Here is a 226,342-nt window from a genome sequence, read left to right as displayed (position 1 = left end):
GCTCCGTCGTCGTGCTGGCGGCGGACGGAAGCGTGGAGTTCAGCGCGGGCGACATCGAGGCCGCCTTCTACCCGCGTTCTGCGCTCAAGCCGGTCCAGGCGGTCGGCCTGCTGCGTGCCGGTCTGCCGCCGCTGGACGCCGAGGCGATGGCTCTCACCACTGCCAGCCACTCCGGTGAGGACCGGCATCTGGCCACGGCTCTGCGCATCCTGCACACCGCCGGGCTGACCGAGGACGACCTGCGCAACGTCCCCGATCTGCCGTACGGCCCGGCGGTGCGCGAGGAGTGGATCAGCCGTGGCCTCGGACCCACCCGGCTCGCCCAGAACTGCTCCGGCAAGCATGCCGCCATGCTGATGACGGCACGGGCCCGTGGCTGGTCCCTGGAGAGCTACCTCGATCCCGGACATCCGCTGCAGTGGGCGATCGCCGCGACGGTGGAGGAGCTCACCGGGCAGGGCATCGCCGGGGTGACCGTCGACGGATGCGGCGCGCCGCTGTTCTCCGTATCGCTGCACGGCCTCACCCGGGCCGTCGCCCGGCTGGCGACGGCCGCGCCCGACACCCAGGAGGGCCGGGTCGCGCACGCCATGCGCGAGCACCCGGAGATGGTCTCCGGCAGCGGGCGGGACGTCGCGCGCCTGATGCGCGCGGTGCCGGGCCTGCTCGCCAAGGACGGGTTCGAGGGCGTGCAGGTCGCGGCGCTCCCCGACGGGCGGGCTGTCGGCGTGAAGATAGCCGACGGCGCCGACCGCGCCCGGATGCCCGTGACGGCGGCGGCCCTCGCGCTGTGCGGAGTCGACCCGCAGATCCTTGCCGGATTCGCCGAAGTGCCCGTCATCGGAGGCGGCGTGGCGGTCGGGTGCCTGCGGGCGGTGGGTGCGCTGGCCCGCCTCTCCGGTTCGGCGGCCTCGTCCGTCGCCTAGCGCCGCGCACAGCGACGCGCCCCATCCGTATCCGCGGCATCCCACTCCCGCCACCTCACGAAGGAACACCTGCGCCATGACTGCCGGACATCGCCGCGAACACGATCTGCTCGGAGACCGCGACATCCCCGCAGACGCGTACTGGGGCGTCCACACCCTGCGCGCCACGGAGAACTTCCCCATCACCGGTACGGCGATAGCCGCGTACCCGCACCTGATCAACGCGCTCGCCGCCGTCAAGGAAGCCGCGGCCCGCGCCAACGAGGACCTCGGGCTGCTCACCTCGGAGAAGGCCGGCGCCATCGCCGCCGCCTGCCGGGAGATCCGGGACGACGGACGGCTGCACGACCAGTTCGTCGTCGACGTGATCCAGGGCGGTGCCGGTACGTCGACCAATATGAACGCCAACGAGGTGATCACCAACCGGGCGTTGGAGATCCTGGGCCATGCCAAGGGCGACTACGGCCGGCTGCATCCGAACGAGGACGTCAACCTCAGCCAGTCGACGAACGACGTCTACCCGACCGCCGTCAACGTTGCCACGATCATCGCCGTGCATGAACTGCTCGACGCGATGGCGATCCTGCGGGAGGCCTTCGCCGCCAAGGCCGAGGAGTTCCGCACCATCCTCAAGATGGGCCGTACCCAGCTCCAGGACGCCGTACCGATGACTCTGGGCCAGGAGTTCTCCGCGTACGCGGTGATGCTGGAGGAGGACCAGAGCCGCCTGGCCGAGGCCGTCCTCCTCATCCACGAGATCAACCTCGGCGCGACCGCCATCGGCACCGGCCTGAACGCCCCGACGGGCTACGCCGAAGCCGCCCGCCGCCACCTCGCGGCCATCACCGGCCTGCCGTTGGTCACCGCGGCCAACCTGGTCGAGGCCACCCAGGACTGCGGCGCCTTCGTTCATCTGTCCGGCGTGCTCAAGCGCATCGCCGTCAAGCTCTCCAAGATCTGCAACGATCTGCGACTGCTCTCCTCCGGCCCGCGCGCCGGGTTCGGGGAGATCAACCTGCCGCCGGTCCAGGCGGGTTCCAGCATCATGCCCGGCAAGGTCAACCCGGTGATCCCCGAGGTCGTCAATCAGGTCGCTTTCGAAGTGATCGGCAACGACGTCACCATCACCATGGCCGCCGAGGCGGGGCAGTTGCAGCTCAACGCCTTCGAACCGATCATCCTGCATTCGCTGTCGGAGAGCATCACCCACCTGCGGGCAGCCTGCCTCACCCTCGCCGCACGCTGTGTATCCGGCATCACCGCCAACATCGCGACGCTGCGGGCGACCGTGGAGAACTCCATCGGGCTCGTCACCGCCCTCAACCCGCACATCGGCTACACCGCGGCCACCGGTATCGCCAAGGAGGCCCTCGCCACCGGGCGCGGCGTCGCCGAACTGGTGCTGGAGCGGGGGCTGCTCCCGGCCGACCGGCTCGCTGCCCTGCTCCGTCCGGAAGAGCTCGCGGGCACGGGTGCTGCTGCCACCGGCAGCGGATCAGCAGCCTCTCAGAGCTGAGGCGCTGCCCAGAGCGGGTCGCGGCCCAGCAGCGTGAGGATACGGTCCAGCGGGACCGCGTCCGGGGCAGTGGCGAGGCCCGGGGCGAAGGCGGCGCCCGCCAGGGTGCGGGGGCTGCCGTCCGGGACGGCCTCGGCGATGGGGAGCGCCGTGGTCAGCACCTCGTCGTCGAAGCGGATACCGGCACCGATGGACACGGCTACGTCCCAGCCGTGCACCACATAGTCGATGAAGTGGAAGCCGATCCCCAGGCGGGCGGGGAATCCGCCGCCCTTGCGGATCTCGGGCAGCCAGAACTCCCGCTCCAGTACCCCCTCTTCGGCGAACGCGGCGGTCACCTCGTGCGCGGAGGCGGCGAAGACGCCCGCCGGATCGTCGCCGACCGGCCGGTCGGCGAAGACCGACGCGTCCTCCTTCTCGCCGCGCGCCACCGCGGCGAAGCCGTGGTTCTGGCCGGTCATATGGGCCAGGAGCTGTCCCAGGTTCCAGGCCGCGCACGGTGTGGGCAGGGCGAGTCGGCCGGATCCGACGGTGTTCACGACGGCCGTGGTGACCTCCATGACGCGCCGGTGCAGCTCTGTCAGCGGTGTTGCGCGCTCCGCGGTTCGGCCGCTCACTCGGCTGCCTTCCTGTCGACGTACTCGAAGACCGATCCGTCCGGGTGGACGGCGATCAGATTGCGGCCCACCGGCGTTGGCACGGGGCCCGCGATGATCTGTGCGCCCACCTCGGTGAGCGTGGCGTACGCGTCGTCGACGTCCTTCACCGCGATGGTTGCCGTCACCTTGCGCAACACCTCCAGTTCCGACTCCGGGCCGCTCATCAGCAGGAAGCAGCCGACCGCGGCGACCGAGACCCCGGCGCGTTCGAAGCGCAGCGGCGTGGCACCGGTGAGGCGTTCGTAGAAGGCGGCAGCGGCCTCCAGGTCTTCGACGCAGATGCGGAGCGTGGTTCCGAGGATCTCCATACGGGCGAGCGTAGTTCGCGGTGACCGGACGCGAAATCGGTTGCCCGATTGTGGGCGGGTTGCGACGGTCCCGGCGTGAACGGCCCAGTCGTCCGGCCTCCTGCCACAAGGCCCCGATCAGCGGCACTTCACTCACGCCGGAAGTCACGCCCGGCAGAGCACTTCACCGTGGGGAACCATGAACCAGGCGTCGTCCTCGCCGCCCCACTCGCGCCACGCGTCGGAGACCGTGGCCAGCTGCTCCGCACTGGCATGGCCGCCGTCCACCGCGAGCGTGGCGTACACCGAAGCAGTCGTGCGGTCTGCCCACAGTCCGCTCCACCAGGCGCGCTCCTCGGGTGTGGCGAAACACCATGTGGCGGCGGTGGCGGTGATGTCGCTGAAGCCCGCGGCGCGGGCCCAGGACAGCAGCCTGCGACCGGCGTCCGGCTCGCCCCCGTTCGCACGCGCGACCCGCTGGTACAGGGTCTGCCACCCGTCCAGGGCCGGGACTTCGGGGAACCAGGTGAACGCGCCGTAGTCGCTGTCGCGTGCCGCGACGATGCCACCGGGCCGGCAGACCCGCCGCATCTCGCGCAGCGCCTGCACCGGATCGCCGACGTGCTGCAGCACCTGGTGGGCGTGGACGACATCGAAGGAGTCATCGGGGAAGTCCAGTGCGTGGACATCGGCGACCGCGAAGCGGACATGGTCGAGGCCGCGTTCGACGGCGGTCTCACGTGCCTGGGCCAGTACGTCCTCGGCGGCGTCGACCGCCGTCACCCGCCCCGGTGCGACCAGCTCGGCCAGATCGGCGGTGATGGTGCCGGGACCGCACCCCACGTCCAACAGATCCAGGCCCGGGTGGAGTTCACCGATGAGATACGCCGCGGAGTTGGCGGCGGTCCGCCAGCGGTGCGAGCGCAGCACCGACTCGTGGTGCCCGTGGGTGTAGACGGCGGTCTCCTTCGACATGGCCGAACTCCTTCTCCTGAGGCGAGTACGGCCAGCGTACGCCGACGTTTCGTATGTCGAGACCTGCATCTTGCTATACGGACACGCGCGGCGGCCGGGAACAACGCGGTGACGGAGCAAGGCGGTGACGGAGCCGGGAACAAGCGGGGTCACTTCCGCCATGGCCCGCAGACGTTCACCGACGCGTTCGCCGCGGCCGGTCGGCGAGCGGCCGCACCTGCTGAAGCAGGGGGGAGGGCTCGAGCTCCGGAGCGGTACCTCTAGGCCCTGCACCTCACGCCGAGCCGCCCCTCCCACCGCACCTCACCGTCCTGCACCCGGGCGGTGGGGGTGAGCCCGGCCGCCGCGGCGACGGCCGCGGAGGCCAGGTTGTCCGGGTGCACATGGGCCACAGCGGTGTGCACCGACTGCCGGGCGAGCCAGCCGACGAGGCCGCGCGCCGCCTCGGTGGCGATGCCCCGCCCCTGCCACGGTGTGCCGACCAGCCACGCGATCTCGGCGCTGCGGCCGCGTCCGGAGGGGCTGACGGTTGCCTGGACGGTGCCCGCGAGGCAGGACTCGTTCCGAAGTCTGATGACCCAGTTGCACCAGGACACGGCGGGATCGGGCGCGCCCGCCAGCATGCGGACGTAGCGCGAGCGCAAGGCTTCCGGAGTGTCGGGCTCACCGCCGATGAAGGTGTGCAGGACCGGGTCGGACAGGACCGTGGCCATCTCCTCCGCGTGCGCGACAGCGAGCGGCAGCAGCACAAGCCGGTCGGTGTGGATGGGTCCGGCGGTGACGGCGCCGGGGAGCGGGAGTTGATAGCGCAGCTTGGTCAGCGGGCGGCCGCCGGTCACCTCCACCTCGATCGCGCCGTCCGGACGCCAGCCCGCGGCCTCGTAGAACCGCCGCGCACGTTCATTGGCCTCCAGCACCCACAAGGTCGCCCGGGTGCAGCCGGCCGCGATGAGTTCCTTGAGGACGGCCGCCAGCAGACGTGTGCCGACTCCGGTGCCCCAGACCTCGGGCAGCGAGTAGAAAGCGCCGATCTCCACGATGCCCGCGTGCCCGGTCGGCCCGTAACCGGCGAAGGCCACGATCGCCTCGTCCGTCTCGGCGACCAGCACTCCGGCGGCCGGCCTGCGGGGCTCGGTGAGCCGGCCCGCCCAGGCCAGCGCCTTCTGTCCCGGGTCGAGCGCGTTCAGATGGTGCTGCGGTACGAGACCGGGGAACGCCGCCTGCCAGGACCGTACGTGGACCGCGGCGATCCCGGCCGCGTCATGACTCTGCGCGCGCCGGATCTGCATGCGCTCATGGTGCGGGATGCGACCGCGGCCCGTCGATCAGATTTTCGACAGGCCCTTCTCGGGGAAGGGCCTGTCAGAGCAGGGCCTGCGGACGGTAGACCGTGAGCGCCTCGTGGGCCTTGTGCACCAACAACTCCCTCGGGGCCGCGGCCACTTCACCGTCGTACGCCATCGGCGTCCCCGGTGCCAGCCCGCCGATCCGCAGCTGCCGCAGCTTCTGTGCCGCGTGCACAGGTGAGCGGCTCAGCGGTCCTGCGAGCGCCGCGGCCAGCAGCCGCAGCCCCGGCCACCTGCCGCCGTGCACCACCCGGACATCCAGCAGGCCATCCGCCAGATCCAGGCGGTGGCCGGGCGTCGGCCCCACCCGCTGGTAGACGCCGTTCCCGGCGAACAGCAGCCACATGGGGCGGCGCCGGCCCTGGATCTCGGCCTCCAGCGGGTGTTCGCCGCGCAGCACCAGGGCCGCCGCCAGTACCCCGGCCGGCCAGCCGCCGATGCGCGGCGACCAGCGTTCGCGGATCCGCACCAGCTCCGGATAGACGCCCAGGCTGAAGGTGTTGAGGAAAATCCCCGACTCTTTGCCGCTGTCCGGGCCGCTCTGCGCTCCCGGTGTGAAGCGTCCCAGATCGACCCGGACGGCCTCGCCGCCGATCAGGGCCCGGCAGGTGTCGTCGACCGACTCGATGCCCAGGTCGTACGCGAAGTGGTTGAACGTGCCGCCGGGGAAGACGGCGAGCGGGATGTCGTGCGCGACGGCGACGGCCGCCGCCCGGTTGATCGTCCCGTCTCCGCCGAGAACGCCCAGCGCCCGGCCACGGCTCGCCGCCTTCTCCAGCTCCGCCGACAGTTCGTCAGGAGCGCACTCCACGACCTCCGCGAGCGGCAGCGCCTGATGCACGACAGCCGCGGAGTCCGCCGTGCCCGCCTGCTCGTTCACCACGACCACGAGGCCCTCGCCGCCGGGCAGGGCAGGCGCCTCGGCGGCCGGCCGGCCCGGCGCGGGCAGCTGCGACCTGGTCGGTACGGCCCCGCGCAGCGCGAACGCCGCGCCCACGCCCAGCGCCGCGCCCACCAGCACATCGCTCGGGTAGTGCACGCCCGTGTAGACGCGGGAGAAGGCGACCGAAGCGGCCACCGGTGCGACGATCGCGCCCCAGCTCTTCGACTCCAGCGCGACGCCGGTCGCGAAGGCCGCAGCCGAGGCGGCGTGCCCGGAAGGGAAGGACGTGGTGAACGGCTGGCGCTTCAGCCGCCGTATCACCGGCACCGCGTCGAGCATGGGCCGTGCCCTGCGCACCGAGCGCTTGCCGATGGTGTTGATGGCGGCGGAGGCGAGTGCGAGGGACCCCACACCACGTACGGCTGCCCGGCGCGAGCGGGCCCCGCGCCCCAGCGCCACCATTCCGGCGGCCACGCCGAACCACAGCAGCCCGTGGTTGGCGCTGCGGCTCAGCCGCGGCAGCACCGGCTCCGCGCCCGGCCATCGCCGGGCGGCGACGGTGTGCAGGATCTGCCGGTCCCAGCCACTGAGCAGCGCCGTGACCCGTTCACGGACCTGCGGACTTCCCTGTGTGTAAGCGTCTGACATGCATCGCGGGTACCCAGCGGACCCCGCTGCCACTCGGGACGAGGACCAAACGGGGGCTGTCGCGGCGCCCGGGGCGGGGCCCGGAGAAGGGCTGCCACCCGTCGGTCGCGACGCCCGCCGCCGTCGCGGGCCGCCGCTCCCGCCGCTGCCGCCAAAGGGGCGACCGTGCCAGGAGCCCGGCCAGGACCGGCCGGACGGCCCGTACGACGGACCGGGCCCGCAACACCGGCCGGACGTACGGTCCACGACAGCCGGGCGCTCTCTTCGGCGCCGTGGTCCGCCACCGGGTCGCCGTGGTCCGCGGCCCGGCCGCCTGCCGCTCCCGCGCGGCGAGCTCACCCAAACCTCCGTATAAAGGGCTCGTGGGCCGCGTCAGAGGTCCCGGGACCGAGCGGCGGAGGTGACGGCATGCAGCGGACGGCTCCGGAAGGCCGTGGTCCCGTCCGTTACGGTCCGCCCGCGCCCGAGCCGGGACTGCCCGTGCTGCCCGAGCTCGCCACCGTGCTCGCGTCCGCCGCGAGCCGAGCCGAGGGGGAGCCGCCCGGCGGCGGTCCCGAGCTGCGCGAGGCGGCCTGCGGCTACTGGTGGCGGCGCGGTCTGCGCAGCAGGCCCGACGAGCTGGCCGCCGCGTCCGGCGCGCAGCCGCTGCTGTTCGCCCTGCTCGGCGCGTACGGCGGGGATGTGCTGATGCCCCGTCCGTGCCCCGCCTGGTGGACTCCGCAGGCGCGGTTGCTGGGGCGCCCCGCCTACCATGTGCCGACCCCGGCGGAGTGCGGTGGCGTGCCGGATCCGTTCGCGCTCCTCGAGACCGTACGCAGAGTGCGCGCCGAGGGCGGCAAGCCACGGCTGCTGCTGCTCTCCGTCGTCGACGACCCCACCGCGACCGTCGCGCCGCCCGAGACCGTGAGCGAGGCATGCGAGGCCGCGGTCGGCGAGGGTCTGCACATCATCAGCGACGAGACCTGGCGGGACACCTTGCACCGGCCGCAGGAGACGGTGCTGCTCAGCCCGGCCGAGATGTGGCCCGCGGACGTGACCGTCATCAGCGACCTGGCCGGCGCGCTCACTCCCGCCTCCTGGCCGGTCGCCGTCGCCCGATTCCCGCCCACCCAGCAAGGGATCGTCCGCCGCGCGAGGACTCTCGACATCCTGACCGCCCTCGGCGCGGTGGTGTCGGCGCCGGTGGCCGCGGCCGCCGCCCACGCACTCGGCGAGCCCGGTCAGGTCACCGCCAGGACGGATCAGGCCGCCGAACTGCACGCGCGCGTGGCGGCCGCGGCGCACCGCGCGGTGCTCACCTCCGGAGCCCTGGCCCGACCTCCGCAGGCGGGCCGCCATCTGTATGCCGACCTCGGACCGCTGCGCGCCCGTCTCGCCGAACGGGGCGTGAGCGACTCCATGGAGCTCGAGGAGTATCTGACGGACCGCCTCGGGACCCCGGTGCCCGGCGGCCACCGGTTCGGCGACGAGCTGGGCGCGCTGCGCGTACGGCTGGCCACCGGGCCGTTGCTGGGAACGACTCCGGAGCAGCGCCTGGAATCTCTCACCTCTCCGGCACCCCTGGAATTGCCGCATGTGGCGGAGGCGTTGAGGATTTTCGGAACGGCCTTCGACGAACTGCGTTGAACGGAGCCCCGGATGACGGAACAGGCGGAGCACTCGGGACAGTCGGGCCAGACAGGGCACGCGGGGCAAGAAGGGGCGGCGGGTACGGCGGAAGCGGAGCGTACGGCGGAAGCGGCGGGCACAGCGGGCGTGACGGGACGCACCGCGGCCGCGGGTACCTCCGAGGGCACCACCGCAGGTGTACGGCCCCGCCCCCGCACCCGTCCTCTCGGCGAGATCCGGCACTGGCCCAGATCCTTCGCCGACCGCCTCACCGCTCCGCTCCCCGGTGTACGCGCCATGGCCCGCCTCGCCAGAGAAGGCGCCGTACGCCCCGGCCCCGACGGGCTCCAGGACATTCCGCTGCTGCCGTTCGCGCCGGGACCGCTGCCCACCGTGGACACCGCAACGGTCGCCGTCACCTGGGCGGGACACGCCAGTTGGGTGCTGAGCATCGGCGGGCTCACGGTGCTCACCGACCCCGTCTGGTCGCGCCGGATCCTCGGCACTCCGGTCCGGATCACTCCCATCGGCGTCCGCTGGGAGGATGTGCCGCCCGTCGACGCCGTGGTCATCAGCCACAACCACTTCGACCATCTGGACGCCCCCACCCTGAAAAGACTTCCGCGCCGCACCCCGCTCTTCGTCCCGGCCGGCCTCGGACGCTGGTTCCGGCGCCGCCGCTTCACCCGGGTGACGGAACTCGACTGGTGGGAGGGGGCGGAGTTCAGAGGTGTCCGCTTCGACTTCGTACCGGCCCACCACTGGTCCAAGCGCACCCTCACCGACACCTGCCGCTCCCTGTGGGGCGGCTGGGTTCTGACGGACCAGCACAGCCAGTCGGTGTACTTCGCGGGTGACACCGGCTACGGCCACTGGTTCAAGGAGATCGGCCTCCGTCACCCGGACCTCGATCTGGCGCTGCTGCCGATCGGGGCCTACGAACCGCGCTGGTGGCTCAGCGATGTGCACACCGATCCGGAGGAGGCGGTGCGCGCCTTCGAGGACGTCGGCGCGCGGTATATGGCACCGATGCACTGGGCGACGTTCGTGCTCTCCGCAGAGCCGGTTCTTGAGCCGCTCACCCGATTGCGTGCCGCCTGGGAACGCACCGGCCGCCCGCGCGGACAGCTGTGGGACCTGCCTGTCGGCGGCTCACGCGTGCTGACCGGGTGAATCGGATGAGCCGGCTGAATCTGACGGGCCGGACGGGCCGGACGACCCTGCCCGCGGCGCTCGTCCCACCCTGCGCCAGAGCGTCGGCGCCCCGCTGATCGTCACCGTCAGCGCCACCGCGACGACCACGCCCTTCCACGGCTCGTCGAACAGCGAACCGCCCAGGATCCCGATCAGCTGATACGTCGCCGCCCAGGCGAGACACGCCGGGATGTCCCCGCGTACGAACCGGCGCAGCGGCATCTTGCCGAGCAGACACGCCAGCATCACCGGGATCCGCCCGGCGGGTATCAGCCGGGAGAGCACCAGCACCGTCACACCGCGCTCCTCCAGCTTGCGCTGCGCCTGCTCGAGGCGGTCGGGCGCGGCGCGGCCCCGCAGCGCCGCCAGCCAACGCGAACCGCTCCTGGACCGGGTTCCCCGCTGCCCGAGCCAGTACAGCCCCACATCCCCGACGAACGCGGCGGACGAAGCCACGAGGAAGACGAACAGCAGCGAAAGCGGAGCCGTCTGATGGAGGGCCACCACCGCGGCCGAACTCACCAGTGCTCCCGTCGGCACCACCGGCACGAGCGCACCCAGCGCCACCAGCAGAAACAGCGACGGGTAGCCGACTGCCTGCTGTGTGGACTCCGGCGGCAGCCTCCCCACGACCTCGGACAGGTGCCCGAGCGCCCGCGACAATTCCGAGTTCACCGGGCGGCCTCCGGTCCGACCCGCTCGCCGTGCTCCAGCAGATGCACCGCCACCTGCGGAGCCAGCCGCGCCGCCTTCCGTACGAACTCCTCGCCCGGCGCATAGAACTCGTGCGGCCGGACCCAGTCCATGCCGATCGGCCAGTAGGTGCCGAAGTGCACCGGAACGGCCGCGCGCGGTGCGAGTGCGGCGAGCGCCCGCGCGGCCCGGCCCGGGTCGAGATGACCCTGCCCGAGATACGGCCCCCAGCCGCCGACCGGCAGCAGCGCCACATCGACCGGGCCGACCTCCTCGGCCATCGAGTCGAAGAGCCCGGTGTCCCCTGCGAAGTACGTACGCGCATCGCCGCTGATCACATAGCCGAGCGCCGGCGAACGGTGCGGCCCCAGCGGCAGTCGCCGACCGTCGTGCAGCGCGGGCACGGCCCGCACCCGCAGCTCGCCGACCGGTACTTCGTCGCCGGGCGCCAGCTCGGTAACTCGCAGCCCGGCCGCGCTCGCCAGCCTCTTCAGCCCCGGCACGGCGCGGCGCGCACCCCTCGGCAGCAGCAGCCGGGTACCCGGCGCGAGCCTTGCGAGCGACGGCAGATGGAGATGGTCGGCATGCAGATGGGAGACGAGGACCGCATCGGCGGCCGCCGCTTCGGCCGGTGGCAGCTCACCGCGTCGTCGGCGCAGATGCGCGAGTCGGCGCACGAAGAGCGGGTCGGTCAGCACCCGGACCCCGCTGTCCTCGATCGTGCAGGTGGCATGGCCCCACCAGGTGATCTCCACCGGCACGCGGCGCCTCCTCGTTCCCGCTCCCCGCTCCCGTTCCCCCGTTCCCGTACGAGCGTAGATGTGCCCGCGCCGCGGCGGTGCTCCGGTGCGACCAGGACGGCTGGACGATCTGCCGCTCCTGCGCCTGCTCCTCCCCCGCCGAGAAGCGCAGTGAGGCGCCCTGAAACGGGCCGAAGCGCGGCCGAGGTGCGGCCGGAGCGGGCTGAGTGCGCCGGTGCGCGCCTCCTCGGGCGCAGCCGAGCGGAGTAGGGTCGTCGGGACATCGAGCGCACAGGGGGACGGCCATGGACGGCGTACGAGTGGCGGCGATCGCCAGCCTGACCCCTCTCGAGGAACTGGACCGCGACCCCTTCCTGGTCGACACCCGCAGTCAGCACGCCATGTGCGCCCGCTGGGCGGCCGACAAGGGCTATGTCGTCACCCGTCACCTGCTCTTCTACGGTCTGCGGCCCGACCACCGCGGACTCTGGTCCGATGTCGACGCGGGCCAGGTCGACCTCTTCGTCGCCCCCAACGAACGAGTGCTGTCAGGGGCGTTGACCTCGGTGTCCGACTTCTTCGCCGAATGCGGGCGCAGGGGCGTCCGGCTGGAGACCGCGGGCCTGGACGAGCCCGTCTACGACGCGGCGATGAAGGCCAATGTCCATCGCAGGCTCTCGATGCCGACGGCCGGCTACGACGGCTGCTGACCGCGCGCCCGCCCCGTCCACGGCCCGGCCGGCGCTCCACCGGGTCGCGCCCGCCGCTGTGCCACGCTGGAGATCTGCTCCAGGGGTGAGGTGAAGCGGCGTGGCCGAACGGCGATGGCGTACGGCGGGCAGAGCCCTGCTGCGCGTGATCGTGGTGTGGGCGGTTTCCACGCTGACGATGCTGGCGCTCGCCGGGCTGCTGCCCGACTTCCGGCTCCAGTCCGACGACGGGGACAGCATCACCAGGACCGCGGTCACCGCCGCATTGGGCGCGGGCGCCTTCGGTCTGCTGAGCGCGCTCGTCTGGCCGGTCGCCGTACGGGCGCTGCTGCTGGTATCCGCCCTGGTGCTCGGCCTGTTGGTCTTCTTCCTCAACGGTTCGCTGCTGCTGATCGCCCTCTGGCTGATTCCCGACGGGCGCGGCGCGGCCGACCCGGTGACTGCCGTGGTCGTCGCCGCTGTGATGTCCGCCGTAGCGTCGGCGACCTCCACGGCGCTCGCCGTCGGGGACGACGACGCCTACCGGCGCAGGCTCTCCCGGCTCGCCGACCGCCGCCGGCGAAGACGCGGCGAGGACGGCGGCCGCGCGGGTACACCCGGCACCGTCTTCCTGCAGCTCGACGGCGTCGGGTACGAGGTGCTGCGGCGTGCGGCCAAGGACGGTGTGATGCCGACCGTCGCCGCCTGGATGGACGAGAGCCACCGGCTCACGCCCTGGCGCACCGACTGGTCCAGCCAGACCGGCGCCAGCCAGCTCGGCATACTGCACGGCTCCAACCACGATGTGCCCGCCTTCCGCTGGTACGAGAAGGACAGCGGCCGGGTCATGGTCAGCAACCGGCCCGCGAGCGCCGCCGAACTGCAGCGCCGTGCCGTCGAGCGCACCGGTGACGGGGGGCTGCTCACCGTCGACGGCGCCAGCCGCGGCAATCTCTTCAGCGGCGGCGCCGACCAGGTCGCCCTCGTTCTGTCGGTGGCCGTCAGACGCGGCCGGGCCAACCGCTCCAGGGCCGGCTACTTCGCGTACTTCTCCGATCCCGCCAACGCCGTCCGCACCGCGATGTCCTTCGTCGCCGAAGTCGCCCGCGAGATCGGCCAGTCGACGCGGGCGCGGCTGCGCGGCGACCGGCCGCGGATCAAGCGGGGCGGGCTCTACCCCCTCATCCGGGCGTTCGCGACCGTCGTCGAGCGGGATGTGGTGGTGGCCGCGGTGATGGGGGACATGCTCGCCGGACGCACCGCCGTCTACGCCGACCTCGTCGCGTACGACGAAGTGGCACACCACTCCGGACCGCACAGCCGGGACGCTTCGATGGTGCTCGAGCGCATCGACCGTTCGCTCGCGCTGATCGCCAAGGTCGCCGATCACACACCGCGCGGCTACCGCATCGTGCTGCTCTCCGACCACGGGCAGAGCCCTGGGGAGACGTTCCAGGACGCGTACGGACTCTCCCTCAAGGACCTCGTGCGGGCCGGATGCGGACTGCCGGTCTCGCGTCGGGCGGAACGCTCCAAGCGCGGCGCCGAGGCCCGCGACGCCGCCGGGGACGCCCTGCGCGGCGCGCTCCACCGGCGGGTGGCGGAGGGCGCCGACGAACATCTGGTGCCGGGCCCCGGCCCGATCGTGCTGGCGTCCGGGAACCTCGCGCTGATTTCCTTCCCCGACACTTCGGAGCGCCTCAGCCGCGAGCAGATCGAGCACCGCCATCCCGCGCTGCTCAGTACGCTCGCCAACCATCCCGGCATCGGTTTCCTGCTGGTACGCAGCGAGGAGCACGGCTCGGTGGTGCTCGGTCCCGGCGGGGTGGAGGTGCCGGTCACCGAGCTGGCGGACAGCGGTCCGCTGGCCGTCTTCGGCCGGGGCGCGGCCGACGCCATACGCCGTGGCGACTCCTTCCCGCATGTCGCCGACATCATGGTCAACTCGATGCACGACCCGGAAGCGGGCACGGTGCACGCCTTCGAGGAGCAGATCGGCTCGCACGGCGGGCTCGGCGGCGAACAGTCCCAGCCCTTCCTGCTGTCGCCGGTCGATCTCTCGGCGCCCGTCGCGGACGGCGCGGAACTGGTCGGTGCGGAAGCGGTGCACCGGGTGCTGAGGCGCTGGCTGCGTGAGTGCGACGGGCCGCAGGTGCCGATCGGACCGGCTGAAGCTTCCCCGCCGGACCGGGCACCCTGAGCCCGGGAGCGGGAGCGGGGGCCGGATGCCGGGTACCCGGGGCCACGCACGGGCGCCCGGAGGACGAAGGGTTTTCCTTCCGCGGGGCCAGGCATCCCGGATACGTTGAGGCGACGGAGGATCCGGCGGACCAGGGAGTGCCTGTTGCGTGCTGTGGTGTTCGAGGAGTTCGGCAAGCCGCTCGAGGTACGGGAGGTCCCCGACCCCGTACCGTCCCACGACGGTGCGGTCATCCGGGTCGGGGCGACAGGTCTCTGCCGCAGCGACTGGCACGGCTGGATGGGCCACGACTCCGACATCACCCTCCCGCACGTACCCGGTCATGAACTGGCAGGCGTGATCGAGTCGGTCGGCGCGGACGTCGCCAACTGGCGGCCCGGCGACCGGGTCACGGTGCCCTTCATCTGCGCCTGCGGCCGGTGCGCCGCCTGCGCGCGCGGCGCCCAGCAGGTGTGCGAGCGCCAGGAGCAGCCCGGTTTCACCCACTGGGGTTCCTTCGCCGAGTACGTCCCGGTGCACCACGCCGACGCCAACCTGGTGGCTCTTCCCGAGACCATGTCGTTCGCCACGGCCGCGAGCCTGGGCTGCCGCTTCGCCACCGCGTTCCGCGCCGTGGTCGGACAGGGCAGGGTGCGGCCGGGGGAGTGGGTCGCGGTGCACGGCTGCGGCGGAGTGGGCCTGTCCGCGGTGATGATCGCCGCGGCGTGCGGGGCCGGAGTCGTCGCCGTCGATGTCTCGCCCGGCGCGCTGGAGCTGGCCAGGGCGTTCGGCGCGACCGTGTGTGTGGACGCCGCCATGCCGACCGGCAGCGTCGCCGGGGCGGTCCGCGAGGCGACCGGCGGCGGAGCACATCTCTCGCTCGACGCCCTGGGCGCTCCGGTGACCTGCGTGAACTCCGTAGAGAGCCTGCGCCGCCAGGGCCGGCATGTGCAGGTCGGACTGCTGCCCGACGGCGTGCACCTGCCGATGGACCGGGTCGTTCCGCTGGAGCTGGAGATCCTCGGCAGCCACGGCATGGCCGCACATGCCTACCCGGAGATGATGGCGATGGTCGCCTCCGGCGCGCTGCGGCCGGATCTGCTGGTGACGAGGGAGATCGGCCTCGACGACGTACCGGCGGCGCTCGCTGCCCTGGGCGGCGCGTCCGGAACGGGCGTCACGGTGATCACGCCGCACCCCGCCGTGAATTCGGCGTAATGCGCGTACCCCGGTAGAGCGGATCTCGCCCGTACCCGGGCGAAACACGCTCGTTCCCGGGAAGTGGAGGCATGTCCAGGAGGTCGTGCCTCATGCAGCAGTCCACGCCCGTTGCCCCGGCCCGTCGTGCCGCTCTGCTGCTGGTGTTGCTCCTGGCCCTGCTGGGCGCGATCCAGTCCTCCGCCGCTCAGGCCGGGGTCGGGCAGCCTCTGGCCTCGGTGCCTGCTGATCCCGCGGGGGAGAGTCACCCGGACGAGGCCGACACGGAACAGCCGGCGCCGGGCCGGGCGCGCCGTACGGCGACGGCGGCCGCGCCGGAGGCCCGGCTCCGGCAGTGTCCGGGGACCGTCGATCCCGCCCCGTACCGTCCCGGCCCAGGCCGGTCCACGGAACCGCCGTCTTCGCCGCGCACAGCGCGCTGTGTGGTCCTGCGCTGCTGACGAGCCCGTCTCCGCCGAGCCCCCGTCAGCCACAGCAATCGTGAGGTGCACAGCCATGCTCATCGACCCCTTCGCAGCACTCAATGCCATGCTCCGCGCCGAGGCCGCCCGCTCCGGCGAACCGGAGGAGCAAGGTCGCCCGGCCAAGACCGAACCCGACGCCCCCGAGGCCCCGTCCGAAGCCCGCCGCGCGTCGGCCGACGACGGCGCCGCCTGACGCCTCCGCCTGCGAGCCCGCACGTCAACAGACCGGCTGCCGAGCGGGGGCGGCGGCAGGCCTGTTGGCTTTGGCGAGCCGAAAATAGTAGCCATGTATATAGTATCCATGTACTGTTTTATTCATGAGTGATTCCGCATCCGAGAGCCCGACGCCCGGCTTCCTGGTCTGGCGCCTGTCGATGAAATGGCGGGCGGCCGTCGACCGGGCCGTCGGACCGCTGGGTCTGACGCACGCGCAGTACTCACTGCTGGCGTCACTGCTCGGTATGCAGCGGTCCGGACTGCGGCCCAGTCAGCGCGAACTCGCCGACCACACCGGCCTCGAAGCGCTCTATGTCTCCAAGCTGGCCCGGACCCTGGAAGCCGCCGGTCTCATCGAGCGCGCCCCGGACCCCGCCGACACACGGGCGGTCCGGCTGTCGCTCACCACCCATGGGCGTGAGGTCACCCGACGCGCCATCACCATCGTCCACCAGCTCCTCGGCCGGCTCCTCGCCCCCCTGGGCGGGCTGGACGGTAGGCGGGCCGAAGTCTTCTCCCGTGAACTCGCGATCCTGCTCGACACACCACTCGACGTTCCGACCGAGGAGTAGCCATGTCCACCACCCCGCCCCTCAACGGCCAGGTCATAGGCCAGGCCCACTACGCCACCCGGGCCGTCCTGGAACGCCTGGTGGTCGGCGCCGGCGCCACGTTCCACCAGGTGGTGGCACTCAACGCCACCGCGGACAGTGGGTCCGTCATGGACCGAGACCGGCTCGTCCTCCGGATGACCAGCACCTTGAAGATCGACGAATCGGTGGCGCTGGCGACGATCGCCGACCTGACGGCCTCGAAGCTGGTGGAGGCGCTGCCGGGAGACGAGTCCCGTATGCGGCTCACGGACGCGGGCCGGGCACTGCAGGGCCGGATCAGCACCGCCACCGCCGGGATCACCGATCGGCTGTACGGCGGCCTCCCGGCCGAAGACCTGGCGGCGGCGAGCCGCGTACTGACCGCGGTCACCGCTCGGGCCAACGCCGAACTGGACGGCGCCCAGGCGCCGTCGGCCTGACCTCGGCAGCCTGCGCCATGCCGCCGGCCGGCCAGGATCGGCAGAGACGACGAAGCGCTGCGGGAGCCACTCCGGTGCCGCGGGTGCAATCGGTCGGTACGGGGTATCGCTGCGCGTGGTGGCTTTGTGTCTCAGCGCGTGGACAACACCATCACGTCGTACGCCGGGGCCGTATCCCCATGTCGAACCTGGCCCACCTTCTGATAACCCCAAGTGGCGTACGCGGTCTGTGCGGCGGCCGCCTCGGGCTCCGGCCGCATGGTCAGGGTGATCCGCTCGGCCTCCAGATCCGAGATGAGGCGCCGGTGCATTTCCGCCGCGATGCCCTGCCGTCGCCATGCCCTGCGCACCGCGAGTTCGGCCACGTTGAATGTCCGCCGGCCGCTCTCCTCGACGAAGGCTTCTCCGAGCGGCTCCAGCATGGCACTCCACCACCCCGTATCCGCAGGTAGCCAGTAGCCGAACGAGAACCCCACAACCTCGTCGGCGTCCCGCGCCAGGATGAGCCGGAATCCGTCCCGCGTCGTCTGCCGCCGGAAACGCACGAGGAAATCGGCGACATCCTGGCGGCCTTCGCGGTACGGCGGCTCCGCATAGACCTCCTGGTAAGCAGGCGCAACCGCATCCAGCTGCGTCACTGCCTCTTCGGACCGGCCGATCGGCTCGAACGTCACACCCATCATGCGCCCCTCCCGCCGAGCACATGCCCGGGCGACTTCCGGCAGTCTTTCCGCGCAAGATCACGAGGTCAAAACACGGGAATGCCTGGAGGGCCGGGTCCGGAGATACATATGCACTGCAGCACGGGCAACGGCTCGGCCCCCAGGCCGGGTTCGGCCGTCGCCCGTGAGCGGCGGGAGCGGTCGCCGGCTGCGCATCCTAAATGCTGATCACCGCTTGCATTGTGGTTATGGCATGAGCCATCCGCACCTTGCACACGATCAGTAGCGTCGTCGTCGCAGTCCGTCGGCAGCCGCAGGAGCGAACTGCCGTCCACCCATGCAGTCTGACGAGGAGTGAGTGCTGACGTGCCGAGTGTGGAGACCTCTCTCAAGGAAGCCATGACATCGATCGAGGGCAGTCTCGGGGCCGCCCTCGTGGACTACACCAGCGGGATGGCGCTGGGTACTCTCGGGGGCGGGAAGGACCTCGATCTGGCCGTCGCGGCGGCCGGCAACACCGATGTGATCCGGGCGAAGACGCGCACCATCGAACAACTCGGCCTCAAGGACGGGATCGAGGACGTCCTGATCACCCTGGGCACTCAGTACCACCTCATCCGCCTGCTCAAGAGCCGTGGCGGCAACGGTCTCTTCCTCTACCTCGTACTCGACAAGGCCAAGTCGAACCTGGCCATGGCCCGTCACCAGCTGAAGCGGGTAGAGGCAGAGCTCGAGATCTAGGCACCGTCGGTCTCTCCCGCCTTCGTCTGCCCATGACTTGAAGATTTCTTCAAGTAGCCACATCCCGATGCGTTGAACCCCCTGGGAGTGCGGTACCGGGAGGCGGGAGGATCGACCCTGCGCTGCATCGCCCCCGGCGGCGGCGGCAGAGGCCTCGACATACGGCAGGCCGTCGAACCCAGCAGGAGCGTTCAAATGCAGGTACCGCTGTACCAGGCCAAGGCGGAGTTCTTCCGCATGCTCGGACACCCTGTCCGTATTCGCGTGCTGGAGTTGCTGCAGAACGGCCCCGTACCCGTGCGAGACCTGCTGGCCGAGATCGAGATCGAACCGTCGAACCTGTCCCAGCAGCTCGCGGTACTGCGCCGCTCCGGCATTGTCGTGTCCATCCGCGACGGCTCCACCGTCAGCTACGCCCTGGCCGGTGGCGATGTCGCGGAGCTACTCCGCGCGGCCCGCCGCATCCTCACCGAACTCATCGTCGGTCAGGGGGAGTTGCTGGCCGAGTTGCGACAGGCCGACGTGAGTCGGTGAACCGGCATGGCATCGCGAGAGCCCGGCCCGGTGACCGCGGCAGGGCTCGGTCACCGGTTGTTCGGGGTCGGGGACTGCTTGGGTCGGGTGGATGCGGGGCGGGACCAGGGGTGGTCGGGGGTCACGATGGAGGTGACTGCGTTTCCGATCATGGTGGACAGGTTCATGCCCTTGTAGTCGGTGTCGGTGTTGATGAGTATCACCAGGGAGGCCCGCTCGGTGGGGAGCTGGGCGGCGATGGATTCGTAGCCGGGCAGGTCCCCGTTGTGGCCGAGCCAGCCGTTGAAGTTGAGGATGCCGAGGCCGTACGAGGCTCCGGGGATGCCGATCGAGAGTGTCCGGAGTCGTTCGGCCTGCGTCTTTCTTGTCAGTAGCCGGCCGTCCGCGAGCGCAGGGGCCCAGGTGTGCAGGTCGTCGAGGTCGGAGATGATTCCCCCGGCGGCCCAGGCCCAGGAGGGGTTCCAGTTGGTTGCGTCGGCGATGGTGCCGGTCGGCGTGAAGTCGGTGTACCCGTGGGCGTGCGGGTCGGGCATGGCGCTGTCGCCGGGCAGTGAGGTGTCGGTCAGTTTCAGTGGCGTGAACACGTGTTCCTGGAGGTAGTCGCCGAGGCTCTGCCCGCTGACCTTCTCGACCAGCATCCCGAGCAGGGTGGTGTTGGTGTTGCTGTATTGCCACTTGGCGCCGGGTTCGAAGGCCGGAGGATGTCTGAAGGCGATGTCCAGGAGCTGGCGCGGGGTGTACGAGCGGTGCGGGTCGGAGCGCAGGGCCGCCAGCCACTTTTCGTCGTCGGTGTAGTTGAAGAGACCGCTGCGCATCCCGGCCAGTTGGCGCACGGTGATGGCGTCCCCGCCGGGGACGCCGGGGACGTATCGCGAGATGGGGTCGTCGAGTCCGACCTTGCCCCGGTCGACGAGCTGGAGGACACCGGTGACGGCGAAGGTCTTGGTGACGCTGCCGATCCGCGTGTAGAGGTCGGACTTCATGGGTGTGCCGGTCTGTTTGTCCGCGACGCCGAAGGACTTCTCGTACACGCCGCAGCGGGGCATCCACAGGCCGATGTTGAGGCCGGGGATGCCGGTCTGCTTCATGATCTTCGTGATCGCCGCGTCCAGCTTCTGCACGGTGGCGGGATCGAAGTTCTGTTGTACGGAGGTGGTGGACCGGTCGGGGCCGGTGCCGGCGCACAGGGCGGCGAGGAGGAGGGCCGCGGCGGCGGGTACGGTCGCCCGACGGGATCGACGCGCTCGGGACGGGCGGTACCTGCCCATGGTCGGTCACCTCTGATCCCGGGTCAGACAAGCGGTCCCCGAGCCCCCCGATGGGTGTTCCTCCCATCGTAGGAGCGCCGGACCCGTCCCGCGACCTGCGCCGTTCCCTTCGGATGGCCCCAGTGCGCATCCACGGGTGGTCGGCCCTTCCAGGGGTGTCGGTGGTGGCCCGCGCTCTCCGGGGCGACCGAGGATCACGACGCTTCGGCATCCGTCGGCAACGCAACCAGACGCGGCGCCGTACGCCTCGCCTCATGGGCCGCCGAGGAACTCGCGAGCGGTTGATGCGGTGTCGGACCGCTCCGCCTCTTGAGCCGCATCCGCGGCGAGGAGGACCCCGGCAGGGTACCTCGTCTTCCGGAGTTTTCGTGTCCGCTCCGTAGACACGAACCGATCTGAATGGAACGCTCGCTACAGAGCGCGGGTCGTTCGCGTTCTGGCCCTTCTGCGCTGTCTGGCCCGCCTTGTTGCTCCCAGCGCGACCCCTGCCGACCGGGCGTCGGCTGCGCTCATCGCACGAGCCGCACGAGCCGCACGAGCCGCACGAGCCGCACGAGCCGCACGAGCCGCATGACTGCACGAGCCGCACGAGTCGCAATTCCCGTACAGACAGGGCCCCTTGTACCCGCCGAGGACTCCTCGCGTCAGCAAGCAGTCCTCGCGTCAGCAAGAAGTCCCCGCATCAGAGACAGAGCCCCCGCACGCCCCGATTCCTCACCGAGAGGGAGTTCACCGGATGAAAGTCCGCTCTGCCCCGGCCGCACTCGCCGCCGTCGCCGTCGCCCTCGCCGTCGCGGCGAACCTCGCCTTACCTGCCGCCGCCGGCGCCGCCAAGCCCACCGCCGCCGATCCGGCGGAGTTCACCGTGGACACCATGTCCGATGCGGTGGATGCCGACCCGTCCGACGGCCGCTGTCGCACCGCGTCCGGGGCGTGCAGCCTGCGTGCCGCGGTGATGGCCGCCAACGCCCGGCCGGGCAGTACCATTACGCTGCCTCCCGGCCACTACCGGCTGACCATTCCGCCGGACCCCCGCCTGATCAACGGCGACCACCCCGATCCGACCACGGGCGACCTGAACGTCGCCGCCCCCATCACGATCAAGGGCTCCGCCGCGCGGACCACCGTCATCGACGCCAACCACCTGGACCGGGCGTTCCGCATGCAGGCGGACAGTCGGCTGTCCGATTTGACGATCACCGGGGGAGTGACCGCGCAACGCGAACTGCCCATCACCGACACCGGTGGTGGCGCCATCGCCAACGGACATCACATGACTCTGCGACGGGTCACCGTGACCGGTAACTCCGCCGGTTACGGCGGCGGCATCTTCAACATCCCGGGCTCCCACCTGGATCTGATCGACAGCACCGTCAGCAAGAACGTCTCGGGAGAGGCCGGTGGCATCAGGTTCGACGCCACCGGCACCGTGACCAATTCGACGATCGCGGACAACCGGGTGACGAACCCGGGCGACCGTCCCGGCAGCCTCGCCGGCTACGGCGGAGGCATCGACATCCGCGGCAGGGGACCCGTGGAGATCCTCAACTCGACCATCATCGGAAACCGTTCCAGCGACGGCGGTGGCGGGATCAATATCGCCCCCGCCTACCTCGACAGCCTGCCCGCCCCGATCCCCGACGTCATCGATCTGCCCCTGGGGCGGATGACGTTGCGCAACTCCATCGTCGCCGGCAACACCGTCGACGGTGCGCCGGCCAACTGCAAGAAGGCCTTCGCCACCATCGAGTCGAGGGGCCACAACCTCGACGGCGACGGCAGTTGCCGACTCACCGGCGCGGGCGACCTGCCCAGCCGTACCCCGCTGATCGGACCGCTCGCCGACAACGGCGGCCCCACGGACACCGCCGCGCTGCTGCCCGGCAGCCCAGCCCTCGACGCGGCCGACGGCTGCCCGGCCACCGACCAGCGCGGTGTCAGCCGTCCGCAGGGCGCCGCCTGCGACATCGGCGCCTACGAGCACACACCCTGACCACTGCCCACGGCGCACGGACACACCGCACGTTGCAGAAACGAGGGCTGGACTCCGTGAGTCCGACCGCGGGTGGCGTCTGGATCCCCGTGCAGGCGAGCACCGTCGCCGGTTTCGCTGCGCTGCAGTGGTCCGCGCTGCACCCCACCACTACGGCGTGAGCGACTGCAGGTACTTGACCGTCGCCGGGTCGGCCGGGAGGAACGTCTCGGTGGCCAGTTCGGCGACGGTCACATCCATCGGCGTGTTGAAGGTGGAGACGGACGAGACGAAGGACAGCACCCGGCCCTCGTGCTCGATCTGCAGCGGAAGCGCGAAGTACGGGTACGGCGCCGGGTCCGCCATGTCGCCGGGGTCGCCGCCGGTCTCCGGAAACTGATACGCGGCGACCTCGTCGTACAGCTCGCGCAACGGCTCGGAGCGGACCAGGGCGATCTGGCGTTCCATCTGGGCCAGCAGATGACCGCGCCACTCCCGCAGATTGCGGATCCTCGGGGCCAGTCCCTCGGGGTGCAGCGTGATCCGCATGGCGTTGAGAGGGGGCGTCAGCAGGTGCTCCGGCAGGCCCTCCAGCAGCATCGCGATACCGCGGTTCGCGGCGACCACGGTGTAGACGCCGTCGACGATGATGGCCGGATATGGCTCATAGCCCTGCAGCAGCCGCTCCATTCCCGCGCGCAGTGCCCCCATCGCCGGATCATCGAGGGGCGTCTCGGCGTACCGCGGCGCGTATCCGGCCGCCAGGAGCAGCGCGTTGCGTTCCCGTACAGGGACTTCGAGGTGCTCCGCCAGGCGCAGCATCATGTCCTCGCTCGGGCGGGAGCGGCCCGTCTCGATGAAGCTGATGTGGCGGGCGGAGGAGTCGGCGCGCAGTGCCAGTTCCAGCTGGCTCACCCGGCGCCGCTCGCGCCAGCCGCGCAGCAGCGGCCCTACTCCCGTGCCGGACCCGACTGTTGTCATACGCAGACCGTAGTACGGCCCTGTCCGCATGATGCGGCCTCAGCCACGCGCCTCGCGGCGGGCGCCGGTCGCGCACGTCAGAAGCCCCGGCCGGAGCGGGGGTCTCCGGCCGGGCAGCCCAGGGGGTGGGTGTGCATGGCGGTCGCCTCCCGGCGAAACGCTTCACAGGGCTTCAGCCGAACGACCTTTGCTGTGAGCACATGGTGAGGCCCGGGGACGCCGTCCCCTCCACACCCACATGTAGATGAACGGTAAACCATCGCTGGCTGTTCCGTCGCATCGCTCCCCGATCCACCTGATCTGCGCAACCTCCTGCTACTGGCCGCCGCCCCGCGGAACCACCGTGGCGAGTACCGACGGCAGCGGATACCAGTCGGCCGAGACCACGCTCGCATGGTGGCCCGCCAGCAGCCCCACGCGGTCCCGGGCCTGCGTCTCGGTCGGATTCGTGCCGTCGATCGCGGGCGCCACGCTCTGCGCGCTCGTCATCACGACCAGGTAGTGGTTCCGGTCGTACCAGGCGGTGTCGACCGAGCCGCCCGCGTATGTGCCGGCGTCCCCGTCGAAGAGGACGAACCAGGGGCGGATGCGGGCGTCGGCGTACCGGGTGCGGGGGTCGCCGGCGGCCGCGCCGTGGACCGCCGGGAACGCGCCCGCCTCGCGCAGCCGGCCCGCCGCCGCGAGATCGCGCAGATGGGTGGCGTACTCGCGGTCGGTCCACAGCGAGTCGGCGGGGTTGCCCTCCTCGACCGTGCCGGGGATGAGCTCGATGACGAACTTGCCCGCGAGCGCCGAACGGGCGGGCCAGCCGTCCGTCCGTACCGCCGTGTCGAGCTCCGGGCGGCCCCCGGCCAGGTCGGCAGGCCGGAACAGGGCATCGCCGAGCCGCGCGGAGAGCAGCGCGTCGAGCGCGGCGGGGCCGCGCCCGTTGTTGGCCTGGAAGCCGTCCTTCATCTCCATCTTGATGAGTACGGGACGGTGGCCGGGATGGGCGTCGTGCCACGCCTTCATGTCCGCGAGGCAACCGCCGAGGTCCTGGTTCCTGGACTTGGTGCGCAGCTCCGCCGCGCTCGCCGCGTTCACGCAGTTGTTGTTGTTGCCCAGGGGGTTGCTGTGCGAGACGCGCCACGATCTGCCGAACACATTGGTCCACACATCGATTTCGAGCATCCCGGCGCCGGAGTCGAGTGCATCCGCGAAGTACGGGTACTTCGCCTTCTCGTAGGCGTTGTGCACGCCGACCCAGGTGGCGGAGGAGTAGGGCAGCTGCCCCGGGTCCGCCGACCTGGGCGTGGACGCCTCCGCCGGGGCGAGTGCGCCGGCGAGCAGCCCGGCCGCGACTGTGGTCGTCACGGCCGCGCGTGAGAGCTTCCCCATGGGTCCCCTGTCTTTACGTCGATTGCATCGGATCGATCAAATCGACGGAAGATTAAGGGACTTGAGTGAACCGTGGGGAGACGGTACTCGGCCGTTACCGTTTTTGCAGGAACTCGTCCAGAATTCCCGGTGCCGTCGTCGCCGCGAAGGCGGGCGCCTCGTCGGCAGCCAAGTCCCTTATCGGGTAGCCGTGTTCACCTGCGGCCACCGCCGCGGTGAGCGTGACGAGACCGGCCCGCCGGGCGAAGGGTGAGCTGGAGAAGGTCCACGCCGCGATCGCGTCACGTTCCAGCGCGAGCGTCTCGCGGCTGAACGTACCGGCCCGGACCAGGAGATGAGGGCCGTGCAGGGCATGGCCGAGACTGCGGTACGCGTCCCGGGCGAGCAGCCACACCACCGGCGCCCCGACCAGCGCGAAGATCCAGGCGCAGTGCAGGAGGACGGGCGCGAGCAGTGCCCCGAGGGCGAGCAGCGCGGCCGTCACCGGGAGCACGAGGAAGAGGAGGCCGCGCATCATCCGGCGCCGTAGAGCGGCCCGTGGATGCGCGGTCAACGGCACGGACTCGAAGGGGTGCTGGGGCGTGCGGAGCGCACCGGCGGTGACCCGCAGCGCCTCGTCGCGCGGTGCGGGCGGGAGGAGGGCGCTGCGCCTGCGGGTCTCCTCCTTGTCGCCGAGCCCGCCGGCGACCACCGAGGCGGTCGCCCCGCCGGCGGCCCGCAGCAGCAGCGGCTCACGGAGCAGTACGCCATGGATTCTGGCCCGTTCGACGGTCACCGCCCGGGTGGTCAGCAGTCCGCGCCGTACGGTCAGGGTGCGCGCATCGGTCCAAGCGGCGGAGAAACCCCACCAGTTCTCGACGTAGAGCGCGAGCGCGCCGATCGAGCCGAGGGCGATCACGGTGAACAGGGCGGCCGGGACCGTCAGCCAGAGCGCGCTGTTGCCGAACTCCGCGAACGCGTCCTGGACGAGGCCCACCCGCCACAGCTCGATGCCCATGCCGTCGAAGACGCGGTACACGCTGCCGAAGGCGATGCCCACGCCGCCGATCACCCAGAACGTGAGCGGCGCGTAGCGCAGCCAGCGCAGGTCGATGCGGGCGAGCACCGGGTCCTCGGCGAGCGCGCGGACGTCGGCACGGGCGAGCAGTGCGGTACGCAGCCGGTGCGCGTCGCGGACCGTCAACGCGTCGAGGGCGATCTCTCCGCGGCCGTCGCCCGAGGTGGTGGCGCCGGCCCTGACGACCGCGAGACCGAGCAGCCGGTGGAGCGGCGTGGCGGTCAGATCAACGCTGCGGATGCGGTGCAACGGGACGGTGCGCAGCCGCCTGTTCAGCACTCCGCTCCGTAGCGCGAAGGAGTCGGCGGTGACCTGATAGTGCGTGCGGGACCAGCGGATCAGGCCGGTGGCGGTGATGACGGCGAACGAGACGGCGAGAGCGGCGAGGGTGATCCAGCCGCTCGCCGGGATGCGTCCGCCGGTGGCGAGCGCGGTGAGCGCGAGCGAGCCGAGCGGCGGGGCCAGCCAGCCGCAGTGCACGAGAAGGGTGCGCGGGTCGGGCCGGTGCCATGCGGCGGCAGCCCCCGTGAGACTGGTCATGCCGCGTCTCCCGGCGCTGTCCGGGCGGCGTCCCCGATACGCCGGGACAGCTCCTCGGCGTCGGCGTCGGACAGTCCCGCGATCTTGATGTTGCCCGCGGTGGAGGCGGTGGTGACGGTGAGCGTCGCGAGCCCGTACCGCCGCTGGAGCGGGCCGCGCAGGATGTCCACCGTCTGCACGCGGGAGAGCGGAGCGATCCTGCGCTGCTGCCAGAACCAGCCGCCGGCCGCGTAGACGGAGTGGGTGCCGAGCTCCCAGGCGTGCACGGCGTAGCGGCGGCGCGGCATGAGGACCAGATAGCCGAGCGCCGGCGCGACGAGCGTGACCAGCAGGAGGGGAACGAGCCAGGGGAGCGCGCCGGCGAAGAAGAGGGCGGAGAGCAGCGCGAGCGTGAGGGCCGTCAGCAGCGTCGGCCCGCTCACCAGGAGGAGCGCCTGGACGGTCCACCAGCGCCGGGCTCGGGGGTCGACCCGGTGTCGGGGCGGCCGCAGGTGCGGGGCGGAGTGGAAGGGCATGGGGCCGTCACCGCTTTTCAAGTCAACTGTATTGGACGGCGATACGTTACAACGGTACAAGTGACTTGTAAAAGGGAGTGAGGACGCGGTGCCGAAGAAGGTGGACCACGAAGCCAGACGCCTGGAGATCTCCGAGGCGCTCTGGCGCATCGCGAGCACGCGGGGGCTGGACGGGGTGAGCCTGCGGGATGTGGCGGCGGAGGCGGACATCTCGCTCGGCAGGCTGCAGCACTACTTCCGTACCAAGGACGAGATGCTGCTCTTCGCGCTCCGCCACATCAACGTGCTTGCCGACCGGCGGATCCGCGAGCGCATCGACGCGGTCGTGACGGACCTGGACGAGGAGCCTGCGCCGCGGACCGTGCTGCGCGAGTGCCTGGCGGGGATGCTGCCGCTGGACGAGAAGAGCCGGGTGGGAACGCTGGTGGGAGCGGCGTATTTTGCTCGCGCGGTGCACGACGAGCGCCTGCGGGCGGAGGCGCGGGAGGGTATCCCCAAGCTGGCGGAGTTCTTCGCGGGCCTGCTGCGGCGGGCGGTGGAACGGGGGGAGGTGTCGGCGGACCGTGTCCCGGACGACGAGGCGATGCTGCTGATCAGCCTGGTGGACGGACTGACGGCGTACACGCTGCTGGAGGTGCACACACCGGAGCGGGCACTGAGCCTGCTGGACCTGCACGTGGCCCGGCTGTTCGGGGACTAGGGGGGCGGCCGGTCATGTGGCGAGGGTGGGCCGGTGGCGGAGTCGTCCGGTCATGTGGTGGAGGTGGGCCGGTGGCGCAGTCGTCCGGTCATGTGGTGAGCGTGGGCCGGTGGCGCAGTCATCCGGTCATGTGGTGAGCGTGGGCCGGGGGCGTTGGTGGTTGCTGTGTGTGGGTGGTTTCCACCGGCGAACCGCGTCTCACCCGGTCATGTGGCCTGGGTGGGCCGGGGGCGTTGGTGGTTGGCGTCCGTGGGTGGTTTCCACCGGCGGACCGCTGACCTCCCCCGGTGGCCCGAGCGAGTCCTGTCCGGGTGGGGAGGGGCCGTGCAGGGTCGGCCTCACCAGTTGCCCGGTCATGTGGTGGAGGTGGGCCGGTGGCGGAGTCGTCCGGTCATGTGGTGAGCGTGGGCCGGGGGCGTTGGTGGTTGCTGTCCGTGGGTGGTTTCCATCGGCGAACCGCCTGAGCCCCCCCGCGAGCGGTCTTGTTCCGTACACGTGGGGAGGGGCCGTGCAGGGTCGGCCCCGCAGGGGATTGGCGGCAAAACCGGGGTCACGCACCAAGACCCTGTACGCCGCCGACCCCGAGGAGTCGAGCCCGGAGGGGCGCCGGAGCCCGCACCCGACAAGAACCCGTACCCGCCGGCGGCGGCCCGTACCCTGGGCCCGGGCCATGAGACCCCGCGCCCCGCCGGAGGCAACCCGCGCCCCGCCGGAGGCGACCCGTCGCCGTGCGCCGTGCCGTCCCGCACGGCACCATGGGCCGCATGCTGCTGGCCCGACTCGCCGATGTGTCTCAACAGGTCGCCGCCACCTCCGCGCGCTCGCGCAAGATCGGCGCGCTCGCCGAACTGTTCGCCGGTACCCGGCCGGGCGACGTCGCCCTCGTCATCTCGTATCTCGCCGGACGCGTCCCCCAAGGCCGTATCGGCATCGGCTGGAGTGTCCTCAAGGAACCACCGCCGCCCGCCGACACCCCGAGTCTCACCGTGTCCGACACCGATGCCGCCCTCACCCGCCTCGCCGGCGTCACCGGCCCCGGCGCCCAGGCCGGGCGCAAACGCCTCGTGCGCGAGCTCATGGCCGCCGCCACCGCCGAGGAGCAGCAGTTCCTGATGCGGCTGCTGATGGGCGAAGTACGCCAGGGCGCGCTGGACGCGATCGCCCTGGAGGCCGTCGCCAAGGCCGCGGACGCGCCGGCCGGTGACGTACGCCGTGCCGTGATGCTGGACGGTTCCCTGCCGCGCGTCGCCCGCGCCCTGCTCGCCGACGGGCCGGCCGCGCTCGAACAGTTCCGGCTGCGGGTGGGAAGTCCCGTGCAGCCGATGCTCGCCCACACCGCGAAATCGGTGACCGAGGCCGTTCAGGCACTGCAAGCCGCGTGCGTCGTCGAGGAAAAGCTCGACGGCATCCGCGTCCAGGTGCACCGCACCGGCGAGGACATCCGCATCTACACCCGGTCCCTCGATGACATCACCGAACGCCTCCCCGAAGTCACCGCCGCCGCACGCGAAATGACGGGTGACCACTTCATCCTCGACGGTGAGGTGATCGCCCTCGACGACGCCGGAAGACCGGTCCCCTTCCAGGACATCGCGTCCCGTGTCGGCTCCCGCGTCGACGTGGACGCGGCCCGCGCCACGCTGCCCCTGTCACCCGTCTTCTTCGACGTCCTCGCCGCCGACGGCGAACCGACCCTCGACCTCCCGGGCGGCGACCGGCACGCCGTCCTCGCCCGCCTCGTCCCCGAACCGATGCGGGTCCGCCGTACCGTCGTCGAAGATCCCGCATCCGCCCAACAGATCGCCGCCGCCGAGGAGTTCTTCACCGACACCCTGCGCCGGGGCCACGAGGGTGTCCTGGTCAAAGCCCTCGACGCGCCGTACGTCGCAGGCCGCCGCGGCCGGTCCTGGCTCAAGGTGAAGCCTGTCCACACCCTCGATCTCGTCGTCCTGGCCGCTGAATGGGGCCATGGCCGACGCACGGGACTCCTCTCCAACCTCCACCTCGGCGCGCGCGCCGCCGACGGCACGTACGTCATGCTCGGCAAGACCTTCAAGGGCCTCACCGACGAGATGCTGCGCTGGCAGACGGAGCGGCTGCGCGAACTGGCAACCGGAGACGACGGGTTCATGGTGACGGTCCGCCCCGAGCTCGTCGTCGAGATCGCGTACGACGGAGTGCAGCGCTCCCCGCGCTACCCGGCCGGCGTCACGCTCCGCTTCGCACGCGTTGTGCGTCACCGTCCTGACAAGCCGGCCGGGCAGGCCGACACGATCGAACAGGTCATGGATTCGCGCAGCTGAATCCAGATCAGCGCAGCCCCATCACCTTGTCGGTGAAGGCCGTCAGATTGTCGACCGTGCGGGTGATCCGCTCCTCGAGCGTCAGCGTCTCCTCGTGCAGCCCGGCCCGCAGTTTGGGCTGCTTCCTGCCGCGGATGTACAGCGAGCAGGCGAGGTCGGCACAGAGATACGTGCCCACGGAGTTCCCTTCCCGTCCCGCCGCCCCGGCCAGCGGGGCGGCGAACAAGGTCACCCCGGACGAGGCATGCTCCGTGAAGCAGGCCTGGCACATGCTGGACTTGACAGCACTGGTCCGTCCGGTGGAAGGCGCCCGCAGGGCGACGCCGACCGGACGGACCTCCCGTGGCAGCACGAAATACGCGCGCAGCGGCGCGCCCGGATCGGTCCAGCCGAGGAAGTCGAACTCGTCCCACGAGAGTTCGCCGAAACCGATGGGCAGCTTCATACGCGTGGCCTCGCCCTTCGTGCAGTTGACGAAGGATCCTCGGATCTGCTTTTCGGTCAGTGGTTCCACCGGTGGAACGTACACAGAGCGCGTCTGAACGGGCATCCCATTTATGGTGGCCGAAGCCGCTGCCGTTTCCTGAGCCGTTCCTGAAGGGACCTTGTCATGCCCACAGAGCCGCTGTCGCAGAAGGAGATCGAGGACCGCCTGCGGGAACTCCCCGGCTGGTCCCTGGAGGGCGACCGGATCGCCCGCGCGTACCGCCTCTCCAACCACTTCGCGGCGACCGCCATGGTCGTACACATCGCACAGATCCAGGACGAGCTGAACCATCACTCGGATCTCACCCTGGGCTACAACACGCTGACCCTGTCGGTGAACAGCCACGACGCGGGCGGCGCGGTCACCGAGAAGGACTTCGAGCTCGCGCAGCGGGTGGAGGGGATCGCCGCGGGGCACGGCGCGGGCTGACGGCCGTCACGCGGCGAAGTGCGCGGGGCGCGACAGCTCCATCACCCAGTTCGTTGTCCACGTCCGCTCCCCGTCGACCGAGAACGCCTGCTCCCAGCGGGCCGCCGATTCGCTGATTCCCGACCAGGTGAAGCGGACCCTGACGTCCTTGCCGTCGTGGGTGTCGTCTCCGTAGAACTCGCCTCGCCCGTCCGCTCCGAACCGGCCGACCACGGGCGGGAAGAGTACGCCGGTGCGGTCGTTCGACCAGTACAGCGACCACTCCTCGCGCTCGGCGTCGTACAGCCGCAGCGTCAGGCCTCTGAAGCCCCGCGTCGGGAACTCGATCTCGTCGAAGTTCGCCCGGCCGCCGAAGTGGCGGGACGCGCGGCTCACCGCCGGGAACTCCTCCCACGCGCTCGACTCGTCGAGGAAGTCCGCGAGGCGGCGGTTGGCGACGGCCCACTCGCCGTGCAGGAAGTCGAAGTCGTGGGTGGTGCTCATGAGCGGTCTCCTGTGGTGCCGTCGGGAAGGGAGTCGGTGAGATAGGCGTCCAGGCCGGGACGGTCCGGGGCGAGCATGTGGCGTACCCAGGCGCCCCGTTCGTGCTGGATCGGCGGCAGCTCCCACACACAGCCGATCCAGGGTCTGTCGAGCCTGACGAAATGCGTCGGATCGCTGTCCGGGCAGCCGAGGACCGGCTGACCCGCGACCGCGGCACCGAAGTGCAGCACGTTGTCCCACACCCAGCTGTACGCGTTGAGGTACGCGCCGTCGTCCCCTCCCCTGTGGAGGACGACGAATGTGGCCGGCGGGGTGCCGTCCGGCTCCGGGAGGAGCTCGGGAAGGATCGTGTACGCGGCCTTCTCCACCGCGGGATCGATTCCGTCCGGGTCGCCGGTGACGTGGTAGCGCTTGATGTGACGGCCGCCGACCTCGATCGGCGGCGGCGCCCACAGCCGTTTCTCTGCGAAGGTCATGCCAGGACGCTAAGTCCGCTTCACTGACATCCTGTGTCAGTGAAGTCCAGCCGTCTTGTGTCGATCCTGCTGCTGCTCCAGACCCGGGGCCGGATGACCGCCGCCCAGCTCGCGCAGGAGCTCGAGGTGTCGGTACGCACCGTCTACCGGGACGTCGAGGCGCTGCACGCCGCGGGGGTGCCGCTGTACGGGGACGCGGGCCACGCGGGCGGCTACCAGTTGCTCGCCGGCTACCGCACCCGGCTGACCGGACTCTCCGCCGGGGAGGCGGAGGCGCTGTTCCTCTCCGGGATCCCGGGGCCCGCCGCCGAACTCGGGCTCGGCCCGGCCCTGGCCGCCGCGCAGCTCAAGCTGCGTGCGGCAGTCCCCGCCGAGCTGAGAGAGCAGGCCGACCGGATGCGCTCGCGGTTCCACCTGGACGCGCCCGGCTGGTACGCGCCCGGCGAGGAGGTTCCCTATCTGACGGCCGTCGCGGACGCGGTGTGGAACAGCCGGGTGCTCCACATCCGTTACCGCCGGTGGAAGGAGCCGACCGATGTGGACCGGCGGCTCGAACCGTACGGACTGGTGCTCAAGGCGGGCCGCTGGTACGTCGTCGCGGGACCGGGACCACGGACGTACCGGGTCGACCAGATCCTTGAAGTCGTCGCGGGGGAGGGGAAGCCGGCGGAGGAGTTCGAACCTCTCGAGGACTTCGACCTGGCCGCCTACTGGCAGCGCCACCAGGCGGACTTCCACGCCCGTCTGTACGGGGGCGAGGCGCTCGTCCGGCTCTCGCCGGGGGCCGCGGCCCGTCTGCGGGGCCCGGCCGCCCGCGCGCTCGCCGACACCGGCACGGTGGAACCGGACGGCTGGACCCGCGCGCTGCTCCCGATCGAGTCCACCGACCACGCGCACGGCGATTTTCTCGCCATGGGCGCGGAGATCGAGGTCCTCGGGCCGCCCGAACTCCGCGCCCGTATGGCCGCGACGGCCGAGGCGCTGGCGGCAACGTACGCCTCCGCCTGATCCTCGGCGGACAGTCGGCGGACCGTGCCCCCGCCGCTCACGCACTCCAGGCACCCGCCTGCGCCGCGTCCCGCGCGAACGCCGCGAAGGTCTTCGGCTCCCGGCCGAGCAGCCGGCGCACGCCGTTCGTCGGCGACGCGTTGTGCCCGTCGAGCAGCATGGTGAACAGGTCCGCCAGCCACTGCGACTCGCGCTCCGGGAACCCGAACCGCTGCAGCATTTCCGCGTACTGCGCACCGGACACCGGCACGTACCGCACCTCCCGGCCCGTGGCCCGGCCGATCTCCGCCGCCACTTCCCCGAAGGTGACCGGCCGAGGACCCGTCACCTCGTGCACGAGCCCGGCATGGCCCTCCTCGGTGAGGATCTTGACCACCACGTCCGCCAGGTCGTCCGCGTCGATGAACGGCTCCGCGGTCTCACCCGCGGGGAAGGGGATCTCACCTGCCAGCACTCCCTCGTACATCGCGCCCTCGCTGAAGTTCTGCGCGAAGAAACTGGACCGCACCACGGTCAGATCCAGGCCGGACTCGCGCAGTGCGCCCTCGGCGACCACCGCCTCCGGCTCGCCGCGGCCGGAGAGCAGCACCAGCCGCCGCACTCCGCTCTCCGCCGCCACCCGCCCGAAGGCCCGCATCACCTCGGGCGCGCCAGGAGCCGCCAGATCCGGGTAGTACGCGACATACGCCGCGTCCGCGCCGTACAGCGCCGGCGCCCAGCCGGATCCGTCCTCCCAGTCGAACCGCACTTCTCCCTTGCGCGAGCCCGCCCGCACATCCACCCCGCGCGCCGCGAGCCGCTCCGCCACCCGGCGGCCAGTCTTGCCCGAGGCCGCCGTCACCAACACCGTCTCCTGCTTCAGGTTCTCTGCCATGCCTCAAGGCTCGTGGCCCGCGCTTGGACCCTCCATGCTCCAGAGGCTCAATTCCATATGTGTCCGTCTACGCTGTGAGCCATGGACGCTCTCGCCGGACTTCTGGACGGACCGCGTGCCAGGGGAGCCTTTCTGCTCCGCATGGTGATGGAGCCGCCATGGTCCGTCCGCATCGAGGACCACGCCCCGCTCAGCCTGCTCTGCATGACCGCGGGCGAGGCCTGGATCATTCCCGACACCGGTGATCCGGTGCTGCTGCGCCCGGGCGACGTCGCGATCGCCCGCGGCCCGGATGCGTACACCACGGCGGACGAACTCACCCGCGAGCCAACGGCGTTGATCGGGCCCGGCGGCACCTGCCACACCCTGCAGGGCGAACCGCTCGCGGAGTCCATGCACTTGGGCGTCCGGAGCTGGGGGAACGATCCGGAAGGGTCGGCCACCATGCTGGTCGGGACGTACCAGATGAAGGGCGAGGTCAGCGGGCGGCTGCTGGACGCGCTGCCCATGCTGCTTCATCTGCCGGCCGAGGTCTGGGACTGTCCGCTGATGCCGGTGCTCGACGACGAGATCTCCCGGGACGAGCCGGGCCAGAGCGTGGTGCTCGACCGGATCCTGGACCTGGTGCTGATCGCCGTGGTGCGCTCCTGGTTCTCACGTCCGGACGCCGAGGCGCCCGCCTGGTACCTGGCCATGGGCGACCCGGTGGTCGGCCGCGCGCTGCGGCTGCTGCAGGACGATCCCGCGCACTCCTGGACCGTCGCCTCACTGGCCGCCAAGTGCGGGGTCTCCAGGGCCGGACTGGCCCGCCGTTTCCATGAGCTGGTGGGGGAGCCCCCGATGGCGTACCTCACCGACTGGCGGCTCGCTCTCGCTGCCGATCTGCTGCGGGAGTCGGACGCGACGGTGGAGGCGGTGGCGAGGAAGGTAGGCTACAGCGGCTCGTTCGCACTGAGCGCGGCCTTCAAACGGGTACGCGGCGTCAGCCCGCTGGAGCACCGTACGGGTACGGCTTTGCCGGAACGGCAACGACGCTCGCCGTGACGGCACCGGCAGCGCGACCCTGAGGGGCGGCGGCAACGCCCGGACACGTCTGCTCACGGCGCGCACGGTGCACACCGCTCGCCGGGGTTGAATCAGCGGCAGGATGGCCCCATGGCCAAGCAGACGACGCAGATCACGCAGACGACGCAGACGACGCAGACGACGCAGACGACGCAGACGACACGGACAATGCGGCCCACGGGGTCCGGATCAACGCTGTCCCTCTGGTCGAAGGATTCCGTACTGTCGATCGGCTCGGTGGGCTCGGTGCTCTCCATCGGTTCCGTCGGGTCGGTGCTCTCGGTCGGCTCGGTCGGCAGCACCCTGTCGGTCGGCTCGATCGGGTCCGCCCAGTCGCTGTTCTCGGCGGCTTCTTGGCTGAGCACGGGGTCGCTGCTGTCCGCGCAGTCGAAGTGGTCGGTGCTCTCCTGGCGCTCCTCCCGTGGCTTCATGGCCGCGGGCGCGATCGGCACGGGCGGGGCCGGACTGGTCGCATGCGCCGTCGGGGCCGTGCTCCTGCTCAGGAAGTGACAGGTTCCAACTGCCACCACTGACCGGGCGAGTCGGTGTCCTCCCACTGCTGCACATTCGCGCCGTCGTCCGTGCTGCCGTCGGCGACTTCGAGCAGCAGCGCGCTGATGAAGCTGACGATCGTGACCGTGCCCGGGGCGTCCAGGTGCCGCTCGATGATCCACTCCTGGGCGCCGAAGTTGTTGGCCTTCCACTGCTGGATGTTGGCGCCGTTCTCGGTCGAGGCGTTCGCGACGTCGAGCCGCTTGCCGCTTGCCGCGTTCACGAAGTGATAGAGCCCGCTGCCGTTGGGCACCGGGTCGATCTGCCACTGCTGGGCCGGAGACCCGGTTTCCTTGCCCTGCTGCACATTGGCGCCGCTGCCCTTGGCTCCGCCGTACACCTCGAGCAGCAGTCCGCTGCCGATATTGCGCACCAGGTAGAGACCGGGCGTCATCTCCGTAGACATAAGCCGATTGTATGGAGATCTCCGCGCGGGCCGACGACTCCGCGCCCGAGCACCGGGCCATCACCGCCGAGAACCGGGATGCCGCTCTGTCAGCCGCGTTCGAAGCCGTGCGCGTAGCCGATGACCGAGAAGCCGCGCCTCTCGTACCAGTGGCGTGGCCAGTCCGCCGCATCGGCGATCAGGAACCGCGTCCCGCAGTCCGCGTCGGCGGCCCGGCGCAGGGCGGTCGTCAGGACGGCGCCGGCGTAACCGCGCCCGAGGTGGGTCTCCGAGGTGATCAGGTCCTCTATCTGGGCCGTGCCGGTTGCCGGGTCGAGATAGAGGTCGGCCCATGAGGCGACCTCGCCTTCCTCCGTGCGGGCACCGATGAAGTGAACTGCGTCGGCGCCGCGGCGGCGCGCCTCGCGTCGGTCGACGAGGTGGCGTACGACCTCGTCGTCGACGTCCGGAAGGAAGCCCTGCCAGCGCCGGGTGAGCGGGATCCTGATCGCTTCGAGGTCCACCTCTTCCGCGTGGCCGCCGGTCGGCACCGGGCCCGCGTGCAGCATGACCAGATAGGTGGAGTGGGTGTATCCGGCCCGGATCAGCGGTTCTGCACACGCCGTTCCGACTTCGTCGTCGAGGACGGATATCAGTCGCTGCGGCAGATGCCCCAGAGCCTCGTCGGCGATGGCGGGCAGCGCCTCGGAGTCGACGGCCTTGTCGATGACGACCTGGTTGTTCGCGCGGGAGTGCACAAAGGTGTCGTCATACACGGCGAATCCGCCGGGGAGGTCGACGGTGCGTGCGGCCTGGCGGCGGGCGAAGGCCGACAGGAAGGCGTAGATCCGCTGCAGTTCTGAGCTTGGCATGGGGGAAGCCTAGGCAGTCGTGGAGCGTGGCCGCCTCCACATTGTGGCTCCGGACCATTGTCCTCCGCCGGGGCGCAGGCGTTTCGGGGGCCGTCAGGCCAATGCCGCTTGGGGCCGCCTCGGAGTCACGCCGGGTGAAATCGACATCGAGAGCGACCGCGAGTACGTGGCCGGCCCGGCGAGCGTGAACGAGGGGTCGGCGGGTTGTGTCCCGGAGATCGCCGCCGCCGTGGCTCGTGACGGCGCGCCGCGGCGATGTGGGCGACGCTGTCCAAGCGGTGTCCGGCCGACGTAGCGCCATGGCCCTGGCGCTGCTCGAACAGGCCGGGAAGAAGGGGGAGTTGCGTGCCGAGCGGAACCGGAGAAGTCCTCAGGTGGCCCGGTGCTGAGGCGGTCCACGTGGACCGCCTGGTGGGCGGCGTGCTCAGCGGCGTACGAGCCTTGCGGCCCCGACGGCGAGGACAGGTGGTGCCACGACGCGAGCGGCGACACCACCTTCACGCCCGAGGTCCTGACCGCCGATCCCGGGCGTGAACTGCGTTGGCCGGGGCGGCTGCGCCGCACCTGATCGCGGACGGGACCACCGCTTCCGGACCCACCGCCCGTAGCCCGACGGCCGAGGCGGTCCGAGCGCCGGAGGTCAGTGCACCGTGACGGTGAAGCGGTCCGAGGCGATGCCGCCGCCGATCATCCGGAGCTCGTTCAGACCCTTGAGGCCGAGAAGGACCCGCATCTTGTAGGTGGAACCCTGGTTGGTGTTCATCGACGCGGGCAGGGTCACCCAGCGCCCGCCCTGCCGCTGCTGCAGCGTCACTTTGGTGCCCGGCGCCAGCTGCCAGCCGACGCCGTACACGCGGAACTGCTCCCACGCCCCGACGCTGCTGACCGTGGCCCTCGCCGTCAGCACCGGACGTGCCATCGGCGGCTCCGGGACCGGGACCGGCATCGGCGCGGGAGGTGCCGGGGCGGCTACCGCCATTGCTACCCCGACCGACCCGGCCAGCACGGCGGCCGTCGCGCCGGCCGTAATCGATGCGAGCTTGAAACGCTCCATTGAGACTCTCCAGGGTGAAGGGAACATCCGAGCGCCGACCCTAGGCATATCGACCATAAATGTGATGAATCGACACGCTCGGTATGCATCAACCTTGAGTCGTATTGCGTATCAAAGGCGCGGGCTGTGCCGGTCGCGCCGCTTCAGCAGACTGCGCAGGTCGCGCCGCTGCAGCGGGACGGAGCTGCGGGCGGGCTGGTGCGCGGCGGCGGTGGTCGTGTTCCCGCCCGGCGGTGATCGCCTCGTACCGACCGGCTTACGCCACCGGGCGCGCGTGCCCTCCGGCCGTGGGAACGGCATCGCCGCCCGGCGTGAACCGGGCGGCGATGTGGTCGTTCAGGTGTCGCGGTCAGGCGCCGTAGTCGAACGTCGCCGGGTCGGGGCCGAGCCGCTTGCCCTCGTCCAGCGCCGCGAGTGCCGCCATATCGTCGGCGTCCAGCTCGAAGCCGAAGATGTCGACGTTCTCCCGGATCCGGGACGGGGTCACGGACTTGGGGATCGCGACATTGCCGATCTGCAGATGCCAGCGCAACACCACCTGGGCCGGCGTCCGGCCATGCTTCTGCGCGATCGCCACGACCGTGGGGACCTCGAGGAGGCCCTTGCCCTGCCCCAGTGGCGACCAGGCCTCGGTCTTGATGCCACGCTCCGCGTGGAAGGCGCGCGTCTCGGCCTGCTGCAGCTGGGGGTGCAGCTCGATCTGGTTCACGGCCGGGACGATCGAGGTCTCGCCGATGAGGCGCTCGAGGTGCTCCGGGAGGAAGTTGGAGACGCCGATGGCCTTGGCGCGGCCGTCCGTGTAGATCTTCTCGAGGGCCTTGTACGTCTCCGCATAGGCGCCCTTGGACGGCACCGGCCAGTGGATCAGATACAGGTCGACGTAGTCGAGGCCGAGCTTGTCCAGCGAGGCGTCGAAGGCGCGCAGGGTCGAGTCGTGCCCCTGCTCGCTGTTCCAGAGCTTCGTGGTGATGAAGAGGTCCTCGCGGGCGATGCCTGAGGCGGCGACCGCACGGCCGGTGCCCTCTTCGTTCTCGTAGATGGCCGCGGTGTCGATGCTGCGGTAGCCGGCATCCAGAGCCGTGCCGACCACCTTCGCCGCCTCGTCGTCGGGCACCTGCCAGACACCGAAACCGAGCTGCGGCATCGCGACGCCATTGTTGAGGGAGATGGAGGGGACCTTGCTCACGAGCGGTCGATCCTTACGTCGTCGGTTGGTACTCCCATGTTCAACGACCACCCTTGTGGACGCATTCCCGACACCGAAGTTGGCCTGATACAGCTCCGACCTTATCGGTCCGGACCATTGACCGCGTCCCATCAAGACGCAACTCTATGGCACATAGCTGAACGCCGGACACTCATGTGAACGGATGTTTCAGCCCCGCTCGCCCATGCGCTACAGAGCAATCACTCCTGAATCACTCCTGACCCCCACGTCTCAGGAAGGCAGGTACTGCACATGAAGGACACCAAGGAAACATCGGAGGAGACGGTCGCCTGGCAGACTCCGGAGTTCGTGGTCGTCGAGACCGCGCTCGAAGTCACCGCCTACGCCCTCACCGACCGGTAGACCCCGCCGCCATGCTGCTGCAGGTGCTCGGCACCGCGGCGGGCGGCGGACTGCCCCAGTGGAACTGTGCGTGTCCCGGCTGCGCCGGGGCACGCACACACCCGCACCGGCGCCGTCGTCACGCCTCACTCGCCCTGTGCGCGGACGAGGGCCGCTGGTATCTCGTCAACGCCACCCCCGACATCGGCGACCAGATCGAGGACAGCCACGCGCTGCGGCCGGGGCCCGGGCCGCGCGAATCCCCCGTTGCCGGAGTGATCCTCACCGACGCCGAACTCGACCACACGCTCGGCATCGCCCGGCTGCGCGAGGCCGACGCCTTCGACGTCCTCGCCACCCGGACGGTACGGGACGCGCTGCTCGGCCCGCTGCGTCTGGGCGAGGTACTCGCCCCGTACACCCGTATCGAATGGCGCGAGTTGAGCCGCGAAGCGGAAGTGCTCGTCAAGGGCGGCACCGTGGAAATAGATGCCGTACCCGTCTCGGCCAAAAAACCACGCTACGCCGTGGGTACCGGTACCGATGAGCCCACCTGGGTGGTCGCGTTACGGCTGCGCGAGACCAGCACCGGCCGCAGCCTGCTGTACGCGCCGGCGCTCGCCGGGTGGACCGACGACTTCCAGGACGCGGTCGAGCAGGCCGACTTCGTCATTCTCGACGGCACCTTCTGGGACGACGACGAGCCGGTACGGACCGGAATCTCGGCCAGGACGGCAACCGGAATGGGGCATCTGCCGATCGCCGGGCCGAACGGCACCGCACGGCGGCTCGCAGGGCTCGGCGCACGCTGCCTCTATACCCACCTCAACAACACGAACCCCCTCGTGGACCCGGACGCCCCGCAGCACGCGCTGCTCGGCGAATGGGGACTCGAGGCTGCCGCCGACCGGATGGTGATCGAGCTGTGAGCACAGTCGCTCTGGGAGCAACGCAGCCAACACAAGCAGGGGGAGCAACGGCCGCAACAGGCACAACCGCAGCAGCGGAAGCCGGTGAGCCGTGGAGCCCGGACGAGTTCACGGCGCGGCTGCGCGCCGTACCCGCCGAGCGCTACCACGACCGCCACCCTTTCAACGTGCGCACACGAAGGCGAGCTCACCCCGGACGAGTTGCGGCGCTGGATCCTCAACCGCTTCCACTACCAGCGCCACATCCCCGTCAAGGACGCCCTGATCCTCGCCAAGTTCGACGACTCCGCGCTGCGGCGCTCCTGGCTGCGCCGGATTCAGGACCACGACGGGACGGTGGAGGGCGAGGGCGGCATCGAGCGCTGGCTGCGGCTCGGCGAGGCCGCCGGGATCGACCGGGCGCGGCTGCGGTCGGGCGCGGAAGTACTTCCGGGCGTACGGCTCGCGGTCGACGGATACGTCAACTTCTGCAGGCTGCGCTCGCCGCTCGAAGCCGTCGCCGCCTCGCTGACCGAACTCGCCGCGCCCGGCATCATGAGCACCCGTATCGCAGCCTTCGAACACCACTACCGGTGGATCGAGGCCGACGGACTGATCTACTTCCGCGACCGCATCGGGCAGGGCGGCCGTGACAGTGCGGAAGCCCTCGAACTGGTCCTCGGATGGGCCGGAACCCGGCAGGAGCAGGAGGCGGCCGTGGCCGCGCTCGCCTTCAAGTGCGAGGTCCTCTGGTCGCTGCTGGACGCGGTGGAACACGCGGGGGACCGGGCATGAGCGAAAGCTGGAAGCCGGTGCTCTCACGGTCGGTCGTCTTCCGGTACGACCGGGTGCGCGGCGCCGATCTGCTCGTACTGCCCGAGCGTGTGGTCGTCCTCCAGGGCAACGCCGGATCCATCGTGCGGCTCTGTGACGGCGCGCGCGATGTCGACGCGATCGTCGCGGAACTGGCCGGGCAGCACCCGGGCGCGCCCGTGGCCGATGAAGTGCCTGTGTTTCTGGGGCGGTTGCGGAAGGAGGGCTGGCTGAAGTGATGGCCGAGACAACCACTGAAGCAACGTCTGGAACAACCGCTGAAACAGCCGCTGGGGCAACCGCGGGAACGAGGGACGAGAAATCGGCGGGGGCCGATCCGCCGTGGGCACTGCTCGCCGAGCTCAGCCATGGCTGCCCGCTGCACTGTGCCTACTGCTCCAATCCCGTCGAACTGGTCAGTCGGTCAGAGCAGTTGACCGCGGTTCAGTGGGCCGAGGTGTTCCGGCAGGCCGCTGACCTGGGCGTCGTCCAGAGCCATCTCTCGGGAGGCGAACCGCTGCTGCGCCGCGATCTCACCGAGATCGTCGCCGCGGCCGACAGCGCGGGCATCCATACACAGCTGGTCACCAGCGGCGTCGGGCTGCACGAGAGGCGGCTGGCGGCCCTGACGGCGGCCGGGCTGCGCAGCGTGCAGCTCTCCGTCCAGCACGCCGACCCGGTCGCCTCGGAACTCATCGCGGGAGCCCGGTCCTTCGCGGCGAAGGAGCGCGCCGCCCGGCTCGTACGGGAGGCGGACCTGCCGCTCGGCCTCAACGTCGTACTCCACCGGGCCAACCTCGCGGCCCTCGACGACCTCGTCGAACTCGGGCTGGCCTGGGGCGCGGAGCGGATCGAGCTGGCCAACACCCAGTTCTACGGATGGGCCCTGCGCAACCGTGACGCTCTGCTGCCGGACCGCGAACAGATCGCCGCGGCCCGCGAGTCCGTCGAGCGGTGGCGCACCCGGCTGGCCGGCCGGATGGACCTGGTCTGGGTCGTGCCGGACTACGTCGACGGTACGGCCAAGCCCTGCATGGGCGGCTGGGGAGCGGTCTCACTCACCGTTCAGCCGGACGGCACGGTCTATCCGTGCCCGGCCGCCGCCGCACTGCCCGACCTGGACGCGCCCAGCGTCAAGGACCACCCCCTGGAGTGGATCTGGCGCGAATCCAAGACCTTCAACATCTACCGCGGCGAGGAGTGGATGCAGGACCCGTGCCGCAGCTGCGAGCTGCGCACCAAGGACTTCGGTGGCTGCCGCTGCCAGGCGTACGCCCTCACCGGCGACGCCACCCGCACCGATCCGGCCTGCCATCTCTCGCCCGATCACGCGTTCGTACGCGACCTCGTCGACCGTCCGCGCGTCCCCGGCGCCGTCGACGCCCCCGCGTACACCTACCGCAAGGAAGGACCATGAAACGATTACCGACTCTGCTGCTGGCGGCCACGCTCGCGGGCAGCGCACTCTCCGCCGTGCCCGTGCCCGTGCCCGTGGCCGCGAACCCCGCCGCCCCCGCGGCGGCGCCCGTTCGGTACGAGGCCGAGGACGCTCCCGCCACCGGCAGCTGGACGGGCCGGCGGACCAAGAACCTCACAGCCGAGCTGAGGGCGGGGACCAGCACCGTACGGGGCTCCTCCGTCACCGCGTCCGGCGGCCCGGATCTCGATTCGCTCACCGTCGGCGACGACGGCTCCGCCGCCACGGACTGGTCGGTCGCGATGGTCGAGTCCACGATGGCGCGCTACTCCCCGAGCGCCGTCGGAGGCTGGTCCTACCCGGTCGGCCTGTATCTCTACGGCCAGTACCTCGTCTATCAGCGCACCCACGACGCCAGCTATCTCGACTACATCAAGAGCTATGTCGACCGCTTCGTCGACGGCAGCGGAAATATCGGACAGAGCTTCAACAACCTCGACAGCATGCAGGCCGGCAGGCTGCTGAACATCCTCCACCACGAAACGGGCCAGGCGCGCTACCAAAAAGCGGCACAGAAGATCCGGAACCGCCTGAACAGCTATCCGCGCACCGCGGACGGGGGATTCTGGCATTCGACTTCCGACTCCCGGCGCAGCCAACTGTGGGCCGACGGCGTCTACATGGTGAATCCGTTCCTCGTCGAGTACGGAAAGGAATTCGGCGACACGACGTACACGGACAACGAGGCGACCAGGCAACTCGCCGTCTACGGCGGCCATCTGCAGGTGGCGAACGGACTGCTGAAGCACGCCTTCGACGAGTCGCGCGACGCGGGCTGGTCCGATCCGAAAACCGGTCTCGCGCCCGAGCACTGGTGCCGTGCGATCGGCTGGTACTCCCTGGCGATCGTCAATGTCCTGGACGCCGTCCCGGCCGGCCATCCGCGCCTCGCCGAACTCCTGCGCCTGCTGCGGAAGCTCGCCGCCGGTATCGAGAAATACCAGGACCCGGCCACCGGCCGCTGGTTCCAGGTCGTCGACAAGGGCTCGCACAGCGACAACTGGACCGAGACCTCCTGTTCCAGCATGTTCACCTTCGCCCTTTCCCGCTCCGTGCAGCAGGGATACATCGACGGGCACTACGCGGAGGTGGCGCGGCGCGGCTATCAGGGCGTGCTGGCGAAGGTCGAAGTCGGCGGCGACGGCCGCACCGATCTCACCGACATTTCCATCGGGACGAATGTCGGGAACTACGGCTACTACATCAAGCGCGACCGCAAGACCAATGACTTCCACGGTCTCGGCGCCTTTCTCATCATGAACGAACAACTCCGGGCGAGGTGAGGGAAATGACCGCATCCCGAAGAGCGGTACTGGGCGCGGCACTCGGCGGTGCCGCGGCCGCGGGACTGCCCGCGACAGGGGCGAGCGCCGCAAGCTGGCAGCTGCGCTGGTCGCCTTCCGCGAGCAGCGACAAACTCAAGGCCTTCGAGACGATCGAGGACGACCGGGCAGACTCCCATCCGGCCGGCGCGCCGCACATCGTCGCCGAGGGCGACAACTTCCGCTTCAACATGCACACGGTGGACCGGGACACCAGCACCGACCGGCAGCGCCACGAGGTGACCGGCCTCCGCAACGGCAGCTCCTTCCTCCAGTGGAAGTCCGGGCAGACCTGGCGGGTCACGTACTCGATGTACATCCCGGCCACGCTGAAGGCGACCACCAGCTTTACGCACATCATGCAGATGAAGCAGCCCGGCACGGGCTCCTCGCCGATCGTCGTGCAGTCGCTGCGCCGCGTGAACGGTGTGCAGACCATCGAGCTCAAGGTCATCGAGGGCGATGTCCTGGTCGGCCGTACGAATCTCGAGCCACTGCACAACAAGTGGACCGACGTCGACTTCCAGATCAAGATCGGCAACGGCTCGTCCGGCTCCGTCCGCTGGATCCTCAAGAGCGGCGGCGCCGCGGTGATCGACAAGTCGACGTCCGGCGTCGACACCTTCCTGGCGGACCGGGTGCGCCCCAAGTGGGGCACCTACCGCTCCCTGGGCGACAGTTCGGGCTCGCTGCAGAACTGCCACATGCTCCTCACCAATATGCGCGGCTACCAGCTCGTCTGAGGAGGACGACCATGAAGCGCTTACGGAGAACCGCCGCCACCGCCTTCACCGCCCAGCGCGGCAGCAGCAGCCCATCCGACCTGCTGTTCCAGACGGTCGACGGCTACTGCGTCGTGGGCAGCGCCAACACCGGCGGCGGAGCGCTGCGTGTGAGCCGGACCGGCTCCAGCCAGAACTGCGACGGCGGCGGCCCCGCGCCCACCGCCCGCTACGAGGCCGAGAACGCCACGTACTCCGCGGGGTCGAGTGTCGACTCCGACCACACCGGCTACAGCGGCACAGGCTGTGCCAACGGCGCACCCGACATCGACTATCCGGACGGCCCGGCATGACCGGACGCCTCTGGGCGCGGCTGGTGCTGGTGGGCGCGCTGCTGCTCGGCGCGCTCACCCTGCCGGGACCCGCCGGCGCCGATCTCCAACACCCGCGCCAGGACTTCCTGCGCTCCTCCGTCGGCGGGCTCTTCCTGCACTGGGGCCAGCGGACCGCCCCGTCGCACAACAGCTGCGGCCAGTGGGAGACCGATGTCACGGGCGGCGGCTGGACACCCGACTACTGGGTCCGGGAAGCGCAGAAGCTGCACACCCAGTATCTGGTGCTCGCCACCTTCCACAGTCGCCTCGGCTACGCCCGCCCCTGGCCGTCCAAGATCCCCGGAAGCTGCAGCACCAAGCGGGATTTCCTCGGCGAGCTGATCACGGCGGCCAAGGCCAAGGGCCTCAAGACGATCCTGTACATGACCGACGACCCGCAGTGGCACAACGAGGGCGGCCATGAGTGGCTCGACTCGGCGGCGTACTCGAAGTACAAGGGCAAGTCCGTCGATCTGACCGGCCGGGACGGCTTCGGGGAGTTCAGCTACGACAACTTCTTCGAGGTCATGGACCGCTATCCCGAGCTCGGCGGCTTCTGGATCGACAACGACAACGCGTATTGGGAGAGCCACAGCCTCTACGCGCAGGTGTACCAGAAACGCCCGGGCTACACGATCAGCAACAACAACGAAGACACGCCGATCATGGACATGATCAGCAACGAGCAGAAGACCGGGATGAGCCCGTCCTACGACTACCCGCAGGCCGTCTACACCGCGGGGCCCCGCCTCACCGAGGCCGACTTCAAGCTCCCCTCCACCGGCTCCTGGTGGTACACCGGCTCCGACCCGGCGGTCGACCGCAAACTCACTCTCGGCCGGCTCATCACCAACGCCGGATCGTCGGTAAAGGCGCTGATGGCCGAGACCGCCATGGTCAACGGCAAACTCCCCGCCAACCAGGTCGCGTTCAACAACTTCGCCAAGGGCTATCTCGACGCCATCGGTGAATCGCTGCACGGTACCGAGGGCGGCGGGTACATGTACGGCGGCCTCGCGCCCGGGTTCTGGAACGACGGCGCGCACGGCGTCATCACCGTCAGCAGGACCGACCCCGACAAGCACTACATCCATGTTCTGACCCCGCCGGCCTCCTCGACCCTGCGGCTGCGGGACAACGGCTACCGGGTGACCGGGGTGACCAATCTCCGTACCGGCGCGCCCATCGCGTACAGCCAGAGAGGCGGCACGCTCAGCCTCACCGGGCTCGGCGGCTGGGACGCGTACGACACCGTCTTCAAGGTCACCACCGGCGGCCGCGAGGGGATCATCCCCGCCTCCTCGTACACGATGAGCGCGGGCGCATCGGCGAGCGGGCACGGCGCCGCAGCCGCGGCGGACGGCGACTACCGCACGTACTGGGACAGCAACAAGAACACTCCCGTCTCGCTGAGCTTCGACCTCGGCGCGGCGAAGCGGGTGCAGTACCTCGGCGTCAACCAGCGTGAGGACTCGGTCGGTTACGCGCGCTCCAGCACCGAACAGTCCGCGCGGATCAGGGACTACCGGGTGTATGTCAGCAGCGACGGCACCGACTGGGGGAGCCCGGTGAAGACCGGCACCCTGCCCAGCCGGCGCGGCGTCGCCGTCATCGACGTTCCCGCGACATCCACCCGTCATGTCCGTCTCGAAGTCGTCAACACCCATGCGGCATCGAGCGATTCGGCTCGCTTCAAGCGGCTGCGGATCGACGAGGCGTGGATCGGAAGTACGTACGCCGCGGGCGGCCGCACCACTCCGACGCCGAACCGCTACGAGGCCGAGGACGCGACCTGCTCCGCGGGCTCGACGGTCGACTCGGATCACACCGGCCACACCGGAACCGGCTTCGTCAACACCCCCAACGCGGTCGGCGCCTTTGTGGAGTGGACGGTCGAATCGGCGACGGCACACACCGCGTCGATCGCGATCCGCTACGCCAACGGCTCCACCGCGGGCCGCCCGCTGGACGTCGCCGTGAACGGCACGGTCGTCTCGGCCGGGCGTGCCTTCAATGGCACGGGCTCCTGGACCACCTGGGCCGACGCCACCCTCACCGTCCCGCTCAAGGCGGGTTCGAACACCGTACGCGTCACCGCCACCACGGCGAACGGCGCACCCAATCTCGACTACCTCGACAGGGGATGACAACTGTGCGACCCCCCACCACACCGCTCCGTAAGTCCGCGCTCGGCGCGGGGCTCATCGGGCTGCTCTGCTCACCACTGCTCGCGGCCCTGCCCGCCGCCGGCGCGGTCCCGGAAGCGCCCGACGCGACAGCGGCCCCCAAGGCACCGGGCGCGATGGCCGCGGCCCCGTACGAATACCTCGGCTGGGGCAGTCCCCAGAAGCCGACCGACGTCATGGCCGCCACCGGCGTGAAGTGGTTCACGCTCGCCTTCATCCTCTCCGACGGCGGCTGCAACCCGAAGTGGGACGGCAGCCGCGCCCTCAAGGGCGGCTCCGACGAGTCGGCCATCAAGTCCATCCGCGCCGCAGGCGGTGACATCGTCGTCTCCGTCGGCGGCTGGAGCGGCGCGAAGCTCGGCGAGAAGTGTTCCAGCGCCTCGGCGCTTGCCGGCGCCTACCAGAAGGTGATCGACGCCTACAAGCTCAAGGCCTTCGACATCGACATCGAGAACACCGAGTTCGGCAGCGCGAGCGTCCGGCAGCGAGTGGTCGACGCGCTGAAGATCGTCGAGCAGAAGAACCCGGGCATCGTCACCTACATCACCATGGGCACCACGCCCAACGGCCCGGACGCCGCCGGCAAGGACCTGATCAAGCGCGGGGCCGATGCGGGCCTGGCCGCCGACGCCTGGGTGGTCATGCCCTTCGACTTCGGCGGGCACAGCGGCACGATGGGCCAGGCTTCGGTCAGCGCCCTGGAAGGCCTCAAGAAGTCGGTCAAGAGCGCCTACGGCTACGGCGACTCCGTCGCTTACCGGCACATCGGCGTCTCGTCGATGAACGGCAAGACCGACGAGGCCGGCGAGACCGTCACCCAGGGCGACTTCAAGACGATCCTCAACTACGCCAAGCAGCACCACATCGCGCGCTATGCCTTCTGGTCGGTCAACCGCGACCGCAGCTGCGGCTCCGGCGGCGACTCGGACGCCTGCAGCGGCGTCTCCCAGTCCCCATACGCCTACACCAAGATCGTGGCCCAGTACGGCGGTTGACACCCCCACAAGCGCACCCCAACCCCCACGGAGGAACAGTCGCCGTCGCCGCGGCGTCCTCGTGCTTTTCGGTGGTGGTCATGTGCTCAGGCCGTCGGCGCGGACCGGTTTTCGGTTGAGTCGGCTGTAAATCCGTTCCGGAGTCAGCGGCAGCGCGCGGTAGCGGACGCCCGTGGCGTCGTGGAGCGCATTCGCCAACGCGGGGGCCACCGGGTTGATACAGCATTCCGCCATCCCCTTCGACCGCATGGGCCCAACGGAATCCGCCGAGCCCACCAGGAGCACGTCGGTGCGCGGGACATCTGCGTAGGTGGGGATGCGATAGTTGCGGAGGTTCGGGTTGACCATGACACCGTCCGCGTCGACCTGGTAATTCTCGGTCAGCGTGAAGCCGATACCCTGGGCGACACCGCCTTCCACCTGTCCGCGGACCTGCGCGGGGTTGATGACCACGGCAGCGTCGGTCGCCTGGACGCTGTAGAGGATACGGATCTCACCCGTCACCCGATGGACGGCGATCCGGAACCCCTGCGTATTGGAGACGACGCTTCGCGGTGAGCCGTAGCCTTTGCGGGCGGCGGTGAACCGAATGCCGCGCGCTCGGGCCGATGCGACGATTTCGGCCAACGACACGCGCTGGTCGCCGCAGACGACGCCCTCGTCGTCCATCGAGCACATCACGAGATGGACGCCCGTGTCAGCGGCGGCAAATTCGAGGATGCGGTCACGCACGGCGTTGGCCGCTCGGAGTACCGCGTTACCTGAGACGAAAAGGCCTGCACTCGCAAAGGCGCCGGTGTCGAACCCCGTGCGGTCGGTGTCGGATTGCACCAGTCGGATCCGCGACGGTGTCGTACCCAGCTGGTTGGCGGCGATCTGGACATGGGCGGTCGAGGTGCCCTCGCCGAATTCGACTGTACCGACGGCCACCTCGTAGATGAGGTCGTCGCCGAGCGTGACCCAGGCCTCCGAGATGTGTTCGGTCGGGGGTGCGGTCTCGTGCAGTGAACTCGCTACGCCGGCTCCGACGAGCCACTCGGGGCCGGGGGGCGGCTCATCGGCTGTACGGGCCATGGCGTCATCCACCAGATCGATGCACTTCGCGAGTCCGTCCTCGGTCCACAGCACGTCGTCGGGGCCGTCGTGCATGGCGACGAGCGGATCGCCCGGGCGCACGATATTGCGTCGTCGGAGTTCAAGCGGATCGATGTGCAAGGCGAGTGCCAGCTCGTGCATCGCCGATTCCACGGCGAACGCCGGTTGCGTCATCCCGTAACCGCGCAGCGCCCCGCTCGGAACGGTGTTCGTATAGACGGAGAACGCGTCGTACTTCTTGTTGGGGCAGCGGTAGATCATGACGGCAGCGCCGCCCGCGTACAGCGTTTCGCCGCCGTGGTTGCCGTAGGCGCCCGTGTTCGACACATTGCGGACCTGGAACGCCGTGAGCGTTCCGTCCGCCTTCGCGCCGAGCTTTACCGTCAGCGTCATCGGATGCCGCGGCGAAGCCGTGGTGAACTCCTCCTCGCGGGTGTACTCGAAGCAGACAGGTCGCCCGGTGTCCAGAGTGGCGAGCGCGACCAGATCCTCCGAGATCACTTCCTGTTTGCCGCCGAAGCCGCCGCCAACACGTTTGCAGAACACGCGGAGCTGGTCCGGGCGCAGCGCGAAGAGATGGGCGAGCTTGACTTTGGCGATCGACGGCGACTGGGAGCTGGTACGGACGTTCAGACGCCCGTTCTCCATCCAGGCAATCGAGCCGTGGGTCTCGAGATGCGCGTGTTGCACTCGCGGTGAGGAGTACGTGCCTTCGTGGATCACGTCGGCATCGGCGAACCCCGCGTCGACATCGCCGATGTGCGAATGAATCTCGAGCAGGATGTTGTGGACGGGATCACGGGCGAATGGGTCGTCCGTGCCGTGCAGTTGTGGCGCCCCCTCGGCCATTGCTTCTTCGGGGTCGAGTACTGCCGGGATCACCTCGTATTCGACGGCAACTCTTCGGCACCCCTCTTCTGCCGCTCCGGCCGTGTCGGCCAGGACCGCAACGACGCGTTGGCCGACGAAGCGCACCGTGTCATCGAGGATGAAGGTGTCGTCCGGATCGACAAGATGGTCGGTGTGGATCGCGGTAGTAAAACGCCTGCGTGGCACGTCGTCCCAGGTGTAGACCCGATGCACGCCGGGAACCGCGAGTGCGGCGGTCTTGTCGATCGAGACGATCCGGGCGTGCGCGTGTGGCGAGTGCAGCACCTTGAGATGCAGCATGCCTTCGATGTGGGTGTCCATGGTGAACTCGGCGCGACCGGTTACCACGTCGTTGGCCGCCGGCGCACTGACGCTCGTCCCGACGGCCTTTCCCGGCGCGGCTGTCTCGATGCCGACGACGCCGTTCACGGCATCCGCGATCCCTCGATAGCCGGTGCAGCGGCAGAGGTTGCCCTTCAGCGCCCGCGGCAAGTCCTCTTTCTGGGCCTCGGTGAACGTTGCCGACGTCATGATCATCCCTGCGGTGCAGAAACCGCATTGGAACCCCGGGGCGTCGCGGAACTGTCGCTGCATGGGATGCAGGTTGCCGGGTGATCCGAGACCCTCGATCGTCGTCACTTTACGACCGTCTGCGCGGAACGCGGGGGTGATGCAGCTGTGTACCGGACTGCCGTCCAACCACGCCGTGCATGCGCCGCAATCGCCTGCGTCGCACCCCTTTTTGACGCCATAGTGGCCGAGTGAGCGGAGGAACGTGCGCAGGCACTGGCCGGGGTCCGGTTCTTCGTCGAAGCTTTTGCCGTTCACGATGTAAGTCATGCCGGGCCCCCGGCTACCAGGTCGCGACGAATCTCTTCGGCGAAGTACTTTGTCAGGTGGCGGCGGTGATCGGGGGTCCCATTGGGATCTGCGAACCAGACATCGGCGGGGATGACGTCGATGCTCTCCTGCAGAGTCCGGGCGTCGGGCATGGTGTCGAAAGCAATGCGTACAGGCCGTGTAGTGCCGGCTGTGACGGTGAGCAACAGGTCGCTCATTCCTGGCGTTTGAGTACCGATGAGGAATACCGTCGAACGGCCGAGGCGGGTCAGCGTGAAGCGGCGGTGCGCGGTGCGTTTTCTCAGGGCGTGCGCCGGAATCTCGATGCGCCGCAGGATTTCCCCGGGAGCAAGAATGTTCCGATTGTTGCCGGTCGCGAAGTCGAGGGCATCGACGATGCGCACGGACCCGTCAGAGGCCCACAGTTCGTACTGCGCCTCGAGTGCGATCGTCAGCGTGATCATTGGGCCGGCAGGCAAAGACATACAGATATTGCCACCGACGGTCGCCGCGTTCCAGACCTTGAACGAGGACAAGAACGCCTCGCAGCTTGTCGCGAAAAGGGTGCCGGCGATCCAATCAGCAGGAAGCGCAAAGCCATACAGGTCACCGATGGTGCACGTAGCGCCGATTTGGAGGCCCGTGTCGCTCGGGACGAGGGGATCCCACCGCAACGCTGTCAGGTCGATCAGGCGGCGCAGACCTGGTTGCTCGGCAGAAAACAGCCACGTTCCGCCCGCGAGCCAGGCGTCGCCTTCGCGCCAGTCCACGCCTGGCCGATCCGGCGGTCGCCGGATGACTTCCGTGATGGTGTTGAGATCCATGGGAACTGATCTCCCTCACGACGACAATCGTGCGACGGACCGCCTACCGCACGCGATCAACCAGCGAGTGGCGTCGTTCGCGTTCGTGCTGACGCCGGCATCCCCCGATCCTGTTATGACGGGTGGGGCGCGAACATGCTTTGAGATCGCGGACATTCGGCTCGGTGCACTCGCCGAATATCGACGGGTCACATGCGCGCTGAGAGCGGCACAACCTCGAGCGGCAGAATTCAAAGCAACAGAATTCAATAGGCCGCTGCGGTCGAACTGCTCGAGGAAGGACCGGCGGGCGCAAAGATTCCTGACAAGTATATCGCGGAACGGGCCGGCCCCGCCAAGTCAGGGCTTCGGCGTGAAGTCGTGAGTCCGGCTCGTGGCCATGTCCTCGCGATACCGAATACGGGTCCAGGCTGCGCCTGTAGTCGCATTGATGGGGTGCTGGCCGCCGGACGGCCTTGAACGCGGGGTGAGCCGGGCATCGTGTCAGCGGTAGAGCGCGTCCACCTCGACCGCGTACGCCGCCTCGATCGCCTTCCGTTTCAGCTTCAGCGAAGGGGTGAGCAGCCCGTGCTCCTCGCTGAAGGGATGCGCCAGGATCCGGAACGTACGTATCGATTCGGCCTTGGACACCAGGGTGTTGGCGGCCACCACAGCCCGCCGGATCTCCATCTCCAGTTCCGGGTTCCGCACCAGGTCGGCCGCCGGGAGCGGCGGCTTGCCCTGCATCGCCAGCCAGTGGTCGACGGCCTCCTGGTCGACGGTGACCAGTGCCGCGATGTACGGCCGGTCATTGCCGACGACTATGCACTGCGCCACCAGCGGATGGTTGCGTACCCGCTCCTCCAGGCCCGCGGGCGAGACGCTCTTGCCGCCCGAGGTCACCAGGATCTCCTTCTTCCGCCCGGTGATCGTGAGATAGCCGTCCTCGTCGAGCGCTCCGAGGTCCCCGGTGGCCAGCCAGCCGTCGTGCAGGACGGCGTCGGTGGACTTCGGGTCGCCGAGATACCCGGAGAAGACATGGGCGCCGTGCAGCCACACCTCGCCATCCTCCGCGATATGCACGGTGGTGCCGGGGACCGGCTGGCCGACGGTGCCGTACCGGGCGCGCTCGGGCGGGTTCGCCGTCGCCGCGGCGGTCGACTCGGTGAGTCCGTACCCCTCGAAGACAGTGACGCCCGCGCCCTCGAAGAAGAGGCCGAGCCGCCGGTCCATGCCCGAGCCGCCGGACATCGCATGCCGTACACGGCCGCCCATCGCGTCGCGGACCTTCCCGTACACGACCTTCTCGAAGAACTGGTGCTGCAGGCGCAGCCCGGCGGAGGGCCCGGGGCCGATTCCGAAGGCCCGGTGCTCCATGGCTTCCGCGTACCTCACCGCCACCTCGACGGCCTTGTCGAAGGGGCCCGACTTGCCGTCAGCCTCGGCCTTGCGGCGTGCGGCGTTGAAAACCTTCTCGAAGATGTACGGCACGGCCAGGATGAACGTCGGCCGGAACGCCGCCAGGTCGGGAATGAGGGCGCTCGCCTGCATCACCGGCTGATGACCGAGCTTGACCCGGCCGCGGAGGGCCGCGACCTCGACCATCCGACCGAAGACGTGGGACAGGGGGAGGAAGAGCAGGGTGGAGGCCTCGTCGCCCGGCCGGGAGTGGAAGACCGGCTCCCAGCGGGCCATCACTGTGTCGGTCTCGAACATGAAGTTGGAGTGGGTGAGCACGCAGCCCTTGGGGCGGCCGGTGGTGCCCGAGGTGTAGATGATGGTGGCACTGGAGTCGGGGGTCACCGCCCGCCGGTGCCGGTGCACCACCTCGTCATCGATGTGTGCGCCCGCCTGGACCAGTTCGGCCACCGCGCCGACGTCCAGCTGCCACAGCCGCTTCAGCTGCGGCAGCCGGTCTATCACCGAGCCGATGGTCATGGCATGGTCCTCGTGCTCCACCATGCATGCCGAGACCCCGGAGTCGTGCAGCATCCAGAAGACCTGCTCGGCGGAGGAGGTGGGGTAGACCGGCACGGAATGGGCGCCGACCGTCCACAGCGCGAAGTCGAAGAGCGTCCACTCGTAGCGCGTACGGCACATCAGCGCGACGCGGTCCCCGAACCGCACGCCGTGCGCGAGCAGCCCCTTGGCCAGCGCCAGCACCTCGTCACGGAATTCGGCGGAGGTGACGTCCTGCCATTGGCCTGCATCGTCCTTGCGGCCGAGAGCGACCCGGTCCGGGTCGTCGAGGGCATGGTCGAAGACCGCATCCGCCAGTCCGCCGACCTGAGGCGCCGCGGCCATGGGTGGGACAGTGAACTCGCGCAATGGCCTGCTCCTTGTGGCGCTCCGCACAGCGCCGTGACGCTACCCCACGCCGCCGCCGGGCGGGAGAGCCTCGTGGAAGTGTGGACGAATGGCATCACCACAGGTCAGCCATAGATATCAAGCCACAACAGGGAAGGCTCGGGCGCGGTTCTGACCTCTGAGTCAGATGCCCGCGCCCGAATCTCCACCGAATCTGTACGGTGCGCTCACCTGCGCTCTACGGGTGCCCGGTTATTGGTCTGGACCAGACCTGCCGGAGCTGTGGATGCCCGCACCCACACCAGTACCGCGATGCCTGCCAGCAGCCCGGCGATCCCCGCGGCCGCCGCCGCGGTGTTCAGCCCCGAGGCGAAGGCCGCGCGGAGCACCTCGCCCGTCGCCGTGTCGCGCAGTGCGCCGGCACCACCGCCCGCGAGCGTGTGCGCCGCGTCCGCGGCTCCGTCGACGCCGGCTGCGTCCAGCGACCGGGTCATCCGGGCGGCGGCGATCGTACCGAAGATCGCGACGCCGAACGCGAAGCCGAGCTGCCGGAAGGTATTGACCGCGCCGCCCGCCATGCCGGCGTTCTGCTGCGGTACGGAGGCGAGCGCCGCGCCCGCGAGTCCGGGCGAGACCAGGCCCACGCCGACGCCCGACACGGCGAGCCCGGCCGTCAGGGCGGCCCAGCCCGAATCCGCGTCCAGCACGGCCTGCGCCAGCGTGCCGCCGCCGATGAGCAACAGCCCGCCGCCGATCACCCACCGGTGCGGGGTGCCGTGCAGCAGCCGGCCGGACGCGGCGGCCACCACGAACGCCGTGGCGGCGAGCGGCAGCAGCGCGAGACCGGCCCGGACCGGGCTCATGCCGAGCACCGTCTGCAGCCAGATCGAGATGTACGGCATGACCCCGAAGGCGGCCGCGTTGTACGCCAGACCCGCCGCCATCACGGCCATGAACGAGGGCCGCCCGAACAGCGACAGATCGATCAGCGGATCGGCGACGCGGCGCTCCACCGCGATGAAGACGGCAAGCCCGACAGCCGCCACGGCAAACGTCGCACCGGTCCGCGCCGACGCCCAGCCCTCCTCGCCGGCCCGCACCACCGCGTATGTCGTCGCCGCGGCGAACAGCGCGAAGGCCGCCGTACCCGCCCAGTCGACGCGCCGCGCGGTCCGCCCGGAGGGCCGTATCGCCCGGAGCGTCAGCCAGATCGCCGCCACGCTCACCGGCAGATTGATGAAGAAGATCCACCGCCAGTCCAGGCTCTGGGTGAGCACCCCGCCGATGACGGGCCCGAGCGCCGCGGCCGCCCCGCTCACCGCGCCCCACACCCCGAGCGCCACGGACCGGTCCCGCCCCTCGTACGCCGCGCTGAGCAGCGACAGGGTGGTGGCGAACATCGCGGCCGCGCCGAGCCCCTGGATACCGCGCACAACGATCAGCGCGACCGGTCCCGAGGCCAGCCCGCAGCCCAGCGACGCCGCGGCGAACAGCGCCGTGCCCGCCACATACATCCGCCGTCGCCCGATCACATCGGCCGCGGCCCCGGCGCCGAGCAGCAGCGCCGCCAGCACCAGCGCATAGATGTCGATCACCCACTGGAGATCGGTGAGCGAGGCATCCAGCGCGCCCGCCATGTCGGGCAGCGCGACGATCACCACCGTCACATCGAGCAGCAGCATGAATGTCCCCAGACAGACCGCGATCAACGGTCCCCACTTGCGCATGTCGTCCTCCGTCGGCATCGGTTCGTTACGCGTCGTACGATCCGAGAACCGCCAGTGATCCGGCAGTCAGCGCCAGTTGATCGCCGGAATCCGACATGAGGAGTGTGCGCAGCGGTGGAATCCCCTCTCCCGGACACGCTCGACCTGCAGCTGCTGCATGCTCTGGACACCGACGGACGCGCCTCCTTCAGCCGCATCGCCGGCGTACTGGGCGTCTCCGACCAGACGGTCGCCCGGCGATTCCGGCGGCTGCGTGCCGAGTTCGGCGCACGTGTCGTCGCCGTCCGCGACGTCGAACGCCTCGGCCAGGAGCGGTGGATGCTGCGGCTGCGCTGCACCCCTGATGCCGCCGACTCCATCGCCCGCGCCCTCGCCCGCCGCCCCGACACCGCCTGGATAGGCGTCACTTCGGGCGGTACGGAGGTGGTCGGCATGACCCGGATGCGCACCCGGGGCGAACACGACGAACTGCTCCTCGGCAAGCTCCCGCGCACTCCGAGCATCGTCGAGATCCGTGCCCACCAGCTGCTGCACGGTTTCTACGGCGGTCCATCGGGCTGGCTGGGCAAGAGACGCGCGCTCACCCCCGAACAGGTCGACGCCCTGCGACCGGTGTTCGACGAGGCCCCCGCCGCTGACAGTGGGACGCGCATCACCGCCGACGACGAACCGCTGGTCGCCGCACTCGAAGGCGACGGCCGGGCGAGCTTCGCCGAGCTGCGGCAGGCAACCGGCCGCTCGGAGTCCGCCGTACGCCGCAGGCTCGGCCAACTCCTGCGCTCCGGTGCGCTCTTCATCGATGTGCAGTTCGACTCGGGTGCCTTCGGCTTCGGCACCAGGGCCCTGCTGTGGATCACCGCGGCCCCCTCGGCGATGGATGCCGTCGGCCGCGCGCTCGCCACCCATCCCGAGGTGGCTTTCGCCGCCGCGACGGCCGGCCACTGCAATCTGGTGGCGGTTATTGTCTGCCGCGACACGGCCTCCGTCTATCGCTACCTGAACGAGGATCTGGGCCGTCTTGAGGGCGTGCAGCATGTGGAGTGCGCACCGGTGTTGCGCACGGTGAAACAGCTGCGGTACGAGGAGCGCCGCTGAGCGGCCGCCACCGAGTGCACAAAGGCTCGGGGAGCCTTTGTGCACTCGGACGTCTTCGGCAACGATCTGTACGACCGACGTGCGGCTGACGGGGCGACCGGGCGGAATGGTACAGCTGGGCGGGGCTGAGGCCGGGTGGCGCTCAGGCCGGACGGTACAGCCGGTCGCCGCCCGCGAGAATCGACGTCGCCAGAGCGTCCGCCGCCTCCTGAGCCCCGTGGCCCCCGCCCGCGCGGTGGCCGTGCAGCAGGACGAAGTCCACATCGCCCAGCTCGGGCAGTCCCGCGCGGGCCGGGACCGGGACCAGGCCGGGCGGGATCAGCCCGCGGGTATGGGCCATCACACCCAGCCCGGCCTGCGCGGCGGCGATCAGACCGCTCAGGCTGGTACTCGTGCACGCGATGCGCCAGGGACGGCCGTGGAGTTCCAGGACCTCCAGCGCCCGGGCGCGTGTGATGCCCGGAGGCGGGAAGACGATCAGCGGCACCGGGCGGTCCGGATCCAGCCGCAGCCGAGGCGCGCCGATCCAGGTCAGGGTGTCCTGCCAGACCAGCCTGCCGTGGGTGTCACCCGCCCGGCGCTTGGCGAGCACCAGATCGAGCCGGCCCGCCTCCAGGCGCTCGTGCAGGGTCCCGGACAGCTCCACCGTGAGCTCCAGATCGACCTCGGGGTGATCGCGCCGGAAGGATTCCAGGATCTCGGGGAGCCGGGTGAGTACGAAGTCCTCGGAGGCCCCGAAACGGAGCCGTCCACGCAGCCGGGTGCCCGCGAAGAACGCGGACGCGCGCTCGTGCGCCTGAAGGATCGTGCGGGCGAAGCCGAGCATTGCCTCGCCGTCCTCGGTGAGCTCCACACTGTGGGTGTCCCGGCTGAACAGCCGGCGCCCGGTCGCGTCCTCCAGGCGGCGCACATGCTGGCTGACCGTCGACTGCCGCAGACCGAGTCGGTGGGCGGCCTGGGTGAAGCTCAGTGTCTGGGCCACCGCCAGAAAGGTACGGAGCTGGGCCGGGTCGTACATACCTCGAGGCTAGCGCGCTATCGCGATACGTGATGACAGTCAGAGTGGTGTGCGGGATTCCCGATCGTGCGGTTCGGGAGGACCATGGTGCGGGCACGTCCTGAACCGAGAGCAAGTGGAGCACATGAGCCGCCGCACGTCGCAGTTGCCGTCCTGGCTGCCGGATCCGTACATCCTGGCGCTGCTCGGGACGGTCGTTCTCGCGGCACTGATTCCGGCGTCGGGGGCGGCGGCCGATGTGGCCGGCGGGGCCTCGACCGGTGCCGTGGCCCTGCTCTTCTTCCTGTACGGGGCGCGGCTGTCGACGCGCGAGGCGCTCGACGGTCTCAAGCACTGGCGGCTCCACCTGACGGTGCTGGCCTCGACATTCCTCCTCTTCCCGCTGCTGGGCCTCGCGGCGAAGGGCCTCGAACCGCTGGTGCTGACGCCGCAGCTCTACAGCGGCCTGCTGTTCCTCTGCCTGGTGCCGTCGACGATCCAGTCGTCGATCGCCTTCACCTCCATCGCCCGCGGCAATGTGCCGGCGGCGATGTGCGCGGGGTCCTTCTCCAGCCTCGCCGGCATCTTCATGACGCCGCTGCTGGCGGCGCTGCTGCTGGGCGGCAGCGCGGGCGGCTTCTCGGCGGACTCGCTGCTGAGGATCGTGCTGCAGCTGCTGGTGCCGTTCCTCGCGGGGCAGTTGCTGCGGAGGTGGATCGGCGGGTTCCTGACACGTCACAAGCGGGCGCTCGGGTATGTCGACCGTGGGTCGATCCTGCTGGTGGTCTACACGGCCTTCAGCGAGGGCATGGTCGCGGGCGTCTGGCACCAGGTGACACCCGGCCGCCTCGGCGCGCTGCTGCTCGTCGAGGCGCTGCTGCTCGCGGCGATGCTGGCGCTGACGTGGTACGGGTCGAAGCGGCTCGGCTTCGTCCGTGAGGACCGGATCGCGATCCAGTTCGCGGGGTCGAAGAAGAGCCTGGCGGCGGGGCTGCCGATGGCGAGTGTGCTGTTCGGCGCCCATGCGGGCCTGGCGGTACTGCCGCTGATGCTGTTCCATCAGATGCAGCTGATGGTCTGCGCGGTGCTGGCCAAGCGGCGGGCGCGGGATGGGCGAGTGGGCGCGGCGGAGCCGGGCGAGGCGCGGGTGGCGCAGCCGGAAAAGGCGGGGGTACGCGGCTGAGGGGCCCTGGGGCCGAGGATCCCGGTCGTGGTCGTGGGCCCGTGCGGCATGGTCCGGGACTCGAGGGGCCATCGACTCGTGGAGCACGGCAAGTTCGGCGTATCCGTTTCCGTTTCTGTATCCGTATGCGCATCCGTACGTCATTCCCGGCCGCCGCCATGAGCTCTCCGGCGCGTCAAGACCGTCGCAGATCGCGCCAACGACGCACCGCTCGCGGCGCCGACGCCCGCCGAACGTGACCAATTCCTCGCGCTGCCGAGGCCGATCGCGGACCCCGCCGCGCCCTGCGACTGGCAAGATCGCCGGGTGACGACGACGTACGCGATACGCCCTTTCGGCGCCCGCCCCTGCACCCTGGTCGTCTGCCGTGGGTGCTGCTGCGGTGATGCCCGGAAGCACCCCGGTACCGACCACGAGGGCCAGTTGGCCAGGCTGCGGGAGGCGGCCGCAGCCTCCGACGGTCGGCTCGCGGTCCGTACCAGCGACTGCCTCGGCCCCTGCGGTCAGGCGAATGTGATCGTGGTCCAGCCCTCCACGGAGGGCCGCCGCCGAGGAGCTCGCGCGGCCTGGATCGGCTGGGCGCTGGACGACGACTGCACGGACGACATCCTGGCCTGGGTAGGCGCGGGTGGCCCCGGCCTCGCGGAACTTCCGGACACCCTCGAACTCCAGACGATCCCGGCCCCGGCGCAGACCCGCCGCCGCGCCCGCAATGCGCCGTAGTGGCTCGACTCGCACCGTGGGCCGGGGGTTCGGCCTCTTCCCGCGGCCGCCCGCGGAGTAGAGTCGTTACTCATGTCGAAGCCTGATGATCTGCTTGTTGACATCGCCGCCGCGGTGGAGTCGGAGCACACCAATCAGATGTCCCTCACCGTGGTTGTCCCTGGGGCCGTCATCACCGGACGGCTGGCTCCCGAGGCCATTTGGAGGGAGCGGGTGGCTGAGGTCCTCAAGGATTCGGACCGGCTCGGCCCGTTCGCCACCATCTTCATGACCGCAGGAGCGGGTGCCTCCGGCGGTCAGCGCGACCACCCCTCATACCTGCATTTTCATGTCGCGAGGATTCTCCAGGGCAGTCTCGGAATCCCCGAGACCGGTGGGATGTACCGCATCGCCATCAAGGACGTGAGTGCCTGGACCGTAGGGGACTTCAGCTATTCCGATCACTGAGCGGCTCGTCCTCGACTGCACCGTGTCGTACGCCCACTGATATCCGGCGACGTTTCCGCGCCCGGACCCCTGTCCGGTCGGTGAGTGGGCGGCGAGCCCGGGCGGTCGGGATGTCGCCACCGGTCGTGGGCCCGACTGGGCGGCAGCATGGAGTCAGGCCCCCGGCCGCCCGGCGGGGTTGCGTTTCACCGCGGCGGACGGCAGACGCGGAAGAGGTGCAGGCGCATGGATTCGAAGTCCCCGGGCCATGACCAGCCGACCGAGGACATCCATGAGGTGGACCGGGCAGTGCAGAATGCCCTGGACCGGCTGATGCTGCTGACCAACGCCTCCGAGGCGCTGGCCGGCACCCTCGACATCGACGAGGGCCTGCGACGCCTGTGCCGCACGCTGGTGCCGGGTCTCGCGGACTGGTGCGCGGTGGAACTGCTCGACGAACACGGCCGCCTGCGCCGACAGGTGGTCGAGCACCGTGAGCCGGATCTGCTGTCACCGGGCCTGTACGAGGGTGAGCTGCCACCCGTGTCCGAGAACTCGGCCGCCGCGGTGGCCCGCGCGCTGCGGGGCGCCGGACCACTGCTCGTCACGGCCTTCCCCGCACCCGACAGCGCGGCCGATCCTCTGCATGCCCGGGAGCTGGAACTGTTCGACCACCTGGGAGCCGGCACGGTCGTGATCGCGCCGCTGCGGGCCCGCCGCCAGGTGCTGGGCGCCCTGACCCTGGCACGCACAGCGAGTACCGGCGCTCTGGACGAGGACAGCCTTCCGCTGGCGGAGGATCTGGCACACCGCGTCGCGCTCGCCGTCGAGAACGCACGTCTGCACTCCGAGGTTCAGCACACGGGCGAGCGCATCCAGCGCTCCCTGCTGCCCGATCTGCCCACGCACGGCCCCCTCGAGATGGCCGCCCGCTACCAGCCCGCCCTGGCCGTCTCCCAGGTCGGCGGGGACTGGTACGACGCCTTTGTGCTGCCCGGCGGTGCCATGGCCTTCATCATCGGAGACGTCGCAGGCCACGATCTGCAGGCCACCGTCACCATGAGCCACATGCGCAATATGCTGCGAGGCATCGCATGCGACCGCAAGGAGCCGCCGGGCAAGATCCTGGGCCGGCTGGACGCGGCTATCAACATTCTCTACCCGCACCAGACGCTGACCTGCATCTACGCACTGGTCGAGAAGCCTGGCCCGCATCAGCAGTGGAGGGTGCATTACGCCGTCGCCGGACATCCCGCTCCACTGTTGATCACCGCGAAGGGCGACACGCGGTTCCTGACCGATGGCCGCAGCATTCTGCTGGGAGTGGAGCCCACCGAACTGCGTCCTGACGCTACCGAGATCCTGCCGTGGGATGCCACCCTCCTGTTCTATACCGACGGCCTCATCGAGCGGCGCAACGAGAGCCTCGACCGCGGCGGCGCCCGGCTGCGCCAGCACGCGGCCGCCCTCGCTCAGGAACCCCTGGAGTCCTTCTGCGACGAGCTGCTCGCCGGCCTCGCACAGGCGAGCAACGACGATGTGGCACTCATCGCCGTCCGCATCCCTCCGCCCCATGCCAGTCCCGTGTCGGCTACCGCCACCGCCGACTGAGGTCGGGAAGCCGCGCCGCGCGCCGCTTGAGCAGAAGGCCGGCCGGTTCCTGACGCCGGCTCAGCGGCATGCCGGCTCACCGCCGGGCGTAGGGGAGCGGCTCCCGACAGGCCGGCAGGAGCACAGCCCGACGGCCACGCGCCGACCGGGACAGGACCCGAGTGGCGCGCCCATCACGCGCGTTGCCCGTTTCGGCCCCGGCGGGGCCGCCCGGCCCGGCCGACCGCATCCAGCCACCCGCATTCACTGATTCTTCGTTCAGTAGTCGCCAACTCTGCCCCGCCCCGCCCGACACGCCCCGCTACCGTGCATTCGGTCCCCCCGAAGGTCGTCCCGCGGAGAAGTCCATGTGCAGTCCGCTCCACCGGCCCGACGGCCCGTTCCTCGCCGCCGGCCGTCGTAGGTTCCTGCGTGCCACCGGACTCGCGGGCGCCGCGACCGTCCGTCGCCACCGGACTCGCGGGGGCCGTCACGCCCGCCGCGGCGCTTCCCCACCAGAAGGCCCGTGACAACGTTGCCAGTTGGCGCCCGGACCCCGATAGCCCCGGATTCATGCTCGTCGTCATGCCGGACACCCATGACCGGAGCGTGGCAGGCGGTGGCATGTCGCCGTCCTCAATGACGCAAAGGACACCACGATGTACGTCGACGGCTGTCGGGTCGCCCGTAATCCCGCCACCCGTACCACGGGACTCGCCGCCCTCGGCCTGCCCTGGCTGCTGGGCGCCTATGCGTACGGCGGCACCCTCGACCAGCTGATGCACGGCCGGCTCGGCGACATCAGGATCGTCGAACGCGCTCTGGCCGTAAGCGACTTCATGAACGCCTGACCTGCTGACACCGTCACGAGAGCACCACGCCTCAAGGAGAAGACAGCATGCCGAGACCGATACAGCCCCTGCCGCGCTGGGCGGACCCCGACGTACCCGCCGGCTCGCTCGACCCGCAGGGACTCTCGCGGCGCGGACTGCTCCGCAGCGCGGGCTTGTTCGGCGCCGCCTTCGCCGGTGGCACCGCCCTCGCCGGTGGCACCGCCCTCGCCGGCGGCGCCCTGCTCGCGCCCACCGCGGCCGAGGCGCACACCCCGGCCCTCGGCGACCCCAACCTCGTCTACCTCGTGGGCGATCACCATGTGCACTCGGTCTACAGCCATGACGCGAAGTACACCTTCTCCCAGCTGGCCGGCGCCGCAGCGCGGTACGGCCTGGACTGGATGGTCCTCACCGAGCACAGCAATATCGGCCACGCCCGGGCCGGTGGCGCCGAGGCCGAGCACCGCGAGATCCTCAAGGCCCGCGCCGACAACAAGCGGATGCTGATCTTCCAGGGCCTGGAGTGGTACATCCCCGGCGCCGAGCACTGCACGGTCTTCTCGCCGCCCGGACGCCACGAGGTCGAGCTGCTCACCCGCTTCGAGCAGGCCTACGACGGCAAACTCCTCGGCTACACCGCGGGCGGACCCCACCACCCCGACACCCCGCGCAACGAGGCCCACGCCGTCAAGGCGCTCCAATGGCTTGACCAGCAGCGCCGTTGCGGATACGTCGACGACGTGCTGGTGCTCGCCAACCACCCGCTGCGCCTCGGCATCGACTCTCCCCACGAAATGCGTGCCTGGCGGGACGCGGCCCCCGGCATCATGATCGGCATGGAGGGCGCGCCAGGCGCCCAGGCAGGCGCGTTCCCCGGCTGGGCAGGACCGGACAGCATCCGTGGCGAGTACGTCAACAAGCCCTCCGAGAACTCCTGGCCCGGCTACCCGGCCGCGGCCTATGTGACGTACGGAGGCTTCGACTGGGCGACCGCGACCGTCGGCGGCCTGTGGGACGCGATGCTCGCCGAGGGGCGGCTGTTCTCCATCACCACCAACTCGGACGTGCACCGCGTCGCGTACGACACCTGGAAGAACGGCGACTGGCTGCCCGGACAGAACTTCGACAACACCGGCCGGCTGCCCGATCCCGTCAACACCGCGGAGCCGCAGCCCGGCGGCGACTTCTGGCCCGGCCAGTTCAGCCGTACGCATGTCGGCGTGACCCGCTACGGCTACCGGCATGTGATGGCGGGCCTCAGGGCCGGCCGCGTCTGGGTCGACCATGGACAGCTCATCGACGGCATCGACGTACGGGTCGACAGGGAGCACGGCGGCGGGCGAGGAGTCACTCTCGGCGGGCGGCTGCGCGTGCGCCGCGGCGAGAAGGTCGTCCTGAATGTCACCGTCACCACCGCGTCCCGCCCCAACCACCACGGAGAGGTGCCGCGCCTGGCACACCTCGACGTGATCCGTGGCGCCGTACGCGGCCCGGTCGCCGACCGCGACGAATGGCGCGCACCGGACACCCGTGTCGTGCACACCGCCGATGTCGATGGCCGCACCGGCCGCTACACGCTGCGTATCCCGGTGGGGAAGGTGGAGGAGTCCTTCTACCTGCGGCTGCGCGGCAGCGACGGCAAGCGCAACGGTCCCGGCTTCCTGGGCGCGGCGGTCGACCCGCACGGGCCCGTCCCGCACGAGCCCGGCAACGGCGACCCGTGGCTGGACACCTGGTGCTACACCAACCCGGTCTTCGTGGACGTCGTGCACTGAGCTGTCACGGAGGGACCCGGCCGGCCGCTGGAGGCGCTCCCCGTCGGCCGGGTGCGTATCCCGTGCAGCGGGGGGCGCTTCAGACTCCGGTGTTCAGCGCTATCCGCTCGTCGCCCGCGTATACGTTCATATTGGCGCCGCGCAGAAAACCGACCAGGGTCAGACCCGTCTCGGCGGCCAGATCGACGGCGAGCGAGGACGGCGCGGAGACCGCGGCCAGCACCGGGATACCGGCCATCACCGCCTTCTGCGCCAGCTCGAACGAGGCCCGTCCCGACACCAGCAGGATCGCCCGGGACAGGGGCAGCCTGCCGTCCCGCAGCGCCCGGCCGACGAGCTTGTCGACCGCGTTGTGCCGGCCGACGTCCTCCCGTACGTCGAGCAGGCCGCCGTCCTCCGAGAAGAGTGCGGCCGCGTGCAGACCCCCAGTGCGGTCGAAGACCCGCTGGGCCGCCCTCAGCCGGTCGGGGAGGCCAGCGAGCAGGGCGGGCTCGACGCGGACGGGGGGAGTGTCGGCGATGGGGAAGCGGGTGATGGTGCGCACGGCGTCGAGGCTGGCCTTGCCGCACAGTCCGCAGGACGAGGTGGTGTAGACGTTGCGCTCGAGGGTGATGTCCGGGACCTGCACTCCCGGCGCGAGCCGGACGTCGACCACGTTGTAGGTGTTGGATCCTCCCCCGGCCACCGCTGGGGGGACCCCCACCGGGGCCCCGGCGCAGTACACGATCGACTGCAGCTCGTCCGCGGAACCGAGCACACCCTCGCTGACCAGGAAGCCCGCCGCGAGCGCGAAGTCGTCGCCCGGCGTGCGCATGGTGATGGCGAGCGGCTTGCCGTTGAGACGGATCTCCATCGGCTCCTCGGCCACGAGAGTGTCGGGGCGGGTCGATACCACGCCGTCCCTGATGCGGATGGTGCGGCGGCGCTCGGTGACCCGTCCCATGGCGATCACATCCGATTCTGTACGTGCTGGAAGCCGAAGCGGCCCTTGACGCGGAGGGTGTCGTTGGTCACCCGGTCGGTGCGGCGAAGTGACCTTGACGATCTCATTCTCCTGCACAGGGAGAGTGGGATTGCAGGCGCCGCCGCAGCGGGCGCGGACGGCGATCGTCCCGGTCTGGGCGGAATCGTCCCAGGTCCGGGCCTCGCGCACAGCGCATTCCCTCATGAAGGAGAGCGCGAGCCGGTCGGGCGGAACAGAAGGTCAAGGAGCGTCGCACCCTTGGGAAGCTCCAAAGTCCGGGCCCCGAAGCTGTGGGATCACATGCCGCCGTACCGGGTGGTAGCAGCTAAGACTGGGTAGCTCCTGACTTCTGTACAAGGAGAACGCCATCCATGACCGGTTCACGGATCGTCGCGCTCGGGCACTACCAGCCCGCCAAGGTGCTCACCAACGCGGACCTGGCGGCCATGGTCGACACCAGCGACGAGTGGATCCGCAGCCGCGTCGGGATCGAGACCCGGCATGTGGCGGGTCCCGACGAGCCGGTCGACGAGCTGGCCGCGCACGCCGGCGCCAAGGCGCTGGCCTCGGCCGGTCTGACACCGGCCGACATCGACCTCGTGCTGGTCGCCACCTCCACGGCGATCGACCGCTCCCCGAACACGGCGGCCCGTGTCGCGGCACGCCTCGGCATGGGCTCGCCCGCCGTCATGGACCTCAATGTCGTCTGCGCGGGCTTCACGCACGCGCTCGCCACGGCCGACCACACCGTACGGGCGGGTGCCGCCGGCCGTGCCCTGGTCATCGGCGCCGACAAGATGGCCGACATCACCGACTGGACCGACCGCACCACCTGTGTGCTCGTCGGCGACGGCGCGGGCGCCGCGGTCATCGAGGCGACCGGGCCGGGTGAGGAACCCGGGATCGGTCCGGTCCTGTGGGGCTCGGTCCCGGAGATGGGCCATGCCGTACGGATCGAAGGCACCCCGCCCCGCTTCGCGCAGGAGGGCCAGTCCGTCTACCGCTGGGCCACCACCCAGCTCCCGCCCATCGCCCGCAAGGTCTGCGAGCGGGCGGGCGTCACCCCCGAGGAGCTCGCCGCGGTCGTCCTGCACCAGGCGAATCTGCGGATCATCGAGCCCGTCGCCCAGAAGATCGGCGCCGTCAACGCCGTGATCGCCCGCGATGTGGTGGAGTCCGGCAACACCTCGGCGGCTTCGATCCCGATGGCGCTCTCCAAGCTTGTCGAGCGCGGCGAGATCGAGTCGGGCGATCCGGTACTGCTCTTCGGCTTCGGCGGCAATCTCTCCTACGCGGGTCAGGTCATCCGCTGCCCCTGATCCGGGGGCGCGGCTTCTGATCAGGGGCAGCGGTTTCCCGACGACAGTGGTTGTGGCCGTGCGTGACGTCCGGCTCCGGCGGCGCGCATACCTGTGGCCGAAGAGGGCGCACCGACGGTAGCCGGAGCGGGGCACACTGAACCGCATGACGGCGAAGCGAAGCGCGGGCCTGCTGCTGTTCCGCGAGCGGGGTACGGACGTCGAGGTCCTCATCGGCCATATGGGAGGACCGTTCTGGCAGGGCCGGGACGATGGCGCCTGGTCCGTGCCGAAGGGTGAGTACAACCCGGACGAGGAGCCAATGGCCGCCGCGCGGCGGGAGTTCGAGGAGGAGCTCGGTCTGGCGCCGCCCCTCGGCAGCTGGCTGCCGCTGGGCGAAGCCCGCCAGTCGAGCGGCAAGATCGTCACCGTCTGGGCACTCGAGGGCGACCTCGACACGGACCTCGTCGTGCCGGGCACCTTCACCATGGAGTGGCCCCGAGGATCGGGCCGTGTACAGGAGTTCCCGGAGATCGACCGAGCCGAGTGGTTCGGCCTCGAAGAGGCGGGGGAGAAGCTGGTCACCGGTCAGCGGGTCTTCGTCGACCGGCTGGCCGAGCTCCTGGACTCCGGCCGTAGGTGACCCGGGCCCCGGCACAGAAGGCCCCGGCCAGGAGGGACGGTGCTCCTCCTGGCCGAGCCGGCCGGACAGGTGCACTGCCGGGTTCGCCGGTACGTATCACCGGCGCGGAGAGTCCTGGGAGTTCAGCCGCCCCCTGTACCCGGCGGGAGACGGCCCGGTCGGAAGGCCTGCGGCGTCGTGGGTGAGGCCTCGCCGTGGACGTCAACTCTCCTGTACGTCGCTGTGCCTGTCCTCTGCCGAGCTGTCCCAGGTCACGTTCGTCCTGTACCGGATCGGTGTGCCCGAGGCGACAAGCCCGTTCGCGCTGATGGCCGCAGCCGGATCGGTCAGGGTGCTGAAAAGGCCGCCGGCGGGAGCCGCCGCGTAACGGGCAAAGCCGAGCTGGTCCGGCGTCACGGTCGTGGGATAGAACACCGCGTCACCGGTCATCGCGAAGGAGCCGCGCGTCGTGTTCTTTCGTTTCCTGCCAGGTATCACGGAGCAGAGCGAAAAGGTGTCGTCGCCCTGATCGGCGACATTGCCCTGGGCATCCACCTGCCACAGCTCCCAGTACTGAGTAACAGTGGCGAAGGCGTTGGACCCTTTGGCCGTGATGTAGGAGTCGATGGCCCCGCCCTGCAGGGGGGTCCAGGCGTCGTCCTCAAACTTCTCCACGGCGAAGCGCCTGGTGATTTGCTGGATGATCAATCCCTGTTGGGGGTTGTTGAGGTTCCACTTCCGCCTCCTTTCGAAGAACCCGCATTCACCCTCGAGATCGTCTGCTGCCAAGTGGGAGGCACTCAGCACCGGAGCCGCGCCGGAGGTGGGCGCACGCTGCACGGTCGCGTTCCCGTCGTGGGCCGTCATCGTGCTGCTGAGCGGCGTTCGATTCTTTTCCGGCCGGCTGTTCGTCGTGCCGGGCAACGGCCGGCGCAGCACTTCGGTGGCGTTGGCCTCCGCCGCGCGTTCGAACCGGTCCGACGGATCGGAAACCTTGAGCCCGCTGCCGTTGTCGGTTCCCGCGACAGCACCCTGGCGCTGCTGGATCACGTGGGTCAGCTCATGGGCAAGGGTGTGCTTGTCGGCCCCGCCGTCACCGATGACGACATGACTCCCTGAGGTGTAGGCACGGGCACCGACCTCGGCCGCGGAAGCACGGGCCGCGCTGTCGGTGTGCAGGCGCACGTCGGAGAAGTCGGCGCCCAGACGGGCCTCCATCTCCTGGCGCACCGGCTCCTCCAGCGGACTTCCCGAGGTGCGGAGCACGCCGTGGACGGCGGAACGCTGCACCGGGGCCGGTTCGTTGTGCTGGTGGCCGCAGTCGGCACCGTGCTGATGCCGTGCCTCCTCGATCAGGCGGGCCACCGTCGCGTTCCCGGCGGTGCGTTGCAGGGCGAGGAGTCCCTGCGCAGACATGGCCGTGTGCTCCGGCCCGCCCAGGTCCGGTGCCCTCGTGGCAGCAGGGGCGGTCGTGCGCCGGGACGCCTCGGCCTCCGAGTGCCCGTCGGTATCACGTGCGCGCATCGAGGCGCCCCTTTCTCTGTTGCGGAGTCACCCATCCTGAATACCTGCTGCTCCGGCCACCGCACCAGGTACGCCAGGGCAGAACCCGGTGCACGCGTGAACACCTCGCGGGCCTCGCGCCCCTCTCGATGGAACGCTTGGCGCACAACCTCCAGCGGCGATCAGGGCTTTGTCCCGAGTGTGGAGAAAGTTGAGTCGGAACTGTGCGCAAGTTCTTCCCAGTTGGGGAAAGCGCACGCGGCGCGCACCGGCCGGTCGGAGGAGCTTGCAGCCCGGCTGGAGGCGGCCGGGAGAGTGACAGCCGTCGACGTGGCCGCCGCCGCTGCCGCCGGCGACGCCACCTCGCTCGAGCTCATCCGCGAGGGCGGCAACCGCGTCGGCCAGGTCATCGCCGGACTCGTCAGCTTCTTCAACCCGGGGCTCGTGGTGATCGGCGGCGGAGTGACCGGCCTCGGCCACACGCTGCTGGCCAGCGTACGCACCCAGGTCTACCGGCAGTCGCTGCCGCCGGCCACCGGCAATCTCCCGATCGTGCTGGGCGAGTTGGGGCCGACCGCCGGGTGATCGGTGCGGCCAGGCTCATCAGCGACCACCTGTTCTCGCCGGCCTGATACCGGGCCGGTCGATCGCACGACGCCCGACGCGCCGAAAGGCGCGAGCACCACCAGCACCACGAGTGCCACCGCACAGCACGACCACCACGCCCTGCCCGCTCACCGGCCGCACCCGCCGAGGCGGTGCGCGCGCCGAGCTCTACGCCGTGATCCGCCGGCTGGCCGACGAATGCCTCGCCAACTGGGCCTTCGTGGGCCAGTTCCGCTTCGGCAGGCGCGCCGACGGCACCCCCGCCCCCTTCGACCCTCTGCGTTATGTCCTCAAGCAGCCCCACCGCTACCCGCTGTTCCATGTCAAGGACGGCACGCACGACGAGTCCGCCCGCGACGGCTACCGGATGGTGGACGGCGGGGACGGAGACGTCGACTACAAGCGCTTCATCTCCGCGGTGAACAGGACGCACCGCGGCTACCGCGACCACCACTGGCAGACCGAACACGACAACCCGGTCGAGTCGTTCGCGTTTGCCCGCAAGTCCGGCGAGGACCTCCACTCGCTTCGCGAGAAGGGCTGCTGAGGGTCCGTACGGCGCCGATTCGGGTCCGCGCAGTACCGATTCGGGTCCGCGCGGCGCCGATCCCGCGTCGGCGCGGGAATCCTGCTACCGGCCAGTAGAGGGAACGTAAGGTTCCGTCCATCATGGAACGCGAACATGTCAAAGGCCCTCCGTCCGTACGGGACGGAGGGCTTTCCCTGAGCTGTTCCGAGACGCAGGAGACCCCCCATGCATGCAGGCAAGTGGAGAATCCGGTCGGTGGCCACCGCCGCCGCGCTGGCGTTCACCATGGCCGCCCCGGTGGCAACGGCCGCGGACTCGACCGGGTCGGACCACCCGGCGACCCCGGCCGCCGCCGCGCCGCAGCAGTCCGGCCGCGGCGGTGCGCTGCTCGCCGACGTCGACTACGGGACCTGGCAGCGTGATGTCGCCGACGTCATCGCCGTCGCTCGCCCCTACATCGAGCAGCGCACCGCCAACACTTCCGGTGCGAAGCAGGCGATCGTCCTCGACATCGACAACACTTCGCTCGAGACGGACTTCCATCCCTTCTGGGAGTACCCGACCCCCGCGGTCAAGCCGGTTCTCGACCTGGTGCGTTACGCGAAGTCCCGCGGAGTGGACGTCTTCTTCGTCACCGCCCGCCCCGGCATCATCTACTCGCTCACCGACTACAACCTGAAGAAGGTCGGATACCCGGTCGACGGCCTCTACGTACGGGATCTGCCCGACCTCTTCAGCGAGGTCAGCGCGTACAAGACGGGCAAGCGGGCCGCCATCGAGGCGAAGGGCTACACGATCATCGCCAACATCGGCAACAACACGACCGATCTCGTGGGCGGCCACGCCGAGAAGACGTTCAAGCTGCCCGACTACAACGGCGACCTCTCGTAGTCGTCGGCACAACCGGGCACAACAGCGGGGTGGCCGTCACGACCGTCAATGGTCGTGACGGCCACCCCGCGATCATGGGGGTGCAGGGGGCCGGCTCGACGCCCACCGAGACGGCGAGGCTCGCCCACGACCGGCTCTCGACATCACGCGACATCACGTGACGTCACCCACAATTGAGACCGTGTGCGCTGACCGCCGACGGCACGCTCACTACCGTCCAGTACGAGACATGAGCCATCGCACCTCCCGCCCCGACTGTGCACCGAGAGCGGAGACCTTCCATGGCACCCATCCTCACCCTCAAGCCCGGCACCGCATGGGCCGACGCCTGGCAGCGCTGCCAGGCCGTCGCCCCCGAGTCCTTCCGTGACGACCGCGTACTGAACCTCTGGGCCACCCAGTGGCAGGCCGACGGCCGCCCCCTGCCCGCAACCAGCCCGGTCGACGGCAGCCCTGTCGCGGGACCGCCGCGCCTGGACGAGGCAACCGCGCAGCAGGCGGTACGCGCCTCACTCGACCAGCACCGGACCTGGCGCCACGTCCCTCTCAACGAGCGCAGGGCGCGTGTCGCCGCCACCCTCGACGCCCTCACCGAACACCGCGAACTGCTCGCCCTGCTCCTGGTCTGGGAGATCGGCAAGCCGTGGCGGCTCGCCCAGGCCGACGTCGACCGTGCGATCGACGGCGTGCGCTGGTACGTCGACGGTGCCGAGTCGATGCTCGACGGTCGTACGCCGCTGCCGGGCCCGGTCTCCAACATCGCCAGCTGGAACTACCCGATGTCCGTCCTGGTCCACGCGATGCTCGCGCAGGCCCTGGCCGGGAACGCGGTGATCGCGAAGACCCCGACCGACGGCGGTGTCGCCTGCCTCACCCTGGCCTCCGCTCTCGCCGCCCGTGAAGGTATCCCGATCACCCTGGTCAGCGGCAGCGGGGGCGAGCTCTCCGAGGCCCTGGTCCGCTCCCCGGAGATCGGCTGTGTCTCCTTCGTCGGCGGCCGCGACACCGGAGCCCGTATCGCCACCGCCGTGGCCGACCTCGGCAAGCGCCACATCCTGGAACAGGAGGGCCTGAACACCTGGGGCATCTGGAACCACAGCGACTGGGACGCGCTCACCGCGGTGATCCCCAAGCTCTTCGACTACGGCAAGCAGCGGTGCACGGCGTATCCGCGCTTCGTGGTCCAGCGCGAGCTGTTCGCCGACTTCCTCGCGGCCTACCTGCCCGCCGTACGTTCCGTCCGTACGGGTCACCCGCTGGCGGTCGAGCACCCCGACGACCCGCTGCCCGCCCTGGACTTCGGCCCCCTGATCAACGCGGCGAAGGCGAAGGAACTGGGCGACCAGGTCGCCGAGGCGATCGACCGCGGGGCCGTGCCCCTGCACCGGGGCACCCTGGCGGAAGGCCGTTTCCTGCCCGGCCAGGACACGGCTGCCTACCTCCCGCCGGTCACCCTGCTGGGGCCGCCGCCGTCCTCGCCACTGCACCACGCGGAACCGTTCGGCCCGGTCGACACGATCGTCCTGGTCGACACCGAGGCGGAACTGCTCGCCGCGATGAACGCCTCCAACGGCGCGCTCGTCGCGACGCTGTCGACCGACGACCCGGCGACGTACGAGCGACTCGCCCCGCAGATCCGCGCCTTCAAGGTCGGCCACGGAAAGCCGCGCTCGCGCGGTGACCGCGATGAGCTGTTCGGCGGTTTCGGGGCGTCCTGGCGGGGCGCGTTCGTCGGCGGCGAGCTACTGATCCGGGCTGTGACGGACGGGCCGGCGGGGGAGCGTCTGCCGGGCAACTTCCCCGACTACCACCTGATGGCGTGACCGCCTAGCCGATGCCCTGGCGGTCGGGCTCCAGCGCGAACGCGCGCTCGGCCGCCTCGGGCACGGTGCGCTCCACGGCCTGAACCAGGAGCGTGCGGTGCCTGAGCAGCGGCTCTCTCCGCTCCTGGGGCGTGAGCAGCAAGAGATCGTCGATCCCGGCCACCAGCCGACGGGTCACCTGTGGATGCCCCGGCGCGTAGAGCCGTACCTCCGCCAGCCCAAGATCCACCAGATCGGTCCACCCGGGCACGTCCTGCACCAGGCGCACATCGCCCTGCCGGTCCCGGTGCTGCACCGCCCCGAGCGGCATCCTCACCACCGCCGCCAGAAACTGCACGATCCGGTCCAGGCACTGCACGGCGGTCGTCGGATCGTTCACGGCGGGCGACAGCGCGCGCAGCGCGATGTCCGACAGCTGCCGCAGCCCGAACCCGAGATCCTGGTGAAAGGAGCGTTCCACCCCCACGGACACGGCGGACCTGAGCGCCTGTCGAGGCCAACCCTTCCCGTGCACGGCCAGCACCGGCATCCCGGGCACCACGTAGTCCCCGATCCGCGGAATCAGCCGCAGCACGACGCCGTGCCGCCCGGCCACCCGTACCAACCGCGTGACATTCACATCCCGCAGCACACCCGCCCGCCCGTGATGCGCGACCCACGCGGTCTCGGGAGCGAGCGGCGCCAGGTCCTGGCCGCCGGCCGGCTGCCTGCGCAGCATATGGAAGGACTCCCGGGCGATGTGGTCGACGACCGGCCCGACCTGCATCAGCCGCAGCATGGCGCTCACATAGGCGATGAAGAGCAGCAGACTCAGCCCGACCATCGCCATGGTCAGCAGGCTCTGCACGAGCGGCACCGAGGTGACCAGCTTGGGATCGGTCTCGCTCTCGTACGAGGTCAGCACCAGCAGCGAGAACAGAAAGGTCGCCAGGAACACGGTCAGCGTCAGCTTGCTGATCCGGCTTCTGACGAAGATCCGCACCACCCGCGGGGTGAGCTGGCCACTGGCCATCTGGACGGCGACCAGCGAGATGCTGAAGACGACACCGATGAAGGTCATCATCGCGGAGCTGACCGTCGTCACGATGGTCTTGCTGTCGTCGGCGATCGAGATGAGGTCGCTGATCGCTTCGTATGCCTGCTCGCGCTGCAGATACGCGATGATCTGCGTATCCAGCGCGGAGGCCCCCCACCACAGCGCCAAGGCGCACAGCAGCCCGGCGGCCGGCGCGAACCAGAAGGTGTCCCGCAGATGCTCGCGCAGCAGCGAGAGCGCGCGGGGCGGTCGATAGCGACGATCACTCACGCACGCGAAGGTACGTCCTGCACTGTGCCGGCGCGGGCCGCAACAGGCCGTGAGCGGGGTGCGGAGATGCGGCCGAGCCCGCCGCGAACGAGTCGGCCGCACCTCACTGACCACCGGATATACGGATGAGGGGCGCTCTGAACCCGGGTTACGGCGCCGGGTTCTCCGGCACACCCGTTCGGCCCTGGTCCGCGTGGTGGTCCACTGACGCGGGTGAGCCGGGCGATGGTCACCGGGCGCAGCAACCAGGGCTCGTTGCTCGATTGACGTCATCTGCCGGCAGTCGGACGGCAGCGCCGCGGGTGCGCCCCGGGTACATCTCCCGTGTATGCCGCCCGGCCCAAGCGGAGCCGGGAACTGTTATCCGCTGCCACCCTCGGGAACCCGTGTCATGGCTGACCTGATTGGTCACACGGGAAGAGACGAGGGACGGGCCATGGCCCACGGCGGAGATGTCATCAATGAACTGACCACCGACCACCGCGAGGTGGATGACCTTTTCGACCGGATCGAACGGGCCGAGCCCGGCAGCCCGGAGCGCAGGAATCTCACGGACCGGCTGACCATCGAACTGGTCCGGCACTCCGTCGCGGAGGAGGAGTACCTGTATCCCGCGGTACGCAGGCATCTGCGGGACGGCAACACGCTCGCCGACAAGGAGATCGCCGACCACGGACGAGTCGAGGAGCTGCTCAAGGACCTGGAGGGGCGTGACGCCGCTGATCCTGAGTTCAACTACCTGCTCGCGCAACTCAGGACCGAGGTGGAAGCTCACGTCAGGGATGAGGAGACCCACCTCTTCGTCCAGCTGCAAGCCGCCTGCGCACCCGGCGAGTTGGAACGGCTCGGAGACGAGGTCCGATCGGCGAAGAGGCTCGCGCCCACGCGCCCGGACCCGAACGCTCCCGACGCGCCGCCCGCCGACACGTTCCTTGAGCCCGGGACCGGCCTGGTCGACCGCGTCCGCGACTTCGTGACCCGCCGCGGCGAGTAACCGCTCTGCTTGGTCTGCTGTTTGTCCGCGGCCCGGCGGTGGATGTGCTTGCGCGGGTACGTCACGCCGGCCGCCGGCGGTTCCCGCTCCCTGCTCACGGCCGGCCGCTCGCGAGCGGTCAGCGCCGCCCCCGCATCGTGCGGCGACACGAGCGGGTGGGCGTCGCGCCGTAATTCAGGTGCTCGGCTCATCGGCCCCGGCTACGGTGGGCCTCGTTCAGGTGCGCAGGCTGCGGCTACTTCTCCTGTCAAGAGAGCAACGCGGGTTCGAATCCCGCCGCCGGCCCCGGCCGGTGTCGTCCAGCGGCCCAGGACGCTTACGTCGCCGCCGCCGATCTTGATCTCTGAACACCACGACGCAGGCCGTCCGCCGAGGGGAACCAGGCGGACGGCTTTGTCGCGCCCCGGTCAGGGGCAGCAGTACGGAGGGTAGCGCCGCGTCGGCTGCGGGAGTTGAGGGAGATCAGTCGGTCGCGAACCGCCGCGCGGAGAACCTGTTGACCGCGTTGAAGACGTCCGTGAGGTGGTGGCCGCGAGTCGACCGGTACCCCGGCCGCCGGCCTTCCCCGACAGCGAGCTGAAGCGGCCCAAGGGCCCACCGCGCGCGGTTGATGAGGTCATTGCAACCAGTTGGGCCGGAAGTGACGTCATGCCAGACGCTGCCGGACGAACTGCCGCACGTAGGAAAGGCACACGACTATGCGACCCATCGGAGCTCGCCCGACCCGCCGGACGATCCTGGCCACCGGGGCCGGGGCGGCGCTGGCCGCCGTATCCCAGGTGACCCCGGCGCATGCCGCCTTAGCCGCGCCCGGCGAGGCCCGGGTCACCCGGCAGTTGCGCGCCCTGGAGCGGGAGCACTCCGCCCGGCTCGGCGCCTACGCCCATGACACCGCCACGGGACGCCTGGTGGTGTACCGGGCGGACGAAAGCTTCCCCATGTGCTCCCTGTTCAAGACCATCGGCGCGGCGGCGGTCCTGCGGGACCTGGACCGCAACGGTGAGTTCCTCGCCCGCCGCATCCGCTATACCGCGAAGGACGTCAAGGACTCCGGCCACTCGCCGATCACCGGCAAGCCCGAGAACCTCGCCCACGGGATGACGGTCGCCGAGCTGTGCGCGTACTCCATCACACACAGCGACAACACCGCGGCCAACCTCCTCCTCCGCGAACTGGACGGCCCCACCGCCATCACCCGCTTCTGCCGCTCCGTCGGAGACCCGGTCACCCGCCTCGACCGCTGGGAGCCCGAGCTGAACTCGGCGGAGCCATGGCGCGAGACGGACACCACCACACCTCGCGCCATCGGGCGGACCTACGCCCGCCTCGTCCTGGGCGACGCACTCGTCCCCTGCGACCGCCGGCTGCTCACCGACTGGCTGCTCGCCAACACCACCAGCGGTGAGCGTTTCCGAGCCGGGCTTCCCACCGACTGGACGGTTGCCGACAAGACCGGCGGCGGCAGCTACGGCGGCAACAACAACGCCGGAATCGCCTGGCCTCCCGGCCGCCCACCGGTCGTCCTGGCCGTCATGACCACCAAGCCCGACCGGGACGCCCCCGCCGACAACCCCCTGGTCGCCAAGACGGCGGGCATTCTGGCCGCAGCTTTCAGCTGACCAGGAACAGCGACGCCGGGATGCCCGGCGTCCACCTCCGCGTCGTCGTCCAGTGACAGAAGAGGTCAGCCGGCGACGGTCCGCCTTCGCCGCCGACGTCACGCGCCCCGGCCACGCGCAGTCCATGGGCCGCGAGGTTGCTCCGGAGCGGCCGGCCTAGTCGGCGGAACAGGCTGATCACCGGCGATATCACCCTTTGTGTGGGCGCGGATACACACCGTGTGGAGGGGGAGGCGGCGGGGCCCGCGGGCCCCCGATCGGGTCCGCTTGCCCCCACTGACCACCGGATATGCAGGTGAGGGGCACGTCGAAGCCCTGGTATTGTTGTCCACGTCGCCGCGGGAAACCGGGGCCGATCACCTAGTCCGGGTGGCGGAATGGCAGACGCGCTAGCTTGAGGTGCTAGTGCCCTTTATCGGGCGTGGGGGTTCAAGTCCCCCCTCGGACACTTGCTATAACGATACGGATGCGAGGGCCTCGACCTTACGGTCGCGGTCCTCGTAGCATTTGCGCTTTGCCAGGGCGCTCGTCGTTGATCCATTGGTGGTGACGACAGCGGGGTCGGCTCCAGCGGCGAGGGCGGCCCGATAGCGGGCGAGGCGCGGGTGGGCACGGTTCACTTCGAACTGCAGGCATGGCTCGGACACCGCAGCCCGACCAGCACCCAGCACTACGCGAGGATCACACCAAAAACGCCGACCAGGGCATACACACAAGCCGGATACTTCTCCCGCAACCTGCGGACCATTGAAGTCCTCGTCGGCCGGGACGCCGTCGCCTCCGGCGCAGTCGCGGGCGGCGAGCCCTGGCAGCACTACGACCTCGGGCACGACTACTGCACCTACAGCCTCTTCGAACGGTGTCAGCACCGCATGGCCTGCGCACGCTGTGACTTCTACCGCCCGAAGGACTCCGCCCAGGCCCAACTCATCGAAGCCAAAGCCACTTGCAGCGGATGCTCATCTCCATCCCGCTGACCGACGACGAACGCGCCGCCGTCGACGACGGCCAGGCCGCCCTCGAAGGACTTCTCAGCCGGCTCTCCGAGGTCCCCACTCCCGTCGGCGCCAGCCCTCGCGACCTGAACCGGCCGACCACCTGCGCGCTGCTGCCGATCGTCGAGGTCAGACAAGGCGCCCAATGACGAAGCAGCAGGTCACAGATTCCACAGAATAGCGACGGTCCTGGACTGCTTCAGCAGGAAGGTCGTGGGCTGGTCCATCGCCGACCACATGCGCACGGACCTGGCCGCCGACGCCCTGCGGATAGCCGCCCGCACCCGCGGAGGCGTGGACGGGGCACTGTTCCACTCCGATCACGGGGCCCAATACGGTTCGGGGGCCTTCGCGCCAGCCTCTGTGACCAGCTCGGGGTCAACCGGTCGATGGGCGCGGTCGGCAGCAGCGCGGACACGGGGCCTGCGAGCGGTTCCATGCGTCTCTGAAACGCGAGACCCTCCGCGGAGCCCGCGTCTACAGCGACGCTGCCACCTGCAGGGCCCATCGTCTTCGCCTGACTGGCCTGCTACAACACCCGCCGCAGGCGCTTCGCCAGCGGCCGCCCCAGCCCCGATGAATACGAACGGCGACACGACGCGGCTAAGCTCACGCTCGCCGCACGACGCACCAACGCGTGTCCACATCACGGGGGAAGGCCCGTCACGTCTTCGGGACCAAGCAAACTCTCGGGCGAGGACTTCGACCTCCGGGATGACGATGACGTGCCTGTCGACAGGCTCTGCAACACCTGCAAGCACCGCCCACGACCTGGACGAGGTCTGACAAGGGCAGGCGGCGACGAGCGCTAGTGCCGGAAGTCCTCCTGCTGCTCCTCCACGCCAGCGAGGAATAGGCGAGCGCTCGTCTACCTGGTTCGCTTCTTCGTCACTTCGGTTCCTCGGCCCGCAGGGCGCCGCCGCGCAAGGCCTTGTCCGTGACCCGTCCTATGACAGCAGTTGCTCCTGCATCCACAGCCCCTCCGACAAAGCCTCCCAGGATCGGGACCCCCTTGGCGAGCGTGATCGCAGCGCGCCGGGTTCCGTATTTCGCGAAGAGGTGGAACCCGACCTTCTTGTTGATTGCGTGGAGCATCGCGATCGGGATCTTCTTGATCATCTGCTCGCCGATCTTCTGACCGACCTTCACCCCGAAAGCTGCCAGGACGCTCTGCGTGCTCATCCCGATCGCGAGCATCATCACGACGGTCCGCACGTGCGGGTCACGGATGTCCCATCCGCGAAGGTGCGCGATGGAACCAGCCATCCGCATGTTGATGGCGACGGATGCAGCCACGTTCGCAGGGATCGTCACGCCTGCAACGAGCAGACCCCCGAGCCCGGTAACGAACCCCTGAGTCCCAGCCGCAGCCACGGACTCCTTGATAAGGCGGGCGACGACCGCATCGACGTCATCCTTCATGTCCTCAGGAGAACGGCGCTCGTCGTCACCAGGGTCCCTGTAATCGGCACCCTGCCGACGCGAAAGACGGTTCTCGGCCCACGTCACCGACCCCGTGATCGGCCCTACACCGTTCACCATGACCTTCTCCGCAAGATCAGCAACCCACTGCCCGGTCTTCTCGACCGCTCCCTCGTCAGGAGTCTTCTTGTCAGCCATCACACGCCCCCTTCTGCGAGCACGCCACGAGAGGCATCCCGCACTGCTGCGGCAGGATTCCGGTCGCAGCATCCTCGGCAAGGCTGCGGGCGGCTGAAGCCGCGTCCCTCTCGCTACCGCCCGTCCACCCCTCACACCACGACGTCCTTCGCCGCGCTGCCTTCACGAGCTGAAGCGGTGGCATCTTCCCATGCAAGTGAAAGCATCGTCAAACCCCATATGCCTGCTGGCGTTTGCTCGATTCAGGGATGGTTAGCAGACGGTGTCGGCTACCCTGCCACCGCAGTCGGCCTCCACAGGAACGGGCTGGCTGCCCGGTCCATCGCCACACCAGCGGCCGGGCGGAGCACGGCAGCACGCTGCCGCGGCCCCGGCGTCCGCAGCACTCGTACTCCTCCCGGCTGCGGATGTCCTGGGCGAGGAACTGCGGGGTGCCGGTGAAGCCGGTGGCTTCCGCAGCCTGCTCCTAACGGGCGTTCTCCTCATACCCGGTGCGCGGCCGACGGGAGGTGTTGACCATGCGTCCGGCGAAGGTGTCGACGGTCATGACGTCGACCCGGTCTCGCAGATTCGGGTCGTCGACGAGCAGGGAGAGCCCTTCGTTCAGGGAGTCCACGCTGGGCGGAGGTGCGCCTGATCGCCGAAGGAGGCGAGGCACCGAGGCCTTGGTCCGGGGCGCGTTCACCCGAGCGCGCCGCGCCGACCTGCCGGGCAGGCCGGGCGGGACGCCGGCCGTGACGGAGGGGGCGGCTGGCACTGTGACCGTGGAAGATCGCGACCCTCCAGCTGGGCCGCTGACCGGCCCGCATCCCGTCCCGCCCGGCACGGCCGCCTCGGCGACCCGCGCGGCCAGCGGCGACCCGGCGACGGCATCGGCGAGCCCGCCGGCCTGGCCCGCTATGGGAGGGTACTGGCAACGCCGTTGAGGACGGTCGAGGGGACATACGGGCGGGGCGGTGCACGGCGACGGATTGCCGCACCGCGACAGGGAGCGTGGTCCCGGGCATTCTCCGCCCGGAGCCGGTCCGCCTCGGCCGCGTCACCGCCTTCTCACCGGCGAGTCGGCGTGGTGGTGTCCCCGCGCATGGTGGCGGAGTGTGCGCACGGACATCCGGACGGCCGGAGCGGGGTACGCGACACCCTGGCGAGCGACGCTGGGGCCGTTCGAACGCAGTCGGCCTTTTCGGCGGTTGATACCGTGTGTCCGGCGGAGCACACGCAGGGTGGGGGCAGCATGGGGCTGGCAAACGAAAAGATCATTTCTCAGGTCGAGGACCTACTGCAGGGCAGGGTCGTCATTCCCTCCATCCAGCGTGACTTCGTCTGGATGAGGCCCGACGTACGCGACCTCTTCGATTCCCTCTACCGGGGCTATCCCGTCGGCGCTCTGCTGCTGTGGAAGACCGATCTGACCGTCCCGTTCAAGACGGCCGCTGTCGTCCAGACCGACAAGTCGGCGCACCACCCCCTCTATCTGCTGGACGGGCAGCAGCGGTTGACCTCCCTCGCCTGGGTGTACCGGCCCGAGTCCAAGGCCGACGGCCGGTTCATCGACCTGCGCTTCGACGTGCGCACCGAGGAGTTCGTCAACCCGAGCGCGGTCCAGCGCAAGGATCCACTGCTGATCCCGGTGTCGACGCTGTTGCAGGAGAACGTGCAGTTCTACCAAGTCCTGCACAAGGCCGGTGTGCCGTTCGACGATCCGGACTTCGACACGTGGACCCAGCGGCTGCAGAAGGTGAACAACGTCCGGCACCACCAGATCGCCGTCATCACCTATGAGTCCGACGACTACGAGGAGGTCGCCGAACTCTTCGCCCGGCTGAACAAGGGCGGTCGGCGGCTGTCCAAGGGCGATCTCGTGTACAGCGCCATCGCGGCCCGCTGGTCCGACGGACTGGACACCATGGACGCCTTCCACCAGGAACTGCAGGACAGTAACTTCTCCCTGAACAGGGAAGCCGTCCTGCGTCTCATGAGCCTCCTCGCGGGAACCGGCGCCCATCACATCAAGCTCATCGGGGCGGATGTGGACGAAGCCGCGCTGAAGGAGGCCTGGCAGGCCACCGAGAGGGCTCTGCGCTTCGCCATCGACTTCCTGAAGGGTGAGTGCTCGATCGCCCGGTCCGAGGTCCTCTCGTCGCCGAACGTCACCATCGTGCCCGCCCTGCTGCTGCACCACCGGGACGGCAAGCTGCGCCCGGGGGAGGCCCAACTACTGCGCCGCTGGGTGTACACGGCGATGGCGTTCAGCCACTACTCCCTGCAGGTCGAGGGCAAGCTCGACACAGAGGCCAGGCTGATCAAGTCCCGTGCGGGAGCGGACCTGTTCGCCGAGCTCATCCGCAGGGCCTCTGGTACCCGGTCCCTGGACAGCGCCCTCCACCCGAGGGACCTGGAGCAGAAGTACTCCACACATCCCTTCTTCAAACTGCTGTACATCGCCGCATTGCGGGGCACGGCACGGGACTGGGCGACCAACATCGCCATCAGCGACCAGCCCATGAACAGCGGTGCCAAGATCGAGTTCCACCATGTGTTCCCGCGCGCCCGGGTCCAGACGACATACGCGAAGGAGGAGTGGAACAGTCTCGCCAACCTGGCCTTCATCACCGGCCAGACGAACAAGATGATCTCCTCCAGGCTGCCCGCCGAATACATGGCGGGGATCGCGCCGGAGCGTCTGGCCGAGCAGTGGATTCCCGACGAGCCCGAGCTGAGGTCCCTGGACCGATTCCCCGACTTCCTGGCTGCCCGCAGGCGCTTGCTGGCCAACGTCCTCAACGAGCTGCTGGGACTGCCCACCTACGACGGGCAGTCCGCCCACCGGGACACCGACGAGCTGCCTGCCGACGAGGAGGTGATCGCGGAGGATCCAGCCGCGCCCACACTGGTCGGGGCGGCAGTGCAGGAGCTCCGTACAGAGCGGGGTGTCGAGATCCACGCGCTCTACGAGGGCCGACGTACCGATGCCTACTACGACCCCTCGTCCCGCACGGTGACGATCCCCTCCGGTCCCGGCCGTGGTGAGTACGAGACTCCCAGCGGGGCGGCAGTCGCCGTGGTGCACGCCCTCAACCCGCACGTCAATCCGAATCGCAACGGATGGTCGTTCTGGACCGTCACTGCCACGGGACAGCTGCTGCAGAGCATCAGGTAGCGGCTCGTCCGCCGCCTCGATCGCCTACACGGGGGCCTTGTTCGCAGGGACGTGCCGTTTGCCGGCCAGGGGACGAACCGTCAGGGGCTGCGCTCGTCGTGCAGGCGATGAACAGCGAGGACGGGGTGCCGTCAGCGTCGGCGGGGTCACACCCCCGCCTCCACCAGGAACGGGCTGCGCTTGCCGGACCAGGAGACGTACAGGCTGTCCCGAGCGCGGGTGCACGCGACGAAGAGCAGGCAGCGTTCCGACAGCATGTCCGTCTCGTGCTGTTTGGCGTCCACCTCGGGCGGGGTGACCGCCTTCGGGAACGGCAGCGCCTCCTCGGTGACGCCGATGACCGCGACGCAGCGGAACTCCAGGCCCTTGAAGGAGTGCATGGTCCCGGCCAGTACGGTCGTCGCTTCCCCGGTGGCGATATCGGCGGCGCGCAGGGTGGCCGCGGGGATACCGGCGTCCTTGAGACGTCCCACCGCCTTCGCGCAGGTCTTGTTGAACCGTGCGCTGATCCCGATCTCCCCGGCTCCGATGCCCGCGTCCAGCCAGGTCCGCACCTGCGTGACGAGTGCGTCCAGTTCGGCCTCCTCGGTGGCCGCCGCGTGCACAGCCGGCCCGTCGCCGTGGAGGGCGGAACGATAGCCGAGGAGGGTTTCGATGCGGTTCTCGTCCTCCAGCTGGGCGATGGGGCGGCCGATCAGCAACGCCGTGGACCAGCGCAGGATCTCCTGCGTGCTGCGGTAGTTCTTGCGCAGCTTCACCGACCGCCCGGTCACCTTGATACCCAGCGATTTCAGCGACACCCTCGAGTCGTAGATGCGCTGGTGCGGGTCCCCGGCGATGAACAGGTCGTCCGGGCGGGCGGGGACGGCCGTGCGCAGCAGACGCCACTGTGCCGGGTGCAGGTCCTGTGCCTCATCCACCACAACGTGACGGTAGCGCGGCCCCTGCTCCTCCAGCAGCCGTGCCGCCTCCGCGCAAGTCTGCAGCCAGGTGCGGGCCCCGTCCGCCGCGAGGCCGGCCGTGAAGCGCTGGACCGTCTTCCACACCAGTGGCCGCTCGGCCGCCGCCAGCCGGCTTCCGCGGCCCCGCCGGTCCGCCGCCTCGTACTCGGCCAGGGTCCGGATGTCCTGGGCCAGGATGACGTGCCGGTACTCCTGGGCGAGGAACTGCGCGCTGCCGGTGAAGCCCGTCGCCTTGGCGGCCTTGCCCCAGCGGCTCTCCTCCTCGTTGTTCATCAGCGGGCGCAGTGCCACCGACCCCGGTGCCTCGGCGACGACCCGGCTCGCGAAGCCGTCCACCGTCGAGATGTCCACCCGCTCGCGCAGTTCCGGGTCGTCGACCAGGGACTCCAGTCCCGAGCGGAGCGCGTTGGCGAGCGCGTTGGTGTAGGTCGTGAGCAGGATGCGGTCGCCGTCGCGCAGGTGGCCGAGCAGATGCCTGACCCGGTGCAGCGCGACGACGGTCTTGCCGGTGCCCGGCCCACCCGTGACCTGCGCGGGCCCCGAGTACGACGCCCGGTAGGCCACCTTCCGCTGGGAGGGGTGCAGGAAGACCCGCCAGGCCGCGAAGGGCTTCTCCAGGATCTCCCGCAGCTCCTCGGGGGCGGTGACCAGCGCGATGCGCGCCCGGCTGTGCCGGATCGCCGTCTCGTAGTCCCGCGTGTCCACCGGCTGCGACGATGCCTGCAACGCCGGTGCCACGATGTCCTGCCAGACCTCCTCGACCGTGCATCCCGCGGCGAGGTACTGCAGCACCTCCCGCTGGTCCTGGGGCAGCAGCGGGGCGAAGACGTCGAGCTGCTCCTGGTCGACCAGCGACCGGGCCTGCCGCAGCGTCTCGGCGTCGATGCCGAGCGCGGTCAGGTCCCCGTCGGAGAACCTCGCGAACAGCCGGGGCTTCGGTGAGGACTCCGCCACCCGCTCGTACGCGGGCGTGATCGCGTCCAGGGTCGCCGCGTCCCGGATCTCGACCGCCCGCGTCACCTCGTTGATGCTGGACTTCTGCTTCCTCGCCCAGGCGATGGCCTTGTCGTGCTGCATGACCCGCAGGAGGACGAAGGTGTCGCCGGACGCCGGGGCGAGGACCACACCGCGCCAGAACTGGTCGATGCGGATCGTCCGGATCTGCTTGTCCCGCGCGTTCGTCAGGCTCTCCAGCTTCAGCCCCGGGTCCTTGAAGAGCTGGTCGAGGGTGAGCCGGCTGAACTTTTCCCAGGCGTCGAGCACGCCCTTCCGCACCGGCGGCTGGAGCTTGGGGAGTTCGGCGAAGAAGCCTATGTCGAAGGCGAGTTGCGGCATGCGGGGATCCTAGAGTCCGGGCGGGCTGCGGAGCGGGTGAAAGTCGGTTCAGCTGGAGGAACCGCGGCCGTCGCCATCGAGATCCAGACGGATCACGGCGAGGGTCTCGGCCACCTCGGTGGTGAGTTCGTCGTCCGGTCCGTACACCACGCACAGGTCCGCGTGCAGCGGCTCCAGGACCTCGAAGGCATCGGCGGCCCGCTGCTGCGCGAGCAGCAGCATGCCGATGTCGCGGCGCAGCTCCACCGCGTTCTCGCTCACGTCGCCGTCGACGGCGCGGACGGCGTCAAGTACGCCGTGCAGCCCGGCCAGCGCATCGGTCACCTGGCCGAGTTCGCCACGGCAACGCGCTGCCTGCGCCCGGCACTCCAGTGCCTCCTCGCTGCTCCGGCCGCTCACCCGCGCGTACGCGTCGGCCAGCGCTTCGAACTCCGGCAGCGCGGCCCGGTGGTCGCCCGCGAGCTGACGGCTGAACGCCCGCCGCGTACGCAGCCGCAGGACCGCCTTGTTCTCCGAGCCGAGGGCACGCGCCGCCGGCTCGATCATCTCGCCCACGACCTCGGCGGCCTGCGCGTACCGCTCCTCCTCCATCAGAGCCAGGTAGTGCGCGTGGACCTGACGGAGCTGCTCCCGCAGCGCCTCCCGCTCGGCCGCAGGGACGACCGGCGGAGCGTCCGGCCCGGCAGCGGACCCGGGCGAGTGCGCACTCGCGGTGCCGGCCCGCGAACGGGGCGCGTAGGGGCGGCGGAAGATGCCGGTCGGGTCCGGTGCCCCGGCGAGCTCGGGTCCCTCGGGTTCGGCCTCCTCGCCGGGCACCGGCAGGAAGGGCCGCAGCCGCTCGTACACCTCCTGCACGTCCGCCGGGCGCGCCTCGGGCGCCTTGCGGAGCAGGTGCAGGACGAGTTCCTCCAGAGCCTGCGGTACGTCCGGGCGCACCTGCCGCACCGGCGTCGGGGCCGCGTTGACGTGCTGCATCATCAGCTGCCACTCACTGTCTCCGCTGAACAGTGGCTGCCCGCAGAGCAGTTCGTGCAGCACACAGCCGAGCGCGTACAGGTCGGTGCGCGGCGTGACCCGCCCGCCGCGCACCTGCTCCGGCGCCATGTACTGGTGCGTCCCGATCGGGCTGCCCGTCGCGGTCAGCTTGGTGACGTCCGTCCGCAGGATTGCCGCGATGCCGAAGTCCAGCACCTTCACCGTGCCGTCCCGGGCGACGAGGATGTTGCCGGGCTTCAGGTCGCGATGCACCACCGGCACGTCGTGCGCGTACGACAGCACGGTTGCGACCTGCGCCGCCACAGCCACCGCCCAGCTGACGGGAAGGTGCGGCCGGTCGGGGTGCACGTACGCGGTCAGCGGTATGCCGTCGACCAGTTCCATCACCAGGAACAGCTGCTCGTACGACTCGTCGAGCACCGCGTCGAACACCTGGGGCACGCCCGGGTGCTGGATCCGCGCGGTGACCCTCGCCTCACGTTTGAACCGCTTCTCGAACTCCTCCGCCAGGTGGGGCGACGTCACGGCCTGCGGACGGATCAGCTTCACGGCGACCGGCCGGTCCAGCACGGCGTCGTAGCCGCGCCACACATCCCCCATGCCGCCGTGACTGAACTGCTCCAGCAGCTCGTAGCGCCCTGCGATCCGCCGTGGTTCCGGCACCTGGCCCCCGCCCCGTCGAGTGTCCGAAAGGTCTTCGATGTGGTTGGGGATCAGTCTCGTGGGTGGAGTTTCGTGAGTCCAGCCGGGGCGCGCGTGCGCTACGTGATCAAGACAGGGAAAGGCCCGTGCATTCCGCCCACACGGTCTTGCCGGGCCCGCCTCCGACGCGGGGTGACCAGCCCCAGCGGTCGGCCAGTGCCTCGACGAGGAGCAGCCCGCGTCCGCTGTCACCGTTCTGTGCTGTGGATGTGGGGAGGTGGGGGAGGCGTTCACCGCGGGTGTCGCTGACCTCGATCCGTACGGTGTCGGTGGCCGGGTCGGCGGTGAGGCGGACGTGGAAGTCGCGGCCGGCGACGTGTCCGTGCCGTACGGCGTTGGCGCACAGCTCCGCGGCGACGAGCGTGACGGCGTCGTGCGCGTCGCTGCCGTACGGGACGCCCCAGGCGTCGAGCCGGGTTCCGCACAGCCGCCGGGCGAGGCGGGCACCGCGCGGAGTGGAGCTGAAGCACATCGCGAACCGGTGGGCGGTGAGGGGTGGTTGTGTTGCGGTCATGCACTCACGGTGGCGTTCCGTGGCGTAGCGTGACCAGGGGTGACGCGCTGACGTCGATCTTTCGTACGGGGCGGGCGCGGGCGCTGTACGTGGCGGTACGTGGGGAGAGGCGGCAAGACGGTGACCGTGCGGGACGATGAAGCGGGGCAGCCGCAGCAGCGGCCGGAGGATGACCCGGGGACGGGTGTCGTGACCGCGTTCGGACGGCAGTTGAAGCTGCTGCGCACGCGGGCGGGGCTGGAGCGGGGCGAGTTCGGCAGGCGGCTCGGCTACTCGGCGGACACGGTGGCGTCCATCGAGCAGGGGAGACGGATTCCGCAGGCCCTGTTCATTGAGAAGGCGGATGAGGTGTTGGGGGCGGGGGGGTTGCTGACGGCGTTGAAGGAGGAAGTGGCTCGGGCCCAGTATCCGTCGTTCTTCCGGGACATGGCTCGACTGGAAGCCAAAGCAACGGCCTTGAACGTGTATGCGGTCTATGCCGTGCCAGGTCTATTGCAGACGGAGGACTACGCACGCGCCGTCTTCCACATGCAGCGGCCCCTGCTGGAAGACGAAGTGTTCGAGCAGCGGCTTGAGGCGCGCATGGTGCGTCAGAAGATCCTCTGCCGACGCCCCTCACCCTTGCTGAGCTTCGTGATCGAGGAGGCGGTGCTGCGCAGGCCCATCGGTGGTCTGAAAGTCATGCGCGAGACGCTGGAACAAATCCGCGTGACCGGCCAGTCTAGGAACGTGGAGGTGCAGGTCATGCCGATCCACCGCGAGGACAACGCCGCGTTGGGCGGTCCGTTCTCGTTGATCGACACTGACAAGGGGCAGCGTCTTGCGTACGCGGAAGTACAGGATCACAGCCGCCTCTACACCGACGCTGCCTACGTGCGGACGCTCGAAGCGCGCTATGGCATCCTCCGATCACAAGCGCTGACACCGAGCGAGTCAGTGGCGTTCATCGAGCAACTGATGGGAGACACATGAGCGTGCAGCACAGCATGGCGGCTGCGCCCGAGGCCGCTTGGATAAAGAGCAGCTACAGCACGGGCAACGGCGGCGAATGCATCGAGGTCGCCGCCGTCTCCGGAGCCGTCCTCGTCAGGGACTCGAAGCGGCCTGCAGTGGCCCGGCTCGCCTTCGGCCCTGAGGCATGGGCCGGGTTCGTGGAGATGGCCGCCGGACGCTGAACTGGCCGACATACGACGGGCGGGGCCCGGTGCGCGGCTTCCGCACCGGGCCCCGAGCGCGTCAGAAGTCGTCCAGCCCCTCCTCCCGGCGGATCATCCGCCAGGCGGCCCGACGCGCGCTGCGGTCGAGGTTGGACTTGAAGTCCCGGTCGGCACCGAAGTACCGCTTGCCGAGGGTGTCGATCGTGGAGACATGGTCCATCATGTTCTCCTCGAACTTCTTGTCGAAGACGATGCCGAAGTTGGACTCGTCGTTGACCAGCGCGGCGGCGCGGACCTTCGGGTCCTCCTTGGTCGCGTTGAAGGCCGGGAGGACGTCCTCCTTGGTGAAGTCCGTGCCGAACTTGGCGTTGAACTTCTCGATCAGCTCCGACAGCAGTGACTTCTCGGGATCCTGCCCGCCACCGACCCCGTCGCCGAACCCCTTGAGCTCGGCCGCACCCTCGGGGTTGAGGGACACGTCGTGCTCGCCGGTCTTGTCAACGCGCAGGTGACTGAGGTCGACCTCGCCTATGTCGACTCCGCCGTCGGCCAGGCGGGGGAGGCGGTTGAGCAGATGGCGGCCGTAGAGGTACAGCCGCTCCAGCTCGGCGTCCTGGTAGGGAACGATCTGCGCGAGGAAGCCGTACTTGCGGACGTAGTCGTTCAGGTTGGCGCGGAACTCCTCGGCAGCCTCGACGTCGTCCTCCTCGTCGCTCTCCAGGAGGGCGGTGAAGCGGGTGACGGCGGGTGACAGGAGTCGGTACAGCTCGGCGTGCAGCTTCTCCCACTTGGACTGGGAGCCGCCCGCCCTATGCTCCGCCTCGATGTACGCGGCGACGAACTCGTCCATGTCTTGCTCCGAGATGATCGGCGCGGACATGACGCGACTCTGTGCCGTGTAGAGGAGGTTCGGGTCGGAGGGAAGGGTGTGCGCCACCTCGAAGTACGGGCGGAAGGCGTCCTGGATGTCCTCGGCCTCGTTGACGAAGTCCAGGACGGCCAGGTCGGCCTGGGACTTGCGTTCGGCGGTGCGGTTGAGGCGGGACAGGGTCTGCACGGCGGCGATGCCGGTCAGCGTCTTGTTGACGTACATCGTGGTCAGGAGCGGCTGGTCGAAGCCGGTCTGGTACTTCTCGGCGACGACGAGGATCCGGTATTCCTGCTGTCCCTTGCCGCCGGCCTTCGCGGCCTTGTCGTCGGCGCGGGTGTAGGCGAACCCCTTGGGCAGCGCGCTTTCGGAGAGACCGCCGTTCTCCTTGCTCTCGGTGGTCTCCTCGCCGTCGATGGTGAGGGACCCGGAGAAGGCGACCAGGACACCGAGGTCCGGGTACTTGGTGTCGTACTCGCGGTCGGCGACGTAACTGCGGATGGCGCGGGCCATCTGCACGGCGGAGTGCCGGGAGGCCGTGACCACCATCGCCTTGGCGCGTCCGCCGAGCCGGCCGCGGCTGTGGGCGACGAAGTGCTCGACGATCACCTGGGCGTGCTGGGACACCGTGTGCTCGTGCATGAGCGCGAACCGGGCGAGCAGGCTGTTCGCCTTGGAGGGGTCGACCTCCTTCTCGTCGTGGTTGAGGTTCGCGAGCTTCCAGTAGGTGTTGTAGGTGACGTAGTTGCGCAGGGGGTCGAGGATAAAGCCCTCCTCAATGGCCTGGCGCATGGAGTAGGTGTGGAAGGGGCGGTAGACGGTCTTGCCGTTCTCCGCGCCTTCCGTGCCGAAGAGTTCGAGCGTCTTCGACTTGGGGGTGGCTGTGAAGGCGAAGTAGGAGAGATTCGCGGCGCGGGACCGCGCCACCGCCTTCGCCTTCAGCTGGTCGTCCACGGTGACCGCGGTCGCGCCCTCGTCGTCCGAGTCCGCGTCCAGGCCGAGGTCGCGCAGGGCAGACTTCACCGCGGTCGCTGCGTCGCCGGACTGCGAGGAGTGCGCCTCGTCGACGATGATCGCGAAGCGGGTGCCCTTGATCTCGGTGGGGTTGCGCTTGATGTAGTCCAGCAGCGCCGGGAACGAGTGCAGGGTGACCGTGACGATCTTCCCAGTGTCCCGGGAGAGCGCGCGGGCGAGCTGCTCGCTCTTCGCCCCCTGCTTCTCGTCTACCTTCACGACCAGGCCGTCCGTCTGCGAGAAACTGCCGACCGTCGCCGAGAGCTGGGCGTCCAGGGCACGGCGGTCGGTGATGACGATGACCTTGTCGAAGACGGGCTCGCCGGGCTTGATGCGCCCGTCGGCGAGGGCTTCGGGTTCGAGAACGTGCGGATCGGTGCGTGCGTGCAGGTCACTGAGCCGGTGGGCCAGCCAGCCGATGGTGTTCGACTTGCCGGATCCGGCGGAGGCCATGACCAGGTAGTTCTGGCCGGCACCGTGGACGGACGCGTGCGCGGTGAGCTTCCGGACCACGTCCCACTGGTGGAAGCGGGGGAAGATCGTCGACTTGGTGGTGCCGCCGCCGGGCGTCTTGTGCTTCTGCTGGTGCACGAAACGCTGGAGTAGGTCGAGCCAGTTGTCCCGCTGCCAGACGTGTTCCCAGAGGTAGGAGGTGGCGTACGTGCCGTGGGCCGTCGGTGGCGGGTTCCCGGCTCCGCCGGGCTGGCCGGGGCCGTTCGAGCCGGTGTTGAACGGCAGGAACTGGGTGCTCTTGCCGCGCAGTTGCGTGGTGACGAAGACCAGGTCGGGGTCGACCGCGAAGTTCGCGATCACGCGCCGCGTGAAGATCAGCTCGGTCGGGTCCCGGTCGGTGCGGTACTGCTCCTTGGCCTGCTCGACGCCCTGCCCGGTCAGCGGGTTCTTCAACTCGGCAGTGGCGACCGGAATGCCGTTGAGGAACAGGGTGAGGTCGAGGCGGTGCCCCCAGTCGGCCTGCTTGGTCGCGTAGGGGAGTTCGCGTACGACAGTGAGGCGGTTGGTCCGGTAACCGTCGAGAACGGAGTCGGCGGAGATGAGGTTGGGCTTGAAGTAGGCGACGCGGAGGCGGACGCCTCGGTCCTTGACGCCGTTGCGGAGGACGTGGAGGAGGCCGTCATCGGCGATGGCCCGGTCAAGGCGTTGGGCGAAGCCTCGCTGGGCCTCGTTGGGGTTGCCGCCGTAGACGGTGAGCAGTTCGTCCCACTCGTCGGGCTGGGTCGCGCCGATGAAGGTGAACAGCTCGTTGGTGTCGAGCCCGAGGTCGGGTCGGTAGTCCTCGGGGCTCGCCTCCCGCCAGCCGTGCTCGCAGAGGGCGGCGACTATGGCAGACCCGAAGGAGGACTCGTCGTGCACGGGGCTCATACGGTGACTCCTTCGGTTACGTTGCGTCCGCTGGCGGTGGTCACGTCGAACTGGCCGGTTACGGCGGCGGTGATGAGGGCTTGGCGGCGCTCTGCCGCGAGCGCGGCAGAGCGCTCGATCACCTCGCGCAAGGGACGAACGTTGCTGATCCACTCGCCAATCTCACGTTGTTCAGCTGGCGACACCACTGGGACCGGAATGCGTCCGAAAAGGTCCCAATTGCGGAAGTCGACGGCACGTTCGCGAGTGCTGGTTGCGAAGTTTCCGAGATACCCTTGGGTTGCCAGAAGTCGAAGAAGTCTCCCCAGATAGCGGGCATCGCCGTCGCCGTGCGGAACGCACACGTGGTAGACCGGGCTGCAGTTGCCTACAGCCTCCGATGTGCCGATGGCCCCGGCGAACCCATCAAGGCCGTGGACGACAACATCACCGATTCGTACGTGCTGACCCTGAGGGTCGGTTGAGGCGGAGAGCGTGTATCCCTCAGCGCGGCGCACGCTACGATTCGTTACTTGGCCATCGCGGTAAGCCGTGATGACGTCCGCTTTTGATACGGCTGGCCGCACCACCTTGCCGAGAATCCTGCGAAGCGGCAGCGTCCGAGCGCCAGTTGTTGGATGTACGAGGCGACTTACGCCTACATGTTCCAGTACGTGGCTATCAATGCGTTCGTTGAGGAGCGTGATCAGATGACGCTTCTTGGCGACAAGGTGATCAATCCTGCCGACCTCTGCATCAAGGAAGTCAGCAATGCGGCACTGCTCGTCCAACGAGGGCGATGGAATCTCGAGCTCGGAGATGAGACCCGCACTCAGATTCTGCAACCCTGTCGTCGTGGAACTTAGTCTGCGGATCTGCTGTTTCGCATCGGCACAGTTGAGAAAATACCAGGCAAATCGTGGACTGTGCGTGGGAGAGAGGCGAAGGCGTTGCAGGAAATTCGAGAAAGAAAAACCCGCCGCAGGCGCACCTACGAAACCTGCCTTCCCGAGATGCAAGTCGCTCCCACTGGAACGGACCACGAGAATGTCCCCCTCACGCAGCCGCGTGCGAAACTTCTCATGCGTACTTAGAGAACGCAACGCTGGCTCGCGTGGATCAACTGAGCCATCGAGCCCGATTTCGGTGGAGCGTAGGACAGGCGTCGCGCTTGTGATCTCAGCGTAGTCGTCGCCCCAAGTTCCAGAATCCGATGCCGCGAGACAGTACTTGAGTTTGATCGCGGGCTTCACTTCGTTACCTCCCCCAACAGTCCCTGGATCTCCTCCTCCAGCGACTTCAGCTCCGCATCAATCGCCACCAACGGCCGCGGTGGCTGATAGACGTAGAAATGCCGCGTGACTGGGATCTCATATCCGACCTTCGTCTTGCTTTGGTCGATCCACGCGTCCGGCACGTGCGGGTGTACCTCCCGCTTCAGGTACTCCTCGACGTCCTCACCCAACGGCACGTTTTCGTAGTCCCGAAACTCCGCGTCCGCCTCGGGCTGGCCTCTGAGAAGTTGGACCTCGCCCGCCGGATCTCGCACGCCGATCACATCCCGGAGCGCCTTGTTGAACGGCGCCCCCGTGGGCCACGTTTCCCCGCCCTGCACCACGGCGTCCTTCAGAGCAAGCCAGGATTCCTGCTTCGTGCCCCAGCTCGTACCCATCAGGGACTTGAAGGCATCGGCCAGAGTCGAAGCCTGCGGCAGCTTTTGGATGACCTTGGAGGCCTCCAGCGCCGCCGGAGTCTCCTCCGTCACCTCGAACCGCAGCTTCAGCGGACGCTCCACCGTGATCCGCTGGTACCCGAAGTCCTCGTTCCAGAAGACCTTCACCTTGCTGTGCAGCGGGTGCTCCGGGTCGCCCGCCACGGCCAGCGCCTCGCCGTACAGCTTGACCACCGTGGCGATATGCTCCTTGTCTAGCTCCTTGCGCTTGTCGCCCAGCGACTTCCGCATCTTCTGACACTGGTCCCGCGCGTCCAGCAGCACGACCTTGCCCTTGTGGTCCGGGCTCTTGCGGTTGGTCAGGATCCAGAAGTACGTGGAGATGCCGGTGTTGTAAAAGAGCTGGTCTGGCAGGGCGACGATGCCCTCCAGCCAGTCGTTCTCCAGGATCCAGCGCCGGATCTCCGACTCGCCTGAACCGGCCGCGCCCGTGAAGAGCGGCGAGCCGTTGAAGACGATCGCGAGCCGCGAGCCGCCCCCGCCGTTCACGTCCACCGGCTTCATCTTCGAGATCATGTGCTGGAGGAACAGCAGTGATCCGTCGTTGATGCGCGGCAGTCCCGCCCCGAAGCGGCCGGCCTCGCCCAGCGTCTTGTGCTCCTGCTCGACCTCGTCCTTGACCTTCTTCCACTCCACGCCGAACGGCGGGTTGGCCAGCATGTAGTCGAAGGACTTGCGGGCGTGGCCGTCGTCGGAGAAGGAGTTGCCGAAGGCGATGTTCTCGGGGTCCTGGCCCTTGATCATGAGGTCGGACCGGCAGATCGCCCACGACTCCGGGTTGAGCTCCTGCCCGTACACCTCCACCGTGGCGTCCGGGTTCAGCTCCGTGATCAGGTCGTCCATCGCGGAGAGCATGCCGCCCGTGCCGCAGGCAGGGTCGAGGACCGTGCGCACCGCGCCCGGAAGCTGGAGCGCGTCGCCGTCCGGGGCGACGAGCAGTCGCACCATCAGCTGGATGACCTCGCGCGGGGTGAAGTGCTCACCGGCTGTCTCGTTCGACTGCTCCGCGAAGCGGCGGATCAGCTCCTCGAAGATGTAGCCCATGTTGTGGTTGGGCACGACCTCGGGACGCAGGTCCAGGTCCGTGAACTTGCCGATGACCTTGTAGAGCAGGTCGGCGTCGTCCAGCCGCTTGATCTGCTGCGCGAACTCGAAGCGTTCCAGCACGCCACGCGCGTTGTCCGAGAACGCCCCCACGTACACCTGGAGGTTCTGCGCCGCGGTCTGCGGATCCGCCGCGATCTTCTTCAGGGTCAGGCTGGACCGGTTGTAGAAGGAGTGGCCCGAGGCCCGCCGCAGGAAGCGGTCCGGGTCGATGCCGCTGTCCTTGTGCTGCTCCGCGATCTCCGCGACCTTCTCGCGGGTCGGCTTCAGCACGCACTCCAGTCGCCGCAGCACCGTGAACGGCAGGATGACCTTGCCGTAGTCGGACTGCTTGTAGTCCCCCCGCAGGAGGTCGGCGACGGACCACGCGTGGTTCGCCAACTCCGTGTGCTTACTGCTGTTCAACTGGATCCCCGGATTCCTTCCGAAACGTCCCAACCCCACCGCCCGGGCCGATCAGCCGACCAGGACGGTCCGACAAGTGTGGTCTATCTGTGAGGGGCCGCGTGTCTAATGGGGTGAATCGTCACCCCGGCCGCGTACCGCGTCCCCCTCCGCCGCCTCCCCTGACGGCAGCAGCTGCCCGCCCGTGAGCCCGCCCGCCAGCAACCGTGCCGTCTCCTCAGTCAGCAGGGTCGCCCGCCGCGCCTCCGCCCGGAGCGCGTGCACGTGCCGGAACGCCTCCCCGTACCGCCGCTGCTCCTCCAGCGGCAGCAGCGGCACGCGCAGCCGGCCCGGGCTGACACTCAGGACCGTGCTGCCCGTCGACGCGCCCGCGACGTTCTCGTCCGCGCCCAGGAACCCGGCGAGGAACCAGGCGTCCAGGCGCTTCGGGTCCGGCCGGAAGAGGTGGACGTGGGGGCCGAGCAGCGCGCCCGCGTCCTCCTTGCCCGCGACCCGGCTCATCGGCCCGTCCCCGCTCGCGACCGCCCGCACGAGAACATCCCCCACGGCGATCACGGGTGCCGTGTCCCCCCGCAGCTCCGCCGGGTCGCCCGTGGGGCCCGATCCGCGTGCGATGTCCGAGCCGGTGAGCACCGCGCGGGACGCGTCCGGCCGCTTCCCGCTCCCGTCGCTCCCGTCGCCGTCCGCGCGGCCCCGCGCGCCCTCCGGCAGCGTGCGCAGCAGGGTGAGTGCCCCGCCGCGCGCGAGGTCGGACGCCGTCGCCGTCCGCCATTCGCGGGCCGTGGCTCCCGCGGCGCTCCAGCCCTCCCGGCCCGCCGTCCGCGCAAGGGACTTCGCGACGCCAACGAGACTGCGGCGCGTGGCGTCGACCTCGGCCGACAGCTCCGCCGGATCGACCTCGGCCCGTGAGGCCCGCACGAGCCGTGCGGGGGTCAGGTCCACCACGTCGTCCAGCAGGTCCACCACGCCGACCGCGTGCGCGACACCGGGTTCGCCCTCGAAGGTGTCCGGGTTCTCCGTGAACGCCCGCCACGCGCCCAGGGCGTGCGCGGTGATCCCCTCCCAGTCCAGGGAGGCGGAGCGGCTCCCGCCCCGCGTCCGTGCGGTCACCGCCGTTCCACCGCGCCCGGCCGCGGTCGCTGTACCCGTCGCCATGTCCGCCGCCGTGTCCACGAACAGCACCGACTTGCGCTCCGGGCCGCCCGGTTCGGGCCGTTGCAGCACCCACACCTGGAGCCCGACGTGCAGCGGCACCGACGCGCCGACCGGCAGGGCGATCACCGCGCACAGGGCCCCGCTGCGTACCAGCTCCGCCCGTACCCGGCGCCCCGACGCGCGGCCGGCCGTGGCGGGCGGCAGGAGCAGCGCGGCGTGACCGCCGGGTGTCAGATGGGCGAGTGCGTGCTGCACCCATGCCAGCTCCGACTCGGCGCGCGCCGGGACGCCGTACGCCCAGCGCGGGTCGTACGCCAGCTCGTCGTGGCCCCAGTCGCGCACGCCGTACGGCGGGTTGCACAGCACCGCGTCGGCGAGCAGGTCGGGGAAGGCGTCCGCGCGGAGGCTGTCGGCGGTGCGCACGGTGACTGCGGCCTCCGGGGCCGTCAGCATCAGGCTGACGGCGCTGCGCAGGGCCTGCACGGGCAGGTTGTCCTGGCCGTACAGCTCGCGAGCTCCCCGGCGAGCGGCTGCCGCGAGCAGGGTGCCGCCGCCGCAGGCCGGATCGAGGACCCTGGACGGGGACCCCGGGATCAGACGGGCGAGCAGGTCCGCGAGCGGCGCGGGTGTCAGGTACGCACCGGACGCGGCACTGTCCTCCAGCTCCCGCTCGGCGAGCACGCCTAGTGCGGCCTGGCCGCCCTCGGCGCGTACACATGCGTACAACGCCCGCAGCACCGCCGCGTCGTCCGCCTTGAAGTGGACGGCGTCCGCGCCCGGTACGGCGTCGGCCGCGGTGGCCACATCGCGCTGGGCGTGGGTGACGAGCTCCGGGTCCGGCAGCTGTGCGGCGGCCGTCAGCTCCTCCGGTGAGCGGCCCGCCGCCGCGAGGACGAGGAGCAACAGGTCCGACATGCCGCCGCCGCTCTGCGCGCGCAGGCGGAGGGTGGTCCGCAGTTCCTCCGAGGGGTTCGCCGCCGAGACGTGGCCGCGTGAGGCGAGCCAGGAACGCACCGACTCCAGGTCGTACAACGGGCTGCTGTCCGTGCCCCCGGACGGCGCCGGGAAGTCGTCGTGCCGGCGTCGCCAGTTGCTGACCGTGGCACGCGTGACCCCCGCGATGCGGGAGATCTCGGCGGCTGTCACCTGGGCGGATGATGCGGGTGGCTGCGACATGGATGTGGTCCTGGCTCCGATGGAGGGCGTGGTTACACCGTACAGCACGAGTCAACTACGAGAAGCTGTTGGACAGTGCTTTCACTGTCATGCTTTCATGTAATCGCTTCCTCCGGTGAGCGGCACCCACCGGCGTGAAGCGTGACTTCCCTTGCCATAGCCATGTCCTTGGGCGCCCAGCTCCGTGTTCCGCGCCAACCCCTTTCGGCGGGATGCCGGGGGATGTGCGGCGCCTCAGGGCCGGGCGAGCCCGATCGACCAACCACCCAGGGGGGAACCCATGCGCCTGACCATGCCGAGCGGCAGCCCGGAAGGAATCCCGCTCACCGTCATGCCGTTCCGCGAGGACGCGGTCATCGGCACCATGTCGCTGGCGACGCTCGTACGTCTCGTGCCGTCCCCGCGTCAGGAGGAGGACCCGCGTGCCCTCAAGGCCGCGTCGGGGCACGACCGGCGGCACGCCGAGCTGCGCGCGACCGTGCAGCGGACGCTGAAGTCCCAGAAGGGCAAGAACATCCCGGCCTACGCCGAGTACATCGCCGCTGGCATCCTCGGCAAGCACGGCTCCGCCTGGTCCACGCCCCCGATCACGCTCTGGCACGCGGGCGAGATCGCCGCGATGAGCGATGAGTTGGTCCCCGACTCGGGCCTGCGGACGCTGACCGTCGCCCCGGACGCCATGTTGATCGCCATCGACGGCGAGACCCAGACCACCGCCTGGCACGACATCTACCAGGACCCGGAATCCTTCGGCCTCACATACACCGAGCTCAGTCGGCGGGTCCGTATCCCCTTCGAGCTCTACCTGGGGATCTCCCCGGCGGACGCGCGGCAGATCTTCTACGACCGCAACGTCAAGGGCATCGACGTCGCCAAGAACCTGGCCATGTCCATGGACCAGCGCGACCTCGCCACCCGCCTCGCCTACATCGTCGGTGAGAAGCTCGAGGTCGAGCCGAAAGGTCAGCGGATGCCGTTCGGCAAGCTGGTCAACGCCGGCAAGCGGCAGCTCACCAGGACCGACAAGGAGGTCGTGACGCTGTCCGCGCTGCGGACGCTGATCGTCACCACCATGTTCGGCAGCAAGGGTGTGCAGTACTCGGCGGCCAACGTCCACGAGGGCGACCTGCCGCCCAATACCGACGCCGACGAGGTGGAGACGGTCGTCGTACGTCTCGTGTCCCGGCTGATCGGGGGCCGCTTCCCGGACTTCGCCCGGCGCAGCGCGATCACGGCCCCGGCCGTGATGGCAGGCCTCGGTGTCCTGCTGCACCGCGCGACCCCCTGGTGCGACCGCGGCGACGCCATGAGCTACGAGACGGTCGAGCACCTGCTCGGCAACGTTCGCTGGGAGCGCGAACCCGCCTACTGGGACGGCGTCTGCGCCAGCGTCGGCTCCACCGGCCGACTCAACTTCAGTGGCGGTGTGAAGGACTCCGCCGGCCGCGTCGCGGGCGCTCTTCTCGACCCGCACAGCGAGTTGGGCCGGAAGATCCGGGGTCTGTGGAGTTGAACAGGCCTGCGGTGCGGATTCCTTGACGCCGGCTCCCTCTCGGTTGCTGCCTGAGTTCATGGGTCTTCGTACTTTCACATCGCCACGGGCGGTCGCGGGAGACGCGGGGCAGTCCACGTCACACCGTCTGCGGACAGCCCTATCACCCTGAAAACCGGTCTCCCCGTCCCGGATGAAAGCGAGCGACGCTCTTCATGGCCCATCCCCGGTGGCACCACATCCTCATGGAGTCCCAGCGTCACGCCCTCAAGGCGCTCGACGAATGGAACTGCTCCATCGGCGAGTACAGCGACTTCCTCACCCACATGCACAAGGCCTGGCACTACCTGCTCCACGCGGAATTCCACAAGGCCAAGGTCGACTACCACTACCAGGACACCAAGACCGGCCGTCACCAGATGGTCGACGGCGAGCCCAAGGCCTGGGACCTCGAGAAGTGCCTGAAGGAGCGCTTTCCCAACAACGGTGACACGGTGCGTCTCAACGCGGAACTCTTCGTCGCCCTGCGCAACAAGGTGGAACACCGCTACGAGCACAACCTGAGGATCGCCACGGGCGGCAGGGCGCAGGCCTACGTGATCAACTACGAGCAGGAGATGACCGGCCACTTCGGCGCCGGCTACAGCCTCGCCGACCGGCTCCGCTTCCCGCTCTCCGTCCAGGCGTTGACCGCGGACGGATACGAGGAGATGCGGAAGGCCGCCAGGGAGCTGCCCAGGAAGACCCGTGACCTGGTGGCCAGGTACGAGGCGGGCATCGATCCGTCCGTCCTCGACGACCCCAGATACGACTACCGCGTACGGCTGGTGCCCATCACCGGCTCCAAGACGGACGCCGACCTGGCGGTCAACTTCGTCAAGCTCGACGACCTGAGCGAGGACGAGCGACGCACCATGGTCGAGGCCGGGCGCAAGGGAACCGTCATCACCAGGGACCGCCATGTCGAGGTGGCGGACCTGAACAGGATGCGCCCGGCGCAGGTCGCTGCCCGGGTCGAGGAGCAACTGCCTTTCCGGTTCAGCGTGTACATCGAGCACGTGGAGATGTGGAAGCGGCTGAAGGTCCGTCCGGCCAAGGCTTCCGGCGACCCGTATGCCACCGACGCCAGGTACTGCACGTACAACGAAGCCTTCAACGAATACGTCTACACCCAGGCATGGATAAGGAAGATCGTGAGGGAGATCGGGACGGTCGAGAAGTACCGCGCGTTCTTCGGCAGGCAGCCGCGTATGAAGACGGTGGCCGCCGCGTCGAAGCGGGCGGCCTAGAGGGCGTCGCGTGCCGAGGAGGTCGGACGGGTGGGACAGCAACCGCCCGGGTGATCGCGGTGGATGCTGCTATTACGGCGGGCGAATGACCCTTGGTGAAGCTCTGGCTACGACTTCCGGGGTGGTTGTGCGAACGCTGCAATGGACGCTTGTGGAAATGATGGGGGATGAGTGGGACGTCTCTGTGTGTTGCGCGCCGTGAGGTTGCGCCGGGCAGTGGCAGTCCAGGGCTGCGCCCCAGAAGGAGTTCGGTAGTGACCCGTTGTCAGTGGCGGGTTTAGGGTGAAGCGGAAGACCGTTCCATGCCGGGGATTTGAGGAATAGGCATTGGAACCTCTCTTGTGGGGACAGAGTGGATTATTCTTATCAGGCGTGGCAGGAAGTGCTGGCCGAAGAGTTCTTCGGACGGCAGCACGCCGGCCACCCGACGCTGTTCTACGTCGACGACGACGTGGAGCAGGGGCTCAGGCACGGATACGGCATAGAGGAGCCTCTTGCCCGGTCCGTGGGCAAGTTCCTGCGGCTGGGAACCGCGGAACCGTACAGCGCGCTGGAGAACTACCGCTGGCGCAAGCGGCAGCAGGACAAGGACGGCGTGCCCGCCTTCCTGCCGCTGCTGGCCTGCTCGGTGATGGCCGCGTCCCGGATGGTGAACGACCGGAACCACCGTGCCACCGCCTACCACGCCCGTTTCTCCGAGCTGCTGACCGGCGACGAGAGGCAACTGGGCAGCCACCACTATGAGCCCATCTCCCGCATGTGGCAGGTGCTGGCCTCCTGGCAGCACAGCCAGCAGGGCGCACGGGGCCTCTGCACCGTTCCCGCCCCCGCAGACTTGCCCTCCAACCGCAGCATGATCGGGTTCGCCCAGTCCCAGGCGCTCCTCAGCGGCGCTGACCGGTCCTTCATACCGAAGTTCTTCCGGTCATTGCGGGAGCACGGCACGACTTGGCCGCTGCCGGGAGAGACGCTGCTGGCCCAGATCGAAATCCGGGGCATGGAGCAGCACTTCTCCAAGGGCTTTCACAACGCTCTCCAGGAGGAGGAGTTCCGCCCCCTCCTCGCCAGGCTGATCGGCAACTACGCCGCTTCCTGGGACGGTTCGGACGAGCTGGTGCCGACCGGCGTCACCCGAGCCGAACTCCTGGTGCGGATGGACGCGGGGCGTCTCAGCTGGGTGGCGCGTGTGAGGTCCGCGGATCAGAAGGAGCGCTTCAAGCTCAAGGACGGCGTCGTCCTCGAGCGGCTTGGCGACACCGCCTACTACGAGGCGACGGGCCTGCCCTCCCCCAGTGCGCACACCCTCGCCACGGGCATCCGTCGCGACGGGGACAACCTGGTGCTCAGCCGCCCCTCCAGCTCCGTCCTGGTGCTTGCACGGGACGACGTGCTCGGCGTCTGGGCCGGCACGGACGGCTTCCGCCCGGGAGAGGCGCACGTGGTGCTCGCCGCCCCGACCGCGCAGCGCGACGTGCAGCGGCTGCTCGATAAGGCCGCGACCACGGGCCGGAGCGCCGACACCAGCAAGCTGCCCTGGGTGCCTCAGGGCTGGTCCCTGCACAAGCCGGTCACCTTCGACGACGCGGTCACCCTGCGCCGGGCGCTCCGGGAGGTTCAGGGCGCGGTCGGCCTCCTGCACCCCCCGGCCCAGTTCAAGCTCCGCCTGGAGGGCGGACTGAAGCTCGCGCCTTCGCTCGATCCCCACTTGTACCTGCGAGGCGGTGAGCCCCAGGTGGTCCTCCCGGACACCACGGAGGGCACGGGCACCACCCTCCTGGTCGACGGGAAGGAGCGGCACGAGCTCAGGAAGGCGGTCGCCGCGGGCCGTCGCGTCCCCCTCGCCGTGCTCCGGCTGGAGCCGGGCCGCCACACGGTGAGCTGTGCAGGCGCCGAGATCGGCTTCGCCACCGCGGAACAGGCCGTCGTCGAGCCGAAGATGACCAAGGTCTGCGGCTTCACCGTCGTGCACGGCAAGGCCTCGGAAACGCCCTCCCTCCTCACCGAGCAGACCCTGCCGACCGGGATCACCGGCGCCGACTGCACGGGTGCCACGGCCCGGGAGGCGGCAGCCGTCATGGAGCTGTGCCGCCGGGACGCGGACGAGGTGCTGTTCGCGGCGGCCGACGGACGGCTGTGGACGTTGGAGGCGCCGGAGCAACCGGACTGGTGGACGGAGCGTCTCCCCGACACCCCCGCCCCCCTCCGCTTCGAGGCCGACTTCCACGGCATCGGCGGCTGGCTCCTGGAGCGCCGGAGCGGACGCTGGAAGGGCCGCCCGGTGAACCCCGGAACGCCGAAGCCGAGGAGCGCTGGCAACCCGCGGGCATGGGCCCGCGCCGTCCTCAATGCCCAGCAGGTGTCCGTCGAGTCCTCGTGGGCCGCGTACGTGCAGGCAGCGAAGGAGCTGGACCGATGACGGGACCCATGAGCAGCACCGAGTTCGGTGGGATCCTCCTGCGCTGGCTGAGCGAGAGCCGCGGCGGCAAGGCGTCCGCACTGCGCGACGGGGTCCGCAGCCAGGCCCAGGCATGGGACCTGGAGCTGAAGGAGTACGCCGACTGGGACTGGATGCGCAAGGCCGCCGCCCTCGGCTTCATCGACGTGGACCTGCGCGCCGACCGCTGGTCGGTGGCCCCGCCGGTGCTGACCAGACTGCCCCACGCCGACGGCCTCGCGGTGCTGATTGGCGTGCGCGCCGCGCAGACCAGCAGGCGCGTCGACAAGGCGGCACAGGAGTGGATGGAGCTGGTCACCGTCCCCCACCGACCGGAGGCCGGTGAGGCGCCGCTGCCCGACACTCTCCTGTTCCAGTACGAGGACTTGCGGACCCTGCAGGAAGCCGCGGAGTTCCTCGGGGCACGCTACGTGCCCTGCGCCGCACTGCAGTTGATGGAGCTGCTTCCGCAGGCGGCGCCGGGCCCCGAGTCCGCACCACCCGGTGGGAGCACCGCCAACACCCTGGAGAAGTACGAGTTGCGCCTCCAGCGGTTCGTCCCCGCGGAGAGGGACGACGAGGACGGCCTTTACCGGTGGCGCGGAGCCGACTACGCACGCCTGACCCGCGTCCGCCGCAACGGCGTCTTCCACGCAGTGGAACGCGAGACGGGCATCTATCTGGAACTCGCCCGCCACCGCACCGGCGCGATGCGCTGGCGGCTTGAATCCGGCAAGGGCCGTGCCGGCATCGGCCGACTCTTCGTCGACCGGTATGCGCCGCTGCCCGCTGTGCACGAGCGCGCAGCCGTCCTGTGCAGCGGCTTCCCGCCCTCGGTGGGCAAGCAGGCACAGACCCGTGCGTACGACAACGTGCCGAGGGCGATCGCCGAGGCGATCGCGGCCTCGCTGCAGCAGAACCTGGAGATCATGCCTCGACAGGTAGGTACCGGCGGGAGGACCAAGTGAGCGGCGAACAGCAGACAGCGATGGTGACGAACACCGATGTCCAGGACGTCATGGGGACGTTCGACGACCTGCGCAGCGCGCTCTTCCGCTACTACGACACCCCGTTCGGCGTCGATGACCGTTCCGTCATGGAGGAACGGCGCAACCTCCTGGACCGGGACAACGGAGCCTGGCGTGACCCGCTGATCGAACTGCGCCCGCAGTACGCCTCTCGGGGCGTCAGCATCGCGGACTCCTTCGCCGAAGCAGGGGCGCACCCGGAGGCGGCCGAGTTCGCCCGGTTCACGCTCCCCGACGGTGTGACCAGCCTCTACCAGCATCAGCACGACGCCCTCGTCGCTGCCTGTGAGGGCAAGGACTTCGTGGTCACCGCAGGCACCGGTTCCGGAAAGACAGAGTCCTTCCTGCTGCCGGTCCTCGCCGACCTGGTCGCCGAGTCCGCCCACTGGCAGGGCACCCGTGCGATGCAGCGGGAATGGTGGCAGGGAGAGGGCGACTACGTGCCCAGCCGACAGAGCGAGCACGGACATCCCGCAGCCATGCGTGTGCTGGTTCTCTATCCCACGAACGCCCTCGCCGACGACCAGCTGGTCCGGCTCCGGAAGTCGCTGGACAGCCGCGAGGCCCACGAGTGGCTGGACCGGAAGCGCAACGGACACCGCTTCTACTTCGGCCGGTACACCGGAGCCACTCCAGTCTCCGGCAGCCGCGATTCCGAGCCGGCGAACTTCCGTCTCCGTCAGTACTTGCAGGAGGTCCAGGAACGGCAGCGCAAGGCCGACGAGAGGCTCGACGAGGGGCTGCGGCCATTCATCCCGCGCCTCGGCGGAGCGGAGATGCACGCCCGCTGGGACATGCAGGCCGCGCCGCCGGACATCATGGTCACCAACTACTCGATGCTGAACATCATGCTGCTCCGCAAGCAGGAGGAGCACATCTTCAGCGCCACGAGGAAGTGGCTGGAGGAGACGCCGGACGCCCGCGTCACCCTGATCCTCGACGAGCTCCACATGTACCGCGGCACGGCCGGCACCGAGGTGGCCTACCTGCTGCGCAACCTCCGGCACCGTCTCGGCCTCGACAAGAGCCCCGAGAAGCTGCGTGTGCTCGCCGCCTCTGCCTCCCTGGAGGCCGGCCGGGACGACGAGTTCCTCGACGGGTTCTTCGCCCTGCCCGGATCCCGGCGCGTGATCATCCCTGGAAAGGCGAAGGAGATCCACGGCGAGGGCAACCTGGCCGCACACACCGAACGCCTCGCGCAGGCCGCGAAGGCGCCCGTCACCCAGGACGAAGCCCTCGCCCTGGCCCGGGAGACCGGCCTCGGCCCGGCGCTCCAGCGCGCACTCACTCCAGACGGCAAACCCCGTGCTCTGCCCGCTCCCGAGCTGGCGAAGAACCTCTTCCCGGGCGTCCCCGAGGAACAGCGCCAGGACGCTCTCCACGGGGTGCTGCGCCTACTCGGCTCCGCACAAGGCCCCGAACTTCCCCAGCTCCGCGCCCACTTCTTCTTCCGGAACATCGAGGGCATCTGGGCCTGCTCCGACCCGAACTGTCCCGACATCCCCGTGGAGCACGGCCCCGAACGGCGGGTCGGCCGGCTCTTCGCCGAGCCCACGTCCCGCTGCACCTGCGGCGCCCGCGTACTGGAACTTCTCTCCTGCCAGGCATGCGGCGACCTCATGCTCGGCGGGTACGCCAGCCCCAAGGACACGCAGCGGCGTAAGTTCACGGGCGCCCTCCACACTGACTTCCCGGACCTGGACCTGCTCCCCGACGAGGCCAGTGGTGCACCCACCGCGGCGAACTACGTCGTGTACTGGCCGCGCACGAAGGGCCTCGGCCTCGACGACCCCGGCTGGCACGCGGGCCTGTCCGACGGCGGGCCGCAGGTCGCGTTCGAGTTCCGCCGCAGCGCCTATCAGCCCGCCACCGGCCGCCTGGAGAACCGGGACGTGCGGCACACCGGATGGTCGTTCCACATCGCCGTGCCCCTGGACAAGGAGGGCAAGAAGCCGGCATACGACCCGGCCCGGTTGCAGGCCTTCCCCACCCGCTGCCCCGCCTGCGGCGACGACTGGGAGATCAAGTACGACCGGGACGGCCGTTTCATCCCGTTGGAATCTCCTGACCGGCTGCGCAACGCACCGGTCCGGCGGATGCGCACCGGTTTCTACAAGATCAACCAGGTGCTGGTGACCGAAGCCCTCGGCCATCTCCCGGACGGCAAGCGCAAGGCGATCGCCTTCTCCGACAGCCGTGACGACGCCTCCGAACTCGCGAGCGGCCTTGCTCTGCGCCACTATCAGGACCTTCTCCGCCTGCTCAGCGCCCAGGCCGTCGAGAACCAGGGGGATCCGTTCGGCGACCTTCAGCTGGTGAAGGCCCACTACGCCAGGGAGTCGCTCAATCGTGCGGCTGCCCGCGCCGCAATGGAACGGCTGCGGGACCGCAATCCGGCGGACTGGGGGCGCCTCAAGGCGATTCTCGGCGACGACCTCGACGCGGAACCGGAACTTCTGCCCGACCTGGAGCGGAGGTTCTCCGCACTGCCCTCGCTGGACGACCTCGCCTCCGACCTCGAGGGCATGCTGCTGAAGTACGGCACCAACCCCGCCGGTCCCGCGGCCTCGCTCCAGCAGACCTCTGCCGGACAGCCCTGGACCGCGCTCTACAACTGGGAGCGGGACCGGGAAGCGGTGGCGGAGACCCAGGCACAGGAGGAACTGCTCAACCGCATCCGCTCCCGCCTCCGCCTCGAGACGATCGGAAGCCTCTTCTCCGGCGGCGGCCGTGACTTCGAATCGCTCGGACTCGGTTGGCTCTGCCTGCGCGACGATCGCTCGCCTGTAGAGATCGGCCCGGACAGTGATCAGGCCGTGGCGCGTGCCAGTCTGCGGATTCTCGGTTTGATGCGGCGCTTCACCCGGATACGTGCCTCTCTGCAGAGGCCGCCTGCGCCTCTGAAGCGTTTCTGGAAGGAGTTCGCCGAACGCCAGGGTACCGATGTGCAGACGGTTGAGCACCGGGTGCTCGGTGTCTGGAAGGACGCCGTGGTCGACTACGTCATCAAGCCGGAGAAGGTGGCGCTCCGCCCCGGCGAGAACAAGACCTGGATGTGCCGTTCCTGCCACCGGCCGCACCTTCACCCGGGCACGGGAGTGTGCACCAAGTGCCTGACCCCGCTGCCTGCCGTGCCCCAGCAGCACAGCGGAGTCCTCGAAGACGACTACTACGCGTGGAAGGCCGCTCACCGCACCGGTGACTTCCCCCTGCGCACCGCGGAGCTGACCGGCCAGACGGACCGGCTGGAGGCCCAGCGCCGGCAGAGCCTCTTCCAGGACGTCTTCCTCGGCGACAACGACGTTCCGCAGGCGGACGGCCTGGAACTGCTCTCCGTGACCACGACCATGGAGGCCGGTGTCGACATCGGCCCCCTCAACACCGTGATCATGGCCAATATGCCGCCCACCCGCTTCAACTACCAGCAGAGGGTGGGGCGCGCAGGCCGACGCAACAGCCCGGTCGCCCTGGCCCTCACCGTCTGCCGCGGTCGCAGTCACGACGAGCACTACTTCGCCCGCCCGGAAGCCATCACCAACGATCCGACTCCGCCGCCCTACCTGGTCCTTGACATGGTCTCCGTCTTCCGGCGGGTCCTGCTGGGAGAAGTCCTGCGTCAGGCCTTCGAGCCCCTGCAGCCGGAGGAGCGCCGGAAGGGGCCGGACATGACGACCAACGTGCACGGACAGTTCGGTCGCGCCGCCGACTGGTCGACTCATCGCGGAGCCGTCCGCCGCTGGATCGCCGAGCGCCCGGACCGCATCAGAGCCGCTGCCGCCGCGCTCCAGGCCGGAACACCGGAGAGCGTCGCCGCTGTGGATTCGGTGGCTGCCGTCAACGAACTCATCGGCCAGGTGGACGAGGTGGCAGCCCGGACGGTCGGTCACTCCGACCTCAGCCAGCGTCTGGCCGAGGCGGGTCTCCTGCCCATGTTCGGCTTCCCGACCCGCTCCCGCCTCCTTTACCGGAGCATCCCGCAGAAGACCTTCCCCTGGCCACCGGCCGACTCCGTCAACCGCGACCTAGCCATCGCCCTCAGCAAGTTCGCACCCGGCAGCGAAACCCCGCAGGACGGCCGTCTGCTCCGCTCCAGGGGAGTGGTTTCCCTCGTCCCGAGCGGGCGTGGAGTGCAGGCCGCTGAGGACCCGTTCGGACCGGAACAACTGGTCGCCATGTGCCGGATCTGTTCCCACGTGGACCCGCAGGCCGTTGTCGACTCGGATACCGGGAGCGCCGGCACCTGCCCCGCCTGCGGAGCGGAGAGCAAGTACTACAAGGCCGTCCCCTTCCGCGAGCCCGCAGGCTTTCGGGCGGCCCGTGAAGCACGGGACTACGACGGCTACCGGGAGCTCGGCTCCAACGCCACCAGCGCACGGACCGCCACCGACCTGGAGAAGACCGCCCCGCGCATCCACCGTGCCGCCGACGACTGGATGGTCGTCCACACAGGAAGCGGCGACCGCTACATCGTCAACACCAACGCCGGAAAACTCTTCCGGTTCGTCAAGAACACAGGCCCTTGGGGCGGTTATGTCGCTCTGGATCATCCCAAGGCGGAAGCCGACCTGGAGATCGCCCTCGGCGCGACCCAGCACACCGACATGCTCTTTATCGGAGCTAAGGACGCCCTCGACACGAGCCGGGGCCTCCGCTTCGACATCTCGAAGTCCCAGCAGATCGACGGCTTCCCCGAGGCCTACCACGGCCGGCGCGCCGCATGGTACTCGCTGGCGGCCCTGCTACGCCGCGCCGCCGCCCCGCACTTGGACGTGCAGCCGGAGGAACTCCTCAGCGGCATCCACGGCTCGGATGCCCCGGTGGCCGCTCCCGTCATGGCCTACCTGGCGGACAGCCTCGACAACGGCGCAGGTTTCAGCACCTACCTCGGTTCGGAGGAACACATCGAGGAGTTCCTCCAGGCGGTCGACCGGTACGTGCACGACCTGGAGGCCGGCCATCATGCGCAGAACTGCCGCAGCTCCTGCTACACCTGCCTGCGCGACTACTCCAACATGCGCCTCCACCCGCTGTACGACTGGCGGCTCGCCCGCGACCTGACCGACGCCCTGCGCGGCCGGAAACTGCAGATCGATCCGAACGAGCACGCCGTCCTGCTGAAGGGTTGGGCGGACGAGGAGCCCACCGTCAGCCTCAAGGAGACCCCCGCTGGACCGGTGGCGCTCTTCACCTCGGACTTCACCGGCGAGCCCGTCGCGGTCGCCGCCAAGCATCCGCTGGAGTCCGCCACCGAGGAGTGCGGGAACGAACGGCTCCAGGCCCTGCGTCACGAGGTCCGTGCCGGCGGCCTCGCCACCAGGATCGCCTTCGCCGACTCCTACAGCCTGGACCGGACCCCTGCCGCGGTGATCGAGCAGGTGCACATCTTCGCGGAGGAGCTCTGATGACGGCAGGAATCCCGCTGGGAGCGGGTCAGGACGAGCAGGCCCGTGTGGAGGAGCTGCGGCAGCGCGAGATCGCCCGCCGCCTCGCCCGCCGCCAAGCCCGGACCGTTGGGGCAGCTCCGCAGGGCGCGAAAGCCGGCGGCGGCCCCACTCCGGTCGTTCCGCCGCGGAAGCAGCCGGAGCCGGAACTGGTCATGCCCCAGCCGGGCCCCGAAGGATTCGCCGACCAGGAGGCCTGGGAGCGCGCCCGCTCGTTCGCCGAACTCACCCTGCCTGACGCACTGAAGGCGGCGACCGGAACGCTCTCCGAGCAGAAGCTGGCCCGGGCCGCGGCCGATGCGGCGTCCCGGCAGGACGACCCGTTCAAGGGCCTCTCCCTGCTCGTCATGGCACAGGACCATGGGCTGGACGTCTTCAACGGCCAGCTCAACGACCGCGCCCACGCCCTGCTGGAGGACAAGCCGCTCCCGCTCCTGGGGGAGCCGGGCAGCATGTGGCAGATCTACCAGGACGACCGTCGCCTGATGGAGACCGACCTGCCGGCCCCTCGGCAGAGGGCGCTCTTGGCGAAGCTTCCCCGGCCGCTCCTCGACGACTACATCGACGAGGAGTGGATCGGCGCGGTCCCCGAGCGCAACGGAACCTCCCGTGCCGCCTACTTCCGTGCCCGCCTGGACCCGGCCTCCCTCACCGACGAGGAGATGGATCTATTGGCCTGGCCACTCGAACGGGAGCGCCGGGAGGCCGGTCCGGGAACGGAACCCGGCCGTGACTGGCCGCAGGACTGGCGCCTGCTGGCGAGGCTGCAGGCCAACGACGCCAAGGCCGTCGCCGAAGAGTGGACCGACCTCCTGCCGCCGACGCAGAAGCTCCTCGACGCTCTGCGCGAGGTGCGGCGGACCGGAGAGGTCCCGGAGGACCTCGTCGCCGACGAGCGGCTGTGGGTCCTCCTGGAGCGGATCCACCCCAGCGTGCGCAGCGCGAGCAACAAGAAGTTCAACGGCTGGATCGGCGTGCGGACCCTGATCAGGGCTGTGCGGCAGATGCACCGTGCCCTCCTCCGCGGGGACGATGAGACGGCGGAGCAGCGGAGGACGGCGGCGCTCACCATGGCCGCAAGGCTCCGGCACCACTCGCAGCCGGTGCGCTGGGAGGCCCAGAACATGCAGGCCTACCTGCGCGCCGGCCAGGAGATGACGGAGTTCCTCGAACTCCTGGAGCAGGACGCCGAAGGCCGTCCCCCGGTGCGGGACCAGCTCGGCGGAGGCGCCGTGGCCACGCTGCGGAAGAATCGGAGCTTCTTGGAAGACCGGCCCCTCGGAGAACGCGACCAGCCGCTCAACCCTTATCTGGTGCTCGGCGTGCCCGACGGGGCGGACGACTGGAAGAAGGCCTGGCGCGCCCTTAGGAAGGAACTCGAAGACAGCGGCCGCGTCCGGATCAACCGCGTAAAGGACATGATCGAGAAGGCCGAGCGCGAGCAGCAGGAAGTACCCCGGTTCGCCGTCCCGCTCGCCCCGCACCGTTGGAAGGACCCCACCGGCACGAGCCACCGGCTGGAACTCCCGCCCGAGCCTCTGCAGAGGCTCACCGAGCCGCCCACGGACAGCGACCGCGAGTGGTCTCGCACCGAGGCGGCCCGAGAAATAATCACCGGGGCGACAGAACGCCTTTCCCCGGCTGCTGAAGACCTCGCAGCCCTTGAAGACCCAGAAAGCAGCACATCGTGAGCAACCCAGCCGGTAAAGGCGACAGTGGTTCTGGCGCCCGCGACGGATCCCGGCAGAACCGGGGACGCGGGCGGAACAGCGGAAGCGTGCGGAGTCGTGGGGAGGGCAGGGCCGCCAAGGCTGCTCCCTGGCGGTTCACCGAGAGTCACCTGCCCGAGTTCACCCCAGGGACCCTGGACGCCGCCGCGATCCTGAAGTCCGTCACCGAGCTGCTCCTGCCCGTGGTGGAAAAGGAGTTGGAGGAGGCGACGGAGAAGCTGGGCGCAGCCCTGGCCGACAAGGAGACCGAGGCCGATCTGGTCTCCGCCTTCCGGACCGAGCTGATGCGCCGAGTGCTTCCCCAGTTCACCGAAGCAGTGCGCAAGGGCGTGCTGGAGAGTATCCGCACACGCCAGATGCACCTGGCCCAGCTGGCCGTCCTGCACCGGCAGGTGCTGGACGCGAAGACCCTGAAGGTGGTGCTGACCCGGCTCGACCACGAGGCGGCGCAGGCCGGCCTGCAGATCGTCGGCGACGCCGGCGATCAGTCGCTGTTCAACGTCGTGGAGGACCAGCCCGGCGTAATGACGAGAGGCCCGGTCACCTTTGAACTCGTCGCGCCGGCCTACGTCGACAAGGAGTCTGGGAAGCTCGTCGAACGCGGCTGGCTGCGGGCCGTCGCCGGACAGGAAGCTCCGCTGGGGATTGTCGATCCCGGTTCTGCAACAGCCGTGGAAAATCCGGCTCCGCCGCTGACCTACAGGCAGACGCTGCGTGCTGCGGTGAGCGGGCGACTTGGCGTGACGCAAAGGGGAACGCGATGACTTTTGGAATCGACTTCGGCACCAGTAACTCCGTGGTGGCCCACTGGAACGGGCACACCACCGAAGTGCTGCCGGTCGACGGCGACAACGTGCCTGCCCAGTGGCAGATGTCGGAGTTCGAGCAGCTCTTCCCCTCCGTGCTCTCCGTCCGCGACCTCCAGCGCACCCTCTGCTTCGGCTGGGAGGCGAAGACCGGCACCAGCGAGCCGCTCGACGCCGTGAAGCGCATGCTGGGCACCCGCTCCGGTGCCGAGAAGGACGGCGACATCGACGGCCTCGAGGTCGCAGCACAGCTCGAGGAGCACCACGCCTGGATCGGCTCGGAGAAGTTCCACAGCACGGTCGCGGCCGCCGCCCTCTTCAGCCGCATGAAGGACGGTGTCTCCGCCCAGCTGCTCGACCTCTCCGACGCAGTCGTCACCGTCCCCGCCAAGGCGACGGGCGGCGCCCGCTACCGCACCCGTGCCGCGGCAGCGCTCGGCGGAGTGAAGGTCCGGGCCCTCCTCAACGAGCCGACCGCGGCTGCGATCTCGTACGTCCGCGACGTCCCGATCCCCGGTCGCTTCCTCGTCTTCGACTGGGGCGGCGGCACCATCGACGTCACCGTCCTCGAATATGACGACGGACTCTTCGAGGAGCAGACCTCCCGCGGTATCACCGCCCTCGGAGGCCTGGAGTTCGACAACGCGCTGGCCCAGCTGATCCAGCAGAAGATCGGCCTGACCGCGGACCGGCTCACCAAGGCCGAACGACGCCGGTGGCGCCGGTCGGTCGAGCTGACGAAGATCGCCCTGTCCTCCGTGTCGATGGACGGCGCGCTCTTCTTCGACCTCCCGGTCGGCCTCGCCCCCTCGGTCTCGAAGCGTGAGGTACGGATCACCGCAGCCGAGTACACCGAGGCGATCACCCCGCTCATCACCCGCGCCCTGGAGGCAGTCCAGCAGGCCCTGGAAGACCTGGCCATCGCGCCGGACGACATCGACTCCGTCCTGATGATCGGCGGCACCTCGCAGATCCCCCAGGTGCGTCACGCGCTGGGCGAATTCCTCGGCCACGACCGCATCGTCGACAGCGGCCTGTGCCGGCCCATGACCGCCGTCGCCCGAGGCGCGGCCATCTACGCGGCCTCCCTCGACGGCGAACTCGGCGACGACAGCGACTTCTCCCTCGTGACCAGCTACGACCTGGGCACGGCCGTGAGCGCGGGCGAACAGAAGGGCTTCCGCGCCATCATCCGACGCAACGCCACGCTCCCCGCGGAGGGTTCGGCCACCTTTTACCCGGACACGCCGGGCGCATCCTTCGTGCGCGTGCCGGTGATCGAGGGCGAGGTCGGCTACCCGGCCGACAGCGACCGTGCCTTCCCCCTGGCCAACATCGAGGTGGATCTCCCGACCCGCGAACAGGACACCCGCCGGAACAAGATCGAGATCAAGTTCCGCTACAACGAGAGCGGCATCCTGCGCTTCACCGCCACCCACGCGGCCACCGGCAAGCAGCTCGTCGAGCGCGAGATCGATTCCTTCGGCCCCGACGGCACTCCACTGCAGCACGGCCTCGACGATGAACTGACCCGCCTCTTGGCCCACACCGTCCGCCCGTTCGCCGACGCCTCCTCCAACGTCCGACACCTCTCGGCAGCTGAATCAGCCAACGCCCGCCCCGCACCGATCGACATGTCTGTGCGCGTGGTGGAGGCCGATCCGGCCGTAACGGTCAACGGCGAGCCGCAGGGCGTTGTGACGGGGGGACTTTGACCAGCCTCTGGGCTCTGGTGGCTGATTTCCGGGTGCGCCAGTAGCTCGCTCCACTGCTGCAGCAGGTGTCGGCAGCCGATGAACCCCTTCTATGGCCGCCGACACCGGTGCGCTTGCCAAGACCCGCCTCTGACCAGCGCAGATGGGCCTTTGAGTGTCTTTCGTGATCGTGCCGCGCAGTTGATTCTCCCCACGCGCTCCCCAGCAACGTTGATTCTCCCCAGGGACGGCCTCTTGGGAGGCCGCTGACATACAGAAAGGCCGCTCACCCGGGGCACACCGCCACCACACTGAGTCAGTGTCGCAGATATCGGCGAGACATCCGGCGCCGGATCGCCCGCAATGGAATGGGCAGTTCTCAGCGGCTGGGACGCCACCGTCGTCCAGAGGTTGGCCTCGCCCGGCGTGTGGTCAGCGGCTGGTCAGTTCTCCTCCGGAGAGATCGTCGAGAATGTATGCGATCAGGTTGGGCAGAGCCCCGGCGGCCTTTTCCAACAGGGACTCAAGAGGGACCGCGTGGGGGCTGTGATCGATGTCGATGTGTTTGCTCCACTGCGCGGGCTCGTAGCGGGCGAGCATGGACAGCGTGTGCAGCACTGCCCACCAAGTCATGAGCGGGTGCACCCCCTTGGCGTTGCTTCCCACGGCCGGGACCAGGAATCGGGCACGGCCGTACGGCCGGGTCATGGTGTGGATGAGTGTCCGGCGGTCGGCGAGGCTGCCGTCACTTCCGGACGGCACCTTCCAGTGCATTGTGAGATGGCCCCACCCGTCGAGGTCGAGGCTGAAATCTGGTGCCTGCTCCTCCCACGTTCCGCGCCACGGATACTCGAAACCCTCAGTGCCGGGGAAGGACGCCATGTACCCTTTCACGGCTTCGGTGTTTCCGGCGGATGCGACCCACGGGGGGAACGGCCACACGCTCACGCTGGCCAGTTCGTGTGGCTCGGAGTACAGGTCCCTGTCCTCGACGTGCAGCGCGGTGCGCCGCTCATCAGTGATGTTAGTCAGTGGCGAGAAGCGGTTCTCGGGCAGGCAGTCCCACAGCTTGCCCAGCGGGACGGCGGCGTCTGCCCAGACTGGTGAATCGAGGGTTTCGGACAGCCGCACGAAGCTGCCGCGGCTGCCAGCCTTGGAGGTCGTGATCGATATGTCAGCGAGGGCCCCGGCGAAGCTCTTGGGGTCTTGGCTGATTCCATGGCCGGCGAGACGCCACTGATCTCCCTTGACCGGGGCGGCTGCCATGATGGCGCGGCCTGCCTGGCTCAGCCCATAGAAGATGAGGAGTGGCTGGGTTGCAGGCCCCACAGTGGCGGCGGCGCGGAACATCTGTTCCGCCTGTTCCAAGGCGAAGACGTACGTCTCGCGACGCTCAAGGTCCGCCGTGGCAGCCTTCGGCGGCTTCCAGCGGGTTCCGCGCAGCCATCTCCAGAGTTCGTCTCCGGACAGGTTCATGAGATCCACGACCGCACGGTAGCGGTACGAACAACTCCTATCGACCGGTTATTGCCGTGCGCTGAGGCCCGACCTCCGCTTCGCACATGCCTGTGCTCGCAATCGCCGTGGCAGTGTTCCTGCCCCCATGTCACGGAACACAAGATGCGTTTGCGAGGTGCGCCAGGTGGGGAAGCCAGTCTTCGGTCTGCTTATCCCGTGAACAGCGCCACCTGGACGTCGGCAGTCCCGCCACTGGCCTGGGCGTCGTTCCTCTCGGGGACACACTGGGACTAGCTGGCCGATCTTGCAGCTCGAGCCGCCCTTGCGCGATCACGGCTGTATCGTTAGTGGTGGAATCGCCCCTCGGACACCAATGAGAACCCACTCCATGTGGGGTTTTCTGCTGTCCGGCCGTGTGCGTCACCGTTTGAGGACCGCCTCCATGACGCGCTTGGCGATCGGAGCGGCGATCTTGTCCCCCGAGGCTTTCTCCCCGGTCCCGCCGGAGGACTCGACGACTACGGCGACGGCAACCGCCGGGGATCCGGATTCCTCCCTCATGGCGTAGGAGACGAACCAGGCGTAGGCGATGCTGCCGGTTCCGGTGGGGAGCTGGGCGCTGCCGCTCATGCCGCCCACCGTGCTCCCGGGAATCTTGGCCCCGGGTCCTGGTCCGTCCCCGACGATGTACTCCATCATCTGCTGCAGCTTCCTCGCGTTGAGTTCGCTGAGCGACCGGCTCATCGCCGTGGGCCTGTGCTGCTCGACGATCTTGCCGTCGGTGGTCTGCACACTGGCGACCAAGTACGGCTGCATGAGCGCGCCCTCGTTGGCGACGGCTGCCGTGACCATGGCCATCTGCAGCGGCGTGACGCTGGTGCTGCCCTGGCCGATGCCATCAAGGGCATTGAGCGAACCGTCGTCCGCGGGATAGACGGACTTGACCGCGAGCACGGGCGTGGTGATCTCCTTGTTGAAGCCGAATCCGGCAGCCTGCTCGCGCATCTTCGCGTTTCCGAGGTCATTACTGATCTTGGCGAAGACGGTGTTGCAGGAATTCAGGAGAGCGGACCGAAGGGAGGCGTTCTCGCAGGTGGCGCCGCCCTCGTTCTTCATCTGGACCGTGGACTCGGGGAGCGTCCACGGCGCGGGCGAGTCAGTGGCCGCGTCGATGTTCTTGTAGAGGCCGTTCTCCAGGGCGGCGGCGGCCGTGACCACCTTGAAGGTGGAGCCCGGCGGATAGGTCCGCTTCAGCGCCCGGTTGAGCAAGGGCTTTTTCGTATCGCCGTTCAGGGCGGTCCAGGCTGCCGTGTCCTCCTTGGATGCGCCGGCGATCGTTGACGGGGAGTAGGAGGGGGCGGAGACGAGCGCGAGGATCTTGCCGCTGCTCGGATCGAGCGCCACGACGGCGCCCTGCTTGCCCTTCAGCCCCTCGTACGCGGCTTCCTGGGCGGCGGCGTCGATGGTGGTGAACACATTCCCGGCGCCGGCTGAGTGAAGTCGGGAGTCGGTGCCGGCCAGAAGCTTGTCCTCGACGTTCTCCAGCAGACTGGTGCCGAACGACTGGGTGGCGTAGCCGGTGACGGGCGCGTACAAGGGGCCGTCGGTGTACGTGCGTTTCCAGCGCATCTTCTGCCCGGTGTCCGAGGAGCCGGTGACTGCCTTGCTGTTCACCAGAATGGATCCACGCGGCCGGTCATAACGACCGGGAGAACCCGGGTCGTTGGACCGGTCGACGAGCATGGGCGTGACCGTCGCGGCCACGGCGGTCAGGACGACGACCCCGCCGAGGACAACACGACCGCGGCGAGTGCGCAGAAAGTGAGGCCGGCGCGGCGGTCCGTGGGCGCCGTCGGCAGCGGGCGACGACAGGTTGATCAGAACCGGCTGCGGCGGATCCTCGTCGGACACGCTCTCGTCGGGCACACCGTCGTCGCGCGCGGGAGCTGCCGAAGCCCGGGGACCGGTCACTGTCTCCGGCTGCTCCTCGGAGGAACCCTCCGCGAGCGGCGTGCCGGAGCCGATCGAGACGCTGTCCAGCTGGGCGCGAGCGGCTTGCGCCACGCGGGGAATGTCCTCATCGGCGACTTGCTCGAGCGCCCGGCGGGCGGCCATGGCGCGGGCGGGATCGCTGTCCGTGAGCGATTCGCCCATGGCGGCGACGGCGCCGAGCCGGACGGCCGGATGGGGACTCGCGAGAAGAGTGGTCCAGGCGTCCGGCGGTAAGGCGGAGGGGATGGAGACGCCGACGGGACTGCGGGCGAGCAGGATCTTTCCCTCGGCTCCGTAGAGCCAGCGCTGTGGTGTCTGCGCCACATCGTCGACCCGTAGCCGGTCGAACGCGTAGGAGTAGGCGTCGTCCACGGAGATGTATCCGTCGTGGTCGGTGTCGGCCTCTCCGCTGCGAATGCCGGTCACCAGAGCGCTGGTGAACACGGATCCCGGCAGGACCTCCCCGGGGACGGGCTCGCCTTCGAACGAGTACTCGGTCGCCCGCGAGGCCGTCAGCACGACCCGGCCGCGGGAGTGGCCATGGAACCTCTCGCCCAGCCCCAGGTCGGTCTCTCCCTTGCTGCGTTGCGCGAAAGCGCCACTGAAGCAGCAGTCCAGAATCACCACTTGCCGGCGTGCTCGGCAGTCGTCCAGCTGGTCGAGGAGCCACTGCGCCTCCACTCCGGTGGCGGCCAGCCGGTCCTTGCGGGTATCCGTAGCGGTGAAGTACAGACGCCTGCGGGCATCGACGAGCCCGTGGCAGGACACGTACACCACCACAAGATCGTGCGGAGCCCGATGGGCGAGGAATTCCTCGAAGGCCAGCCGGACATCCTGAGCCGTCCTGTCGATCACCTGCGTGACCGTGAAACCGCCGATCTCCGGATCGGAGAGGACGTCACTCAGAGCGGCGGCGTCATGTGCGGGCGCCCGCAACCGGCGGAGTGAGGCATCGGTGTACGTGGAGGTCGCCACCACCAGGGCCAGTCGGCGCTCGGCCGACAGCTCAGGTGTCGGCTGCATGGCGTGCGAGCCAGGCACTGATGATCAGCTCCTGCTGCGCCGAGGTCACCCCGGTGACCTTCAACGTGTCCCCGCCGAGGCTGACTTCGACCACACGGTCCGTGCGCCCCGTCCAACTGCGTACCGCCTGGACGACCCCCCGCAGCGCGTCCGCGGCACGTAGATGCACGGCCAGCCAGCCCACCACGGTGGCGAGCCCCTTGGTGTGCTCGGGTTCGGTTGCCTCGCTCACCGGATCGACCGCCATGACGTCGAGATCGAGCAACTCCTCGCGCAGGCGCCCGGTGATCTCGGCGAGCTCCTCCGGATCGTCGTCCGGAAACGGCTGAATGCGTACGCTCAAGCCGACGAAGTCCGACACGAGACCCCCTCCTGTACCCAACCCCACTGAGAGTAGCCGCTCGCACACGAGAGTGCGGGCCGCTTCCCCCGAATCCCTGATGCGCCCTCAGCGTGTGTACAGGGCCTTGATGTCCGCCGCGTACGCTCCCGTGATCGCCCGCCGTTTGAGCTTCAGCGTCGGTGTCATCAGACCGGAGTCCAGGCTGAACTCCTGCGGCAGGATGCGGAACGCCCGGATGGATTCCGCCCTCGAAACACGGGTGTTGGCCCGGGAGACCGCCCGCTGGATCTGCGCCCGCAGGTCCTCGTCGTCCGTCATCGCCGTGATGTCCAACGGCTGCTTCCCCTTCAGCGCCTGCCAGTGCGCCAGCGCCTCGGGGTCCACGGTGATGAGCGCCGCGATGTACGGCTGGTCGTCTCCCACGATCAGACACTGCGAGATCAGTGGGTGGTGGCGCAGCTGCTCCTCCAGGGGCAACGGTGCCACGCTCTTGCCGCCGCTCGTGATGATGATGTCCTTCTTGCGCCCCGTGATGACGAGGTAGCCCTCGCCGTCGAGGTGGCCCATGTCCCCGGTGGCGAACCACCCGTCGCGCAGCACCGCTTCGGTGGCCTTCGGGTTGTTGAGGTAGCCGGCGAAGACCGTGTCTCCGCGTACCCACACCTCGCTGTCGCTCGCGATGTGTACGGCGCAGCCCGGAATCGGCTTGCCCACCGTGCCGAATCTGACCGCTCCCGGGGGCTGGGCCGTGATCCCGCCCGCGGTCTCGGTGAGTCCGTACCCGTCGTACACGGTGATGCCCGTGCCCGCGAAGAACAGCCCCAGCTCCCTCCGGAGCGTCGAGCCGCCGGACACCGCATTGCGTACCTGCCCGCCCAGTACGGCGCGCAGCTTGCTGTAGACCAGGCGGTCGTAGGCGGCGTGCAGGACCTTCAGGGACGGCCCTGGGCCGTGGCCCGAGCCGGTGGAGTGCCGTTCCACGGCCTCGGCGTAGCGCACCGCGACGGCCGCGGCCTTGTCGAAGAGGCTGATGCGTCCCGCTTCCTCGGCGGTGCGGCGGGCCTTGTGGAAGATCTTCTCGAAGATGTACGGCACGGCGAAGAGGAACGTGGGCTGGAAGGACGCCAGGGCGGGGAGCAGCGCCTCGGGCGTCAGATCGGGCTGGTGGCCGAGACGGACGCCGCCACGCAGGCAGGCGACGACGACCATCAGTCCGTAAATGTGGGCGACGGGCAGGAAGTTGAGGATCGAGGGCTGCACCCCGGGCTCGGCGATGATCCCGCCCCAGCCTTCGAGGAGGATGTCGCATTCGGCAGCCAGATTGGCGTGGGTGATGAGGCAGCCCTTGGGCGTTCCGGTGGTGCCCGAGGTGTAGCAGATCGCGGCGACCTGATCCGGTAGCACAGCGGCATGGTGACGGTGGATCAGGTCGTCGTCCATCCCGGTGCCCTGGTCGATCAGGGTGGCCACACAGCCCAGGTCCATCTGCCAGATCGCGGACAGCCGGGTCTCCGCGTCGGTGGCCGCCGCCACGGTCATCGCATGGTTCTCGTGCTCGACCACGATGGCCCGGACCTGGGCGTCGTACAGGATCCAGCGCACCTGCTCGATGGATGACGTGGGGTAGACCGGAACGATTTCGACGCCGATGGACCACAGGGCGTACGCCAGAACCGTCCACTCGTAGCGAGTACGGGACATCAGCGCGACTCGGTCGCCGAAGCGGATGCCGTTGGCCAGGAACCCCTTGGCCACGGCCAGGACTTCGTCGCGGAACTGCTCCGCGGTCATCGGTTCCCAGCCATCGGGCTGTGTCGCCGAGCGGCGGGAGAACTGGACCAGGGAGGGATCGCGATGGGCGGTCTCGTAGACCGATTCGGCCAGGCCCCCCGACCACGGCGGTTCGGCCCGGAAAGGAGGACCGCTTCCTGGCATATGGCCTCTCCCTTCCCCGTGTTCGGGGCGTCGCGCTGTGCAACTCAGGGAGCGAAAGGTACCTGTTGGAGGCAGTTCCTGCCTAGATTTCGGACACTTCCTTTGTCAGTTGTCCGGGGTGGGGGCGGGTTCCCGGGCCCAGCGTGCCGTACGCGAACCCTCGCGACCCTGGTCTCCGCCTTCCGCTCACGTCCGGGACGTCGGCCTGACGGCGGATGTCGCCGGCGCTCGGGGCAGGAGGTCGGTGCCGACAACGTATCCGATCGCGGCGGCCTCTGCGGCGGGATCGCCGACGGACGCTTCATCGTTCAACCGTGTGATCAGGTCCCTGTCGAGCGGGCCGAGTTCGTACACCTGGCGAACGGCATCATGGCCGATCGCGACCTCGGCAGTACGAAGGCCCTGTAGACGTCGCGCCGTAGATCGGCGACCGTACGGGCGCGCCGTCGTCCGTGAAGGCCGGCTGTCAGGCCGCCTGGCGGACTGCCTCGGCCGTCTCCGCGGCTGTCCCCTCGGGTGTCTCCGCGGCTGTCTCCGCGGCTGTCTGCTCGGCCGCAACGCCTCCCCTGACGCGCCACAGCCACCCGATGTCGCGTCCGAAGGACCACACCAGCAGCCCCAGGGCCACCACAACAGCCGCGAACGCCGGCCAGCGCGGCAGGATCCCCGCGCCCGCCACGAGCAGCACGATCCCCTGCAGCGCGGCCACCGTCTTGCGCGCCGTGCTCGGTGGCAGTGGCCCGCGCAGCCAGGGCAGTATTCGGGCCGCGGCGACGAACGCGTATCGCAGGGCGCCGGTCAGCAGCACCCACGGGCCCAGCGAGGTGGCGACGTAGACGCTGAGCACCAGGATGAGGAACGCGTCGACCTCCATGTCGAAGCGTGCCCCCAAGGCGGACGCCGAGCCGGTGCGCCGGGCGACCTGGCCGTCGACCGCGTCGAGTATCAGCGCCACCGTCGTCAGGGCGACCAGGACGGTGACCGGCGGCGGACTCTCGAAGGAATCCGCGACCAGCGCGGTCACACCCCCGACGAGCGTCGCCCGGGCCAGTGTGACGCGGTTGGCGGCTCCGAAGGACTTGAGCCACGACCGGCGCAGGGCGCGGGTGAGCACGGCCCAGGTGCCGACCGCGAAGGCCAGGCCCGTCAGCCATCCCGCCGGGCCCAGGCCTATCGCCGTGCCGAGCAGGGCCAGCAGGAGGACCTGGGCGCCGGCTCCCACGGCCGTCTCGTGCCGCAGTGGCCTCATGTCGTACGCGTTGTTCAAGGCCACCGTGCATCCTCCGGCCGAGTGACAGATCCATCAGGTGCCGCGTACCGTGTGCGCGGCTTCTCAAAAGATCAGTACGCGAATCGTCGCCCGATTGCTCAGGAGGCGCCAATGGAACGCGTGGCCCGTGCTTTCTGGCTCCGCTCTCCCGGTCACGGCGAGATACGGGATGTCCGCCTGCCGGCACCCGCCGATGACGAGGTGCTGGTGCGCACCCTCTGCTCCGGTGTGAGCCGTGGAACGGAGACCCTCGTCTTCCGTGGCGGCGTACCGGAGAGCCAGCACGCCACGATGCGGGCACCGTTCCAGGACGGCGACTTTCCCGGGCCCGTCAAGTACGGCTATCTCAACGTCGGCGTGGTCGAGGAAGGTCCGCGGCACCTGCTAGGCCGAACGGTCTTCTGCCTCTACCCGCACCAGACCCGGTACGTCGTCCCCGCGAGCGCCGTGACGCCCGTCCCGGACAACGTCCCCGCCCCACGGGCCGTGCTGGCTGGGACGGTGGAGACCGCCGTGAACGCCGTCTGGGACGCCGCGCCGCTGCTCGGCGACCGGATCGCCGTCGTCGGAGCGGGCATGGTCGGCTGCAGCGTCGCGGCGGTCCTGGCCCAGTACCCCGCCGTGCGCGTCCAGCTGGTCGACGCGGAGCCCCGGCGCGCCGCCATCGCCAAGGCGCTCGGTGTCGACTTCGCGCTCCCCGGGGAAGCCGCGGGTGACTGCGATCTTGTCGTCCACGCCAGCGCCACTGAGGAAGGACTCGCGCGCTCACTGGAACTCCTTGCCCCGGAGGGGACGGTTCTCGAGCTGAGCTGGTACGGCGACCGGCGGATCAGTCTCCCGCTGGGCGAGGCCTTCCACTCCCGGCGCCTGGTCGTGCGCAGCAGCCAGGTGGGGACGGTGTCCCCGGCCCGTGCCTCCCGCCGGACCTTCGCCGACCGGCTGGCGCTCGCGCTCGACCTGCTCGCCGACCCCGCCTTCGACGCGCTGGTCACCGGCGAAAGCGCCTTCGACGAACTGCCGGAGGTACTGCCGAGGCTCGCCTCGGGCGACCTCCCGGCGTTGTGCCACCGCGTTCTGTACGACGCTGCTGATCCGGCCTGAACAAGGAGACCAGGTCGGACGTACTACTCGACAGGCCCCGGCAAAGGGCCAGACGCGCCGCACCTGGAGGGTCGCCCGTTGTTCAGCATCACAGTCCGTGATCACATCATGATCGCTCACAGCTTCCACGGAGAGGTCTTCGGACCCGCGCAGCGCCTGCACGGAGCGACGTTTCTCGTGGACGCCACCTTCCGCCGTGCCGAGCTGGACGCCGACAACATCGTTGTCGACATCGGGCTGGCCACCCAGGAGCTCGGGACCGTCGTCGGCGAGCTGAACTACCGGAATCTCGACGACGCCCCCGACTTCGCCGGCACCAATACCAGTACGGAATTCCTGGCCAAGGTCATCGCGGACCGTCTGGCCGACCGGGTGCATGCGGGGGCGCTGGGCGATGGCGCACGCGGCCTGGCCGGCATCGCGGTGACCCTGCATGAGTCGCATATCGCCTGGGCGAGTTACGAGCGCACCCTGTGAACCGCGAGTGCGTCGGCCGCGAGCCCGTGAACCGGGAGTCCGCCGGCCGCGAGCCCGTGAACCGTGAGCCGGTGAACCACGGGCCCGTGAAGCGAGGCGCGGTGAACCGCGCCGACGTCACCGCGACGCCCGTACGCTCGGTGCACATCGTGATGCCCGGTGGCGTCGACGATCCGGCCGCGCCGAGTGGCGGCAATGTCTACGACCGCCGGATGTGCCAGGACCTGCCCGGCACCGGCTGGCAGGTCCGCGAACACACCGTCGCGGGCACCTGGCCGCAGCCCGGAGCGGCGGCGCGCGCCGAACTGTCCCGCATCCTGGCGGAGTCGGCGGACGGCACTGTCGTTCTCCTCGACGGACTCGTCGCCTGCGCCGTTCCCGACATCATCGTCCCCGAGACCGAACGGCTGCGCCTGGTGGTACTGGTGCACCTGCCGCTGGGCGACGAGACAGGACTCGCCCCCGCTCGGGCGGCGGACCTGGACGCCCTGGAGCGCGAAACTCTGCGCGCCGTCCCGGCGGTCGTGGCGACCAGCCACTGGGCGGCCCGCCGGCTCGTGGCCCACCACCGGCTCGCCGCGGGCCGGGTCCACGTCGCCGCCCCCGGCGCCGACATCGAGCTCTCGGCGCCCGGCACCGACGGCGCCTCGCGGCTGCTGTGCGTGGCCGCGGTGACCCCGCGCAAGGGGCAGTACCGGCTGGTGAAGGCACTTGCGGCCGTCGCGGACCTGCCCTGGACCTGTGTATGCGTCGGCGGCCTCGACCACGACCCGGGCTATGTCGCCGGTCTGCGGGAGCTGATCGAGCAGTCAGGTCTCGGCGACCGGGTCCACCTCGTCGGACCGCGCTCCGGCGCGGAGCTGGACGCGAGCTACGCCACCGCCGACCTCATGGTGCTCACCTCGTACGCCGAAACGTACGGCATGGCCGTGACCGAGGCGCTCGCGCGCGGCATTCCCGTGCTGGCGACGGCAGTCGGCGGACTCCCGGAGGCCGTCGGGCGCGCGCCCGACGGGAGCGTGCCGGGCATGCTCGTACCGTCGGAGGACCCGGCGGCACTCCCGGCGGCGCTGCGGCGCTGGTTCGGTGAGCCCGGCCTGCGCCGCCGGTTGAAGACCGCCGCACGCGACCGGCGCACCGCGCTGGACGGTTGGCAGACGACGGCGCGCAATCTGGCCGGCGCGCTGGAACAACTCCGACTCGAGCCCCGGAGGGCCGCATGAGTACGACCGACGCGCCTGGTTATGCGCCCGAGTGGCTGGAGCTGCGGGAGGGCGCCGACGCGGCCGCCCGCGCACCCGAACTCATCGAGCCGCTCCAGCACTGGCTGGCGGCTCAGGAGCGGCTGGCCTCCGGGATCGTGATCCGCGATCTCGGCTGCGGCACCGGCTCCATGGGACGCTGGCTCGCACCCCGGCTGAACGGCCCCCAGCACTGGATCCTGCACGACCGCGACCCGGCTCTGCTCGACCTGGCCGCCGTGCGAACGCCTCGTACGGCGGCCGACGGAAGCCACGTGACGGTCGCGACAGAACAAGGTGACATCGCCGGCCTGACCGCGGAAGACCTGCGCGGCGCCTCGCTGTTGACGGCTTCCGCTCTGCTGGACGTGCTCACCCGCGACGAGGTGGAAGGGGTCGCCGCCGCCTGCGCGGAAGCCGGATGCCCGGCCCTGCTGTCGCTCTCCGTGGTGGGGCGGGTGGAGCTGACACCGGCCGAACCGCTGGATGCGGAGTTCGCCGACGCGTTCGACGCCCACCAGCGCCGCAGCGGGCTGCTGGGCCCCGATGCCGTCTCGGTGGCCTCCGTGGCCTTCGCACGGCACGGGGCGATGGTACGGGTGCAGACCAGCCCGTGGCGGCTCGGTGCCGATGAGTCGGCGCTGACGGCGGAGTGGCTACGGGGCTGGGTCGGCGCGGCCTGTGAGCATCGCCCGGACCTGGCGGAGCGCGCCGATGAGTATCTGCGCCGCCGCCTGGAGGCGTGCGCGGCGGGCGAGTTGCGGGTGGTCGTCTACCACAGTGACCTTCTGGCGCTGCCGCGGCCCGCGGGCGTGACACCATGAGCGCGCAGACGGTCCGGGCCCGCGTCGGCACGATCGCCGGAGCGGGCATCCTCGCCGTACTGGTGTGGCGGCTGGGCACAGGCGCCTTCCTGGACGGGCTGAGCAGGATCGACGGCCCCACCCTGCTGGCCGCTCTCGGACTCGGCCTGCTCACCACCGTGTTCAGCGCCTGGCGCTGGCGCATCGTCGCCGGCGGCCTGGGCATCCGGCTGCCGCTGGGCCGGGCCGTCGCCGACTACTACCGCGCCCTGTTCCTGAACGCGGCGCTGCCCGGCGGCGTGCTCGGCGATGTGCACCGCGCGGTACGGCACGGGCAGAGCACGGGTGATATCGGACGCGGCGTACGCGCGGTCGTCCTCGAACGGACCGCGGGCCAGGTGGTGCTGATCGCCGTCGGTGTGACGGTGCTGCTCGCCCACCCGTCCCCGGCCCTGACGGAGACCCTGAGCCTCGCCACGTCACCGGTCATCGCTCTGGCGCTCGCCACGCTGGGCGGGCTGATGATCACGGTCGCCGTCCGGCTCGGCAGGAGGCCGGGTACGTCCGGATGGCGCCGCGCAGTCCGGGCCGCGCTGGCCGAAGCGCGGCTCGGACTGCTCGCCCGCAGGAGCTGGCCGGGAGTGATCATCTCGTCCGTCGTGGTGCTCGCGGGGCACCTCGGGACGTTCCTTCTCGCCGCCAGGGCAGCGGGGTCAACGGCGCCGTTCGTCCAGTTGGTGCCCCTGATGGTTCTGGCGCTGCTCGCCATGGCGCTGCCGCTGAACGTCGGTGGCTGGGGGCCCAGGGAAGGCGTCACCGCGTGGGCCTTCGGAGCCGCCGGCCTGGGCGCGGCCCAGGGGCTGACCGTCGCCGTGGTCTACGGAGTGCTCACCTTCGCCGCGAGCCTGCCCGGTGCCGGCGTGCTCGCCGGTCAGTGGCTCGCCCGGTTGCGGCGCCCGCAGGTCCAGCTCGAAGAGCGTGTCCTCGCCGAGGGTGGCGCGCCGTACGGGCGGGCGGAGGGCATCCCGCATCACCGGCTGACCGGCGAAGCGGAGCCCCGGAACGCCGTCGCCGAGCAGGACCGGTGCCACGGTGACGTAGAGCCGGTGCAGTGCCCCCTCGTCCAGGAAGCGCGACACGGTGACGCCGCCGCCCTCGATCAGCACCCGGCCCAGGCCGCGCCGGGCGAGCGTCTGCACCAGGCGGTTCGGGGCGAACGCGTCGCTGTCCGGCAGCGTCAGGATGTCGACGCCCTCCTGAACGGCCTTGTCGGTGTCACTGCCCGCCCCCACCACCCATAGGGTCGGCGCCGCCCCGTCGGTGAACACCCGGTGCGAGAGCGGTACGCGGCCGCGCGGATCGACGACGACGCGCACCGGGTTGGCACCGGGGCAGGCACGCACCGTCAGTTGGGGGTCATCGGCGACGGCGGTGCCCGCCCCAACGACCACGGCGTCGGCGAGGGCACGCAGGCGGTGCAGATGGCGGCGGTCCTCCTCGCCGGTGACGTAGTCGGCGTCGCCGGTACGGGTGGCGATGAACCCGTCCAGGCTCTGGCCGAGTTGGGCGAAGGTGAGGTGCGGACCGGCCAGGCACAGCGGCAGATAGCGGTCGGCGAGCATCACCGCCTCGGGCGAGGCGTCCTGCCTCCAGCGCCGGCCGCCGTCCGCGGCCCGGAACAGCCCGGCGGCCTCGGCGTCCGCCTCGGACCGGATGCCGCGCAGTCGCTCCCAGGCCTCTGCCGCATCGAGTTCGCCGCCGCGGCCGGTCATCGGGTCCCCTCCCGGGTGAGCAGGGAGACGTACTCACCGAAGGATTCGACAAGTCCGGTCAGCAGCTCCTTTCCCTTCTCGGGGGTCGCCATTGACGGGCGGCCGATGACACCGGATTCCGTATAGGCAGGCATACCGAGAGTGAGCAGGTGCTTGCGGTCGTCGGCAATGAAGTCGGAGGTTTCATAACCGGATCGGACGAGTTCGGGATGGGCGTGCAGCAATATCGATGTCTCCACTTCGCCGGCGTGCATGTCGCTGTGCGACGGGGTCTGCACACCTGCCCTTGCCCGTGCGGCATCCCAGTCCGCCGAGCCCGGGAAAAGCGCCATACGGATCCCGGTGCCGGCAGATTCCTGAACGACATTGCGTAGTACGTAATTTCCGCCGTGCCCGTTCACCAGAACCAGGGCGCCGATACCGGACCGGCGGAGCGAGTCGGCTATGTCACGTACGACGGCGTAGAGGGTCGCGGCCGAAATGCTGACGGTTCCCGGCCACGCGGCATGCTCGTGCGAGCACGAGAACGTCAGCGGAGGAAGGTGGTGAACGGGATGGGCGGCAGCGACCTCCCGGGCGATGGTACAGGCGATGACCGTGTCGGTCACCAGGGGAAGAAATGCCCCGTGCTGCTCGAAGCTGCCGATGGGAAGAACGGCGACACCGGGCCGCCGGGTCCTCACATCCTCCGTGGAGTCCGGTGGCAGCAGATCCGATGCCTGTGGCGTTCCCCAACCGCTCATGTCTTTCCGGCCTTTCGTTGTTCGCTCCGCGCGCTCATGGTCGAACGTGACGAAACGGGCAGCCCGTTGATACTTCTTCGTCATTTTCTCTCACACTGCCGGGAGTTTGCCAGATAGGATCGGGGCATGACAGAAAGTGATGGCGTGCTCAGCGACAGTGTTCGTCCATCAGGTGTCGAACGAGTGGTGGAAGTACGGCTGGCCACCATGCACGGCGAGTTTCTCGCTATCGGCTACCTGGACCGCGAAAGCGGGGATGAACAAATGGTGCTGGTATACGGCGATATCGAGAGGGACGGGGCGCTGACCCGTGTGCATTCCGAGTGTCTGACCGGAGATGTCTTCGGGTCCAAGCACTGTGAATGCGGCGATCAACTGTCCGCGGCGTTGCACGCCATCGTGACGGAGGGGCGCGGCATTCTCGTCTATCTCCAGGGTCACGAGGGGCGGGGAATCGGTCTGTTGGGCAAGCTCCGGGCGATGAAGCTCCAGGCGGAGGGGCTGGACACGGTGGAGGCGAATCTGGCCCTCGGGTTCCCGGCCGACGCCCGCGACTACCGGGTCGCGGCGGACATCCTGCACGACCTCAGCGTGCACTCCGTGCGGCTGCTGTCGAACAACCCGCTCAAGAGCGAAGCGTTGCTGCGGCACGGCATCAAAATCGCCGAGCCGGTTCCGCTGCTGATCCCGCCCCGCGAAGAGAACAGGTCGTACCTGTGGACCAAGCGGGACCGCCTCGATCATTACCTGCCGCACTTGGACGGCGCGATCGACTAGGCCGGCCGGCACCGCCCGCGCGGGCGGACCATCACGCCATCTGACGGCGCACCAGTTCGTGCAGATGGCCGCCCGCGTGCGCGAGCAACTGTGCCGGAGGCCCCTGTTCCACGATCCTGCCGTCCGACATGACGATGACGCGGTCGGCGTCCATGACTGTGGTCAGCCGGTGGGCGATCACCAGTCGGCTCGCGCTCAGCCTGCGGGTGCTCTCGATCACTATGCGCTGGGTCTCGTTGTCCAGTGCGCTGGTGGCCTCGTCGAAGAACAGGATGCGCGGGCGGCGGATGAGGGCCTGGGCGATCATCAGGCGTTGGCGCTGACCGCCGGAGATGGCTCCGCTGCCGGCGATCATGGTGTGCAGACCCATCGGCATGCGCTTGATGTCCTCGGCCAGGCCGGCCATCTCGGCGGCCTCCCAGGCCTCTTCCTGGCTGAAGGCCTCGGCGCCGCAGATGCAGTCAAGGATCGATCCGGTGAGTGGCTGCGCGTTCTGCAGGACCACCCCGCACTGACGGCGTACCGCGGACTGGTCCAGGGCGGCCAGATCCTGGCCGTCGTAGAGCACGCTGCCCGAGGCCGGCTTGTCGAAGCCGATGAGGAGCCGGAGCAGTGTCGACTTCCCGCAGCCGCTCGGGCCGACGATCGCCACGAACTCACCCGGCTGCACCTCGAGCGACACGTCGTCGAGGACGAGCGGGCCGTCGTCGGTGTAGCGGAAGGACAGTTTCCGGGCCGCTATCCCGCCGGAGAGCGCGCCGGGCTGAGCGCTGCTGCCGCGGACCTCCGGTTCCTCGTCCAGGACCGGCTTGACCTGTTCGAACATGGGCAGGACGGCAGCGGCCGAGACCAGTGCCCCGGAGATCTGTGTGACCGAGGTCAGGAGCATCGTCACGGAGGTGTTGAAGGTCAGGAACTCGCCGGCCGACATGCTGCCGCGGGCAGGACCGGCCAGCATCATGAACATGATGAGCGAACAGAGCGGCAGATAGACCGCGTCCAGGACCGTCGTCAGATTCCTGATCCGGCCCGCCCGTTGCTGCAGTTCGCGGGAGCGGGCGAACTCCCGGGCCCAGGCGGCGTACGCGAAACTCTCCGCCGCGGCGACGCGCAGCTTGGGCAGCCCGCGCAGGGTCTGGAACGCCTGGTTGTTGAGCTTGTTGCCGAGCTCGACCAGCTGCCGCTGCCACCGCAGTTGCCACAGGCCCATCCCGTAGAACACCAGTCCGATGACGACCAGCATGCCGATAGCGGCCAGCGCCAGCGGCACGCTGTAGCAGAGCAGCAGAACGAGGTTCATCACACCGACCGTGCCTGCCTGTACGGCGACCGGGCCGATACCGGCCAGCACCCGCCGGATGGCGCTGATCCCCATCGCCGCACTGGCCAGCTCTCCGGTGGAGCGCTCGGTGAAGAACTTCGTCGGCAGCCGCAACAGCCGGTCCCACACGGCGGGCTGGAGCGTGCTCTCCATACGCCCTTCCATGCGCAGCAGAGTCAGGTTCTGCAGCAGCATGAAAGAGGCGGACACAATGCTGGCGATCATGACGGCCAGTGACACCTGGACGATGAGGCTCCGCTCGGCCGTCGGCACGTACACACCGAGCACCTGGCCGGTCGCGATCGGCACCAGCGCGCCGAGACCGACCGTCACCAGCCCGGCGATCGCCAGATTGCGCAGGTCCCTGTGGGAGTCGCGCAGGCTGAAGTGGAGCAGCCGCCATGGGGTCATGGGACGTTCCGGCAGCGGGCGGTAGAACATCACGGCGCGCGGCTCGAACTCGTCCGCGCTGTCACTGCCGATGCGCCGTCGCAGACCCGATGCCGGGTTCACCGCCTCGTACCGCCCCCGGCGCCACAGCAGCGCCACCGGTGCTCCGGACTTGGCCCAATGGCCCACCAGGGGACCGGCGTTGGTGCGCCACCAGCGGCCGTCGAGCCTGACCGCGCGGGTACGGATCCGCGAGCCGACCGCGATCCGCTCGACCGGACTGACGCGGTCGCCCGCCGCGCCGCTCTTCGGCGGCTCGGAGAGGGTGATCCCGGCCGCCTCCGCGACCCGGCGGCAGACGGCGAACGTGGCGTCGTCGGTGGCCCGGTCCATGGCGGAGGTTGCCCGCCCGGTCCGGTCCTGCTTGCCGATGGAGGCCAGCAGCGCCTGGTCGGCCCGTGCGCGGACGGCTTCGCCCGCCTTGATGCCGGCCGCGGTACGGTCCTCGTGAGCGCGCTCGAGCCGTTCGATCCAGCGGTCCACCGCGGACAGCAGACGGTACTGCTGGTTGACCATCCGCTGCCACAGCGCGCCGTCGACCAAGAGGTCGCCCGCCGCCTCGGCGCTGTAGGAGGCGCCGTACTGCACACTGCCGGGCAGAACCGGCATCCACAGAATGTCGGCGTCGGCCACGGCCTCGTCGATGGCCGGGCGGTCCTCCAGCGGAGCCTCGAACAGGACGCCCAGGCTGCGGCCGATGCCGAGCGCGAAGGCATGTTCCAGCGGAGTCGGTGCCTGGTGCTGGGTGTCGTACTGCGCTGCGTACGGGTCGTACCCTCCGTGCTCGCCGTACTCGCTGTATTCGCCGTACTCGGGCCGGTACAGCTCCCGCAGTGTGATCCGGCGCAGCAGACAGTCCTGCGAGGGTCTGCCGAGCAGCGTGTGCTGCGGGCCTTCGACCGGGCCGAGCAGCAGAGTTCCGGCCTCGAGACGGCCGAGGAAGTGCCAGTGCCCCTGCTGAGCGGTGTCGACCGCGAACAGATCCAGCGACCCGCCCACGACAAGCCACAACACCTGCGGCCCCTCCAGCGGCACGCTGCGCAGGCCGCTGCAGTCGACGGGCGTGCCGAGGCCACCGAGCGCGTACGTCACCGCGTCGGCCCCGCCCGGCCCCACGACCCCGGGCTGCTGAGTGGACTGGTGGGCGGACGGATGTACGGATGACACGTCAGTGCTCCTTGACCAGCTCGGCGTACGGGCCCCCGGCCGCGACCAGGTCCTCGTGCCGGCCACGTTCGACGACCGAACCGTGGTCGAGGACCACGATCTCGTCGCTGTCGCGCACCGTGCTCAGCCGGTGGGCGATCACGACGCACGCGCAGCCGCGCCGCCGCAGATTGTCGATGATGGTCTGCTCCGTCTGCGCGTCCAGGGCACTCGTCACCTCGTCGAGGACCAGGATGCTCGGCCGACGGACCAGGGCCCGCGCGATCTCCAGACGCTGCCGCTGCCCGCCGGAGAAATTACGGCCGTCCTGCTCGACGCGGCTGTGGATGCCGTCCGGCCGCCGCGCGATGACGTCGTCGAACAGGGCGGCGTCCTTCAGGGCGGTGACAACGGCCTCGTCGGTTATCGACGGGTCCCACAGCGCCACGTTGTCCCGGACCGTGCCTTCGAAGAGGAAGACATCCTGGTCGACGAAGGAGACCGAGGCGGCCAGCGTGCTGCGGGAAATGTCCTCCAGGCGCTGCCCGTCGATCCGGATCGTCCCCTCCCACGGGCTGTAGAGGCCTGAGATCAGCCGCGAGACAGTGGACTTGCCGCTCCCGGATCCACCGACGAGCGCGACCTGCCGGCCCGGACCGACGGTCAGCGAGAATCCGGTGAGCAGCGGTTTGTCCAGCGGGCTGTAGCCGAAGGTGATGTTCTCCAGCGTCACATGGCCCTTGAGCCTGCGGGTGCTCGCGTCCCGTTCGCGGCGCGAGTACAGCGAGTCGACCGGGAAGCTCTCGACGTCCTTCAGCCGGGCCACATCGGCCGCGAAGTCCTGGATTCTGCCCGCCACTCCGTTCAGCCGGGTGATGGGCGCGGTGAACCGGGTCACCAGCGCCTGGAAGGCGACGAGCAGACCGATCGAGATATGGCCGTCGACCGCCCGCAGTCCGCCGATCCAGAGGATCAGCGCGCTGTTGAGCGCCGCGAGGGTGGGGGCGACGACGGCCAGTGCTGCGCTCGGCACGCCGAGGCGTTGCTGTTCCTCCAGCGTGGTGGCGTGCTGACCCGCCCAGCGGCGGAAGTAGCCGTTCTCGCCGCCGGTGGCCTTCATGGTCTCGATCAGCTGAAGGCCGGTGTACGAGGTGTTGGTCAGCCGGGCGCTGTCCGCGCGCAGCTTCTGGGTGTGGGTGGCCCGCAGCCGGATCACGATGCGCATCGCGACCACGTTGAGCAGCGCGATCAGCACGCCGATGACGGTCAGTTGAGGGTCGTACGTCCATAGCAGCAGGGCGTAGAGGATCACCACGACCCCGTCGACACCCGCGGCGGCGAGGTCCCGCGCCAGTGTTTCGGCCACCGCGTCGTTGGACTGCAGACGCTGGACCAGATCGGCCGGGCTGCGCTGGGCGAAGAAGGTGACCGGCAGCCTCAGCAGATGCCGCAGGAACCGGGCGCTGCTGAGCGTGGAGGAGATGATGCGTCCGCGCAGCAGGTTCGCCTGCTGGAGACCGGTGAGTACGGCGGTGAGCCCGACCATCGCGGCCATCGACGCGAAGAGCGGTCCCAGCAGCGAGGTCTGATTGCCGATCAGGAACATGTCGATGTATGTACGGCTCAGCGCGGGCAGCGCCGCGCCGACCGCGACGAGCAGGAGGCTGGCCAGCAGCGAGGCCAGCAGCGTGCCCTTTGTGCCGCGCATCCTCGCCGGCACGGCGCCCATGACCCCCGGCTTGCGGCCGCCGCGGCGGAAGTTGCCGGCGGGCTCGAAGACCAGGGCGACACCGGTGAAGCTGGTGTCGAAGTCCTCCATCGCCACGAAGCGGCGACCCTTGTCGGGGTCGTTGATGTGTACGCCCCGGCGGCCGAGCTTGCGTCCCATGCCGTCGTAGACGACGTAGTGGTTGAACTCCCAGAACAGGATGGCCGGCGCCTGCACCTCGGCGAGCGCTGCCGGTTCCATCTGCATGCCCTTGGCCTGCAGACCGTAACTGCGGGCGGCCTTCAGCAGATTGCTGGCCCGCGAGCCGTCGCGGGAGACGCCGCACGCGATGCGCAGCTCCTCGAGCGGGACATGCCGCCCGTAGTGCGCGAGAACCATGGCCAGCGACGCGGCACCGCACTCCAGGGCCTCCATCTGGAGGACGGTGGGCGTGCGAACGGCCCTCCGCTTCTTCACCTTGGGGGCGGGGGAGGGGGCACGGCGCGCGCGGCGAGGGGCCGGCGCGTTTTCGGGGCGGTGCCGCCCGCGGCCCGCCGGCGGCAGCTGCTGCTGCGCGGTCATGGAAGCAGCCAATCGATCGGATGCTGCTCGGCCAGGTGGATGGCGCCGGTGGCCAGGGTCATGGAGTCGATCGCGTACGGCGGCCCGTCCGAAGAGGACCAGGCGTAACCGGACTTGGTCCGCGACGACCAGTCCAGGCGCACCAGGACCGAGACGGGCTGGCCGTGCTGCGAGAACTGCTCGCCCAGCTGGCTGCTGCCGAGGAGGGCGGTGATCCGCTGGCGGGTCTGGGCGGTCCGGCCGACGGCCTTCACTTTGCCGCGCAGGACGCCGTACTGCTGCGTCGGCACCGACTGGACGGTGAGATCCACCGTGGCGCCCACCGGCACTGTCGATCCGCTGTCGGCCGGTACGTACAGCATCGCCATCAGGGGATCGTCGGCCTTGCCGACCCGCTCCACAGCCGCCACGTCCGATCCGGTCGTGACCACGGAGCCGATCGTGGCGGCGAGCGTGGTCAGCCGGCCCGCGGCGATCGTGCGGACGACGGTGCTGCCCTGTGCCGTACGGACCTTGATGAGGGGGGAGTTGGCGGGAACTCGCCGGCCTTCGTCGGCGAGTACCTCGGTGACCTGGCCGGCGACGGGGCTCTGCAGGACGTAGCTGCCCTGCGCGTGAGTGAGGATTCCGGGTGCGCCGATGGTGGACGACACGGAGCCGGTCACTGCCCAGACGGTTGCGGCGATCATGACGATGACCGTGACAGTCAGGACGAGCCAGCCCTGGGGCCGGGCGAAACGCACCGGCAGATCGATGTCCTCCGGCGACTGCAGCTTGGAAAGGGCCTGTTGGCGGAACTGCACGACACTCTTCCCTCAACTGCACTGGTTCTGTGGGGTATCAGCGCGGCTCTCGTGACCGCGCGGGTGGCGGCCGCATGCCCCGGACCCGTGGGGGAATCCGGGGCATGAGACCCGGCCGGTCGACAAGGAGGGGAAGTCGACGGGCCGTAGTCACCGCAGCTGGCTGTGCCGCTCAACGGCACAGAACCTGCTCAGAGACCGGCGGCCAGGCCCGTGATGCCGGCGGTGTTGAGACCGGTGAGGCCCTCGGCGGTGCCGACGACGGAGCCGACGGTGCCGGAGGTGGCGCCGATGACACCCGAGACCGGGACGACGGAGTCGACGGTGCCGGTGAGGGCGCCCGCAGCCTGGCTCACCAGACCACCGGACACGTTGTCCAGGTCGGCGTCGGAGATTACCTGGGTCTCAACCTGGGGGGTGGAGTTCATGATGAGCTTCCCTTCGCATGACTAACTCGAATTGCTGCGATGGAGTCTTTCAACTCCGGCAGTGCGAAGGATCAAAGCACGCAGGCGCGTTGCGCAGCCAATCGGACAGCTTTCATCCAGGGCGGTATGAGGCCACTGAATTACGTCGCGTGCACGTGTATCCATGAGTTGGTGCCAACTTCTTCACGTACTCGCACACCTCAATTCCGCTGGACCGGCGCCCTCTTGCCAGGGAAGTGGACATTTCTGCATCAAACGACAGACGGGCAGGTCAGCGCGGGAGGGGTTCGCTGAGGTCATGTGACGCCTGCGTATTGCGTGTGCAGATTTACCGAAGAACTCCTCCGCGCGTCAGGTCTCGCACACGCCGCGGGCGTCTATGTGTAGGGAGTGTTTCCGGCAGGTGTTGAGAAGGTGTTACTCGGTCTTATGGGTGCCTCATTTCGGAGAGGCTGGATGGGACGTCCGGAGAAGTGAAATAGCCGTATAACGGAGCCGCGCCTGATCCGGGCGGAATGGTCGATTCCGGGGGAAAGCGCGGTGTGTGACATCTCGGCGCCATTGACAATCTGACGACTCGTCAGCATCGTGTGCGCATGGCGAAGATGCGCACGCGTCTCATCGGTGTCCTCATCCTGCTGACCGCCGCCCTGACCACCCGAGGCGCGCCGTCCGCCGTCGCGTCCCCGACCACCGAAGGCGTGGCCGCCGCGCCCCCCGGCTCACTCTGGTTCGACGAGCGGGCCGCCACCGCCTTCACCGTCGACCACGGCCGCTTCACCGACGGCCTCGGCCGCGAGGTCGTACTCCGTGGCTACAACGTCTCCGGAGAGACCAAGCTCGAGGAGAACGGCGGACTGCCCTTCGCCTCTGTCGCCGACGCCGAGAAGTCCGCGACCGCGCTGCGTGCGCTCGGCGGGGGCAACAGCGCGCGCTTCCTGCTGTCGTGGGCCCACGCCGAACCCGTACGAGGCCAGGTGGATCGCGCGTATCTTGCCGCCGCCACCGCACAGATGCGGGCCTTCCTCAGGGCCGGCATCCGCGTCCATCCCGACTTCCACCAGGACCTCTACTCCCGGTATCTCTTCAACGAGGGCAGCTGGTACACGGGCGACGGCGCCCCGAAGTGGGTCGTCGAGGCAGGCGGCTATCCACGGGAGTCCTGCGGCATCTGCCTCTTCTGGGGCCAGAACATCACCCAGAACGAGGCCGTGAAGCGGGCGACGTACGACTTCTGGCACAACCGCGGCGGCGTCCAGGACGCCTTCCTGGCGACGGCTCAGGCGACGATGGCCTACTTTGCCGAGCACCTCGAAGCAGCCGAGTTCGCGGCGGTCGTGGGCTTCGACCCGTACAACGAGCCACACGCCGGCACGTACGACTCCGGCCAGACCAGCCGCATGTGGGAGCGGGACGTGCTCTGGCCCTTCTACGCGAGGTTCCGGGCACGCATGGACGCGGCCGGGTGGCAGGACAAGCCCGCCTTCGTGGAGCCGAACCTCTTCTGGAACTCCAACCTCTCCTTCCAGAAGCAGGAGGGCGGCCTCCTCGACGCGGGCACCATCGGCCCGCGGTATGTCTTCAACACCCACTTCTACGACCAGAAGGCGATCTCCGGCGTCTTCATGTGGGGCAAGGCGAAGGACGGCCAGTACGCGGGTGACTTCGGCACGGTCCGCGACCGCGCGGCGGGAGCGGGAACAGCGGCCGTCGTCAGCGAGTTCGGCCATCCGCTGACCGGGACGGTCTCCGACAAGGCCCCGACGGTCGGCAAGGCGATGTACCAGGCCCTGGACTCCCGGCTGCCCGGCGCCGGCTGGTGGTCGAAGCCGGAGCAGTCGGGGCCGGTGCTGTCCGGTACGCAATGGCAGTGGGACATCCACCACGCCCGCCACCACGAGCTCATGAACGGCAACCCCGGCAAGGTCCTGACCGCCGCCGACGCGTGGAACGACGAGGACCTGTCGGCCGTCCGCCTCGACGACTCCGGCACCCCCGTGCTGCGCCAGGACGGGCGGCTGCTGGACCGCATCTACCCCGGTGCCACGGCGGGGCACACCGTCGCCTTCACCTACGAGGACCGCTCCCGTGACGGCTCCACCACACTCACCTGGAACCCCGTCCCGAAATCGCTCCCACGGGTCTCGGAGCTCGTCGGTTCGGGCCAGTACGCCCTGCTCCTCTGGCAGTCGAACGCCTCGGCGGCCCCCACGGAGCTGCACCTCCCCGCCTCGTTCGATCCCGCCCGGACGACGGTGGTCTCCGACCTCGGCAAGGCTCACGGCCTCTCGTCGTACGACCGGGGCACCCCCATCGCCGCGGCTCCCGAACCCGGCGGCACCGGCAGTCGCCGCCTCCTGCTCACCGCACCGAACGCGACGGCCCTCCACTACGCCCTGATCACCAATGGCGCGGCGGCGCCCTCCGCCGAACTGCTGCAAGCGGCGCGAGAGGAACTGGCGGCGTGGTCCAAGGGCCGCGGATGAAGTCCTGATGTCCTACGGCCGGGGACAGGGTGCCGGTGACGGTGACCGACTGGCAGGCGCCGGGGCGAGCGTGGTGAGACCGGTCCGGCGCGTCAATCACCGCGGTGGTCCGCTGAGCGGCGCGTTGCGGGAAGACCCCCTGGGGGATCGGGCATTCTGGCGTGACCATGCGGATGCTCATTCTGGCCGTGGTGGTGCTCGCGGCCGCGAATACGCTCGTCAACCGGCTCGGGCCCGACCTGTACGTCCCTGTCTGCGTGACCACGGCCGCCGCGCTCGTGCTGATCGCCCGGCGGGCCGGGATCACCTGGGACGAGCTGGGGCTCGGCCGTGCGTCGGCGCGGAGAGGCCTGCGCTGGGGACTTGTCCTGGCCGGAGCCGTCGTTCTGGTCTATCTGGTGGCGCTTGCCCTGCCGTTCACCCGTGAGGCATTCCAGGACGAGCGCGTCGCGGAACTGTCGGGCGGGCAACTGGTGTACCGCGTGCTGGTGCGGGTGCCGTTCGGGACCGTGCTGCTGGAGGAGATCGCGTTCCGGGGAGTGCTGTGGGCCATGATGCGGAGACGGTGGGGCGCCGCCTGGGCCACCGCCGTCTCCTCGGGGCTGTTCGGGCTGTGGCACATTCAGCCGTCCCGCGGGCTCGCACGCTCGAACGCGGCAGTGGAAGCGGTCTTCGGTACGGGCGGGACCGGGGTCGCGCTGTCGGTGGCCGCGGCGGTCGGCGGCACCGCCCTCGCGGGTGTGGTGTTCTGCGAGCTGCGCCGCCGGTCGGGCAGCCTGATCCCGCCGGTGGCGCTGCACTGCGCCCTCAACAGCGCCGGTTATGCCCTGGCGTGGGCGGCCGGCCGCTGGTGGGGCGAGTGACCCGAGCGTGCGGCGGACGGCAGGAGTTCCGCCGCGCGGCGGTGTCGGCGGCCGACCGGCGGCCGCGTTCCGTGCCGCGGATCCGGCTGCCCGGGGCCGTGTCGCTCGACAGCCGCTGGGCGACGTGGATCTGGATCACGGACAGCGGCACGAGCACGGCGGCAACGACCTGCCTGCTCGGCGGCGGACATGCGGGACCGGCCGTCGACGTCGCGTGCGCGCACGGAATTCGGCCGGGTGGCGCTGTCCGCACGCTCGCTCTCCGCATGCTCGTCGTCGCCCGGGTTCGAGCCACGCTCCCGGCCGTCGCCGCGGCGCCCGCCCCGCGTTGAACTCCCGCGCACGACGCCGTCGGCCGGCAACAGGTAACTCCCGCGAACGCCCCCGTCAGCCGGCAACAGCCGGATCGAAGAGCACGCCCGGGTTGAGAATTCCGGCTGGGTCGAGCGACTGCTTCACGGCCCGGAGGGCGTGGGCGAACGGCTCCGGGCGCTGGCGGTCGTAGCCCGGCCGGTGGTCGCGGCCGACCGCGTGATGGTGGGTGACCGTCGCGCCGTGGTCGGTGAGGATCTGCATCGCCGCGGACTTGATCTCGTCCCACATCGCGACTTCCTCGCCGCGCCGCCCCGGCGCGATGACGGTGAAGTACGGCGCGGGCCCGTCCGGATAGACATGGGTGAAACGGCAGTTGATCGTGCCGGTGGCGCCCGTCACCTCCCGTACGACGTCCCCCAGGTCCCTGCGCACCGACTCGTACAGTCCCGGTGCACGGTCCCAGGTGCAGGCCGTCTCGAACGTCTCGGTGATCACGCTCATCCGGGCGAGCGCGTCACGGAGGTACGGCATCCGCAGGAACGCCGAGCGCCAGGTGCCGGCGGCGGCGTCTTCGGCGTCGGTGGAGGCCGGAGCGGGTGAGCCGCCGTGGTCACGGGCCAGGGTGACGAGTTCGGCGAGGCGCTCGCCGACGGGGGAGTGGGCCGACTCCACACCGAGGACGAGCACGCTCTCGCCGTCCCGCGCGACACCTGCCAGAGCGGCCTCTCCGGGGTCGAGCAGCCGGCAGTTGGCCGGGTGCAGGCCCGACTGCGCGATGGCGCGTACGGCGTTCATCGCGGCGTGGACGTCGCTGAACAGCACCGTGGCCGACGCCTTGTGACGCGGGCGGTCCTGGAGGCGCATCCAGGCCTCCGTGATGACGCCGAGTGTGCCCTCGGACCCCAGGAACATCCGGTCGGGAGAGGGGCCCGCTCCCGAACCGGGCAGCCGCAGCGATGCGTTGACCCCGACGGGCGTCACCACGCGCAGCGACTCCACCAGGTCGTCGATGTGGGTGTAGAGCGTGGCGTAGTGCCCGCCGGCACGGGTGGCCAGCCAGCCGCCAAGGGTGGAGAACTCGAAACTCTGCGGGAAGTGGCGCAGGGTGAGTCCGTGCGGCCGCAGTTGCGCTTCGAGGCCGGGGCCCAGGGCGCCGGCCTGGATCCGGGCGGCCCGGCTGACAGGGTCGATCTCCAGTACGCGGCCCAGGGACGAGAGATCCAGTGACACCACACCGCGGTGCCGGTCCGCGCGGTACTCGACCCCGCCGACGACCGAACTGCCCGCTCCGTACGGCACGACGGCGACGTCCGCTTCCGCCGCCCAGTCGAGGACATCGATCACATCCTGCTCGGTGCGTGGGTGGGCGACCTGGTCGGGTGCCGCCGAGAGGTCTCCATTCAGGGCCCGGACCACATCGCGGTACGCCTTGCCGTAGGTGTGCGATGCCCGGTCCCGTGGAGCGGCCGACATGAGAGGGGCGAGTGCGGAGGGCGGCTCGATGCGCACCTTGGGCAGTTCGAGGGCGGAGATGTCCGGCACCGGCAGCGGGGTGGCCGCCGCGCCCTGGAGCAGCCCGCCGAGTGCGGTGCATTCGGTGTCGGGCAGTGCCTTGTCCGCGGTACCCCAGCCCCACCAGGAGCGGTTTCGCGAGGAGTTGGAGCGGGACGCGGGCGGAGTCACGGGCGAAGTGCTGTCGACCACGTGTATTGACCTCTCGGTAATTTACCTCTTGGTAAGTTACCGCAACGTATAGTCTCCGCCATGACCACTGCAAGAGCCTCGGCCGCACCTGATCCGGCAGACTCCGTCGCGTCGGCCGGTGGGGGTGCGCCAGGAACCCGGGGCCGGAGCCGCGGCGCGGGGACCAAGGGCGTCCCGCGCGCCCGCCGCGAGGAACAGATCGTGGCCGCCGCCCTGGAGGAGTTCGGCAGGCACGGCCACGCCGCGGCGTCGATGGCCGCGATCGCCCGGCGCGTCGGCGTCACCAAGCCGATGCTGTACACGTACTTCGGCTCCAAGGAAGGCCTCTACGCGGCCTGTCTCGAACACATCGGCAACCGCCTCCTCACAGCGATCAACGCGGCCATGGCGTCGAGCCCGTCGGGGGACCGGCTGCCCCACGCGGTCCTCACCGCGGTCTTCGAAACGCTGGAGGAACAGCGGCACGCCTGGTTCGTGCTGTACGACCGGACCCTGCCACCCGGCTCCGAACCGTGGCGCGCCGCCCACCGCCACCGCGCGGCCGTCGACGACCTGGCGGCCTCCGGCACAGCCGCGCTGCTGCGCGGCCACGGCAATGACGACGCCCTCGACGCGGACGCCCTCAAGCATGTGTGGACGGGCACGGTCAGCGCCCTCGTCGGCTGGTGGGTGTCCCACCCCGACCTGTCCGCGCACGACATGAGCGCACGGTGCGCCCGTCTGCTCTCCGCCATCCGCGACGGAGCCTGAGACTGCGGGCAGGCGGTTGCCGGGCAGTGGGCCTGGTCGGCGACAGCACCACCGAGTTGCCGTGGCTCGGAGCTGGGTGGGAAGGGCAGCCGCCTCCTCCCGCTCACCGTGCGGCACGCGGGCGGCGTGCACCACGCCATGGCGACGAACGCCGCGACAGCACCTTCGGCGGCCTGTTGAAGGGCCCGCAGGACGAACCAGCGGCGTGGGCGGCGGGACGGACGTGGTCCTGACTCGGACCAGGTTCCGACTCAGTCCGACAGCGCGTCGACCAGACCCGCCAGCGCGGCGGCGAGGGAGATGAGTCCGGGGCCCGCCGCCCCGCCCGGTTCCGACATGTACGTGTCCCGGCGGATCTCGATCATCAGCGCGCTGACGCGCGGGTCCTTGCCGTAGTACTTCAGCGGCACATACGTCCCGGCGAAGGGGCTGTTGACCCCCGTACCGCCGAAGTGGGCGAACTCCTCCTCCGCGCGGGCGAGCAGCTCCTCAGGGGTGTGGAAGTCGTCCGTACCCAGGCAGACCGCCGGCCGCGAGCCACCACCGTGCAGCTCGTACGGCAGGCGCTCGGTCGGATACGAGTGGACGTCGATGACGACGGCACGGCCGACAGCCTCCAGCCGCGCGCCGACCGCAGCGGTCATCGCCTCCGCGTAGGGATGGAAGTACCGGTCGATCAGCGGCCGGGGGTCCTCGCCCGGCGGGCGGAGTCGCTCGCGGTGCGTGGTCTGCGTATAGACCGCGCCCATGCCGACGGCCAGCATCTCCTCGCGCTCGTCGGGAAACCGCTCAGGGTCGATGACCAGGCGCGAGAGCCCGTTGACGAACCGCCACGGCGCGATCCGGGCCGCCTCCACGGCGGCTGAGGCGATCTCCGCAGTGTGTGAGTCGGTGATGTGGTCCAGCTCCAACTCCAGCGCACGGTCGTCCAGCACGATGCCGCCACGGACGTCTGTGGGTATGGCTCGAGAGGAGTGCGGAACATGAAGGATGACCTGCGAGTCGGCGGCGCCGGGCAGGAGCTGGAAGGAAGCCGGTGTTTCGTTCATGTGTGTGCCCTTGCTGCCTGGGTCGCGAACCCACATCCCAACGTGTGCACACGACGCCCGCGCCGCCCACTGTCCGGCCCGGCGCGACGCCGGCGACTCGGTTGGGCAACCCCGTCGGTGTCACGAACCCGCGTCCATCGGTTCGGTGCGGTAGCGGACCGGCCGGTCCTCCACCTTCACCAGCAGGCCGCCGCTCGCGAGATCGCGGAGGATCTTCCGGGTGTGCTTCGGTTGCGGGTCATGCCCCGCGTCGCGGAGCGCGCTGAGGGCGCGCTGGGTGTCCCAGAAGCCGCGGTACTTGCGCACTGACGCCTCCAAGGCGGCACGCCGGCTCGGTGTGTGGTCGCTCATGGGAGTCCTCAAGGCTGGGTAGGGGTGTGCGCCTTCCTCGCGTGGTTGCGGATGCTGGCCGGAGCGCCGACATATATGCACGACGGGCACTTCTCCCATGCGCCGGCCGCTACGGCCCGGGTGGTCACCGAGTGGCCGGGCCCGTAACCGTGCCCGTGCAGCAACTGGGCGACGGAGGCGCCTTAGTCGGCTGCCAGGAGCGCAGCCTCGGCCACCTTGTCATGACCAGGAGCGAAGAAGGAGCCCGCGCCGACCTTGGCGGCGCAGCCGCACCAACAGGTACCCGTCGCGGTGAGGTGAGGAAGGGGCTTCGACGTCATGCGCACAAGCTAGATCACCGGGGTGGGTGCTCTGGCGTTCTTTGCAAGGTTTGCTCCAGGGTCGGGACGGTTCGCAGACGCTCGGCCGGGACGGAACACCTGTCGGAATCCCGTGGACCCGACCGCAGGTGATTCCTAAGGTGGTTGGCATGGCCCACGCGAAGACCTCGTACGTCTGCCTGCCCTGCCGAGCCTCGTACAAGCAGCCCTACAGCATGAAGCGGCAGAGCATCTGTCCCCGCTGTGCCGAACCGCTGATCCATGTGGGTTCGGCGTTCGCCGCACCCCGCAGGCGGGACACCTCGGCGTGGCGGACGCTGTCCGTCCTGCTGAACGCGGGTGTGGGCTTTCACAAGAGCTGCTGCGGCGGGCCCGGTTACCGTCCTCGCACGCTGCGGGAGGTGCGCGAGCGGATGACCTACGCCCAACGCACCGGCGAGCCGGTGTCCAAGGCGCTCGTCCGGTGGGATGTGCCGTGACGACGTAGCACCGACCGGCGCGGCTCGTGATGCCCCGTCCGAGCTTGTCGATGCGCGCGGCGATCGGAGCCCGGCCGAGGGAGCGGGCCCGGACCGCCGCTGTGGGTCCGGGGCTTGGGGTTGATCAGGTTTCCCCGCTCAGTCATCCATACGTGTCGCTGAGCACCCAGCAGGCCCAGGCGACGACGGCCACCGGCACGATGATGGCCACCGAGCCGAGAACAATTCCGGCTCGTGCGCGGTGGCTGTCAGTCCCCTCCTCTCCCCGCATGTCGCGCAGAACCCCCACGCCAGAGACGACGGCACAGATCCCGACAGGCACGATCAGGTAAACGGGGAAGAACCGGATCCATGGCGAGACGGCGGACGGCAGCCAAGGGCATCCGAACATGGCCACGGCGCCGACGCCCAGGAGTAGCGAGCAGGTGCCGGTGCGCCCCTGCGGAGCCGTCACTTGGGACTCCACTCGGACTCCGGCCATACGTACGCGTCGAAGCCGTCCGGGAGCTTCCCGCACGGGGCGTAGACGTTGACGGCGAGCGTTCCGGTGGGCTCGTACCAGTCCACATCGACTATGTCGTCGGTGTCCGGGCGCTCGAACCTGAAGCCCATGTGGGAGACGTTCTCGCTGGTGAGCTTCCAGCCCTCCTGCTCCAGCCGTCGGCGTACGCGCTCCTGGCCGGTGCGGGCGGTGTCCCTCGGGACGTCCGTGACACGCCATTCGAGTCCGAAGCTGCGCACATCGCTGCGGCCTTCGTCTATGTGGGCGATCGACCGCAGCCCGCGGTAGTAGCAGGTGCCCGTTTCCACGCCGTTGGAGCTCACGTCGGGGGGCCCGGGCAGAGCCACCTCGTCGTACACCCGCTGGGCTTGTTGCTTGAGCCGAGTGGCGACCTGGTCAGGGTCGGTCGCCGGATATGGCTCCCCGTTCCACACGCGGTAACAGCCCACGGAAATGGCCACGACGAGCAGGGCGCCGACGAGCCACAGAATCGAACGAACGGGGTGCTTCTTCAGCATCCGGCGGCCCCCACGCCGGCCGTAGTGGCGGCCACGCGAGAGACGCGCAACATCGAAGCGGGGCGGAAGGTGCAGGTGGCAGCATGGACGGAGCTCATGATGCGGAGATTAGAGCGCCGGGGGCGCGTGGCGCGTGGGTGTGGCTACTCAGACCCGGGTGAGTAGCCAAGCAGCCCCGGCAGTCGAACATGGGGTTTTCAGCGGAGGATGCGTCCCAACTCCGCTGTCCTTACTCCTGCCTGCGCCCAATTCCCCTTTCGCGGGTGCGGAGTTGCTTGCCCGTGTTCTCTCCTCCTGCGAGGATCACAAGATCGTCGAACCAGAATTCCTGAGCACCCAGGGAGCATCCAATGACCGGGACCGAGCCGGCTGCCGCGCGGATCGACACCAGCAAGCCGCATCCGGCCCGGGTGTACGACTGGTTCCTGGGCGGCAAGGACAACTACCCCGTCGACGAGGAACTCGGCCGCCACATCATGAGCATCGACTCGCGCGCCAAGTATGTCGCCCGGACCAACCGGTGGTTCATGCAGCGCGTCACACGGTGGATGTCCGGCGAGGCAGGCATACGCCAGTACCTGGACATCGGCACCGGCATCCCCACCGAGCCCAATCTGCACCAGATAGCCCAGGCCGCCGCCCCCGAGTCACGCGTGGTCTACACCGACAACGACCCAATCGTGCTCACCCACGCGGAGGCGTTGCTGCGCAGCACCCCGCAAGGCGCCACCGACTACATCCAGGCGGATGTGCGCGACCCCGGTCGCATCCTCGAACAGGCAAGGAAGATCCTGGACTTCGAGCGGCCGATCGCCCTCTCCCTGGTGGCGTTGCTGCACTTCGTCGGCGACGACGACAGTCCGTACGAGCTGGTGCGCCGGCTCGTGGACGCGCTGCCGTCCGGCAGCTACCTCGTACTGTCACAGCTCACCGCCGACTTCGACCCGCCGGCCGTCCAGCGGGGCGTCGACATGTACGCGGCCGGCGGCGTCACACTGGTGCCGCGCACGCATGCGGAGATCAGCCGCTTCTTCGAGGGCCTCGAGCCGACCGAGCCCGGCATCGTCCAGTTGACGCAGTGGCACCCGGAACTCGGCGTGGACGAAGTGACCGAAGGGAACGAGGCGGCCTCGCTGTACGCGGGAGTGGCACGCAAGCCGTAGCCGTAGCCGAACCCGGTCGGACGGACGGGATCGGGAGGCCTGTACCCCGGTCGGACGGACCGGGAGGCCCGTAGCCCGGTCGGGCGGGATCCAGAGGCCCTGGTCCCGTGGTACCCAAATTCTGCTTATGATGCGCGGGTGTTCGATTCCCGGCACATCAAGACGTTCCATGAAGTGGTCCGCACCGGTTCGTACTCCGCGGCCGCTCGCGCGCTCGGCTATACGCAGCCGGCGATCACGCAGCAGATGAAGGCACTCGAACGGGACGTCGGCACACCGCTGTTCATCAGGGTCGGCCGCGGCATGCGCCTCACCGAGGCCGGAGAGGCGCTGTCGCGGCATGCCACGGTCATCCTCGACAGCATGTCCGCGGCCCAGCAGCAGTTGGGCGCCCTCACGCGGCTGCGCGCCGGACGCGTCCGTGTCTGTGCCTTCCCCAGTGCCAACGCCACCCTCATCCCCGAGGCGATGGCACGGCTGGCCGCCGGCCATCCCGGGGTCCGCGTCGAACTGCTGGAGAACGAGCCGCCCGAGTCGCTGCAGCGGCTGGCGCGCGGCGAGTGCGACATCACACTCGCCTTCACCTATCCCGGCCTGCACGAACACGTACCCGACGAGCTGGTGGAGATCCCGCTCCTCGAGGACCAGTTGACGGTGCTGCTGCCGACCGGGCATCCGCTTGCGCGGCGGCGGGCCGTGCAGCTGGCGGATCTGGCGGAGGAGCGCTGGATTGCGGGGTGTCTGCGCTGCCGGGCCAACCTCCTCCACGAGTGCGCCGAACAGGGCTTCGCGCCGGACATCGCGTTCACCACGGACGACAATCTCGTGGTGCAGAGCCTGGTCGCCGAAGGTCTCGGCGTCGCCATGATCCCGGCGCTCGTACTGAACTTCCTCTGCCATCGGAAGGTCACCGGGCGGGTGCTGCAGCCCGCCTCGAAGCGGCAGATATCGGCGTACGTCCTGCGTGAGCATCTGCGGATTCCGGCGACGGCGCTGGTCCTAGAGGAGCTCAAGACGGTCGCGGCTAACAAGATCGGCTGCTGAACTCATGAGCTGAAGTCATGCGCTGAACTCATAAGCGGTGCTTGGGAAGTCGCGAAGAAACCCTCGTTGGACGTGATGGATCGGGCGGTACGACGCTGCCCGTATGACCACTTCGACCGCATCGAGTGCCTTGAGCGCGTCCGCAGCTTTCCGGGCGGCGCCCACGACCGACCGACTCGACGTGCTGATCGCCGAGGTGCGTGAGGTCGTCGGGCGGGGACTGCCGCCGGACCTGACGGCGTATCTGGTCGGTGAGCGCCTGGCGCCACATCTCGGCGCGGACGATCTGCTCACACCGGCGCAGTGCGAGAGCGACCCCGCGCGCTACCGCCAGCATCTGCTGCACGCCGAGCACGACGGGAGCTTCTCGGTCGTCGCGCTGGTCTGGCTGCCCGGCCAGGGCACGTCGGTGCACGATCATGTGTCCTGGTGCACGACGGGCGTTCACGAGGGGGAGGAGCGCGAGCGGCGCTACCGTCTCCTTCCGTCCCCGGCGACCGGCACGGCCGCGCGGCTGGTCGCCACCGGCGATGTGATCAACGCGCAGGGCGCCGTCTGCGGCTTCGCTCCGCCCGGCGACATCCACCGGGTCTGGAACGCGGGCACGGACCGGGCGATCTCGCTCCACATCTACGGCGCGGACATCTCCCGTCTCGGCACCAGCGTCCGCCGGGTCTACGAACTGCCGGCCGACAGCTGATGGCGCTGCTCCGGGAACGGGCGGCCACATCCTCACGCTCCGGCTCCCTCCCCGGCTCGGCGCCGGCCCGCCTGCCCGGCCTCGCGCTCGCGGTGCTCGGCGTTGGCCTGGCCTGGTCCGTGCATCAACTGGTCCCGGACATACCGATGCTGACCGCCGCCGTGGTACTCGGCATCGTGGCCGCGCATCTGCCGGTGGCGCGCTCGATCGTGAGGGGAGTGGCCCGCCCGGGACTCTCGTACGCCGCGAAACGCCTGATGCGCGCCGGCATCGTGCTGCTCGGACTGAAGCTGAGCCTGGACGATGTGCTCGGACTCGGCTGGGCGACGGTCACGATGGTCCTCGGAGTCGTCACGGCGACCTTCTTGGGCACCTGGTGGCTGGGCCGGCGGATGGGGCTGCCCGGCGATCAGCCGCTGCTGATCGCCGCCGGGTACTCGATCTGTGGTGCGTCCGCGATCGGCGCGGTGAGCGAGGCGACGGAGAGCGACGAGTGCGACGCGGCGACATCGGTGGCGCTGGTGACCCTGTGCGGGACGCTCGCCATCGCCGTACTGCCGCTGTTGCAGCAGCCGTTGGGGCTGAGCGACGCGGAATTCGGCCGGTGGGTCGGCGCGAGCGTGCACGATGTGGGCCAGGTCGTCGCCACCGCGCAGACCGCCGGTCCCGGCGCGCTCGGAGAGGCGGTCCTGGTCAAGCTGATGCGGGTGGCGCTGCTCGCGCCGCTCGTCGCCGCCGTGGCCGTGTCGGTGCGCCGCCGACGGCGGGCCGGCGCGGCATCGGGCTCGGGTACGGCATCGGGCTCGGCCAGGGCGGGCGGGAAGCGGCTTCCGCTCGTCCCGCTGTTCGTGGTCGGCTTCCTGGCGATGGTGGCACTGCGCAGCACGGGCCTGCTCCCCACGGCCGGGATCGACGCGGCACAGCGGGTGCAGGAACTGCTGCTGGCCGCCGCGCTGTTCGGCCTCGGCAGCGCGGTCGACCTGCCGTCGCTGACCCGCACGGGCGGGCGGGTCGCGGCTCTCGGACTGTGCGCGTGGGCGGTGGTGGCGGGGATTTCGTACGCGGGAGTGCTGCTCGTCATGGCCTGACCGTCCCGTCGCCCGGACGTGCTCTGTGAAGCCGCCGTGTGCGCCTCTCCGCCGCGCCTCGTCGGCCTGTCAGCGTTCGGAGCCTCGGCCGAGCAAGGGCTTCACGTCGATGACGGGCGTGCCGTCCAAGGCTTCCAGGTTGCGCACGCGGACCCGGAGTCCGTCGATGGAGACGATCTCCACGCGGTGCAGCCCGACCGGATTGGGACGGTCGGGGGAGCGGGTGCTGAACACACCGGTCTCCGGCCGCGACGGATCATCGCGCGGACGCACCGCCAGCACGTCCCGGCGGGCGCGGTCGAGCCAGGTCAGCACGAGCACCTCGGTCCCGGCCTGCAGGTCGCGAAGGCCCTCCGCCACGTCCGGCTCGAACACCAGAGATGCCTCGGGCGAACCTTCGTCACCCTGCTTCGGAGCATCGCGGCGATGCAGCAAGGGAGACTCGACCCAGCCGATGGGCTGCAGCAGGTACGGCTGCTCGGACCCGCTCGCGCCGCTCATTCGGGGACGAGCCAGTGTCCGTCGCGCATCAGCTCGCGGCCCTTGAGTTCGTTCTCTTCGCGCCAGGCCTGGAGTCGCTGCGGGTGAATGCGGAAGTAGAGGTAGGTACTGCTGAGCCGGCGCGGGTCGAAACCGGTTCTGTCGGCGAAGGCGTCGCCGGTTCCGTCCGGGAGTTCGGCGGCCGCCAGGGTCTGCACCGTCCCCTCGATGAGGACGACATCGCGGGTGGGCCCGATGGCGAGACGGACCTTCCGGGTGGCCTGCAGATTACGGGCGGTCGGGCTGGAAGCCGCTGTGGCCACCAGCAGGGTGGTGCCGTCCCAGAGGAACGACAGCGGAATCAGATGGGGGGTCCCGCTCTCTGCGTCGGCCGTGGCCACCCATAGGTCGATGTCCTGCTCGAGCCGGCTCAGTACGTCCTGCTTGCGTTGCTTCGCGGTCCGGGCGGGCGGAGTCATCGGGAGCGGCCTCCTGATTGCCGATCGAGCTCGAGTCCGGGCGTGACGAGGGGTGGCGCGGTCCCCGCGAGTCTGCCACGGTGACCGCGCTCCATGACGCTGTCCAGCCGGAAGAGCCGGAAGAGCCGGAAGAGCCGGAAGAGCCGGAAGAGCCGGAAGAGCCGGAAGAGCCGGAAGAGCCGGAAGAGCCGGAAGAGCCGACGGGTCGGAACAGTGTCCGCTTCCTCGTCGGCAACCGGATATCGGCTCCGGCCGTCGAGTATCGGTCATTGACCGTCCCCGATCAGCCGAGCAGCGTCGGCGCCGCCCGCTCCAGTACGGCGGAGACCCGCTCCCATGTCTCCATGTCCCTCTCCACCGGGGCGAGTTCGGCACCGCTTCCGGCCTGCCAGCTGCTCGCCAGCGCCACCGGTTCCTCGCCGGTCGCCGCGCCCGCGGCCAGTGCCGCCGCGCCGAGGGCGACGAGTTCGCCGCTCTCGGGGATCAGCAGGGGACGGCCGGAGAGGCGGCGCACGGTCTCCACCCAGTGCCGCCCCTTGGCCCCGCCGCCCACCAGCCGCAGCGGGCGGGCGACGACTTCCCCGTCGGCCGGGTCGAGGCCGCAGGCGCGCAGCACCTCGTCGAGGGCGCGCAGCACCGTGACGACCGCGCCTTCGTAGGCTGCGCCGAGGAGTTGCTGCCGGCTGGTGGTGTGGCGCAAGCCGGTGAGCAGTCCGGAGGCGGCCGGCAGATCAGGCGTGCGCTCGCCGTCGAGGTAGGGCAGCAGCACGACCTCACCGCCCGCCTCGGCGGTGTCGCGGTGCAGGCCCAGCAGGCCGGCGATCTTGTCGACGGCGACCGTGCAGTTCAGTGTGCAGGCCAGCGGGAGGTACGTACCGTCGGCTGCGGCGAACCCGGCGAGTGCCGTGGACGCCGGCCGGGTGCGGCTGGCGGCGAAGACGGTGCCGGAGGTGCCGAGGCTGAGAGCGGGATGGTCCAGCCGCCCGGCGCCGCCGAGCCCGAGGCCGACCGCGGCGGCCATGTTGTCGCCGGTGCCCGCGGCGACCGCTATGCCGGCGGTCAGACCGAGTTCGGCGGCGGCCGCGTCGGTGAGCGAGCCGACACGGACCCCGCCGGTGGCGGCCACCTCGGGCAGCAAGTCGGTGTCGAGGCCGATCAGTCGGAGAATTCCGGGGTCGTACGTTCCGGTGGCGGTGGAGTACCAGCAGGTGCCCGACGCGTCGCCGGGGTCGGTGGCCGCGACGCCCGCGAGCCGTTCGGTGAGGAAGTCGTGGGGAAGGCGGACCGCGGCCGCCGCCTCGGCCGCGCGCGGTTCGTGTTCACGCAGCCATTGCCATTTCGCGGCCGTCATCGAGGCGACCGGCACCGATCCGGTACGTGCCGTCCAGGCGTCAGGGCCGCCCAGCGCCTCGGTCAGGGCGGCGGCCTGCGGCGCCGAGCGGGTGTCGTTCCAGAGGAGGGCGGGACGCACCGGCTGCCCGGCGCGGTCGAGGACGACCAGGCCGTGCTGCTGCCCGGCGACCGCGATGCCTCTCACGGCCGACGCGGCGAGACCGGACTCCTTGAGGCCCATGGCGACGGCGTCGCGCAGCGCGTGCCACCACACCTCGGGGTCGCTCTCGCGGGCGCCGTTCTCGCCGGTGACCTGGTGCGGGGCCCGGCCGACGGCGAGCGTACGGCCGGTGCCGGCGTCGATGAAAGCGGCCTTGGCGGACTGGGTCGAGCTGTCCACGCCGATGACGACCGTCTGGGTCGGCATTGCCTCACCTCTCCCTCCCGGCCTATTTTGGCCGACGCCAAACAAATTACGTCACCCGGTCCTGCGCGACCAGATCGGGAACAGGTACTGATGGGCTTCTGTGATCACATGGCGAGATGCATTATTAGTACGGTAAGCAAACAAACCCCGGATGGAAGGTGGTCACGGTGATGTCGGAACGCTTCACACCGACCCCCGACGACAGGTTCAGCTTCGGCCTCTGGACGGTTGGCTGGCAGGGCAGGGACCCCTTCGGGGAGGCGACCCGGCCGCCACTGGACCCCATCGAGTCCGTGCAGTACCTCGCCTCGCTCGGTGCGTACGGCGTCACGTTCCACGACGACGACCTGATCCCCTTCGGCGTCACCGAGGCGGAGCGTGAATCGCACATCAAGCGCTTCCGGCAGGCACTGGACGCGACCGGTCTGGTGGTGCCGATGGCCACCACCAATCTCTTCACCCACCCTGTCTTCAAGGACGGCGCCTTCACCGCCAACGACCGGGACGTGCGCCGGTACGCGCTGCGCAAGACCATCCGCAACATCGACCTCGCCGCCGAGCTCGGAGCCCGTACCTACGTCGCCTGGGGCGGCCGCGAGGGCGCGGAGTCGGGCGCGGCGAAGGACGTACGCACCGCTCTGGACCGGATGAAGGAAGCCTTCGACCTGCTGGGGGAGTACGTCACCGAGCAGGGATACGACCTGCGGTTCGCCATCGAGCCCAAGCCCAATGAGCCGCGCGGGGACATCCTGCTGCCCACCGTCGGCCACGCGCTGGCCTTCATCGAGCGCCTGGAGCGGCCCGAGCTGTACGGGGTGAACCCGGAGGTCGGCCACGAGCAGATGGCCGGGCTGAACTTCACGCACTCCATCGCCCAGGCGATGTGGGCAGGCAAGCTCTTCCACATCGACCTCAACGGGCAGAGCGGCATCAAGTACGACCAGGACCTGCGCTTCGGAGCCGGCGACCTGCGCTCCGCGTTCTGGCTGGTCGACCTGTTGGAGACGGGTGGCTACGAAGGGCCGCGGCACTTCGACTTCAAGCCGCCGCGTACCGAGGACTTCGACGGGGTGTGGGCATCGGCGGCCGGCTGTATGCGCAACTATCTGATCCTCAAGGAGCGGGCCGCCGCCTTCCGTGCGAATCCGCGCGTACAGGAGGCGCTGCTGGCCGCGCGTCTGGACCAGCTCGCGCTGCCCACCGCCGCGGACCGGCTGTCCGGTCTGCTGGCCGACCGTGCCTCGTTCGAGGAGTTCGACCTGGACGCCGCGGCCGAGCGGGGGATGGCCTTCGAGCGTCTCGACCAGCTCGCCATGGACCATCTGCTGGGCGTTCGCTGAGGGCCCGGGGCCCTGCCCAGGACCCCCCACGCCCTGCGGGCGTGGGGGACCCCAGCCCTCAATCGCCGGACGGGTTTGAAATGCCGTACGCCACCGGGTCGGCCAGCACGTCCTGCACCACGAGAGCCGCCGCGCCGCGCGCCGCGTCAGCGGCCGGGGACGATGCGCGCAGCCGCCCGCTGTCCTCGGGCCACAGCCCCGACACCACCCGGCCGGCCAGTTCGCCGCCGGCCGGCGGCGACAGCCAGGGCATCAGCGGCCGGTAGATCCCGCCGAGCACCACCGCGTCCGGGTCGAAGAGGTTCACCGCGCCGGAGAGCACCCGGCCCAGCATCAGCCCGGCCTGTGCGAGCGCCGTCACCGCACGCTCGTCGCCCGCGCCGGCCCGCCGCTCCAGTTCGGCCACGCCCGCCGCGCCGGTGGACTCGTCGATGCCCGCGGCCCGCAGCAGCGCCGACTGACCCGCGTACTGCTCCAGACAGCCCCACGAGCCGCAACGGCACTCGGGGCCGTCCGCCGACACCACGACATGGCCGATCTCCCCGGCGAATCCGTGTGCCCCGCGCAGCAGTTCGCCGTCCAGGACCAGGGCGCCGCCGACGCCGATCTCGCCCGTCAGATACAGAAAGCTGCGCACCTCACCCAGGCCGCCGAACCACAGCTCGGCCAGTGCCGCCAGATTGGCCTCGTTCTCCGAATGCACCGGCAGCGCGGGCAGGCCGGGCCGCAGTGCCGCGAGTGCCTCGGCGAAGGCGGTCTCGGCCGCGACCTGGGCCCAGCCCAGATTGGGTGCCTGCCGGACCGTACCCGCCGAGATGAGCCCCGGCAGCGCCAGCTCCGCGCCGACCGGCCGCAGCTCCTGCTCGGCCGCCGACGTCAGCGCCCGGGCGGCGATCCGGGCCGCCCGGGCGAGCACCTGGGCGGGCGGCGCGCCGCGGTTGTCGAGGTGTTCGACGAGACGCACCCGGTCGGTGCCCGCCAGATCCACCACGCACACCGCCACATAGTCGACATTGATCTCGACCCCGATGCCCGCGACGCCGGTTCGGGCCACTTTCAGTACAGTGCCGGGCCGGCCCGCCTGACCGCTGAACGTCTTCCCGGACTCGGACAGGAACCCGCTCTCCAGGAGTTGCTCGACCAGCGAGGAGACGGCCGCACGGGTCAGCCCGACCCGGGCCGAGACACCGGCCCGGGTCACCTCGCCCTCGTCGCGGACAGCCCGGAGCACCAGGCTGAGATTGTGCCGTCGCACCGTCTCCCGGTCGGCCTTGGGCTCCAGCGGTGTGTAGCTGCCCGCGGAGCCGCCCGTGTGATTGCCGTTCATATCGCGGCCGAGCCTAGGCGATATCCGGTCTCACGCGTCCGCCGGATCGGTCTCCGGCTCGCTCCGGGGCTCCTCGGCCCTGTGCAGCTCCTCGTCGGTCAGCGGCGGCCCCGGCAGGCGCGGCAGCCCGGGTCCGCGCAGCGCGGCCAGTACGACCCGGGGCCTGACCAGGGACGTGAGCGGTGCCGAGAGCGTCATCACATCCGTCAGAGCGGTGGTGACGAGGAAGTTTCCGGTCGAGGTCAGCATCAGACGGTCGACGTAGCGGCCGAGCAGCCGGTCCACCGTGCCCGGCTGCTTGCCGGTCGCTCCCGGGTAGAAGATGTCCTGTCCCGTGGCCAGGTCCCAGGCCGTGCCCGCGGACTTGGATACGGCCCGCTGTGCCCGCCGGGCCAGCCCGGCCGAGGTGAGCCCGTGCTTCCGGATCTGGTCCCGCAGGGCCCGTACGCCCTGTGCCGCCACGGACATCCCGTGGCCGTAGACGGGATTGAAGGTGGCCACCGAGTCGCCCACCGCGACAAAACCGTCGGGCCAGCCGGCGACTTTCTCGAAGTACCGGCGACGATTCGCCGTGTTACCGAACGTGACCACGTCGCTGAGCGGCTCGGCACGCGAGATGAGCTCACCGACGATGGGGTGCCGCACTCCGCGCGCGAAGGCCTCGAAGGCGTCGGCCGCCTTGGTGGGCTGCCCGCCCCGGGTGCCGGACAGGGTCACCAGCCAGCGCCCGTCCTCGACCGGCAGGACGATGGCGGCCTGTCCGGGCCGCTGCTCCCGCGCGTTGGACTGGACATTGACGATGGGGAACTCCGCCGACGTGCCCCGTGGAGCACGGAAGAGGCGGCTGGCATACACCAGGCCGGCGTCCACCTGGTCCTCGCGTGCCGCGCCGACGCCCAGCGCCCGGAGGAGCTCCGGCGCGCGAGTGCCGCGGCCGCTGCAGTCGACGACCAGATCGGCGGCCAGGACGCGCTCGCCGCCCTCGGATGTGCGTACCCGCACCCCCGTCACTCGGGCGGAACTTCCTTCGAGCGCGAGCAGTTTGGTGTGCTCGAGCACGGTGATGCGAGGCTGGGTCAGGACCTGCTCGCGTACCACCCAGTCGAGCAGATCGCGGCTGCAGGCGATCAGGTAGTGCGTCTCGGTCCAGCGGCGGTACCAGCCCTGCGGAGACAGTCCGACCATGCCCGTCGGCAGCGGGATGCGGCGGGCCCCGGCCGCCAGCCAGCGCGCGGTGACACCCGGCAGCAGGGACTCGATCGCCTCGACTCCTCCGCACCACAGAATGTGGGCATGACCTGCCTGAGGCAGGTGCTTACGGGGTTCGGGGCCGGCCGGCAGGGAGTCGCGTTCCACGACGGTGATCTCGTCGGCGAACTCGGCCAGGGCGGCGGCCGCCAGCATCCCGGCCAGTCCTCCGCCGACGACGACGGCGCGACGGGGTGCCGGGCCGGCGTCGGGTCTGTGTGGTTCGCTCATGGGTGGCTGCTCTCTGACCTGGCCGCACAACGGCGGGCTGCTGCAACGACAGGCGAGTGACGCAACGCCCGGGACATGCCGACGAGATCGCGCTGGGTCTGCTCGGTTGTGGCGGAGCGGGTGCCCGCCGCGGTGATGATCATCCCCTGTGGGTCGGCGTCCCGCGCGATCACCGCGGCGGCCAGCATCGCCGCCTCGGCGACGGCCTCCGCCTGGTGCGCGTCGGTCCCCGAAGCGAGCGCCGCGGCATGGGACTCCGCCCGCAGGCCGTGGTCGAAGTACGGGTCCAGAGCGAGGATGCCGTCGTGGATGAACGCTTCCCGCTGGGTCAGCCGAAGGTCGAGGGACGACCAGCGGGAGATCGGGACCGCCATGGCCCCCTGAGGAGCGGCGGAGCGCAGTTCGTGCCAGAGGGCGCCCAGCTTCCAGTACGTGGACCAGCTCCGCCAGGACTCGGAGAGGCGCTGTCCGGCCACCGGGAGAATGAACCCGGCGGCGATGATGAGGGCGGAGGCCGACGCCAGCGGCGGTGCCACGCGGGTGCTCAGGGCGTCCCAGTTGTACCCGGCCCACCGCGCGGACACGGCGGAGTACTTGGCGGCGTCGAAGCCGAGGTTGAGGAAGTAGCCGATCATGATGAGCACCAGACCGGTCCGCAGCCAGCCGTGGACCCGCATCGACCAGCGCCAGCACAGGACGGTCATCACGACCGCCGCCACCGTGTGCGCCACAAGATAGAGGACGATCATCTCGCGTATGTACGGAGTGTTCGCGTAGTACGTGTCCAGGTCCCGCAGCCGTTCGACGGGAGCGTCACCGAGGGCGAAGAGGAGAATCATCGCCACGATGACGGTGCCGTACGCGGTGATGCAGCGGCGGGACGCACTCCGGGTGACTTCGGGCGGGCCCCCGCGCCAGTTGATGATGAGCACGAGGCAGGAAGCGCTGAAGGCCGTGAGGATGCAGTAGACGAGCGGCGCGGAGAAGTTGGGTACACCGGTGATGCGGTTCACCGCCGCGATGGTGGGCGGCGCCGCGAAGAAGAACACCGAGACGGCCACGAGCAGCAGTGCGCTGACGGACCGCAGCAGCGGATCACGCCAGGTGCGGCTGATTCCGGGCAGCCGGAACGCGAACGCGACGGCGAGCGCGGCCCCGGGTATGTAGAAGTCCAGACCCTCCACGCATCAGCCCTGCGGCTTTCGGTATCCCAGTGACGCTTCGATCCGGCCTTCGATCGCGTCCCGGCCGAGAACGGGACCGCGTGTGTGCGAACCCGTCAGCCAGGAACGGCATTTGGTGCTCAGCAGCAGTCCGAAGCTCTCGGCCTCGTTCTCCTCGGCCGCGTCGAAGCTCGTACGGGCGGCGACCTTGAGCACGGTGTCCTGCAGATCGGCGCCGTCCGTCAGCAGCCGTGCCGCGACGGCCGCGCCCTCGACGTGGTGGCTGCTGTGGCCGGCCTGCATATGCCACAGCTCATGGCCCAGAATGACGAGTTGGTGGTCGGGTGCGGTGCGTTCCTCGATGACGATCAGGTCCTGGTCCGCCATGTCGAGCCACAGTCCGCTGGCGGTTCCCGGCGGGAACGAGGCCACGCGGAACTGGACCGGCCGGCCCCGGCGGCTGCCCATCTTCCCGCACAGCGCCGCATAGAGGTCTGCCGGTTCCGCAGGGACGGGCAGGTCGATTCCGGCGATGAGCTCGCCGCACAACCGCCGCATCTCTTTGCCTATGCTCACCGTTCTCCCGTCGGCGCAGGGTGCATTTCAGGACTCCGTCGGCTTGACGCTCTCCAGGAGCATGTCGAGCCATTCGGTGACCTTGTCCCGGTGTTTGTCGGTGGGGAGCTGGGCCGCCCGCCAGGCGATGCCCCTTACCCCGTGGTCCTGCAGCAGACGCTCGAGCGGATCGCCGTCACCGGCGAAGTCCTGCAGCAAGGTCTGCTCGGTGCGCTGCAGCGCACCGTCGAGTGCGTCGGCGTCCTCGGCGGTCAGGAAACCGGCGTGGACCTTGAAGAACCGCTGGATCGCGTCGCAGTGTTCCATGGTCGGTCTGCGGTCGCCGTTGATGAGGGCCCCCGCCTGCTGCCGTGACATGCCCGCGCCGTCGGCGATCTCCTGCTGGGTGTAGCGGCGGCCATTGGGCTTCAGCCGTGTCCTGCGCAACAGGTCGAAGCGCTGCAGAAAGCGTGCCTGGAGGTCGGGTTCGCCGGCCCGCTGCCCGGCGAGCATGGCGCCGACCACCTCGGCGGGGACGCCCGATGCCTCGGAGAGCTTATGAACGTCGAATACCTCGCTGTGGCTCAGCCCGAGCTTGTCCGCAAGCTCGGCGACACGGGCAACGGATGCCGCCAGCGGGACTGTGGCCGTCGAACCCGGAACCGAGAAGCCGTCTGTCACCAGTAGGTCTCCTAGATCACGCGAGGTAGCCCCGCACACATTGGGCTGCCGGGAGATTATCTGTTTCGGGACAGCGTAGCCAGGTCTTGCCACAGCTGTGGCGCGAATTGAGCGGTCAACGGCAGGCAATGCCACGATAGTTGACATGGTCGTTGCTGCGGTAGCAGGATCGCCACGCGGTGATGATGATCCAAATGGCCCTGCCGCAGCGGGACTTCGAGAAGGGTGGCGTTCTCGATGACACATGAGGCAGGCGTGGAACGTCCTGGTGTCCAGGGGCGCCGAGGGTGTGCCGGAACGGCGCGAGGCGCGGTGCGGGCGAGGAGGGTCACCGATGTCCTCAGACGGCGCCGGGAGGAACTCGGCCTGAGCGTGGAGGACGTGGCCGCGCGGCTCGAGATCAGCACGGGCGCGTACGGCAGCTGGGAGCGGACACCCGCCAAGGAGTGGACCGACGAGACGCTCTGTGCCCTGGTCAAGGCTCTCGAGATGAGCGATCAGCAGGGCGGGTGGCTCTTCCGCCTCGCGGTCGACCGTGATCCGCCGCCGCCCTGGACCACGCCTGCCGGGGCGTCCGTTCCGGTGCCGCCGCTGGGGCCCGCGCGTCCGTCGGGTCCCGCGTTTCCGGCCGGGCCCGTGCGTCCGTACATCCCGGTGCCCCCGTCGTTGCCCGCGAGCCCGTCCGATCCCGCGGATCCGGCCGATCCCACGGAGGGTTCCGACCCCGAGACACGTGCCTATCTGCGTGACTACGCGACGATGATGGACAGCGTGCCGCTGCCTTCCGTGCTCTTCGACCGGCGCTGGGAGGTGGCGCACGCCAACCCGGCCTTCGACGCGCTCTTCCGCGGCGTCGGGCCGCACCCCACGGCCATGCCCGACCAGAACTTCCTCCGGTTCGTGCTCTTCCACCCGGATGCGGGCACGGTGCTCGCCGACCGGGAGACAAGCTGGTGCCTGCCCCTGCTGGCGCGGCTGGAGTCGGCCCTGGAGGCCGACGCCGAGGACCGCGTCCTTCAGGCCATTCGTCGCGACATCGCCGAGGACCCGATCATGGACGCCGCCTACCGGTGCGGACTTCCGCACTGGATGCGCGCCGCGGGCGCGGCCGCTGTACACCATGACGGGGTCTTACGGCCGCTCCATCACCCCGATCCCCGCTGGGGACGCACCGAGTGCCGGATCGTCGACGAGACCCCCGCGAGCCTTCAGGACCGGGGATTCACCCGGATGACGCTGGTACTGCGTGAAACCCGCGTCGCCGAACCGGTGCTGCGGAGGGGCAAGTCGCATCTGAGGGCCGTCTCCAGCGGCTGAACCGGGACCCGGAGGCCGATGCCGCCGGCGCAGCCTTGTCAGGGGTTGGCGCGTCCATGACGATGAACTCATGTCGCAGCAGAGCTCAGGAAACGCAGGCGGCCCCACCAAACCCCGTGGCACCGGCCGGAGAACGGTTCTGTCGGCCGCAGCCGGAACCGCCGCGCTCGGCGCGGCGCTGACCGGCGCCGGCGTACCCCCCGCGGCCGCCGCGGCGCGCACCCCGGGCCGGGACGCTCCCGCCACCGCACAGCCGCCCACCCGTGAACTGCGCGCGCTCCTGCGGGAGATCGACCGCGACCGAATCGAAGCGACGGTGCGCAGGCTCGCCTCCTTCGGCACCCGGCACACTCTCTCCAGCCAGGACGACCCGAAGCGCGGGATCGGCGCGGCCCGCGACTGGATCCTGGCCGAGCTGACGCGGTACGCCGCGGGCAGCGGCGGCCGGATGACGGTCGAGTTGCAGTCCTACATCCAGCAGTCGGTGCCGCGTATCCCCGTGGCGACCCGGATCACCAACATCGTCGCGACCCTGCGCGGCTCCGCCGCCCCCGAGCGTGTCTATGTCGTCTCCGGGCACTACGACTCACGCGCCACCGACGTCATGGACGCCACCAGCGACGCGCCCGGCGCCGACGACGACGCCTCCGGGGTGGCCGTCGCCATGGAGCTCGCCCGGGTCATGGCCACCCGCCGTCCCGCCGCGACCATCGTCTTCGCGGCCGTCGCCGGCGAGGAGCAGGGCCTGTTCGGCGCCGCCCACATGGCGCAGACCTTCAAGACGGCCGGCGTGGACCTCCAGGGCATGTTCACCGACGACATCGTGGGCAGCCCCACGGCCGACGACGGGACCCGGGATCCGTACACCATCCGGCTGTTCGCCGAGGGAGTCCCCACCTCCGAGACCCCCGAAGAGGCCGCGACCCGCCGTTCGGTGGGCGGCGAGAACGACTCCCCGTCCCGCCAGCTCGCCCGCTTCGTACGCGATGTGGCCGACAACGACGCCACCGGTATGCACGTCCGCGTCGTCTACCGCCGCGACCGCTATCTGCGCGGCGGCGACCACATCCCCTACCTCGAACGCGGCTTCCCCGCGGCCCGGTTCACCGAGCCCGCCGAGGATTTCGCGCACCAGCACCAGGATGTGAAGGTGGTCGACGGCAAGCAGTACGGCGATCTGCCGGAGTTCTGCGACTTCGGCTACGTCGCGCGCGTGGCCAAGGTCAACGGCGCCGCCCTGTGGACCCTCGCCCAGGCGCCCGGCACCCCCAAGGGAGCGAAGATCCTCACCGGCGCGCTGACCAATGCGACGGAGCTGGTGTGGCAGCGCGGCAGCGAAGCCGATCTCGCCGGCTACGAGGTGGTGTGGCGCGAAACCACCGCGCCCGAATGGACCCATGTCATCCGGGCCGGTGATACGACCAGTCACACGGTCGATCTCTCGAAGGACAATGTCTTCTTCGGCGTCCGCGCCGTGAACCGGGCCGGGTTGCGCAGCCCGGTGGCATTCCCCGCTCCCCAGCGCTGATCCGGCGACCGGCCGGCTACCGCGAAGGAGGCCCGCCGCCGACGGGAGCGACTGCCGCGGGTTGTGGCCGGAGCTGCGCGGCTGGCCCGAACGAAGGTCCGCCGCCCGCGCCTGGAGCGAGAGTCGACCGGCGGGGCGCATGGTCGTACGGCACTTGCACTTCCGCGCTGAGGAGAGTGGCCATGCCGTCCCTGAGAAGTTTTGCCCTCGTCGATGTGCTGCGTCCGGTGGGCCGGGCGCTGATCGCCTACGGGATGTACTGGGTGTGGATCCCGGACGTCAGCCATGAGGAGATCATGCCGCGGGACAGTTTCCCCCGCGAGGACAGCCAGGAGTATCTCAGTCTGTTCGGCCCGGTGGGCGCTTCGGGTCCGGGACCCGGTGACGGTCGCTGACGACGAGAGGCCGGCGACGTCACGACCTGATCCGGTCGAGGTGCCGCTCCTGCAGCTCCCGGCTGCTGCGCATGAAGTCCAGCAGTAGTTCCAGCTGTTCGGCGGTGTAGCGCGCGACATGCCGGAAGCCGTCATGGGTGAGGGGGCCGAAGATCTCCTCCACAGCCCGTACGGCTCTGGGCGCCGGCCGCACCACCGACTTGCGCCGGTCCCCGAGATCGGGGGAGCGGGTCACATAGCCGAGCCGGTCCAGGCGGTCCAGCAGGGCCGTGACACTGCCCGTGGTGAGCCCGAGCGCCGCACCCAGTTCGCCGGGTGCGGCGCTTTCGCGCTGTATGAGGATGTCCAGGCAGTGCAGATCCGTGCGGTTGATTCCCAGTCGCTCGGCGGCCGCGTCGTCGAAGGAGTCGGCTGCCGTCCGGAGCGCGCGGATTTCGCCGCCGAGCTCCTGTTTGAGGTTCCTTTTCTTATCGCTTGACATCCAAGTAACTCGACCTTCAAGGCAGATTTTACGGATAGCCTGGCTATCAAGGTAGTCGAGCCTCAAGGGAAGTTCGGCACCGTGGTCGAAGAGTCGGAGCTGGAGTACGCCCGCGCCCGTCGGGGGAAGCGGTGTGCTGCCGCACGTGCTTGCCCTCGGAGCGGCCGGTCCAGGCGATCAGGAGCTTGCCCTCACCCGGCGAGAAGTCAGGCCGGGGGCCTGGCCCTCTCCCGCTTTCCCGCGCCTGGCTCATGTCCTCACCGGCCGTCAGCGCATCGACGCGACGGCCCACTCCGAGGCGACTGCCACTGCGACTCCGACCCCCAGCACCGCCGTGGCCACACGCGTACGCCCCTGTCGGCTCAGTACGAGCGCGCTGCCGGACAGGATCAGCGCGATGCCGTAGAAGCCCATGGTCAGCACCGAGTGCGTGCTGCCGAGCCGCAGCACCAGGGTGGCGCCCACGGCGATCATGATGACCGCGGAGAGGGCTATCCGTATGCCGCGCGCCTGACGTGGTGTGAGCCCCTGCCGCTCCGGGCTCGAATTGGCTTCTGACATGCCCGAAGACTAGCCGTCGAGTCCCTGTGTGGGCCGCACCGGGCCGACTTGTGATCCGCTCGGGTCACACACGGCGTGCGCTGCCGACCTCGGCCGTCCACAGCGGTGCGGTGCCGGTCAGCTGGCAGGCCATCAGATAGAGCGGGATCGGCGGAGTGTAGGGGCTGGTGCCGTCGGGCCGGCGGATCAGCCGCGGGTTCGTCGCCGGTACATATGCGCCGCGGGCGTAGTGCGAGGGCAGCGGCCAGGTCAGTTCGAGGTCCGAGCCGGCGGGCACGATCCACCACCACCAGTCACTGTCCGCGAATACGCAGCCGTCCCGAGGCAGACGGCCAAGGAGCCGGAATCCGTACCGGGCGGGCACGCCCACGGCGTCGCAGCCCAGCGTGGCCGGCAGCGCGGGCGGTGGAACGAGCCTGGTCATCCGGCGCTCGCCGGCACGGCGGCCGCCCCGCAGGAGGAGGGTGGCCAGATGTTTCATCATGGACTCTCCGACCAGTACGGCACTTGTGATCCGTACGGCAGTTCGTCCTGGTGCGGCAGTTCGGCCCATACGATGCGGCCGGGTCCGAGGTGCGACGCGTGCGAGCCCCAAGCGCTGCTCAGGGACTCGACCAGCAGCAGCCCGCGTCCGCGTTCCTCGTCGATGGCACGGCACACATGTGGGTCGGTGGGTGCGGAACCCTGGTCGTGCACGGTGATGCGCAGGCGCTCAATGCCGTTGAGGAGTTCGCAGGCGACCAGATGGCCGTCGGTGTGCACGACCGCGTTGGTGACCAGTTCGGAGACGACCAGCATCGCCGTATCGTGAACATCGCCGCCTATGCCCCAGTGGTGCAGCCGCCGGCGGGCGAGTTTTCTGGCACTGGAGACAAATTCGACGCGGGCCGGAAGTTCGAAGCCGTACCGGTGATGAGGAGTCCCCAAGCACGGGTTCAGGTGCCGGGGGGTGAGCGCGTCACGGTTCACACGGCCACTCTCTCCCCGGAGGGCGCACATTGGCAAGAGCCACTCTGAAAATTGCAGAGTGTGCATATTCATCACTGTGGTGGCGTGGCACACTGCTCGCAACAGCACAGGGGAGGTCTGGGAGTGAGCGAACCGCGGTCCGCACCAACCGTGGGTCAGGTCGTTCTTGGTAAGCGCTTGCAGGATCTGCGGGAGCGAGCCGGTCTCAGGCGTGAAGAGGCCGCCAAAGTGCTGCGTGTCGCCGCGGGGACCATCCGCAGGATGGAGACGGCCGAGGTCGCGCTGAAAATCCCTTATGTTCAGCTTCTGTTGAACGCGTACGGGATCACGGACGACGAGGCGCGCGGCTTTATCGAGCTGGCAGAAGAGGCCAACAAGCCGGGCTGGTGGCAGCGCTTCCATGACGTACTGCCGGGCTGGTTCAGCATGTACGTCAGCCTGGAGGGGGCGGCCGCCCTCATCCGGGCGTACGAACCGCAGTTCGTGCCCGGTCTGCTGCAGACGGAGGACTACGCTCGGGCGATCATGCTCGCCGGAGCCGTCGGCCAGACGGATCCGGCGGACATCGAGCGCCATGTGGCGCTGCGGATGGAACGTCAGTCCCTGCTCACCAAACCCGGTGCGCCCAGACTCTGGGTGATCATGGATGAGACGGTGTTCCGCAGGCCCGTCGGCGGTCCCGGTGTCATGAGAGCGCAGATCGACCGGTTGCTCGAAGGCGCCGAACTGCCCCATGTGACTCTGCAGATAGCGGAGTTCGCGACCGGACACCACCCCGGCACCTATGGGCCGTTCGTCCTCTTCCGGTTCGCCGTCCCCGAACTCCCGGACATGGTCTACAGCGAGTATCTGACCGGCGCCGTCTATCTGGACGCGCGCCCCGAGGTCGCATCGCATCTTGAGGTCCTGGACCGCATGGCTGCGCAGGCCGCGACTGCACAACGTACGAAGGAGATCCTCAGGGATCTCCGCGAGGAGCTGTGAATGGATCGCATATACAACGGCATGCCCGCAGCGGAGTTGGGTGCCGAGGGCTGGCACAAGCCGTGGAGCGGCGGCAACGGCGGAAACTGCTTCGAGACCATGAAGCTCGCCGACGGCAGGGTCGCGGTGCGTCAGTCCGCCGACCCCGACGGCCCCGCGCTGATCTACACCTCCGGCGAGATGGCCGCGTTCATTCAGGGGGCCAAGTCCGGGAAGGCGGACTTTCTTCTCACCTGATTCCTGAGCCGCACCTCACCACCCGCGACATGTGGAGCGAGAGATGACCGGTCACGATCACACCGCAGTCCGGATCGACACCGCCGAGCCGCATCCGGCGCGGGAGTACGCCCGGCGGGTCTCTCCGGCCGCCCATGGGCGGCCGGAGCCGGGCGTGCGGCGGATCCGCGAGCGACGATCCGGTCGTGGGACGTGCGGGCGATCCCGTCCCAGTATCTGAGGCCGGTCCGGTCCCGGGACGTACGGTGTATCCGGCCCCGGGACCTGCGGGCGTCCCCCGCGTGGCCTGGTCAGCCCGTCGCTGCCTCCTTCGCGCTTCCCGGCCGGAGCAGTGTCGTGAGGAACGACTTCGGCGCCGAGAGGTTCCCGGCCGAGTCGACCGTCCGGTACTCGATCGTGTGCGTTCCGTAGTCGGGAGTGGCCTCGTCCCACGGCACCGCACGCGTCTTTCCGAGTTTTCCGTAGACCAGGCCGTCGATGGCGGTGCCGCTCGGGGTGAAGAGGAAGGGCGCGTCGGCGTCGGTCGGCCAGCCGTAATACGTCTGCCAGCCGTCACCGTCGACCCTGAACTGCGTCACCGCAGAGCCGCCCCGGGCGTCGCCGGCCGTCAGCTTCATGGTGAAGGGTCCGTCGTAGACGTACTCCACCGGCTTGCCGGGCCGCTCCACCGTACGCAGGGGCTTGGAGAGCGCGTACGCCGCCGTCGCCGGGACCGCGTCCACCGTCCAGCTCAGCGTGGACCGCGTACCGGCGATACGTGCCGTGAGCCGGTGCGTGCCGTGATGCAGTCGCAGCGCGCCCAGGTCGAGATCGCGGTCGTTGCCCGGGTTGGCCAGCGGCCGGCCGTCGAGCGTCCAGCCGACGGCCGGGGTCCGGTCGACGGGGTGTGTCGTGTCGGCGTACACGACCGATGCCGACCCCGCCGGAGCCGTGGTGTCCGTGTGGCCGGTGAAGGCGGCCCTCACAGGCTCGCGCGGGGTGGTGACGGCAGTGTCCAGGGTCCAGGCGACAGTGCGGGTCAGCGCGGCGGACGCGCGGATCGCCGGGTCGCGCACGAACGGCGTGGGATCGGTGACCGTGGCCGTCAGCGTGTGCGTGCCGCGGGCCGGCCGGAGCCGCCGTAGATCCAGCGTGCGGGCGTTGCCGGTGGAGCGCACCGGACTGCCGTCGAGCCGCCATACGACATCCAGCTCGCCGCCGACCGGATGCAGCGTGTCCACCCACACCGTCCGGTCGTCGCCGATCGCGGCGGTGTTCGGTGTGTGTCCCTGTACAAGGTCCACCTTGGCGGAGATCTTCTGCGCCATCACCTCGCGCTCGACCTGGTCGAAGGGGTAGCCGAGGGTCTTCATGATCGAGTGCTTGCTGGGCCGCCAGACGCCCTTGGTGCTGTACATCCCGCCGTCGAACCGTCCGATGACCCCGCCGGACTCACTCCTCTCGCCGAGCCAGCGCCACCACTTGGCGCGCTGCTGCTTCATCTGCTCCTCCGTGAGCAGGGTGTGGTGGACGGACGAGGGCTCGCCGCCGCTGTACACGCCGCCGGGGACCCCGCGGGCGTAGTAGTCGTACTCGTCCTGGAGCTTGCCCAGCGAGTGGCCGATCTCGTGCGGGGTGATCAGCGAGGAGAGCGCGTTGCCGCCGGAGGCCGTGGCATAGGTACCGCCGGCGCCGCCGTAGGTGTCGCTGTTGGCGAGGGCCACGATCTGCCGGTTCGCGTTCGCGGAGCCGGGGACGAGGTCGGCGAGTGCCGTCGCCGACCCGCTGTCGACGGTGAGCAGACGCTGCACACTGCCGGCGTCGCAGCCGCCCCAGAACCCCATGTCCAGGGCCGTTTCGCGGCGCGGTGAGTCCAGCCCCGGATCGCAGTCCACACCGGACTCGGCGGAGGGCACCTCCACCGCCCACACATTGACGTAGGAGCGGTACGAGGCGAACGGCTCGGTGGACCAGAGCACATTGAGATGCTTCTCGACATCGGCGCGGAAGGCCGGCATCTCGTCGGCTGTGTAACCGTCGCCCAGAACAATGATGTTGAAGCGCTTGTCGGCGGGTCCTGTGGTCTGCACGGGGACGACGGTGGCCCGGGCGGTCACTGGTTCCTCGGCCGCGCCGGACGGGGCTGCCGTGCCCAGAAGGCAGGCGGCGACAAGGGTTCCCACGGTGGCGAGCAGGGTGGCCGCTCTTCGGGGGCGTATACCGGGTGAGGTCATGGGGCCGGAGCGTAAGGCTCTGCCCAACGGGCCGTAAAGACAGCCGAGTTGGCCATGTGGCGTGGTGGCGGCGCAATGCCGTTCGTCGCAGATCGGGGCCGCTGCAGTCCGGGGAAGCCCGCCGTGCACTCGCCGTCCTCGGCCGCTTCGTGTCCCCGACGCCGCCTCACCGACCGGCCCTCGGGGCATCAGATCGGCGGCAGCTACCCGCAGAACGGACCCCCAGGTCGCGCTGCTCGAGGTCAGGACCGGATCGACTGGGCGGCAGCACCCGTGCCGACCTGCTGGTCGAAACGACGACGCGGCGCACGACGACGCAGTACGCAGCCGGCGAGCACCACGCAGGCTGCGACCGCGTACACCGCGGTGCCCAGGCCGTCCGGTTTGTCGCCCATGTACACACCGACGTACTTCGCCGCTCCGCCGACGGCGACCGCGAGCCACTCCCACCGGCCGTCGAGGGCGACCAGCGCCACCAGTAGCAGTGCGTACCAGGAGTAGCCCGGGGTCAGCAGCAGAAAGGCCGTGCCGGTGACCAAAAGCGCGCCGCTCCACGGGCGTTCGGGATCACCGCGCCGCAGCACCCGGACGACGACCACCAGCATCACGACCACCACCGCGGCAGGAGCCCAGTCGTCCGGCAGCACAAGACGCAGCAGGGCATAGCGGTTGCGGGCGGAGGGGTCGTCGTACCCCTCCTCCTCCATATAGCCGCCCAGAAAACCGAAGACCGAGCCGTCGGAGACAAGGACGTACGGCAGATAGCTCAGCGCCACCACCGCGGCGGCCGGCAGCAGCACCGCCGCCGCGTCCCGCACCCGCCGAACGCCGGACAGCGCGCCCGGCAGCACCACGGCCGGCAGCAACTTGGTCACGATCGCCGCGCCGAGCAGCGCCCCGCCGAGGGCCCGCCGCCGGACCACGACACCCAGTGCCACCACCGTCAGGAGCGCGCCGAGCACATCGGCATGCGCGTTGTTCACCGCCTCGATCGGCACGATCGGGCACCAGGCCCAGTAGGCGGCATTCCGCGGATCGCCGCGCCGCCGCAGGGCCAGCAGCAGCGCGGCGGTGGTGCCCAGCGCCAGCAGAGCGCCGCCCGTCTGCAGCCCCTTGTGCCGTACGCCCTCCGGCGACAGCGCGTGGACGAGCAGGAAGTACCCCTCCGCCACCGGCGGGTAGATGGTGTGCACCTGCGGCCGATTGAGCCGGGTGCAGTGGATCTCACCCGTGGGACCGGGGATCCGCACCCGCTCCGGCAGCTCGCACGCCGCCCCGGTCGGGAAGAGCCAGTCGTCGCGGAGTCCGGCGAGCGCGGGATCGGCGGGTGCGTGGTCGTACGGCGAGATGCCGGCCGCCTGCACCCTGCCGTCCCAGGCGTAGCGGTACGAGTCGGTGCTGGTGCGCGGGGGAGCGAGGAGCCCCGTCGCGGCCACCGCGACACCGCCCGCGAGGACGAGGACCAGGGCATGGCGCACCGGAGTCCTGCGTACCGCGAAGACCGCCGCGGCGAACAGCACCCAGCAGGCGGCGTACCACCAGCAGAGACCGGCAGGGTCGGCGATATAGCCGTCCTTGCGGATGGTCAGGGCGAGAACGGCCGTCAGGGCGGCAAGCAGGGTGCCGGCGGTGAGAGTACGCGGGTTGATCACAGGCTCAGCGTCGCAGCCGGAACCGGCCGGGACCGGGCGCCACCCTCTGACGTCCGCATTCCGTAAGGTGTTGGACCCGTCCGCGCGGCCCGTCGCGGAGGTCTTATGGGGGCATGAGGCTCCGACCACCCAGACTGCCCCGACCGCTTCGACTGCCCCGCATCCCCGCACCGGTCCTGCCGTCCTTCTCGGGCAGGCTGCACGACGCCCGCACGGCCACCTCGATCGGCCGCTGGCTGGGCGGGGCGATAGCCCTGTGCTTCGTGACCGGGGTGCTCAGCCACTATCTGCAGCATCCGCCGGACTGGCTCGCGGACGAGCTGCCGAGCCGGCCGTCATGGGGCTACCGGGTGACCCAGGGCCTGCATGTGGCGAGCGGGATCGCGGCGATCCCGCTGCTGTTCGCCAAGCTCTGGACGGTCTATCCGCGACTGTTCGTATGGCCGCCGCTGCGGTCGGTGCGCCATGCGCTGGAGCGGCTGTCCGTGGCGGTGCTCGTCGCGGCCGCCGTCTTCGAGCTGTTCACCGGGCTGCTCAACACCGTGCAGTGGTACCCCTGGCCGTTCTCCTTCGTGCCCGTGCACTTCGCGGTCGGGTGGCTGCTGCTCGGTGCGGTCGTCCTGCATGTGGCGGTCAAGTACCCCGAGATCAGGGAGCATTGGGGCAGACGCTCGCCGGGGACACTCGCACTCCCGGCGGTGGACGGACCGGACCGCCGCTCTCTGCTGACCGGCGTCGCGGCGGCGGTCGGCGCGGTCACGCTGACGACCGCCGGCCAGTCCCTCACCCCGCTGAAACGCTTCGACCTGCTCGCACCTCGACACCCGGACCACGGCCCGCAGGGCCTGCCGGTCAACAGGACGGCGGCCGCGGCCGGCGTGTCGCGACTGTCCGCACGGGACTGGCGGCTCACGGTGCTCGGCAGAAACTCCTACGAACTCACTCTCGACGAACTCGGCGCGCTGCCCCAGTACACCGTGACCCTCCCCATCGCCTGTGTCGAGGGCTGGAGCAAGTCCGCCGACTGGACCGGCGTACGCGTCCGTGACCTGCTGGAACGGGCCGGAGCGCGGCCCGACGCCGCGGTGCGGGTGGTGTCGCTGGAGCGGCGTGGCGCCTACCGCGTCATGGAGATGGGCAGCGGCTACGCCCGTGATCCGCTCACTCTGCTCGCCCTGTGCCTCAACGGCCAGGAGCTCTCGCCCGACCACGGCTACCCCGCGCGCATCATCGCCCCCAACCGACCGGGCGTACTGCAGACGAAATGGGTGGCCAGGATGGAGGTCATCTGATGCGGATCGTGACGGGCGCGCTGGGCCTCGCGCTGATGGCCTTCGGCACGTCGCTTCTGGTGACGGGCGGGCAACTGAAGGACGTGGCCCTGTGGCTGGCGGGCGCGATTGTCCTGCACGACGGGATCGTTGCCCCGCTGGTGCTCGGCATCGGCCTGCTGATGGCGGCCGTCCCGGCCCGCGGCACGGTCCGCGGCGCACTGGTGGTGGCCGGTTGCCTGACAGTGATCGCGCTGCCGGTACTGCTGCGCCCGGGGGCGCCGAAGAACGCCTCCGTGCTGCCGCTGGACTATGTGCGCAACTGGCTGATCGCACTGGCGGCGGTGGCGGTGCTCACGGGCGTACTGCTGGTGGGAATGCGGGTACTGCGCCGGTGGGGGGCCCACCGCAGCGCTCCACGTGGCTGACCCTCCGGTGAACCGGCCGCCGGCCCCCGGGACATGGGCACCGTCCTCGATCGCGCGTCCCCACCACGCCATGGCCGAGCGGCCCGGCCCCGGCCCGGCGGCCGGTCCAACGGACGCGGCCCGGCCGCCGGATGCGGCGGCCGGGTGCGGCGGCCGCGGGCTAGGCGTGGTGCAGTGCGACGAAGGTCCGCCCGGCGACCGTCCAGCCGTCGGCCCCCGACTCGGGCACCGCCCAGTCGGCCTCTCGCGCATACCGGAGCAGCGCGGGAGTGCCGAGACGGGCCCAGGGGAACGCCGAGCCCTGTGCGTTGCCGCCGTCGACGACCCGGACCTGGACGCGTTCGTCCACATCGAGCGGGTTGGTCTCCACGATCAGCACACCGTCGTCGGCGACGAGGCGGGACACGCGGGCCAGCAGGGCGCGAGGGTCGCCGCCTATGCCGATATTGCCGTCGATGAGCAGCGCCGTACCCCAACTCCCCTCGCGGGGAAGCGGATCGAAGACGGAACGGTGCAGCGCGCTGCCGCCGGTGCGTACCGTACGGGCCACCGCCTCCGGGCTCACATCGATGCCCAGCGTCGGCCGCCCCAGCTCGGCGAGCGCCGCGACGAGACGGCCCGGACCGCAGCCGATGTCGAGTACCGCGCCGCGGCAGCGTTCCAGCACGGTCAGGTCCGCGGCGTCCGGCGCGGCGCACCAGCGTTCCACCTCCAGCGGCAGCAACCAGCCGTCGGGGCGGCGCAGAAAGAGCGGGCCGCGGCCGGTGCGCAGCGCGTCGGTGTACGGATCGGCCTGCCAGGCGGGCGCGGTCATCGGGCCCCGGTACCGGTCGGCGCGGCGAGGGCCGCGGCGAACCGGGTGTGCGGGGCCTCGGCGGCGACCAGCAGGGCGTCCTCCGCCGTGTCGACGTCCCGCAGCGGCGGCAGATCCCGCACGGTCAGCCCGGCGCGGGTGAGGCGCTGTCGTTGGACGGCGCCGGTTCCGGCCACGGACATCGGCACCCCGATCAGCAGCGCCGGATCCGGCTCGGCCAGCCCGAGCGCCCAGAACCCGCCGTCGTGGGCGGGACCGAAGGACGCGCCTTCGCTGCCCAACTCCAGGCCGAGGCTGAGGAGTTCGACGCTGACCTGAGGAGTGTCCATCCCGATGAGCAGGGCCGGCCCTTCGCCCAGCCCGAAGGCGTGCGCCAGTCGTACGTCCAGCCCGCCCGCGCACTGCGGCACGACCTCGATACCGGCCGGCAACCAGTCACCGGGAGCGCCTTCGAGGACCAGGACCCTGCGGCGTGCGGGCGTGGCCAGCACGACGTCCAGGGTGTCGGCGAGCGCGGCCTCGGCGAGTCGGGCGGCCTCTTCGGGGGAGAACGGGGGAGTGAGCCGCGTCTTCACCCGCCCGGGCACGGGGGCCTTGGCGATGACGAGCAGCGTGCCCGCGGAGCGGGAGCTCATCGCGCACCACCCCGGGCCCCGCTCGCCGCCGGCTCCGCGAGCACCGCACGCATGTCCCGTACCGCCTGCCATGTGCCCCGCCACGTCCCGGTCACCTTCGACCTCCCCGATCTCGGCAGATACGGGACATCCACCTCCGTGACCCGCCAGCCCGCGTCCGCCGCGCGGACCACCATCTGGAGCGGGTAGCCGCTCCGCCGGTCCGTCAGGGCCAGCGCGAGCAGGTCCTTGCGGCGTGCGGCGCGCAGGGGGCCCAGATCGCGCAGTCGCAGCCCGGTGCGCCGGCGCAGCATCCGCGACAGCGCCAGATTCCCGGCCCGCGCATGCGGCGGCCACGCCCCACGGGTCTGGGGCCGCCGCCGGCCCAGTACCAAGTCGCTCTTGCCGTCGGCCACTTGGCGTACAAACCCGGTCAGCAGTCCCGGATCCAGCGAGGCGTCGCAGTCGCAGAAGCAGACGTAGTCCGCCTCCGCCGCCAGCAGCCCCGTATGGCACGCGGCCCCGAAGCCGCGTCGCCCCTCGTACACGACCTTCGCGCCCAGCCCGCGGGCGATCCGGTCCGAGCCGTCCGTCGAGCCGTTGTCCACCACGATCGCCCGCCATCCGTCCGGGATCCGCTCCAGCACCCACGGCAGTGCCTCGGCCTCGTCCAGACACGGAAGCACGACATCCACGCCGCCCGTCATGACATCGCACCCCGCAGCCCGCTCGCGGCGAACTCCGCCATCCCCTCCGCGAAGCCGACCCGAGCCTTCCAGCCCAGCTCGGCCGTCAGCCGCCGCGAGTCCGCGGTGATGTGCCGTACGTCGCCCAGCCGGAACTCCCCAGTGACCAGGGGCGCGGGACCACCGTGTGCCGCGGCCAGCGCCTCCGCCATCTCGCCGACCGTGTGGGGTGTCCCGCTGCCCGTGTTGTACGCGGTCAGCACTCCCGGCGCACGGCCGTGTACCGCCTCCAGCGCGATCGCGTTCGCGGCCGCGACGTCCCGTACATGGACGAAGTCCCGCCGCTGACGCCCGTCCTCGAAGACCCGCGGCGCCTCACCCCGCTCCAGCGAGGACCGGAAGAAGGAGGCCACGCCGGCATAGGGCGTATCGCGCGGCATGCCCGGCCCGTACACGTTGTGGTAGCGCAGCGCCACGGCCCGCCCGTCCGTGACCCGCGCCCACGCCGCGGCCAGATGCTCCTGCGCCAGCTTTGTCGTCGCGTACACATTGCGCGGGTCCGTCGGAGCGTCCTCGCCGACCGGACCGGACGTCAGCTCCGCGCCACAGCCGGGGCAGCGGGGCTCGAAGCGCCCGGCCGCCAGATCGCCGCCCGCACGCGGTCCCGGCCGCACCTGCCCGTGGCGCGGGCAGTCGTAACGGCCCTCGCCGTAGACCACCATGGAGCCGGCCAGCACGAGTTCTCGGACACCGGCCTCGGCCATGGCCGTCAGCAGGACGGCCGTGCCCAGGTCATTGCAGGCCACGTACTCCGGTGCGTCCGTAAAGTCCATGCCGAGGCCGACCATGGCCGCCTGGTGGCAGACCGCGTCCACGCCGCGCAGCGCGCGCGCCGTCACCGCCCGGTCGCGGACGTCCCCGTGGATCCATTCGGCGTCCGGCACCGGCGGCGGCTCCGGATGGGCCGCCGGGAGCAGGGCGTCGAGCACGACCGGTTCATGGCCGCGAGCGGCGAGAGCCGCGACGACCTGCGAGCCGATGAAGCCCGCGCCTCCTGTGACTAGTACACGCATAACTGCGACGCTACGGGCCGGAACCCCACTGACCAGCGTCGCGCGCCGTGCCGTCACAGGTCCGTAAGGAGTTCGGCCTACGCCGCGGCCCGGCGCCGGTCGGACGGCCGGGGCCCGGATGCCCGGCCGTACGGCTGTCGCCGGCCGGGGCGTCCGGGGTCGCGAACCGGTGTGCCCGGCCGGCGGCGACAGTCATGGTGACCCAGACACACAGGTCCACACCGGCCCAGCCCTGTCGGGTGACCGCTTCCGCCGCCGGGGCGGCGAGCCGCGTGGTAGACCGGACGCGGACAGGGCGGAAGAGGGCCGGGGGGATCGGTGCGGGGACGACAACTGCTCAGCTACAGCGATGCGGTGGCGATTCTGACGGGGGGCAGCGCGGGTCTGGCGGCGGCCGACCGGGCGCTCGGCGGAGCCCTGTCGCTGGCGACGGGCGGAGTCAGCGACACGGTGCTGAGCGTGTTCGACGCGCAGGGGCGGATCCTGCGGCTCGGGCGCGATCTGACGTCGGGGCTGCGGGCGGGCTTAGGGTCTGCGGATCGGGCTTCGCGTACGGAGCGGCTGTCGGCGGCGCATGCGGTGCTCGTCGTCACCGCCTACTTCGAGGCACTGGCCGAGGCGGAACTACCCTTCCGTCTGGAGGAGTTGGAGCTCACGCGCCGTGAGCAGATCGGCATCGCGGGAGGTGGGGATCCCGGGCAGGAATTCGTGCGGGCGCTGGTCGGCACCGGGGCACCGCAGCCCGCGCCGCACGTGCCCTACGAGCATGTCGTGGAGGAGCTGCGGGGCTGGTACCTCTCGGTCACCGCTCGACTGCTCGAGTTCATCTTCGGGCTCGCCGTCTACGAGCGACTGGACGACACACAGCAGCAGGCAGTCGAGGACACGCTCGGCGTGACGGTGTGGCGGCGTGCCGTGGAGCGTTATCAGGAGCTCTACACTCAACTGGCCACTGAGGTATCGGAGTTCGGATTGTGGTCCGGCCAGCTCGAGCACCAGGCAACACGCGTCTCCATCCGGCAGGCACTGACTGGCATCGAGACCGTCCTCGCCGGACTGAGTGCCCTCCGCCCTCTCGGCCACGCCGCCGCTGCCCTCGCCACCGGCTACCAGGCAGCTCTGGTGCGGCCGATCCTCTCCGAGGGCCAGGCCCCCACCGGCATGTGCCTGCCCACTCTCGGCGAGGGTTACGTCGACCCCGACTTCCGCGTCCGTGCGGTACTCGACAATGCTCTCGGCCCGGCCGAGGAGGGCTGGTGGGAGCACGAGATCGTACGGTCCGACCTCACCGAGTATCTGGCGGGCGTCCTCACCTCGGTCGCCTCGACCAATGTGCCGCTGGTCGTTCTCGGCCAGCCGGGCGCCGGGAAGTCCGTGCTGACGAAGATCCTCGCGGCCCGGCTCCCCTCGGCGGGCTATCTGCCCGTGCGGATCGTTCTCCGTGAAGTGCCCGCCGATGCCGATATCCAGGACCAGATCGAGCACGCGGTACGGGCCGCGACCGGGGAGCGGGTTTCCTGGCCCGAGCTGGTGCGGGCGGCGGACGGTGCCGTGCCCGTGCTGCTCTTCGACGGTTTCGACGAACTGCTTCAGGCCACCGGCGTCAACCAGTCCGACTTCCTGGTCCGGGTGTCCCGCTTCCAGGAGCGTGAGGCGGATCAGGGGCGGCCGGTGTTCGCGCTGGTCACCAGCCGGACCGCCGTCGCCGACCGCGCACGCTACCCGGAGGGCTCGGTGGCACTGCGGCTCGAGCCGTTCAGGCAGCAGCAGATCGAGCGCTGGCTCGATCTGTGGAACCAGCTCAACGAGCCCTACCTCACCGCGCGCGGCCTGCGGCCACTGCCCGCCGCCGTGGCCGTCCGCCACCAGGTCCTGGCCTCCCAGCCGTTGCTGCTGATGATGCTGGCCCTGTACGACGCGTCCGAAAACGCGTTGCAGCGAGAGGCCGCCGGCGAGGAACCGCTCGGCGAGGCCGAGCTGTACGAGGAACTGCTGGCGTCCTTCGCTGTCCGCGAGGTGGGCAAGTCGGCCACGGCATGCACGGAACGCGAACTGGCCGAGCGCGCCGAGCAGGAGCTGCAGAGGCTGTCCCTCATTTCCTTCGGCATGCTCAACCGGCGCCGCCAGTGGATCACCGCGGCCGAGGCGGAACAGGACCTGGCCGTGCTGCTCGGACGTCCGGAACCGGTACGGGACGGATTCCGGGCACCACTGGACCAGGGAGAGATCGCGCTCGGGCGGTTCTTCTTCGTCCAGCGCGCCCAGGCGTTGCGCGACGAACAGCGACTGGCGACCTACGAGTTCCTGCACGCCACCTTCGGCGAGTACCTCGCCGCCCGGCTCGCCGTACACCTGCTCGGCGGACTGATCGGCCAGCGTCCGGCGCTCTCCGTCGGCCGGACCAGCGTCGACGACGACCTGCTGTACGTACTGCTGTCGTACGCGCCACTCTCCTCCCGTCAGATGCTCCGCTTCGTGGCCTCGCGGATCGGGAAGATCGCCCCGGAGGACCGGAGGCGCCTCGGTGAGCTCCTCATCGCCGTGATGACCGACCACCGCCACCGCACCGAGCACCGGTTCGCGGACTACCGGCCGGCGGTCCGTGCCACGTCGTCGCGGCACGGCATCTACTCCGCGAACCTGCTGCTGGTCACCCTCCTGGTCACCGGCGGCCTCAAGGCGAGCGAGCTGTTTCCCCCCTGGGAGGGCAAGCCCGCCGGGGCCTCGCATCGGCGTGTGATGCTGTGGCGGGCGGCGTTCACGGAACCCGAGTGGACCGACTTCGCGCTGGCCCTCAGCATCCGGCACACCTGGAACGGAGACGGCCAGGAAGTCGACATCCGGCCCGCGCGGGACCTGGTCGACTCTCCGCAGCCGGTGGACGCGTACTGGCTGTACGAACGCCCGCCCGGCAGTGAGGACCGCAGCAGACGGATCAGCTGGGTGCGGCCGTATCCGGATCAGATCCGCCACAAGATGGCGGTCTCGGGCGGCACCAACGACGCCATGGTCCTGCACGCCGTCGACCCGCTCTTCCACTGGCTGGCCCCCGCCGTCACCACCTTCGTCGGGACGGCGGAAGGCGTGGCCACCTCGATCGCCAACGGCCTGACGTCACTGTGGCTGGCGAGCGCGCTGGGCGCGCCGGACGAGGGACTCGCGGTTCTGTACGACCATTGCGCCGAGTTGATCGAACCGCGGAACGGTCTCGACGACCAATCCCGGGATCGCGTGATCAGGCTGGTCTTCCGGCAACTGGTCGCCGACGCCGCGCGGCTCCCGGCGACCGTCGTGTGCAGGGTGCTGAACGCACCGGATTCAAGGCCGCTCGATACGGCGTGCAGAGAACTCAGGGCGCGGGCGGCGATCACGGCGTTGGAGGTGCACGGAGACGACGCCGCACTCCAGATGTGTGCGGGGGAGTCCCTCGATGCCCTCGCTTGGGCCTCCCACGAACGGCTGCTGACTCTGTTCTCCGAGAGCGCGGGCTCCGTGCCGGCGCAGGCGGCGCTCGCCGACGCGGTCTCCCGGCTGCTGGGCCGTGTGCCGGCCGACGACCTGAGCGCGGAAGTCCCGGCGGAACTCGTCGACCGGGCACTCGGATTGCTCGACCGTCACGCCCCGCCACCCCCCGACGCCCCCTGACCCGTCACCCCAGGTCGAAGGCGTTGCGCAGCCCCAGCCGGTAGCGGATGCGGTCGTGGCGCTTCAGCGGCTCGACCTCGGGCGCGCGGAAGAGCGGCTGCACCGTGCAGCGCGGCGCCGACGAACCGACGTTGTCCAGCAGGGCGTTGACGGCCGCGCGGGCCGAGGCGTTGGCCCCCTCCATCGTGGCCAGGTCGATGTCGACGGCGACATAGTCGCCGGCCAGGAAGAAGTTGGGGATCCGGGTGGCCGCCTTCGGACGGTTGTGGAAGGTGCCGACCGGGTGGATGAGGAGCTCGTCCTCATTGGCCGGGTGCGGGGTGCCGAGGCCGGACACGCCCGGGTCGAGGAACCAGGAGTGCAGCGCGCTGTCCTTGAGCGCAGTGCGGCCCGTGTCGTTGACACTCGCCTTGAGCTGGGCCCACACCTCCCGGGCGATCTCCGTACGGGTGCACTGCTTGGCGGTCTTCCCGTACAGGACGCCGACCTTGTCCCACTCGGAGATGTCCACGGAGAGGCAGTCCACCGCGACGCCGTCGCCGTAGTCGGCCGGGAAGTTCCGGGAGGGCCAGTGCCCGGCCTGCTGAATGGCCGTCAGGGACCAGGGTGAGTCGATGCAGTTGAGGTGCCCGTGCAGCAGCGGCGCTCGCTCGGTGAGATAGAACTGAATGCCTGTCATCCAGTCCGTCCGAAGGGTGTCGCAGCGCCCGAGCTGCGGGTCCGCCGCGCGCAGCTCGGCGCCCCAGGTCCGCCGGGCATGCTCCACCGGCATCGCCGATACATAGTGGTCGGCGGTCACCGACCGGCGTACGCCCTGCGGGTCCTCGATCACGGCGGCCGTGACACGGCCGGTGCCGTACTTCACCTCCCGTACCGTCCAGCCGATCTTGAACTGGACGCCCAGCCTCTCCAGATGGGTCACCCAGGGATCGATCCATGCCTCGTTGGTGGGCGCGTTGAGTATCCGGTCGAGTGGTCCGTCAGCGCCCCGGCCCAGCGCGTTGAAGACGAAGGCCTCGAGGAGAGTGGCGACCGTACGCGTGCTGGCCTCCTCGGCCTTGGTCGCGACGATGTTCCGGGTGAGTCCGACGGCCAGGACGCGCTGGTAGTCGTAACTCATCCGCTCGGCCCGGATGAACTCCCACCACGGCGTGCGCTCCCACGTCTCGTCGCGCCGCTCGTCGCAGCTGGTGAGGAAGACGAGCCCGCGGCCCACGAAGTACGCCGTCTCATGGGCCGGGATGCCCAGGACCGTGTCCAGCGCGGCGGTCAGCGCGCGGCGGATCTCGTCGAGCGTGAGCTCGGCCGGCTTGTGGCCCGGCCAGGGCAGCGGGATCCGTAAGTCCTCGCGCCCGGTGCGGGCGAACGACATCTCGGGTGGCGCCACCAGGTTGTCCCAGACCCCGTTGGCGTTACCGGGGTACGGGATGCGCCGCATCGTGTCCGGCAGGTTGTGGTAGATGCCGGGGATGAAGCGGAAGCCGTGTTCGGCGGGCAGCGGTCGGCGGCCGCCCTTCGCGCTGTCCGGGACGTCCATGCTGCGGGCCTTGCCGCCCAGTGCCCTGCGCTCGTAGACGGTGACCTGGAATCCGCGGTCGGCCAGCTCGTGCGCGGCGGTGAGTCCGGCGACCCCGCCGCCGAGTACGGCGACGGACCGCGCGGCCGGAACGGCCTGCGCGCCGTGGACGGCGGTGCGTTCCGCGGCGGTGGCCGCGGCAGCCGTTTCCGCCGGGGTCAGTGCCGCGGTGCCGCCGGCCGCGGCGGCCGCCGTCATGAAGGTGCGTCGTGTATTGCCGACCCGGTCCATCCCCACCCCTTACTGACGGTAACTGTCGCGTCCGGCGCAGGAGCCTACGGAGATCCCCTGCGACCCGGAAGCCCGGCGTGGGCCTATTCGTTCAATGGCTGGAAAATGGACCCATGTCCCGACGCAGCTCCCGCTCCGGGCGTGGTCACGCCCCCGCCCCGACCGACACCTCGCCCTGCCCCTGTGGCCTGCCCGCCACCTACGGCGAGTGCTGCGGCCGCTTCCACTCGGGCGAGCACGCAGCCCCCACCGCCGAGCTGCTGATGCGCTCCCGCTACAGCGCCTTCGTCGCCCAGGACGCCGCGTATCTGCTGCGCACCTGGCACCCCGCGACCCGGCCGGCGCACCTCGAACTCGACCCCGGTATGCACTGGAAGGGGCTCGAGATCCTTCAGACCACGGGCGGCAGCCCCTTCCACTCCTCGGGCACGGTCACCTTCCGCGTCCGCTATCGGCAGCACGGCAAGCGTGGCGCACTGCACGAGCGCAGCAGCTTCGAACGGCACGCCGGCGCCTGGGTGTACGTCGACGGTGTCTTCCTGGAGTGAGCGCCGGCGCTCGCCCCGGGCCGGACGTATGTGGTGGCGGTCGGGGCGGGTCACGCCCCGGTGGTGGACCCGGGCCGCACGATCATCAGAACCGTGACGGTCGCCCACAGCAGGTTGAACACCCCCGTGTACATGGCGAGCCTGGCGGAGGCGACCGCGCCGAGGTTGTCCAGGACCGCGCTCTGCCCGGGCAGCACCAGCAGTCCGAGGATGCCGGCGGCCAGGGCGGTGAGCACGATCGAGACGATCAGCCAGGTGTCGCCGAGGACATGCAGACTGTTGGCGGTGGCGAGGCCGAAGACGGGCACGACGACACCGACAACGGCGTACACCCGGCAGATGCGGTGCAGATTGCGTACGGCACCGAGTGCCCCTTCGCTCTCGGGCTCGGCCTGGGCCCTGCGGACGGCGGCCGGGAACGCGCTGGCCGCGACGGTCACCGGGCCGATCGCGATGATCGCGGCCAGGACATGGACGATGAGCAGGAACTTGGTCATCCCGGCAGTCCTTCGAGGACGGGTGCCGTGCCGCGGGCACTCCAGACCGTGCCGCGGCGCTCATGGGAGAAGAGCTTCTCGACCTCGTGCGCAATACGGGGTCCGAGCTCCCGCTCCAGCAGATGGAGCGCGAGATCCAGACCCGAGGTGACGCCCGCGCCGGTCACCAGATCGCCGTCGTCGACGACCCGGGCATCGATCGCGTGGACCCCGGCCGCGGCGAGCGCGTCGAGACCCATGTGATGGGTGGTGGCTCGGCGGCCCGTGATGAGGCCCGCCATCGCGAGCACCATGGAGCCGCCGCAGACGGTCGTCATGGTCACGCCAGGCCGGTCACAGGCGGCCTTGAGCAGGCCGGGCAGCGGCGTCCCGAGACTCCGGCCGAGGATCGCCGGGACGGTGTCGGCGCCGCCGTCGTCCGAGATACGACCCGCGGCCCCCGGCACCAGAACCAGATCCGCGCGCTCGGGGTCCAGCGCGGCGGTGGCCCGCAGCGTGAGCATGCCCAGGCCGCCGGGCACCTCGCGAGGGCCCTCGGCCGAGACGAGTTCGACGGTGAGCGCGCCGCCGGCGACCGTGCCGCCGGCGCCGAGCACTTCGTACGGGGCGATGACGTCCAACGGGTCGAAGCCGTCGAACAGAACGATCTGGGCGAGCATCCGGCACCAGTCCTCATGTCTCGGGATCCCGGGAGTCCCGATGTCGCGGGACTCTCGTGAAGAGCCGCGCCCGGCGGGGCGGCCGAACCGACGCTATTGAGCGCCGACAGCGGCCGACAGTGGCAAGAAAGCCACCTTCCAACGGATTCTCGCCAGGCTCATTTGCCGTAGCTCCAGGCATAGGAGCACAGCTCACAGGCCTTGGCCGGAAAGTACCGGGCGCCTAAGTTATGGCCATGCACACTGTGGCCGTACTCGCCCTGGACGGGGTCATCGCCTTCGACCTGTCCACGCCGCTCGAAGTGTTCGCCCGCACCCGGCTGCCCGACGGCCGGGCCGCGTACCGGGTCCGGGTCTGCGCTTCGGCGGAGGAGGTCGACGCGGGAGCGTTCACGCTGCGCGCGCCCTGGGGCCTGGAGGCACTGGCCGATGCGGACACGATCATCGTGCCGGGCTGCGCCGATCCGACCGTGCCGGTCGCTCCCGAGGTGCTCGACGCGCTGCGGGCAGCTGCCGCCCGGGGTACGCGTATCGCCTCGATCTGCGCCGGCGCGTTCGTCCTGGCCGCCACCGGTCTGCTGGACGGCCTGCGTGCCACCACCCACTGGCTCGGCGCGGCCGGGCTCGCGGCACTGCATCCCGAGGTCGAGGTGGACCCCGATGTGCTCTACGTGGACAACGGACAGTTCCTGACCTCGGCCGGGGCCGCCGCGGGACTCGATCTGTGTCTGCACATGATCCGCCGGGACCACGGCTCGGCGGTGGCGGCCGACGCGGCGCGGCTTTCGGTGATGCCGCTGGAACGCGAGGGCGGGCAGGCGCAGTTCATCGTTCACGACCGGCCACCGACCCCGGGCGGCGTGACCCTGGAGCCTCTGTTGCGCTGGATGGAGGAGAACGCCGGGCGCGAGCTCACCGTCGGCGAGATCGCGGCGCACGCGGGCCTGAGCACCCGCACGCTCAACCGCCGCTTCCGCGAACAGACGGCGACCACACCGGTGCAGTGGCTGCACCGGGCCCGTGTCCGCCAGGCGCAGTATCTGCTGGAGACGACGGGCTACTCGGTGGACCGGATCGCCACCCAGGTCGGCTTCGGCTCACCGACGGCGTTCCGCGACCGCTTCAAACGCCAGGTCGGCACCAGCCCGCACGCCTACCGCCGTGCCTTCCGGGGCTCGGAAGCGCTTCAGCGGATCTGACGTCCCGGGATCATCGACCGGACGCGGCGGTCAGTAGGTGCGGCCCGGCTTGATGATCAGTCGCGGGTTGTATGCGGCAAGGATCTTGTTGGACATGGCCAGAGTGGACAGTGCGTGCTCGCGGTCCGCCCGGTCCTCCGCGCACAGCGGGCTACGGAACCGGTACGCCTCACGCGCGGCGCACTCGGCGTCGATCTCCGCCTGCAGGATGTGGATCGGCATGCAGGACCCGATCAGCGCGGCGACGCTGTCGGGGATCGGTACGGGGATGAGGGGTGACGCGGTCACGTGTAGTCCTTCTCTGCTTCTTCCGTCGGGTGCCGGCGGTCGGCGCCCTACCCCTCCATACGTACCGGACCGGCTTCCGGCTTTGGCGGCGGGGATGTCTCTGTGCGGCAACCGTTTCGGATCACCCCTTGAGGGGCCGGCCATGGGCGTACGCAAGGTTCTGAAGGGGCGGAACAGCGCGGCGATCCTGCCGAGCGTGTCCCGGCCGGACCGGTCAGGAACGACGGCTCGTACGAGAAGTGCGCACTGCCCGGCTCGCCCGGCCGTACGCCTCCGGCGGCACCGCCGACATACCTTACGCGAACGCGGCCGACGCCTCCCCATCGGTGGTCCCGCGGAGCGGAGGGAGTGACGGACGGTGGCGGCTCGTTACCGGATGGCCCCGTGCGTGTGAAGTGCCCGCTGTGGCAAGGGGGTTGATCGGATCGCCGGCCCTGTCCCCGAGAATCAGGTGTCATGCACCCCGGGCCGCGTACGCGAGGAAGATCGGGGCGCCGCTCCGCGAACGACTCGCGGAGCCGGGGGTGTCGGGGCAGTGGGCCGTCGGTGATCGCGCGAAGAGGACGGGCGCAGCGTACGCCCACGGTCGCGAACCGGCCCCCGCGGACGGTGGGTTGATCACCGAAGACGGTCTCGAGGCCGCGCGGCCGGTCTCCCGGGTGCCCGCAGGCGATCACCGGGCCCTTCCCCGTTGCGGAGCGGCAGTCCGGGTGACGGACCCTGCTCACTCTCCGGGGGGTGACAGCACCTCGGACAGGTCGTACCGCACCGGTTCCTCCAGCTGCGTATAGGTGCAGCCGGAGGGATCGCGGTCCGGCCGCCACCGGCGGAACTGGGCGGTGTGCCGGAAGCGGTCCCCCTCCATGTGGTCGTAGGCGACCTCGACCACCCGCTCGGGCCGCAGCGCCACCCAGGAGAGGTCCTTCTTGCCGGTCCACCGGCTGGTCGCACCGGGCAGCCGGGCGCTCTCATGGGCGCTCTCTTCCGTCCATGCGGCCCATGGATGGTCGTCCGGCGGATCCATCCGCAGCGGCTCGAGCTCCTCGATCAACTCCTCGCGCCGCTTCATGGAGAACGCGGCGCAGACGCCGACATGCTGCAGCGCGCCCGAGTCGTCGTACAGGCCAAGGAGCAGTGAGCCGACAATCGGGCCGCTCTTGTGGAAGCGATAGCCGGCCACCACGGCATCCGCCGTGCGCTCGTGCTTGATCTTGAACATCAGCCGGGCGTCCGGCCGGTACGGCAGGTCCAGCGGCTTGGCGATGATCCCGTCGAGCCCGGCGCCCTCGTACCGCTGGAACCACTCCTGCGCCAGCTCGGCATCGGTGGTGGCGGGCGCGAGATGTACGGGCGGTTCGGCGTCGGCCAGTGCGGCGGCCAGGGTGGTGCGCCGTACCGCGAGCGGCGCGTCCAGCAGGGCTTCGTCACCGATGGCGAGCAGATCGAAGGCGACGAAGCTCGCCGGGGTCTGTTCGGCGAGCAGCTTCACCCGGGACTCGGCCGGGTGAATCCGCTCGGTGAGCTTGTCGAAGTCCAGCCGCCCCTCGTGGGCGATGACGATCTCTCCGTCGACGACGCAGCGGTCGGGGAGGTTGGCCAGCAGATCGGCGGCCAGCTCGGGGAAGTAGCGGGTGAGCGGCTTGCCGGTCCTGGAGCCGATCACCAGCTCATCGCCGTCCCGGTGGACGATCGCGCGGAAGCCGTCCCATTTGGCCTCGTACTGCATACCCGGCGGGATCTTCTTCACCGACTTGGCCAGCATCGGTTTGACGGGCGGCATCACAGGAAGATCCATGCATTGATTCTGCACGATATGCGGCATATCTGCGCTCGGCCTACCGTGGCGCACATGGGTGCAGCGGTGGAACTGGAGGCCGGCGGGCGCACCGTACGGCTGTCCAATCCGGACAAGATCTACTTTCCCGAGCGTGGCCTCACCAAGCTGGACGTGGCCCAGTACTACCTGGCCGTGGGGGAGGGGATCACCCGCGCCCTGCGCGACCGGCCCACCACTCTGGAGCGCTACCCCGACGGCGTCGAGGGTGAATCCTTCTTCCAGAAGCGCGTGCCCAAGTACCTCCCCGACTGGATTCCCACAGCCCATATCTCCTTCCCCAGCGGACGGACGGCCGACGAGATGCGCCCCACCGAGGTCGCTGCCGTGATCTGGGCGGCCAACCTCGGGACGCTGACCTTCCACCCCTGGCCGGTGCGCGGAGACGCCGTCGACCACCCGGACGAGCTGCGCATCGACCTGGACCCACAGCCGGGCACCGACTTCAACGACGCCGTCAGGGCCGCACACGAACTGCGCGTCATCCTCGACGAACACGGCCTGCGTGGCTGGCCCAAGACCTCCGGCGGCCGCGGCCTCCATGTCTTCGTGCCGATCGAGCCGCGCTGGGACTTCACGCATGTGCGGCGCTCGGCCATCGCCGTCGGCCGCGAGCTGGAGCGGCGGATGGAGGGAAAGGTGACCACGGCCTGGTGGAAGGAGGAGCGCGGCGAGCGGATCTTCGTCGACTACAACCAGACCGCCCGCGACCGCACCATCGCCTCCGCCTACTCCGTACGTCCCAAGCCGCACGCCCCGGTCTCGGCCCCGCTCCGCTGGGACGAGCTCGATGATGTGTCGCCGTACGACTTCGACCTGGTGACCATGCCCGCCCGCTACGCCGAACTCGGCGATGTGCACGCCGACATGGACGACAACGCCTTCTCCCTGGAGAGCCTGCTGGAGCTCGCCCGCAAGGACGAGCGCGACCACGGCCTGAGCGATCTGCCGTACCCGCCGGACTACCCGAAGATGCCGGGCGAGCCGAAGCGGGTGCAGCCGAGCCGCGCGAAAAAGGACAAGGACACGGAGAAGGAGAAGAAGAAGGAGAGCGATTGACCAGCCGAGGGCCCTCTTCCCGGCCGCGGAAAGGGGCCCTCGGCGAGCCGGCCCGGGCGCCACAGCTTCTGCTCCTCCACCTTGTAGCTCGGGATGCCGTTGGCGTCGCGCGGATGGTCCACGCCGCCGCCCGCTGAGGCTTCTACGGTGTACGGCGCCGTTGCGGAAACCGGTCGTCCTGGATGCGCTGATACGGGATCGGGAGCAGACTCGGACGACAGGCAACGGGACTCCGAGAAGGAGCGCACCATGCTCACGACCCGTTTTGTCACAGGCTCCCCGAACTGGATCGACCTCGGCACACCCGATATCGAGACGGCGCGCACTTTCTACGGCGGCCTGTTCGGCTGGACCTTCCGTTCGGCGGGACCCGATGCCGGCGGCTACGGCATGTTCCAGCAGGACGGCAAGACCGTCGCCGGCGGCATGACGGTCGCTCCGGAGCAGGGCGCCCCCGGCTGGTGCGTCTACTTCCAGTCGCCCGATGCCGACGCCACGGCCAAGTCGGTCGAGCAGGGCGGCGGCGCGGTCGCCGTCGAACCGATGGACGTATTCGATATGGGTCGTATGGCGGTTTTCGCCGATCCGTCGGGCGCCGGCTTCGCGACATGGCAGCCCGGCCGGAACAAAGGCTTGGACCTCGTCAACGATCCCGGCTCGCTGTGCTGGGCGGAGCTGTACACGCCGGACACGGGCGCGGCCCTGAGCTTCTACACCGGTGTCTTCGGCTGGGAGACGAACACCATGCCGCTGCCCGACGGCAGCGGCTCGTACATCATGATCAACCCCGCCGGTACGACCCCGGACGCGATGTTCGGCGGCGTCGCCCCGCTCGCGTCGGACCCGGTGGAGGCGGCGGACGGGCCGAGCTGGCTGCCGTACTTCGAGGTGGTGGACTGCGACGCCGCGGTCGCTCTGGCGGAAGCGCTGGGCGGCGAGGTCAGGATGGCGCCGGTCGACCTGGAGGGCGTGGGCCGGTTCGCGAAACTGGCGGATTCGGCGGGCGCGAAGTTCGCGGTGATGCAGGGGGCGCAGCCGCAGGGCTGACGAGCCCGCGCGGGGCGCGCCGCATCGTCGGCGGCCTCGAGGATCTGTACCGTTCGTGCGGGGCCTCGGGGCAGGTCGGTGCGGGTAGCGGTGCGGTCGTTGATCCTTCATTGACCGGGCGTTTATCGGCGCGGGGCACGGTGTCCTGTATGCCGATCAACACCATCACTGACAATGAACTCTCCTGGCAGGAGACCGCGTTGTGCGCCCAGACGGGGCCGGAATTCTTCTTCCCGGCCCCGGGCTCGTCGACGCGGGAGGCGAAGCAGCTCTGCGGGGCTTGCGAGGGGCGGGTGGCGTGCCTGGAGTACGCGCTGGCGCATGACGAGCGATTCGGGGTGTGGGGCGGGCTGTCCGAGAAGGAGCGGCACCGCCTCCAGCGCGGGCGGAGCTGAACCCGTCCGTCCCCCTCGGCGGACACATCGGGCTCGTCGGAACCACCGGCGCCGGGATGACGGGGCGCCGATGGTCCGGGCGGTGACGACCAGCTCGGGCGCGGCGGCGGTGAAGGCCCGTCCGCCGGGCCCGGGGTCGCGGGCGTGCGTGATGCGGCCATGGGCATCGGGCGCGGCGGCGGTGAAGGCCGTCGGCAGGGCCCGGGGCGCGGACGTGCGTGATACGGCCATGGGCGCGCTGACGGCGTACGAACGGCCGGAAGGCGCCCTGACGGCCCGCAGGGCGCCCCCAGCGTCCGCATAGGCCGGTCGGCGGGGAACGGGGCCGGGACGGTCAGCCCGCCGCCCGCGCCGCCATCCGCGCCTTGCGCGCAGCCAGCTTCTCGTCGAACTTCGACGCTTCGGAGTCCAGCCCGCCCATGTACAGACCCAGCTCCTCCTGCGCCTTGAGACCCTCCGGCCCCAGCCCGTCGATGTCCAGCACCTTCAGGAAGCGCAGCACCGGCTGCAGGACGTCGTCGTGGTGGATCCGCATGTTGTAGATCTCGCCGATCGCCATCTGCGCCGCGGCCCGCTCGAAGCCCGGCATGCCGTGTCCCGGCATCCGGAAGTTGACCACGACGTCGCGCACGGCCTGCATGGTCAGGTCCGGGGCGAGCTCGAAGGCAGCGCCCAGCAGATTGCGGTAGAAGACCATGTGCAGGTTCTCGTCGGTCGCGATACGCGCCAGCATGCGGTCGCAGACCGGGTCGCCCGACTGGTGGCCGGTGTTGCGGTGCGAGACGCGGGTCGCGAGCTCCTGGAAGGCGACGTACGCCACCGAGTGCAGCATCGAGTGACGGTTGTCGGACTCGAAGCCCTCGGCCATGTGTGCCATCCGGAACTGCTCAAGCTTGTCCGGGTCGACAGCGCGCGAGGTGAGCAGGTAGTCGCGCATCACGATGCCGTGCCGGCCCTCCTCCGCGGTCCAGCGGTGCACCCAGGTGCCCCAGGCTCCGTCGCGGCCGAAGAGGGAGGCGATCTCGTGGTGATAGCTGGGGAGGTTGTCCTCGGTCAGCAGGTTCACGACCAGCGCGATCTTGCCGATGTCGGTGACCTTGGACTGCTCCGGTTCCCAGGACTGGCCGTCCTGGAAGAAACCGGGGAAGTTGCGGCCGTCGGTGAACGGGACGTACTCGTGCGGCATCCAGTCCTTGGCGACCTTGAGATGGCGGTTGAGTTCCTTCTCCACCACCTCCTCCAGCGCGAACAGCAGTCGGGCGTCTGTCCACGCTTCCGAACTGCCGAGGTGGGGAGAGGTGATCGTCACGGGTGCTCCTGGGGGACGGGAGAGTTACTTACGGATTCGTAGGTTACGAGACCGTAGGTTAAGGCGGCAGTAAGCCTCTGGCCAAGCCCGGTATGACAATGTCCCGTTACGTTCTGTTATGCATACAGGTCGCGAAGACGTACGGACAGGCAAGTCACGCATCCCTCGAGCTTCTCGAACTCGCTGATGTCCACCGTGACCGGCTCGTAGCCGAGATCCGTGAACAGTTCCGCCGACTTCGGAGCGCTCGCCGCCATCAGCAGCTTCCCGCCGCCGAGCAGCACCACATGCGCACCCGACTCCTCCGGCACCGGGAGGTGACGCGGGAAGACCGTCGGGATGTCCACCAGCGCCGGGTATCCGATGACGGTGGAGTCCGGCAGTGCGGTCACCGCGGACTTCAGGTGCAGCACCTTGCTCACCGGTACGGCCACCACTCGCGCGCCGAGCGGCTCGAAGGCGGCGCGGAGCTGCTGCACCCCCGCCGCGTTCGTACGCCCGCCGCGGCCCACGTAGATCGTGTCGCCGATCTTCAGGACATCGCCGCCGTCGAGGGTGCCGGGCTCCCAGACCCAGTTCACCGAGCAGCCGAGCCGCGCCAGGGTCTCCTCGACAGCCGCCGTCTCCGGCCTGCGGGACTCGGCTCCCGGGCGGGCGATCAGCGCGACATTCCGGTACATGACCACCGTGTCCTCGATGAAGACGCCGTCCGGGCAGTCGTCGGCCGGCTCCGTCTCGACGGTCTCCCAGCCGTGCTCGCGCAGCGTCTCGGCATACTTCTCCCACTGCTCGAGCGCCAGCGCGGCGTCGACCGTGGTCCGCTCGATATGGGTGACCAGGCCCTCGGCGAGGCGCGGGCTGGGGCGGCGGATCAGGGCTTTCCTGCTGGGCACGGGCGCTCTCCAGGTCTGTCCGGGGGTCTGGTCGCGCCCATCATGGCCCGCCGTGCCGCGGCGATGGAATCCCCGATGAGCCGCCCGTGGGAGCGGGTGCTGCCGGTGGTGCCGGGTCTGTGCGGCCGCGCAGACCTGCCGCGGATCGAGGCGCAGCACTCTCACGTAGCCGGAAGCTCCCCCTCCCTTACCTCGTCCGCGGTGATGTCACGGAGCTCGCCGTCCAGCAGCAGCCAGCGCGTGATGCCGATCGATTCCAGGAACGGCACATCGTGACTGGCCACGATCAGCGCTCCCTCGTACGACTCCAGCGCCGCCGTCAGCTTCCGTACGCTCGCCATGTCCAGGTTGTTCGTCGGCTCGTCGAGCATCAGCAGCTGCGGCGCCGGCTCGGCCAGAAGCAGCGCGGCGAGCGCCGCGCGGAACCGCTCTCCGCCCGACAGCGTGCCGGCCGGCCGGTCGGCACGCGTGCCCCGGAACAGGAAGCGGGCGAGCCGTGCCCTGATCCGGTTGTCGGTCGCGTCGGGCGCGAACCGCGCCACGTTCTCCACCACGCTCAGGCCGTCGTCGAGCACGTCGAGGCGCTGCGGCAGAAAACGGAGCGGGACCTCGGCGACCGCCTCGCCGGCGACCGGCTCCAGCTCGCCGGCGATCGTACGCAGCAGGGTGGTCTTACCCGCTCCGTTGCGCCCGACGAGCGCGATCCGCGCGGGGCCGCGCACCGCGAACTCTCCCTTCACCTCGGCCCCGTAGCGCAGCGTCAGCTCGTTCAGACGCAGCACACCACGGCCCGGATGGACCTTGGTGAACGGCAGCTCGATACGGATCTCGTCGTCGTCGCGGACCGCGTCCACGGCCTCATCGAGCCGCTCCTTCGCCTCGGCGAGCTTCTCGGCGTGCATGATGCGGTGTTTGCCGGCCGACTCCTGGGCTGCGCGTTTGCGCGCCCCCATGACGATCTTCGGCTCGCGCCTGGAGTCCCACATCTTCTGTCCGTACCGCTTGCGACGGGCCAACTTGACGTGGGCGTCGGCCAGTTCACGCTTCTGGCGCTGTACGTCCGCCTCGGCCACGCGCACCATGCGTTCCGCGGCCACCTGCTCGACGGCGAGCGTCTCCTCGTACGCGGTGAAGCTTCCGCCGTACCAATGGATCTCCCCGTCACGCAGATCGGCGATCTGGTCGACCAGATCGAGGAGTTCACGGTCGTGGCTGACCACGACCATCACGCCCGACCAGGCGGCGACCGCGTCGTAGAGCCGCCGACGTGCGTACAGATCGAGGTTGTTGGTCGGCTCGTCGAGCAGCAGCACATCCGGCGCGGCCAGGAGAAGCGCGGCCAGCCGCAGCAGTACGCCCTCGCCGCCCGACACCTCGCCGATGGTGCGGTCGAGTCCGATGTGGCCGAGACCGAGCTGGTCGAGGGTGGCGCGCGCCCGTTCCTCGACGTCCCAGTTGTCGCCCACCGCTGTGAAGTTGTCCTCGCTCGGATCGCCCGACTCGATCCTGTGCAGCGCGGCGCGCGTGGTCGCGATGCCGAGCACCTCGTCCACCCGCAGGGCGGTGTCGAGTACCAGGTTCTGCGGCAGAGCGCCGACCCGGCCCGCGATGTGTACCGCCCCGCCGGACGGCGTGAGTTCACCGGAGAGCAGCTTCAACAGCGTTGATTTCCCGGATCCGTTGAGGCCGATGAGGCCGGTCCTGCCCGGGCCGATCGCGAGCTGGAAGTCGTCGAAGACCCCGGTGCCGTCAGGCCAGGCGAAGGTGAGCGAGGAGCAGGTGATGTGGGTGGGAGAAGTAGCCACAGGGGTCTCCGGTTGCGTGGAGGAAGGCAGGGGCAACGGGTGGAGACACCGGAGTACGGCGACGATCGCCGGGAACACGGGAAAGGTCCCGGTCGGGAGGGCGGCTCGAGGGCCGAGGTCGCACGCGACGCGCGCAGCATGCTGGAAGCAGCTGCATCGCACGGTGTCTCAAAACCTCAGACGAGCAACGTCCTACTCCGATCGACGACAACAGAACCGCTGTACACCGTACGAGGACGCTGGGGCACTGTCAACGAATTATCGTGGGCGGGCCCTGCGCGACCGGGACAGGAACGCGACCCGGACAGCCGCGACCGGGCGAGGACCGCGACCGGGCGGCACCGGGAACAAGGAGGCTTCGCCCGTGCCCAATGGATCGCTCTCGCTCGCCGCCCAGCTCTATCTCCTGTGCTGGGACGCCGAGCGGATGGAGCTCACCGGCACTTCGTGTCTCGGCCCTCTCGTACGGGCCGGAGCGCTTACCGAGCTGGCCCAGCGCGGCATGCTCGCCGACGCTGACGGCATTGCCCGGCCCATCGGCGACAACCGCACCGGTGACCCGGTCCTCGACGGACTGCTCGAGCTCGTCGAGGAGTCCAGGCCACGCACATGGACCAGGTGGGTGACGTACCACGCGACCTACACCCTCGACGCCGTCGGCACGCAGCTGTCCGGAGCCGGCTGTCTACGCAGGAGACGCGGGCGGCTGCGCGGCCTCTTCTCCGCCGCGCGGTATGAACTCGACCGTGCTGACGTGGTGAAGTCGCTGCGCGAGGAGGCGCGGGCCGTGCTCGGAGGTCCGGTGCCGGTGGAGGACATCTCCGACCGCGACGCCGCGCTGGTCGCACTCGCGGCCGCGGCAGAGGTGCGAACGCTCGCCACCGGCAGTGAGCGCAGGCGCCACAGGGACCGGATCGAGGCGCTGACGGAACGCAGCGGTGCGGCCGCTCCCGCCCTGAAGAACGTCTTCGAGCAGGTACGGGCGGCGGTGATCGCCGAGGTGGCGTCCGCGTCAGCCACGGGCGCGTCCGGCGGCTGACGCCTTTGCTCAACGCACTGCCGGGCGCCGGGTGTCAGCAGGCGTCGCGCAGCAGCTCGGCGAGATTGTGGTCGAGGTCCAGATAGACGTGCTCGCTGCCGGTGGGCACCATGCCCTGGGCGCGCTTGAGGAAGCGGCGCACCTCGCTGGTGCGGATGTGCACCATCGCGATGCCCTCGGGTGCGCGGAACTCCACCACTGTGCGGTCGTAGCCGAACGGCCTGACGCGTACATCGCCGACGCCGGCCGGTGCGTCGAGACCCGCCGCGAGCAGCTCGCGCGAGAACGCCCACGACACCTCGTTGCCCTCCAGCGTCGCCGGAGGCGGGAAGGCCATCTGCACGGCGAAGGGATCCTCGCGGTCGTAACGCAGCGTGGCCGGAACAGACTCCATCTGGGGTGCCGAGGCGACCAGGCGGGCCTGCACGGCCTGCTCGATGACGGTGGACAAAGCCTGCTCCTTCGTGCGCGGCTCGCTGATGCCTCCTGACACCGGAAGAGACGGCAGAATGAGCGATTGCGTGCATCGGAAGCCGACGTGACCTGCGTCACCGCGCTCCGCGCGCCGCGTGGCGAGGTCACCGCGTCACGTCGCCACCGTTCCGCTCGGGCCCCTCCCGGGAACCCGCGCGGTCCGCCGCACCCTGGACGGGGTACGGCCCGTGGGCTAGCTTCCAGCGCCATGACGTCCATGGGGAAGACGAGACGAATGGTTTCGGTGGGACTCTGTGCCGCGGCGGTGGCCGCGGCCCTGGCCGCTCCGGCGCAGGCGGCCCAGCCGTCGGGCAGTGCTTCGGCAGCCGGCGCAGACGGCAAGGGACCGGGCTGGAGCCTCAAGAACACCGGTACGGATGTACGGTTCCGGGGCCTGGCGGCCGTCAGCCGGAAGACCGCGTGGGTCGCCGGCTCGAAGGGCACCGTTCTGCGTACCGCGGACGGCGGACGCAGCTGGCGGAACGTCTCCCCGCCAGGTGCGGGCGAGCTGGAGTTCCGCGACATCGAGGCCTTCGACGGCCGTCGAGCGGTGGTGCTGGCCATCGGCGAGGGCGAGGCGTCCCGGGTCTTCCGTACCGAGGACGGCGGATCGAGCTGGACCGAGTCCTTCCGCAACACCGACGCGAAGGCCTTCTACGACTGCATCACCTTCTTCGACAGCCGGCACGGTCTCGCCATGAGCGACCCGGTGGACGGCAAGTACCGCATCCTGTCGACCGGCGACGGCGGCGCGTCGTGGAAGGTGCTGCCGACCGCCGGGATGCCGGCGGCGCTGCCGGGCGAGGCGGCCTTCGCCGCCGGCGGCCAGTGCCTGGTCAGTTCGGGGAGCAAAGATGTGTGGCTGGCGACCGGCGGTGGCGCCACGGCGCGCGTACTGCACTCCGCCGACCGCGGTCGGAACTGGACCGTCGCCGAGTCGACCATCCCCGCCGGGGATCCGGCACGAGGAGTCTTCGCACTCGCCTTCCGCGACCGCACCCACGGCATCGCGGTCGGCGGCGACTACCGCGCCGACCAGGCATCCCCGCGCGCCGGCGCGGTCAGCCGGGACGGCGGCCGCAGCTGGCAGCAGTCCAACACGCCGCCCTCGGCCTACCGTTCGGGCATCGCCTGGCTGCCGCACAGCCGGTCGGCCGCGCTCGCCGTCGGTCCCACCGGAACGGATCTGACGGTGGACGGCGGCCGCAGCTGGCGCACCGTCGACACCGGCTCGTACGACACGGTCGACTGCACACCCGACCTCGGCTGCTGGGCCTCGGGAGAGAAGGGCCGGGTCGCGCGGCTGGAGTTCTGAGGGCTGTGCCGCGGCCCTATGAGGGCAGCTGCTGACGGTACGGAGCGAGTCCGGGCGCCGTCTTGGTCGCGATGAACTCCGTGATCCGGTACGCGCACACGCCGCCGACGGTGAAGGGGTCGGCCGCCGCGATCGCCTCGATCCGCGCGCGGTCGTCCCCGACGGCCAGGATCACCCCGCCGTCGCGCGGGTTCTTGCGGCCCGAGGCGATGAACACGCCCTCCTCGTACATCGCGTCCAGCCACTCCACATGTGCCTCGAGCAGCTCGTCGACACGCTCGACGGGTGCGGTGTAGGTCAATTCCAGTACGAACATGATCGCCAGGTTACGCCGGACGGGAATCGCGCCCATTCAGCGGACCGGCCCGGACGTAGGCTGGTCGGCACTATGAAGATCATCGAGACGCCCCCCGGCTGGCCCGCCGACGAGGCCGCGGCCCTGGCCGTCCAGGACGAACTGCGCACCCGCGTCGTCCTGGACGAGCCGGGGCCGTCGGCCGCCACCGGCCTGGTGACGGGTGTCGATGTGGCGTACGACGACGAGCACGATGTCGTCGCTGCGGCGGCCGTCGTGCTGGACGCGGCGACGCTCACCGTCGTCGAGGAGGCAACGGCGGTCGGCCGGGTCGCCTTCCCGTACGTCCCGGGTCTCCTCGCCTTCCGGGAGATCCCGACCGTACTGGCCGCCCTGGAATCCCTCACCGCAGGCCCCGGTCTGGTCGTCTGCGACGGCTACGGTCTGGCCCACCCCCGCCGCTTCGGACTCGCCTCCCACCTCGGCGTACTGACCGGGCTGCCGGTCATCGGCGTCGCCAAGAACCCCTTCGTCTTCAGTTACGGCGAACTCGGCCCGCACCGCGGTGACTTCGCCCCGCTGCTCACCGACGACGGTGAGGAGGTCGGCCGGGCATTGCGCACCCAGGAGGGAGTCAGGCCGGTCTTCGTCTCCGTCGGCCACCGAACGTCGCTCGACAACGCCTGCGCGCACACCCTCCACCTCGCGTCCCGCTACCGGCTCCCCGAGAGCACGCGCCGGGCCGACCGGCTCTGCCGGCGCGCACTGGGGGAGGCTACTCAGGTATCCGGGCCGGGAACCGGGCAGGGGAACTGAGTATCCGAGCGGATGTCAGGAGCCGGCCGTGATCGGCATGCTCCCTCGCATGACGACACAGACGACGCACAGCGCCACCGAGACCACCCACCCAGTTGAGCGCATCGTGACGGCCGTGCTCATCCTCGCCGCGCTGACGGGCTTCGGCTGGGTGGGGTCGATGGTCTACACGGCACTGTCCGGCTGAGGGCCGGCCGGCCGTGTGCGCGGCCGGCTCCTGACCTCAGCGCGTGGCAGCCACCCGGAAGGTGATCCCTGCCGCCTGCAGACGCTCCAGCAGCGCGTCACCCATCGCGACGGCCGTCGTGACCTGTCCCGATGTCTTCGGCAGTGCGTCGAAGGCGAGGCAGAGTGCCGACTCGGCGAGCATCTTCGCCGTCTCGTCGTACCCCGGGTCGCCACCCGAGACCTCGGTGAAGACCCGGCGGCCGCCGCCCTCGCCCACAAAGCGCACCGAGAACCAGCTCTTCGCCCGACGCCCTTCGTCCGGCCCCTCACCCGGCTTGAGGCGGTCCGACAACCAGCGCCGGACGGGCGGCAGTTGCGCCAGACCGAAGAGCGCGCCCAATGCCGCCACACCGCCCGCCGCCATCGGTAGCGTCCGGACCGCCGCATAGTGCCGGTAGCGGAAGTCCGGGCCGTAGCGGGGCAGCGCGGCCGCCGAGCGGGCCACGATCTGCGGGTCGATGGTGGGCAGGGGCAGCGCCCAGGCGCCGGTCTCCCCGCTGAACCGCGGCCCGGCCAGCGGAGCCCGCGCACGGCGTCCCATCAGCCGCGGCTCGTGCAGCCGTCGCTCGTGTGCCGCCTGCAGCATCTGCCGTCCCCGGCTCATCGCGGTGAGCGCCGAGGCGAACGTACCGCCGGAGAACGTGGCGTTGGAGCGTACGAAGCCGTCGACGCGCAGCGGCACGTCCTGCGGAAGGTGCTGGACGGTGAAGTACGCGCCGAGGTCGTGCGGAATCGAGTCGAAGCCGCAGGCGTGGACGATCCGCGCCCCGGTCTCCCGGGCCCGCCCGTCATGGTGCACGTACATCAGGTCCACGAACTCGGGCTCGCCGGTCAGGTCGGCGTAGTCGGTCCCGGCCTCGGCGCAGGCGGAGACCAGCGCCTCCCCGTACCAGACATACGGACCGACGGTCGTCGCCACCACACGGGTGGACTCGGCGAGTTCGCGCAGCGCGTCCGGGTCGTCCGCGTCCGTCTGGATCAGCGGCAGCTCGGCGCAGCCGGGATTCACGGCGGCAAGGCGCTCACGCAGCTGCTCCAGCTTCTGACGGCTGCGGCCCGCGATGGCCCAGCGGCAATCGTCCGGCGCGTGCGCCGCCAGGTACTTCGCGGTGAGCACACCGACGAATCCCGTCGCTCCGAAGAGCACGATGTCGTACGGGCGCTGTGCGCGATCGGTCCCGTTCTGCCTGTTCAATGGCCCCTCCGCCGTTGCCCCCGCGGTCCTGTCGGTGGCTGAGGCTAGCGTGCGAACGAGCTCGGCAGTAGATGTGTTCCCCATCGGTAACATGCCGGGCCCCGGAGCACGGATCCAGCGTGCGGCAATGCGTGGCCGGCGCGGAGGACATCAAAGGGCCGGCCCGGACGGTGAAGGCCGGGCCTGTGACGACGTACCCGGGACGCCTCCTATATTGACCGTAAACGCATGGTCTGGGCGGGAATTACGGGAGTCGGCGGCGTCCGATTCTAAGCGCTTGCTCGGCCCAGACCCTTGTGTGGAGTGGAACGCGTTCTTACCATCTCTGGTGTTACATCAGTTGTGTCACAGTGCTGGGGGCTCAATGGCGGCGACAGGGAACGGCCCACTGGCCGGAGTGCGTGTGGTCGAGCTGGCGGGTATCGGGCCCGGCCCGTTCGCCGCCATGGTGCTGGCCGACCTCGGCGCCGATGTCGTACGGGTCGACCGGCCCGGCGGCGCGGGGCTGAACATCGATCCGGCCTACGACCTCACCAACCGCAACAAGCGCTCGGTGCTCATCGACCTCAAGGCCGATGGCGGCCCCGACCAGGTCCTCGACCTGGTCGAACGCGCCGACGTACTCATCGAGGGATACCGGCCGGGGGTCGCCGAGCGCCTCGGGGTCGGCCCGCGGGAGTGCCACGCGCGCAATCCGCGGCTCGTGTACGGACGGATGACCGGCTGGGGCCAGGAAGGCCCCCTCGCCCAGCGCGCCGGACACGACATCGCGTACATCGCCATCACCGGCACCCTCGGCATGATCGGCAAGGCCGACGAGCCGCCCACCGTCCCGGCCAACCTCGTCGGCGACTACGCGGGCGGCTCGCTCTATCTCGTCATCGGTGTGCTCGCCGCGCTGCAGCACGCGCGCACCGAGGGCGGCGCCGGTCAGGTCGTCGACGCGGCCATCGTCGACGGAGCCGCCCATCTGGCCACGATGATCCACGGAATGATGGCGGCCGGCGGCTGGCAGGACCGGCGTGGAGCGAATCTGCTCGACGGAGGCTGCCCGTTCTACGGCAACTACGAGACCGCCGACGGCGAGTACATGGCGGTCGGTGCCCTGGAGCAGCAGTTCTACAACGAGTTCATCGAACTGCTCGGCATCAGGGACGAGGCCCCGGCCCGTAAGGACTTCACCCGCTGGGGCGAGCTGCGCGACGCCGTGGCCGCCCGGTTCAGGATGAAGACCCGCGAGGAGTGGACCGCCGTCTTCGAGGGTTCGGACGCGTGCGTGGCGCCGGTCCTCTCGCTCGGAGAGGCTCCCTCGCATCCACATCTCGCCGCCCGTGGAACCTTCGTCGAGCACGGCGGACTCATCCAGCCCGCACCCGCGCCCCGCTTCTCCGCCACGCCGGGCGCCGTGGTGCGTCCGCCCGCCCAGCCGGGCGCGGACACCGCGGAAGTCGCTCTCGACTGGGACATTCCCGGCCTCGCCGGCACCGCCAAGGAGGAAGACCGTTGAAGCGCCAGATCTTCACCGCCGAGCACGACGCGTTCCGTGAGACCGTCCGTACCTTCCTCGCCAAGGAGGTCCTGCCGCACTACGAGCAATGGGAAAAGGACGGCATCGTCAGTCGGGAGGCCTGGCTCGCCGCGGGCAGGCAGGGGCTGCTCGGCCTCGCTGTGCCGGAGGAGTACGGAGGCGGCGGGAACACCGACTTCCGCTACAGCGCCGTCCTCGCGGAGGAGTTCACCCGGGCGGGCGCCGCCGGGCTCGCGCTGGGACTGCACAACGACATCATCGGCCCGTATCTGACCGGTCTTGCGACCGAGGAGCAGAAGCGGCGCTGGCTGCCCGGCTTCTGCAGCGGCGAGATCATCACCGCCATCGCGATGACCGAGCCGGGCGCCGGATCCGACCTCCAGGGCATCCGTACCACCGCCGAGGACCGTGGCGATCACTGGATCCTCAACGGCTCCAAGACCTTCATCTCCAACGGCATCCTCGCCGACCTGGTGGTCGTCGTCGCCAGGACGACACCCGGGGGCGGCGCCAAGGGGCTGTCGCTGCTGGTCGTGGAGCGCGGCGCCGAGGGCTTCGAGCGCGGCCGCAATCTCGACAAGATCGGCCAGAAGTCGCAGGACACGGCAGAGCTGTTCTTCAACGACGTACGCGTCCCCAAGGAGAACCTGCTCGGTGAACTCAACGGCGCCTTCGTCCATCTGATGACCAATCTCGCGCAGGAGCGGATGGGCATAGCCGTCGCCGGGATCGCCGCCGCCGAATATCTGCTGGAGATCACCACCGAGTACGTCAAGGAGCGCGAGGCCTTCGGGCGGCCGCTCTCCAAGCTCCAGCACATCCGCTTCGAGATCGCCGAGATGGCCACCGAGTGCGCCGTCACCCGTACCTTCCTCGACCGCTGCATCGTCGATCACTCGGACGGGGAACTCGACGCGGTCCATGCCTCGATGGCCAAATGGTGGGCCACCGAACTCCAGAAGCGGGTCGCCGACCGCTGCCTCCAACTGCATGGCGGCTACGGCTATATGACTGAATACCGCGTCGCGAAAGCGTTCACAGACGGCCGTATCCAGACTATCTACGGCGGTACGACCGAGATTATGAAGGAAATCATCGGCCGCTCGATTCTGAGCTGACCTCCCGGACCCGCCCGACCCTCATGGCGTGACCCTCGAAACGCACCCCTTATGACGTAACCCTCGAAAGGCTGCAGTCTTGAGTACCGAAGCGTATGTGTACGACGCGATCCGCACCCCGCGCGGGCGCGGCAAGGCCAATGGCGCCCTGCACGGCACCAAGCCGATCGACCTTGTCGTCGGTCTGATCCACGAACTCCGCAGCCGCTTCCCCGGTCTCGACCCGGCGGCGATCGACGACATCGTGCTCGGAGTCGTCGGTCCGGTCGGCGACCAGGGATCCGACATCGCCCGCATCTCGGCGATCGCCGCCGGACTGCCCGACACCGTCGCCGGCGTCCAGGAGAACCGCTTTTGCGCCTCGGGCCTCGAAGCCGTCAACATGGCCGCGATGAAGGTCCGTTCGGGCTGGGAGGACCTGGTGCTCGCCGGCGGCGTCGAGTCGATGTCGCGGGTGCCGATGGCCTCCGACGGCGGCGCCTGGTTCGCCGACCCGATGACCAACTTCGACACCGGTTTCGTACCGCAGGGCATCGGCGCCGACCTCATCGCCACCATCGAGGGCTTCTCCCGCCGCGATGTCGACGAGTACGCGGCGCTCTCCCAGGAGCGCGCCGCCGCGGCCTGGAAGGACGGCCGCTTCGAGCGCTCCGTCGTCCCGGTCCTGGACCGCAACGGCCTGGTCGTCCTCGACCACGACGAGCACATGCGCCCCGGCACCACCGCGGACTCCCTCGCCGCGCTCAAGCCCTCCTTCGCCGGCATCGGCGACATGGGCGGCTTCGACGCCGTGGCGCTGCAGAAGTACCACTGGGTGGAGAAGATCGACCACGTCCACCACGCGGGCAACTCCTCCGGCATCGTCGACGGCGCGGCGCTCGTCGCGATCGGCACCAAGGAGGTCGGCGAGCGGTACGGACTCACCCCGCGCGCCCGGATCGTGTCGGCCGCGGTCTCCGGATCCGAGCCGACCATCATGCTCACCGGCCCCGCGCCCGCCACCCGCAAGGCGCTGGCCAAGGCCGGACTGACGATGGACGACATCGATCTGGTCGAGATCAACGAGGCGTTCGCCGGTGTTGTACTGCGCTTCGCCCGCGATCTGGACATCCCGCTGGAGAAGATCAACGTCAACGGCGGCGCGATCGCGCTGGGCCATCCGCTCGGTGCGACGGGCGCGATGATCCTCGGCACCGTCATCGACGAACTGGAGCGCCAGGACAAGCGGTACGGCCTCGTCACGCTCTGCGTGGGCGGCGGCATGGGCATCGCCACGGTGATCGAGCGCGTGTAGCGGTGCGGCGGCGCGCCCCAGGGCCGGCCTCCCGAACGGCCGGCGCCCCAACGGGAGCGCCCACACCCTCCGCGCCCGCACCCCTTCGCCCGAAACGACCTGACCAAGACCTCCTGGAGACTCCGCAATGACCGAGAGCACCACCATCCGCTGGGAACAGGGCGAGACCGGCGTCGTCACCCTCGTCCTCGACGACCCCAATCAGTCCGCCAACACGATGAACCAGGCCTTCAAGGAGTCCATCGCCGCGATCGCCGACCGCGCCGAGGCCGAGAAGGACTCCATCCGCGGCATCATCTTCACCTCCGCCAAGAAGACCTTCTTCGCGGGCGGCGACCTCAAGGACATGATCAAGGCCGGTCCCGAGGACGCCGAGGCCGCCTTCGAGGCCGGTATGGGCATCAAGCGCGCCCTGCGCCGGATCGAGACCCTCGGCAAGCCCGTTGTCGCCGCCATCAACGGCGCGGCCCTGGGCGGCGGTTACGAGATCGCCCTCGCCTGTCACCACCGCATCGCCCTCGACGCGCCCGGGTCCAAGATCGGCCTGCCCGAAGTCACCCTCGGCCTGCTGCCCGCGGGCGGCGGCGTCACCCGTACCGTACGGCTGATGGGCATCGCGGACGCGCTGCTGAAGGTCCTGCTGCAGGGCACCCAGTACAACCCGCAGCGCGCTCTGGAGAACGGCCTCGTCCACGAAGTGGCCGCCACCGACGAGGAGATGCTCGCCAAGGCCCGCGCCTTCATCGACGCCCATCCCGAATCGCAGCAGCCCTGGGACGTCAAGGGCTACAAGATCCCCGGCGGGACCCCGTCCAACCCGCGGTTCGCCGCCAACCTCCCCGCCTTCCCCGCGAACCTGAAGAAGCAGACCGCCGGAGCCCCCTACCCCGCCCCGCGCAATATCCTCGCGGCGGCCGTCGAGGGCTCCCAGGTCGACTTCGAGACCGCGCAGACCATCGAGGCCCGGTACTTCACCGAGCTGGTCACCGGGCAGATCGCCAAGAACATGATCCAGGCGTTCTTCTTCGACCTCCAGGCCGTCAACTCCGGCGCCAACCGCCCCAAGGGCATCGAGCCGCGCCCCGTCCGCAAGGTCGCCGTTCTCGGCGCCGGGATGATGGGCGCGGGCATCGCCTACTCCTGCGCCCGCGCGGGCATCGAGGTCGTCCTCAAGGACGTCTCCGCCGAGGCGGCCGCCAAGGGCAAGGCGTACTCCGAGAAGCTGCTCGACAAGGCGCTCGCCCGGGGCCGTACGACCGAGGCCAAGCGTGACGCGCTGCTCGCGCGCATCACGCCGACCGCCGACGCGGCGGACCTCGCCGGCTGCGATGCCGTGATCGAGGCGGTCTTCGAGGACACCGGCCTCAAGCACAAGGTGTTCCAGGAGATCCAGGACGTCATCGAGCCGGACGCGCTGCTCTGTTCCAACACCTCGACGCTGCCCATCTCCGTCCTCGCCGAAGGAGTGTCGCGGCCCGTCGACTTCATCGGGCTGCACTTCTTCTCGCCGGTCGACAAGATGCCGCTCGTCGAGATCATCAAGGGTGAGCACACCGGCGACGAGGCGCTGGCCCGCGCCTTCGACCTGGTCCGCCGGATCAAAAAGACACCGATCGTCGTCAATGACTCGCGCGGCTTCTTCACCTCGCGCGTGATCGGTCAGTTCATCAACGAGGGCGTGGCGATGGTCGGCGAGGGCGTCGATCCCGTGTCCGTCGAGCAGGCCGCGGCCCAGGCCGGCTACCCGGCCAAGGTGCTCTCGCTGATGGACGAGCTGACCCTCACCCTGCCGCGCAAGATCCGCAACGAGACCAGGCGCGCTGTCGAGGAGGCCGGCGGCAACTGGACCGGGCATCCGGCGGACGTGGTGATCGACCGGATGGTCGACGAGTTCGGGCGCACGGGCCGCAGCGGCGGGGCGGGCTTCTACGAGTACGGCGAGGACGGCAAGCGGGCCGGGCTGTGGCCGGGGCTGCGCGAGCACTTCACCAAGCCGGGCGTGGACGTGCCCTTCGAGGACATGAAGGAGCGGATGCTCTTCTCCGAGGCGCTGGACACCGTGCGCTGCCTGGAGGAGAACGTGCTGATCTCGGTCGCCGACGCCAATATCGGCTCGATCATGGGCATCGGCTTCCCGGCATGGACGGGCGGTGTGCTGCAGTACATCAACGGGTACGAGGGCGGGCTGCCCGGTTTCGTGGCGCGCGCCCGTGAACTTGCCGTGCGCTACGGCGAGCGGTTCAACCCGCCGGCGCTGCTGGTCGAGAAGGCGGAGCGCGGCGAGGTCTTCACCGACGCGTGAGGCCCGGCCCGGGCCGCGCTCAGCTCTGCCGGCTGGGCGTGGCCCGCTCTTCTGTGCGACCGCGGCCGGCGCTCAGTCCTCCTGACTGAACGCGGCCCGCAGCTCTTCCTTGAGCGACCGCTGGAAGGCGGTCACCAGCGCCTGTACCACCATCGGCTGCATATGGGCGGACAACGACTTCATCGCCGCCACCTGTTCGGGGTCCGGCTCCCGCTCCCGGTACGGATTCCACACCTCGTCCCGGAACAGCCTTGTGAGCTCGTGCGCCGCCGAGCGGGTGTGCTCCAGCAGGACCGTGCGGGCCGCGAGAATCGTCTCGTGCGCAATCGGCACGTCCAGCAGCTGTACACCGAGCCGCAGCAGGCCAGTGTCGAGCCGGTAGGCGTCCGAGCCTGCCGCGACGTCCGCGCGCTCCAGGACACCCATGGCCGCGAGCCGGTCGATGTCCTGCTCACTCAGGGTGCGGCCCGCGCGGCGCTCCAGATCGGCGCGGGTCGCCTCCTCGGCCGAGTCCGGCGCCCAGGAGGCGACCAGCGCCCGGTGGATCGCCAGGTCGTGCGCGCTCAGATCCGGCGGCAGCTGCTCCAGATAGCGCTCGATCGCGGCGAGCGTCATGCCCTGGTGCTGGAGCTCCTCGATGAGGGCCAGCCGGGAGAGATGGCTCGGTCCGTAGTGACCGACGCGGCGGGGTCCGATCGCCGGGGGCGGCAGGAGCCCGCGCGTGCTGTAGAAGCGGATGGTGCGCACGGTGACCCCGGCGCGCGCGGCCAGCTCGTCGACGGTGAGCGTCGGCTCCTCGGTCCCGGTCGCCATCTGTACGCCTCGCTTCCCGCTGCCCGTTCCTGATCTCCGTGCAGTGCAACAGTATTGCTGTCTCACCACTGTTGTGAAAGCGTCCGCCGATTGTCAGTGGTGGTCCCTACGGTGGGTGCATGTCCGAGATCGAGTACGTACGGGGGGACGCTGCCGCGCCGCAGGGCAAGGGGGTGAAGCTGATCGCGCATGTCTGCAACGACCTGGGCGGCTGGGTGAAGGGCTTCGTGCTGGCGATATCGCGGCGCTGGCCGGAGCCGGAGGCTGCGTACCGCCGCTGGCACCGGGAGCGTGCGGGCAATGACTTCGGACTCGGCGCCGTGCAGTACGTCCGGGTGGCGCCGTATCTGTGGGTCGCGAACATGGTGGGGCAGCGAGGGACACGGACCGGCAGCAAGGGGGTTCCGGTGCGGTACGAGGCGATCGACGCGGCGCTCGGGTCCCTGGCCGGGAAGGCGGAGGAGCTGGGGGCATCCGTCCATATGCCGCGGATCGGATGCGGGCTTGCGGGCGGCAAGTGGTCGCGGATCGAGCCGCTGATAGCGGGGCGGCTGACGGCGCGGGGTGTATCGGTGACGGTGTACGACCACGAGGGCTGAGCGTCCCGCGGCGGTGCGGCGCTGGGCGGTACGGCCGGTCGGGGCGTCCGTTCGGTGAGAAGGTGCGTCATGGCGGCACGGGATCCGCACCGACCGACAATGGCGGCGGGCGTGCCCGATGGAGGGCACGCCCGCACGCAGCCGGTCGGCCGGTCGGCCGGGGTCGGTCAGCCGATCAGTACACAGCAACGCCGTATGCGCTGAGCGCCTCCCGCACCGGCTGGTGGATGGCCGAGCCGTTGGTGCCCGAGCAGCCGGCGCTGCCCGAGTGGATGCCCAGGGCGGTGGAACCCGCGAAGTGCGCACCGCCGCTGTCGCCGGCGGCCGAACAGGCGGTGGTGCGGACCATGCCGTACACCGGCCCTTCGCCGTAGTTCACGGTGACGTTCACGGCGGTGACCGTGCCGCTGGTCACGTGCGTCGTGGAGCCGCTCTTCCGGATGGCCTGGCCGACGATGGCGTCGGCCGCGGACGTGATGTCCTGGAAGCTGCCGTTGTAGAGGTTGACGTTCCCGGCGGGCTGGGCGCCACCCGTGTACTGCACAATGCCGTAGTCGTCGGTCGGAAAGCTGGTGCCCATGCGGAGCCCGATGGTCGAGCCGCCGGACGTCGCCGACCAGCTGATGGCGTCGTTGGTGCAGTGACCGGCCGTCAGGAAGTAACGGGCCGTGCCCTTCAGGACGTTGAAGGCGGCCGAGCAGCGGAAGCCGCCGCCGTAGATCGCGGCGCCGCCGGCCACCTCCTTCTTGAAGACTCCGGGCACACGCTTGATCCGTACGGCGTCGTCGAGACTCGCGGCCACCTGCTGCAGCTGAGCCATGGAGCTTGCGGAGACCGACTCGTCGGCCTCGATCGCGACCTGGTTGGTCGAGGGGTCGATGCCCCAGGAGGTGCCGGTGATCTTCGCCTGGGCCTCGAGGGTGTCCATGGCGGCTTCGAGCTGTGACGTGCTGCGCTTGACGAGCTCGGCGCGTGCCCCGACGGCCTCTACCTGGTCTGCCGAGGCCGCGTCGGTGACGGTGACGACCAGTTCGCCCGTCCTGGCGTCGAGATACGAGCCGGCACTGTGGTCGCCGAGGGAGCTTTCGAGCATGCTGTTGAGGCTGTACTGCGTCGGGGACGCGGTGACGCCCGATACCGGATCCGGGCCGGCCTCGGCGGTGCCCGAGCCCAGACCGGCGGCGGGCAGGGCGAGGATGACGGAAAGGCAGATGCGCGCGCGGAGCGTGCGTCTCATAGGGGCTTCTCCTTCGAACGAGTCCGCGGTGGGGGGATTCGAGAAGAAGTTTGGACCGGATCAGTCCGGCATGCGGACGCGATGTGGCATGCCCCCGCCAGGCACCCAGAAGCCGGGAGAACGCCGAACCACCCACCCGTTCGGGGGAGTCAGGGATGCACCTGAACGGTGGCCGCGGTCAGCCGCCGGACCGTATGCAGCAGCGCGTGCTCGGCGGCCAGGGCCACGGCATGCGCCTGCCGCACCGTCAGCGCCGGGTCGACCACGATCGAGGTCTCGGCCCGCAGATCGTGCCCGAGCCAGCGCATTCGCAGCTCCCGCACAGCCCGTACGCCCTCGACATGGGAGAGCGCGTGCTCCGCCTCGTCCACCAGCGCCGGGTCCACCGCGTCCATCAGCCGGTGCCAGATCTCGCGCGCCGCACCGCGCAGCACCAGCGCGATCGCCCCGGTGATCGCAAGCCCGATCAGCGGATCGGCCCACCGCCATCCGAGTACAGCTCCGCCCGCGCTCAGCAGTACGGCCAGTGAAGTGAAAGCGTCGCTCCGGGCATGCAGTCCGTCGGCCACCAGCGCTGCCGACCCGATCCTGCGGCCTGTACGGATCCGGGCCCTTGCCACCCACTCGTTGCCCATGAAACCCACCAGGCCGGCCACAGCCACTGCCGCCGGATGGCTGACGTCCTGCGGCTCGAACAGCCGCCGCAGCGCCTCGTACCCGGCGAAGGCCGCCGACGCGGCGATCACCAGCACCACGAAGACGCCCGCCAGATCCTCCGCCCGGCCGAAGCCGTAGGTGTAGCGGCGGGTGGCCGCCCGCCGGCCGAGGACGAAGGCGAGGGCGAGCGGCAGAGCGGTCAGCGCGTCGGTGGCGTTGTGGACGGTGTCACCGAGCAGCGCCACCGAACCCGACGCGCTCGCGATCACCGCCTGGACGGCGGTGGTGGCGGCGAGCACACCGAAGGAGAACCACAGCGTCCGCAGTCCGTCGGCCGATCGTTCGAGGGCGGTGTCGATGCGGTCGTGGGTGTGGTGATGGTGGTGACCATGAACGTGCCCGTGACCTGTCATGGTCACCACCCTGACGCATCAAATCCCTTGCAGCCACTATCGAAAAGCATCCTCTGACCAGCTGCCAAGGGTTTGCGCCTACTGCCCGGACGCGGTCACCGGATAGTGGTCGGAGAGGTTGGTGTAGGTGTACTTCGTGCCCCAGCTGGAGACCGTCCAGGGCGCGCTCTGTTCCTTGATCACTTCATTCGTCCAGCCGGCCGGCTTGGGGTGCCCGGCGCGGTGCAGGACGTAGTCCAGGTCCTCACGCGGGTCGTCCGGGTAGCGGTCGGAGGCGATCGAATTCTCCTCGGTGTCGAAGGAGTACGGGTGCCCGGTGCGGGCGTCCGCCCCCACGAGGTCCGCGTCGGCGAGCATCGTCGCGTACTCCGGCGTCCGCGAATCCACGTTGAAGTCGCCGGCGACGAGGACCTGTTCGGACGCTGGGATGTTCTTGGCGTCGAGGAAGGCGTCGATGGCCTTGAACTGGCGGCTGCGCATCTGCGCCGCGGCGCCCGCGGCGCAGCCGGGGTCGGTCGACTGCGTATGTGTCCCCACCACATGGACCTTTGCGCCGTTCACATTCAACACGACATAGACGAAGCCCTTGTTGGACCACCAGTCCGCGCCGCAGGCGTCCTTGTAGACGTACTGCTCCTTGCGGACGACCGGCCATTTGCTGAGCACCGCCACCCCGCCGTCCTCCGGTGTGGCGGCCGAGTACGACCCACCGGTCGCGTCCCAGCCGTCCCTGCTGCGCCCCATCACCGGGGTCTGGTACGGGTACTGGGCAGCGGCCTTCTGCTTCAGCGCGTCCGAGGAAGAGTTGTCGAAGGCCTCCTGGACGACGACGACGTCCTTGCCCTGGAAGAACGTGGTCGCCGGAATGGCCGCGGCCCGGTGGTCCTGGCCCCAGTTGGGGTACAGCGTCTTGCTGAACAGGAAGGTGTTGTACGTCAGCACTTTGAGGGACGGCGTTGCCTCCGCGGGTGCGGCGGAGGCCGTCGGAGCCGTCCCGGTGAGGACGGCTGCGGCGAGCGCGGTGGACAGGGCTGCGCCAGGGATACGGCGGAGCACGGTGTGCGGCACAAGGACTCCCGAAGGTGGTGGGGGGTACGACCGGCGCCGCACATCAAATCAGCCGGAGTTACCTCCTGGTAATGACCAGGTGCCTACTTTCTTTCCGCAGCCCTACGATCACGCCAACTCACCGGAATCCGCACGGTTGTTCCCGCGCGTGGAGGGGTGGTCGCCCGTGCCGGGTCGATCCTGCGGATCTCGCGTTACGGGCTGTAACCGGCCCCTGTCCTCGCCCCTCGCCGGAGAGCCGAAGTTACAATTGATAGCGAGTTGTTCCACCGGCCTCGTCGACAACGCTGACACTGATTCAGGCCGGGCTCGGACAGCCAGGAGCGCACCGATGAGCAGGGTCGCAGCAGAACCCGTACCGCTCCCGCCCGGCGGAGTCCTGTGGACCTACGCCGGCGACATCCGGGCCCTGCTGATGCTGCCCGCCGCCCTCACCCTGCAGGTCGCCCACCCCGCGGTCGGCGCGGGCGTCGACGACCACTCCGTCTTCCGTACCGACCCCTGGGGCCGCGGGGAGCGCTCCCTGCACTCGCTCCAGCTCTGGGTGTACGGCGGTGAGGCGGCTGCGGAAGAGGGCCGCAGACTCCGCGAGCTCCACAAGACGATTCGGGGCACCGACGCCCACGGCCGCTGCTACCACGCGCTCAGCCCCGCCTGCTACTCCTGGGTGCACGCCACCGGCTTCCCCGTCTACCAGCACGCGCTGCGCTATCTGGCGCCTCCGCTCACCGAGGTCCAGGAGCGGCAGCTGTACGCGGAGTGGCTCCAGGTCGGCCGGATCCTCGGCATCCACGACCGGGACATGCCGCAGACGATCGAGGAGTTCTGGCCGTACTACCGCAAGGTGCTCGCCGACGAGATCGAGGCGACCGTCGTCGTACGCGAACTGATCGCCACCGACCGGCCGGTGCCGCCGCCCGACCGAGGGCCGCTCGCGGTGAGACTGCTGCTCAGGACGGCGTGGCCGCTGCTGCTCCCTCCGCTCGCCCGCTTCCGCCGCTTCATCACGATCGGGCTGATGCCGCCCGACGCACGCCAGGCGATCGGCCTGGAGTGGACGGACGAGCAGGAGCGGCGGCTGCGCAGAGTCGCCCGGTTCGTACGGGCCGTGGTTGCCGTGCTCCCCGAGCGACTGCGGTACCTCCCGCTCGCGCGCGAGGCGCGACGGGCCGCCCGGCTCAGCCGGTCAGCCCGCCCCGTGCGATGACGTCCGCGTACCAGCGGGCGCTGTCCTTGAACGTACGGCGCTGGGTCGCGAAGTCGACATGAACGATGCCGAACCGCTTGCTGTAGCCGTAGGCCCACTCGAAGTTGTCCAGCAGCGACCACAGGAAGTAGCCGCGCACATCCGCGCCGTCCGCGATGGCCCGGTGCACCGCCGCGAGGTGGGACCGCAGATACGCCACCCGCTCGGGGTCATGGACCGCGCCCGACGGATCGGCGTAGTCGTCGTACGCGGCGCCGTTCTCGGTGATCACCAGTGGTACGCCCGGCAGGTCGTCGCGCAGCCGGATCAGCAGCTCGTGCAGACCGTCGGCATCGACCGGCCAGTCCATCGCGGTACGCGGGCCCGGCGCGGGCACGAAGCGGACGTGCTGTTCCGCGCCGGCCCACGGCGAGGGCGAGTCCGACGACCCGGCCGCGACGACCGTGGGGGAGTAGTAGTTGATGCCCAGCGAGTCGATCGGCGTGGAGATCATGTTCAGATCGCCGTCCTGCACAAAGGCCCAGTCGGTGACCGAAGCCGTGTCGCGGACCAGATCCTCCGGAAGACGGCCGTGGAACACCGGATCGAGGAAGATCCGGTTCCCGACGGCGTCGATCCGCCGAGCCGCGTCCCGGTCGTCCCCGGAGTCCGTGAGCGGCCGCACCGCATGCAGATTGAGCGTCAGCGAGATCTCGGACGCCGAGGGCAGCGCGGCATGCAGCGTCCGCGCGGCCCACCCGTGCGCCAGGTTGAAATGGTGCGCTGCGCGCAGCGAGGCACTCGCGCTGGCGCGTCCCGGGGCGTGCACACCGGAGCCGTAGCCGAGAAACGCGGCGCACCACGGCTCGTTCAGCGTGGTCCAGGTCTTCACCCGGTCGCCGAGCGCATCCGCCATGATCCCGGCGTACTCGCCGAAACGCCGGGCGGTCTCACGCTGCGGCCAGCCGCCCGCGTCCTCCAGCTCCTGCGGCAGATCCCAGTGGTAGAGCGTGGCCACCGGCCGGATGCCCGCTTCGAGAAGCTCGTCGGTGAGCCGGCGGTAGAAGTCCAGTCCCTTCTGTACGGCGGGACCGCGCCCGGTCGGCTGCACCCGCGGCCAGGCCACCGAGAACCGGTAGTCGGTGACGCCGAGCTGCTTCATCAGCGCGACGTCCTCGCGCATCCGGTGGTAGTGGTCGGCGGCGATGTCGCCGGTGTCGCCGTTGCGGACCTTGCCCGGCGCACGGCTGAAGGTGTCCCAGATGGACGGCGTACGGCCGTCCTCCGCCGCGGCGCCCTCGATCTGGTACGCGGCGGTGGCGGTGCCCCAGCGGAATCCGGCCGGGAACCGGAGGTCCGTCGTCGTCTCGGGGCGTGCGTCGACAGCGGTCATGAGGTGGAACTCCCAGGAATAGAGACGGAGCGGTGCGGGGGAGGGGGGTCAGCCCTTGACGGCGCCCTGCATGATGCCGCCGACGATCTGCCGGCCGAGCAGACCGAAGACGAGCAGCACCGGGAGAGTGCCGAGCAGCGTGCCAGCCATGATCACGGACTGGTCGTGGACATAGCCGCCGCCGAGCTGGCGCAGGGCGACCTGCACGGTCGGTTCCTGCGAGGAGAGCGCGACGATCGGCCAGAAGAAGTCGTTCCACGCGGCCATGAAGGTCAGCATCCCGAGCACGGCCATACCGGGCCGGGCGATCGGCACCACGATCGACCAGAAGATGCGGGCGGTGGACGCGCCATCGACCCTGGCCGCCTCGATCAGCTCGTCCGGCAGCGACTGCACCAGGTACTGGCGCATGAAGAACACACCGAAGGCGGAGACCAGACCGGGGAGGATCACGGCCTGCAGCTGGTTCACCCACTGCAGCTCGGCGATCAGCATGAAGAGCGGGATCACACCGAGCTGCGGCGGGATCATCATGGTGCCCACCGTGATCGCCAGCAGCGCGCCGCGGCCGCGGAAGCGCAGCTTGGCGAAGGCGAATCCGGCGAGCGTGCAGCAGAGCACTGTGCCGACGGTGATCGAGCCGGAGACGATGAAGGAGTTGAGAAGAGCCTTGCCGATATCGGCCTCCTCCATCACCGCCTGAAAGTTGTGGAACAGATTCGAGCCCGGCAGCAGAGTCGGCGGTACCTTCGCCAGATCGGCGTTGGAGCGGCTGGCGGCGACGATCGTCCAGTAGAACGGGAACGCCGAGACGAGGACGGCGGCGATCAGGATGGCGTGGGCGAGCTTGCCGCCCTGCATCGTGCGGCCGGCCCGGTTTTTCCCTGGGCGCGCGGGCCCGGGTCGTGCGCCCGCGGCGGGCGGCTCGGTCGGCGGAGCGGCGAGCGCGGTCATCGGCCGGCCTCCTTGCGGGAACGGCGGTGCGCGATCAGGGTGTTGACCCCGACCAGCACCAGGATCAGCAGGAACATCACCCAGGCGATGGCGGCGGCCCGGCCCAGATGGAAGAAGCCCCAGCCCTGCTCGTACATATAGAGGCCGAGCGTCTGGTACTGGTGCGAGATACCGCCGGAGATGGAGCCCTCGAAGAGCAGCGGCTCACCGAAGAGCTGGGTGGCGCCGATCGTCGAGACGACGACGGTGAACAGGATCGTGGGACGCAGGCCCGGCAGGGTGACATGGATGAACTGCCGCCAGCGCGAGGCCCCGTCCATTTCGGCGGCCTCGTACAGCTCGCTCGGGATGGACTGCATGCCGGCCAGATAGATCAGCGCGTTGTAGCCGGTCCAGCGCCAGATGACGATGGTCGATACGGCGATCTGCGAGGAGACCGTGCCGGCCTGCCAGTCCACCGGATGGAAACCGACAAGGCCCAGTACATAGTTGATGAGGCCGAAATCGCGACCGAAGAGCTGCGCGAAGACCAGGGTCGCTGCGGCGACGGAGGTCGCGTACGGCAGCAGCATGGCCGTACGCAGGAAAGTCCGGCCACGTAGCCGGTAGTTGAGCAAATGGGCCAGGCCCAGCGCCATCACCAGCTGCGGGACGGTGGACAGCACCCCGATGGTGAACGTGTTTCCCAGGGCGGTCCAGAAGATCTCGTCGTCGAGGAGCGCGGTGTAGTTGCCGAAGCCGCGCCACTCCATCTCGCCGGGCGTCTGCAGCTCGACCCGATAGAGGGAGACGAAGGCCGTGTAGATCAGCGGGAAGAGCCCGAAGGCGGCGAACAGGGTGAAGAACGGAGCGATATAGGCGTACGGCGAGAGCGTGCGCCAGGTGCGGTGTGCGGCCGAGGGCCGGGGGGAGACCGGCTTCGCGCTGGCGGTGAGGGTCACGGTGCGGCCCTTCGAGGAGTGGGAACGGGAAGTCGCGGAAGACCGGCAGCCGGAGGCCGGTCCGGTCGGGAACCAGGACCGGCTTGCCGGGAATCAGGACCGGCCTGAGGGAGTCGAGTGGTCCCGGGGAAGTTCGGGTGGCGTCCGGCACCTCCCCGGGACCGCCGGGTCAGCCGGTGGCGTTCTCCACGTTCTTCTTCGCGGTCGACCAGGCCTTGTCGGGCGATGTGCCCTTGCGCTCCACCTCGCTCAGCGCGTTGGTGATCTGGTCGGCGACGCTCTTGTCGTGCACTCCGAGGACCTGGACGGGCGCCGCCTTGGCGGCGTCGCCGAAGATCTGGCCGATCGGCGCGTCGGAGAAGTACGGGTCCTTGGCGGCCGCGACCTTGGCGATGGCGCCGGTCGACGACGGGAAGTTGCCCTGCTTGGTGAAGAGCTTCGCCTGCTGCTCGGGGGCGGTGAGCCACTGGATCAGCTCGTACGCCTCCTTCTTGTGCTTCGCGGCACGGGGGAGCGCGAGATACGAACCGCCCCAGTTGCCTGCGCCCGCAGGCAGCTTGGCGATGTCCCACTTGCCCTTGCCGGCGTCACCGGCCTGGCCCTTGATGTAGCCGAGCATCCAGGCCGGGCAGGGCATGGTGGCGAACGAGCCTGCGGAGAATGCCTGGTTCCACTGCGGTGACCACTGGTCGAGTTTGGCGCTCAGGCCCGACTTCGCCGCCTCGGCGGAGGCGTCCCAGGCCGCCTCGACCGCCGGGTTGTTCTCGTAGATCAGCTTCCCGGAGGCGTCGTAGTACCGCTCCTTCTCCTGGCCGATCATGATCGTGTAGAGGCTGCCGACGCTGTCCATCCAGGCGCTCTTGGCCGGAGCCTTCTTCTTGTACTCCTTGCCGAGCGCCAGATAGCCGTCCCAGGTGGACCACTTCTTCGCCAGCTCCGCGCGGTCGGTGGGCAGACCGGCCTGCTTGAAGAGGTCGGAGCGGTAGCACATGGCCTCCGGGCCGACATCCGTACCCAGGCCGAGGACCTGGCCGTCCTTGCCGGTCGCCGCCGACCACTTGGCCTCGGCGAACTGGTCCTTGAGTTTGTCGGCGCCGTACTGCTTCAGGTCCTCGAACTTGTCGGCCTGCTGCTGGGTGACCGCGGCGATCCGGCCCACCTCGATGCCTTGCACATCCGCGAGTCCGCCACCGCCGGCGAGTCGTGTCTGCAGCGACTTCCAGTAGTCCTGCTCGTCCTCGGCGTCGGTCTGCTTGATCTTGACGTTCGAGTGGAGCTTCTCGTACTCCGCGTAGAGCCCGGCCTCCTTGTAGCCGAAGGATCCGAAGAGGTCCACGGTGAGCGTGACCTTGCCGCCCGCACTGTCGGACGTGCCGTCCGACGATCCGGATCCACAGGCGGCGAGCAGTGCTCCCGCGAGCGCGACCGCACCCAGGCGGACCGCGGCTCTCTTGGCGGCTCGGGCGTTGGGCATGGGAAGCCTCCCTTGGCTTCGGTGGAGCGAGAGTGCTTGAGAGCGCTCTCAGAGATGCGACTGGAGCGTGCCCCGGAGGCATCCGCCCCGTCAAGACTCGAAGGGATAACGGCTTGGACTCGGCGCGAACTACTGCCTGTGTCCTGCGTATTGACACTTCTGATTCAGGAGTTTTACGTTCCCCTCATCTGAGAGCGCTCTCGGACGCCCCTTCCCGTGATGACTTCGAGGTGCCGTCCATGCCAGCCACCCGCACCAGACCAGCTGCCGCGCTGGTACTGGTCTCCGCCCTGGCCGCTTTCGGTCTGGGCCCGGCCGCCACCCCCGCGGCGGCCGCCACCGTCCCCGTAGGCTCTGGCAGTTACTCCGACACCCGCCCCGCCGGTACGTCGGGCCCCACCACCAACACCGGCGTGCCGGTCACGCCCAAGGTCACCCCCGCAGCCAAGGACAGGCCGGTCCCCACCAACGACTGGTGGTCCTCGCTTGCCTTTCAGCGGTACGGCGACAACCCGTACTCCACCCCCATGTACGGCCACCCGCTCACCTACCGGGCCACCGCCGGCGGACTGGAGGTCGGCTACCCGACGACCCCGGCCATCGTCGGCGAAGGCCGCCAGTACGAGTACGCCCACCAGAGGGACCTGACCCTCGGTCTCACCGGGCTCAACTCACCGGACACCAAGGCCGACGACTGGTCCGACTGGACCGTGACCCCCTACTGGTCCGACGGCGCCCGCACGCTGCGCACCACCATCGGCCACGGCCTGCCGTTCGTATACGCCAAGGGCTCCGGAGGCAATGCCCAGATCACCACCGCTGCCGCGCCCACCGTCTTCGCCGACCAGGGCAATGTCCTCGGTATCACCGTCGCGGGGCACCACTACGCGCTGTTCGCACCGAGCGGCAGCGACTGGACGGTCTCCGGCTCCACCGTGACCGCGGGACTCGGCACCAAGGACTACTTCTCGCTGGCCGTACTGCCCTCCACCGACGCGCTGGCCACGTACAAGAAGTACGCGTACAGCTTCGTCACCGGCTCCAGGGCGAGCTGGAGCTACACCGGTGGCACCGTGAACGCCACCTACACCCTGACCACCGAGGCCATGGAGGGCACCGAGCGCGGCACGCTCCAGGCGCTCTACCGGCATCAGTGGCTGAACACCACGGACGCGCTCACTCCGTACACCTATGTCTCGCCGCGCGGCACCATGAAGGTCCGTGAGGCGACCTCTTTCACCACCGGCCAGAAGGCGTCGGCGGTGCTGCCCGGACTGCCGAAGACGAACGCGGTCGACACGGCCAGGCTGAAGGGCTACCTCGACGCGGTCGCGAACGGCCCTGACCCGTTCAAGGGCTACACGGACACCTACTGGACCGGCAAGGTGCTCGGACAGCTCGCCCAGCTCGTCCCCGTCGCCGACCAGTCGGGCGAGACCGCGACCAGGGACAAGCTGCTCGCCCTGATGAAGGGCCGGCTCCAGGACTGGTTCACGGCAGGCGGCGCGAGCGAGTTCTCGTACGACAAGGTCTGGAAGACCCTCACCGGCTACCCGGCCTCGTACGGCAGCGACACCGAGCTCAACGACCACCACTTCCACTACAGCTACTACGTCTACGCGGCCGCCGTCGTCGCCCAGTACGACCAGTCCTGGGCCGCCGACTCGGCCTGGGGCGGCATGGTGAAGACCCTGGTACGGGACGCGGCGAACCCCAGCCGCACCGACACCGCCTTCCCGTTCCTGCGCGGCTTCGACGTGTACGCGGGCCACAGCTGGGCCTCCGGGCACCAGGGCTTCGCGGCCGGCAACAACCAGGAGTCGTCGTCGGAGTCCACCAACCTCAGCGCGGGCCTCGTGCTGTGGGGCTCGGCCACCGGCGACACCGCGTTGCGCGACCTCGGCACATATCTGCTCACCACCGAGTCCGAGGCGATCGCCCAGTACTGGTTCGACGCCGACCAGCAGGTCTTCCCGTCCTCCTTCGGGCACGACACGGCCGGCATGGTGTGGGGCAGCGGCGCGGCGTACGCCACCTGGTGGACCGCCAATCCCGAGGAGATCCACGGCATCAACGCCCTTCCGCTCACAGGTGGTTCACTGCACCTGGGCGGCGAGAAGGCCGCGATCCGGCGCAATATCGCCGAGATGGAACGGGAGAACGGCGGCCCGGCCGTCGAATGGCGCGACATCCTCTGGGAGTTCCAGGCACTGGCCGACCCCGCGGCGGCGAAGTCCAAGTGGGACGCCGGCGGCGAGGGCTACACCCCCGAGCAGGGCGAGTCCAAGGCGCATACGTACCACTGGATCAGCACACTCGACGCGCTCGGCGCCCCCGACGCGACGGTCACGGGCGACATCCCGAGCTCCGCGGTCTTCACCAAGGGCACGGTACGGACGTACGCCGCGCACAACTACGGCGCAACCGCCCGCACGGTCACCTTCTCCGACGGCAGGACGCTCACCGTCCCGGCGCGCTCGACGGCGACCGGCACCGGAACCGGGGGAGGCGACCCGGACCCGGACCCGGATCCCGATCCGGAGCCGCCGACGGGCAACACCTTCCAGCTCCGGACGGGAGGGGTGCTCACCACCGCGACCGGCGGTACGGCGGGCAGCGACACGATCGCGTCGGCGGGCGGCGTCAACTACGACGGCACTCCGCACCAGCCGCTCGTCTATGAGGCCAAGCAGGTCAACGGCACACTCACGCCGGGCGCGGCCACCGCATTCCGCCTCCGGCTGGACGCCGGCAGCACCGTGGGGCTCGGCCAGCAGGCCCGTATCAGCTACGACTTCACGGGTGACGGCACCTTCGACCGGGCGGAGACCTATCAGTACTTCGCGACCGATCCGGTGGCGGGCTGGGAGGAGTACACGCAGTCCCGCGGTCTGAAGTCGGCGACCGGCATTCTCGGCGACCTCAGAGGCGGCACCGTACGTCTGGAGGTGTGGAACGCCATCGGCAACGGTACGTCCCGGCTCCGGACGGGCACGGACGAGTCCGTGCTGGTGATCCCCTTCGGTTAGGGCCCTTCCTTCGCCGGCGGTGCGGCGGGCCGGGGGACGCCCCCGGGCGTTGGTGCCGGGGGACTTCCCCGGGCGGTGGTGGCGGCCGGAGCCGCCGCCGCTGCCCGGGACGGTGTGCCCCGCCGGCCGCGGTCCGGAAAACCTGCCACCGCTCCGGCCGGATGCGGGTCCCTGGCCGATCCTCAGCTCGGCCCCTGCCTGCCGGTGGCGTACTTGGCGGCGAGCCTGGCCAGCGCCACCGCGGCGACCAGTAGTCCGAAGTCGCGCAGCGCGACGTCGTAATAGCCGGGAATGCTCAGCAGGTTGATGATGATGCCGGCGAGCCATCCGGCGACCAGCCATCCTCCGAATCGCGGTGCGACCGCGACGACGACGCCCGCCAGGACCTCGACCACACCTACGGCGTACATCGCCGCCTGGGCGCTGCCCGGAACGATGTTGTCGATCCATGGCGCGAGGTACCCGGGCCAGTCCACGAGGACATTGGCGAACTTGTCCAGGCCGAACAGGACCGGCGCCACCGTGAACACGATGCGCAGGCAGAGAAACGCCTGGTAGCCGGGGTCGGACAGCGCGTCCCGCCGGGGGGTGACGGACTGCGCGGACAGGGATGCGGACATGGCCCCTCCTTCTCTCTTCTCTTCTATCAACAACTTTCATTAACGATAGAAGCGCCGACTCTCTTAAGTCAATGGCCGTGGGTTTTACACTTGTGCCGTGGACCATCCCCGTGACTCAGACTTCTCCGCCGTCGCCGCCCTCGACGAGCCCACCCGCAGACGGCTGTACGACCACGTCATACGGCAGGTGGCACCGGTCGGTCGTGACGAGGCTGCCGAGGCTCTGGGCCTCGCGCGGCAGACCGCCGCGTTCCATCTGGACCGTCTCGCCGACGAAGGTCTGCTCGATGTGGTGTACGAACGGCGCAGCGGACGGAGCGGACCCGGCGCGGGACGGCCCGCCAAGCTCTACCGGCGTTCTTCGAAGCAGGTCACCGTCAGCCTGCCGGGGCGCCGTTACGACCTTGCCGGGCGGCTGCTCGCGCAGGCGTTGGAAGAGTCCGAGGCCACGGGTGAGCCGCCACGGGAGGTACTCCACCGCAAGGCCCATGAGACGGGCAGGGAACTGGGTGCACAGGGCGGCGCCGACACCCTCGAGCTTTTGGAGCGGTACGGCTTCGAGCCGCATGCCGAGGGGGAAGCCGTCGTCCTGCGGAACTGTCCCTTCCATGCGCTGGCCCGTGAGCACACCGAGACGGTGTGCGGCATGAACCTCCACCTGCTGGGCGGCTTCCTCGACGGACTGCACGAGACCGGGCTCCGGGCGTGCCTGGACCCCGCCCCCGGCAGGTGCTGCGTACGCCTGGAACCGGCGGGCCGATGATCGGAGATCCGGACGAGACGGCCCGGCCGGCACCCGCCACGGGGCGGGGCGCGGATGTCAGGCCGAGGCCCGCCGCACCAGCGTCGTCGGGGTGATCACCGAAGCGGGGGCCCCGGCGCTCGGCTCGTCCTCGTTCAGTACGCGCATCAGCAGCCGGACCATCAACCGGCCCATTCCCTCGATGTCCTGACGGATCGTCGTCAGTGGCGGATCGGTCGACTCGACGACCGAGGGCATGTCGTCGAAGCCGACCAGCGCAACATCCTCGGGCACCCGCCGGCCCTGCTCGCGCAGCGTCCGCAACGCCCCCGAGGCCATCAGGTCGTTCGCGGCGAAGACAGCGTCCAGTTGGGGGCGGCGCGCCAGCAGCTCAGCCATCGCGCGGGCGCCGCTGTCCGCGGTGAAGTCGCCCTGGCGGACCAGCTCCGGGTCGGCATCCAGCAGGACGTCGCGATAGCCGTCGATCCGGTCGAGCGCGGAGGTCTGGTCGCGGGGGCCCGCGATGTGCGCGATGTGCTCGCGGCCGAGAGAGACCAGATGCCGTACGGCCTCGCGGGCGCCGCCGCGGTTGTCGCAGTCGACATACGGGACGGCGAGCTCGGAGGCGGCACCGGGCCAGCCGGGGCGGCCGCCGAAGACGGTCGGCACCTTGACCCGGCGGATGATCGACGGCAGTTCGTCGTCGTTGTGCAGTGAGAAGGCCAGCGCGCCGTCGACATGGCCGCCGCCGAGATAGCGGGCGATCCGGTCGTAGTCACCGGGCCCCTCCACCCACAGCAGCACCAGCTGGGAGTCGTACGCGGTCAGCTCACGGCTGATGCCGCGCACCTGCTGCTCGAAGAAGGGGTCCGAGAAGATCCTGAACTCGGGTTCGGCGATGATCACGGCCACCGCGCCGTTGCGCCGGGTGACCAGGGTGCGCGCCGCGTGGTTCGGTACGTATCCGAGCTCCTCGACCGCCTGACGCACCTTGTCGACCAGCGGCGGCCGGACACCGGCGCCGCCGTTGACGACCCGGGAGGCCGTGGCCCGTGAGACGCCGGCGCGGGCAGCGACGGCTTCCAGAGTGGGGCGGGACCCAGTGGTCTGCTCGGGCAAGGCGGGCGCTCCTCGTCTGCTTCAGTCGTCTGCTTCAGTCGGCTGCTTCGGACGACAGCGGGGGAGAACGCTGCCGGGTACAGGATATCCGGGTCCCGGCGATCTTCTGAGAGCGCTCCCCCGCAGTAGGCGGAAGGGGAGAGGAACGGCAGAGCGCCGCCGTCCCTCGCGGGACGGCGGCGCCTCGGCCTGCTCCTCAGTGGTCGTGAATGGTGTTCGTCGCGGCGATCTTCTTCCAGGACGTCGGCCGGCTGTGCTCGACGTCCGTCCGGGCGATCCGCGCTCCGGCAGCCGCCGGAGCGCCCGGCTTCGACGGCTGGTAGAGCCAGGTGTCGAAGAGTCCGGCCAGCGGCTTGCCCGAGACCTTCTCGGCGTACTTCACAAAGTCGCCCACCTTTGCGTTGCCGTAGGCGTGCTCCTGCGGCCAGCCCTTGAGGATGGCCGAGAAGTCTTCGTCGCCGACCTTGTTGCGGAGTGCCTGCAGCGCCAGCGCGCCCCGGTCGTAGATGGCGATGTCGAACTGGTTGTCCGGCCCCGGGTCGCCCGGCTTGACCGTCCAGAACGCGTCGTCGGCCGGGTGCTGGGCGTAGACGTAGTCCGCGAGTTCCTGCGCGGTCCCCTCGCCCTCCTTCTCCGACCACAGCCACTGGCTGTAGCGGGCGAAGCCTTCGTTGACCCAGATGTCCTTCCATCCGTCGACGGAGACACTGTCGCCGTACCACTGGTGGGCCAGTTCATGGACGACCACGGAGACATTCGCGCCGTTCGCGAACTGCCGCGGGCTGTAGAACGGCCGTGTCTGTGTCTCCAGCGCATAACCGCTGGTCACATTGGGGACATAGCCGCCGAGCGCGTTGAAGGGGTACGGGCCGAAGACCCCGGTGAGCCACTCGGCCACCTCGCCGGTCCGCTCGACGCTCGCCCGCGCCGCGCCCGCGTTGTCGCCGAGATCCTTGCTGTACGCGTTGAGGATCGGCAGCCCGCCGGCCGTCTTGTCGGTGGTGATGTCGAACTTTCCGACGGCGAGTGTGGCGAGATACGACGCCTGCGGTTTGTTGGAGCGCCAGTTGTACCGTGTCCGGCCCAGCTTCGAACTCTGCGACTGCAGCACACCGTTGCTGACCGCCTGCGTGCCGTCCGGCACCGAGACCGAGATGTCGTACGTCGCCTTGTCCAGCGGATGGTCGTTGCTCGGGAACCACCACACCGCCGAGTCCGGTTCCTGGGCTGCGACGCCCCCGTCCGGGGTGCGGTGCCAGGCTGTGTAGCCGCCGATGCTCAGTTCGGATGGCTTGCCCGCGTACCGGACGACCACCGAGACGGATGTGCCCTTCTCCAGCGGCGTGGCCGGAGTGATGACCAGCTCCTGGTCGCCCTCCTTGGCGAACTTCGCGATCTTGTTGTTGACCCGTACCTCGCTGACCTTCAGACCGAAGTCGAGGTTGAAGCGGTTCAGGTTCTGCTTGGCGGTGGCGAGGATCGTCGCCGTACCCGCGAGCAGATCCGTTGTGGGCTCGTAAGTGAGCCTCAAGTCGTAGTGGGATACGTCGTATCCGCCGTTTCCGCTGGCCGGGTAGTAGGGGTCGCCGATGCCCGGGGCGCCCGGAGAGGAGTCGGCGGCCGATGCCGGGATCGCCAGCAGCAGAGAGGCCGCGAGCGCGCTCGGGGCGATGAGTCTGCGGTGCACGGATGCTCCAAGTCGTAGGGGCGAACGATCTCCTGAACCCTATTCAGGCCCGGTGCCCACAGTCAGGAGCGAAGCTCGGCCTTTCACATGATCGCCATTCGGCCGACATGAACCCCGGTGTCCCTTCGGTCACTTTGATGCCCTGATTGCCCTCTGTTGCAGGGGAGTTGGCCGGAGTACCTTCCGCCCATGCCGATACGTGCGCGGGTCACCCGCTTGACGTACAGATCGCTGGTGGTTGCGGCCTCGGCCGCCCTGATGGCCATGGCTCTCTCGCCGACAGGAGCGCAGAGCGCCCCGGTGCGCGAGAGCAGGCCCGTCTACTCCTACGAGCACGCGATCCGTGAATCCGTGTGGGTGGACACCCGGCTCGACGGCGACGGCGACGGGAGGACCGACCGCGTCGCCGTCGACATCGTCCGGCCGCGCGAGCCCGCCCAGCAGGGCCGGAAGATCCCAGTGATCATGGACGCCAGTCCGTACTACTCCTGCTGCGGTCGCGGCAACGAGAGCCAGAAGAAGACGTACGACGCGAACGGCAATGTCGTCCAGTTCCCGCTCTTCTACGACAACTTCTTCGTTCCGCGCGGCTATGCCTTCGTCGCGGTCGACCTGGCCGGAACCAGCCGCTCCGACGGCTGCGTCGACGTGGGCGGCCGCTCCGACGTCCAGTCCGCCAAGGCTGTGGTGGACTGGCTGAACGGCCGTGCCCGCGGCTACACCACCCGCACCGGCCGCGAACCCGCCCGCGCCGGCTGGACCAACGGCCGCACCGGCATGATCGGCAAGAGTTACGACGGCACGATCGCCAACGGCGTTGCCGCCACCGGGGTCGAGGGGCTCGAGACGATCGTCCCGATCTCCGCCATCTCCTCCTGGTACGACTACTACTTCGCCAAGGGAGCCCCGCTCTACGACTCGGGCCCCGAGTGGCTCTCCGGCTATGTCGAGAGTCCTGAGGCCCGCGCCCGCTGCCAGGCCGTCCAGCAGCGACTGGTCGACCAGGCCCCGCGCACCGGTGACCTGACCCGGCTGTGGAGCGAGCGGGACTATACGCGCAACGCGGACAACGTCACGGCGAGCGTCTTCGCCGTCCACGGCATGCAGGACCTCAACGTCCGTACCAAGCACTTCGGTCAGTGGTGGGACGCGCTCGCCGACGAAGGCGTGGAGCGCAAGGTCTGGCTCTCGCAGACCGGGCATGTCGACCCGTTCGACTTCCGGCGCGCCGAGTGGGTGGCGACCCTGCACCGCTGGTTCGACCACTACCTCCTCGGCTACGCCAACGGCATCGACCGTGAGCCGATGGCCGACATCGAGCGCGCTCCCGACCAGTGGTCCACCGACCGCGTCTGGCCGCCACGCGCCACCGGCGCCACCGTCCTCCGCCCGGGAAACGGCACGGCCGCCGGCGTCGGCACCCTCGGTCTGAAGCCCGCGCGCCCCGGCTCCGTCGAGACGTTCACCGACGACCCGGGGCTGGACGAGACCGCCTGGGCCGCCCAGATCGGAAGTTCCACCTCCGCCAAGGCCGGATTCATCTCCAAACCGCTCGGCCGTGATCTTCGGCTGTCCGGCTCGTCCACGGTGACGATCACCGCCACCCCGTCGACCTCCAGCGCCCATCTCTCAGCGGTGCTCGTCGATCTCGGCCCCGACACCATCCGCGACTACGCCGCCGCCGGCGAAGGCATCACCACCCTCACCGAACGCACGTGCTGGGGCGCGAGCACCCAGGGCGACAGCCCCTGCTTCAAGGTGACGCGGGCGCGCACGGCCGCCGTCGACTACACGGTCTTCAGCCGCGGCTGGGCCGATCTGGGCAACTACGCCTCCGACGCCAAGGGCCGCCCGCTGACCCCCGGCAGGGCGTACACCATCACCCTCGATCTGCACGCCGGTGACCATGTCGTCCCGGCCGGCCACCGGCTCGCCCTGATCGTCGGCGGCACGGACAAGGACCTCATCGACCCGCCGGCCACCACGCCGACTCTCAGCCTCGATCTGGCCCGGACGTCGGCGCGGCTGCCGATCGTCGGCGGTACGGCCGCCTTTGTACGTGCCACCGCAGCGTCCGCCGCGGCAGTCTCGCCGAGCCCGTCCCGGCTCAGCGGTGTGGCCGAGCCGCGAGCGATCCGCCCGATCCCGGGAGGCGGCCGATGAAGCTCCGCATCCGCACGCTCGTCCTCACCGTCACGGCCGCGGCGCTGACAGTGCCGCTGGTGACGGCGCCGGCCGAGGCGGCGCACACTCTGCCCCGTACCGGCTTCGAGACCAGCGACGGCGCGCGGTGGACCAGCCCGCCCGAGGAGCAGGAGTTCCTCGCCGCCGTCGACCGGGGCAGCGACCGGGTGTCGGTCGACCGGATCGGGACGACGAAGCAGGGCCGGCCGCTCCAGCTCGTACGGATCGGCGCACGGCACACCCCGAACACGGTGCTGTTGATCTGCAGTCAGCACGGCGACGAGCCTTCCGGCCGCGACGCCTGTCTGAGCCGGATCCGCGATCTGGCGTACGCGAGAGACAGCGAGACCCGGCACCTGCTGTCCCGGACCCGGATCCTCGTCGTCCCCACCGCCAACCCGGACGGACGGGCCGCGAACACCCGCGCCAACTCCGACGGCGTCGACATCAACCGCGACCACATCGCCCTGCGGACCGCCGAGGCGCGGGCGATGGCCGCCGTCATCCGTGACCAACGCCCGGACATCATCTACGACTTGCACGAGTACGGCGCCACCCCGCCGTACTACGACAAGGATCTCTTCGACCTCTGGCCGCGCAATCTCAACACCGATGCCAGGGTCCACCAGGAGTCGCAGACCCTCTCCGACCGTTACGTCCGCCCGGCCGCGCACGAGGGCGGCTTCAGTACCGGCACCTACGGCATCTGGACCGACCCGGTCACCGGCGATCCCATCAAGCAGACCGCCGGAGACGGTCAGGAGCGCATCCTGCGCAATGCCGCCGGCGTCAAGAACGCCGTAGGTCTCCTCATCGAGAGCCGCGTCGATCCCATGACCGATGCGGAAAAGGCCGACTCCTCGCTCAACAACCGGCGCCGGGTGAGCAGTCAACTCGGCGCTCTGGAAGGACTGTTCAAGTTCGCCGGCCAACGGCGCGCCCCGATCGAGGCCGCGACCACCGGAGCCCGGCTGGCGGGGTTCAAGGACCGCGGGCCCGTCTATCTGGGTGGCGCGGACAATGATCCCGCGACGGCGGATGAGACCCTGACGGATCCGCCCTGCGGCTACCGCCTCGATGCCGGGCAGTACACGGCGGTGAAGGACGAACTGGCCCTGCACGGCGTCGCGTCACGGCCGGACGGGGACGGGGTGTTCGTACCGCTGCGGCAGTCCCGGCGCCAACTGATCCCGCTGCTGCTCGACTCGCGTGCCACGTATCACCTCACATCGGGGCAGCCGGTCGACTCCTGCTGAGCCGCTCCCGGCGCTGATCGCGGGCCATGAACAGTACGACGGGGACTGCGAGATGCGCATCGGGCCCGGTGCGGGCGGAGGTGAGCCGGGAGGAGGCAAGGTGTGGTGATCAGTCGGGTAAAGTTACCCGCTGGTATTGACCAACCACCCCCTCAACGGGGGCGCACAACCTTGCACTTGGAGAATGAATGCGCCGTATCACCACACTCGCCGTGACCGCCGCGATGGCGGGCGGGCTGCTGTTCGCCGCCGCCCCCGCGCAGGCGGCCACCGGCTCCGCCAAGTCGGGCGCGGCGACCCGCGGTGTCGTCATCTGTGACTACAACAAGATGCGTGCCCAGGTCGCCGATCTCAGGCAGAAGGCCGCGCAGCTGGACCACCTGGGTGCCCATGCCGAGGCCAAGAAGGCCCGCGCGCAGGCCGACGCGCTCCAGCGCCGGATCCAGTCGTGCCTCGACGCCGAGAACAACGCGTAAGTCTCTCGCGCTCCGGCGTCGCCCGCTCCGATACGCATCGGGGCGGGCGACGCCCGTTGGTTTCTCAGGAAGCCAGTGCCGCGGCCGCCTCCGCGCAGCCCCGGGCAACCGTCACGCCCGCGCCGCTGTGACCGTGGTTGTGGACCAGCAACCCGCCGCCAGGCAGTGGCTCAGCCTCCATCCGCGCCCCTGCCGCTCCGGCCGGGCGCCGACCCACCCGGTGTCCGGGGTCCGCTTATCCGCGATCTCACGACGGATCAGCGCCCAGCGCGCGACGTCTCCTCAGCCGTCGTGGGATCGGGCGCGAACCGCCAGTCGTCCTCGTCCGCCGTGCCGCTGTGCCGCTGTGCCGCTGTGCCGCCGAGGATCAGCCGCCCCGGCCGCGGAAAGAAGTACATCGTCCTTCGCGAGGTGTGGTCGGCCACTCCACCGCGTCCCGTGTCACGCCCGTACGCGGCGTCCGCTCTTGGACGGCACGACGGCTGTCGTCAGGCCGCTGACCCGCGCCCGCCGCCATCACATCGCCGCGCACGACGGGGGGCGTAGCCCAATACCGGCTGCTGTGCTCAGATCACCTCATAACTGGGGATACTCAGGACATGTCTGCCGAGTACGCGACCTTCGGGCTGGCGCCGGCGATGCGGGCCGGAGGAGTCCTCGCGGACGGTGGCTACCAAGTGCACCGGGACTTCACGGACTTCATCGTCGACGGGCGGCCCCTGCTGTTCCAGCTCTCCGACCTCGACGCGGTCTCGCCGCTCGCCTCGGACATACCGCCGGCTATCTTCACCGCCCACGTACGCGTACTGCTGCTTCAGGCACCGGCGCCGCTGGAGGGCGGCCGCTGTGTGATCTACGGCTGTCCCGAGTGCGAAGGCATCGAATGCGGAGCGGTGACGGCCGTCATCGAGCGCGACGGGGACGACATCGTGTGGCGGGACTTCGCCTGGCAGACGGACGGGAGAGCGGACCTGGAGCTCAACGGCTACCACGGGATAGGGCCGTTCCGCTTCCGCGGCGATGAGTACCGGTCCGAGCTGGAACGCCTGCTGACGGACGTCGGGGACGCCGGGCCCGTGCGCCGCCGGGTGCTGCTGATCGGTGCGCGGGTGGCCGTGCTCGCGAAGCTCGCAGCCGCGCTGCGGACCATCGGCATCGGCGCGGAGATCACGAGCGATGCCGCCGGCGTCCCCGCGGAGGAACTGCGCACCTATGGCGCGGTCGCTTTCGGGCGCGCGGTCGGCGAGCAGGAACGCGCCGAGGTGCGTGCGGCGTTCGAGCGGGCGCAGGTGCGGGTCGCGTACGTGGACGGGCTCGCCCCGATCATTCCGCTGCTGGTCGCGCAGATCGAACACGCTCTGGACCGGGGTCCGTCGGAGTGCCGCCGACTGACCCGGCTGACGGTGTCGGACGGCGCGGCGGACGTGGAGGTGACCTCGACATGCCGGGTGCGGCTGGTGGCGTACCGCCTGGACCGGCTCCACCGCACGCATACGCGGGAGCTGTTCGACGGGATGCTGGAGCCGGGCAACCAGCGAATTCCGGTGGACGCGCGGGCGGTGAAGGGGCAATCCTTCCTGGTGGCACGCACCACGGGGAGCGTGCTTGTCGCACCGATGGTGCACTGACGACGATGGCCCGGGCGAGCCGCGAATCGCCACACATCATGTACCGACCGAACCGAAGGCCCACCGACTCTTCCGGGGCGAGGGCCTCGCACCGTACTCCGTCCGTCGACCGGGGTGAGCGCGGCCCCGGCCAGGGGTGGCAGCCAGAGCCGTGGAGGCGATGAGCGGCCGCAGCGGCGGACCCTCCATCCGCACCCGTACCCGCGAGGAACTGCGCCGCACCCGTCGTCCCCGCGCCCACTCCTGCTGGGATCACCTCTACGCCGCTCCCCTCTGGCCGCTGCACGGGGCCAACCTCGGCACCCTCGCCCGTACCTGTGACGCGGTCGGTGCCTGTCTCACCGTGCCGCGTTTCCCGTGGGTGCCCGAGGCCCTGGCCCGCGGCAACACCCTGCGCAAACCGCTCTGCGTGCACTGGACCGGCGACCCGCTGGGCTGGCTCGCCCGGCAGCGTGAGCGGGGCGTGCGGATCATCGGGGTGGAGCTCGCGGACGAAGCCGTACGACTCGGCGACCTGCCCGCCGCCCGGCAGCCCACCGTCATGGTCCTGGGCCACGAACAGAGAGGCATCCCGCCCGAAGCGCTCGACCTACTCGACGAATGCGTAGAGATCCCCATGGTCGGCACCGGCGCCAGCCTCAATGTCGCGGTCGCGGGATCCCTTGCCCTGTACCGGCTGGCGGGCCTCCTGTGAAGGGCCCCGTTAGGATCACCCATCTGATGACTGCAACCCTCGTCGCCAAGGATCTCGCCGCAGGACACGGTGACCGCTCGCTCTTCTCCGGGCTCGACCTCGTCGTCGCGCCCGGCGATGTGATCGGCCTCGTCGGTGTCAACGGCGCCGGTAAATCGACCCTGCTCCGGCTGCTCGCCGGACTCGACCGTCCGGAGCAGGGCGAGCTGAAGCTCTCCCCGCCCACCGCCGCGGTGGGCCATCTGCCGCAGGAGCCCGAGCGGCGGGCGGAGGAGACCGTACGGGACTTCCTCGCCCGCCGTACCGGCGTCGCCGCCGCCCAGATCGCCATGGACGAGTCGACCCAGGCGCTCGTCGACGGCGCGCCCGGCGCCGACGACGCGTACTCGACCAGCCTGGAGCGCTGGCTGGACCTCGGCGGGGCGGACCTCGACGAGCGGGCCGAGGAGGTCGCCGCCTCGCTCGGTCTGACCGTCGGGCTCGACCAGCCGATGACCGGCCTGTCCGGCGGCCAGGCTGCCCGCGCCGGCCTCGCCTCGCTTCTTCTCTCGCGCTACGACGTCTTCCTGCTCGACGAGCCGACCAACGACCTCGACCTGGACGGTCTCGATCGCCTGGAGACCTTTGTCAAGGGCCTGCGCGCCGGCACCGTGGTCGTCAGCCACGACCGCGAGTTCCTCACCCGCACCGTCACCAAGGTCCTGGAACTCGATCTCGCGCAGCAGCGGATCACCCTGTACGGCGGCGGATACGCGGCATACCTGGAGGAGCGGGAGACCGCTCGCAGGCATGCCCGCGACGACTTCGAGGAGTACGCCGACAAGAAGGCGGCGCTCGAGGGCAGGGCGCAGATGCAGCGGTCCTGGATGGACAAGGGCGTCAAGAACGCCCGCCGCAAGGCCACCGACAGCGACAAGCTCGGCCGCAAGTTCCGCAGCGAGGCCAGCGAGAAGCAGGCCTCGAAGGCCCGCCAGACGCAGCGCATGATCGAACGCCTGGACACGGTGGACGAGCCCCGCAAAGAGTGGGAACTCCGTATGGAGATCGCGTCGGCCCCCCGCTCGGGATCGGTCGTCGCGACGCTGCGCGGCGCGGAGGTCCGCCGCGGCGACTTCAGCTTCGGCCCGGCCGACCTCCAGATCGACTGGGCGGACCGGGTCGCCATCACCGGAGCCAACGGCGCGGGCAAGTCCACACTGCTCGCCGCTCTGCTCGGCCGCCTCACCCTCGACGCGGGCCACGCCTCGCTCGGCTCGGGCGTCGTGGTCGGCGAGGTCGACCAGGTCCGTGGCCTCTTCTACGGCACCGAGACCCTGCTCGACGCCTTCTGCGCGGCCGTCCCGGAGACCGAACCGGCCGAAGTCCGCACCCTGCTGGCCAAGTTCGGCCTCAAGGCGGAGCATGTGATGCGCCCGGCGACCACGCTCTCCCCGGGCGAGCGCACCCGCGCCGCGCTGGCGCTGCTCCAGGGCCGCGGCGTCAATCTCCTCGTACTCGACGAGCCGACCAACCACCTCGACCTGCCGGCGATCGAGCAGCTGGAGTCCGCGCTCGACTCGTACACCGGCACACTGCTGCTGGTCACGCACGACCGCCGGATGCTCGATGCGGTCCACACCACACGCCGTATCGAGGTCTCCGGAGGAAAGATCACGGAGCACTGACCGCGGCCTTCCCGGCATGCCTGGACCGGGACGGGAAGAAGCCGCTGAAGCTGCTCGGCGCGGGCGCGGGCGCGGGCGTGGGCGTGGACGGGGGCGCCTGCGCCTGCGCGGGCGTGGGCGTGGACGGGGGGCGCGGGCGTCCACGGCGCGCCGGACGGCTGAGCGACGCGGGACGACGCGAAAGGG

197 protein-coding genes, 2 tRNA genes and 9 pseudogenes (1 of these 208 cut by a window edge) are annotated in these 226,342 nt (G+C 69.9%); 111 read left to right on the top strand and 97 right to left on the bottom strand.

What is annotated here, in order from left to right; all coding sequences use genetic code 11:
• Positions 1 to 926, top strand: partial view of an asparaginase gene (locus ACWDZ6_RS07395; RefSeq protein ID WP_451502089.1) — the 3' portion only. It extends 118 nt beyond the left edge of the window; 926 of the gene's 1,044 nt are visible here — the last part of the coding sequence; its start codon lies beyond the left edge, outside the window; its stop codon occupies positions 924 to 926.
• A 76-nt stretch (positions 927 to 1,002) separates the two neighbouring features.
• Positions 1,003 to 2,442: an aspartate ammonia-lyase gene (aspA, locus tag ACWDZ6_RS07390; RefSeq protein ID WP_451502088.1), complete on the top strand. Its 1,440-nt coding sequence runs from the start codon at positions 1,003 to 1,005 to the stop codon at positions 2,440 to 2,442.
• Here the strand turns inward: aspA and ACWDZ6_RS07385 are convergent.
• From ACWDZ6_RS07385 to ACWDZ6_RS07360, 6 genes and pseudogenes are all read right to left on the bottom strand, one after another.
• The gene (locus ACWDZ6_RS07385; RefSeq protein ID WP_451502087.1) at positions 2,433 to 3,059 is read right to left on the bottom strand and encodes a TIGR03086 family metal-binding protein; all 627 of its coding nucleotides are present in this window, start codon (positions 3,057 to 3,059) and stop codon (positions 2,433 to 2,435) included. The genes aspA and ACWDZ6_RS07385 overlap by 10 nt on opposite strands.
• Complete coding sequence (locus tag ACWDZ6_RS07380; RefSeq protein ID WP_451502086.1) at positions 3,056 to 3,409, bottom strand: VOC family protein; 354 nt, start codon at positions 3,407 to 3,409, stop codon at positions 3,056 to 3,058. Before ACWDZ6_RS07380 ends, ACWDZ6_RS07385 begins: the two co-directional genes overlap by 4 nt.
• Before the next feature lie 144 nt (positions 3,410 to 3,553).
• Entirely contained in the window at positions 3,554 to 4,363 is an 810-nt protein-coding gene (locus tag ACWDZ6_RS07375; RefSeq protein ID WP_451502085.1) for a class I SAM-dependent methyltransferase, read from the bottom strand.
• A gap of 260 nt (positions 4,364 to 4,623) precedes the next feature.
• Complete coding sequence (locus ACWDZ6_RS07370; protein WP_451502333.1) at positions 4,624 to 5,175, bottom strand: GNAT family N-acetyltransferase; 552 nt, start codon at positions 5,173 to 5,175, stop codon at positions 4,624 to 4,626.
• Between the two features lie 51 nt (positions 5,176 to 5,226).
• Positions 5,227 to 5,652, bottom strand: a pseudogene (locus ACWDZ6_RS07365) (N-acetyltransferase family protein); the annotation flags it as partial.
• Between the two features lie 73 nt (positions 5,653 to 5,725).
• Positions 5,726 to 7,240, bottom strand: a complete 1,515-nt coding sequence (locus ACWDZ6_RS07360) for a phosphatase PAP2 family protein (RefSeq protein ID WP_451502084.1) — start codon at positions 7,238 to 7,240, stop codon at positions 5,726 to 5,728.
• A gap of 408 nt (positions 7,241 to 7,648) precedes the next feature.
• Here ACWDZ6_RS07360 and ACWDZ6_RS07355 point away from each other — a divergent pair, with 408 nt between their 5' ends.
• Positions 7,649 to 8,866 (top strand): aminotransferase class I/II-fold pyridoxal phosphate-dependent enzyme, encoded by a 1,218-nt coding sequence (locus ACWDZ6_RS07355; protein WP_366734490.1) that lies wholly within the window; start codon positions 7,649 to 7,651, stop codon positions 8,864 to 8,866.
• A 12-nt stretch (positions 8,867 to 8,878) separates the two neighbouring features.
• Positions 8,879 to 10,021: an MBL fold metallo-hydrolase gene (locus ACWDZ6_RS07350; RefSeq protein ID WP_451502083.1), complete on the top strand. Its 1,143-nt coding sequence runs from the start codon at positions 8,879 to 8,881 to the stop codon at positions 10,019 to 10,021.
• Here ACWDZ6_RS07350 and ACWDZ6_RS07345 read toward each other — a convergent pair.
• Entirely contained in the window at positions 10,001 to 10,717 is a 717-nt protein-coding gene (locus ACWDZ6_RS07345; RefSeq protein ID WP_451502082.1) for a DedA family protein, read from the bottom strand. The genes ACWDZ6_RS07350 and ACWDZ6_RS07345 overlap by 21 nt on opposite strands.
• Positions 10,714 to 11,496, bottom strand: a complete 783-nt coding sequence (locus ACWDZ6_RS07340) for an MBL fold metallo-hydrolase (protein ID WP_451502081.1) — start codon at positions 11,494 to 11,496, stop codon at positions 10,714 to 10,716. The genes ACWDZ6_RS07345 and ACWDZ6_RS07340 overlap by 4 nt, the downstream gene beginning before the upstream one ends.
• A gap of 284 nt (positions 11,497 to 11,780) precedes the next feature.
• Between ACWDZ6_RS07340 and ACWDZ6_RS07335 the strand changes: the two genes are divergently transcribed.
• From ACWDZ6_RS07335 to ACWDZ6_RS07305, 7 genes are all read left to right on the top strand, one after another.
• On the top strand, positions 11,781 to 12,185 hold the full coding sequence (locus tag ACWDZ6_RS07335; protein WP_451502080.1) for a hypothetical protein: 405 nt from the start codon (positions 11,781 to 11,783) through the stop codon (positions 12,183 to 12,185).
• A gap of 100 nt (positions 12,186 to 12,285) precedes the next feature.
• Entirely contained in the window at positions 12,286 to 14,364 is a 2,079-nt protein-coding gene (locus tag ACWDZ6_RS07330; protein ID WP_451502079.1) for an alkaline phosphatase family protein, read from the top strand.
• Between the two features lie 144 nt (positions 14,365 to 14,508).
• Positions 14,509 to 15,561: a zinc-dependent alcohol dehydrogenase family protein gene (locus ACWDZ6_RS07325; RefSeq protein WP_451502078.1), complete on the top strand. Its 1,053-nt coding sequence runs from the start codon at positions 14,509 to 14,511 to the stop codon at positions 15,559 to 15,561.
• A 92-nt stretch (positions 15,562 to 15,653) separates the two neighbouring features.
• Positions 15,654 to 16,001, top strand: a complete 348-nt coding sequence (locus ACWDZ6_RS07320; RefSeq protein ID WP_451502077.1) for a hypothetical protein — start codon at positions 15,654 to 15,656, stop codon at positions 15,999 to 16,001.
• Positions 16,002 to 16,056: 55 nt separating this feature from the next.
• Positions 16,057 to 16,218, top strand: a complete 162-nt coding sequence (locus ACWDZ6_RS07315) for a hypothetical protein (RefSeq protein ID WP_451502076.1) — start codon at positions 16,057 to 16,059, stop codon at positions 16,216 to 16,218.
• A 124-nt stretch (positions 16,219 to 16,342) separates the two neighbouring features.
• A complete protein-coding gene (locus tag ACWDZ6_RS07310) occupies positions 16,343 to 16,813 on the top strand; it encodes a MarR family winged helix-turn-helix transcriptional regulator (RefSeq protein ID WP_351449522.1) in 471 nt (156 codons plus the stop codon).
• A 2-nt stretch (positions 16,814 to 16,815) separates the two neighbouring features.
• Complete coding sequence (locus ACWDZ6_RS07305; protein WP_451502075.1) at positions 16,816 to 17,274, top strand: hypothetical protein; 459 nt, start codon at positions 16,816 to 16,818, stop codon at positions 17,272 to 17,274.
• A gap of 131 nt (positions 17,275 to 17,405) precedes the next feature.
• Here ACWDZ6_RS07305 and ACWDZ6_RS07300 read toward each other — a convergent pair whose 3' ends face one another.
• Positions 17,406 to 17,957 (bottom strand): GNAT family N-acetyltransferase, encoded by a 552-nt coding sequence (locus ACWDZ6_RS07300; RefSeq protein WP_451502074.1) that lies wholly within the window; start codon positions 17,955 to 17,957, stop codon positions 17,406 to 17,408.
• Between the two features lie 345 nt (positions 17,958 to 18,302).
• On the opposite strand from ACWDZ6_RS07300, the gene ACWDZ6_RS07295 reads away from it, so the two are divergent.
• The gene (locus ACWDZ6_RS07295) at positions 18,303 to 18,677 is read left to right on the top strand and encodes a hypothetical protein (protein WP_326653702.1); all 375 of its coding nucleotides are present in this window, start codon (positions 18,303 to 18,305) and stop codon (positions 18,675 to 18,677) included.
• A 195-nt stretch (positions 18,678 to 18,872) separates the two neighbouring features.
• Complete coding sequence (locus ACWDZ6_RS07290) at positions 18,873 to 19,211, top strand: ArsR/SmtB family transcription factor (protein ID WP_324978561.1); 339 nt, start codon at positions 18,873 to 18,875, stop codon at positions 19,209 to 19,211.
• Between the two features lie 50 nt (positions 19,212 to 19,261).
• On the opposite strand, the gene ACWDZ6_RS07285 is transcribed toward ACWDZ6_RS07290, so the two are convergent.
• Positions 19,262 to 20,479, bottom strand: coding sequence for a serine hydrolase domain-containing protein (locus ACWDZ6_RS07285; protein WP_451502073.1), 1,218 nt, complete (start codon positions 20,477 to 20,479; stop codon positions 19,262 to 19,264).
• Positions 20,480 to 21,215: 736 nt separating this feature from the next.
• On the opposite strand from ACWDZ6_RS07285, the gene ACWDZ6_RS07280 reads away from it, so the two are divergent.
• Positions 21,216 to 22,472 carry a choice-of-anchor Q domain-containing protein gene (locus ACWDZ6_RS07280; protein WP_451502072.1) on the top strand — a complete coding sequence of 419 codons (1,257 nt, stop codon included), beginning with the start codon at positions 21,216 to 21,218 and terminating at the stop codon, positions 22,470 to 22,472.
• Between the two features lie 150 nt (positions 22,473 to 22,622).
• On the opposite strand, the gene ACWDZ6_RS07275 is transcribed toward ACWDZ6_RS07280, so the two are convergent.
• The 4 genes from ACWDZ6_RS07275 to ACWDZ6_RS07260 all read right to left on the bottom strand — a co-directional run bounded on the left by ACWDZ6_RS07275 (position 22,623) and on the right by ACWDZ6_RS07260 (position 26,921).
• Positions 22,623 to 23,432 (bottom strand): helix-turn-helix domain-containing protein, encoded by an 810-nt coding sequence (locus ACWDZ6_RS07275; RefSeq protein ID WP_451502071.1) that lies wholly within the window; start codon positions 23,430 to 23,432, stop codon positions 22,623 to 22,625.
• Between the two features lie 315 nt (positions 23,433 to 23,747).
• Positions 23,748 to 24,809: a phosphatidylinositol-specific phospholipase C domain-containing protein gene (locus tag ACWDZ6_RS07270; protein WP_451502070.1), complete on the bottom strand. Its 1,062-nt coding sequence runs from the start codon at positions 24,807 to 24,809 to the stop codon at positions 23,748 to 23,750.
• Between the two features lie 94 nt (positions 24,810 to 24,903).
• The gene (locus ACWDZ6_RS07265) at positions 24,904 to 26,406 is read right to left on the bottom strand and encodes a PH domain-containing protein (protein WP_451502069.1); all 1,503 of its coding nucleotides are present in this window, start codon (positions 26,404 to 26,406) and stop codon (positions 24,904 to 24,906) included.
• Positions 26,403 to 26,921: a PH domain-containing protein gene (locus ACWDZ6_RS07260; protein ID WP_451502068.1), complete on the bottom strand. Its 519-nt coding sequence runs from the start codon at positions 26,919 to 26,921 to the stop codon at positions 26,403 to 26,405. Before ACWDZ6_RS07260 ends, ACWDZ6_RS07265 begins: the two co-directional genes overlap by 4 nt.
• Positions 26,922 to 27,009: 88 nt before the next feature.
• On the opposite strand from ACWDZ6_RS07260, the gene ACWDZ6_RS07255 reads away from it, so the two are divergent.
• Positions 27,010 to 27,621, top strand: a complete 612-nt coding sequence (locus tag ACWDZ6_RS07255) for a TetR/AcrR family transcriptional regulator (RefSeq protein ID WP_451502067.1) — start codon at positions 27,010 to 27,012, stop codon at positions 27,619 to 27,621.
• Positions 27,622 to 28,385: 764 nt separating this feature from the next.
• A complete protein-coding gene (locus ACWDZ6_RS07250) occupies positions 28,386 to 29,924 on the top strand; it encodes an ATP-dependent DNA ligase (protein WP_451502066.1) in 1,539 nt (512 codons plus the stop codon).
• Positions 29,925 to 29,931: 7 nt separating this feature from the next.
• Here the strand turns inward: ACWDZ6_RS07250 and ACWDZ6_RS07245 are convergent, their stop codons facing one another.
• Positions 29,932 to 30,438 carry an FBP domain-containing protein gene (locus tag ACWDZ6_RS07245; protein ID WP_451502065.1) on the bottom strand — a complete coding sequence of 169 codons (507 nt, stop codon included), beginning with the start codon at positions 30,436 to 30,438 and terminating at the stop codon, positions 29,932 to 29,934.
• Positions 30,439 to 30,534: 96 nt separating this feature from the next.
• Here ACWDZ6_RS07245 and ACWDZ6_RS07240 point away from each other — a divergent pair, with 96 nt between their 5' ends.
• The gene (locus ACWDZ6_RS07240) at positions 30,535 to 30,840 is read left to right on the top strand and encodes a 4a-hydroxytetrahydrobiopterin dehydratase (RefSeq protein ID WP_451502064.1); all 306 of its coding nucleotides are present in this window, start codon (positions 30,535 to 30,537) and stop codon (positions 30,838 to 30,840) included.
• A 6-nt stretch (positions 30,841 to 30,846) separates the two neighbouring features.
• On the opposite strand, the gene ACWDZ6_RS07235 is transcribed toward ACWDZ6_RS07240, so the two are convergent.
• Positions 30,847 to 31,323: a hypothetical protein gene (locus tag ACWDZ6_RS07235; protein WP_451502063.1), complete on the bottom strand. Its 477-nt coding sequence runs from the start codon at positions 31,321 to 31,323 to the stop codon at positions 30,847 to 30,849.
• Positions 31,320 to 31,799 (bottom strand): hypothetical protein, encoded by a 480-nt coding sequence (locus ACWDZ6_RS07230; protein WP_451502062.1) that lies wholly within the window; start codon positions 31,797 to 31,799, stop codon positions 31,320 to 31,322. Before ACWDZ6_RS07230 ends, ACWDZ6_RS07235 begins: the two co-directional genes overlap by 4 nt.
• 39 nt (positions 31,800 to 31,838) lie before the next feature.
• Here ACWDZ6_RS07230 and ACWDZ6_RS07225 point away from each other — a divergent pair, with 39 nt between their 5' ends.
• Positions 31,839 to 32,807 carry a helix-turn-helix transcriptional regulator gene (locus ACWDZ6_RS07225; RefSeq protein WP_451502061.1) on the top strand — a complete coding sequence of 323 codons (969 nt, stop codon included), beginning with the start codon at positions 31,839 to 31,841 and terminating at the stop codon, positions 32,805 to 32,807.
• Between the two features lie 37 nt (positions 32,808 to 32,844).
• On the opposite strand, the gene ACWDZ6_RS07220 is transcribed toward ACWDZ6_RS07225, so the two are convergent.
• On the bottom strand, positions 32,845 to 33,681 hold the full coding sequence (locus tag ACWDZ6_RS07220; RefSeq protein ID WP_451502060.1) for an NAD(P)H-binding protein: 837 nt from the start codon (positions 33,679 to 33,681) through the stop codon (positions 32,845 to 32,847).
• Positions 33,682 to 33,762: 81 nt separating this feature from the next.
• Between ACWDZ6_RS07220 and ACWDZ6_RS07215 the strand changes: the two genes are divergently transcribed.
• A complete protein-coding gene (locus ACWDZ6_RS07215; protein ID WP_451502059.1) occupies positions 33,763 to 34,725 on the top strand; it encodes an AraC family transcriptional regulator in 963 nt (320 codons plus the stop codon).
• A 189-nt stretch (positions 34,726 to 34,914) separates the two neighbouring features.
• Positions 34,915 to 35,256, top strand: a complete 342-nt coding sequence (locus ACWDZ6_RS07210; protein ID WP_451502332.1) for a hypothetical protein — start codon at positions 34,915 to 34,917, stop codon at positions 35,254 to 35,256.
• Here ACWDZ6_RS07210 and ACWDZ6_RS07205 read toward each other — a convergent pair.
• Complete coding sequence (locus ACWDZ6_RS07205) at positions 35,246 to 35,704, bottom strand: RICIN domain-containing protein (protein WP_451502058.1); 459 nt, start codon at positions 35,702 to 35,704, stop codon at positions 35,246 to 35,248. The genes ACWDZ6_RS07210 and ACWDZ6_RS07205 overlap by 11 nt on opposite strands.
• 89 nt (positions 35,705 to 35,793) lie before the next feature.
• The gene (locus tag ACWDZ6_RS07200) at positions 35,794 to 36,555 is read right to left on the bottom strand and encodes a GNAT family N-acetyltransferase (protein ID WP_389180863.1); all 762 of its coding nucleotides are present in this window, start codon (positions 36,553 to 36,555) and stop codon (positions 35,794 to 35,796) included.
• Positions 36,556 to 36,937: 382 nt separating this feature from the next.
• On the opposite strand from ACWDZ6_RS07200, the gene ACWDZ6_RS07195 reads away from it, so the two are divergent.
• Positions 36,938 to 37,123 (top strand): hypothetical protein, encoded by a 186-nt coding sequence (locus tag ACWDZ6_RS07195; RefSeq protein ID WP_451502057.1) that lies wholly within the window; start codon positions 36,938 to 36,940, stop codon positions 37,121 to 37,123.
• A 72-nt stretch (positions 37,124 to 37,195) separates the two neighbouring features.
• On the opposite strand, the gene ACWDZ6_RS07190 is transcribed toward ACWDZ6_RS07195, so the two are convergent.
• Entirely contained in the window at positions 37,196 to 37,609 is a 414-nt protein-coding gene (locus tag ACWDZ6_RS07190; protein WP_389180860.1) for a hypothetical protein, read from the bottom strand.
• 349 nt (positions 37,610 to 37,958) lie between these two features.
• Positions 37,959 to 38,795: an aldo/keto reductase gene (locus tag ACWDZ6_RS07185; RefSeq protein WP_451502056.1), complete on the bottom strand. Its 837-nt coding sequence runs from the start codon at positions 38,793 to 38,795 to the stop codon at positions 37,959 to 37,961.
• Between the two features lie 273 nt (positions 38,796 to 39,068).
• On the opposite strand from ACWDZ6_RS07185, the gene pqqA reads away from it, so the two are divergent.
• The 10 genes and pseudogenes from pqqA (at position 39,069) to ACWDZ6_RS07135 (ending at position 47,955) form a co-directional block, all read left to right on the top strand.
• On the top strand, positions 39,069 to 39,179 hold the full coding sequence (pqqA, locus tag ACWDZ6_RS07180; RefSeq protein ID WP_389180849.1) for a pyrroloquinoline quinone precursor peptide PqqA: 111 nt from the start codon (positions 39,069 to 39,071) through the stop codon (positions 39,177 to 39,179).
• A gap of 11 nt (positions 39,180 to 39,190) precedes the next feature.
• The gene (gene pqqB / locus ACWDZ6_RS07175) at positions 39,191 to 40,087 is read left to right on the top strand and encodes a pyrroloquinoline quinone biosynthesis protein PqqB (protein ID WP_451502055.1); all 897 of its coding nucleotides are present in this window, start codon (positions 39,191 to 39,193) and stop codon (positions 40,085 to 40,087) included.
• Positions 40,088 to 40,206: 119 nt separating this feature from the next.
• A pseudogene (gene pqqC, locus ACWDZ6_RS07170) lies at positions 40,207 to 40,861 on the top strand (pyrroloquinoline-quinone synthase PqqC).
• Positions 40,858 to 41,118: a pyrroloquinoline quinone biosynthesis peptide chaperone PqqD gene (pqqD, locus tag ACWDZ6_RS07165; RefSeq protein ID WP_451502054.1), complete on the top strand. Its 261-nt coding sequence runs from the start codon at positions 40,858 to 40,860 to the stop codon at positions 41,116 to 41,118. Before pqqC ends, pqqD begins: the two are co-directional and overlap by 4 nt.
• Positions 41,118 to 42,296, top strand: a complete 1,179-nt coding sequence (pqqE, locus tag ACWDZ6_RS07160) for a pyrroloquinoline quinone biosynthesis protein PqqE (RefSeq protein WP_451502053.1) — start codon at positions 41,118 to 41,120, stop codon at positions 42,294 to 42,296. The genes pqqD and pqqE overlap by 1 nt, the downstream gene beginning before the upstream one ends.
• Positions 42,293 to 43,639 carry a glycoside hydrolase family 88 protein gene (locus ACWDZ6_RS07155; RefSeq protein WP_451502052.1) on the top strand — a complete coding sequence of 449 codons (1,347 nt, stop codon included), beginning with the start codon at positions 42,293 to 42,295 and terminating at the stop codon, positions 43,637 to 43,639. Before pqqE ends, ACWDZ6_RS07155 begins: the two co-directional genes overlap by 4 nt.
• Before the next feature lie 5 nt (positions 43,640 to 43,644).
• Positions 43,645 to 44,421 carry a heparin lyase I family protein gene (locus ACWDZ6_RS07150; protein ID WP_451502051.1) on the top strand — a complete coding sequence of 259 codons (777 nt, stop codon included), beginning with the start codon at positions 43,645 to 43,647 and terminating at the stop codon, positions 44,419 to 44,421.
• A gap of 11 nt (positions 44,422 to 44,432) precedes the next feature.
• Positions 44,433 to 44,753, top strand: a complete 321-nt coding sequence (locus ACWDZ6_RS07145) for a hypothetical protein (RefSeq protein WP_451502050.1) — start codon at positions 44,433 to 44,435, stop codon at positions 44,751 to 44,753.
• The gene (locus ACWDZ6_RS07140) at positions 44,750 to 46,921 is read left to right on the top strand and encodes a discoidin domain-containing protein (RefSeq protein ID WP_451502049.1); all 2,172 of its coding nucleotides are present in this window, start codon (positions 44,750 to 44,752) and stop codon (positions 46,919 to 46,921) included. The genes ACWDZ6_RS07145 and ACWDZ6_RS07140 overlap by 4 nt, the downstream gene beginning before the upstream one ends.
• 5 nt (positions 46,922 to 46,926) lie before the next feature.
• Positions 46,927 to 47,955 (top strand): chitinase, encoded by a 1,029-nt coding sequence (locus ACWDZ6_RS07135; protein ID WP_451502048.1) that lies wholly within the window; start codon positions 46,927 to 46,929, stop codon positions 47,953 to 47,955.
• A 78-nt stretch (positions 47,956 to 48,033) separates the two neighbouring features.
• Here the strand turns inward: ACWDZ6_RS07135 and ACWDZ6_RS07130 are convergent, their stop codons facing one another.
• The 4 genes from ACWDZ6_RS07130 to ACWDZ6_RS07115 all read right to left on the bottom strand — a co-directional run bounded on the left by ACWDZ6_RS07130 (position 48,034) and on the right by ACWDZ6_RS07115 (position 55,597).
• Positions 48,034 to 50,760, bottom strand: coding sequence for a molybdopterin-dependent oxidoreductase (locus ACWDZ6_RS07130; RefSeq protein WP_451502047.1), 2,727 nt, complete (start codon positions 50,758 to 50,760; stop codon positions 48,034 to 48,036).
• Positions 50,757 to 51,584: an FAD binding domain-containing protein gene (locus tag ACWDZ6_RS07125; protein WP_451502046.1), complete on the bottom strand. Its 828-nt coding sequence runs from the start codon at positions 51,582 to 51,584 to the stop codon at positions 50,757 to 50,759. The genes ACWDZ6_RS07130 and ACWDZ6_RS07125 overlap by 4 nt, the downstream gene beginning before the upstream one ends.
• Before the next feature lie 483 nt (positions 51,585 to 52,067).
• On the bottom strand, positions 52,068 to 53,867 hold the full coding sequence (locus ACWDZ6_RS07120) for an AMP-dependent synthetase/ligase (RefSeq protein ID WP_451502045.1): 1,800 nt from the start codon (positions 53,865 to 53,867) through the stop codon (positions 52,068 to 52,070).
• A gap of 230 nt (positions 53,868 to 54,097) precedes the next feature.
• Positions 54,098 to 55,597: an MFS transporter gene (locus ACWDZ6_RS07115; RefSeq protein WP_451502044.1), complete on the bottom strand. Its 1,500-nt coding sequence runs from the start codon at positions 55,595 to 55,597 to the stop codon at positions 54,098 to 54,100.
• 114 nt (positions 55,598 to 55,711) lie between these two features.
• Between ACWDZ6_RS07115 and ACWDZ6_RS07110 the strand changes: the two genes are divergently transcribed.
• Positions 55,712 to 56,692, top strand: a complete 981-nt coding sequence (locus ACWDZ6_RS07110) for an Lrp/AsnC family transcriptional regulator (RefSeq protein ID WP_451502043.1) — start codon at positions 55,712 to 55,714, stop codon at positions 56,690 to 56,692.
• Between the two features lie 142 nt (positions 56,693 to 56,834).
• Here ACWDZ6_RS07110 and ACWDZ6_RS07105 read toward each other — a convergent pair whose 3' ends face one another.
• Positions 56,835 to 57,710 (bottom strand): LysR substrate-binding domain-containing protein, encoded by an 876-nt coding sequence (locus tag ACWDZ6_RS07105; protein WP_451502042.1) that lies wholly within the window; start codon positions 57,708 to 57,710, stop codon positions 56,835 to 56,837.
• A gap of 124 nt (positions 57,711 to 57,834) precedes the next feature.
• Between ACWDZ6_RS07105 and ACWDZ6_RS07100 the strand changes: the two genes are divergently transcribed.
• The 6 genes and pseudogenes from ACWDZ6_RS07100 (at position 57,835) to ACWDZ6_RS07075 (ending at position 64,219) form a co-directional block, all read left to right on the top strand.
• A complete protein-coding gene (locus ACWDZ6_RS07100; protein WP_451502041.1) occupies positions 57,835 to 58,872 on the top strand; it encodes a bile acid:sodium symporter family protein in 1,038 nt (345 codons plus the stop codon).
• 306 nt (positions 58,873 to 59,178) lie between these two features.
• Positions 59,179 to 59,595, top strand: a complete 417-nt coding sequence (locus ACWDZ6_RS07095; RefSeq protein ID WP_451502040.1) for a (2Fe-2S) ferredoxin domain-containing protein — start codon at positions 59,179 to 59,181, stop codon at positions 59,593 to 59,595.
• A 72-nt stretch (positions 59,596 to 59,667) separates the two neighbouring features.
• Entirely contained in the window at positions 59,668 to 60,042 is a 375-nt protein-coding gene (locus ACWDZ6_RS07090) for a hypothetical protein (RefSeq protein ID WP_366733096.1), read from the top strand.
• 225 nt (positions 60,043 to 60,267) lie between these two features.
• Entirely contained in the window at positions 60,268 to 61,632 is a 1,365-nt protein-coding gene (locus tag ACWDZ6_RS07085) for a PP2C family protein-serine/threonine phosphatase (RefSeq protein ID WP_451502039.1), read from the top strand.
• Positions 61,633 to 62,231: 599 nt separating this feature from the next.
• Positions 62,232 to 62,462, top strand: a pseudogene (locus ACWDZ6_RS07080) (LamG-like jellyroll fold domain-containing protein); the annotation flags it as partial.
• 47 nt (positions 62,463 to 62,509) lie between these two features.
• The gene (locus ACWDZ6_RS07075) at positions 62,510 to 64,219 is read left to right on the top strand and encodes a PHP domain-containing protein (RefSeq protein WP_451502038.1); all 1,710 of its coding nucleotides are present in this window, start codon (positions 62,510 to 62,512) and stop codon (positions 64,217 to 64,219) included.
• Positions 64,220 to 64,298: 79 nt separating this feature from the next.
• Here the strand turns inward: ACWDZ6_RS07075 and fdhD are convergent, their stop codons facing one another.
• A complete protein-coding gene (gene fdhD / locus ACWDZ6_RS07070; protein WP_451502331.1) occupies positions 64,299 to 65,162 on the bottom strand; it encodes a formate dehydrogenase accessory sulfurtransferase FdhD in 864 nt (287 codons plus the stop codon).
• 392 nt (positions 65,163 to 65,554) lie between these two features.
• Between fdhD and ACWDZ6_RS07065 the strand changes: the two genes are divergently transcribed.
• Together ACWDZ6_RS07065 and ACWDZ6_RS07060 are read left to right on the top strand one after the other, a co-directional pair.
• Positions 65,555 to 66,502, top strand: coding sequence for a beta-ketoacyl-ACP synthase III (locus ACWDZ6_RS07065; protein ID WP_451502037.1), 948 nt, complete (start codon positions 65,555 to 65,557; stop codon positions 66,500 to 66,502).
• Between the two features lie 145 nt (positions 66,503 to 66,647).
• On the top strand, positions 66,648 to 67,124 hold the full coding sequence (locus ACWDZ6_RS07060; RefSeq protein WP_451502036.1) for an NUDIX domain-containing protein: 477 nt from the start codon (positions 66,648 to 66,650) through the stop codon (positions 67,122 to 67,124).
• 201 nt (positions 67,125 to 67,325) lie between these two features.
• Here the strand turns inward: ACWDZ6_RS07060 and ACWDZ6_RS07055 are convergent, their stop codons facing one another.
• Complete coding sequence (locus ACWDZ6_RS07055) at positions 67,326 to 68,627, bottom strand: eCIS core domain-containing protein (protein ID WP_451502035.1); 1,302 nt, start codon at positions 68,625 to 68,627, stop codon at positions 67,326 to 67,328.
• 237 nt (positions 68,628 to 68,864) lie between these two features.
• Here ACWDZ6_RS07055 and ACWDZ6_RS07050 point away from each other — a divergent pair.
• The 5 genes and pseudogenes from ACWDZ6_RS07050 to ACWDZ6_RS07030 all read left to right on the top strand — a co-directional run.
• Positions 68,865 to 69,238, top strand: a pseudogene (locus ACWDZ6_RS07050) (ROK family protein); the annotation flags it as partial.
• A 185-nt stretch (positions 69,239 to 69,423) separates the two neighbouring features.
• A pseudogene (locus ACWDZ6_RS07045) lies at positions 69,424 to 69,759 on the top strand (sugar phosphate isomerase/epimerase); the annotation flags it as partial.
• Between the two features lie 207 nt (positions 69,760 to 69,966).
• Positions 69,967 to 70,632, top strand: coding sequence for an HAD family acid phosphatase (locus ACWDZ6_RS07040; RefSeq protein ID WP_451502034.1), 666 nt, complete (start codon positions 69,967 to 69,969; stop codon positions 70,630 to 70,632).
• Between the two features lie 29 nt (positions 70,633 to 70,661).
• Positions 70,662 to 70,793, top strand: a complete 132-nt coding sequence (locus ACWDZ6_RS07035) for a hypothetical protein (protein ID WP_451502033.1) — start codon at positions 70,662 to 70,664, stop codon at positions 70,791 to 70,793.
• 120 nt (positions 70,794 to 70,913) lie between these two features.
• Positions 70,914 to 72,455 carry an aldehyde dehydrogenase family protein gene (locus ACWDZ6_RS07030; protein ID WP_451502032.1) on the top strand — a complete coding sequence of 514 codons (1,542 nt, stop codon included), beginning with the start codon at positions 70,914 to 70,916 and terminating at the stop codon, positions 72,453 to 72,455.
• Positions 72,456 to 72,459: 4 nt separating this feature from the next.
• Here the strand turns inward: ACWDZ6_RS07030 and ACWDZ6_RS07025 are convergent, their stop codons facing one another.
• Positions 72,460 to 73,761, bottom strand: a complete 1,302-nt coding sequence (locus ACWDZ6_RS07025) for a DUF2254 domain-containing protein (RefSeq protein ID WP_451502031.1) — start codon at positions 73,759 to 73,761, stop codon at positions 72,460 to 72,462.
• A 436-nt stretch (positions 73,762 to 74,197) separates the two neighbouring features.
• Between ACWDZ6_RS07025 and ACWDZ6_RS07020 the strand changes: the two genes are divergently transcribed.
• From ACWDZ6_RS07020 to ACWDZ6_RS06990, 7 genes and pseudogenes are all read left to right on the top strand, one after another.
• The gene (locus ACWDZ6_RS07020; RefSeq protein WP_451502330.1) at positions 74,198 to 74,755 is read left to right on the top strand and encodes a hemerythrin domain-containing protein; all 558 of its coding nucleotides are present in this window, start codon (positions 74,198 to 74,200) and stop codon (positions 74,753 to 74,755) included.
• A gap of 196 nt (positions 74,756 to 74,951) precedes the next feature.
• Positions 74,952 to 75,040 (top strand) — tRNA-Asp (locus ACWDZ6_RS07015).
• A gap of 413 nt (positions 75,041 to 75,453) precedes the next feature.
• Positions 75,454 to 76,374, top strand: coding sequence for a class A beta-lactamase (gene bla, locus ACWDZ6_RS07010; RefSeq protein ID WP_451502030.1), 921 nt, complete (start codon positions 75,454 to 75,456; stop codon positions 76,372 to 76,374).
• A gap of 363 nt (positions 76,375 to 76,737) precedes the next feature.
• Positions 76,738 to 76,822 (top strand) — tRNA-Leu (locus tag ACWDZ6_RS07005).
• A 157-nt stretch (positions 76,823 to 76,979) separates the two neighbouring features.
• Positions 76,980 to 77,351, top strand: a complete 372-nt coding sequence (locus tag ACWDZ6_RS07000) for a hypothetical protein (protein WP_451502029.1) — start codon at positions 76,980 to 76,982, stop codon at positions 77,349 to 77,351.
• The gene (locus tag ACWDZ6_RS06995) at positions 77,330 to 77,518 is read left to right on the top strand and encodes a hypothetical protein (RefSeq protein WP_451502028.1); all 189 of its coding nucleotides are present in this window, start codon (positions 77,330 to 77,332) and stop codon (positions 77,516 to 77,518) included. The genes ACWDZ6_RS07000 and ACWDZ6_RS06995 overlap by 22 nt, the downstream gene beginning before the upstream one ends.
• 22 nt (positions 77,519 to 77,540) lie before the next feature.
• Positions 77,541 to 78,155 (top strand): annotated as a pseudogene (locus ACWDZ6_RS06990) (DDE-type integrase/transposase/recombinase); the annotation flags it as partial.
• A 102-nt stretch (positions 78,156 to 78,257) separates the two neighbouring features.
• On the opposite strand, the gene ACWDZ6_RS06985 reads toward ACWDZ6_RS06990, so the two are convergent.
• Both ACWDZ6_RS06985 and ACWDZ6_RS06980 read right to left on the bottom strand, forming a co-directional pair.
• Positions 78,258 to 78,989, bottom strand: coding sequence for an EcsC family protein (locus tag ACWDZ6_RS06985; RefSeq protein ID WP_451502027.1), 732 nt, complete (start codon positions 78,987 to 78,989; stop codon positions 78,258 to 78,260).
• A gap of 466 nt (positions 78,990 to 79,455) precedes the next feature.
• Entirely contained in the window at positions 79,456 to 79,605 is a 150-nt protein-coding gene (locus ACWDZ6_RS06980; protein WP_451502026.1) for a hypothetical protein, read from the bottom strand.
• 618 nt (positions 79,606 to 80,223) lie between these two features.
• Between ACWDZ6_RS06980 and ACWDZ6_RS06975 the strand changes: the two genes are divergently transcribed.
• Complete coding sequence (locus ACWDZ6_RS06975) at positions 80,224 to 82,149, top strand: GmrSD restriction endonuclease domain-containing protein (RefSeq protein WP_451502025.1); 1,926 nt, start codon at positions 80,224 to 80,226, stop codon at positions 82,147 to 82,149.
• A 146-nt stretch (positions 82,150 to 82,295) separates the two neighbouring features.
• On the opposite strand, the gene ACWDZ6_RS06970 is transcribed toward ACWDZ6_RS06975, so the two are convergent.
• The 3 genes from ACWDZ6_RS06970 to ACWDZ6_RS06960 form a co-directional block, all read right to left on the bottom strand.
• Positions 82,296 to 84,446, bottom strand: coding sequence for a UvrD-helicase domain-containing protein (locus ACWDZ6_RS06970; protein ID WP_451502024.1), 2,151 nt, complete (start codon positions 84,444 to 84,446; stop codon positions 82,296 to 82,298).
• A gap of 48 nt (positions 84,447 to 84,494) precedes the next feature.
• The gene (locus ACWDZ6_RS06965; RefSeq protein ID WP_451502329.1) at positions 84,495 to 86,042 is read right to left on the bottom strand and encodes a protein kinase domain-containing protein; all 1,548 of its coding nucleotides are present in this window, start codon (positions 86,040 to 86,042) and stop codon (positions 84,495 to 84,497) included.
• A 169-nt stretch (positions 86,043 to 86,211) separates the two neighbouring features.
• On the bottom strand, positions 86,212 to 86,658 hold the full coding sequence (locus tag ACWDZ6_RS06960) for an ATP-binding protein (protein WP_451502023.1): 447 nt from the start codon (positions 86,656 to 86,658) through the stop codon (positions 86,212 to 86,214).
• A 120-nt stretch (positions 86,659 to 86,778) separates the two neighbouring features.
• Here ACWDZ6_RS06960 and ACWDZ6_RS06955 point away from each other — a divergent pair, with 120 nt between their 5' ends.
• Both ACWDZ6_RS06955 and ACWDZ6_RS06950 read left to right on the top strand, forming a co-directional pair.
• Positions 86,779 to 87,630 carry a helix-turn-helix domain-containing protein gene (locus ACWDZ6_RS06955; protein ID WP_451502022.1) on the top strand — a complete coding sequence of 284 codons (852 nt, stop codon included), beginning with the start codon at positions 86,779 to 86,781 and terminating at the stop codon, positions 87,628 to 87,630.
• Positions 87,627 to 87,833 (top strand): DUF397 domain-containing protein, encoded by a 207-nt coding sequence (locus ACWDZ6_RS06950; RefSeq protein WP_451502021.1) that lies wholly within the window; start codon positions 87,627 to 87,629, stop codon positions 87,831 to 87,833. Before ACWDZ6_RS06955 ends, ACWDZ6_RS06950 begins: the two co-directional genes overlap by 4 nt.
• Before the next feature lie 61 nt (positions 87,834 to 87,894).
• Here ACWDZ6_RS06950 and ACWDZ6_RS06945 read toward each other — a convergent pair whose 3' ends face one another.
• The 4 genes from ACWDZ6_RS06945 to ACWDZ6_RS06930 form a co-directional block, all read right to left on the bottom strand.
• Complete coding sequence (locus ACWDZ6_RS06945; protein ID WP_451502020.1) at positions 87,895 to 91,077, bottom strand: type I restriction endonuclease subunit R; 3,183 nt, start codon at positions 91,075 to 91,077, stop codon at positions 87,895 to 87,897.
• Positions 91,074 to 92,309 (bottom strand): restriction endonuclease subunit S, encoded by a 1,236-nt coding sequence (locus ACWDZ6_RS06940; RefSeq protein WP_451502019.1) that lies wholly within the window; start codon positions 92,307 to 92,309, stop codon positions 91,074 to 91,076. Before ACWDZ6_RS06940 ends, ACWDZ6_RS06945 begins: the two co-directional genes overlap by 4 nt.
• Entirely contained in the window at positions 92,306 to 94,297 is a 1,992-nt protein-coding gene (locus ACWDZ6_RS06935; RefSeq protein ID WP_451502018.1) for a type I restriction-modification system subunit M, read from the bottom strand. The genes ACWDZ6_RS06940 and ACWDZ6_RS06935 overlap by 4 nt, the downstream gene beginning before the upstream one ends.
• Positions 94,298 to 94,402: 105 nt before the next feature.
• Positions 94,403 to 96,598 carry an N-6 DNA methylase gene (locus tag ACWDZ6_RS06930; protein WP_451502017.1) on the bottom strand — a complete coding sequence of 732 codons (2,196 nt, stop codon included), beginning with the start codon at positions 96,596 to 96,598 and terminating at the stop codon, positions 94,403 to 94,405.
• A gap of 310 nt (positions 96,599 to 96,908) precedes the next feature.
• On the opposite strand from ACWDZ6_RS06930, the gene ACWDZ6_RS06925 reads away from it, so the two are divergent.
• From ACWDZ6_RS06925 to ACWDZ6_RS06890, 8 genes are all read left to right on the top strand, one after another.
• Complete coding sequence (locus ACWDZ6_RS06925; RefSeq protein WP_451502016.1) at positions 96,909 to 98,141, top strand: DNA sulfur modification protein DndB; 1,233 nt, start codon at positions 96,909 to 96,911, stop codon at positions 98,139 to 98,141.
• A gap of 224 nt (positions 98,142 to 98,365) precedes the next feature.
• Positions 98,366 to 99,409, top strand: coding sequence for a DUF3644 domain-containing protein (locus ACWDZ6_RS06920; protein WP_451502015.1), 1,044 nt, complete (start codon positions 98,366 to 98,368; stop codon positions 99,407 to 99,409).
• A 352-nt stretch (positions 99,410 to 99,761) separates the two neighbouring features.
• The gene (locus ACWDZ6_RS06915) at positions 99,762 to 101,825 is read left to right on the top strand and encodes a hypothetical protein (protein WP_451502014.1); all 2,064 of its coding nucleotides are present in this window, start codon (positions 99,762 to 99,764) and stop codon (positions 101,823 to 101,825) included.
• The gene (locus ACWDZ6_RS06910) at positions 101,822 to 102,811 is read left to right on the top strand and encodes a hypothetical protein (RefSeq protein ID WP_451502013.1); all 990 of its coding nucleotides are present in this window, start codon (positions 101,822 to 101,824) and stop codon (positions 102,809 to 102,811) included. Before ACWDZ6_RS06915 ends, ACWDZ6_RS06910 begins: the two co-directional genes overlap by 4 nt.
• Positions 102,808 to 108,273, top strand: coding sequence for a DEAD/DEAH box helicase (locus ACWDZ6_RS06905; RefSeq protein WP_451502012.1), 5,466 nt, complete (start codon positions 102,808 to 102,810; stop codon positions 108,271 to 108,273). Before ACWDZ6_RS06910 ends, ACWDZ6_RS06905 begins: the two co-directional genes overlap by 4 nt.
• Positions 108,273 to 110,003, top strand: a complete 1,731-nt coding sequence (locus ACWDZ6_RS06900) for a hypothetical protein (RefSeq protein ID WP_451502011.1) — start codon at positions 108,273 to 108,275, stop codon at positions 110,001 to 110,003. The genes ACWDZ6_RS06905 and ACWDZ6_RS06900 overlap by 1 nt, the downstream gene beginning before the upstream one ends.
• Positions 110,000 to 110,806, top strand: coding sequence for a hypothetical protein (locus ACWDZ6_RS06895; RefSeq protein WP_451502010.1), 807 nt, complete (start codon positions 110,000 to 110,002; stop codon positions 110,804 to 110,806). The genes ACWDZ6_RS06900 and ACWDZ6_RS06895 overlap by 4 nt, the downstream gene beginning before the upstream one ends.
• Positions 110,803 to 112,563, top strand: a complete 1,761-nt coding sequence (locus ACWDZ6_RS06890; protein WP_451502009.1) for an Hsp70 family protein — start codon at positions 110,803 to 110,805, stop codon at positions 112,561 to 112,563. The genes ACWDZ6_RS06895 and ACWDZ6_RS06890 overlap by 4 nt, the downstream gene beginning before the upstream one ends.
• Before the next feature lie 411 nt (positions 112,564 to 112,974).
• On the opposite strand, the gene ACWDZ6_RS06885 is transcribed toward ACWDZ6_RS06890, so the two are convergent.
• From ACWDZ6_RS06885 to ACWDZ6_RS06865, 5 genes are all read right to left on the bottom strand, one after another.
• The gene (locus ACWDZ6_RS06885) at positions 112,975 to 114,018 is read right to left on the bottom strand and encodes a YaaC family protein (RefSeq protein ID WP_451502328.1); all 1,044 of its coding nucleotides are present in this window, start codon (positions 114,016 to 114,018) and stop codon (positions 112,975 to 112,977) included.
• A 402-nt stretch (positions 114,019 to 114,420) separates the two neighbouring features.
• Complete coding sequence (locus ACWDZ6_RS06880) at positions 114,421 to 117,033, bottom strand: caspase, EACC1-associated type (RefSeq protein WP_451502008.1); 2,613 nt, start codon at positions 117,031 to 117,033, stop codon at positions 114,421 to 114,423.
• Positions 116,999 to 117,376, bottom strand: coding sequence for a hypothetical protein (locus ACWDZ6_RS06875; protein WP_451502007.1), 378 nt, complete (start codon positions 117,374 to 117,376; stop codon positions 116,999 to 117,001). Before ACWDZ6_RS06875 ends, ACWDZ6_RS06880 begins: the two co-directional genes overlap by 35 nt.
• 87 nt (positions 117,377 to 117,463) lie before the next feature.
• Positions 117,464 to 119,293, bottom strand: coding sequence for an AMP-dependent synthetase/ligase (locus ACWDZ6_RS06870; RefSeq protein WP_451502006.1), 1,830 nt, complete (start codon positions 119,291 to 119,293; stop codon positions 117,464 to 117,466).
• 466 nt (positions 119,294 to 119,759) lie between these two features.
• Positions 119,760 to 120,566 carry a CDP-alcohol phosphatidyltransferase family protein gene (locus ACWDZ6_RS06865; protein ID WP_451502005.1) on the bottom strand — a complete coding sequence of 269 codons (807 nt, stop codon included), beginning with the start codon at positions 120,564 to 120,566 and terminating at the stop codon, positions 119,760 to 119,762.
• Positions 120,567 to 120,674: 108 nt separating this feature from the next.
• Between ACWDZ6_RS06865 and ACWDZ6_RS06860 the strand changes: the two genes are divergently transcribed.
• The 5 genes and pseudogenes from ACWDZ6_RS06860 to ACWDZ6_RS06840 form a co-directional block, all read left to right on the top strand.
• The gene (locus tag ACWDZ6_RS06860) at positions 120,675 to 121,664 is read left to right on the top strand and encodes a zinc-dependent alcohol dehydrogenase (RefSeq protein WP_451502004.1); all 990 of its coding nucleotides are present in this window, start codon (positions 120,675 to 120,677) and stop codon (positions 121,662 to 121,664) included.
• Positions 121,665 to 121,742: 78 nt separating this feature from the next.
• Entirely contained in the window at positions 121,743 to 122,141 is a 399-nt protein-coding gene (locus ACWDZ6_RS06855) for a 6-pyruvoyl trahydropterin synthase family protein (RefSeq protein ID WP_451502003.1), read from the top strand.
• A 152-nt stretch (positions 122,142 to 122,293) separates the two neighbouring features.
• Positions 122,294 to 123,364 (top strand): glycosyltransferase family 4 protein, encoded by a 1,071-nt coding sequence (locus tag ACWDZ6_RS06850; RefSeq protein WP_451502327.1) that lies wholly within the window; start codon positions 122,294 to 122,296, stop codon positions 123,362 to 123,364.
• Positions 123,292 to 124,206: a class I SAM-dependent methyltransferase gene (locus ACWDZ6_RS06845; protein ID WP_451502002.1), complete on the top strand. Its 915-nt coding sequence runs from the start codon at positions 123,292 to 123,294 to the stop codon at positions 124,204 to 124,206. Before ACWDZ6_RS06850 ends, ACWDZ6_RS06845 begins: the two co-directional genes overlap by 73 nt.
• Positions 124,203 to 125,033: pseudogene (locus tag ACWDZ6_RS06840) on the top strand (lysylphosphatidylglycerol synthase transmembrane domain-containing protein); the annotation flags it as partial. The gene ACWDZ6_RS06845 and the pseudogene ACWDZ6_RS06840, both read left to right, overlap by 4 nt.
• A gap of 273 nt (positions 125,034 to 125,306) precedes the next feature.
• Here the strand turns inward: ACWDZ6_RS06840 and ACWDZ6_RS06835 are convergent.
• Together ACWDZ6_RS06835 and ACWDZ6_RS06830 are read right to left on the bottom strand one after the other, a co-directional pair.
• Positions 125,307 to 125,807: pseudogene (locus ACWDZ6_RS06835) on the bottom strand (RibD family protein); the annotation flags it as partial.
• A gap of 146 nt (positions 125,808 to 125,953) precedes the next feature.
• Complete coding sequence (locus tag ACWDZ6_RS06830; protein WP_389180749.1) at positions 125,954 to 126,700, bottom strand: creatininase family protein; 747 nt, start codon at positions 126,698 to 126,700, stop codon at positions 125,954 to 125,956.
• 126 nt (positions 126,701 to 126,826) lie between these two features.
• On the opposite strand from ACWDZ6_RS06830, the gene ribA reads away from it, so the two are divergent.
• Complete coding sequence (gene ribA, locus ACWDZ6_RS06825; protein WP_451502001.1) at positions 126,827 to 127,477, top strand: GTP cyclohydrolase II; 651 nt, start codon at positions 126,827 to 126,829, stop codon at positions 127,475 to 127,477.
• Positions 127,478 to 127,508: 31 nt separating this feature from the next.
• Here the strand turns inward: ribA and ACWDZ6_RS06820 are convergent, their stop codons facing one another.
• The 4 genes from ACWDZ6_RS06820 to ACWDZ6_RS06805 all read right to left on the bottom strand — a co-directional run bounded on the left by ACWDZ6_RS06820 (position 127,509) and on the right by ACWDZ6_RS06805 (position 133,915).
• Positions 127,509 to 130,415 (bottom strand): NHLP bacteriocin export ABC transporter permease/ATPase subunit, encoded by a 2,907-nt coding sequence (locus tag ACWDZ6_RS06820; protein ID WP_451502000.1) that lies wholly within the window; start codon positions 130,413 to 130,415, stop codon positions 127,509 to 127,511.
• 1 nt (position 130,416) lies between these two features.
• Positions 130,417 to 132,684 carry an NHLP family bacteriocin export ABC transporter peptidase/permease/ATPase subunit gene (locus ACWDZ6_RS06815; RefSeq protein WP_451501999.1) on the bottom strand — a complete coding sequence of 756 codons (2,268 nt, stop codon included), beginning with the start codon at positions 132,682 to 132,684 and terminating at the stop codon, positions 130,417 to 130,419.
• On the bottom strand, positions 132,681 to 133,487 hold the full coding sequence (locus tag ACWDZ6_RS06810; RefSeq protein WP_451501998.1) for an HlyD family efflux transporter periplasmic adaptor subunit: 807 nt from the start codon (positions 133,485 to 133,487) through the stop codon (positions 132,681 to 132,683). Before ACWDZ6_RS06810 ends, ACWDZ6_RS06815 begins: the two co-directional genes overlap by 4 nt.
• A 191-nt stretch (positions 133,488 to 133,678) precedes the next feature.
• On the bottom strand, positions 133,679 to 133,915 hold the full coding sequence (locus ACWDZ6_RS06805; RefSeq protein ID WP_326653800.1) for a type A2 lantipeptide: 237 nt from the start codon (positions 133,913 to 133,915) through the stop codon (positions 133,679 to 133,681).
• Between the two features lie 596 nt (positions 133,916 to 134,511).
• On the opposite strand from ACWDZ6_RS06805, the gene ACWDZ6_RS06800 reads away from it, so the two are divergent.
• The 3 genes from ACWDZ6_RS06800 to ACWDZ6_RS06790 all read left to right on the top strand — a co-directional run bounded on the left by ACWDZ6_RS06800 (position 134,512) and on the right by ACWDZ6_RS06790 (position 137,596).
• Entirely contained in the window at positions 134,512 to 136,401 is a 1,890-nt protein-coding gene (locus ACWDZ6_RS06800; RefSeq protein ID WP_451501997.1) for an endoglycosylceramidase, read from the top strand.
• A 167-nt stretch (positions 136,402 to 136,568) separates the two neighbouring features.
• Positions 136,569 to 137,264, top strand: a complete 696-nt coding sequence (locus ACWDZ6_RS06795) for a CPBP family intramembrane glutamic endopeptidase (protein ID WP_451501996.1) — start codon at positions 136,569 to 136,571, stop codon at positions 137,262 to 137,264.
• On the top strand, positions 137,261 to 137,596 hold the full coding sequence (locus ACWDZ6_RS06790; protein ID WP_451501995.1) for a hypothetical protein: 336 nt from the start codon (positions 137,261 to 137,263) through the stop codon (positions 137,594 to 137,596). Before ACWDZ6_RS06795 ends, ACWDZ6_RS06790 begins: the two co-directional genes overlap by 4 nt.
• Positions 137,597 to 137,651: 55 nt before the next feature.
• Here the strand turns inward: ACWDZ6_RS06790 and ACWDZ6_RS06785 are convergent, their stop codons facing one another.
• On the bottom strand, positions 137,652 to 139,283 hold the full coding sequence (locus tag ACWDZ6_RS06785) for an FAD-binding oxidoreductase (RefSeq protein WP_451501994.1): 1,632 nt from the start codon (positions 139,281 to 139,283) through the stop codon (positions 137,652 to 137,654).
• Positions 139,284 to 139,343: 60 nt separating this feature from the next.
• On the opposite strand from ACWDZ6_RS06785, the gene ACWDZ6_RS06780 reads away from it, so the two are divergent.
• Positions 139,344 to 140,033, top strand: a complete 690-nt coding sequence (locus tag ACWDZ6_RS06780; protein WP_451501993.1) for a TetR/AcrR family transcriptional regulator — start codon at positions 139,344 to 139,346, stop codon at positions 140,031 to 140,033.
• A 251-nt stretch (positions 140,034 to 140,284) separates the two neighbouring features.
• On the opposite strand, the gene ACWDZ6_RS06775 is transcribed toward ACWDZ6_RS06780, so the two are convergent.
• The 3 genes from ACWDZ6_RS06775 to ACWDZ6_RS06765 all read right to left on the bottom strand — a co-directional run bounded on the left by ACWDZ6_RS06775 (position 140,285) and on the right by ACWDZ6_RS06765 (position 141,753).
• Positions 140,285 to 141,082 (bottom strand): N-formylglutamate amidohydrolase, encoded by a 798-nt coding sequence (locus ACWDZ6_RS06775; protein WP_451501992.1) that lies wholly within the window; start codon positions 141,080 to 141,082, stop codon positions 140,285 to 140,287.
• 120 nt (positions 141,083 to 141,202) lie between these two features.
• Positions 141,203 to 141,433 (bottom strand): hypothetical protein, encoded by a 231-nt coding sequence (locus ACWDZ6_RS06770; RefSeq protein ID WP_451501991.1) that lies wholly within the window; start codon positions 141,431 to 141,433, stop codon positions 141,203 to 141,205.
• A gap of 182 nt (positions 141,434 to 141,615) precedes the next feature.
• Positions 141,616 to 141,753, bottom strand: a complete 138-nt coding sequence (locus tag ACWDZ6_RS06765) for a hypothetical protein (protein ID WP_451501990.1) — start codon at positions 141,751 to 141,753, stop codon at positions 141,616 to 141,618.
• A gap of 149 nt (positions 141,754 to 141,902) precedes the next feature.
• On the opposite strand from ACWDZ6_RS06765, the gene ACWDZ6_RS06760 reads away from it, so the two are divergent.
• On the top strand, positions 141,903 to 142,232 hold the full coding sequence (locus tag ACWDZ6_RS06760) for a deoxyxylulose-5-phosphate synthase (RefSeq protein ID WP_451501989.1): 330 nt from the start codon (positions 141,903 to 141,905) through the stop codon (positions 142,230 to 142,232).
• 142 nt (positions 142,233 to 142,374) lie between these two features.
• On the opposite strand, the gene ACWDZ6_RS06755 is transcribed toward ACWDZ6_RS06760, so the two are convergent.
• Together ACWDZ6_RS06755 and ACWDZ6_RS06750 are read right to left on the bottom strand one after the other, a co-directional pair.
• On the bottom strand, positions 142,375 to 142,686 hold the full coding sequence (locus ACWDZ6_RS06755; RefSeq protein WP_451501988.1) for a hypothetical protein: 312 nt from the start codon (positions 142,684 to 142,686) through the stop codon (positions 142,375 to 142,377).
• Positions 142,683 to 143,252 (bottom strand): hypothetical protein, encoded by a 570-nt coding sequence (locus ACWDZ6_RS06750; protein ID WP_451501987.1) that lies wholly within the window; start codon positions 143,250 to 143,252, stop codon positions 142,683 to 142,685. The genes ACWDZ6_RS06755 and ACWDZ6_RS06750 overlap by 4 nt, the downstream gene beginning before the upstream one ends.
• Positions 143,253 to 143,602: 350 nt before the next feature.
• Here ACWDZ6_RS06750 and ACWDZ6_RS06745 point away from each other — a divergent pair, with 350 nt between their 5' ends.
• The 4 genes from ACWDZ6_RS06745 to ACWDZ6_RS06730 all read left to right on the top strand — a co-directional run bounded on the left by ACWDZ6_RS06745 (position 143,603) and on the right by ACWDZ6_RS06730 (position 147,247).
• Complete coding sequence (locus ACWDZ6_RS06745) at positions 143,603 to 144,415, top strand: SAM-dependent methyltransferase (protein ID WP_451501986.1); 813 nt, start codon at positions 143,603 to 143,605, stop codon at positions 144,413 to 144,415.
• A 138-nt stretch (positions 144,416 to 144,553) separates the two neighbouring features.
• Positions 144,554 to 145,459, top strand: coding sequence for a LysR family transcriptional regulator (locus ACWDZ6_RS06740; RefSeq protein WP_326653811.1), 906 nt, complete (start codon positions 144,554 to 144,556; stop codon positions 145,457 to 145,459).
• A gap of 103 nt (positions 145,460 to 145,562) precedes the next feature.
• Positions 145,563 to 146,159 carry a cysteine dioxygenase gene (locus ACWDZ6_RS06735; protein WP_451501985.1) on the top strand — a complete coding sequence of 199 codons (597 nt, stop codon included), beginning with the start codon at positions 145,563 to 145,565 and terminating at the stop codon, positions 146,157 to 146,159.
• Positions 146,159 to 147,247: a YeiH family protein gene (locus ACWDZ6_RS06730; protein ID WP_451501984.1), complete on the top strand. Its 1,089-nt coding sequence runs from the start codon at positions 146,159 to 146,161 to the stop codon at positions 147,245 to 147,247. Before ACWDZ6_RS06735 ends, ACWDZ6_RS06730 begins: the two co-directional genes overlap by 1 nt.
• A gap of 69 nt (positions 147,248 to 147,316) precedes the next feature.
• On the opposite strand, the gene tsaA is transcribed toward ACWDZ6_RS06730, so the two are convergent.
• From tsaA to xylB, 3 genes are all read right to left on the bottom strand, one after another.
• Positions 147,317 to 147,748, bottom strand: a complete 432-nt coding sequence (gene tsaA / locus ACWDZ6_RS06725) for a tRNA (N6-threonylcarbamoyladenosine(37)-N6)-methyltransferase TrmO (protein WP_451501983.1) — start codon at positions 147,746 to 147,748, stop codon at positions 147,317 to 147,319.
• Positions 147,745 to 148,206, bottom strand: a complete 462-nt coding sequence (locus tag ACWDZ6_RS06720) for a pyridoxamine 5'-phosphate oxidase family protein (RefSeq protein WP_451501982.1) — start codon at positions 148,204 to 148,206, stop codon at positions 147,745 to 147,747. The genes tsaA and ACWDZ6_RS06720 overlap by 4 nt, the downstream gene beginning before the upstream one ends.
• A 283-nt stretch (positions 148,207 to 148,489) precedes the next feature.
• Complete coding sequence (xylB, locus tag ACWDZ6_RS06715; RefSeq protein ID WP_451501981.1) at positions 148,490 to 149,965, bottom strand: xylulokinase; 1,476 nt, start codon at positions 149,963 to 149,965, stop codon at positions 148,490 to 148,492.
• Positions 149,966 to 150,135: 170 nt separating this feature from the next.
• Here xylB and xylA point away from each other — a divergent pair, with 170 nt between their 5' ends.
• Entirely contained in the window at positions 150,136 to 151,305 is a 1,170-nt protein-coding gene (xylA, locus tag ACWDZ6_RS06710; RefSeq protein WP_451501980.1) for a xylose isomerase, read from the top strand.
• 58 nt (positions 151,306 to 151,363) lie between these two features.
• Here xylA and ACWDZ6_RS06705 read toward each other — a convergent pair whose 3' ends face one another.
• From ACWDZ6_RS06705 to ACWDZ6_RS06685, 5 genes are read right to left on the bottom strand one after another with little or no spacing between them, the layout of a single operon-like run.
• Positions 151,364 to 152,632, bottom strand: coding sequence for an ROK family protein (locus ACWDZ6_RS06705; RefSeq protein ID WP_451501979.1), 1,269 nt, complete (start codon positions 152,630 to 152,632; stop codon positions 151,364 to 151,366).
• A 30-nt stretch (positions 152,633 to 152,662) separates the two neighbouring features.
• Positions 152,663 to 154,111: an FAD-dependent oxidoreductase gene (locus ACWDZ6_RS06700; RefSeq protein ID WP_451501978.1), complete on the bottom strand. Its 1,449-nt coding sequence runs from the start codon at positions 154,109 to 154,111 to the stop codon at positions 152,663 to 152,665.
• Complete coding sequence (locus ACWDZ6_RS06695; protein WP_451501977.1) at positions 154,108 to 155,295, bottom strand: MAB_1171c family putative transporter; 1,188 nt, start codon at positions 155,293 to 155,295, stop codon at positions 154,108 to 154,110. Before ACWDZ6_RS06695 ends, ACWDZ6_RS06700 begins: the two co-directional genes overlap by 4 nt.
• Before the next feature lie 3 nt (positions 155,296 to 155,298).
• Entirely contained in the window at positions 155,299 to 155,832 is a 534-nt protein-coding gene (locus ACWDZ6_RS06690) for a toxin-antitoxin system, toxin component (protein ID WP_326655487.1), read from the bottom strand.
• 45 nt (positions 155,833 to 155,877) lie between these two features.
• Positions 155,878 to 156,510 carry a helix-turn-helix domain-containing protein gene (locus ACWDZ6_RS06685; protein WP_366733055.1) on the bottom strand — a complete coding sequence of 211 codons (633 nt, stop codon included), beginning with the start codon at positions 156,508 to 156,510 and terminating at the stop codon, positions 155,878 to 155,880.
• A gap of 237 nt (positions 156,511 to 156,747) precedes the next feature.
• Between ACWDZ6_RS06685 and ACWDZ6_RS06680 the strand changes: the two genes are divergently transcribed.
• The 3 genes from ACWDZ6_RS06680 (at position 156,748) to ACWDZ6_RS06670 (ending at position 159,750) form a co-directional block, all read left to right on the top strand.
• Entirely contained in the window at positions 156,748 to 157,827 is a 1,080-nt protein-coding gene (locus tag ACWDZ6_RS06680) for an MmyB family transcriptional regulator (RefSeq protein ID WP_451501976.1), read from the top strand.
• A 70-nt stretch (positions 157,828 to 157,897) separates the two neighbouring features.
• Positions 157,898 to 159,355, top strand: coding sequence for a M20/M25/M40 family metallo-hydrolase (locus ACWDZ6_RS06675; protein WP_451501975.1), 1,458 nt, complete (start codon positions 157,898 to 157,900; stop codon positions 159,353 to 159,355).
• Positions 159,356 to 159,537: 182 nt separating this feature from the next.
• Positions 159,538 to 159,750 (top strand): hypothetical protein, encoded by a 213-nt coding sequence (locus tag ACWDZ6_RS06670; RefSeq protein ID WP_451501974.1) that lies wholly within the window; start codon positions 159,538 to 159,540, stop codon positions 159,748 to 159,750.
• Positions 159,751 to 159,769: 19 nt separating this feature from the next.
• On the opposite strand, the gene ACWDZ6_RS06665 is transcribed toward ACWDZ6_RS06670, so the two are convergent.
• From ACWDZ6_RS06665 to ACWDZ6_RS06650, 4 genes are all read right to left on the bottom strand, one after another.
• Positions 159,770 to 160,231: a MarR family winged helix-turn-helix transcriptional regulator gene (locus ACWDZ6_RS06665; protein ID WP_451501973.1), complete on the bottom strand. Its 462-nt coding sequence runs from the start codon at positions 160,229 to 160,231 to the stop codon at positions 159,770 to 159,772.
• Positions 160,232 to 160,498: 267 nt separating this feature from the next.
• Positions 160,499 to 160,792, bottom strand: a complete 294-nt coding sequence (locus tag ACWDZ6_RS06660; protein ID WP_366733051.1) for a hypothetical protein — start codon at positions 160,790 to 160,792, stop codon at positions 160,499 to 160,501.
• Positions 160,793 to 160,856: 64 nt separating this feature from the next.
• On the bottom strand, positions 160,857 to 161,276 hold the full coding sequence (locus ACWDZ6_RS06655) for a hypothetical protein (protein WP_451501972.1): 420 nt from the start codon (positions 161,274 to 161,276) through the stop codon (positions 160,857 to 160,859).
• Positions 161,273 to 161,761, bottom strand: a complete 489-nt coding sequence (locus ACWDZ6_RS06650) for an ATP-binding protein (protein ID WP_451501971.1) — start codon at positions 161,759 to 161,761, stop codon at positions 161,273 to 161,275. Before ACWDZ6_RS06650 ends, ACWDZ6_RS06655 begins: the two co-directional genes overlap by 4 nt.
• Before the next feature lie 123 nt (positions 161,762 to 161,884).
• On the opposite strand from ACWDZ6_RS06650, the gene ACWDZ6_RS06645 reads away from it, so the two are divergent.
• A complete protein-coding gene (locus ACWDZ6_RS06645; RefSeq protein WP_366733048.1) occupies positions 161,885 to 162,745 on the top strand; it encodes a helix-turn-helix domain-containing protein in 861 nt (286 codons plus the stop codon).
• Positions 162,746 to 162,982 (top strand): DUF397 domain-containing protein, encoded by a 237-nt coding sequence (locus tag ACWDZ6_RS06640; RefSeq protein ID WP_451501970.1) that lies wholly within the window; start codon positions 162,746 to 162,748, stop codon positions 162,980 to 162,982. It abuts the gene before it with no gap.
• Between the two features lie 290 nt (positions 162,983 to 163,272).
• Here the strand turns inward: ACWDZ6_RS06640 and ACWDZ6_RS06635 are convergent, their stop codons facing one another.
• On the bottom strand, positions 163,273 to 165,195 hold the full coding sequence (locus ACWDZ6_RS06635) for a M64 family metallopeptidase (RefSeq protein WP_451501969.1): 1,923 nt from the start codon (positions 165,193 to 165,195) through the stop codon (positions 163,273 to 163,275).
• A gap of 242 nt (positions 165,196 to 165,437) precedes the next feature.
• A complete protein-coding gene (locus tag ACWDZ6_RS06630) occupies positions 165,438 to 166,847 on the bottom strand; it encodes a glycosyltransferase 87 family protein (RefSeq protein ID WP_451501968.1) in 1,410 nt (469 codons plus the stop codon).
• A gap of 113 nt (positions 166,848 to 166,960) precedes the next feature.
• Here ACWDZ6_RS06630 and ACWDZ6_RS06625 point away from each other — a divergent pair, with 113 nt between their 5' ends.
• A complete protein-coding gene (locus ACWDZ6_RS06625; protein ID WP_451501967.1) occupies positions 166,961 to 168,139 on the top strand; it encodes a molybdopterin-dependent oxidoreductase in 1,179 nt (392 codons plus the stop codon).
• Positions 168,139 to 168,546 (top strand): hypothetical protein, encoded by a 408-nt coding sequence (locus ACWDZ6_RS06620; protein WP_451501966.1) that lies wholly within the window; start codon positions 168,139 to 168,141, stop codon positions 168,544 to 168,546. Before ACWDZ6_RS06625 ends, ACWDZ6_RS06620 begins: the two co-directional genes overlap by 1 nt.
• A gap of 160 nt (positions 168,547 to 168,706) precedes the next feature.
• Here the strand turns inward: ACWDZ6_RS06620 and ACWDZ6_RS06615 are convergent, their stop codons facing one another.
• Genes ACWDZ6_RS06615 through ACWDZ6_RS06600 form a run of 4 tightly spaced genes read right to left on the bottom strand, consistent with a single transcriptional unit; the run spans position 168,707 to position 171,733 of the window.
• Entirely contained in the window at positions 168,707 to 169,360 is a 654-nt protein-coding gene (locus ACWDZ6_RS06615; protein ID WP_451501965.1) for a methyltransferase domain-containing protein, read from the bottom strand.
• Entirely contained in the window at positions 169,357 to 169,995 is a 639-nt protein-coding gene (locus tag ACWDZ6_RS06610; RefSeq protein WP_451501964.1) for a TIGR04282 family arsenosugar biosynthesis glycosyltransferase, read from the bottom strand. The genes ACWDZ6_RS06615 and ACWDZ6_RS06610 overlap by 4 nt, the downstream gene beginning before the upstream one ends.
• Complete coding sequence (locus tag ACWDZ6_RS06605; RefSeq protein WP_451501963.1) at positions 169,992 to 170,681, bottom strand: glycosyltransferase family 2 protein; 690 nt, start codon at positions 170,679 to 170,681, stop codon at positions 169,992 to 169,994. Before ACWDZ6_RS06605 ends, ACWDZ6_RS06610 begins: the two co-directional genes overlap by 4 nt.
• Positions 170,678 to 171,733, bottom strand: coding sequence for an NAD-dependent epimerase/dehydratase family protein (locus tag ACWDZ6_RS06600; protein WP_451501962.1), 1,056 nt, complete (start codon positions 171,731 to 171,733; stop codon positions 170,678 to 170,680). The genes ACWDZ6_RS06605 and ACWDZ6_RS06600 overlap by 4 nt, the downstream gene beginning before the upstream one ends.
• A 354-nt stretch (positions 171,734 to 172,087) precedes the next feature.
• On the opposite strand from ACWDZ6_RS06600, the gene ACWDZ6_RS06595 reads away from it, so the two are divergent.
• On the top strand, positions 172,088 to 175,378 hold the full coding sequence (locus tag ACWDZ6_RS06595) for an NACHT domain-containing protein (RefSeq protein ID WP_451501961.1): 3,291 nt from the start codon (positions 172,088 to 172,090) through the stop codon (positions 175,376 to 175,378).
• A gap of 4 nt (positions 175,379 to 175,382) precedes the next feature.
• Here the strand turns inward: ACWDZ6_RS06595 and ACWDZ6_RS06590 are convergent, their stop codons facing one another.
• The gene (locus ACWDZ6_RS06590) at positions 175,383 to 177,185 is read right to left on the bottom strand and encodes a hydroxysqualene dehydroxylase (protein ID WP_451501960.1); all 1,803 of its coding nucleotides are present in this window, start codon (positions 177,183 to 177,185) and stop codon (positions 175,383 to 175,385) included.
• Positions 177,186 to 177,298: 113 nt separating this feature from the next.
• Here ACWDZ6_RS06590 and ACWDZ6_RS06585 point away from each other — a divergent pair, with 113 nt between their 5' ends.
• Positions 177,299 to 177,733, top strand: a complete 435-nt coding sequence (locus ACWDZ6_RS06585; protein WP_451501959.1) for a YchJ family protein — start codon at positions 177,299 to 177,301, stop codon at positions 177,731 to 177,733.
• A gap of 50 nt (positions 177,734 to 177,783) precedes the next feature.
• On the opposite strand, the gene ACWDZ6_RS06580 is transcribed toward ACWDZ6_RS06585, so the two are convergent.
• Together ACWDZ6_RS06580 and ACWDZ6_RS06575 are read right to left on the bottom strand one after the other, a co-directional pair.
• Positions 177,784 to 178,230 carry a hypothetical protein gene (locus ACWDZ6_RS06580; protein WP_451501958.1) on the bottom strand — a complete coding sequence of 149 codons (447 nt, stop codon included), beginning with the start codon at positions 178,228 to 178,230 and terminating at the stop codon, positions 177,784 to 177,786.
• Positions 178,227 to 178,889, bottom strand: coding sequence for a DJ-1/PfpI family protein (locus tag ACWDZ6_RS06575; protein ID WP_366735036.1), 663 nt, complete (start codon positions 178,887 to 178,889; stop codon positions 178,227 to 178,229). Before ACWDZ6_RS06575 ends, ACWDZ6_RS06580 begins: the two co-directional genes overlap by 4 nt.
• A 236-nt stretch (positions 178,890 to 179,125) precedes the next feature.
• Here ACWDZ6_RS06575 and ACWDZ6_RS06570 point away from each other — a divergent pair, with 236 nt between their 5' ends.
• Entirely contained in the window at positions 179,126 to 180,088 is a 963-nt protein-coding gene (locus tag ACWDZ6_RS06570) for a GlxA family transcriptional regulator (RefSeq protein ID WP_451501957.1), read from the top strand.
• Between the two features lie 30 nt (positions 180,089 to 180,118).
• Here ACWDZ6_RS06570 and ACWDZ6_RS06565 read toward each other — a convergent pair whose 3' ends face one another.
• Positions 180,119 to 180,376, bottom strand: a complete 258-nt coding sequence (locus ACWDZ6_RS06565) for a hypothetical protein (protein ID WP_326653847.1) — start codon at positions 180,374 to 180,376, stop codon at positions 180,119 to 180,121.
• A gap of 724 nt (positions 180,377 to 181,100) precedes the next feature.
• Complete coding sequence (locus tag ACWDZ6_RS06560; protein WP_451501956.1) at positions 181,101 to 182,171, bottom strand: ATP-dependent DNA ligase; 1,071 nt, start codon at positions 182,169 to 182,171, stop codon at positions 181,101 to 181,103.
• A gap of 54 nt (positions 182,172 to 182,225) precedes the next feature.
• On the opposite strand from ACWDZ6_RS06560, the gene ligD reads away from it, so the two are divergent.
• The 4 genes from ligD (at position 182,226) to ACWDZ6_RS06540 (ending at position 185,015) form a co-directional block, all read left to right on the top strand.
• A complete protein-coding gene (gene ligD / locus ACWDZ6_RS06555) occupies positions 182,226 to 183,269 on the top strand; it encodes a non-homologous end-joining DNA ligase (RefSeq protein WP_451501955.1) in 1,044 nt (347 codons plus the stop codon).
• A gap of 249 nt (positions 183,270 to 183,518) precedes the next feature.
• The gene (locus ACWDZ6_RS06550; protein WP_451501954.1) at positions 183,519 to 184,316 is read left to right on the top strand and encodes a VOC family protein; all 798 of its coding nucleotides are present in this window, start codon (positions 183,519 to 183,521) and stop codon (positions 184,314 to 184,316) included.
• Positions 184,317 to 184,465: 149 nt separating this feature from the next.
• The gene (locus ACWDZ6_RS06545; protein ID WP_326653854.1) at positions 184,466 to 184,711 is read left to right on the top strand and encodes a WhiB family transcriptional regulator; all 246 of its coding nucleotides are present in this window, start codon (positions 184,466 to 184,468) and stop codon (positions 184,709 to 184,711) included.
• A gap of 82 nt (positions 184,712 to 184,793) precedes the next feature.
• Positions 184,794 to 185,015 (top strand): hypothetical protein, encoded by a 222-nt coding sequence (locus ACWDZ6_RS06540; RefSeq protein WP_451501953.1) that lies wholly within the window; start codon positions 184,794 to 184,796, stop codon positions 185,013 to 185,015.
• Between the two features lie 30 nt (positions 185,016 to 185,045).
• Here ACWDZ6_RS06540 and ACWDZ6_RS06535 read toward each other — a convergent pair whose 3' ends face one another.
• The 3 genes from ACWDZ6_RS06535 to ACWDZ6_RS06525 all read right to left on the bottom strand — a co-directional run bounded on the left by ACWDZ6_RS06535 (position 185,046) and on the right by ACWDZ6_RS06525 (position 188,718).
• Complete coding sequence (locus ACWDZ6_RS06535) at positions 185,046 to 186,020, bottom strand: acyl-ACP desaturase (protein ID WP_451501952.1); 975 nt, start codon at positions 186,018 to 186,020, stop codon at positions 185,046 to 185,048.
• A 116-nt stretch (positions 186,021 to 186,136) separates the two neighbouring features.
• The gene (ddaH, locus tag ACWDZ6_RS06530) at positions 186,137 to 186,913 is read right to left on the bottom strand and encodes a dimethylargininase (protein ID WP_326653856.1); all 777 of its coding nucleotides are present in this window, start codon (positions 186,911 to 186,913) and stop codon (positions 186,137 to 186,139) included.
• Between the two features lie 161 nt (positions 186,914 to 187,074).
• Positions 187,075 to 188,718, bottom strand: a complete 1,644-nt coding sequence (locus tag ACWDZ6_RS06525; RefSeq protein ID WP_451501951.1) for an ABC-F family ATP-binding cassette domain-containing protein — start codon at positions 188,716 to 188,718, stop codon at positions 187,075 to 187,077.
• 364 nt (positions 188,719 to 189,082) lie between these two features.
• On the opposite strand from ACWDZ6_RS06525, the gene ACWDZ6_RS06520 reads away from it, so the two are divergent.
• The gene (locus tag ACWDZ6_RS06520; RefSeq protein ID WP_451501950.1) at positions 189,083 to 189,757 is read left to right on the top strand and encodes a GOLPH3/VPS74 family protein; all 675 of its coding nucleotides are present in this window, start codon (positions 189,083 to 189,085) and stop codon (positions 189,755 to 189,757) included.
• Between the two features lie 34 nt (positions 189,758 to 189,791).
• On the opposite strand, the gene ACWDZ6_RS06515 is transcribed toward ACWDZ6_RS06520, so the two are convergent.
• Positions 189,792 to 190,208: an SsgA family sporulation/cell division regulator gene (locus tag ACWDZ6_RS06515; protein WP_451501949.1), complete on the bottom strand. Its 417-nt coding sequence runs from the start codon at positions 190,206 to 190,208 to the stop codon at positions 189,792 to 189,794.
• Positions 190,209 to 190,439: 231 nt separating this feature from the next.
• Between ACWDZ6_RS06515 and ACWDZ6_RS06510 the strand changes: the two genes are divergently transcribed.
• The gene (locus ACWDZ6_RS06510) at positions 190,440 to 191,546 is read left to right on the top strand and encodes a WD40/YVTN/BNR-like repeat-containing protein (RefSeq protein ID WP_451501948.1); all 1,107 of its coding nucleotides are present in this window, start codon (positions 190,440 to 190,442) and stop codon (positions 191,544 to 191,546) included.
• A 16-nt stretch (positions 191,547 to 191,562) separates the two neighbouring features.
• On the opposite strand, the gene ACWDZ6_RS06505 is transcribed toward ACWDZ6_RS06510, so the two are convergent.
• Positions 191,563 to 191,862, bottom strand: coding sequence for a YciI family protein (locus tag ACWDZ6_RS06505; protein WP_351449182.1), 300 nt, complete (start codon positions 191,860 to 191,862; stop codon positions 191,563 to 191,565).
• A gap of 72 nt (positions 191,863 to 191,934) precedes the next feature.
• Here ACWDZ6_RS06505 and ACWDZ6_RS06500 point away from each other — a divergent pair, with 72 nt between their 5' ends.
• A complete protein-coding gene (locus tag ACWDZ6_RS06500; protein ID WP_451501947.1) occupies positions 191,935 to 192,657 on the top strand; it encodes an endonuclease V in 723 nt (240 codons plus the stop codon).
• 49 nt (positions 192,658 to 192,706) lie between these two features.
• A complete protein-coding gene (mmpA, locus tag ACWDZ6_RS06495) occupies positions 192,707 to 192,844 on the top strand; it encodes a morphogenic membrane protein MmpA (protein ID WP_451501946.1) in 138 nt (45 codons plus the stop codon).
• A gap of 36 nt (positions 192,845 to 192,880) precedes the next feature.
• Here mmpA and ACWDZ6_RS06490 read toward each other — a convergent pair whose 3' ends face one another.
• A complete protein-coding gene (locus ACWDZ6_RS06490; protein ID WP_451501945.1) occupies positions 192,881 to 194,080 on the bottom strand; it encodes a saccharopine dehydrogenase family protein in 1,200 nt (399 codons plus the stop codon).
• A gap of 364 nt (positions 194,081 to 194,444) precedes the next feature.
• Here ACWDZ6_RS06490 and ACWDZ6_RS06485 point away from each other — a divergent pair, with 364 nt between their 5' ends.
• From ACWDZ6_RS06485 to ACWDZ6_RS06470, 4 genes are all read left to right on the top strand, one after another.
• Positions 194,445 to 195,587, top strand: coding sequence for a CaiB/BaiF CoA transferase family protein (locus tag ACWDZ6_RS06485; protein ID WP_451501944.1), 1,143 nt, complete (start codon positions 194,445 to 194,447; stop codon positions 195,585 to 195,587).
• Entirely contained in the window at positions 195,584 to 196,726 is a 1,143-nt protein-coding gene (locus ACWDZ6_RS06480) for an acyl-CoA dehydrogenase family protein (protein ID WP_451501943.1), read from the top strand. Before ACWDZ6_RS06485 ends, ACWDZ6_RS06480 begins: the two co-directional genes overlap by 4 nt.
• Before the next feature lie 79 nt (positions 196,727 to 196,805).
• Positions 196,806 to 198,020, top strand: coding sequence for an acetyl-CoA C-acetyltransferase (locus ACWDZ6_RS06475; protein ID WP_366735050.1), 1,215 nt, complete (start codon positions 196,806 to 196,808; stop codon positions 198,018 to 198,020).
• 127 nt (positions 198,021 to 198,147) lie between these two features.
• Positions 198,148 to 200,322 (top strand): 3-hydroxyacyl-CoA dehydrogenase NAD-binding domain-containing protein, encoded by a 2,175-nt coding sequence (locus tag ACWDZ6_RS06470; protein WP_451501942.1) that lies wholly within the window; start codon positions 198,148 to 198,150, stop codon positions 200,320 to 200,322.
• 72 nt (positions 200,323 to 200,394) lie between these two features.
• Here ACWDZ6_RS06470 and ACWDZ6_RS06465 read toward each other — a convergent pair whose 3' ends face one another.
• Positions 200,395 to 201,135, bottom strand: a complete 741-nt coding sequence (locus tag ACWDZ6_RS06465; RefSeq protein WP_366735052.1) for a MerR family transcriptional regulator — start codon at positions 201,133 to 201,135, stop codon at positions 200,395 to 200,397.
• Positions 201,136 to 201,254: 119 nt separating this feature from the next.
• Here ACWDZ6_RS06465 and ACWDZ6_RS06460 point away from each other — a divergent pair, with 119 nt between their 5' ends.
• Positions 201,255 to 201,734 carry an Appr-1-p processing protein gene (locus ACWDZ6_RS06460; protein WP_451501941.1) on the top strand — a complete coding sequence of 160 codons (480 nt, stop codon included), beginning with the start codon at positions 201,255 to 201,257 and terminating at the stop codon, positions 201,732 to 201,734.
• Positions 201,735 to 201,909: 175 nt separating this feature from the next.
• On the opposite strand, the gene ACWDZ6_RS06455 is transcribed toward ACWDZ6_RS06460, so the two are convergent.
• From ACWDZ6_RS06455 to sph, 3 genes are all read right to left on the bottom strand, one after another.
• On the bottom strand, positions 201,910 to 202,971 hold the full coding sequence (locus tag ACWDZ6_RS06455) for a S1 family peptidase (protein ID WP_451501940.1): 1,062 nt from the start codon (positions 202,969 to 202,971) through the stop codon (positions 201,910 to 201,912).
• A 149-nt stretch (positions 202,972 to 203,120) separates the two neighbouring features.
• Positions 203,121 to 204,041: a cation diffusion facilitator family transporter gene (locus ACWDZ6_RS06450; protein ID WP_451501939.1), complete on the bottom strand. Its 921-nt coding sequence runs from the start codon at positions 204,039 to 204,041 to the stop codon at positions 203,121 to 203,123.
• Positions 204,042 to 204,119: 78 nt separating this feature from the next.
• Positions 204,120 to 205,109, bottom strand: a complete 990-nt coding sequence (sph, locus tag ACWDZ6_RS06445; protein WP_451501938.1) for a sphingomyelin phosphodiesterase — start codon at positions 205,107 to 205,109, stop codon at positions 204,120 to 204,122.
• A gap of 331 nt (positions 205,110 to 205,440) precedes the next feature.
• On the opposite strand from sph, the gene ACWDZ6_RS06440 reads away from it, so the two are divergent.
• On the top strand, positions 205,441 to 206,316 hold the full coding sequence (locus ACWDZ6_RS06440; protein ID WP_451501937.1) for an oxygenase MpaB family protein: 876 nt from the start codon (positions 205,441 to 205,443) through the stop codon (positions 206,314 to 206,316).
• Here the strand turns inward: ACWDZ6_RS06440 and ACWDZ6_RS06435 are convergent.
• The 4 genes from ACWDZ6_RS06435 to ACWDZ6_RS06420 form a co-directional block, all read right to left on the bottom strand.
• A complete protein-coding gene (locus ACWDZ6_RS06435; RefSeq protein WP_451501936.1) occupies positions 206,288 to 207,688 on the bottom strand; it encodes a GH1 family beta-glucosidase in 1,401 nt (466 codons plus the stop codon). The genes ACWDZ6_RS06440 and ACWDZ6_RS06435 overlap by 29 nt on opposite strands.
• A 48-nt stretch (positions 207,689 to 207,736) precedes the next feature.
• Positions 207,737 to 208,642 (bottom strand): carbohydrate ABC transporter permease, encoded by a 906-nt coding sequence (locus ACWDZ6_RS06430; RefSeq protein ID WP_451501935.1) that lies wholly within the window; start codon positions 208,640 to 208,642, stop codon positions 207,737 to 207,739.
• Complete coding sequence (locus ACWDZ6_RS06425) at positions 208,639 to 209,583, bottom strand: carbohydrate ABC transporter permease (protein ID WP_451501934.1); 945 nt, start codon at positions 209,581 to 209,583, stop codon at positions 208,639 to 208,641. The genes ACWDZ6_RS06430 and ACWDZ6_RS06425 overlap by 4 nt, the downstream gene beginning before the upstream one ends.
• 169 nt (positions 209,584 to 209,752) lie before the next feature.
• Positions 209,753 to 211,057, bottom strand: coding sequence for an ABC transporter substrate-binding protein (locus ACWDZ6_RS06420; protein ID WP_451501933.1), 1,305 nt, complete (start codon positions 211,055 to 211,057; stop codon positions 209,753 to 209,755).
• Between the two features lie 239 nt (positions 211,058 to 211,296).
• On the opposite strand from ACWDZ6_RS06420, the gene ACWDZ6_RS06415 reads away from it, so the two are divergent.
• Positions 211,297 to 214,086, top strand: coding sequence for a glycosyl hydrolase (locus tag ACWDZ6_RS06415; protein ID WP_451501932.1), 2,790 nt, complete (start codon positions 211,297 to 211,299; stop codon positions 214,084 to 214,086).
• A gap of 182 nt (positions 214,087 to 214,268) precedes the next feature.
• Here ACWDZ6_RS06415 and ACWDZ6_RS06410 read toward each other — a convergent pair whose 3' ends face one another.
• Positions 214,269 to 214,706: a hypothetical protein gene (locus ACWDZ6_RS06410; RefSeq protein ID WP_451501931.1), complete on the bottom strand. Its 438-nt coding sequence runs from the start codon at positions 214,704 to 214,706 to the stop codon at positions 214,269 to 214,271.
• A gap of 97 nt (positions 214,707 to 214,803) precedes the next feature.
• On the opposite strand from ACWDZ6_RS06410, the gene ACWDZ6_RS06405 reads away from it, so the two are divergent.
• The gene (locus ACWDZ6_RS06405) at positions 214,804 to 215,469 is read left to right on the top strand and encodes a helix-turn-helix transcriptional regulator (protein ID WP_389188564.1); all 666 of its coding nucleotides are present in this window, start codon (positions 214,804 to 214,806) and stop codon (positions 215,467 to 215,469) included.
• A gap of 57 nt (positions 215,470 to 215,526) precedes the next feature.
• On the opposite strand, the gene ACWDZ6_RS06400 is transcribed toward ACWDZ6_RS06405, so the two are convergent.
• On the bottom strand, positions 215,527 to 216,567 hold the full coding sequence (locus ACWDZ6_RS06400) for a LacI family DNA-binding transcriptional regulator (RefSeq protein ID WP_451501930.1): 1,041 nt from the start codon (positions 216,565 to 216,567) through the stop codon (positions 215,527 to 215,529).
• A gap of 196 nt (positions 216,568 to 216,763) precedes the next feature.
• Positions 216,764 to 218,254, bottom strand: a complete 1,491-nt coding sequence (locus tag ACWDZ6_RS06395; RefSeq protein ID WP_451501929.1) for a M1 family metallopeptidase — start codon at positions 218,252 to 218,254, stop codon at positions 216,764 to 216,766.
• A 189-nt stretch (positions 218,255 to 218,443) separates the two neighbouring features.
• On the opposite strand from ACWDZ6_RS06395, the gene ACWDZ6_RS06390 reads away from it, so the two are divergent.
• The 3 genes from ACWDZ6_RS06390 (at position 218,444) to ACWDZ6_RS06380 (ending at position 222,170) form a co-directional block, all read left to right on the top strand.
• A complete protein-coding gene (locus tag ACWDZ6_RS06390) occupies positions 218,444 to 220,417 on the top strand; it encodes a Xaa-Pro dipeptidyl-peptidase (RefSeq protein ID WP_451501928.1) in 1,974 nt (657 codons plus the stop codon).
• A complete protein-coding gene (locus ACWDZ6_RS06385) occupies positions 220,414 to 221,694 on the top strand; it encodes a M14 family metallopeptidase (protein ID WP_451501927.1) in 1,281 nt (426 codons plus the stop codon). Before ACWDZ6_RS06390 ends, ACWDZ6_RS06385 begins: the two co-directional genes overlap by 4 nt.
• A 188-nt stretch (positions 221,695 to 221,882) precedes the next feature.
• Positions 221,883 to 222,170, top strand: a complete 288-nt coding sequence (locus ACWDZ6_RS06380; protein ID WP_366735401.1) for a hypothetical protein — start codon at positions 221,883 to 221,885, stop codon at positions 222,168 to 222,170.
• A gap of 64 nt (positions 222,171 to 222,234) precedes the next feature.
• On the opposite strand, the pseudogene ACWDZ6_RS06375 reads toward ACWDZ6_RS06380, so the two are convergent.
• Positions 222,235 to 222,592, bottom strand: a pseudogene (locus tag ACWDZ6_RS06375) (FAD-dependent oxidoreductase); the annotation flags it as partial.
• A 177-nt stretch (positions 222,593 to 222,769) separates the two neighbouring features.
• On the opposite strand from ACWDZ6_RS06375, the gene ACWDZ6_RS06370 reads away from it, so the two are divergent.
• From ACWDZ6_RS06370 to ACWDZ6_RS06360, 3 genes are all read left to right on the top strand, one after another.
• Positions 222,770 to 223,798, top strand: coding sequence for an oxidoreductase (locus ACWDZ6_RS06370; RefSeq protein WP_451501926.1), 1,029 nt, complete (start codon positions 222,770 to 222,772; stop codon positions 223,796 to 223,798).
• A 160-nt stretch (positions 223,799 to 223,958) separates the two neighbouring features.
• Positions 223,959 to 224,492 (top strand): TrmH family RNA methyltransferase, encoded by a 534-nt coding sequence (locus ACWDZ6_RS06365; RefSeq protein WP_451501925.1) that lies wholly within the window; start codon positions 223,959 to 223,961, stop codon positions 224,490 to 224,492.
• Positions 224,493 to 224,518: 26 nt separating this feature from the next.
• Positions 224,519 to 226,156 (top strand): ABC-F family ATP-binding cassette domain-containing protein, encoded by a 1,638-nt coding sequence (locus tag ACWDZ6_RS06360; RefSeq protein ID WP_451501924.1) that lies wholly within the window; start codon positions 224,519 to 224,521, stop codon positions 226,154 to 226,156.
• Positions 226,157 to 226,342: the final 186 nt, after the last annotated feature.

The sequence above is a fragment of the Streptomyces sp. NPDC002926 genome (assembly GCF_053591755.1).
This window is presented reverse-complemented; position numbering and strand designations above follow the sequence as displayed.

Excerpts from the sequence above, each read along its gene's own strand:
- aspA (WP_451502088.1), top strand. The coding sequence starts at position 1,003 with ATGACTGCCGGACATCGCCGCGAACACGATCTGCTCGGAGACCGCGAC.
- ACWDZ6_RS07380 (WP_451502086.1), bottom strand. The coding sequence starts at position 3,409 with ATGGAGATCCTCGGAACCACGCTCCGCATCTGCGTCGAAGACCTGGAG.
- ACWDZ6_RS07375 (WP_451502085.1), bottom strand. The coding sequence starts at position 4,363 with ATGTCGAAGGAGACCGCCGTCTACACCCACGGGCACCACGAGTCGGTG.
- ACWDZ6_RS07360 (WP_451502084.1), bottom strand. The coding sequence starts at position 7,240 with ATGTCAGACGCTTACACACAGGGAAGTCCGCAGGTCCGTGAACGGGTC.
- ACWDZ6_RS07355 (WP_366734490.1), top strand. The coding sequence starts at position 7,649 with ATGCAGCGGACGGCTCCGGAAGGCCGTGGTCCCGTCCGTTACGGTCCG.
- ACWDZ6_RS07350 (WP_451502083.1), top strand. The coding sequence starts at position 8,879 with ATGACGGAACAGGCGGAGCACTCGGGACAGTCGGGCCAGACAGGGCAC.
- ACWDZ6_RS07335 (WP_451502080.1), top strand. The coding sequence starts at position 11,781 with ATGGACGGCGTACGAGTGGCGGCGATCGCCAGCCTGACCCCTCTCGAG.
- ACWDZ6_RS07320 (WP_451502077.1), top strand. The coding sequence starts at position 15,654 with ATGCAGCAGTCCACGCCCGTTGCCCCGGCCCGTCGTGCCGCTCTGCTG.
- ACWDZ6_RS07315 (WP_451502076.1), top strand. The coding sequence starts at position 16,057 with ATGCTCATCGACCCCTTCGCAGCACTCAATGCCATGCTCCGCGCCGAG.
- ACWDZ6_RS07310 (WP_351449522.1), top strand. The coding sequence starts at position 16,343 with ATGAGTGATTCCGCATCCGAGAGCCCGACGCCCGGCTTCCTGGTCTGG.
- ACWDZ6_RS07305 (WP_451502075.1), top strand. The coding sequence starts at position 16,816 with ATGTCCACCACCCCGCCCCTCAACGGCCAGGTCATAGGCCAGGCCCAC.
- ACWDZ6_RS07300 (WP_451502074.1), bottom strand. The coding sequence starts at position 17,957 with ATGATGGGTGTGACGTTCGAGCCGATCGGCCGGTCCGAAGAGGCAGTG.
- ACWDZ6_RS07290 (WP_324978561.1), top strand. The coding sequence starts at position 18,873 with ATGCAGGTACCGCTGTACCAGGCCAAGGCGGAGTTCTTCCGCATGCTC.
- ACWDZ6_RS07285 (WP_451502073.1), bottom strand. The coding sequence starts at position 20,479 with ATGGGCAGGTACCGCCCGTCCCGAGCGCGTCGATCCCGTCGGGCGACC.
- ACWDZ6_RS07280 (WP_451502072.1), top strand. The coding sequence starts at position 21,216 with ATGAAAGTCCGCTCTGCCCCGGCCGCACTCGCCGCCGTCGCCGTCGCC.
- ACWDZ6_RS07275 (WP_451502071.1), bottom strand. The coding sequence starts at position 23,432 with ATGACAACAGTCGGGTCCGGCACGGGAGTAGGGCCGCTGCTGCGCGGC.
- ACWDZ6_RS07270 (WP_451502070.1), bottom strand. The coding sequence starts at position 24,809 with ATGGGGAAGCTCTCACGCGCGGCCGTGACGACCACAGTCGCGGCCGGG.
- ACWDZ6_RS07265 (WP_451502069.1), bottom strand. The coding sequence starts at position 26,406 with ATGACCAGTCTCACGGGGGCTGCCGCCGCATGGCACCGGCCCGACCCG.
- ACWDZ6_RS07260 (WP_451502068.1), bottom strand. The coding sequence starts at position 26,921 with ATGCCCTTCCACTCCGCCCCGCACCTGCGGCCGCCCCGACACCGGGTC.
- ACWDZ6_RS07250 (WP_451502066.1), top strand. The coding sequence starts at position 28,386 with ATGCTGCTGGCCCGACTCGCCGATGTGTCTCAACAGGTCGCCGCCACC.
- ACWDZ6_RS07240 (WP_451502064.1), top strand. The coding sequence starts at position 30,535 with ATGCCCACAGAGCCGCTGTCGCAGAAGGAGATCGAGGACCGCCTGCGG.
- ACWDZ6_RS07235 (WP_451502063.1), bottom strand. The coding sequence starts at position 31,323 with ATGAGCACCACCCACGACTTCGACTTCCTGCACGGCGAGTGGGCCGTC.
- ACWDZ6_RS07230 (WP_451502062.1), bottom strand. The coding sequence starts at position 31,799 with ATGACCTTCGCAGAGAAACGGCTGTGGGCGCCGCCGCCGATCGAGGTC.
- ACWDZ6_RS07220 (WP_451502060.1), bottom strand. The coding sequence starts at position 33,681 with ATGGCAGAGAACCTGAAGCAGGAGACGGTGTTGGTGACGGCGGCCTCG.
- ACWDZ6_RS07215 (WP_451502059.1), top strand. The coding sequence starts at position 33,763 with ATGGACGCTCTCGCCGGACTTCTGGACGGACCGCGTGCCAGGGGAGCC.
- ACWDZ6_RS07210 (WP_451502332.1), top strand. The coding sequence starts at position 34,915 with ATGCGGCCCACGGGGTCCGGATCAACGCTGTCCCTCTGGTCGAAGGAT.
- ACWDZ6_RS07205 (WP_451502058.1), bottom strand. The coding sequence starts at position 35,704 with ATGTCTACGGAGATGACGCCCGGTCTCTACCTGGTGCGCAATATCGGC.
- ACWDZ6_RS07200 (WP_389180863.1), bottom strand. The coding sequence starts at position 36,555 with ATGCCAAGCTCAGAACTGCAGCGGATCTACGCCTTCCTGTCGGCCTTC.
- ACWDZ6_RS07190 (WP_389180860.1), bottom strand. The coding sequence starts at position 37,609 with ATGGAGCGTTTCAAGCTCGCATCGATTACGGCCGGCGCGACGGCCGCC.
- pqqA (WP_389180849.1), top strand. The coding sequence starts at position 39,069 with ATGAAGGACACCAAGGAAACATCGGAGGAGACGGTCGCCTGGCAGACT.
- pqqB (WP_451502055.1), top strand. The coding sequence starts at position 39,191 with ATGCTGCTGCAGGTGCTCGGCACCGCGGCGGGCGGCGGACTGCCCCAG.
- pqqD (WP_451502054.1), top strand. The coding sequence starts at position 40,858 with ATGAGCGAAAGCTGGAAGCCGGTGCTCTCACGGTCGGTCGTCTTCCGG.
- pqqE (WP_451502053.1), top strand. The coding sequence starts at position 41,118 with ATGGCCGAGACAACCACTGAAGCAACGTCTGGAACAACCGCTGAAACA.
- ACWDZ6_RS07155 (WP_451502052.1), top strand. The coding sequence starts at position 42,293 with ATGAAACGATTACCGACTCTGCTGCTGGCGGCCACGCTCGCGGGCAGC.
- ACWDZ6_RS07150 (WP_451502051.1), top strand. The coding sequence starts at position 43,645 with ATGACCGCATCCCGAAGAGCGGTACTGGGCGCGGCACTCGGCGGTGCC.
- ACWDZ6_RS07145 (WP_451502050.1), top strand. The coding sequence starts at position 44,433 with ATGAAGCGCTTACGGAGAACCGCCGCCACCGCCTTCACCGCCCAGCGC.
- ACWDZ6_RS07140 (WP_451502049.1), top strand. The coding sequence starts at position 44,750 with ATGACCGGACGCCTCTGGGCGCGGCTGGTGCTGGTGGGCGCGCTGCTG.
- ACWDZ6_RS07130 (WP_451502047.1), bottom strand. The coding sequence starts at position 50,760 with ATGACTTACATCGTGAACGGCAAAAGCTTCGACGAAGAACCGGACCCC.
- ACWDZ6_RS07125 (WP_451502046.1), bottom strand. The coding sequence starts at position 51,584 with ATGGATCTCAACACCATCACGGAAGTCATCCGGCGACCGCCGGATCGG.
- ACWDZ6_RS07120 (WP_451502045.1), bottom strand. The coding sequence starts at position 53,867 with ATGGCCGCGGCGCCTCAGGTCGGCGGACTGGCGGATGCGGTCTTCGAC.
- ACWDZ6_RS07115 (WP_451502044.1), bottom strand. The coding sequence starts at position 55,597 with ATGCGCAAGTGGGGACCGTTGATCGCGGTCTGTCTGGGGACATTCATG.
- ACWDZ6_RS07105 (WP_451502042.1), bottom strand. The coding sequence starts at position 57,710 with ATGTACGACCCGGCCCAGCTCCGTACCTTTCTGGCGGTGGCCCAGACA.
- ACWDZ6_RS07100 (WP_451502041.1), top strand. The coding sequence starts at position 57,835 with ATGAGCCGCCGCACGTCGCAGTTGCCGTCCTGGCTGCCGGATCCGTAC.
- ACWDZ6_RS07090 (WP_366733096.1), top strand. The coding sequence starts at position 59,668 with ATGTCGAAGCCTGATGATCTGCTTGTTGACATCGCCGCCGCGGTGGAG.
- ACWDZ6_RS07085 (WP_451502039.1), top strand. The coding sequence starts at position 60,268 with ATGGATTCGAAGTCCCCGGGCCATGACCAGCCGACCGAGGACATCCAT.
- ACWDZ6_RS07075 (WP_451502038.1), top strand. The coding sequence starts at position 62,510 with ATGCCGAGACCGATACAGCCCCTGCCGCGCTGGGCGGACCCCGACGTA.
- fdhD (WP_451502331.1), bottom strand. The coding sequence starts at position 65,162 with ATGGGACGGGTCACCGAGCGCCGCCGCACCATCCGCATCAGGGACGGC.
- ACWDZ6_RS07065 (WP_451502037.1), top strand. The coding sequence starts at position 65,555 with ATGACCGGTTCACGGATCGTCGCGCTCGGGCACTACCAGCCCGCCAAG.
- ACWDZ6_RS07060 (WP_451502036.1), top strand. The coding sequence starts at position 66,648 with ATGACGGCGAAGCGAAGCGCGGGCCTGCTGCTGTTCCGCGAGCGGGGT.
- ACWDZ6_RS07055 (WP_451502035.1), bottom strand. The coding sequence starts at position 68,627 with ATGCGCGCACGTGATACCGACGGGCACTCGGAGGCCGAGGCGTCCCGG.
- ACWDZ6_RS07040 (WP_451502034.1), top strand. The coding sequence starts at position 69,967 with ATGCATGCAGGCAAGTGGAGAATCCGGTCGGTGGCCACCGCCGCCGCG.
- ACWDZ6_RS07030 (WP_451502032.1), top strand. The coding sequence starts at position 70,914 with ATGGCACCCATCCTCACCCTCAAGCCCGGCACCGCATGGGCCGACGCC.
- ACWDZ6_RS07020 (WP_451502330.1), top strand. The coding sequence starts at position 74,198 with ATGGCCCACGGCGGAGATGTCATCAATGAACTGACCACCGACCACCGC.
- bla (WP_451502030.1), top strand. The coding sequence starts at position 75,454 with ATGCGACCCATCGGAGCTCGCCCGACCCGCCGGACGATCCTGGCCACC.
- ACWDZ6_RS06995 (WP_451502028.1), top strand. The coding sequence starts at position 77,330 with ATGCTCATCTCCATCCCGCTGACCGACGACGAACGCGCCGCCGTCGAC.
- ACWDZ6_RS06985 (WP_451502027.1), bottom strand. The coding sequence starts at position 78,989 with ATGGCTGACAAGAAGACTCCTGACGAGGGAGCGGTCGAGAAGACCGGG.
- ACWDZ6_RS06975 (WP_451502025.1), top strand. The coding sequence starts at position 80,224 with ATGGGGCTGGCAAACGAAAAGATCATTTCTCAGGTCGAGGACCTACTG.
- ACWDZ6_RS06970 (WP_451502024.1), bottom strand. The coding sequence starts at position 84,446 with ATGCCGCAACTCGCCTTCGACATAGGCTTCTTCGCCGAACTCCCCAAG.
- ACWDZ6_RS06965 (WP_451502329.1), bottom strand. The coding sequence starts at position 86,042 with ATGGGGGATGTGTGGCGCGGCTACGACGCCGTGCTGGACCGGCCGGTC.
- ACWDZ6_RS06960 (WP_451502023.1), bottom strand. The coding sequence starts at position 86,658 with ATGACCGCAACACAACCACCCCTCACCGCCCACCGGTTCGCGATGTGC.
- ACWDZ6_RS06950 (WP_451502021.1), top strand. The coding sequence starts at position 87,627 with ATGAGCGTGCAGCACAGCATGGCGGCTGCGCCCGAGGCCGCTTGGATA.
- ACWDZ6_RS06945 (WP_451502020.1), bottom strand. The coding sequence starts at position 91,077 with ATGAGCCCCGTGCACGACGAGTCCTCCTTCGGGTCTGCCATAGTCGCC.
- ACWDZ6_RS06925 (WP_451502016.1), top strand. The coding sequence starts at position 96,909 with ATGCGCCTGACCATGCCGAGCGGCAGCCCGGAAGGAATCCCGCTCACC.
- ACWDZ6_RS06920 (WP_451502015.1), top strand. The coding sequence starts at position 98,366 with ATGGAGTCCCAGCGTCACGCCCTCAAGGCGCTCGACGAATGGAACTGC.
- ACWDZ6_RS06910 (WP_451502013.1), top strand. The coding sequence starts at position 101,822 with ATGACGGGACCCATGAGCAGCACCGAGTTCGGTGGGATCCTCCTGCGC.
- ACWDZ6_RS06900 (WP_451502011.1), top strand. The coding sequence starts at position 108,273 with ATGACGGCAGGAATCCCGCTGGGAGCGGGTCAGGACGAGCAGGCCCGT.
- ACWDZ6_RS06890 (WP_451502009.1), top strand. The coding sequence starts at position 110,803 with ATGACTTTTGGAATCGACTTCGGCACCAGTAACTCCGTGGTGGCCCAC.
- ACWDZ6_RS06885 (WP_451502328.1), bottom strand. The coding sequence starts at position 114,018 with ATGAACCTGTCCGGAGACGAACTCTGGAGATGGCTGCGCGGAACCCGC.
- ACWDZ6_RS06870 (WP_451502006.1), bottom strand. The coding sequence starts at position 119,293 with ATGCCAGGAAGCGGTCCTCCTTTCCGGGCCGAACCGCCGTGGTCGGGG.
- ACWDZ6_RS06860 (WP_451502004.1), top strand. The coding sequence starts at position 120,675 with ATGGAACGCGTGGCCCGTGCTTTCTGGCTCCGCTCTCCCGGTCACGGC.
- ACWDZ6_RS06850 (WP_451502327.1), top strand. The coding sequence starts at position 122,294 with ATGCCCGGTGGCGTCGACGATCCGGCCGCGCCGAGTGGCGGCAATGTC.
- ACWDZ6_RS06830 (WP_389180749.1), bottom strand. The coding sequence starts at position 126,700 with ATGAGCGGTTGGGGAACGCCACAGGCATCGGATCTGCTGCCACCGGAC.
- ribA (WP_451502001.1), top strand. The coding sequence starts at position 126,827 with ATGACAGAAAGTGATGGCGTGCTCAGCGACAGTGTTCGTCCATCAGGT.
- ACWDZ6_RS06815 (WP_451501999.1), bottom strand. The coding sequence starts at position 132,684 with ATGACCGCGCAGCAGCAGCTGCCGCCGGCGGGCCGCGGGCGGCACCGC.
- ACWDZ6_RS06805 (WP_326653800.1), bottom strand. The coding sequence starts at position 133,915 with ATGAACTCCACCCCCCAGGTTGAGACCCAGGTAATCTCCGACGCCGAC.
- ACWDZ6_RS06800 (WP_451501997.1), top strand. The coding sequence starts at position 134,512 with ATGGCGAAGATGCGCACGCGTCTCATCGGTGTCCTCATCCTGCTGACC.
- ACWDZ6_RS06795 (WP_451501996.1), top strand. The coding sequence starts at position 136,569 with ATGCGGATGCTCATTCTGGCCGTGGTGGTGCTCGCGGCCGCGAATACG.
- ACWDZ6_RS06780 (WP_451501993.1), top strand. The coding sequence starts at position 139,344 with ATGACCACTGCAAGAGCCTCGGCCGCACCTGATCCGGCAGACTCCGTC.
- ACWDZ6_RS06775 (WP_451501992.1), bottom strand. The coding sequence starts at position 141,082 with ATGAACGAAACACCGGCTTCCTTCCAGCTCCTGCCCGGCGCCGCCGAC.
- ACWDZ6_RS06770 (WP_451501991.1), bottom strand. The coding sequence starts at position 141,433 with ATGAGCGACCACACACCGAGCCGGCGTGCCGCCTTGGAGGCGTCAGTG.
- ACWDZ6_RS06765 (WP_451501990.1), bottom strand. The coding sequence starts at position 141,753 with ATGACGTCGAAGCCCCTTCCTCACCTCACCGCGACGGGTACCTGTTGG.
- ACWDZ6_RS06760 (WP_451501989.1), top strand. The coding sequence starts at position 141,903 with ATGGCCCACGCGAAGACCTCGTACGTCTGCCTGCCCTGCCGAGCCTCG.
- ACWDZ6_RS06750 (WP_451501987.1), bottom strand. The coding sequence starts at position 143,252 with ATGCTGAAGAAGCACCCCGTTCGTTCGATTCTGTGGCTCGTCGGCGCC.
- ACWDZ6_RS06745 (WP_451501986.1), top strand. The coding sequence starts at position 143,603 with ATGACCGGGACCGAGCCGGCTGCCGCGCGGATCGACACCAGCAAGCCG.
- ACWDZ6_RS06735 (WP_451501985.1), top strand. The coding sequence starts at position 145,563 with ATGACCACTTCGACCGCATCGAGTGCCTTGAGCGCGTCCGCAGCTTTC.
- ACWDZ6_RS06730 (WP_451501984.1), top strand. The coding sequence starts at position 146,159 with ATGGCGCTGCTCCGGGAACGGGCGGCCACATCCTCACGCTCCGGCTCC.
- tsaA (WP_451501983.1), bottom strand. The coding sequence starts at position 147,748 with ATGAGCGGCGCGAGCGGGTCCGAGCAGCCGTACCTGCTGCAGCCCATC.
- ACWDZ6_RS06720 (WP_451501982.1), bottom strand. The coding sequence starts at position 148,206 with ATGACTCCGCCCGCCCGGACCGCGAAGCAACGCAAGCAGGACGTACTG.
- xylB (WP_451501981.1), bottom strand. The coding sequence starts at position 149,965 with ATGCCGACCCAGACGGTCGTCATCGGCGTGGACAGCTCGACCCAGTCC.
- xylA (WP_451501980.1), top strand. The coding sequence starts at position 150,136 with ATGTCGGAACGCTTCACACCGACCCCCGACGACAGGTTCAGCTTCGGC.
- ACWDZ6_RS06705 (WP_451501979.1), bottom strand. The coding sequence starts at position 152,632 with ATGAACGGCAATCACACGGGCGGCTCCGCGGGCAGCTACACACCGCTG.
- ACWDZ6_RS06700 (WP_451501978.1), bottom strand. The coding sequence starts at position 154,111 with ATGAGCGAACCACACAGACCCGACGCCGGCCCGGCACCCCGTCGCGCC.
- ACWDZ6_RS06690 (WP_326655487.1), bottom strand. The coding sequence starts at position 155,832 with ATGCGGCGGTTGTGCGGCGAGCTCATCGCCGGAATCGACCTGCCCGTC.
- ACWDZ6_RS06680 (WP_451501976.1), top strand. The coding sequence starts at position 156,748 with ATGACACATGAGGCAGGCGTGGAACGTCCTGGTGTCCAGGGGCGCCGA.
- ACWDZ6_RS06675 (WP_451501975.1), top strand. The coding sequence starts at position 157,898 with ATGTCGCAGCAGAGCTCAGGAAACGCAGGCGGCCCCACCAAACCCCGT.
- ACWDZ6_RS06670 (WP_451501974.1), top strand. The coding sequence starts at position 159,538 with ATGCCGTCCCTGAGAAGTTTTGCCCTCGTCGATGTGCTGCGTCCGGTG.
- ACWDZ6_RS06665 (WP_451501973.1), bottom strand. The coding sequence starts at position 160,231 with ATGTCAAGCGATAAGAAAAGGAACCTCAAACAGGAGCTCGGCGGCGAA.
- ACWDZ6_RS06660 (WP_366733051.1), bottom strand. The coding sequence starts at position 160,792 with ATGTCAGAAGCCAATTCGAGCCCGGAGCGGCAGGGGCTCACACCACGT.
- ACWDZ6_RS06655 (WP_451501972.1), bottom strand. The coding sequence starts at position 161,276 with ATGATGAAACATCTGGCCACCCTCCTCCTGCGGGGCGGCCGCCGTGCC.
- ACWDZ6_RS06640 (WP_451501970.1), top strand. The coding sequence starts at position 162,746 with ATGGATCGCATATACAACGGCATGCCCGCAGCGGAGTTGGGTGCCGAG.
- ACWDZ6_RS06635 (WP_451501969.1), bottom strand. The coding sequence starts at position 165,195 with ATGACCTCACCCGGTATACGCCCCCGAAGAGCGGCCACCCTGCTCGCC.
- ACWDZ6_RS06625 (WP_451501967.1), top strand. The coding sequence starts at position 166,961 with ATGAGGCTCCGACCACCCAGACTGCCCCGACCGCTTCGACTGCCCCGC.
- ACWDZ6_RS06620 (WP_451501966.1), top strand. The coding sequence starts at position 168,139 with ATGCGGATCGTGACGGGCGCGCTGGGCCTCGCGCTGATGGCCTTCGGC.
- ACWDZ6_RS06615 (WP_451501965.1), bottom strand. The coding sequence starts at position 169,360 with ATGACCGCGCCCGCCTGGCAGGCCGATCCGTACACCGACGCGCTGCGC.
- ACWDZ6_RS06610 (WP_451501964.1), bottom strand. The coding sequence starts at position 169,995 with ATGAGCTCCCGCTCCGCGGGCACGCTGCTCGTCATCGCCAAGGCCCCC.
- ACWDZ6_RS06605 (WP_451501963.1), bottom strand. The coding sequence starts at position 170,681 with ATGACGGGCGGCGTGGATGTCGTGCTTCCGTGTCTGGACGAGGCCGAG.
- ACWDZ6_RS06600 (WP_451501962.1), bottom strand. The coding sequence starts at position 171,733 with ATGCGTGTACTAGTCACAGGAGGCGCGGGCTTCATCGGCTCGCAGGTC.
- ACWDZ6_RS06590 (WP_451501960.1), bottom strand. The coding sequence starts at position 177,185 with ATGGACCGGGTCGGCAATACACGACGCACCTTCATGACGGCGGCCGCC.
- ACWDZ6_RS06585 (WP_451501959.1), top strand. The coding sequence starts at position 177,299 with ATGTCCCGACGCAGCTCCCGCTCCGGGCGTGGTCACGCCCCCGCCCCG.
- ACWDZ6_RS06580 (WP_451501958.1), bottom strand. The coding sequence starts at position 178,230 with ATGACCAAGTTCCTGCTCATCGTCCATGTCCTGGCCGCGATCATCGCG.
- ACWDZ6_RS06575 (WP_366735036.1), bottom strand. The coding sequence starts at position 178,889 with ATGCTCGCCCAGATCGTTCTGTTCGACGGCTTCGACCCGTTGGACGTC.
- ACWDZ6_RS06570 (WP_451501957.1), top strand. The coding sequence starts at position 179,126 with ATGCACACTGTGGCCGTACTCGCCCTGGACGGGGTCATCGCCTTCGAC.
- ACWDZ6_RS06560 (WP_451501956.1), bottom strand. The coding sequence starts at position 182,171 with ATGGATCTTCCTGTGATGCCGCCCGTCAAACCGATGCTGGCCAAGTCG.
- ligD (WP_451501955.1), top strand. The coding sequence starts at position 182,226 with ATGGGTGCAGCGGTGGAACTGGAGGCCGGCGGGCGCACCGTACGGCTG.
- ACWDZ6_RS06550 (WP_451501954.1), top strand. The coding sequence starts at position 183,519 with ATGCTCACGACCCGTTTTGTCACAGGCTCCCCGAACTGGATCGACCTC.
- ACWDZ6_RS06545 (WP_326653854.1), top strand. The coding sequence starts at position 184,466 with ATGCCGATCAACACCATCACTGACAATGAACTCTCCTGGCAGGAGACC.
- ACWDZ6_RS06510 (WP_451501948.1), top strand. The coding sequence starts at position 190,440 with ATGACGTCCATGGGGAAGACGAGACGAATGGTTTCGGTGGGACTCTGT.
- ACWDZ6_RS06505 (WP_351449182.1), bottom strand. The coding sequence starts at position 191,862 with ATGTTCGTACTGGAATTGACCTACACCGCACCCGTCGAGCGTGTCGAC.
- ACWDZ6_RS06500 (WP_451501947.1), top strand. The coding sequence starts at position 191,935 with ATGAAGATCATCGAGACGCCCCCCGGCTGGCCCGCCGACGAGGCCGCG.
- mmpA (WP_451501946.1), top strand. The coding sequence starts at position 192,707 with ATGACGACACAGACGACGCACAGCGCCACCGAGACCACCCACCCAGTT.
- ACWDZ6_RS06485 (WP_451501944.1), top strand. The coding sequence starts at position 194,445 with ATGGCGGCGACAGGGAACGGCCCACTGGCCGGAGTGCGTGTGGTCGAG.
- ACWDZ6_RS06470 (WP_451501942.1), top strand. The coding sequence starts at position 198,148 with ATGACCGAGAGCACCACCATCCGCTGGGAACAGGGCGAGACCGGCGTC.
- ACWDZ6_RS06465 (WP_366735052.1), bottom strand. The coding sequence starts at position 201,135 with ATGGCGACCGGGACCGAGGAGCCGACGCTCACCGTCGACGAGCTGGCC.
- ACWDZ6_RS06460 (WP_451501941.1), top strand. The coding sequence starts at position 201,255 with ATGTCCGAGATCGAGTACGTACGGGGGGACGCTGCCGCGCCGCAGGGC.
- ACWDZ6_RS06455 (WP_451501940.1), bottom strand. The coding sequence starts at position 202,971 with ATGAGACGCACGCTCCGCGCGCGCATCTGCCTTTCCGTCATCCTCGCC.
- ACWDZ6_RS06450 (WP_451501939.1), bottom strand. The coding sequence starts at position 204,041 with ATGACAGGTCACGGGCACGTTCATGGTCACCACCATCACCACACCCAC.
- ACWDZ6_RS06440 (WP_451501937.1), top strand. The coding sequence starts at position 205,441 with ATGAGCAGGGTCGCAGCAGAACCCGTACCGCTCCCGCCCGGCGGAGTC.
- ACWDZ6_RS06435 (WP_451501936.1), bottom strand. The coding sequence starts at position 207,688 with ATGACCGCTGTCGACGCACGCCCCGAGACGACGACGGACCTCCGGTTC.
- ACWDZ6_RS06430 (WP_451501935.1), bottom strand. The coding sequence starts at position 208,642 with ATGACCGCGCTCGCCGCTCCGCCGACCGAGCCGCCCGCCGCGGGCGCA.
- ACWDZ6_RS06420 (WP_451501933.1), bottom strand. The coding sequence starts at position 211,057 with ATGCCCAACGCCCGAGCCGCCAAGAGAGCCGCGGTCCGCCTGGGTGCG.
- ACWDZ6_RS06415 (WP_451501932.1), top strand. The coding sequence starts at position 211,297 with ATGCCAGCCACCCGCACCAGACCAGCTGCCGCGCTGGTACTGGTCTCC.
- ACWDZ6_RS06410 (WP_451501931.1), bottom strand. The coding sequence starts at position 214,706 with ATGTCCGCATCCCTGTCCGCGCAGTCCGTCACCCCCCGGCGGGACGCG.
- ACWDZ6_RS06390 (WP_451501928.1), top strand. The coding sequence starts at position 218,444 with ATGCCGATACGTGCGCGGGTCACCCGCTTGACGTACAGATCGCTGGTG.
- ACWDZ6_RS06385 (WP_451501927.1), top strand. The coding sequence starts at position 220,414 with ATGAAGCTCCGCATCCGCACGCTCGTCCTCACCGTCACGGCCGCGGCG.
- ACWDZ6_RS06380 (WP_366735401.1), top strand. The coding sequence starts at position 221,883 with ATGCGCCGTATCACCACACTCGCCGTGACCGCCGCGATGGCGGGCGGG.
- ACWDZ6_RS06370 (WP_451501926.1), top strand. The coding sequence starts at position 222,770 with ATGTCTGCCGAGTACGCGACCTTCGGGCTGGCGCCGGCGATGCGGGCC.
- ACWDZ6_RS06365 (WP_451501925.1), top strand. The coding sequence starts at position 223,959 with ATGAGCGGCCGCAGCGGCGGACCCTCCATCCGCACCCGTACCCGCGAG.
- ACWDZ6_RS06360 (WP_451501924.1), top strand. The coding sequence starts at position 224,519 with ATGACTGCAACCCTCGTCGCCAAGGATCTCGCCGCAGGACACGGTGAC.